This is a genomic window from Amycolatopsis sulphurea, assembly GCF_002564045.1.
In the GTDB taxonomy this organism is placed as follows: domain Bacteria; phylum Actinomycetota; class Actinomycetes; order Mycobacteriales; family Pseudonocardiaceae; genus Amycolatopsis; species Amycolatopsis sulphurea.
Map to the genome: position 1 here is coordinate 576,073 of NZ_PDJK01000002.1, position 230,686 is coordinate 806,758.

The 230,686-nt window shown below is 68.3% G+C and carries 206 protein-coding genes, 2 tRNA genes, 7 pseudogenes and 1 riboswitch (2 of these 216 running past the window's edge); of the genes and pseudogenes, 87 read left to right on the top strand and 128 right to left on the bottom strand.

What is annotated here, in order from left to right:
* From gcvP to ATK36_RS08680, 5 genes are all read right to left on the bottom strand, one after another.
* Positions 1 to 787, bottom strand: the 5' portion of a protein-coding gene (gene gcvP / locus ATK36_RS08660) for an aminomethyl-transferring glycine dehydrogenase (protein ID WP_098514732.1). The gene continues 2,045 nt to the left of window position 1, outside the view; 787 of the gene's 2,832 nt are visible here — the first part of the coding sequence; its start codon is at positions 785 to 787; its stop codon lies off the left edge, out of view.
* A 43-nt stretch (positions 788 to 830) separates the two neighbouring features.
* Positions 831 to 929: riboswitch (glycine riboswitch) on the bottom strand.
* 374 nt (positions 930 to 1,303) lie between these two features.
* Positions 1,304 to 2,071: a 3-oxoacyl-ACP reductase gene (locus ATK36_RS08665; RefSeq protein WP_098510796.1), complete on the bottom strand. Its 768-nt coding sequence runs from the start codon at positions 2,069 to 2,071 to the stop codon at positions 1,304 to 1,306.
* 31 nt (positions 2,072 to 2,102) lie between these two features.
* Complete coding sequence (locus tag ATK36_RS08670; RefSeq protein ID WP_098514733.1) at positions 2,103 to 3,497, bottom strand: aldehyde dehydrogenase family protein; 1,395 nt, start codon at positions 3,495 to 3,497, stop codon at positions 2,103 to 2,105.
* A 209-nt stretch (positions 3,498 to 3,706) separates the two neighbouring features.
* Entirely contained in the window at positions 3,707 to 4,420 is a 714-nt protein-coding gene (locus tag ATK36_RS08675) for a gamma-glutamyl-gamma-aminobutyrate hydrolase family protein (protein WP_098510797.1), read from the bottom strand.
* The gene (locus ATK36_RS08680; RefSeq protein ID WP_170069668.1) at positions 4,401 to 5,765 is read right to left on the bottom strand and encodes a glutamine synthetase family protein; all 1,365 of its coding nucleotides are present in this window, start codon (positions 5,763 to 5,765) and stop codon (positions 4,401 to 4,403) included. The genes ATK36_RS08675 and ATK36_RS08680 overlap by 20 nt, the downstream gene beginning before the upstream one ends.
* Before the next feature lie 212 nt (positions 5,766 to 5,977).
* Here ATK36_RS08680 and ATK36_RS08685 point away from each other — a divergent pair, with 212 nt between their 5' ends.
* A complete protein-coding gene (locus ATK36_RS08685; RefSeq protein ID WP_098510798.1) occupies positions 5,978 to 6,499 on the top strand; it encodes a YflT domain-containing protein in 522 nt (173 codons plus the stop codon).
* A 269-nt stretch (positions 6,500 to 6,768) separates the two neighbouring features.
* Here the strand turns inward: ATK36_RS08685 and ATK36_RS08690 are convergent, their stop codons facing one another.
* The 10 genes and pseudogenes from ATK36_RS08690 to rsmD form a co-directional block, all read right to left on the bottom strand.
* A complete protein-coding gene (locus ATK36_RS08690; protein WP_098510799.1) occupies positions 6,769 to 8,016 on the bottom strand; it encodes a DUF1700 domain-containing protein in 1,248 nt (415 codons plus the stop codon).
* A 106-nt stretch (positions 8,017 to 8,122) separates the two neighbouring features.
* The gene (locus tag ATK36_RS08695) at positions 8,123 to 8,446 is read right to left on the bottom strand and encodes a PadR family transcriptional regulator (RefSeq protein WP_098510800.1); all 324 of its coding nucleotides are present in this window, start codon (positions 8,444 to 8,446) and stop codon (positions 8,123 to 8,125) included.
* 250 nt (positions 8,447 to 8,696) lie between these two features.
* On the bottom strand, positions 8,697 to 9,560 hold the full coding sequence (gene mutM, locus ATK36_RS08700; protein ID WP_098514735.1) for a bifunctional DNA-formamidopyrimidine glycosylase/DNA-(apurinic or apyrimidinic site) lyase: 864 nt from the start codon (positions 9,558 to 9,560) through the stop codon (positions 8,697 to 8,699).
* 203 nt (positions 9,561 to 9,763) lie between these two features.
* Positions 9,764 to 10,516, bottom strand: a complete 753-nt coding sequence (rnc, locus tag ATK36_RS08705; protein ID WP_211291836.1) for a ribonuclease III — start codon at positions 10,514 to 10,516, stop codon at positions 9,764 to 9,766.
* Positions 10,517 to 10,529: 13 nt separating this feature from the next.
* Positions 10,530 to 10,712 (bottom strand): 50S ribosomal protein L32, encoded by a 183-nt coding sequence (gene rpmF, locus ATK36_RS08710; protein ID WP_020661787.1) that lies wholly within the window; start codon positions 10,710 to 10,712, stop codon positions 10,530 to 10,532.
* Positions 10,713 to 10,786: 74 nt separating this feature from the next.
* Complete coding sequence (locus tag ATK36_RS08715; protein WP_098514736.1) at positions 10,787 to 11,404, bottom strand: YceD family protein; 618 nt, start codon at positions 11,402 to 11,404, stop codon at positions 10,787 to 10,789.
* A gap of 38 nt (positions 11,405 to 11,442) precedes the next feature.
* Positions 11,443 to 12,168 carry a DivIVA domain-containing protein gene (locus tag ATK36_RS08720; protein ID WP_098514737.1) on the bottom strand — a complete coding sequence of 242 codons (726 nt, stop codon included), beginning with the start codon at positions 12,166 to 12,168 and terminating at the stop codon, positions 11,443 to 11,445.
* Between the two features lie 246 nt (positions 12,169 to 12,414).
* Positions 12,415 to 12,861 (bottom strand): annotated as a pseudogene (locus ATK36_RS08725) (guanyl-specific ribonuclease); the annotation flags it as partial.
* Between the two features lie 146 nt (positions 12,862 to 13,007).
* The gene (gene coaD, locus ATK36_RS08730; protein WP_098510803.1) at positions 13,008 to 13,490 is read right to left on the bottom strand and encodes a pantetheine-phosphate adenylyltransferase; all 483 of its coding nucleotides are present in this window, start codon (positions 13,488 to 13,490) and stop codon (positions 13,008 to 13,010) included.
* A 52-nt stretch (positions 13,491 to 13,542) separates the two neighbouring features.
* A complete protein-coding gene (gene rsmD, locus ATK36_RS08735) occupies positions 13,543 to 14,109 on the bottom strand; it encodes a 16S rRNA (guanine(966)-N(2))-methyltransferase RsmD (RefSeq protein ID WP_211291837.1) in 567 nt (188 codons plus the stop codon).
* A 123-nt stretch (positions 14,110 to 14,232) separates the two neighbouring features.
* Between rsmD and ATK36_RS08740 the strand changes: the two genes are divergently transcribed.
* From ATK36_RS08740 to ATK36_RS08755, 5 genes are all read left to right on the top strand, one after another.
* Entirely contained in the window at positions 14,233 to 16,353 is a 2,121-nt protein-coding gene (locus ATK36_RS08740; protein ID WP_098510805.1) for a HelD family protein, read from the top strand.
* Between the two features lie 51 nt (positions 16,354 to 16,404).
* Complete coding sequence (locus tag ATK36_RS08745) at positions 16,405 to 17,400, top strand: LLM class flavin-dependent oxidoreductase (RefSeq protein WP_170069669.1); 996 nt, start codon at positions 16,405 to 16,407, stop codon at positions 17,398 to 17,400.
* Between the two features lie 719 nt (positions 17,401 to 18,119).
* The gene (locus ATK36_RS31355) at positions 18,120 to 18,359 is read left to right on the top strand and encodes a hypothetical protein (protein WP_141544398.1); all 240 of its coding nucleotides are present in this window, start codon (positions 18,120 to 18,122) and stop codon (positions 18,357 to 18,359) included.
* Between the two features lie 665 nt (positions 18,360 to 19,024).
* Positions 19,025 to 19,768 carry a hypothetical protein gene (locus ATK36_RS08750; protein ID WP_098510806.1) on the top strand — a complete coding sequence of 248 codons (744 nt, stop codon included), beginning with the start codon at positions 19,025 to 19,027 and terminating at the stop codon, positions 19,766 to 19,768.
* On the top strand, positions 19,768 to 20,160 hold the full coding sequence (locus ATK36_RS08755; RefSeq protein ID WP_098510807.1) for a GntR family transcriptional regulator: 393 nt from the start codon (positions 19,768 to 19,770) through the stop codon (positions 20,158 to 20,160). Before ATK36_RS08750 ends, ATK36_RS08755 begins: the two co-directional genes overlap by 1 nt.
* A gap of 500 nt (positions 20,161 to 20,660) precedes the next feature.
* Here the strand turns inward: ATK36_RS08755 and ATK36_RS08760 are convergent, their stop codons facing one another.
* The 4 genes from ATK36_RS08760 to ATK36_RS08775 all read right to left on the bottom strand — a co-directional run bounded on the left by ATK36_RS08760 (position 20,661) and on the right by ATK36_RS08775 (position 26,909).
* Positions 20,661 to 21,458, bottom strand: coding sequence for an arginase family protein (locus tag ATK36_RS08760; RefSeq protein ID WP_098510808.1), 798 nt, complete (start codon positions 21,456 to 21,458; stop codon positions 20,661 to 20,663).
* A 121-nt stretch (positions 21,459 to 21,579) separates the two neighbouring features.
* Positions 21,580 to 24,957, bottom strand: coding sequence for a pyruvate carboxylase (locus ATK36_RS08765; RefSeq protein WP_098510809.1), 3,378 nt, complete (start codon positions 24,955 to 24,957; stop codon positions 21,580 to 21,582).
* A 143-nt stretch (positions 24,958 to 25,100) separates the two neighbouring features.
* On the bottom strand, positions 25,101 to 25,994 hold the full coding sequence (locus ATK36_RS08770) for a S8 family peptidase (protein ID WP_245914527.1): 894 nt from the start codon (positions 25,992 to 25,994) through the stop codon (positions 25,101 to 25,103).
* 456 nt (positions 25,995 to 26,450) lie between these two features.
* Positions 26,451 to 26,909 carry an erythromycin esterase family protein gene (locus ATK36_RS08775; RefSeq protein ID WP_245914528.1) on the bottom strand — a complete coding sequence of 153 codons (459 nt, stop codon included), beginning with the start codon at positions 26,907 to 26,909 and terminating at the stop codon, positions 26,451 to 26,453.
* 16 nt (positions 26,910 to 26,925) lie between these two features.
* On the opposite strand from ATK36_RS08775, the gene ATK36_RS33385 reads away from it, so the two are divergent.
* Positions 26,926 to 27,072 (top strand): hypothetical protein, encoded by a 147-nt coding sequence (locus ATK36_RS33385; protein WP_245914530.1) that lies wholly within the window; start codon positions 26,926 to 26,928, stop codon positions 27,070 to 27,072.
* A 111-nt stretch (positions 27,073 to 27,183) separates the two neighbouring features.
* Here ATK36_RS33385 and ATK36_RS33390 read toward each other — a convergent pair whose 3' ends face one another.
* The 3 genes from ATK36_RS33390 to ATK36_RS08790 all read right to left on the bottom strand — a co-directional run bounded on the left by ATK36_RS33390 (position 27,184) and on the right by ATK36_RS08790 (position 31,445).
* Positions 27,184 to 27,492, bottom strand: coding sequence for a GNAT family N-acetyltransferase (locus ATK36_RS33390; RefSeq protein WP_342752085.1), 309 nt, complete (start codon positions 27,490 to 27,492; stop codon positions 27,184 to 27,186).
* A gap of 213 nt (positions 27,493 to 27,705) precedes the next feature.
* Positions 27,706 to 29,859, bottom strand: a complete 2,154-nt coding sequence (recG, locus tag ATK36_RS08785; protein ID WP_098510811.1) for an ATP-dependent DNA helicase RecG — start codon at positions 29,857 to 29,859, stop codon at positions 27,706 to 27,708.
* 2 nt (positions 29,860 to 29,861) lie between these two features.
* Positions 29,862 to 31,445 (bottom strand): DAK2 domain-containing protein, encoded by a 1,584-nt coding sequence (locus ATK36_RS08790; protein WP_098510812.1) that lies wholly within the window; start codon positions 31,443 to 31,445, stop codon positions 29,862 to 29,864.
* Positions 31,446 to 31,581: 136 nt separating this feature from the next.
* Between ATK36_RS08790 and rpmB the strand changes: the two genes are divergently transcribed.
* Complete coding sequence (gene rpmB / locus ATK36_RS08795; RefSeq protein ID WP_091623274.1) at positions 31,582 to 31,773, top strand: 50S ribosomal protein L28; 192 nt, start codon at positions 31,582 to 31,584, stop codon at positions 31,771 to 31,773.
* Positions 31,774 to 32,450: 677 nt separating this feature from the next.
* Here rpmB and ATK36_RS08800 read toward each other — a convergent pair.
* The 5 genes from ATK36_RS08800 to ATK36_RS08820 all read right to left on the bottom strand — a co-directional run bounded on the left by ATK36_RS08800 (position 32,451) and on the right by ATK36_RS08820 (position 36,019).
* Positions 32,451 to 33,242 carry an alpha/beta fold hydrolase gene (locus ATK36_RS08800; protein ID WP_098510813.1) on the bottom strand — a complete coding sequence of 264 codons (792 nt, stop codon included), beginning with the start codon at positions 33,240 to 33,242 and terminating at the stop codon, positions 32,451 to 32,453.
* A 72-nt stretch (positions 33,243 to 33,314) separates the two neighbouring features.
* Complete coding sequence (locus tag ATK36_RS08805) at positions 33,315 to 33,992, bottom strand: uracil-DNA glycosylase (protein WP_098510814.1); 678 nt, start codon at positions 33,990 to 33,992, stop codon at positions 33,315 to 33,317.
* A 31-nt stretch (positions 33,993 to 34,023) separates the two neighbouring features.
* Entirely contained in the window at positions 34,024 to 34,554 is a 531-nt protein-coding gene (locus ATK36_RS08810; RefSeq protein WP_098510815.1) for a gamma carbonic anhydrase family protein, read from the bottom strand.
* Positions 34,555 to 34,568: 14 nt separating this feature from the next.
* Positions 34,569 to 35,030: a GNAT family N-acetyltransferase gene (locus ATK36_RS08815; RefSeq protein ID WP_098510816.1), complete on the bottom strand. Its 462-nt coding sequence runs from the start codon at positions 35,028 to 35,030 to the stop codon at positions 34,569 to 34,571.
* A 29-nt stretch (positions 35,031 to 35,059) separates the two neighbouring features.
* On the bottom strand, positions 35,060 to 36,019 hold the full coding sequence (locus tag ATK36_RS08820; RefSeq protein WP_098510817.1) for a thiamine-phosphate kinase: 960 nt from the start codon (positions 36,017 to 36,019) through the stop codon (positions 35,060 to 35,062).
* A 138-nt stretch (positions 36,020 to 36,157) separates the two neighbouring features.
* Here ATK36_RS08820 and ATK36_RS08825 point away from each other — a divergent pair, with 138 nt between their 5' ends.
* Positions 36,158 to 36,391 (top strand): Lrp/AsnC ligand binding domain-containing protein, encoded by a 234-nt coding sequence (locus ATK36_RS08825; RefSeq protein ID WP_098510818.1) that lies wholly within the window; start codon positions 36,158 to 36,160, stop codon positions 36,389 to 36,391.
* 19 nt (positions 36,392 to 36,410) lie between these two features.
* Positions 36,411 to 36,953 carry a DUF3515 domain-containing protein gene (locus ATK36_RS08830; RefSeq protein WP_211291838.1) on the top strand — a complete coding sequence of 181 codons (543 nt, stop codon included), beginning with the start codon at positions 36,411 to 36,413 and terminating at the stop codon, positions 36,951 to 36,953.
* Here ATK36_RS08830 and ATK36_RS08835 read toward each other — a convergent pair.
* The 5 genes and pseudogenes from ATK36_RS08835 to ATK36_RS08855 form a co-directional block, all read right to left on the bottom strand.
* Positions 36,934 to 38,274 carry an MFS transporter gene (locus tag ATK36_RS08835; protein WP_098510820.1) on the bottom strand — a complete coding sequence of 447 codons (1,341 nt, stop codon included), beginning with the start codon at positions 38,272 to 38,274 and terminating at the stop codon, positions 36,934 to 36,936. The genes ATK36_RS08830 and ATK36_RS08835 overlap by 20 nt on opposite strands.
* 48 nt (positions 38,275 to 38,322) lie before the next feature.
* Complete coding sequence (locus ATK36_RS08840; protein ID WP_098510821.1) at positions 38,323 to 39,420, bottom strand: D-alanine--D-alanine ligase family protein; 1,098 nt, start codon at positions 39,418 to 39,420, stop codon at positions 38,323 to 38,325.
* 80 nt (positions 39,421 to 39,500) lie between these two features.
* A complete protein-coding gene (gene pdxR / locus ATK36_RS08845; RefSeq protein ID WP_098510822.1) occupies positions 39,501 to 40,871 on the bottom strand; it encodes a MocR-like pyridoxine biosynthesis transcription factor PdxR in 1,371 nt (456 codons plus the stop codon).
* A gap of 98 nt (positions 40,872 to 40,969) precedes the next feature.
* Positions 40,970 to 41,482: pseudogene (locus tag ATK36_RS32100) on the bottom strand (sensor histidine kinase); the annotation flags it as partial.
* A pseudogene (locus ATK36_RS08855) lies at positions 41,476 to 41,892 on the bottom strand (response regulator); the annotation flags it as partial. The pseudogenes ATK36_RS32100 and ATK36_RS08855, both read right to left, overlap by 7 nt.
* A gap of 112 nt (positions 41,893 to 42,004) precedes the next feature.
* Between ATK36_RS08855 and ATK36_RS08860 the strand changes: the two are divergent.
* From ATK36_RS08860 to ATK36_RS08875, 4 genes are all read left to right on the top strand, one after another.
* Positions 42,005 to 43,372, top strand: a complete 1,368-nt coding sequence (locus ATK36_RS08860) for a ferredoxin reductase family protein (RefSeq protein ID WP_386999254.1) — start codon at positions 42,005 to 42,007, stop codon at positions 43,370 to 43,372.
* A gap of 9 nt (positions 43,373 to 43,381) precedes the next feature.
* Complete coding sequence (locus ATK36_RS08865) at positions 43,382 to 43,783, top strand: FMN-binding protein (protein ID WP_098510823.1); 402 nt, start codon at positions 43,382 to 43,384, stop codon at positions 43,781 to 43,783.
* The gene (locus ATK36_RS08870) at positions 43,783 to 44,520 is read left to right on the top strand and encodes an FAD:protein FMN transferase (protein ID WP_098510824.1); all 738 of its coding nucleotides are present in this window, start codon (positions 43,783 to 43,785) and stop codon (positions 44,518 to 44,520) included. The genes ATK36_RS08865 and ATK36_RS08870 overlap by 1 nt, the downstream gene beginning before the upstream one ends.
* A gap of 63 nt (positions 44,521 to 44,583) precedes the next feature.
* Positions 44,584 to 44,964: a VOC family protein gene (locus ATK36_RS08875; protein ID WP_098510825.1), complete on the top strand. Its 381-nt coding sequence runs from the start codon at positions 44,584 to 44,586 to the stop codon at positions 44,962 to 44,964.
* Between the two features lie 15 nt (positions 44,965 to 44,979).
* Here ATK36_RS08875 and ATK36_RS32105 read toward each other — a convergent pair whose 3' ends face one another.
* Positions 44,980 to 45,171, bottom strand: a complete 192-nt coding sequence (locus ATK36_RS32105; protein ID WP_170069670.1) for a hypothetical protein — start codon at positions 45,169 to 45,171, stop codon at positions 44,980 to 44,982.
* A 649-nt stretch (positions 45,172 to 45,820) separates the two neighbouring features.
* On the opposite strand from ATK36_RS32105, the gene ATK36_RS08885 reads away from it, so the two are divergent.
* A complete protein-coding gene (locus tag ATK36_RS08885; RefSeq protein ID WP_211291839.1) occupies positions 45,821 to 47,029 on the top strand; it encodes a cytochrome P450 in 1,209 nt (402 codons plus the stop codon).
* On the opposite strand, the gene ATK36_RS08890 is transcribed toward ATK36_RS08885, so the two are convergent.
* From ATK36_RS08890 to ATK36_RS08900, 3 genes are all read right to left on the bottom strand, one after another.
* Positions 47,030 to 47,509, bottom strand: coding sequence for a cysteine dioxygenase (locus ATK36_RS08890; protein ID WP_098510827.1), 480 nt, complete (start codon positions 47,507 to 47,509; stop codon positions 47,030 to 47,032).
* A 195-nt stretch (positions 47,510 to 47,704) separates the two neighbouring features.
* Positions 47,705 to 48,730 carry an NAD(P)H-dependent glycerol-3-phosphate dehydrogenase gene (locus ATK36_RS08895; protein WP_098510828.1) on the bottom strand — a complete coding sequence of 342 codons (1,026 nt, stop codon included), beginning with the start codon at positions 48,728 to 48,730 and terminating at the stop codon, positions 47,705 to 47,707.
* Positions 48,730 to 49,431 (bottom strand): lysophospholipid acyltransferase family protein, encoded by a 702-nt coding sequence (locus ATK36_RS08900; protein ID WP_170069671.1) that lies wholly within the window; start codon positions 49,429 to 49,431, stop codon positions 48,730 to 48,732. The genes ATK36_RS08895 and ATK36_RS08900 overlap by 1 nt, the downstream gene beginning before the upstream one ends.
* Positions 49,432 to 49,540: 109 nt before the next feature.
* On the opposite strand from ATK36_RS08900, the gene cofC reads away from it, so the two are divergent.
* Genes cofC through ATK36_RS08915 form a run of 3 tightly spaced genes read left to right on the top strand, consistent with a single transcriptional unit; the run spans position 49,541 to position 53,563 of the window.
* A complete protein-coding gene (cofC, locus tag ATK36_RS08905; RefSeq protein ID WP_098510829.1) occupies positions 49,541 to 50,173 on the top strand; it encodes a 2-phospho-L-lactate guanylyltransferase in 633 nt (210 codons plus the stop codon).
* A 55-nt stretch (positions 50,174 to 50,228) separates the two neighbouring features.
* Positions 50,229 to 52,619 carry an RNA degradosome polyphosphate kinase gene (locus ATK36_RS08910; RefSeq protein WP_098510830.1) on the top strand — a complete coding sequence of 797 codons (2,391 nt, stop codon included), beginning with the start codon at positions 50,229 to 50,231 and terminating at the stop codon, positions 52,617 to 52,619.
* Complete coding sequence (locus ATK36_RS08915; protein ID WP_098510831.1) at positions 52,616 to 53,563, top strand: NUDIX hydrolase; 948 nt, start codon at positions 52,616 to 52,618, stop codon at positions 53,561 to 53,563. Before ATK36_RS08910 ends, ATK36_RS08915 begins: the two co-directional genes overlap by 4 nt.
* A 1,496-nt stretch (positions 53,564 to 55,059) precedes the next feature.
* Here ATK36_RS08915 and ATK36_RS08920 read toward each other — a convergent pair.
* The 3 genes from ATK36_RS08920 to leuC all read right to left on the bottom strand — a co-directional run bounded on the left by ATK36_RS08920 (position 55,060) and on the right by leuC (position 58,001).
* A complete protein-coding gene (locus tag ATK36_RS08920; protein WP_098510832.1) occupies positions 55,060 to 55,701 on the bottom strand; it encodes an HU family DNA-binding protein in 642 nt (213 codons plus the stop codon).
* 229 nt (positions 55,702 to 55,930) lie between these two features.
* Positions 55,931 to 56,533 carry a 3-isopropylmalate dehydratase small subunit gene (gene leuD / locus ATK36_RS08925; RefSeq protein WP_098510833.1) on the bottom strand — a complete coding sequence of 201 codons (603 nt, stop codon included), beginning with the start codon at positions 56,531 to 56,533 and terminating at the stop codon, positions 55,931 to 55,933.
* A gap of 34 nt (positions 56,534 to 56,567) precedes the next feature.
* Entirely contained in the window at positions 56,568 to 58,001 is a 1,434-nt protein-coding gene (gene leuC, locus ATK36_RS08930) for a 3-isopropylmalate dehydratase large subunit (protein ID WP_098510834.1), read from the bottom strand.
* 127 nt (positions 58,002 to 58,128) lie between these two features.
* On the opposite strand from leuC, the gene ATK36_RS08935 reads away from it, so the two are divergent.
* From ATK36_RS08935 to ATK36_RS08955, 5 genes are all read left to right on the top strand, one after another.
* Positions 58,129 to 58,830, top strand: a complete 702-nt coding sequence (locus ATK36_RS08935; RefSeq protein ID WP_051792855.1) for an IclR family transcriptional regulator — start codon at positions 58,129 to 58,131, stop codon at positions 58,828 to 58,830.
* 488 nt (positions 58,831 to 59,318) lie between these two features.
* Positions 59,319 to 59,957, top strand: a complete 639-nt coding sequence (locus ATK36_RS08940; RefSeq protein ID WP_098510835.1) for an HU family DNA-binding protein — start codon at positions 59,319 to 59,321, stop codon at positions 59,955 to 59,957.
* A gap of 799 nt (positions 59,958 to 60,756) precedes the next feature.
* A complete protein-coding gene (locus tag ATK36_RS08945) occupies positions 60,757 to 61,944 on the top strand; it encodes a quaternary amine ABC transporter ATP-binding protein (protein WP_245914532.1) in 1,188 nt (395 codons plus the stop codon).
* A complete protein-coding gene (locus ATK36_RS08950; protein WP_098510837.1) occupies positions 61,937 to 62,827 on the top strand; it encodes an ABC transporter permease in 891 nt (296 codons plus the stop codon). Before ATK36_RS08945 ends, ATK36_RS08950 begins: the two co-directional genes overlap by 8 nt.
* A 31-nt stretch (positions 62,828 to 62,858) precedes the next feature.
* Positions 62,859 to 63,767 (top strand): glycine betaine ABC transporter substrate-binding protein, encoded by a 909-nt coding sequence (locus ATK36_RS08955; protein WP_098510838.1) that lies wholly within the window; start codon positions 62,859 to 62,861, stop codon positions 63,765 to 63,767.
* A 105-nt stretch (positions 63,768 to 63,872) separates the two neighbouring features.
* Here ATK36_RS08955 and ATK36_RS08960 read toward each other — a convergent pair whose 3' ends face one another.
* Positions 63,873 to 64,457 (bottom strand): SDR family NAD(P)-dependent oxidoreductase, encoded by a 585-nt coding sequence (locus ATK36_RS08960; protein WP_098510839.1) that lies wholly within the window; start codon positions 64,455 to 64,457, stop codon positions 63,873 to 63,875.
* A 2-nt stretch (positions 64,458 to 64,459) separates the two neighbouring features.
* Here ATK36_RS08960 and ATK36_RS08965 point away from each other — a divergent pair, with 2 nt between their 5' ends.
* The 4 genes and pseudogenes from ATK36_RS08965 (at position 64,460) to ATK36_RS33395 (ending at position 67,215) form a co-directional block, all read left to right on the top strand.
* A complete protein-coding gene (locus ATK36_RS08965) occupies positions 64,460 to 64,765 on the top strand; it encodes an aldolase/citrate lyase family protein (RefSeq protein ID WP_170069672.1) in 306 nt (101 codons plus the stop codon).
* On the top strand, positions 64,762 to 64,884 hold the full coding sequence (locus ATK36_RS34190) for a hypothetical protein (protein ID WP_281259034.1): 123 nt from the start codon (positions 64,762 to 64,764) through the stop codon (positions 64,882 to 64,884). The genes ATK36_RS08965 and ATK36_RS34190 overlap by 4 nt, the downstream gene beginning before the upstream one ends.
* Before the next feature lie 150 nt (positions 64,885 to 65,034).
* Positions 65,035 to 66,159, top strand: a complete 1,125-nt coding sequence (locus ATK36_RS08970; RefSeq protein ID WP_098510840.1) for a DUF3500 domain-containing protein — start codon at positions 65,035 to 65,037, stop codon at positions 66,157 to 66,159.
* Positions 66,160 to 66,483: 324 nt separating this feature from the next.
* Positions 66,484 to 67,215: pseudogene (locus ATK36_RS33395) on the top strand (FAD-dependent oxidoreductase).
* An 845-nt stretch (positions 67,216 to 68,060) separates the two neighbouring features.
* Here the strand turns inward: ATK36_RS33395 and ATK36_RS08980 are convergent.
* The 3 genes from ATK36_RS08980 to ATK36_RS08990 form a co-directional block, all read right to left on the bottom strand.
* Positions 68,061 to 68,133 (bottom strand) — tRNA-Glu (locus tag ATK36_RS08980).
* Positions 68,134 to 68,222: 89 nt separating this feature from the next.
* Positions 68,223 to 68,294: transfer RNA gene (locus tag ATK36_RS08985), tRNA-Gln, on the bottom strand.
* A gap of 50 nt (positions 68,295 to 68,344) precedes the next feature.
* The gene (locus ATK36_RS08990; protein WP_098510841.1) at positions 68,345 to 69,181 is read right to left on the bottom strand and encodes an HAD family hydrolase; all 837 of its coding nucleotides are present in this window, start codon (positions 69,179 to 69,181) and stop codon (positions 68,345 to 68,347) included.
* Between the two features lie 1,024 nt (positions 69,182 to 70,205).
* Between ATK36_RS08990 and ATK36_RS08995 the strand changes: the two genes are divergently transcribed.
* The gene (locus ATK36_RS08995; protein WP_098510842.1) at positions 70,206 to 71,444 is read left to right on the top strand and encodes an FAD-dependent oxidoreductase; all 1,239 of its coding nucleotides are present in this window, start codon (positions 70,206 to 70,208) and stop codon (positions 71,442 to 71,444) included.
* A 548-nt stretch (positions 71,445 to 71,992) separates the two neighbouring features.
* Here the strand turns inward: ATK36_RS08995 and ATK36_RS09000 are convergent.
* From ATK36_RS09000 to serA, 8 genes are all read right to left on the bottom strand, one after another.
* Positions 71,993 to 72,763 carry a fumarylacetoacetate hydrolase family protein gene (locus tag ATK36_RS09000; protein ID WP_098510843.1) on the bottom strand — a complete coding sequence of 257 codons (771 nt, stop codon included), beginning with the start codon at positions 72,761 to 72,763 and terminating at the stop codon, positions 71,993 to 71,995.
* A gap of 260 nt (positions 72,764 to 73,023) precedes the next feature.
* Entirely contained in the window at positions 73,024 to 74,649 is a 1,626-nt protein-coding gene (cimA, locus tag ATK36_RS09005; protein ID WP_098510844.1) for a citramalate synthase, read from the bottom strand.
* 208 nt (positions 74,650 to 74,857) lie between these two features.
* Positions 74,858 to 75,862 (bottom strand): ABC transporter substrate-binding protein, encoded by a 1,005-nt coding sequence (locus tag ATK36_RS09010; protein ID WP_098510845.1) that lies wholly within the window; start codon positions 75,860 to 75,862, stop codon positions 74,858 to 74,860.
* Positions 75,855 to 76,643 carry an ABC transporter ATP-binding protein gene (locus tag ATK36_RS09015; protein ID WP_098510846.1) on the bottom strand — a complete coding sequence of 263 codons (789 nt, stop codon included), beginning with the start codon at positions 76,641 to 76,643 and terminating at the stop codon, positions 75,855 to 75,857. The genes ATK36_RS09010 and ATK36_RS09015 overlap by 8 nt, the downstream gene beginning before the upstream one ends.
* Entirely contained in the window at positions 76,644 to 77,642 is a 999-nt protein-coding gene (locus ATK36_RS09020) for a FecCD family ABC transporter permease (RefSeq protein WP_342751994.1), read from the bottom strand.
* Positions 77,643 to 79,319: 1,677 nt separating this feature from the next.
* On the bottom strand, positions 79,320 to 80,363 hold the full coding sequence (locus tag ATK36_RS09035) for a 3-isopropylmalate dehydrogenase (protein WP_098510848.1): 1,044 nt from the start codon (positions 80,361 to 80,363) through the stop codon (positions 79,320 to 79,322).
* Positions 80,364 to 80,643: 280 nt separating this feature from the next.
* Positions 80,644 to 83,979, bottom strand: coding sequence for a S8 family peptidase (locus ATK36_RS09040; RefSeq protein ID WP_098510849.1), 3,336 nt, complete (start codon positions 83,977 to 83,979; stop codon positions 80,644 to 80,646).
* A gap of 259 nt (positions 83,980 to 84,238) precedes the next feature.
* Positions 84,239 to 85,837, bottom strand: coding sequence for a phosphoglycerate dehydrogenase (gene serA, locus ATK36_RS09045; RefSeq protein WP_098510850.1), 1,599 nt, complete (start codon positions 85,835 to 85,837; stop codon positions 84,239 to 84,241).
* A 664-nt stretch (positions 85,838 to 86,501) separates the two neighbouring features.
* Between serA and ATK36_RS33400 the strand changes: the two genes are divergently transcribed.
* Positions 86,502 to 86,807 (top strand): hypothetical protein, encoded by a 306-nt coding sequence (locus ATK36_RS33400; protein WP_245914534.1) that lies wholly within the window; start codon positions 86,502 to 86,504, stop codon positions 86,805 to 86,807.
* A 1,034-nt stretch (positions 86,808 to 87,841) separates the two neighbouring features.
* Here ATK36_RS33400 and ATK36_RS09055 read toward each other — a convergent pair.
* The 4 genes from ATK36_RS09055 to ATK36_RS09070 form a co-directional block, all read right to left on the bottom strand.
* Complete coding sequence (locus ATK36_RS09055; protein ID WP_098514742.1) at positions 87,842 to 88,120, bottom strand: DUF397 domain-containing protein; 279 nt, start codon at positions 88,118 to 88,120, stop codon at positions 87,842 to 87,844.
* A gap of 96 nt (positions 88,121 to 88,216) precedes the next feature.
* Positions 88,217 to 89,230 carry a ketol-acid reductoisomerase gene (ilvC, locus tag ATK36_RS09060; protein ID WP_098510851.1) on the bottom strand — a complete coding sequence of 338 codons (1,014 nt, stop codon included), beginning with the start codon at positions 89,228 to 89,230 and terminating at the stop codon, positions 88,217 to 88,219.
* A 35-nt stretch (positions 89,231 to 89,265) separates the two neighbouring features.
* Complete coding sequence (gene ilvN, locus ATK36_RS09065) at positions 89,266 to 89,772, bottom strand: acetolactate synthase small subunit (RefSeq protein ID WP_098510852.1); 507 nt, start codon at positions 89,770 to 89,772, stop codon at positions 89,266 to 89,268.
* Positions 89,769 to 91,652, bottom strand: a complete 1,884-nt coding sequence (locus tag ATK36_RS09070) for an acetolactate synthase large subunit (protein ID WP_098510853.1) — start codon at positions 91,650 to 91,652, stop codon at positions 89,769 to 89,771. Before ATK36_RS09070 ends, ilvN begins: the two co-directional genes overlap by 4 nt.
* A 324-nt stretch (positions 91,653 to 91,976) precedes the next feature.
* Between ATK36_RS09070 and ATK36_RS09075 the strand changes: the two genes are divergently transcribed.
* A complete protein-coding gene (locus ATK36_RS09075; RefSeq protein ID WP_098514743.1) occupies positions 91,977 to 92,507 on the top strand; it encodes a PH domain-containing protein in 531 nt (176 codons plus the stop codon).
* 72 nt (positions 92,508 to 92,579) lie between these two features.
* On the top strand, positions 92,580 to 94,424 hold the full coding sequence (ilvD, locus tag ATK36_RS09080) for a dihydroxy-acid dehydratase (protein WP_098510854.1): 1,845 nt from the start codon (positions 92,580 to 92,582) through the stop codon (positions 94,422 to 94,424).
* Positions 94,425 to 94,910: 486 nt separating this feature from the next.
* Here ilvD and ATK36_RS09085 read toward each other — a convergent pair whose 3' ends face one another.
* Together ATK36_RS09085 and ATK36_RS09090 are read right to left on the bottom strand one after the other, a co-directional pair.
* Positions 94,911 to 95,486, bottom strand: a complete 576-nt coding sequence (locus ATK36_RS09085; RefSeq protein ID WP_098510855.1) for a DoxX family protein — start codon at positions 95,484 to 95,486, stop codon at positions 94,911 to 94,913.
* 83 nt (positions 95,487 to 95,569) lie between these two features.
* Positions 95,570 to 96,478 carry a 2-hydroxyacid dehydrogenase gene (locus tag ATK36_RS09090; RefSeq protein WP_098514744.1) on the bottom strand — a complete coding sequence of 303 codons (909 nt, stop codon included), beginning with the start codon at positions 96,476 to 96,478 and terminating at the stop codon, positions 95,570 to 95,572.
* Between the two features lie 59 nt (positions 96,479 to 96,537).
* Here ATK36_RS09090 and ATK36_RS09095 point away from each other — a divergent pair, with 59 nt between their 5' ends.
* Complete coding sequence (locus ATK36_RS09095) at positions 96,538 to 97,743, top strand: PQQ-dependent sugar dehydrogenase (RefSeq protein ID WP_098510856.1); 1,206 nt, start codon at positions 96,538 to 96,540, stop codon at positions 97,741 to 97,743.
* Positions 97,744 to 98,235: 492 nt separating this feature from the next.
* Here the strand turns inward: ATK36_RS09095 and ATK36_RS09100 are convergent, their stop codons facing one another.
* From ATK36_RS09100 to gatC, 4 genes are read right to left on the bottom strand one after another with little or no spacing between them, the layout of a single operon-like run.
* Positions 98,236 to 98,754: a hypothetical protein gene (locus tag ATK36_RS09100; RefSeq protein ID WP_098510857.1), complete on the bottom strand. Its 519-nt coding sequence runs from the start codon at positions 98,752 to 98,754 to the stop codon at positions 98,236 to 98,238.
* Positions 98,755 to 100,260 carry an Asp-tRNA(Asn)/Glu-tRNA(Gln) amidotransferase subunit GatB gene (gene gatB, locus ATK36_RS09105; protein WP_098510858.1) on the bottom strand — a complete coding sequence of 502 codons (1,506 nt, stop codon included), beginning with the start codon at positions 100,258 to 100,260 and terminating at the stop codon, positions 98,755 to 98,757. It lies immediately after the preceding gene.
* Positions 100,257 to 101,774, bottom strand: coding sequence for an Asp-tRNA(Asn)/Glu-tRNA(Gln) amidotransferase subunit GatA (gatA, locus tag ATK36_RS09110; RefSeq protein ID WP_098510859.1), 1,518 nt, complete (start codon positions 101,772 to 101,774; stop codon positions 100,257 to 100,259). The genes gatB and gatA overlap by 4 nt, the downstream gene beginning before the upstream one ends.
* Positions 101,771 to 102,070, bottom strand: coding sequence for an Asp-tRNA(Asn)/Glu-tRNA(Gln) amidotransferase subunit GatC (gene gatC, locus ATK36_RS09115; RefSeq protein WP_098510860.1), 300 nt, complete (start codon positions 102,068 to 102,070; stop codon positions 101,771 to 101,773). The genes gatA and gatC overlap by 4 nt, the downstream gene beginning before the upstream one ends.
* A gap of 227 nt (positions 102,071 to 102,297) precedes the next feature.
* Here gatC and ATK36_RS09120 point away from each other — a divergent pair, with 227 nt between their 5' ends.
* Together ATK36_RS09120 and ATK36_RS09125 are read left to right on the top strand one after the other, a co-directional pair.
* Positions 102,298 to 102,951, top strand: a complete 654-nt coding sequence (locus tag ATK36_RS09120; RefSeq protein WP_170069673.1) for an ACT domain-containing protein — start codon at positions 102,298 to 102,300, stop codon at positions 102,949 to 102,951.
* Positions 102,952 to 103,198: 247 nt separating this feature from the next.
* Positions 103,199 to 104,590, top strand: a complete 1,392-nt coding sequence (locus ATK36_RS09125; protein WP_098510862.1) for an IS1380 family transposase — start codon at positions 103,199 to 103,201, stop codon at positions 104,588 to 104,590.
* 547 nt (positions 104,591 to 105,137) lie between these two features.
* Here the strand turns inward: ATK36_RS09125 and ATK36_RS09130 are convergent.
* The 5 genes from ATK36_RS09130 to ATK36_RS09155 all read right to left on the bottom strand — a co-directional run bounded on the left by ATK36_RS09130 (position 105,138) and on the right by ATK36_RS09155 (position 110,442).
* Positions 105,138 to 105,521 (bottom strand): GNAT family N-acetyltransferase, encoded by a 384-nt coding sequence (locus ATK36_RS09130; protein WP_342751995.1) that lies wholly within the window; start codon positions 105,519 to 105,521, stop codon positions 105,138 to 105,140.
* A gap of 99 nt (positions 105,522 to 105,620) precedes the next feature.
* Complete coding sequence (gene ligA, locus ATK36_RS09135) at positions 105,621 to 107,786, bottom strand: NAD-dependent DNA ligase LigA (protein ID WP_098510863.1); 2,166 nt, start codon at positions 107,784 to 107,786, stop codon at positions 105,621 to 105,623.
* Positions 107,787 to 107,797: 11 nt separating this feature from the next.
* Positions 107,798 to 108,514, bottom strand: a complete 717-nt coding sequence (locus tag ATK36_RS09140; RefSeq protein ID WP_098510864.1) for a hypothetical protein — start codon at positions 108,512 to 108,514, stop codon at positions 107,798 to 107,800.
* A 71-nt stretch (positions 108,515 to 108,585) separates the two neighbouring features.
* Entirely contained in the window at positions 108,586 to 109,620 is a 1,035-nt protein-coding gene (locus ATK36_RS09145; protein ID WP_098514745.1) for a methionine synthase, read from the bottom strand.
* 396 nt (positions 109,621 to 110,016) lie between these two features.
* Complete coding sequence (locus tag ATK36_RS09155) at positions 110,017 to 110,442, bottom strand: hypothetical protein (RefSeq protein WP_098510866.1); 426 nt, start codon at positions 110,440 to 110,442, stop codon at positions 110,017 to 110,019.
* Between the two features lie 117 nt (positions 110,443 to 110,559).
* On the opposite strand from ATK36_RS09155, the gene ATK36_RS09160 reads away from it, so the two are divergent.
* Both ATK36_RS09160 and ATK36_RS09165 read left to right on the top strand, forming a co-directional pair.
* A complete protein-coding gene (locus ATK36_RS09160) occupies positions 110,560 to 111,603 on the top strand; it encodes an MBL fold metallo-hydrolase (protein WP_098510867.1) in 1,044 nt (347 codons plus the stop codon).
* A gap of 261 nt (positions 111,604 to 111,864) precedes the next feature.
* Positions 111,865 to 113,133 (top strand): DUF222 domain-containing protein, encoded by a 1,269-nt coding sequence (locus tag ATK36_RS09165; protein WP_245914535.1) that lies wholly within the window; start codon positions 111,865 to 111,867, stop codon positions 113,131 to 113,133.
* Between the two features lie 11 nt (positions 113,134 to 113,144).
* Here ATK36_RS09165 and mnmA read toward each other — a convergent pair whose 3' ends face one another.
* Positions 113,145 to 114,239: a tRNA 2-thiouridine(34) synthase MnmA gene (gene mnmA / locus ATK36_RS09170; RefSeq protein ID WP_098510869.1), complete on the bottom strand. Its 1,095-nt coding sequence runs from the start codon at positions 114,237 to 114,239 to the stop codon at positions 113,145 to 113,147.
* A gap of 3 nt (positions 114,240 to 114,242) precedes the next feature.
* A complete protein-coding gene (locus ATK36_RS09175) occupies positions 114,243 to 115,439 on the bottom strand; it encodes a cysteine desulfurase family protein (RefSeq protein ID WP_098510870.1) in 1,197 nt (398 codons plus the stop codon).
* A 401-nt stretch (positions 115,440 to 115,840) separates the two neighbouring features.
* On the opposite strand from ATK36_RS09175, the gene ATK36_RS09185 reads away from it, so the two are divergent.
* On the top strand, positions 115,841 to 116,746 hold the full coding sequence (locus ATK36_RS09185) for an NADP-dependent oxidoreductase (RefSeq protein ID WP_098510871.1): 906 nt from the start codon (positions 115,841 to 115,843) through the stop codon (positions 116,744 to 116,746).
* Positions 116,747 to 117,451: 705 nt separating this feature from the next.
* Here the strand turns inward: ATK36_RS09185 and ATK36_RS09190 are convergent.
* From ATK36_RS09190 to ATK36_RS09205, 4 genes are all read right to left on the bottom strand, one after another.
* A complete protein-coding gene (locus ATK36_RS09190) occupies positions 117,452 to 118,351 on the bottom strand; it encodes a lysophospholipid acyltransferase family protein (protein ID WP_098510872.1) in 900 nt (299 codons plus the stop codon).
* A complete protein-coding gene (locus ATK36_RS09195; RefSeq protein ID WP_098510873.1) occupies positions 118,348 to 119,130 on the bottom strand; it encodes a GNAT family N-acetyltransferase in 783 nt (260 codons plus the stop codon). The genes ATK36_RS09190 and ATK36_RS09195 overlap by 4 nt, the downstream gene beginning before the upstream one ends.
* Before the next feature lie 504 nt (positions 119,131 to 119,634).
* Complete coding sequence (locus ATK36_RS09200) at positions 119,635 to 120,594, bottom strand: electron transfer flavoprotein subunit alpha/FixB family protein (RefSeq protein WP_098510874.1); 960 nt, start codon at positions 120,592 to 120,594, stop codon at positions 119,635 to 119,637.
* A gap of 26 nt (positions 120,595 to 120,620) precedes the next feature.
* Positions 120,621 to 121,406, bottom strand: a complete 786-nt coding sequence (locus ATK36_RS09205) for an electron transfer flavoprotein subunit beta/FixA family protein (protein WP_098510875.1) — start codon at positions 121,404 to 121,406, stop codon at positions 120,621 to 120,623.
* Between the two features lie 241 nt (positions 121,407 to 121,647).
* Here ATK36_RS09205 and ATK36_RS09210 point away from each other — a divergent pair, with 241 nt between their 5' ends.
* The 5 genes from ATK36_RS09210 to ATK36_RS09235 all read left to right on the top strand — a co-directional run bounded on the left by ATK36_RS09210 (position 121,648) and on the right by ATK36_RS09235 (position 127,798).
* Complete coding sequence (locus tag ATK36_RS09210; RefSeq protein WP_098510876.1) at positions 121,648 to 122,487, top strand: DegV family protein; 840 nt, start codon at positions 121,648 to 121,650, stop codon at positions 122,485 to 122,487.
* 443 nt (positions 122,488 to 122,930) lie between these two features.
* The gene (locus ATK36_RS09220; RefSeq protein WP_098510877.1) at positions 122,931 to 123,704 is read left to right on the top strand and encodes a class I SAM-dependent methyltransferase; all 774 of its coding nucleotides are present in this window, start codon (positions 122,931 to 122,933) and stop codon (positions 123,702 to 123,704) included.
* The gene (locus tag ATK36_RS09225; protein ID WP_098510878.1) at positions 123,701 to 125,230 is read left to right on the top strand and encodes a 1,4-alpha-glucan branching protein domain-containing protein; all 1,530 of its coding nucleotides are present in this window, start codon (positions 123,701 to 123,703) and stop codon (positions 125,228 to 125,230) included. The genes ATK36_RS09220 and ATK36_RS09225 overlap by 4 nt, the downstream gene beginning before the upstream one ends.
* A 22-nt stretch (positions 125,231 to 125,252) precedes the next feature.
* A complete protein-coding gene (locus ATK36_RS09230; RefSeq protein ID WP_098510879.1) occupies positions 125,253 to 125,744 on the top strand; it encodes a glutathione peroxidase in 492 nt (163 codons plus the stop codon).
* Between the two features lie 800 nt (positions 125,745 to 126,544).
* Positions 126,545 to 127,798, top strand: coding sequence for a glycosyltransferase family 4 protein (locus ATK36_RS09235; protein WP_098510880.1), 1,254 nt, complete (start codon positions 126,545 to 126,547; stop codon positions 127,796 to 127,798).
* Positions 127,799 to 127,829: 31 nt separating this feature from the next.
* On the opposite strand, the gene ATK36_RS33410 is transcribed toward ATK36_RS09235, so the two are convergent.
* The 4 genes from ATK36_RS33410 to aceA all read right to left on the bottom strand — a co-directional run bounded on the left by ATK36_RS33410 (position 127,830) and on the right by aceA (position 132,884).
* Complete coding sequence (locus tag ATK36_RS33410; RefSeq protein ID WP_245914537.1) at positions 127,830 to 128,192, bottom strand: hypothetical protein; 363 nt, start codon at positions 128,190 to 128,192, stop codon at positions 127,830 to 127,832.
* Positions 128,189 to 128,587 (bottom strand): methyltransferase domain-containing protein, encoded by a 399-nt coding sequence (locus tag ATK36_RS34385; RefSeq protein WP_342751996.1) that lies wholly within the window; start codon positions 128,585 to 128,587, stop codon positions 128,189 to 128,191. Before ATK36_RS34385 ends, ATK36_RS33410 begins: the two co-directional genes overlap by 4 nt.
* A gap of 1,317 nt (positions 128,588 to 129,904) precedes the next feature.
* Positions 129,905 to 131,515: a malate synthase A gene (gene aceB / locus ATK36_RS09245; RefSeq protein ID WP_098510881.1), complete on the bottom strand. Its 1,611-nt coding sequence runs from the start codon at positions 131,513 to 131,515 to the stop codon at positions 129,905 to 129,907.
* A gap of 82 nt (positions 131,516 to 131,597) precedes the next feature.
* Positions 131,598 to 132,884: an isocitrate lyase gene (aceA, locus tag ATK36_RS09250; RefSeq protein ID WP_098510882.1), complete on the bottom strand. Its 1,287-nt coding sequence runs from the start codon at positions 132,882 to 132,884 to the stop codon at positions 131,598 to 131,600.
* Positions 132,885 to 133,113: 229 nt separating this feature from the next.
* Here aceA and ATK36_RS09255 point away from each other — a divergent pair, with 229 nt between their 5' ends.
* Positions 133,114 to 134,538 (top strand): short-chain fatty acyl-CoA regulator family protein, encoded by a 1,425-nt coding sequence (locus ATK36_RS09255; protein WP_098510883.1) that lies wholly within the window; start codon positions 133,114 to 133,116, stop codon positions 134,536 to 134,538.
* 4 nt (positions 134,539 to 134,542) lie between these two features.
* Here ATK36_RS09255 and ATK36_RS09260 read toward each other — a convergent pair whose 3' ends face one another.
* Entirely contained in the window at positions 134,543 to 134,932 is a 390-nt protein-coding gene (locus tag ATK36_RS09260; protein ID WP_141544400.1) for a hypothetical protein, read from the bottom strand.
* Positions 134,933 to 135,040: 108 nt separating this feature from the next.
* On the opposite strand from ATK36_RS09260, the gene ilvA reads away from it, so the two are divergent.
* A complete protein-coding gene (ilvA, locus tag ATK36_RS09265) occupies positions 135,041 to 136,297 on the top strand; it encodes a threonine ammonia-lyase IlvA (RefSeq protein WP_098510885.1) in 1,257 nt (418 codons plus the stop codon).
* A 155-nt stretch (positions 136,298 to 136,452) separates the two neighbouring features.
* Here the strand turns inward: ilvA and ATK36_RS09270 are convergent.
* The 4 genes and pseudogenes from ATK36_RS09270 to ATK36_RS09280 form a co-directional block, all read right to left on the bottom strand.
* Positions 136,453 to 136,677: pseudogene (locus tag ATK36_RS09270) on the bottom strand (nuclear transport factor 2 family protein); the annotation flags it as partial.
* Positions 136,678 to 136,720: 43 nt separating this feature from the next.
* Positions 136,721 to 138,184 carry an alpha/beta fold hydrolase gene (locus tag ATK36_RS09275; RefSeq protein WP_245914539.1) on the bottom strand — a complete coding sequence of 488 codons (1,464 nt, stop codon included), beginning with the start codon at positions 138,182 to 138,184 and terminating at the stop codon, positions 136,721 to 136,723.
* A gap of 199 nt (positions 138,185 to 138,383) precedes the next feature.
* Positions 138,384 to 138,518, bottom strand: coding sequence for a hypothetical protein (locus tag ATK36_RS34195; RefSeq protein WP_281259037.1), 135 nt, complete (start codon positions 138,516 to 138,518; stop codon positions 138,384 to 138,386).
* 400 nt (positions 138,519 to 138,918) lie between these two features.
* On the bottom strand, positions 138,919 to 139,677 hold the full coding sequence (locus ATK36_RS09280) for an acyltransferase (RefSeq protein WP_098510886.1): 759 nt from the start codon (positions 139,675 to 139,677) through the stop codon (positions 138,919 to 138,921).
* Positions 139,678 to 139,729: 52 nt separating this feature from the next.
* Between ATK36_RS09280 and ATK36_RS09285 the strand changes: the two genes are divergently transcribed.
* Both ATK36_RS09285 and ATK36_RS09290 read left to right on the top strand, forming a co-directional pair.
* Positions 139,730 to 140,677: a nucleoside hydrolase gene (locus ATK36_RS09285; protein WP_098510887.1), complete on the top strand. Its 948-nt coding sequence runs from the start codon at positions 139,730 to 139,732 to the stop codon at positions 140,675 to 140,677.
* A gap of 1,256 nt (positions 140,678 to 141,933) precedes the next feature.
* Complete coding sequence (locus tag ATK36_RS09290; RefSeq protein ID WP_387001231.1) at positions 141,934 to 143,130, top strand: C40 family peptidase; 1,197 nt, start codon at positions 141,934 to 141,936, stop codon at positions 143,128 to 143,130.
* Positions 143,131 to 143,261: 131 nt separating this feature from the next.
* Here the strand turns inward: ATK36_RS09290 and ATK36_RS09295 are convergent.
* Positions 143,262 to 143,607, bottom strand: a pseudogene (locus tag ATK36_RS09295) (helix-turn-helix transcriptional regulator); the annotation flags it as partial.
* Positions 143,608 to 143,862: 255 nt separating this feature from the next.
* On the opposite strand from ATK36_RS09295, the gene ATK36_RS09300 reads away from it, so the two are divergent.
* From ATK36_RS09300 to ATK36_RS09310, 3 genes are all read left to right on the top strand, one after another.
* Positions 143,863 to 144,258, top strand: a complete 396-nt coding sequence (locus ATK36_RS09300; protein ID WP_098510889.1) for a VOC family protein — start codon at positions 143,863 to 143,865, stop codon at positions 144,256 to 144,258.
* 83 nt (positions 144,259 to 144,341) lie between these two features.
* A complete protein-coding gene (locus ATK36_RS09305) occupies positions 144,342 to 144,986 on the top strand; it encodes a TetR/AcrR family transcriptional regulator (protein WP_245914541.1) in 645 nt (214 codons plus the stop codon).
* A 17-nt stretch (positions 144,987 to 145,003) separates the two neighbouring features.
* Positions 145,004 to 145,903, top strand: coding sequence for a carboxymuconolactone decarboxylase family protein (locus tag ATK36_RS09310; RefSeq protein ID WP_098510890.1), 900 nt, complete (start codon positions 145,004 to 145,006; stop codon positions 145,901 to 145,903).
* A 13-nt stretch (positions 145,904 to 145,916) separates the two neighbouring features.
* On the opposite strand, the gene ATK36_RS09315 is transcribed toward ATK36_RS09310, so the two are convergent.
* A complete protein-coding gene (locus tag ATK36_RS09315; protein WP_211291840.1) occupies positions 145,917 to 146,966 on the bottom strand; it encodes a sensor histidine kinase in 1,050 nt (349 codons plus the stop codon).
* Complete coding sequence (locus ATK36_RS09320; RefSeq protein WP_098510891.1) at positions 146,963 to 147,622, bottom strand: response regulator transcription factor; 660 nt, start codon at positions 147,620 to 147,622, stop codon at positions 146,963 to 146,965. The genes ATK36_RS09315 and ATK36_RS09320 overlap by 4 nt, the downstream gene beginning before the upstream one ends.
* Before the next feature lie 100 nt (positions 147,623 to 147,722).
* Here ATK36_RS09320 and mptB point away from each other — a divergent pair, with 100 nt between their 5' ends.
* Positions 147,723 to 149,552, top strand: a complete 1,830-nt coding sequence (mptB, locus tag ATK36_RS09325) for a polyprenol phosphomannose-dependent alpha 1,6 mannosyltransferase MptB (protein ID WP_098510892.1) — start codon at positions 147,723 to 147,725, stop codon at positions 149,550 to 149,552.
* A gap of 277 nt (positions 149,553 to 149,829) precedes the next feature.
* On the opposite strand, the gene ATK36_RS09330 is transcribed toward mptB, so the two are convergent.
* Entirely contained in the window at positions 149,830 to 150,324 is a 495-nt protein-coding gene (locus tag ATK36_RS09330) for an SRPBCC family protein (protein WP_098510893.1), read from the bottom strand.
* A complete protein-coding gene (locus ATK36_RS09335) occupies positions 150,278 to 150,667 on the bottom strand; it encodes an ArsR/SmtB family transcription factor (RefSeq protein WP_098510894.1) in 390 nt (129 codons plus the stop codon). The genes ATK36_RS09330 and ATK36_RS09335 overlap by 47 nt, the downstream gene beginning before the upstream one ends.
* 119 nt (positions 150,668 to 150,786) lie before the next feature.
* Between ATK36_RS09335 and ATK36_RS09340 the strand changes: the two genes are divergently transcribed.
* Positions 150,787 to 151,782, top strand: coding sequence for an NAD(P)/FAD-dependent oxidoreductase (locus ATK36_RS09340; protein WP_098510895.1), 996 nt, complete (start codon positions 150,787 to 150,789; stop codon positions 151,780 to 151,782).
* A gap of 497 nt (positions 151,783 to 152,279) precedes the next feature.
* Here ATK36_RS09340 and ATK36_RS09345 read toward each other — a convergent pair whose 3' ends face one another.
* From ATK36_RS09345 to ATK36_RS09365, 5 genes are all read right to left on the bottom strand, one after another.
* Entirely contained in the window at positions 152,280 to 153,041 is a 762-nt protein-coding gene (locus tag ATK36_RS09345; RefSeq protein WP_098510896.1) for an HAD family acid phosphatase, read from the bottom strand.
* A 14-nt stretch (positions 153,042 to 153,055) separates the two neighbouring features.
* Positions 153,056 to 154,285 (bottom strand): class I SAM-dependent methyltransferase, encoded by a 1,230-nt coding sequence (locus ATK36_RS09350; RefSeq protein ID WP_170069674.1) that lies wholly within the window; start codon positions 154,283 to 154,285, stop codon positions 153,056 to 153,058.
* A gap of 1 nt (position 154,286) precedes the next feature.
* On the bottom strand, positions 154,287 to 155,252 hold the full coding sequence (locus ATK36_RS09355) for a class I SAM-dependent methyltransferase (protein WP_098510897.1): 966 nt from the start codon (positions 155,250 to 155,252) through the stop codon (positions 154,287 to 154,289).
* Positions 155,249 to 156,028, bottom strand: coding sequence for an enoyl-CoA hydratase/isomerase family protein (locus tag ATK36_RS09360; protein ID WP_098510898.1), 780 nt, complete (start codon positions 156,026 to 156,028; stop codon positions 155,249 to 155,251). The genes ATK36_RS09355 and ATK36_RS09360 overlap by 4 nt, the downstream gene beginning before the upstream one ends.
* Positions 156,029 to 156,092: 64 nt before the next feature.
* Positions 156,093 to 156,905 (bottom strand): ABC transporter ATP-binding protein, encoded by an 813-nt coding sequence (locus ATK36_RS09365; protein WP_098514749.1) that lies wholly within the window; start codon positions 156,903 to 156,905, stop codon positions 156,093 to 156,095.
* Positions 156,906 to 157,220: 315 nt separating this feature from the next.
* On the opposite strand from ATK36_RS09365, the gene ATK36_RS09370 reads away from it, so the two are divergent.
* Both ATK36_RS09370 and ATK36_RS09375 read left to right on the top strand, forming a co-directional pair.
* Complete coding sequence (locus tag ATK36_RS09370; RefSeq protein WP_098510899.1) at positions 157,221 to 157,763, top strand: cysteine dioxygenase; 543 nt, start codon at positions 157,221 to 157,223, stop codon at positions 157,761 to 157,763.
* Positions 157,763 to 158,158, top strand: a complete 396-nt coding sequence (locus ATK36_RS09375; protein ID WP_098510900.1) for a rhodanese-like domain-containing protein — start codon at positions 157,763 to 157,765, stop codon at positions 158,156 to 158,158. The genes ATK36_RS09370 and ATK36_RS09375 overlap by 1 nt, the downstream gene beginning before the upstream one ends.
* 192 nt (positions 158,159 to 158,350) lie before the next feature.
* Here ATK36_RS09375 and ATK36_RS09380 read toward each other — a convergent pair whose 3' ends face one another.
* The 3 genes from ATK36_RS09380 to ATK36_RS09390 are packed head-to-tail and all read right to left on the bottom strand — an operon-like array spanning position 158,351 to position 159,634.
* On the bottom strand, positions 158,351 to 159,052 hold the full coding sequence (locus ATK36_RS09380; protein WP_098510901.1) for a hypothetical protein: 702 nt from the start codon (positions 159,050 to 159,052) through the stop codon (positions 158,351 to 158,353).
* Positions 159,052 to 159,399: a hypothetical protein gene (locus ATK36_RS09385; protein WP_098510902.1), complete on the bottom strand. Its 348-nt coding sequence runs from the start codon at positions 159,397 to 159,399 to the stop codon at positions 159,052 to 159,054. Before ATK36_RS09385 ends, ATK36_RS09380 begins: the two co-directional genes overlap by 1 nt.
* A 16-nt stretch (positions 159,400 to 159,415) precedes the next feature.
* On the bottom strand, positions 159,416 to 159,634 hold the full coding sequence (locus ATK36_RS09390) for a hypothetical protein (RefSeq protein ID WP_098510903.1): 219 nt from the start codon (positions 159,632 to 159,634) through the stop codon (positions 159,416 to 159,418).
* 168 nt (positions 159,635 to 159,802) lie between these two features.
* Here ATK36_RS09390 and ATK36_RS09395 point away from each other — a divergent pair, with 168 nt between their 5' ends.
* Positions 159,803 to 160,627, top strand: a complete 825-nt coding sequence (locus tag ATK36_RS09395; RefSeq protein WP_098510904.1) for an HARBI1 family protein — start codon at positions 159,803 to 159,805, stop codon at positions 160,625 to 160,627.
* Between the two features lie 34 nt (positions 160,628 to 160,661).
* Here the strand turns inward: ATK36_RS09395 and ATK36_RS09400 are convergent, their stop codons facing one another.
* Positions 160,662 to 161,273 carry a hypothetical protein gene (locus tag ATK36_RS09400; protein WP_141544401.1) on the bottom strand — a complete coding sequence of 204 codons (612 nt, stop codon included), beginning with the start codon at positions 161,271 to 161,273 and terminating at the stop codon, positions 160,662 to 160,664.
* Between the two features lie 298 nt (positions 161,274 to 161,571).
* Here ATK36_RS09400 and ATK36_RS09405 point away from each other — a divergent pair, with 298 nt between their 5' ends.
* A complete protein-coding gene (locus tag ATK36_RS09405; RefSeq protein WP_098510906.1) occupies positions 161,572 to 161,835 on the top strand; it encodes a hypothetical protein in 264 nt (87 codons plus the stop codon).
* A gap of 4 nt (positions 161,836 to 161,839) precedes the next feature.
* Here ATK36_RS09405 and glgP read toward each other — a convergent pair whose 3' ends face one another.
* Positions 161,840 to 164,383 carry an alpha-glucan family phosphorylase gene (gene glgP, locus ATK36_RS09410; protein WP_098510907.1) on the bottom strand — a complete coding sequence of 848 codons (2,544 nt, stop codon included), beginning with the start codon at positions 164,381 to 164,383 and terminating at the stop codon, positions 161,840 to 161,842.
* A gap of 124 nt (positions 164,384 to 164,507) precedes the next feature.
* On the opposite strand from glgP, the gene ATK36_RS09415 reads away from it, so the two are divergent.
* Positions 164,508 to 165,950, top strand: coding sequence for a neutral zinc metallopeptidase (locus ATK36_RS09415; RefSeq protein WP_098510908.1), 1,443 nt, complete (start codon positions 164,508 to 164,510; stop codon positions 165,948 to 165,950).
* A 73-nt stretch (positions 165,951 to 166,023) separates the two neighbouring features.
* Here the strand turns inward: ATK36_RS09415 and ATK36_RS09420 are convergent, their stop codons facing one another.
* A complete protein-coding gene (locus ATK36_RS09420) occupies positions 166,024 to 166,998 on the bottom strand; it encodes a tetratricopeptide repeat protein (protein ID WP_098510909.1) in 975 nt (324 codons plus the stop codon).
* 113 nt (positions 166,999 to 167,111) lie between these two features.
* Here ATK36_RS09420 and ATK36_RS09425 point away from each other — a divergent pair, with 113 nt between their 5' ends.
* The 3 genes from ATK36_RS09425 (at position 167,112) to ATK36_RS09435 (ending at position 169,009) form a co-directional block, all read left to right on the top strand.
* A complete protein-coding gene (locus tag ATK36_RS09425; protein WP_098510910.1) occupies positions 167,112 to 167,519 on the top strand; it encodes a hypothetical protein in 408 nt (135 codons plus the stop codon).
* Between the two features lie 92 nt (positions 167,520 to 167,611).
* Positions 167,612 to 168,160: a type IV toxin-antitoxin system AbiEi family antitoxin domain-containing protein gene (locus ATK36_RS31365; protein WP_141544402.1), complete on the top strand. Its 549-nt coding sequence runs from the start codon at positions 167,612 to 167,614 to the stop codon at positions 168,158 to 168,160.
* A gap of 96 nt (positions 168,161 to 168,256) precedes the next feature.
* Entirely contained in the window at positions 168,257 to 169,009 is a 753-nt protein-coding gene (locus ATK36_RS09435) for a nucleotidyl transferase AbiEii/AbiGii toxin family protein (protein WP_098510912.1), read from the top strand.
* A gap of 141 nt (positions 169,010 to 169,150) precedes the next feature.
* Here the strand turns inward: ATK36_RS09435 and ATK36_RS09440 are convergent, their stop codons facing one another.
* Complete coding sequence (locus tag ATK36_RS09440; protein ID WP_098510913.1) at positions 169,151 to 169,453, bottom strand: thiamine-binding protein; 303 nt, start codon at positions 169,451 to 169,453, stop codon at positions 169,151 to 169,153.
* A 79-nt stretch (positions 169,454 to 169,532) separates the two neighbouring features.
* Between ATK36_RS09440 and ATK36_RS09445 the strand changes: the two genes are divergently transcribed.
* Positions 169,533 to 170,033: a MarR family winged helix-turn-helix transcriptional regulator gene (locus ATK36_RS09445; RefSeq protein WP_098514750.1), complete on the top strand. Its 501-nt coding sequence runs from the start codon at positions 169,533 to 169,535 to the stop codon at positions 170,031 to 170,033.
* A gap of 58 nt (positions 170,034 to 170,091) precedes the next feature.
* Here the strand turns inward: ATK36_RS09445 and ATK36_RS09450 are convergent, their stop codons facing one another.
* On the bottom strand, positions 170,092 to 170,457 hold the full coding sequence (locus tag ATK36_RS09450; RefSeq protein ID WP_098510914.1) for a DUF3817 domain-containing protein: 366 nt from the start codon (positions 170,455 to 170,457) through the stop codon (positions 170,092 to 170,094).
* Between the two features lie 482 nt (positions 170,458 to 170,939).
* Positions 170,940 to 174,179: a GH92 family glycosyl hydrolase gene (locus tag ATK36_RS09455; RefSeq protein ID WP_245914545.1), complete on the bottom strand. Its 3,240-nt coding sequence runs from the start codon at positions 174,177 to 174,179 to the stop codon at positions 170,940 to 170,942.
* 321 nt (positions 174,180 to 174,500) lie between these two features.
* On the opposite strand from ATK36_RS09455, the gene ATK36_RS09460 reads away from it, so the two are divergent.
* The 8 genes from ATK36_RS09460 to ATK36_RS09495 all read left to right on the top strand — a co-directional run bounded on the left by ATK36_RS09460 (position 174,501) and on the right by ATK36_RS09495 (position 182,561).
* Positions 174,501 to 175,484 (top strand): LacI family DNA-binding transcriptional regulator, encoded by a 984-nt coding sequence (locus tag ATK36_RS09460; RefSeq protein WP_098510915.1) that lies wholly within the window; start codon positions 174,501 to 174,503, stop codon positions 175,482 to 175,484.
* Positions 175,481 to 176,518, top strand: coding sequence for a class I mannose-6-phosphate isomerase (locus tag ATK36_RS09465; RefSeq protein WP_098510916.1), 1,038 nt, complete (start codon positions 175,481 to 175,483; stop codon positions 176,516 to 176,518). The genes ATK36_RS09460 and ATK36_RS09465 overlap by 4 nt, the downstream gene beginning before the upstream one ends.
* 121 nt (positions 176,519 to 176,639) lie before the next feature.
* Positions 176,640 to 177,680, top strand: coding sequence for a sensor histidine kinase (locus ATK36_RS09470; protein ID WP_098510917.1), 1,041 nt, complete (start codon positions 176,640 to 176,642; stop codon positions 177,678 to 177,680).
* Positions 177,677 to 178,432 (top strand): LytR/AlgR family response regulator transcription factor, encoded by a 756-nt coding sequence (locus ATK36_RS09475; protein WP_098510918.1) that lies wholly within the window; start codon positions 177,677 to 177,679, stop codon positions 178,430 to 178,432. The genes ATK36_RS09470 and ATK36_RS09475 overlap by 4 nt, the downstream gene beginning before the upstream one ends.
* Positions 178,429 to 178,776 (top strand): DUF485 domain-containing protein, encoded by a 348-nt coding sequence (locus ATK36_RS09480; protein WP_098510919.1) that lies wholly within the window; start codon positions 178,429 to 178,431, stop codon positions 178,774 to 178,776. Before ATK36_RS09475 ends, ATK36_RS09480 begins: the two co-directional genes overlap by 4 nt.
* Positions 178,777 to 180,507 (top strand): sodium/solute symporter, encoded by a 1,731-nt coding sequence (locus ATK36_RS09485; RefSeq protein WP_098510920.1) that lies wholly within the window; start codon positions 178,777 to 178,779, stop codon positions 180,505 to 180,507.
* Between the two features lie 72 nt (positions 180,508 to 180,579).
* Complete coding sequence (locus ATK36_RS09490) at positions 180,580 to 180,933, top strand: DUF485 domain-containing protein (protein ID WP_098510921.1); 354 nt, start codon at positions 180,580 to 180,582, stop codon at positions 180,931 to 180,933.
* Positions 180,930 to 182,561: a solute symporter family protein gene (locus ATK36_RS09495; RefSeq protein ID WP_098510922.1), complete on the top strand. Its 1,632-nt coding sequence runs from the start codon at positions 180,930 to 180,932 to the stop codon at positions 182,559 to 182,561. The genes ATK36_RS09490 and ATK36_RS09495 overlap by 4 nt, the downstream gene beginning before the upstream one ends.
* Positions 182,562 to 182,605: 44 nt before the next feature.
* Here ATK36_RS09495 and ATK36_RS09500 read toward each other — a convergent pair whose 3' ends face one another.
* Together ATK36_RS09500 and ATK36_RS09505 are read right to left on the bottom strand one after the other, a co-directional pair.
* Entirely contained in the window at positions 182,606 to 183,346 is a 741-nt protein-coding gene (locus ATK36_RS09500; RefSeq protein WP_098510923.1) for an isocitrate lyase/PEP mutase family protein, read from the bottom strand.
* Positions 183,347 to 183,567: 221 nt separating this feature from the next.
* A complete protein-coding gene (locus ATK36_RS09505; protein ID WP_098510924.1) occupies positions 183,568 to 184,656 on the bottom strand; it encodes a helix-turn-helix domain-containing protein in 1,089 nt (362 codons plus the stop codon).
* 279 nt (positions 184,657 to 184,935) lie between these two features.
* On the opposite strand from ATK36_RS09505, the gene ATK36_RS09510 reads away from it, so the two are divergent.
* The 3 genes from ATK36_RS09510 (at position 184,936) to ATK36_RS09520 (ending at position 186,769) form a co-directional block, all read left to right on the top strand.
* Positions 184,936 to 185,271: a helix-turn-helix domain-containing protein gene (locus ATK36_RS09510; RefSeq protein WP_098510925.1), complete on the top strand. Its 336-nt coding sequence runs from the start codon at positions 184,936 to 184,938 to the stop codon at positions 185,269 to 185,271.
* Positions 185,268 to 185,564: a hypothetical protein gene (locus ATK36_RS09515; protein ID WP_098510926.1), complete on the top strand. Its 297-nt coding sequence runs from the start codon at positions 185,268 to 185,270 to the stop codon at positions 185,562 to 185,564. The genes ATK36_RS09510 and ATK36_RS09515 overlap by 4 nt, the downstream gene beginning before the upstream one ends.
* Before the next feature lie 209 nt (positions 185,565 to 185,773).
* Entirely contained in the window at positions 185,774 to 186,769 is a 996-nt protein-coding gene (locus ATK36_RS09520) for a trypsin-like serine peptidase (protein WP_098510927.1), read from the top strand.
* A gap of 388 nt (positions 186,770 to 187,157) precedes the next feature.
* Here the strand turns inward: ATK36_RS09520 and ATK36_RS09525 are convergent, their stop codons facing one another.
* A complete protein-coding gene (locus ATK36_RS09525; RefSeq protein ID WP_098514752.1) occupies positions 187,158 to 188,345 on the bottom strand; it encodes an acetyl-CoA C-acetyltransferase in 1,188 nt (395 codons plus the stop codon).
* A gap of 140 nt (positions 188,346 to 188,485) precedes the next feature.
* Here ATK36_RS09525 and mce point away from each other — a divergent pair, with 140 nt between their 5' ends.
* The gene (gene mce / locus ATK36_RS09530; protein ID WP_098510928.1) at positions 188,486 to 188,944 is read left to right on the top strand and encodes a methylmalonyl-CoA epimerase; all 459 of its coding nucleotides are present in this window, start codon (positions 188,486 to 188,488) and stop codon (positions 188,942 to 188,944) included.
* 125 nt (positions 188,945 to 189,069) lie between these two features.
* Here the strand turns inward: mce and ATK36_RS09535 are convergent, their stop codons facing one another.
* Together ATK36_RS09535 and ATK36_RS09540 are read right to left on the bottom strand one after the other, a co-directional pair.
* Positions 189,070 to 189,651, bottom strand: coding sequence for a TetR/AcrR family transcriptional regulator (locus ATK36_RS09535; protein ID WP_098510929.1), 582 nt, complete (start codon positions 189,649 to 189,651; stop codon positions 189,070 to 189,072).
* A 42-nt stretch (positions 189,652 to 189,693) separates the two neighbouring features.
* Positions 189,694 to 190,062, bottom strand: coding sequence for an SPW repeat domain-containing protein (locus ATK36_RS09540; protein ID WP_098510930.1), 369 nt, complete (start codon positions 190,060 to 190,062; stop codon positions 189,694 to 189,696).
* Positions 190,063 to 190,430: 368 nt separating this feature from the next.
* Here ATK36_RS09540 and ATK36_RS09545 point away from each other — a divergent pair, with 368 nt between their 5' ends.
* A complete protein-coding gene (locus ATK36_RS09545) occupies positions 190,431 to 191,588 on the top strand; it encodes a chromosome segregation protein (RefSeq protein ID WP_098514753.1) in 1,158 nt (385 codons plus the stop codon).
* Positions 191,589 to 191,800: 212 nt separating this feature from the next.
* On the opposite strand, the gene ATK36_RS09550 is transcribed toward ATK36_RS09545, so the two are convergent.
* Genes ATK36_RS09550 through ATK36_RS33420 form a run of 3 tightly spaced genes read right to left on the bottom strand, consistent with a single transcriptional unit; the run spans position 191,801 to position 193,168 of the window.
* Positions 191,801 to 192,085 (bottom strand): barstar family protein, encoded by a 285-nt coding sequence (locus tag ATK36_RS09550; protein ID WP_245914547.1) that lies wholly within the window; start codon positions 192,083 to 192,085, stop codon positions 191,801 to 191,803.
* An 11-nt stretch (positions 192,086 to 192,096) separates the two neighbouring features.
* A complete protein-coding gene (locus ATK36_RS09555) occupies positions 192,097 to 192,810 on the bottom strand; it encodes a polymorphic toxin-type HINT domain-containing protein (protein ID WP_342752086.1) in 714 nt (237 codons plus the stop codon).
* Positions 192,734 to 193,168: a hypothetical protein gene (locus ATK36_RS33420; protein WP_245914549.1), complete on the bottom strand. Its 435-nt coding sequence runs from the start codon at positions 193,166 to 193,168 to the stop codon at positions 192,734 to 192,736. Before ATK36_RS33420 ends, ATK36_RS09555 begins: the two co-directional genes overlap by 77 nt.
* Before the next feature lie 328 nt (positions 193,169 to 193,496).
* Between ATK36_RS33420 and ATK36_RS09565 the strand changes: the two genes are divergently transcribed.
* On the top strand, positions 193,497 to 193,946 hold the full coding sequence (locus ATK36_RS09565; protein ID WP_098510932.1) for a universal stress protein: 450 nt from the start codon (positions 193,497 to 193,499) through the stop codon (positions 193,944 to 193,946).
* A gap of 115 nt (positions 193,947 to 194,061) precedes the next feature.
* Here ATK36_RS09565 and paaE read toward each other — a convergent pair whose 3' ends face one another.
* Genes paaE through paaZ form a run of 6 tightly spaced genes read right to left on the bottom strand, consistent with a single transcriptional unit; the run spans position 194,062 to position 199,788 of the window.
* On the bottom strand, positions 194,062 to 195,138 hold the full coding sequence (paaE, locus tag ATK36_RS09570; RefSeq protein WP_098510933.1) for a 1,2-phenylacetyl-CoA epoxidase subunit PaaE: 1,077 nt from the start codon (positions 195,136 to 195,138) through the stop codon (positions 194,062 to 194,064).
* A 2-nt stretch (positions 195,139 to 195,140) separates the two neighbouring features.
* Entirely contained in the window at positions 195,141 to 195,635 is a 495-nt protein-coding gene (gene paaD, locus ATK36_RS09575) for a 1,2-phenylacetyl-CoA epoxidase subunit PaaD (protein WP_098510934.1), read from the bottom strand.
* Positions 195,629 to 196,525: a 1,2-phenylacetyl-CoA epoxidase subunit PaaC gene (gene paaC, locus ATK36_RS09580; protein ID WP_098510935.1), complete on the bottom strand. Its 897-nt coding sequence runs from the start codon at positions 196,523 to 196,525 to the stop codon at positions 195,629 to 195,631. Before paaC ends, paaD begins: the two co-directional genes overlap by 7 nt.
* A gap of 13 nt (positions 196,526 to 196,538) precedes the next feature.
* Positions 196,539 to 196,823 (bottom strand): 1,2-phenylacetyl-CoA epoxidase subunit PaaB, encoded by a 285-nt coding sequence (paaB, locus tag ATK36_RS09585; RefSeq protein ID WP_098510936.1) that lies wholly within the window; start codon positions 196,821 to 196,823, stop codon positions 196,539 to 196,541.
* The gene (gene paaA, locus ATK36_RS09590) at positions 196,820 to 197,761 is read right to left on the bottom strand and encodes a 1,2-phenylacetyl-CoA epoxidase subunit PaaA (protein WP_098510937.1); all 942 of its coding nucleotides are present in this window, start codon (positions 197,759 to 197,761) and stop codon (positions 196,820 to 196,822) included. The genes paaB and paaA overlap by 4 nt, the downstream gene beginning before the upstream one ends.
* Complete coding sequence (paaZ, locus tag ATK36_RS09595) at positions 197,758 to 199,788, bottom strand: phenylacetic acid degradation bifunctional protein PaaZ (protein ID WP_098510938.1); 2,031 nt, start codon at positions 199,786 to 199,788, stop codon at positions 197,758 to 197,760. The genes paaA and paaZ overlap by 4 nt, the downstream gene beginning before the upstream one ends.
* A gap of 223 nt (positions 199,789 to 200,011) precedes the next feature.
* Between paaZ and paaI the strand changes: the two genes are divergently transcribed.
* The 4 genes from paaI to ATK36_RS09615 all read left to right on the top strand — a co-directional run bounded on the left by paaI (position 200,012) and on the right by ATK36_RS09615 (position 203,486).
* Entirely contained in the window at positions 200,012 to 200,407 is a 396-nt protein-coding gene (paaI, locus tag ATK36_RS09600; RefSeq protein ID WP_098514755.1) for a hydroxyphenylacetyl-CoA thioesterase PaaI, read from the top strand.
* Positions 200,404 to 201,687: a phenylacetate--CoA ligase PaaK gene (gene paaK, locus ATK36_RS09605; protein WP_098510939.1), complete on the top strand. Its 1,284-nt coding sequence runs from the start codon at positions 200,404 to 200,406 to the stop codon at positions 201,685 to 201,687. Before paaI ends, paaK begins: the two co-directional genes overlap by 4 nt.
* Complete coding sequence (locus ATK36_RS09610; RefSeq protein ID WP_098510940.1) at positions 201,684 to 202,277, top strand: TetR/AcrR family transcriptional regulator; 594 nt, start codon at positions 201,684 to 201,686, stop codon at positions 202,275 to 202,277. Before paaK ends, ATK36_RS09610 begins: the two co-directional genes overlap by 4 nt.
* Positions 202,278 to 202,391: 114 nt before the next feature.
* Positions 202,392 to 203,486 (top strand): winged helix DNA-binding domain-containing protein, encoded by a 1,095-nt coding sequence (locus ATK36_RS09615; protein ID WP_245914550.1) that lies wholly within the window; start codon positions 202,392 to 202,394, stop codon positions 203,484 to 203,486.
* A gap of 61 nt (positions 203,487 to 203,547) precedes the next feature.
* On the opposite strand, the pseudogene ATK36_RS09620 reads toward ATK36_RS09615, so the two are convergent.
* A pseudogene (locus tag ATK36_RS09620) lies at positions 203,548 to 204,444 on the bottom strand (chitinase); the annotation flags it as partial.
* Positions 204,445 to 204,728: 284 nt separating this feature from the next.
* Here ATK36_RS09620 and ATK36_RS09625 point away from each other — a divergent pair.
* Entirely contained in the window at positions 204,729 to 207,107 is a 2,379-nt protein-coding gene (locus ATK36_RS09625) for a Tex family protein (protein ID WP_098510943.1), read from the top strand.
* A gap of 103 nt (positions 207,108 to 207,210) precedes the next feature.
* Here the strand turns inward: ATK36_RS09625 and ATK36_RS09630 are convergent, their stop codons facing one another.
* Positions 207,211 to 208,920 carry an acyl-CoA dehydrogenase family protein gene (locus ATK36_RS09630; RefSeq protein ID WP_098510944.1) on the bottom strand — a complete coding sequence of 570 codons (1,710 nt, stop codon included), beginning with the start codon at positions 208,918 to 208,920 and terminating at the stop codon, positions 207,211 to 207,213.
* A 237-nt stretch (positions 208,921 to 209,157) separates the two neighbouring features.
* Here ATK36_RS09630 and ATK36_RS09635 point away from each other — a divergent pair, with 237 nt between their 5' ends.
* On the top strand, positions 209,158 to 210,654 hold the full coding sequence (locus ATK36_RS09635; protein WP_098510945.1) for a DEAD/DEAH box helicase: 1,497 nt from the start codon (positions 209,158 to 209,160) through the stop codon (positions 210,652 to 210,654).
* 53 nt (positions 210,655 to 210,707) lie between these two features.
* Here the strand turns inward: ATK36_RS09635 and ATK36_RS09640 are convergent, their stop codons facing one another.
* Complete coding sequence (locus ATK36_RS09640) at positions 210,708 to 211,019, bottom strand: hypothetical protein (RefSeq protein WP_098510946.1); 312 nt, start codon at positions 211,017 to 211,019, stop codon at positions 210,708 to 210,710.
* 186 nt (positions 211,020 to 211,205) lie between these two features.
* Between ATK36_RS09640 and ATK36_RS09645 the strand changes: the two genes are divergently transcribed.
* Positions 211,206 to 212,030 (top strand): HARBI1 family protein, encoded by an 825-nt coding sequence (locus ATK36_RS09645; RefSeq protein WP_098510904.1) that lies wholly within the window; start codon positions 211,206 to 211,208, stop codon positions 212,028 to 212,030.
* Positions 212,031 to 212,413: 383 nt separating this feature from the next.
* On the opposite strand, the gene ATK36_RS09650 is transcribed toward ATK36_RS09645, so the two are convergent.
* From ATK36_RS09650 to ATK36_RS09665, 4 genes are all read right to left on the bottom strand, one after another.
* On the bottom strand, positions 212,414 to 212,908 hold the full coding sequence (locus ATK36_RS09650) for a hypothetical protein (protein WP_098510947.1): 495 nt from the start codon (positions 212,906 to 212,908) through the stop codon (positions 212,414 to 212,416).
* Positions 212,905 to 214,377, bottom strand: coding sequence for an ALF repeat-containing protein (locus ATK36_RS09655; RefSeq protein WP_245915354.1), 1,473 nt, complete (start codon positions 214,375 to 214,377; stop codon positions 212,905 to 212,907). Before ATK36_RS09655 ends, ATK36_RS09650 begins: the two co-directional genes overlap by 4 nt.
* Before the next feature lie 17 nt (positions 214,378 to 214,394).
* Entirely contained in the window at positions 214,395 to 216,509 is a 2,115-nt protein-coding gene (locus ATK36_RS33425; RefSeq protein WP_098510949.1) for an ALF repeat-containing protein, read from the bottom strand.
* 599 nt (positions 216,510 to 217,108) lie between these two features.
* A complete protein-coding gene (locus tag ATK36_RS09665; protein ID WP_245914554.1) occupies positions 217,109 to 217,861 on the bottom strand; it encodes a transposase in 753 nt (250 codons plus the stop codon).
* A gap of 123 nt (positions 217,862 to 217,984) precedes the next feature.
* Here ATK36_RS09665 and ATK36_RS09670 point away from each other — a divergent pair, with 123 nt between their 5' ends.
* From ATK36_RS09670 to ATK36_RS09680, 4 genes are all read left to right on the top strand, one after another.
* Complete coding sequence (locus ATK36_RS09670) at positions 217,985 to 218,290, top strand: hypothetical protein (RefSeq protein ID WP_098510950.1); 306 nt, start codon at positions 217,985 to 217,987, stop codon at positions 218,288 to 218,290.
* Between the two features lie 184 nt (positions 218,291 to 218,474).
* Entirely contained in the window at positions 218,475 to 218,708 is a 234-nt protein-coding gene (locus tag ATK36_RS31375) for a hypothetical protein (protein ID WP_141544404.1), read from the top strand.
* Entirely contained in the window at positions 218,705 to 220,171 is a 1,467-nt protein-coding gene (locus tag ATK36_RS09675; protein ID WP_098510951.1) for a tachylectin-related carbohydrate-binding protein, read from the top strand. The genes ATK36_RS31375 and ATK36_RS09675 overlap by 4 nt, the downstream gene beginning before the upstream one ends.
* 125 nt (positions 220,172 to 220,296) lie before the next feature.
* Positions 220,297 to 221,499, top strand: coding sequence for a hypothetical protein (locus tag ATK36_RS09680; protein ID WP_098510952.1), 1,203 nt, complete (start codon positions 220,297 to 220,299; stop codon positions 221,497 to 221,499).
* Here ATK36_RS09680 and ATK36_RS09685 read toward each other — a convergent pair.
* The 7 genes from ATK36_RS09685 to ATK36_RS09715 form a co-directional block, all read right to left on the bottom strand.
* Positions 221,462 to 222,484, bottom strand: coding sequence for a YdcF family protein (locus ATK36_RS09685; protein ID WP_098510953.1), 1,023 nt, complete (start codon positions 222,482 to 222,484; stop codon positions 221,462 to 221,464). The genes ATK36_RS09680 and ATK36_RS09685 overlap by 38 nt on opposite strands.
* A 57-nt stretch (positions 222,485 to 222,541) precedes the next feature.
* Positions 222,542 to 223,426: an ABC transporter permease gene (locus ATK36_RS09690; protein ID WP_098510954.1), complete on the bottom strand. Its 885-nt coding sequence runs from the start codon at positions 223,424 to 223,426 to the stop codon at positions 222,542 to 222,544.
* Entirely contained in the window at positions 223,413 to 224,198 is a 786-nt protein-coding gene (locus ATK36_RS09695) for an ABC transporter ATP-binding protein (RefSeq protein ID WP_098510955.1), read from the bottom strand. Before ATK36_RS09695 ends, ATK36_RS09690 begins: the two co-directional genes overlap by 14 nt.
* 25 nt (positions 224,199 to 224,223) lie before the next feature.
* On the bottom strand, positions 224,224 to 225,270 hold the full coding sequence (locus ATK36_RS09700; RefSeq protein WP_098510956.1) for an ABC transporter substrate-binding protein: 1,047 nt from the start codon (positions 225,268 to 225,270) through the stop codon (positions 224,224 to 224,226).
* Between the two features lie 167 nt (positions 225,271 to 225,437).
* Positions 225,438 to 225,806: a nuclear transport factor 2 family protein gene (locus tag ATK36_RS09705; protein WP_098510957.1), complete on the bottom strand. Its 369-nt coding sequence runs from the start codon at positions 225,804 to 225,806 to the stop codon at positions 225,438 to 225,440.
* A gap of 61 nt (positions 225,807 to 225,867) precedes the next feature.
* On the bottom strand, positions 225,868 to 227,514 hold the full coding sequence (locus tag ATK36_RS09710) for a DUF1684 domain-containing protein (RefSeq protein WP_098510958.1): 1,647 nt from the start codon (positions 227,512 to 227,514) through the stop codon (positions 225,868 to 225,870).
* Positions 227,515 to 227,613: 99 nt separating this feature from the next.
* Positions 227,614 to 228,186, bottom strand: a complete 573-nt coding sequence (locus ATK36_RS09715; protein WP_098510959.1) for a helix-turn-helix domain-containing protein — start codon at positions 228,184 to 228,186, stop codon at positions 227,614 to 227,616.
* 64 nt (positions 228,187 to 228,250) lie between these two features.
* Between ATK36_RS09715 and ATK36_RS09720 the strand changes: the two genes are divergently transcribed.
* Both ATK36_RS09720 and ATK36_RS09725 read left to right on the top strand, forming a co-directional pair.
* Entirely contained in the window at positions 228,251 to 229,222 is a 972-nt protein-coding gene (locus ATK36_RS09720; protein ID WP_098510960.1) for an NAD(P)/FAD-dependent oxidoreductase, read from the top strand.
* Between the two features lie 169 nt (positions 229,223 to 229,391).
* Positions 229,392 to 230,686 carry the 5' portion of an MFS transporter gene (locus ATK36_RS09725; RefSeq protein ID WP_245914556.1) on the top strand. Its footprint extends 154 nt past the window's final position, so 1,295 of the gene's 1,449 nt are visible here — the first part of the coding sequence; it begins with the start codon at positions 229,392 to 229,394; the stop codon falls past the right edge of the window.

Here is a 230,686-nt window from a genome sequence, read left to right on the forward strand (position 1 = left end):
TTGAGCCCACCGCGACGTCTGCGCCGAACTCGCCAGGCGCAGCTACCAGCGTGAGCGCCAGCAGGTCTGCAGCGACCGTGTACAGCGCGCCCGCCGCCTTCGCCGCTTCGGAGACCGCGTCGTAGAAGCCGCGCCCACGCAACACTCCGGAAGCGCCCGGGTACTGCGTGACGACGCCGAAGAACTCCTCAGGCAAGCCGGTAAGCAGATCTCGCACCTGCACCTCGATGCCCAGCGCCTCGGCCCGCGTACGCACGACAGCAATCGTCTGCGGCAGGCACTCCGCGTCGAGGACGACCACGTCGGACTTCGCCTTCGACGCCCGGCGCATCAGCGTGACCGCCTCGGCAACGGCGGTCGACTCGTCCAGCAGCGACGCGTTCGCCGTGGCCAGCCCGGTGAGGTCGGAGACCATCGTCTGGAAGTTCAGCAGCGCTTCGAGCCGGCCCTGCGAGATCTCCGGCTGGTACGGCGTGTACGCGGTGTACCAGGCCGGGTTCTCCAGCACGTTGCGGCGGACCACGCCGGGCGTGACGGTGTCGTAGTAGCCGAGACCGATCATCTGCGTCATCGGCCGGTTGCGGGCCGCGAGCGCGCGCAGCTCGGCGGTGGCCTCCTCCTCGGACGCGGCCGACGGCAGGTCCAGCTCACGGGTGACGCGGATGGCCGAGGGCACCGCCGCCTCGACGAGCGCGTCCAGGCTTCCGTAACCGCATTCGGCGAGCATCTTCGCCCGCTCGGCCTCGCCGGGGCCGATGTGGCGGGTGTCGAAGGAGGTGGAGGTGATGGGAGCTCCTCGGGACGGGCACCGGGCGCAGCGGTGCGCTGGGAACTCCCCCTCTGTCACGGGCACCTGAGAGTTTCACCGCGCTGGCACGGCTTTCACCTTGGGTGAGGCGCGGGTGCGCCTTCTTTCCAGAGTGGCCTCGCCGAAAGCGGTAGTGGGTACCTGAGAGATTCCGGGGAGTTTGCTCCTTCGGTGCCCCGTTCGGCAGCACTGCTGCCCGGGGGCTCTCCCGCTCCGGCTCGAACGGCCCGATATTGCGTTGTCCGGTCACTCTAGCTGCTGCTTCACAGGGCAGTCCAGCTCATCCGGGCTACGCCACACTCGCCCCACGAGGGGAACGTTCTGCGAAGCGGAGGTGTTCGAGATGCGCGACCACCTCGTGGTGTGCGCCAGACCTGTCTCGAGTCCGTGAAGGCCCCTTCACGGACCTCCGCGGTCGGCGCAGGGCACCTCACACCGACTTTGCCGACACCCTGGATCCGAAGGCTGTGAAGGGGCCCTTCACAGCCTTCGGGATCACAGCGGGGTGACGTACGCCCCGCTGATGCCTCCGTCCACGAGGAACTGCGAAGCAGTGATGAAGCTCGCGTCGTCACTGGCCAGGAACGCCACCGCGGCCGCGATCTCCTCAGGCTCCGCGAACCGCCCGAGCGGCACGTGCACCAGCCGCCGCGCCGCGCGTTCCGGGTCCTTCGCGAAGAGCTCCTTGAGCAGCGGCGTGTTCACCGGCCCCGGACACAGCGCGTTGACCCGAATGTTCTCCCGCGCGAACTGCACCCCCAGCTCACGCGTCATCGCGAGCACACCGCCCTTCGACGCGGTGTAGGAGATCTGCGACGTCGCCGCACCCATCACCGCGACGAACGAAGCGGTGTTCACGATCGAGCCCTTGCCCTGACGCTGCATGTGCGGCAGCGCCGCCTTACAGCACAGGTACACCGAGGTGAGATTGACGCGCTGCACCTTCTCCCACGCGTCGATGCCGGTGGTGAGGATGGAGTCGTCCTCGGGCGGCGAGATGCCCGCGTTGTTGAACGCCACGTCGACCGAGCCGAACTCGTCCACGGTGGCCTGGAACAGCGCGTCGACCTGTTCGGCGTCGGTCACGTCGGTGGCCACGAACCGGCCGCCCACCTCGTCGGCCGCGGCCTTGCCCGGCTCCGCGGCGAGGTCGGCGATCACCACCTTCGCCCCTTCACTCGCCAGCCGCCGGGCGGTGGCCAGGCCGATTCCGCTCGCCCCGCCGGTGATCACCACGACGCGGTTCTCGAAACGCTGCACCATCGGGTCATGCCCTTTCCGACTCAGGAGGTACTCAGGAAGTGCTCAGGAAAACGTTCTTGGTCTCGGTGAACGCCGCTGCGGCGTCCGGCCCCAGCTCACGACCCAGCCCGGACTGCTTGAAGCCACCGAACGGGGTCCAGTAGCGCACCGAGGAGTGCGAGTTGACCGACAGGTTGCCCGCCTCCACTCCGCGCGCCACGCGGAATGCGCGCCCGACGTCGCGGGTCCAGATCGAGCCGGACAGACCGTACTCCGTGTCGTTGGCCATGCGCACCGCTTCGTCCTCGTCGCCAAACCGCAGCACCGCGACGACCGGCCCGAAGATCTCATCGCGCGCGAGAGGGTCGGACAGCCCTGAAGGCGTCACGACGGTGGGCGCGAACCAGTAGCCCGGCCCCTCGGGCGCGCTGCCGCGGAACGCCACCGGCGCACTGTCGCCGACGTACGAGGACACCTTCGCGTGGTGCGCCGCGGAGATCAACGGCCCCATCTCAGTCGCCTCGGCGCCCGGATCGCCCACCACGACGCCGCGTACGGCGGGCTCGAGAAGCTCCATGAACCGGTCGTACACACTGTTCTGTACAAGGATCAGCGAACGCGCGCAGCAATCCTGTCCGGCGTTGTCGAATACCCCGTACGGAGCAGTCGCCGCAGCCTTCTCCAGATCCGCGTCGTCGAACACGACGTTGGCGTTCTTGCCACCCAGCTCCAGCGTTACCCGCTTCACCTGCGCCGCGCAGCCCGCCATGATCTGCTTGCCGACCTCGGTGGACCCGGTGAACACCACCTTCCGCACCACCGGATTCGTCACGAATCGCTGCCCCACCACGGATCCCTTGCCCGGCAGCACCTGGAAGACGTCGTCCGGGATACCCGCTTCCCGCGCCAGCTCGGCCAGCCGCATCGCGGTCAGCGGGGTCAGCTCGGCGGGCTTGAGCACCACTGTGTTGCCCGCCGCCAGCGCCGGCGCGAACCCCCACCCCGCGATCGGCATCGGGAAGTTCCACGGCACGATCACGCCGACCACCCCGAGCGGCTCGTGGAAGGTCACGTTCACCCCGCCGGGCACCGGGATCTGCTGTCCCAGCAACCGTTCCGGCGCCCCGGCGTAGTACTCCAGCACGTCCCGGACATTGCCGGCCTCCCAGCGGGCGTTGCCGATGGTGTGCCCGGAGTTCAGCACCTCCAGCCGCGCCAGATTCTCCCGATCGGCGTCCACCGCCGCCGCGAACCGCCGCAACAGCCGCGCCCGGTCCCCCGGAGCCACCGCCCGCCACGCCGGAAACGCGGCCCGCGCACGACCGATCGCCGCATCCGTCTCCTCGGCACTGGTGAGCGCAACCTGCCGCACGACCTCCTCGGTGGCCGGGTTGCGCACCTCACAAACCGCATTCCCACCCGCAGAAACGACCTCAGCTGCTGCCATCATTCACCTTCCCGAACCAGATGCCGGAACCATCTGTTCCGGTGTGCACGATGCGCCGGTCATCTGTTCTCGCACGCGGGATGCGACGATCATCTGTTCTCGTACACACGATGCCGCAACTATCCGGTCCGATAAGCACGATGCCCGAACCGTCTGTTCGGGCAAGCAGGATGCTGCCGTCATCTGCCCTGGCACCCAGGATGGGGCCGTCATCTACCCTCCCCCGCGGCGTTCACCAGTGCGGCGAACAGCCGTACGTCAGCGATGTCCTGTTCCGGATGCCACTGCACGCCAAGGACAAAGCCGCCGGGCAGCTCGGCCGCCTCGACGACGCCGTCCGCTGTGTGCCCGGCAGCGACCAACCCGTCGCCGAGCCGGTCGATGCCCTGATGGTGGTAACACCGCACTTTCGCCTCAGCGCCGAGAATCGCGGCAACCCGTGTACCGGCTTTCAGGGCCACGGTGTTCGTGCCGAAGGTCGCTCGCGCGGGTTGGTGCGCTGCGCTGCCAAGAGACTCCGGAAGATGCTGCGACAACGTGCCACCCAACGCGACATTGATCACCTGCAGCCCCCGGCACACACCCAGCACGGGCTTCCCCAACGCACGGGCCGCAGCGAACAATCCAGCCTCAAAGGCGTCGCGCTCGGGACGGATGTACGTCGACTGATGCGGCTGCTGCCCATAGCGGCCCGGGTCGACGTCTGCACCACCGGTAAGCACAAGACCGTCGACACGTGCGACAAGCTGCTCGTACGCACTGGACACCGGCGGCAGCAACACCGGGATGCCACCAGCAGCCACAACGCACTCGGCGTAAACGCGATGCAGCAAGGTGGCTTCGGTATCCCAGACGGCGAACTTCGCGGGCTCCGAGTAAGTCGTAAGACCGATGACAGGCGCCTCAGAGGCGTTCAAAACCACGGATGCGCTCCCAGTCCGTCACGGCGCTCTCGAAAGCTTCCAACTCCACGCGCGTGGCGTTGAGGTAATGGTCGACCACTTCGTCACCGAAGGCGTCCCGCGCGATACGGCTCCCGTCGAGTGCGACAGCGGCCTCCGAAAGCGTTGTCGGCACAACGGGGTTCCCAGACGTGTACGCGTTGCCGGTGAACTCGGGCTCCAGCTGAAGTTCGTTCTCGATCCCGTGAAGCCCCGCTGCAACGAGCGCGGCGACGGCGAGGTACGGGTTCACGTCCCCGCCCGGCACACGGTTCTCCACGCGCAACGACTCGCCGTGCCCGACGACGCGAAGCGCGCAAGTGCGATTGTCCCTACCCCACGCAATCGCCGTCGGCGCGAAGCTCCCGCGTACGAAGCGCTTGTAGGAGTTGATGTTCGGCGCGAAGAAGTAAGTCAGCTCACGCAACGCGGCCAGCTGTCCGGCGAGAAAGTGCTCCATCAACGACGAGAAGCCGTACGCACCGTCTCCGGACAGCACCGCTTCACCGGACTCCGAGCGAAGACTGAGGTGGATGTGGCAGGAGTTGCCCTCGCGCTCGTTGTACTTCGCCATGAAGGTGAGGCTCTTGCCCTCCTGCGCGGCGATCTCCTTCGCACCGTTCTTGTAGACACTGTGGTTGTCGCACGTCGCCAGCGCCTCGGTGTAGCGAAACGCGATCTCCTGCTGACCCGGGTTGCACTCGCCTTTGGCCGACTCGGGGTACAGGCCGGCGCCGGCCATGTCGTTGCGGATGCGACGTAGCAGCGGCTCGATGCGCGCAGTACCCAGCATCGAGTAGTCCACGTTGTACTGGTTGGCCGGCTTCAGGCCGTGATAGCGCTTGTCCCAGGCGCTCTCGTACGAGTCGTCGAAGACGATGAACTCCAGCTCCGTACCCGCGTACGCGACCAGACCACGCTCCGCGAGCCGGTCGAGCTGACGACGCAGGACCTGCCGCGGCGACACCGACACGGGCCCGCCCTGAACCCGCTCGACGTCTGCAAGTACCAGTGCGGTGCCCTCATGCCATGGGATCTCGCGCAGCGTGCTGAAGTCCGGACGCAGCACGAAGTCACCGTAGCCACGCTCCCAGGAGGAGATCTCGTAGCCGTCCACCGTGTTCATGTCGACGTCGACGGCCAGCAGGTAATTGCACGCTTCGGTGGCGTGGTCGACGACCTCGGCGAGGAAGTACTCGGCCGAACAGCGCTTGCCCTGAAGCCGGCCCTGCATGTCGGTGATCGCGACAAGCACCGTGTCGATCGTGCCCGCAGCCACCCGGTCCCGGAGCGCGTCCAGCGTGAGCAACCCTCGCCTGCCTGCCATCACACCGTCCCAAAGGTTCGGATGGGATCCTTTGCGGGTTCTTCCTACCGGCCGGTGCGCCTGTGGTCAATCCGGGCAAAGGTATGTTCTAGACCCATTCACGGGTGCCTGCTCTGTCCGGGATGCCCGGCTGAGAAAAATCTGTGAATCGGCCCGTTCCGGGACCAAACCGGCCGTCTCGTACGTTGGACCCGGCAAGAGAGGTGAGAGGGATGACAGAAGCATTCACACAGACCACGTTCAGCCAGCAGCCCGCGCGGCCGCAGTTCCCCACGCTGCCCACCGGGTGGCCGATCGGGTCCTACGAGTCCTACGAGCAGGCACAGCAGGCGGTCGACCACCTCGCCGGCGCCGATTTCCCGGTCACCGACGTGACCATCGTCGGCATCCAGCCGATGCTGGTGGAACGCATCGCCGGCCGGATGAGCTGGGGCAAGATGCTCGGCAGCGCGGCCGTGTCCGGTGCGGTGTTCGGCCTGTTCCTCGGGCTGGTGCTGAGCATGCTCAACCCGGGTGCCGGGCTGGTGCCGATCGTGCTCGGCCTCGTCGCGGGCATCGCGTTCAACCTGCTGTTCGGCGCGCTGGGCTACGCGGCCAACCGCAACAAGCGCGGCTTCGTCTCGCAAAGCCAGCTGGTCGCCCAGCGCTATGACGTGCTCTCCCAGCCCCGCAACGCCGAACGCGGCCGCCAGCTGCTGGCCGACCTCGCCGCCCGCTCGGCCTTCACGCACTGAGCCTTGACACCCGAGCCCTCACGCACCTGACGAGCGCGCCGGGGTACCGCCACCTGCGGACCCCGGCGGCCATCACTCGCCCTCAGGCCGACCGCGCGTGCTCCGGCCTACCCATCCCCGGCCGATCCGCGGCACAAAGCTCTCCTCACCCCTGCTGGAGTCCGCGACCAGTGACCCGCCGGCTGACATTCCCCGGAACCGCCCGATCACCAGGTGAGCGAAGAACCGGGGAAGCAGCCCCGACGCTGCTCCCCCGGCCCCACGCGGCGCTACCTCATCGGCGGCGCAGGTTGGGTCGGCGGTGCCGGAGTGCTTGATGTCTCCGGGCCGCTGTGTGGCGGCGTGCTTGCCGGCGGCTTGGGGATCGCTGCCACGAACGGAACTCCGCTCTCCTCACGGCAGTAGGCCCTGGTGCTGTTGTAGCCGTTCACGTTGCCGCGGCTGTCCTGTACACCTTCGACGATCTTCGGCCGTGGGAAGCGGTTGTCGGCGTCGCGCCGCATAGTGGTGCCGGTGTCCTGCTCGCAGCCGTACCGGGTGATCGTGAGCGGTCGGCCTTGGTCGTCGTACAAGTAGACGTCCTCAAGCGGCTTACCCGACGCGTCGAACGCGTACACGTTCCGCAGCTCTTCGTCGCCGAAGCGCAGCTGCTGGTTGCCGTAGTTGTCCGCCCCCGACGCGGCGTAGGACGTGGCGTCCGAGTAGTACGCGCCGTTGTTCGGGGAGATCCGGGAGACCGCCGCGCCGAAGCCGCCGACGATCCCGCCGACCACGAACGCCGAAACCGGCACCACGAACCACATCAACCGGCGGTCCTCCGGAGCGCGAGGGCCGGCCCACACGACCGCGGCCGCAGCCACCACCAGGAACGGCAACAGCGCGGCGGCGGTGGTGTGCCGCACCATGAGCAGCAGGCCGAACAGCACGAGCACCACCGCGCAGATCACCCACCACGCCGGTTTCAACGACCGGAGGTAGCCGGCCGCACGTTCCCCGCTGCCTTCCCGCCACTTCCGCAGCGCGTTCCGCAGGCCGGTCACCTCCGGCAGCTCCAGCACCGGCTGGATCCCGCGGCGCAGCAACGCCCACAGGCTCGCCACGAACACCGGCGCCAGCAGGAGCAGCCCGAGCAGCGCGTCCGGATCGATACGCACCGCCGCGGAGAAGGCCATCAGCGCCATCCCCGCCGTGACGAGCGCCATGCCCCACAAGGCGATCCGCGGCGCCAGCAACCCGGCGGGCGCCTTCTCCGGCACTGGAGTGGCCACCTCCGCATCCTTCGGCGCGGGCGGATATCCGCCCGCCACCCGCAGTTCAGCCGCGTAGCTCTCCGGCGTGCCGAGCCGCTCGACGAGCGCTTCGACCTGCGCTGACGCACCCAGCTCCACCTCTATCTCGGCCAGATGCGTCCGGACGTCCTCGAGGACCTCCTCGATCTCCGCCTCAGGCAGATCGCCGAGCGCGGTGCGGACCCTGGCCAGGTACACCCGCATGGCAGTGGGCTTTTCCGTACTCATCCTGCGCCTCCCCGTGTCTTCCCCGCTTCACGACCGGCGTTGCCCGATGCCGCGCAGGGCTTCCCCACCCGATCGGCGACACGAGCGGACTGCCACGGCTGTGCGCTCATTTCGCCTCCTTGAGCAGGTTTTCCATTGCCGAAGCGAAGCTCCGCCACGTACTCACCGATTCGGTGAGCCGTCGCCGCCCCGGCTCGTTCAAGCTGTAGTACTTGCGATGCGGGCCTTCTTCACTCGGCACGACGTACGACGTCAGCAGCCCCGCCTTGTACAGCCGCCGCAGGGTGCCGTACACGGATGCGTCGCCGACCTCCTCCAAGCCGGCGACACGAAGTCTTCGAAGCACGTCGTAGCCGTAGCCGTCGTCGTCCCGCAGCACCGCCAGCACAGCCAGGTCCAGCACTCCCTTGAGCAGCTGACTGATCTCCACGACACCTCCCGGTCTGACGCGTGGAACGGTACCACGCATAACGAAGTAGTGCGCACGGCGTTAGGCCAAGAGGCAGAGCAGCAGCGTGGACCTCGCGCGTCCGGCGCGAGCAGGGCATATCCATCGACCGGCCGACGAAAGTCGATCATCATGGGCCGCGAAGACTTCAACGCTCCGCGGAGTCGCGCACACAGCTCGTTGCGCGCGGACCGCAGGCGACCGGAGAGCAGCACCCCGGACCGCGCTGCGGTCAGCGGCGGCTGCCAGGTCTCCGCTGGCACTTCGGGCAGAAGTACGACGACCGGCTCATGAACGGCTCCCGGCGGATCGCGGTGCCGCAACGGTCACACGGCAATCCTTCCTGCCCATACGCGGCGAGCGAACGTTCGAAGTACCCCGACTGCCCATTCACGTTGACGTACAACGCATCGAAGGAGGTTCCGCCGACCTTGAGCGCAGCCGACATCACGTCGGTGGCGGCTTCGAGCACGGCGCGGCCCTGCACCGCAGTGAGCCGATCCGCTGGCCGGGCGCCGTGCAGCTTCGCCCGCCACAGGGCTTCATCCGCGTAGATGTTGCCGATCCCGGAGACCAGCGTCTGGTCCAGCAGCGCCCGCTTGATCTCGGTCCGGCGGGAACGCAGCGCGCGCACCGCGGCGACCGGGTCGAACCGCGGATCCATCGGGTCGCGGCCGATGTGCGCGATGGTGCCCGGGAGCGTCTCCCCCTCGACCTCGACGAGGTCGTCGAGCGCCAGCCCACCGAACGTGCGCTGGTCGACGAACCGCAACTCCGGTCCGCCGTCGGCGAACCGGACCCGCACCCGCAGGTGCTTCTCGTCCGGCACCTCGCCGGGCTGCACCAGCATCTGGCCGCTCATGCCCAGATGCGCGAGCACCGCCTCGCCGTGGGACAGCTCCAGCCACAGGTACTTGCCCCGCCGCCGCGCGGCGGCGATCGTCACCCCGGCCAGCCGTCCGGTGAAGTCGGCCGCGCCGAGGGCGTGCCTGCGGATGGCGCGCTCGTGCCGCACCTCGACCGAGGAAACGGTGCGACCGGCCACATGAGCCTGCAAACCGGCACGGACGGTCTCGACCTCGGGTAGTTCGGGCATGGCGTGCATTCTGCCCACCGGCCCCGACAGTTCCGGCACCAGTGCCCCGCGAGTCACTTTCCCGCCGCCAAGTCCGTGAAGGGCCCCTTCACGGAATCAGAGTCCGTCAAGGGCCCCTTCACAGCCTTGGCCCCGGAAAGCCCGGGTATGCGAAAACGGGGCCGGCTGGCGCAGTGCCGGCAGGCCCCGTTCGCAGAGATCTCTCAGCTCTCGGTGGAGGTGTCCTCGTCGCCGGTGCCGAGTTCTTCGGACAGCGCGCGCCAGGCGGTCTCGGCCGCCTTCTGCTCGGCTTCCTTCTTCGTGGTGCCGGCCCCCCCGCCGAGCGGGCGGCCGCCGACGTACACCGTGGCGGTGAACTCCTTGCGGTGGTCCGGCCCGGTGTCCTCGACGCGGTACTCGGGCACGCCGAGCCCCGCGGAGGCGGTCAGCTCCTGCAGGCTGGTCTTCCAGTCGAGACCGGCACCCCGCAGCGGAGCCTCGGCCAGCAGGCCGTCGAACAAGTGGTGCACGAGCTTGCGCGCGATCTCGATGCCGTGCGCGAGGTAGACCGCACCGATCACGGCTTCGAGACCGTCGGCGAGAATGCTCGCCTTGTCCCGTCCGCCGGTGAGTTCCTCGCCCTTGCCGAGCAGCAGGTGCGCACCGAGCCCACCCTCGCCGAGTCCTCGCGCGACCCCGGCCAGCGCGTGCATGTTGACCACGCTGGCCCGCAGTTTCGCGAGCTGCCCCTCGGGCAGATCGGGATGGGTGGTGTAGAGATGATCGGTCACGACCAGGCCGAGCACCGCGTCGCCGAGAAACTCCAGCCGCTCGTTCGGCGGCAGCCCGCCGTTCTCGTACGCGTACGAGCGATGGGTCAGCGACAGGCGAAGCAGCTCGGGGTCGAGTACGGCCCCGAGCGCCTCGAGCAAGGGTGCGGGATCCGGCGCCGGTCCTCCGACGGGCTTACCCCCCATGACAGCCTGCCCGTCAGGCGGGTTCGACGACCTGGCGGCCGTTGTGCTGGCCGCAAGCCGGGCACGCGATGTGCTGGAGCTTGGGCTGCCGGCAGGCGCGGTTGGAGCAGGGCACCAGCTGAACCGGAGCCGCCTTCCACTGGCTGCGGCGGGAGCGCGTGTTGGATCGCGACATCTTCCGCTTCGGGACGGCCACGAGTAGATCTCCTTCAAACGGTCTGCTCGCGCTCGCGAGCGAACTGACTTCTCCCGGATCGAGCTGGACGCTCGTCAGGCTTGCTCTCCGGAGCCGTGCGCAGGCTTTCCGCCCGCGTTCCCGTCGATACGATCGACGAGCGCGGCCCACCGAGGATCTATCTTCTCATGCCCGTGTCCGGGCTCGAGATCGGCCCACTTGACGCCGCATTCCGAGCACAGCCCGGCGCAGTCCTCGCGGCACAGCGGGGCCAGCGGCAGCGCCAGCACGACCGCGTCGCGCACCGTCGGCTCGAGGTCGATCCGGTCGTCGACCAGCCGGGGGATCTCGTCCTCCTCGGTGGTCTCCTCGGTCGCCGAGCCGGGGTAGGCGAACAGCTCGGTCAGCTCGACCTCGACGTCCTCGGTCACCGGGTCGAGGCAGCGGGAGCACTCGCCGGTCGCGGCGGCCTGCGCGGTGCCGCTCACCAGCACGCCTTCGACCACGGATTCGAGCAGCAGGTCCAGCTCGACCGGGGTGCCGGCGGGGATCTCGAGCACGCCGGGCACGCCCAGCGCGGTCTCGACCGGCGCGGAACGGCGAAGCTCACGGCTCAGCCCCGCGTGCCGGCCGAGCTCACGGGTGTCGATCACCCACGGGCTGCGGTCGTCGAGCTGCGCAGGGCGGGGGGTGCGATCAGGGTTCTCGGACATCACGCCCAAGAATACGCAGGGCGCCTGCGCGGACGGCCTCAGACCTGGTAGTCGTACAGCGTCGGGCGCGAGCCGCCACCGACGTTGCCGGGGGCGCGCAGGTGGTTGCGGCCGGAATCGACGGTACGCAGCGTGGTCGCGAGCAGCTCCGAGAACTCGGCCAGCTTGCCGTCCACGTAAGCGTCGCAGTCGACGCGCTGGCGGTCGGCTTCGGCGTGTGCCTCGTCCACGATGCGCGCGGACTCGGCGTGCGCGGCCTGGACGACCTCGGTCTGCGAAACGAGCCGGGCCTGCTCGGCGCGGCCATCCTCGATCGCACGGTCGTAGGCGTCGCGGCCGGCCTGGATCATCCGCTCGGACTCGGCACGGGAGCGCTCGGTGAGGTTCTGGTACTCGGCCTGCCCACCGGCGACCATGCGCTCGGCTTCGTTGTGCGCGTCGGCGAGCATCTGCTCGGCACGGGCACGGGCGTCGGCGAGAATCTGCTCCGCTTCCGACGTCGCGTCGGAGACGGTGCGCTCGGCCTCCTCGTTCGCGCCGGCGACGGTCTCACCGGCCTCCTTGCGCGCGGCGTGCAGCAGGTCGTCGCGCTTGTCGAGCACGTCCTGCGCGTCGTCCACTTCGCCGGGAAACGCGTCGCGCACGTCGTCGAGCAGCTCGAGGACATCACCCCGGGGCACCACACAGCTGGACGTCATGGGCACCCCGCGGGCCTCTTCGACGATCGTGACGAGCTCGTCGAGCGCCTCGAAAACCCGGTACACGGCCACTCCCTCAAGCAGATATCCCCGTTCGCTGCGGTCCAGTCTGCCCGCTTCGCAGCCTGAACCGGTGAACGCACACTCGATCGGGCGTGTCCTTTTCCCCGGTGACCGGTGCCGTCCCGCCGCGGGCGCGATGGCACCGGCCGTACGCAGGTCAGGCGGTGCCGTCAAGCTTCTCGAAGGCGACGTAGCCGTACGGGGTACAGGCGCCCTTGCCGGAGATCACGCGGCCCTTGCCGCCTTGCCGGCGCCACCGTCGATGTCGATCACCTGGAAGGAGGCGTAGTGGTCACCGGTGTAGAAGTACTCGCCGCCCTCCCCGGTCACGATCCGGCGGGTGCCGCGGTTGCTCGCGCCCGGCGTGGGCACCGTGTACTCGTGGTAGTAGCTCGAAGCGCAGGACGGCAGGATGCCTTCGCGGTTGGTGAACACAACCCCGTCATTCTTGGGGTACGGGTACGGCCCGCCCTTGAGGATCAGCTGGTAGGTGTCGGTGGCCTGGGCGGGCAGCGAGGACAGCGCCACGTGCTTGAACCCGGAGAGGTCACCACAGGAGTTCTGCGCCGGGGAGGCCTGCACGGCGGGTGCGGCCACCGGGGCGAGCGGTGCGGCCTCCGCGGCCGAACCGAACCCCAGGAACGCGACCATCAATGTGAACAGGACACCGGCTATACGCGATCGATGGTTGGTCATTTTCGGACCGTAACCCGCGGCTATGGTCGCGAGGATGCCATGAGGTGAACAGTGTCCGGCGACGCGCGAAGTTCCGACGAAGGTAGGAGTCCGTTCGGGCTAACCCGCGTACGGCGACGTCTCCGACAATGCGCAGAGCGGGCGTTTCAGTCCTTCTTCGCGAACACCGCGGTCAACCGCTCGTACACCACCGGCGGCACGAGCTTCTCGATGTCACCGCCGAGCGCTGCGATCTCCTTGACGAGCGAGCTGGACACGAAGCCGTACGCGGGGTTGTTCGCCATCAGTAGCGTTTCCAGTCCGGTCAGTTCCCGGTTCATCTGGGCCATCTGCAGCTCGTAGTCGAAGTCGCTCACCGACCGCAGGCCCTTCGCCACGGCTGCGATGTCGTTGTCGCGGCAGTAGTCCACCAACAGGCCGTGCCACGAATCGACGCGTACGTTGGGCAGCTTCGCGGTGATCTCCCGCAGCATCTCCATGCGTTCTTCGACGCTGAAGAGGCCCTTCTTGCTCTTGTTCACCCCCACTGCCACCACGACTTCGTCAAAGAGGGCCGAGGCCCGCTCGATGATGTCGAGGTGCCCGTTGGTGGCCGGATCGTAGGAACCGGGGCATACCGCGCGACGCATGCGCGGACGCTACCAAGCCGCGACGGTCCACGTGCATCTCGTGACGACTGCGTCACACCGTCGATGAACGGTGGTACTCAGCCCAGTAGAGCGCCGTGTCGCCGTACCGCTTGTCGCGCGTCGGTACGAACGCGTCGGGCCATGTCGGCGCTCCGTCCCGCGACGCGCGCTCGATCACCGCAAGCCCACCGTCGACAAGCCAGCTGTTGTCGTGGAGCGCGGCGAGCACCATGCCGAGCGCTGCTGGGTCGACCGCGTACGGCGGGTCTGCGAGGACGAGATCGAACTCCACCGTCGCCGGACCCGCGACTACCGTCTCCACCTGCCCGGCACGGACGGTGCCCCCGAGCCGTAGATCCGCGACGTTGCCGCGAAGCACGTCGACAGCCCGACGGTCGGCCTCGACGAACCACGCCTCCGCAGCGCCGCGCGAGAGCGCTTCGAGACCGAGCGCGCCGGACCCGGCGTACAGGTCGAGCACCCGTGCGCCGTCCAGCTCACCAGCTACTTCGAGGGCGTTGAAGAGCGCTTCGCGCACCCGCTCGGAGGTGGGGCGCGTACCCTTCGGCGGCACTTTCAGCCGCCGGCCCCCTGCGATGCCCGCCACGATCCTCGTCACCTCGCCATCTTCGCCGAGTCCTGTGATGTGTCTTTCGGCAGTACTTGCTGAAGCACTCGCACGTGGGCGCGTAAAGTCTTCCTTCGCCCTCCAGAGGCGACCGAGCTGTTTAGGAGCGTTTGCGTGTCGGAACCGCGGGTGAGACGGGCGGAGATCGCCGTCGAGCAGGCCCACGTCGACCGGGTCTACACGCGGCTGGCGGAGCTGCGCGTCCAGGCCGAAGCGATGCGGGCCAAAGGGTACGAACTCGGGCAGGGCGCACAGCGCGAGGCGATCTTCGAACAGGCGTCCATGCTCTTCGAGCGGGACATGATGGTCTACCACGCCAACCAGACCCTGCAGACGCTCGACGCGGAGTACGAGGGCCTGGTGTTCGGCCGTCTCGATCATCGTGACCACGAGCGGATCTACGTGGGCCGGCTGGGCATCCGCGACACCGAGTTCGACAACCTCGTCACCGACTGGCGCGCGCCCGCCGCCGCGGCCTTCTACCAGGCCACCGCCGAAGAGCCGATGGACGTGGTGCGCCGCCGCGTGATCCGCTGCTCCGGCCAGAACGTGCTCGACGTGGACGACGACGTGCTGATCGCCGACGAAGTCCCCGAAGAGATGCAGATCGTCGGCGAAGGCGCGTTGATGGCCGCGCTCGGCCGCGCTCGCGGCGAGAAGATGCGCGACATCGTGGCCACGATCCAGAAGGAACAGGACGAGGTCATCCGCGCGCCGTGGCGGGGCGTCACGGAGATCACCGGCGGCCCGGGGACCGGCAAGACCGCCGTCGCGTTGCACCGCGCCGCGTACCTGCTGTACCGGCACCGACGTCAGCTTGGTGGCGCAGGCGTTCTGGTGATCGGGCCGTCCGGCGTTTTCACCACGTACATCTCCCGTGTGCTGCCGTCGATGGGCGAGACGAACGTGGAGCTGCGCGCGCTCGGCGAAGTACTCGACGGTCTTGAAGCCACCCGGCAGGACACCTCCGCGCTGGCAGCGATCAAGGGCTCGCTGCGGATACGAAAGGTGCTGCTGCGCGCGCTGCGGGACACGCCGCCGGAGGCGCCCGCTGAGCTACGCGTCGTTTACCGCGGCGAGGTCCTCAAACTCGCCGGACGTGAGCTGGAGAAGGTGCGACGCAAGGCGCACACGCAAGGCGCGCCGCCGAACCGTTCCCGCGTACGGGTAGCCGAGCTGCTGCTGGGCGCGCTCGCGGACAAGGCCGAGGAGTACGCGAAGGCGGACGGCAAGGAGCTCGACCGCGCGGAGCTGATCAACGACCTGGGCGAGCGGATCGACTTCCACCGGTTCCTGGTCGTGTGGTGGCCGGTGCTGTACCCCGCGCAGGTGCTGAAGTGGCTCGGCGACGAGAAGCGGCTCGCCTCGGCCGCGAAGGGCGTGCTGAGCCGCGCCGAGATCAGCCTGCTGGCGGCAGACTTCGCGGACCGCTCGCGTGGCTGGTCCGTGGCCGACGTGGCCTTGCTCGACGAGCTGCGCGTACTGGTCGGCCCGGAGCCGAAGCGTCGCCGTAGGCAGACCGTGGTCGAGGTCGCGCCGGACCGCGTCGGTGGTGGCGCCCCGCACCGCCCGGAACACTACGACGAGTACTCGCATGTGGTCGTGGACGAATCGCAGGACCTGTCGCCGATGCAGTGGCGGATGGTCGGCCGTCGCGGCAAGTACGCGAGCTGGACCGTGGTCGGCGACCCGGTGCAGAGTTCGTGGCCGGATCCGGCCGAAGCGGCGCAGGCGAGAGACCAGGCCTTCGGGCTGAAGACCACCCGGCGCCGCTTCACACTGCGCACGAACTACCGCAACTCGGCGGAGATCTTCGATCTCGCCGCGAAGGTGGTCACCGGGCACGCGCAGGCGGACGAGCTGCCTGTCGCAGTGCGCACCACCGGCATCGTGCCCGAAGTACAGCCGGTCGAAGCCACCTCGATGGCCACCGCCACGCAGGCGGCGGTGAAGGAGCTGCTCGGCACCGTCGAGGGCACTGTGGGCGTGATCACCGCGATGGACCGCGTCGAGGAGGTTGCCCACTGGCTGGACGGGCAGACCGACGAACGCCTGAAGGTCGTCGGCAGCCTCGACTCGAAGGGCCTGGAGTACGATGCGGTCGTACTCATGGAGCCGATGGACCTGGTCACCGAGTCCTCGACCGGACGCCGGGTGCTGTACGTCGCGTTGACGCGCGCCACGCAGCACCTGATCGTGCTCGCTTCGGACCCTGACTGGCTCCCACAGCGTTGAACGCACCTTCGCGCGGGAAGGGAATCGCCGTCCCGCGCGTTGCTGCTGTACGTGACTTCGCTGCCTGACGTCCCGCTGTCCGTACTCGACCTGTCCCCTGTCTCGGAGGGGAACGGGGTCGGCGACGCGCTGCGCAACACCATCGACCTCGCCCGGCACGCCGAACGGCTCGGCTATCACCGCTACTGGCTTGCCGAGCACCACAACATGCCGGGCATCGCCAGCTCGGCCACAGTGGTGCTGATCGGGCGCGTGGCCGATGCCACGGAGACCATTCGCGTCGGCTCCGGCGGCGTCATGCTGCCCAACCACGCGCCGCTCATCGTCGCCGAGCAGTTCGGCACGTTGGAGGCGTTCCACCCGGGCCGCATCGACCTGGGTCTCGGCCGCGCGCCGGGGACAGACCAGCGTACGGCGCTGGCCCTGCGTGGACCCGGTGGGCTGTCCGCGGACAACTTCCCCGAGCAGCTGATGGAGCTGATCAGCTACTTCGAACACGACGCGGCGCGCGGCGTCAACGCCGTGACGGCGGAGGGGAACAAGCCGCCGGTGTGGCTGCTCGGCTCGTCCGGCTTCAGCGCGCAACTCGCCGGACGGCTAGGGCTACCGTTCTCCTTCGCACACCACTTCGCCGCCGAGAACACGCTGCCTGCCGTGAAGCTCTACCGAGAGAACTTCCGTCCGTCTGAGGTTCTTTCGGAGCCGTACGTGATGCTCGGCGTCTCCGTGGTCGCCGCGGAAACCGACGAGCGCGCGAAGTTCCTCGCCGGCCCGAGCGGCCTCACCTTCCTGAGCCTGCGCCGTGGGCGCCCGATCGCACTGCCCACACCGGAAGAGGCCGCGAAGTACCCGTACACGGACATGGACCGCGCATTCCTCGCGCAGCGCTTCGGCTCGGGGATCATCGGTTCGCCGGAAACCGTGCGGAAGGGCTTGGAGCAGCTGCTCACCGATACGGACGCGAACGAGCTGATGGTCACCACCATGGTCCACGGGCACCAGGACCGCGTGCGCTCCTACGAGATCATCGCGGACCTCAAGAACTGACGCCGTTTCCGCCTGGCCCGGCCAGGACGTGCGGTGGTCCCGCCAGGGGGCGGGGCCGCCGCTCGTGCTCTGCGTACGTGCTCTGCCGCTGGTGTTGGGCCGCTAGTGCTCTGCAATGCCTGCCCTGCCGTTGGTGTTGCGCCGCTCGTGTTGGGCCGCTCGTGTTTGCCACGGCGAAGCCGAGACAGCCAGAGCCCACCCACCGAACTGCCTTCGCCTCTAAACGGCAACCACCGCGCACAACTCCACTTTCGCCGCTCAAAGGCGAGCCCCCGGCCCAATCCCGGCCGTCGCCATTCAGCGACAACTCCGACGCCCGATTCAGCAGCCACCCCAACGGCAACCGGCCCTCAACGCTGCGACGCGACAGCAACGTCAATGCTCAACGTTGCCGCCCAACGGCGACATCGGCCCTCGGCGTTGACATGCAACAACGACGCCAACCTCCAACGTTGCCGCCCAACGGCAATGCCGGGTCCCCGACCCAACCCTCACCCCCTCGCAGGGCGATGTCCAGAACACCGCCCGTCGCCACGCAAGGGCAACCGCAGGCACCGGCCCTCAGCCTCGCCACTTGTCGCCACATCCCCAGCGTCAAGCCTTGGCTCACCGCCGCCTGCGACCCCTCTGACCTGCTTCGCACGGCCCGGCCTAAACCCCAGCCGACGCCTGGGCGTCCACCCGGCACTCGATCAACCGAGCACCCCGGAGAGCTGGAAATGAATGCACAAAGGACCCTGGCCGGGCTCTGCGTACTGGCCGCAGGCGGCATCCTGGCCGGCTGCACAGCAGCCGAGAGCGCCACGCCCGCCGTCCGGGCAGTGGCCGAACGAGCGGTCACCCAGTCGCCAGTTCCCACGACGCCACCTGGCCCGCCCACACCGTGCACTATCACCGACGGCGCCTGCGCCGACCTCTCCGAACGCAAAGCGTGGCTGCTCGGCAACGGACCTCTGTGACCGGTCCGCCCCATCGCACCCAGATCATCCACAGCCTACGCACCACAGAACGACACCTCGCAACCGTCGCCACCAAACGGCGAATCCCCCACTCAGCCAGCCCAACACCGCCCCCTTCGTTCACCGTCCCCCACCAAGCGACCGAACCGGAACTCCGCAACGCCAACGTGGCCAGCATGTCTCGCCGCCAAACGGCAACAGCCGCCAACGGCTGACCATCAACCCACTCTGGACCAGTCCGTCGCCGTTTTTCGGCAACGATCCGAGCAACCCACCGACCGGGCCGATCGGCACCTGTCGGTGGGTTGCCACCACGAGGCGACGGCGTCATCGCCGCCATCGGAGAACGACCGGTCCATCGTTCGGGAGAACTGGCGGCAGCACAAGCAGCCCGGATCGCCAGTCAGGATTCGCCGCCGATCGGCGAAACGAGTGCATCGCAGGCCCACCCCTGGGGAATCGACGAGGCTTCCCAGCGGCACACCCAGTCCGATCGCCGATCATTGCTCCGGCAACGCCGCCGGCCACGCGCCACCGCACCTCGGAGCCCGATTCCAGAGTTGCCGTTCAGCGGCAACGGCCGGCCACCGTCACGGAGTCACCGCGTGGCACAGCCGCAGGCCATCTTGTAGCATGCACTTGATACAAGAGGAAGGGTCTCCACCATGAACTCCGATAACGTACTGGCTGTCGCGATCAGCTGCGGCGTGTTCGGTCTCGTCATCCTCATCGTGCTGTGGCCCGGTGATCGGCAAGGAGTCCGCCTGCTCACCAAGTGGGGGGTGCCCGAGCCGAGCCCGGACCAGGTGTCGGTCGCTGTGCGCTATTTGCGCCGTCGCCGGTTCTGGTATCCGTGGCTGTTCATCGGTATTCCGCTCATCCCCCAACTGAAAAGTCTCCCGATCATGGGCGGCGCGGGCGCTGTGGTGATCGTGGCGCTGCTCGGCGGGCTGATCGCCGAGGTGGTCGCACAACGCCCAGCCCGTCAGGCTCGGCGAGAAGCTGTGCTCACCACCCGCCGGGTGCTCGACTTCGCTCCTTTGTGGACCTTCATCGTCGCAGGCCTGGCCGAACTCGGCGCCGTCGTGCGTCTCGCCATTTCGGGGCAATGGGCCGCATTGGGGCTGGTCCTCGTTGCTGCAGCCGTGGCATGGGGCATGGTGCTTCTCGCCGTCCGCCGGCCAGCCACCGGCGACGCGGAGGTCGACATGGTGCTCCGGACCCGCAGCGCCCGTGTCGCCGTCGGCCTGACCACGGGCACCGCCGCGATGGCCGGCTGGATTCCGAGCGGCAAGATGCAGTTCCCCACCTTTGTGGCCATCTTGGTGACCCTCGCAGTCTTCTCCGCGATCGCCGGTCCACCCCCACGGAAGAAGAAGGACCGCACCACTCCTGCCCCGGCACGGTAATGCCGCTACGAGTAGTCGTCGAAACAGAAAGCGGCGTTCCGCCGTGGCGGCAGGTGCACGACCAGATCGTCCGAGCCATCACGACCGGAGCACTCCCCCGGGACGCCCGGCTCCCGCCGATCCGCCAGCTTTCCCGAGATCTCGGGCTCGCGTCCGGCACGGTCGCCCGGGTGTACCGCGAACTCGAGACCGCAGGCTGGGTCACGACGGCCCGAGCACGCGGAACAGTCGTGACGGGTCCGGCCGATCGACCGGACCCGCACATGCTGCTCCGCGAGGCCGCCGCCGAGTACGTGCTTCGTGCACACGAACTCGGTGTCGACCAGGCTGCGGCTGTCGCGGCTGTGCAGGCGGCGCTGGAAAGCCGGAGCGTGGACGCACCTCGGCCCTGAAACCAGGCAACCGAATCCAGGCAGCGGCGTGAAAGCCGGGAACACGAGACCAGGCAAGGGAAACCAGGAGGCGAGTACAAGCAGGTCGAAGTCGCCCACCCAGCAAGCAAGTAGCAGCGAATTGCCACCAGCAGTGGGCACTGGGGCCTGGATTACGCAGAGCCTCCGGACGGACCGGTCGGGCTCCGCAAAACCGGCCTCGGACGACTGGTTCGCCGAGAGTTGTTGCCCGCCAGTGATACCCCGCTACTCGATCTCAGCTCACACCACCGCAACCGGAAATCGGTCTCCAGCCCAGGCGCCGGGTTCCGGGAACCTGGCGCCGATGGCCGGCTCCAGGAAGCAGGGACCCGGCACACGTCCGACCGGCGCGGTTTTCGCCGTTCTGCGAACCATTTTCCACACGGCGCGGGCGCACCTCCTTCTGCCCGTGCAGTTCCCCGGTTCGCTTGCCGGACGAGACCTGGAAAGACCGGCCTCGGCGCGAAGAAGTGCGGGAATCAGCTCTTCATCAGCACCCTCCCCACTGCGGCCAGAATCGGTTCCAGAGCGCTGACTTCCGCACTCGCGCACTCGGTGATACCGGCGCCGACGACGTCCATTCCGGACAGTTCGTCGATTGCCTCGACCAGTTCGCCGATCGTGCGGCCGCCCGGCTCCGGACGGTTCAGCCCACCGAATTCAGCCGGGTCGAGGACATCCAGATCCAGGTGCAGGTAGACCCGGTCGGCGCCGGCCGAGCGCAGCGCGCCGACGACGTCGTCGGCCCGCACCGCGAGCCCGGCGGCGATGGCTTGTTCTTCCGCGGGATCGAGGGCACGGGTGCCGGACAGCACCACCCGGCCCGGAACGAGCGCGGGATCGGCGGCGAACTCCTCGTCGCCCTCACCGAACAACGAACGCAGCACCATGCCGTGGAATGCGCCCGAGGGCGAGGAATCCGCGGTGTTCAGATCCGCGTGCGCATCGAACCACGCGATGCCCAGCCCGGATCCGTAGCGGAACCGGGCGACGCTGACCGGGATCAGTTCCACGCCGCAATCGCCGCCGATGGTCAGCACCGGGCCTTCCGGTGCCTCGAGAGCGGCCAGGTGGGACTGCCGATTCGGGCCCGTGAGCGAGGTCCGATTGGCGATCCCGGCCACAACGCTGGACGGCGCGGGATCCTGGCGAACATGGTGCACCGGCCGGCCGAGTACATGCCCGGCCAGCTCGGAAAGCGCAAGACAACCGTCGATCAGGCCCCGGGCACGGGGACCGATCGCACCCTGCCACTGCGGCACCGCGTTGATCAGCATGCGATCGACGCTAGCGCGCCCACCCCCGTCAAGGCGAGCCCAAAATGTAGTGATGGGCCCTTTCGCTCCATTCCGGAGCGAAAGGGCCCATCACTACCGATAAAACTGGCGCGGCGGGGTGCTATTCGAGCACGATGAGGAGGTCCCCGCCCTCGACCTGCTGAACGGAGGTGATAGCCAGCCGACCGACCCTGCCCGCCACCGAAGCGGTGATCGACGCTTCCATCTTCATCGCCTCGATCGTCGCCACGGTCGCTCCGGCTGCCACCTGGTCGCCTTCGGCCACCTGCAGCGTCACCACGCCGGCGAACGGCGCGGCGATCTGCTTCGGGTTGCCCTTGTCGGCCTTCTCGGTGGCCGGAATGTCCGAGGCGATCGACCGGTCCCGGATCTGGATCGGCCGGAGCTGGCCGTTGAGCGTGGACATGACAGTCCGCATGCCGCGCTCGTCGGCTTCGCCGATGGCTTCCAGCTCGATGAGCAGCCGGACACCGGGTTCGAGGTCGACCGAGTACTCCTCGCCCGGCCGCAGCCCGTAGAAGAAGTCCTTGCTGGGCAACACACTGGTGTCGCCGTAGGCCTCGCGGTGGGTCAGGAACTCCTTGGCAGGCCCGGGGAACAGCAGCCGGTTCAGCGCGCCGCGCCGGTCGTCGGTCAGCTCCTTGTGGTCCTCTTCGGACAGTTCCACCACCGGCTTTGCGGCCGGTCGGCCTTCGAGTGCCTTGGTGCGGAACGGTTCCGGCCAGCCGCCCGGCGGGTCACCGAGTTCACCGCGCAGGAAGCCGATCACCGAATCGGGGATGTCGAACCGGTTCGGCTCGGCTTCGAAGTCGGCCGGGGAGACCCCGGCGCCGACGAGGTGCAGGGCGAGGTCGCCGACCACTTTGGACGACGGCGTCACCTTCACCAGGTGGCCGAGAATCCGGTCCGCCGCGGCGTACATCGCCTCGATGTCCTCGAAGCGGTCACCGAGCCCGAGCGCAATGGCCTGAGTGCGCAGGTTCGACAGCTGACCACCGGGGATTTCGTGGTGGTACACGCGGCCCGTGGGCGAAGCGAGGCCGGCCTCGAACGGCGCGTAGATCTTGCGCACGCTCTCCCAGTAGGGCTCGAGGTCGCCGATCGCCTGGAGGTCGAGGCCGGTGCTGTGCGCCGAATGGTCGGTGGCCGCGACGATGGAGCCGAGCGAAGGCTGCGAGGTGGTGCCTGCCATGGACGACACGGCGCCGTCGACCGCGTCCACGCCGGCCTGGATCGCGGACAGGTAGGTGGCCAGCTGGCCACCCGCGGTGTCGTGCGTGTGCAGGTGTACCGGCAGGTCGAATTCCTTGCGCAGCGCGGTCACGAGCCGGGCTGCGGCGGGAGCGCGGAGCAGGCCCGCCATGTCCTTGATGGCGAGGACGTGCGCGCCGGCGCCGACGATCTGCTCGGCCAGCTTGAGATAGTAGTCGAGGGTGTAGAGCTTTTCGTTCGGATCGGACAGATCGGAGGTGTAGCAGAGGGCGACCTCGGCGACGGCAGCGCCGGTTTCGCGGACCGCCTCGATGGCCGGGCGCATCTGCTCGACGTCGTTGAGCGCGTCGAAGATGCGGAAGATGTCGATCCCGGTCGCGGTCGCCTCCTCGACGAAGGCCGTGGTGACCTCGGTCGGGTAAGGCGTGTAGCCGACGGTGTTGCGACCGCGCAGGAGCATCTGGAGGCAGATGTTCGGCACGGCCTTGCGCAGCCTCTCCAGGCGTTCCCACGGATCTTCGGCCAGGAAGCGCAACGCGACATCGTAGGTCGCGCCGCCCCAGCATTCGAGGGAGAGCAGTTGCGGCACGGTCGCGGCGACGACCGGCGCCACGGCGAGCAGGTCCTTCGTGCGGACCCGGGTCGCGAGGAGCGACTGGTGGGCGTCGCGGAAGGTCGTGTCGGTGACGCCGAGCAGGGGCGATTCCCGCAGCCAGCGCGCGAACCCGTCCGGGCCCAGTTCGGTGAGCTTCTGCTTGGAGCCGTCCGGCGGGGTCAGGTCGGCGGGCAGCGTCGGCAGTTTGGTCGCGGCGTCAGGGGTACGCGGGCGTTCGCCGTGGGGACGGTTCACCGTCTGGTCGGCGAGGTAGGTCAGCAGCCGCGTACCTCGGTCGGCGGAATGTCGCGCGGTGAGCAGATGCGGCCGTTCCTCGATGAACGACGTGGTCACGCGGCCTTCGCGGAAGTCCGGGTCGTCGAGCACCGCCTGCAGGAACGGGATGTTCGTCGCCACGCCACGGATGCGGAACTCGGCGACGGCACGACGGGCCCGGCCGACCGCGGTGCGGAAATCACGGCCGCGGCAGGTGAGTTTCACCAGAAGCGAGTCGAAGTGGGCACTGATTTCCGTGCCGGAGAAGGCGGTTCCGCCGTCGAGCCGGATGCCGGAGCCGCCCGGGGAACGGTAGGCACTGATCATGCCGGTGTCCGGGCGGAAACCGTTCGCCGGATCCTCGGTGGTGATGCGGCACTGGAGCGCGGCGCCGCGGAGGTAGATCCGGTCCTGCGAGAGACCGAGGTCGTCGAGGGTCTCCCCGGCGGCGATGCGCAGCTGGGACTGCACGAGATCGACGTCGGTGACCTCTTCGGTCACCGTGTGCTCGACCTGGATGCGCGGGTTCATCTCGATGAAGACGTGGTTGCCCTTGCGGTCGAGCAGGAACTCGACGGTGCCGGCGTTGCGATAGCCGATCTGGCGGGCGAACCGCACCGCGTCGGCGCAGATGCGGTCCCGCAGCTCGGGGTCGAGATTCGGCGCGGGGGCCAGCTCGACCACCTTCTGGTGGCGACGCTGGACCGAACAATCGCGCTCGAAGAGGTGAATCACGTTGCCCTCACCGTCGGCAAGGATCTGCACCTCGATGTGCCGCGGTTCGACCACGGCTTTCTCGAGGAACACCGTCGGATCGCCGAAGGCCGATTCGGCCTCGCGTGCGGCGGCCTCGATGGACTCGCGCAGCAACGCCGGGTCCTCGACCCGCCGCATTCCGCGCCCGCCACCGCCGGCGACCGCCTTCACGAACACCGGGAAGCCGAGCTCGTCGGCCGCGGCGACCAGTTCGTCGATGTCGCTCGACGGCTGCGAGGAGCCGAGGACCGGAACACCGGCCTCCCGGGCCGCCTTCACGGCGCGAGCCTTGTTCCCGGTCAGTTCGAGGATGTCCGCCGACGGACCCACGAAGGTGATGCCCGCTTCTTCGCAGGCGCGGGCGAGGTCGGGATTCTCCGACAGGAAGCCGTAACCCGGGTAGATCGCATCGGCGCCGGCCTTCTTGGCGGCGGTAACGATCTCCTCGACCGAGAGGTAGGCACGGACCGGGTGCCCCGGTTCGCCGATCTCATAGGCTTCGTCGGCCTTCAGCCGATGCAGTGAGTTACGGTCCTCGTGCGGAAACACGGCGACCGTGCCCGCGCCCAGTTCGTAGCCCGCGCGGAACGCCCGGATGGCGATCTCCCCGCGGTTGGCCACCAGCACCTTGCGGAACATGCCCGGCCCTTCCCGTTGCGGATCGGTATCGTAGGCACGTTACCCGGTTTTTCCCGCTGTCCGGGAGCTGCCGTCCAAGTGATGGACATCATGCACACCGACCTGCGTGCATGATGTGTGCGCCACGGGCCGTCGCACAACAGTCACGCGCCAGCTGCAGGCAGCGTGCACAAAAGCCGGTTCGCCGTTCCGGAAGGAACGTTCTTGAGCAGATTCGGCGTCGCGGCTTGGACCAGCCCCGCGTTGACCATGGAAGGCGAAGCGTCCGGGTGCTCCGCCCGGTAGATCGCGGCGGCTCCGGCTGCCACCGCGGCGGCCATCGAAGTGCCGGACATCGTGCCGGAGGCGGGCGATCCGGCGAGTGGCGCGGGAACGTCGACACCGGGCGCGTACAGATCGATCGGTGTGCCGAAGTTGGAAAAGCTCGCGGCTTGATCCTGGACGTCACTGGCCCCGACGGTGAGCGCGTCGGCGGCCCTGGCGGGCGAAGTCTGCGCCGCGTCGGCGCTGCCTTCCCCGGCCGGGACGACGATCGGCATCACCGCGGCGAGGTCGCCGACCGCCTTGTCGAGCTGATCATTGGGCACGCCGCCGATGCCGAGCACGGCGACTGCCGGCTGGTGCGCGTTCTTCGCGACCCAGTCCAGACCCGCGATGATGGTGTCCGTGGAGCCGCCGCCGTCCTTGTCCAGTACCCGGACGGGAAAGATCTGCGCAGCCTTGGCGACCCCATAGGTGCGACCGGCGACGATCCCGGCGACCCGGGTGCCGTGACCATTGGTGTCCGAGGTGTCCGTGCCCTGGCCGAGAAAATCCTTGCCCGGCAGGACGCGGCCCTGCAGATCGGGGTGTTTGGCGTCCACGCCGCTGTCGATCACGTAGACGGTGACCTCCGCGGCGTCCGCATCGTAGTGGTACTTCTGGTCGAGCCCGCTTCGCTGATCGATCCGGTCGAGCGCCCAGCTCGGCGGATTGCCTTGGGTCCCGCCCGCCGCCAACGCCGGCGTCTGCACGCCGGTGACCAGCAGAAACGTCATAGTTGCCGAAAAAAGACCACGCGCCGCTCGGTTCCGCATGCCTGGGTCGTATCCCGGTCGCCATCGGGCGGCAACTCGGCGTCACACGATGGGCTGGTCCCGTGCCGGAAGCCGGTCGACCGCGCCGCACGAGCGGGGACACTGGGGTTGCTGCCCAGCGGATGGTGATGAAGTGAGAACGCGCTGTTGCCGTTGATCGGCACCTGATCGGCGCGAGGACATCGGTGATCAACCGGCCGATGTATCGGGCGCGCTGCATGACGGCTCCCTGTCGTGAGCGGTGCTTTGTGCCGTCGCGCATCGCGGGAATGCGGTGAAGCAGGCCGAGTCGCCGAGCCTCCGGTCCAAGCTTGCGTTCGTTGAGGGCTTCGCCCCTCGGCGGCGACTGGCAACTCCTGCGTGGTGAGGCAGGAGTATGGCTGGCTTGAGTGTCGTTGCCGAAAAACGGCGAAACGGCTACTGGCGCGGCACGTGGCTGCTGACTGACATGGTCGGCAGATAGACAAGCGCGTCGAAAGCCTGCACGACATCAACGGGTGTGAACAGGTGTGCATGCCGGATGCTCGATGGCCCTGGCTCGTCGTTCGCCCGGTGTTGCCGCAAATCGACCACGCAGGGACCCGCTCCCGCCAGAGCAGATTCGACGCTGCCGTCGACGGGTGCCGGCAACTCCTGCTCGAATACGCGGAAGCCGAGGCGTTCACCTTCATCGGGCACGAGGCCAGTCGTGGTCCCGGCGCCGGCGGTGAGCCCGAGAGCGAAGTACTCGCCGCCGAACTCTTCTGCCAGATGGACACCGGCTGACGGGAAGGCCATGTTCGGCATCGGCGAGAAGGGCATGCGCTGGAGGTGCCCGTTATGGGTCATCAGGATGATCTTCTTGTCGCCACCGTGAAGTTCGTCCAGGAGCTTCACGGTCGCCGCCATGTAGATGTCGCGCGACGAGCCTTGCAGCGCCGGAAGTCATGGCGGCCAGTTCGCGGAGATACATGTCGATACGGAGCGCGCCGATTGCGTGATGTTCGGCAATGGACTGAAGTTTCCGTTCGCTCCGTTGCCGATGGACTGGGGCCAGTGAGCGGAGATGGGCCACCAAAGAAGTCAGCGCCGTGGTGGCCGCGTCTGGGGACTGAGCTTCAACGCTCGGGAGTCAGCATTCACGACGCCCCCAGCACGAGGGCGCCCGGCCTCAGCTCCGGTCCCGCAAGGAGAATCGATACCGGACTTCCTCCAAGGTGATCCGGCCGTCCGCCACGGTGTCGATTTTCGTTCTCGGGTCGGGGGTCCAGCCGACGCGTTCGTAGAAGCGGCGGGCTCGGGTGTTGGTGGACAGGACCCACAGGGTGGCCGTGGCAAAAGTGCCCGCCAGGGTGGTCATCGCGTGGTCGTGCAAGGCAGTGCCCAGGCCGTGGCGCCAGGCGGTGGGGAGCAGGTAGATCGAATAGAGTTCGCCCGTTTCCGGAGACGCGTCGTCGTCTCGGCTGGGGGCCGGTGGCAGCGAAGCCGGCGATCGCCGAGCCCGGTCCGGACGTCACGAGGATCGCGCCGTCCGGACGGGGCTCGGCGAGGCGGGTGGTCCAGGTGCGCGTCGCCGATTCAATCGACAGGCCTTGCAGGAAGTCGGCTGGGAGAAGTCCTGCGTACGCGGCCTGCCACGAGCGTACGTGCACTTCGGCGATACCAGCGGCGTCGGCCTGGACCGCGGGGCGGATCAGCTCTTCTCCAGGAACTCGGCCCGTTCCAGGTCCACCACGTCGGACACCATCTGCGCTAGTCCGGGATGCGACGCCAGGGCCGAATCGGCGACCACGATCTCCTGCGCCTGTGTCCGCGCTTCGGTGATCACGTCCTCGTCCCGGAGCAGCGAAAGCAGCTTGAGGCCGGAGCGCTTTCCGGATTGCGCGGCGCCGAGAATGTCACCTTCGCGCCGTAGTTCCAGGTCCATGCGGGACAGTTCGAAACCGTCCGTAGTGGACTCGACGGCGGTCAGCCGTTCGCGAGTGGACGTACCGTCCAGCGCATCCGTGACGAGCAGGCACAACCCGGGCACGCTGCCCCGGCCCACCCGGCCGCGAAGCTGGTGCAGCTGGCTCACGCCGAACCGGTCCGCGTCGAGGATCACCATCGCGGTCGCGTTGGGCACGTTCACGCCGACTTCGACGACGGTCGTCGCCACGAGGACTTCGATCTGGCCTGCGCCGAAGGCCCGCATTACGGCGTCCTTCTCGTCCGCGGGCATCCGGCCGTGCAGCGCGGCGATCTTCAAGCCTTTCAACGCACCGTTCGCCAAATCCGGTGCCACGTCCAGCACAGCCAGTGGCGGCCGCTTGTCGCTCTTGTCCGACGGCGGCTCATCGCCGATCCGCGGGCACACCACGTACGCCTGGTGGCCCTTTCCGACCTCTTCGCGTACCCGTTCCCACGCACGGTCGAACCACGCCGGCTTCTCCGTCACGGGGACGACCGACGTCTTGATCGGCGAGCGCCCGACCGGCATTTCACGCAGCGCGGATGTTTCGAGGTCGCCGTAGACGGTCATCGCGACCGTACGCGGGATCGGCGTCGCGGTCATCACCAGCACATGGGGACTCGTCGAATCCGACCCGCGCGACCGGAGCGCGTCGCGCTGTTCCACACCGAAGCGGTGCTGCTCATCGACCACGGCGAGGCCGAGATCGTGGAACTGCACGGTGTCCTGGATCAGCGCGTGCGTGCCGACGACGATGCCAGCTTCGCCGCTCACAGTGTCCAGCAACGCCTTCTTACGTTCCTTCGCGCCCATCGAGCCGGTCAGCAACCTAACCCGGGTTGCGTTCTCGGCCGCCCCTAGCTCCCCCGCCATCCCCAGCTCGCCGAGCATCTCCCGCAGCGACCGCGCGTGCTGCGCCGCAAGCACTTCAGTGGGCGCGAGCATCGCGGCCTGCCGACCGGAGTCGACTACCTGCAGCATCGCGCGCAACGCGACCACTGTCTTGCCCGAGCCGACTTCGCCCTGCAGCAGGCGGTTCATCGGGTGTTCGGACGACAGGTCCGTCGCTATCTCCTCGCCGATCGCACGCTGCCCCGCAGTGAGGTCGAAAGGCAACCGCTTGTCGAACGCGTCGAGAATGCCACCGTCGTGGTGTGGGCTCGCCTTCGCCGGGCGAGACACCGCAGAGTGCCGACGCTGCGCGAAAATCAGCTGTACGGCCATAGCTTCGTCCCACTTGAGCCGGTGCCGCGCGCTCTCCAGATGCGCCCGGTCCTCCGGGCGGTGGATACCGCGCAGCGCGCGCTCCAACCCGATCAAGTGGTGCCGCGTACGCAGCTCCTCGGGCATCGGGTCGTCGCCGACCTCCAGTACGTCCAATACCTGCCGTACGCACTTCGCGATCGACCACGTCGGCATGCCTTGCGCAGCCGGGTAGACCGGGATGATCTCGGCCAGGAAGTTGTCCACGGCCTCCGCTTCGCGCTCGGCGTCGAGCAGCTCGTACTCCGGGTTGGCGAGCTGAAGCGTGTCCCGGAACGCAGTGACCTTGCCCGCGAACAGCCCGGTCTTGCCGGGCGCCAGCTCCTTCTCGCGCCACGCCTGGTTGAAGAAGGCGCACGCGAGCCGACGCCGGCCGTCCGTGATCACCATGTCGAGAATGGTGCCGTTGCGGGACTTCATCCGGCGCTTGCTGATCTTCTCGATCCGCGCCAGCACGGTCGCGTGCTCGCCCAGCTCCAGCCCGGCGATGTCGGTCAGCTCGCCACGCTCGGCGTATCGGCGCGGATAGTGCCTCAGCAGATCCGAAACAGTCTCGATGCCAAGCGCACCGGCCAGCGCTTTCGCCGTTTTCGCGCCCAGCAGCAGCGGAAGCTTGTCCTGCAACTCGGCCATCGCTATTCGACCCCCATCAGCAGCACTGCGTCACTTTGGCCACTGGCATAACTCGTCAACTCCACCTCGGGGTGCTCCAGCCGGAGCTGCGCGGCGAGGGCGACGGCCACCCCCGGCGGGGCGTCCGCACCGCCGAGCACGGTGACCAGCTCGCCGCCGAGCGCCAGCATCCGGGCGAGCACGCCCATCGCGGACGCAACGAGATTCGCCTCCGAAGCCGGTGCCGGTTCGATCAGCACCACCTCGTCGTCGACCAGGCCGAGCACGTCGCCGGACTGCGCCCGGCCCACCCAGGTTAGCGACTCCTCCCGGGCGATCCGAAGCTCGCCACGCCTGGTCGCGGCGGCGGCCTCGGCCATGGCGACCACGTCGTCGTTCACCCGGCGGTCCGCATCGTGCACCGCGAGCGCGGCCAGCACCTGCACCGGCGACGCACACGGGATCACGACCACTTCGCGATCACCCACCATCGGATGGCCTGCCGCGACGTTGGCGGCCACAGTCAGGTCGGGACCGCCCGGCAGCACGATCAGGCGTTGCCCGGCGACTTCGTTGAACAAGCCGATCATGTCTTCGACGCCGGGCGTCTCGTCCTCGGGCACAGCCAGCACCGCGAGCCCTTCGGCCCGCAACAGCTCGGCCAGAGCGCCGCCGCGGACCACTGCGACCACCGAACGGTCCAACCCGCCACCGGGTTCGATCGGCGTGGGCGTGATCAATGGCTCGACACGGATGTGCCGGGGACGGCCCAGCTGGAGCCCCGCTTCGATAGCGGCACCGATGTCAGCACAGTGCACGTGTACAGCGTGACTGCCCGAACCGTCGCCGGCCACGGTGACGCTGTCTCCGAAACCGCTCAGCTCCTTGCGAAACGCCGGTAGACGGTCTTTGTCGACGCCGTCCAGCAGGTACATCACTTCCCACGCGTACGGCTGCGGCTCGGGCGTACGTACGGCTTCCAGGTCATGCGTGGGCTGCACTGCTTCGCCGGTGATCACCGCAGCGAGCGCATCGAGGACTGCTACGAGGCCACGTCCCCCTGCGTCCACCACACCGGCCTTCGCGAGGGCGGGCAGCTGTCGCGGAGTCTCTTCCAACGCCGCAGCAGCGCTGAGAGCGGCAGCGTGGGCAACTTCGGCGAGCGCACGTGTATCTCCGCGTACGGAAGCGGACACGGCGTGCAACACAGTGAGCATCGTTCCGGCGACCGGGCGGCTAACCGCCCCCGTGGCGACCTCGTCGGCATGGCCGAGCGCGGCGGCGAGACCGGCGCCGTCGAGATCCACGCCCCCTTCAGCCCACTCCGCGATCCCGCGTACCACCTGCGACAGGATGACCCCGGAGTTGCCCCGCGCATTCCGGACCGCGCCACGCGCCAATACGGCCAGCGCGGTCGCGGCCTCCGTGGCTTCGGCGCCGGCAAGAGCCTCGTACGCGCCGGTCATGGTGTACAGCAGGTTGGAGCCGGTATCGGAGTCCGCGACCGGGTAGACGTTTATGCCGTCGATCGCCGGGCGCAATGCGGACAGGCTGCGCACACAGGCCCCCGCCCAGTCCGACACCGCCGCCGCGTCGAGCACCTGCACGCCGTAACCTCCTCGCTGGTCCCCGCGAGGGTATCGACCCCGCGGCGAGACCCCGGAGACCACTGGCTTACTATGGTCGAGTTGCCCGGCGCGTTCGGGTACGCATTCTTTGTCCCAGTATCCAGAGGAGTTCGACGTGGCTGCCGTGTGCGACGTCTGTGGCAAGGGACCCGGCTTCGGCAAGTCGGTCTCGCACTCCCACCGGCGTACCAACCGCCGGTGGAACCCGAACATCCAGACTGTGCACGCCAAGATCGGCGTGTCCCAGCGCAAGCGCCTGAACGTCTGCACGTCGTGCATCAAGGCGGGCAAGGTCGTCCGCGGCTAAGCGACGGACGACAAAGGGTGGCGAGTGCTCGTGGAGGGCACTCGCCATTTTTGTCGTCCGGTGTCTTACGAGGGTCGAACCCCCGTGCCCCCGCTAGGGGCGAGCCCCCTGGACCCCCACGGTGGTCGGCCAGGCACGAAGGTCACCGGCTTGTGGTCGTTTGGAGCCCAGTGGTCGCCGAAACGGTGGTCACAGGGGCGGTGGTCACCAGGTTGTGGTCGGCCAGTGGCCCATGAGTGTGGTCGCCCGGTGTGGACGTGACCAGGGTGAGTTGCGGGGCGGTGGTCGTCAGGGAGTCGCCAGCCAGTGGCCACTGGGCCGCGATCGCCGAGTACCGACGCTGACCAGGGTGAGTTGCGATGCGTTGGTCACCAGGGGGTCGCCGGTCAGCGGCTACTGGGCCGTGGTTGTCGGGTGTCGACGCTGACCGGCGCAAGTCGCGGGTGGCGGTCGCCAGCCAGTGGCTACTTTGCCCTGGTCGTTGGGGGTCGACCCTGACCAAAGATGAGTCACGATCCGGTGGTTGCCAGTCAGTGGCTACTGGGCAGTGGTCGTGGGGTGTCGCGCAGGCCCGGGTGAGTCACGATCCGTTGGTCACCAGGGGGTCGCCGGTCAGTGGCTACTGCTCGTGTGTCGCGCAGGCCCGGGTGAGGCGCGGGGCGATGGGCGCCAAAGGGTCATCTTAAGAAGGTGGTCAGCAGCTCGCGCAGGGATTCGGGTGCGCTGAGTACACCGTGATCCTGGTTGGGCACTACCTCGTGTCGGCCGTGCGCGACGGCGTCCGCGACGGCTGCGGCGGAGGTCGCCATCCACCCCTCGCCTGCGCCGCCGGACAGCGACAGCACCGGGACCGTGATCGCGGCGAGGCGATCGGCGGGCAAGTGGTTGCCGGGGCCGCAGACCGCCAGGTCGTAGGGCAGGGTGTGGGCCAGGCTCACGAACCAGTCCCACACCGGCGTGTTCCGCATACTGTCCACAACAGCCGCCGGAGCGCCGGTCCCCTCGGTCAGGAACAGCTCGACCGCGCCGTCACGGTCTCCTTCTGCCAGCAAGGCGCTGATGCGCTCGGCCAGGTCCTCGCCAGGGCGCGGCCGCGCGTCGCCGACGATGAACGGCGGCTCGTACACGGCGAGCTTCGTGACCGGCAGTCCACGAGCGGTGGCTTCGAGTGCCAGGATCGCGCCCGACGAGTGGCCGAACAGCGCGGCCGAACCGCCCACCGCTTCGATCAGCGAAGCAACGTCGTCGATCTCGCGCTCGACGGTGTACACCGAAGCGTCGCCGCTGCCACCTCGGCCTCGCCGGTCAAAGGCGACGGCCTGAAAGCCTGCTTCACCCAGCGTCGCGGCCAGCGCTGCGACCGTGGTGCGGTCGTTCACCGCACCACCGACCAGCAGGACCGGAGAGCCGACGCCATAGGTGTCGAAGGCGATCGAAGTGCCGTCGGCGGAAGTGACGGTGGCGGTCATGGCTGTCCTCCTGGGTTCGGGTTCGTTCTCACCTACGAGGTCGAAGCCGCGTACCCGGAACGGACACGCCGATCAGGGCAGTTTCCACTCCACCGGTCCGGCGCCCTGCTCGGTGAGCAACTGGTTCGCGCGGCTGAACGGACGCGAGCCGAAGAAGCCGTTGTGCGCCGAAAGCGGGCTCGGGTGCGCCGATTCGAGGCACGGCACCGAGCCCAGCATCGGCCGCAGGTTACGCGCGTTGCGCCCCCACAGAACGGCCACCAGCGGCCCACCACGAGCGGCGAGTGCCTTGATCGCCTGCTCGGTCACCTGCTCCCAGCCCTTGCCCTGATGCGAGTTGGGCTTGTGCGGCTGCACCGTGAGCGAACGGTTGAGCAGCAGCACCCCCTGATCGGCCCACGGGGTCAAGTCGCCGTTGGCGGGCAACGGATGACCGAGGTCCTCGGTGTACTCCTTGTAGATGTTGATCAGGCTCTTCGGGATCGGGCGCACGTCCGGCGCCACCGAGAAGCTCAGCCCGACCGCGTGCCCGGGCGTCGGATACGGGTCCTGGCCGACGATCAGCACCCGTACGTTCTGGAAAGGCTGTTGGAAGGCGCGCAGCACATGCTCACCCGCCGGCAGGTACGTGCGGCCTGCCGCGATCTCGGCGCGTAGGAACTCCCCCATCGCGGCGACCTGCGGGGCCACCGGTTCGAGGGCCTGCGCCCAGCCTGCTTCGACGATCTCATGCAGCGGTCGTGCGGTCACGGCCCACGAGCCTAGCGCGACGTACGCGAAGTCACCGTAGCGGGTCGAGACGACGCAGCTCGGATCGGAAGAGCGCGCCGCGGTGTACGTACGAATCGACGACCCGCGCGATCTGCTCGGCGGAGAAGGACTTGTTCGGCCGCACCTTCGCGGGTACGCCCAGCGCGATCTCGCCGAAACCCACGTACGCGCCGTACGAGAGCACAGCGCCCGCGCCGACCATGCCGCCGTCCTCGATCACCGTTCCGTTCAGGACCACCGAACCCGACCCGATGAGACAACCCGTGCCAATCGTCGCGCCTTCAACGTGTACAGCGTGACCGATCGCCGACGACGGCCCGAGGATCGTCGGGTGCCGCGAAGTGCAGTGCAGTACGCAGCCGTCCTGCACGTTGGAGTCTTCGCCGATCTCGATATACCCGTGGTCCCCGCGCAGCACCGCCTGTGGCCACACCGACGCACGCGGGCCGATACGCACATCGCCGATCACTGTCGCATCGGGGTGCACGTACGCGTCCGGGTGGATCGTCGGTTCGCAATCACCAAGTGCGTAGATGGCCAAATCCGGTCCTTCGGTCAGTCACGGGCGAGGTTTTTGCCGTAACAACGGCTTTCCACCTGATCACCGTAGAGGCCGAAGGCCGGGATCTCGTGATAGTCCGATGAGAGATAGAGCGCAATCGCCTCTGGCTGCTTGGTACCCGTCTCCAGTACGACGCGTACGGCGCCCGCCGCCTGCGCCGTGCGCTCTAGTTCGGCGAGCATGGCCCTGGCGACTCCCCTGCCGCGCGCGGACTCCACTACGTACATCCGCTTCAGTTCGACTTCTCCAGCACCCTCGTGCGTACGCCAACCTCCGGAAGCCACTGGCACCCCATCGAGGTAGCCGACCAGAAACAGTCCTTGCGGCGGTGCAAACTCCGCCACGGCGACCGGCGTCTCGTCCTGGTTGCCGTACCGGCGTACGTACTCCTGCTGTACCTCGGCTGACAGCTTGGCCGCGTCAGGATGGTCGAAAGCGACGGTACGAATCTCCACGGCGCCAGCGTAAGCGGCTCCGGGAACCCTTACTGCTGCCAGTGTTCCCAGCCGCCCGGACGGCCGTATTCCTCGCCGTCCACGGTCACCCCGGAGCCGGGCATGGTCACCACGCCGATCTTTCGCCAGCCCTCGGGCAAATCGTCGAACGGCGGGAAGGTGGCGACCAGCGCGTGGTCCTCGCCGCCGGTGAGCACCCAGGTCAACGGGTCGGCGCCGAGCGCGCTGCCGACCTCCTGCAGCCGCGTGGAAACCTCCAGCAGACCGGTCTGCACGTCGAGACCGACCTCGGAGGCGTCCGCGAGGTGCGCGAGATCGGCCAGCAGACCGTCGGACACGTCCAGCATCGCGGTCGCGCCGGCGAGCGCGGCCTGCGGGCCGGCCTCGTACGGCGGTTCCGGGCAGCGCTGGGCGTTCACCACCCCGACCGGAGAGCGGAATCCACGACGCAGCACGGCGAGCCCGGCCGCGGCCCAGCCCAGCCGCCCGGCCACGGCGAGCACGTCCCCGGGCCGCGCACCCGCCCGGGTGACAGGCTCCCGGTCCTCCAGGTCGCCCAATGCGGTGATACTGAGCACGAGCTGATCGGCACTCACCAGATCCCCGCCGGAGACCCCGACGCCGGCGCGAGCCGCCTCGGCCCACATCCCGTCCGTGATCTCTGCCACGACCTGCGCGGGAGTGTCCGGCGGGCAGGCGATACCGACCAGTACCGACGAGGGTTTCGCGCCCATCGCCGCCACGTCGGCCAGGTTCACCGCGACTGCTTTGCGCCCCACCTGCGCCGGGCTCGACCAGTCGAGCCGGAAGTGCACGCCGTGCACGAGCACGTCGGTGGTCGCGACCACCCGTCCGTCCGGCGCGGCGAGCACCGCCGCGTCGTCGCCGGGCCCGAGCAGGGTGGACGCCGGCTGCCGGCGTCCTCCGGTGATCCGCCGGATCAGCGCGAATTCGCCCGTCCCGGCCACCGAGCCGTCTTCCGGTGACACCGGTCACCTCCGCTTCCTCTAGGCCGTCGTCAGCTCGACCACCGACAGTCGGATCCCCTAGGTTTTTCCCGGGTCCGGCGCTAGTTTGCCTACACCGTTCCTACCCGCACACCGCTCGTACCGACGAAAGGGCACGCCGTGGTCCATGCATACATCCTGATCCAGACCGAGGTCGGCAAGGCGGCCGCGGTGGCGGCGGAGATCGCCGACGTGCCCGGGGTGACCACGTCCGAGGACGTCACCGGTCCCTACGACGTGATCGTGCGTGCCACCGCGGAAACCGTGGACCAGCTGGGCCAGCTCGTGGTCGCGCGGGTGCAGAACGTGGAGGGGATCACTCGCACGCTGACCTGCCCGGTGGTGCATCTCTGAGCCGTGGTGCACTGGTGCGGTGGCAGACACCGACACCGGAGCACCGCCGAGGGTGGTGCTCGTCACCGCGTCCGTGCTCGTGGTCGCGCTGGCCGTCGCGGTCGCCGTCTTCGCGCTGACCCGGCCGGACGCCGAGGCCGGTCCGGCTCCGGACGGGCCGCTCCCGCTGGTCGCCGTGCCCGCCCCGCAGGCCGCCGAGGCCGGCTGCACCACGCTGGTGGACGCCGCACCGGCCACGCTCACCTCCAACGGCAGGCAGCTCGCCCGGCGGCCCCTCGCCGATCCGGCGCCGAAAGCCACCGCCGCCTGGGGCACCGACGATCCGGTGGTCCTGCGCTGCGGGCTCGAACGGCCCCCCGAGCTGACCCGGACCGCGCAGCTGCGGGTGATCAACGGCGTGCAGTGGCTGGAAGTCACCCAGGACCAGGCGGCCACCTGGTACGTGGTCGACCGCGAGGTCTACGCCGCGCTCACCGTGCCGGGTTCGGCGGGAACCGGGCCGCTGCAAACGATCTCCGACCTCGTCACGGCGAAACTGCCGGTCAAGCCCGTGCGGTTCTAGCCGCGATCGTCTCCAGCGATTCGCCGGTGGTGCGCGGGCCGAGCACCAGGACATCCACGATCAGCAGCATCATTGCGCCCGCGACCACGGCGAACATCGTGCTCGCCCCGGCGGACCGCAGAATCGGCAGCAGCACGAACGGCATCGCCGCGGTGGCCAGCCGGGACAACGCGTAGGCCGAACCGGCCGCGGTGCCGCGCAGCGAGGTCGGGAACAACTCGCCCTGGTAGGTGTGGAAGGCGTTGGAGAACACGTTGCTGACCGCCGTGTAGCCGAAGCCGGACACCGCGATCAGCACCCCGGAAGTGGCGTAGCCGAAGGCGAGCCCGAACATCGCCATCCCGGCGGCGCTCCCGGCGATCAGCCATTTGCGCTCCATCCGCTCGATGATCGGCACGGACAGCGCGGAACCGATCGGGTAGCCGAGGAACGTCAGCGCACTGAAGGTCAGCGACGAGACGAGGTCGAATCCCTTGGCCGCCAGCACAATCGGCACAAGCGAGCCGAAGCCGTAGTAGCCGAACGACTGCAGCAGCTGAAAGACGTACAGCATCGTGGTCCGGCGTACCCACGGTGGGCGCAGCAGGGCGGAGGCCCGCACCGGTTCCGGTGCGGGCGGCTCCGGGGCCGGTTCGGGCAACGGCTGGGGCGCGCTTTCCTCCAGCCGGCGCACGATTTCGTCGGCCTCGGTCACGCGGCCGCGGGCGGCAAGCCAGCGCGGCGACTCCGGCAGGGTGAACCTCAACGCCCACACGACTGCGGCGCCCAGCGCGCCGATCACGAACAGCCACCGCCAGCCTTCGACACCCAGCGGCGTGTGGCCGACCAGTGCGCGGGCGAGGAATCCGGCCGCGGGCACGCCGCAGAAGCCGATCGTGTAGGCCCAAGCCGTTGCCCGGCCACGGGCGCGCGCGGGGAGCAGATCGGCGAGGTAGGCATCGGCGATCGGCAGTTCGGCGCCGATGCCGATGCCCGCGACGAACCGGCAGGCGACGAGCATCCACACGTCCGTGCTGAACGCGCCGAGCAGCGTGAACACGGAATACAGCCCGAGGGTGAGCAGGAACGCCCGGCGCCTGCCGAGCCGGTCGGCGAGCCTGCCGAGGAACACCGCGCCCAGGAACGCGCCGACGAACGCCGAGGCGAGCACGTACTTCAGGGTCTCCGCAGTGACGCCGAACTCCTTGCTCAGCACGGTGCTGATGGTCGCCGCGAGGAAGAGGTCGTAGAGGTCGAAAAAAGTGGCCACGCCTACGACTGCGACGAAGTACCGGTGCCGGCGGGTGACCGGGAGCCGGTCGAGCCGGGATGCGATCCGCACGTGCTGCCTCCTGCCCGCGGCGCCGGGCCGGGCCTGACGGTAGAGCGGTCAGCGAAGTCCGGTGCCCCGGGCGAGCGCGGTGTCGACGAGGGTGCTCAGCAGCGTCGGGTAGTCCACGCCGGTGACCGCCCACATCTTCGGGTAGGCGGATTTCGTGGTGAACCCGGGCATGGTGTTCACCTCGTTGATCACCAGTTCGCCGTCTTCGGTGACGAAGAAGTCGACCCTGGCCAGGCCCTGGCAGTCGAGTGCGCGGAAGGCGTCGACGGCCATCCCGCGCAGGCGCTCGGTGAGCGCGTCGCCCAGCTTGGCGGGGATGTCCAGCTCGGCGTCTTCGCCGAGGTACTTGGTCTCGAAGTCGTACCAGGCGTTCTCGCCCTCGGCGAGCACCCGGATCTCCGCGGGCAGCGAGGCCTCGACCCGGCCGTCCGGGAATTCGAGCACCCCGCATTCCACCTCGCGCCCGGGCACCGCGGCCTCCACGAGCACCTTCGGGTCGACGCGCCGGGCCAGCTCGATCGCAGCGTCCACATCGGACCAGTCGGTGACCCGGGAGATGCCCACCGACGACCCGGCCCGAGAAGGCTTCACGAACACCGGCAGGCCGAGGCGCTCCCGATCTTCCGGGGTCACTGTCGACTGTCCGCGACGAAGCGCGGCGTACGTGCCGACTGGCAGACCTTCGGCGGCAAGGAGCTTCTTGGCGTACTCCTTGTCCATCGCCGCGGCGCTGGCGAATACGCCCGGCCCGACATACGGGAGTTCGGCCAGCTCCAGGAGGCCCTGGATGGTGCCGTCCTCGCCGAAGGCGCCGTGCAGCACCGGGAACACGACGTCCACCTCGCCGAGCACCTCGGTCGCCTTGCCAGCGTCGACCGTACGCAGCTCGCGGCTGGTCGGGTCGCCGGCGAGCACGAGGGAGCGCCCGCTCTCCACGGACGGCAGCTCGCGGCCCTGGATGCTCAGCTGCGCCGGATCGCCGGTGCCGAGCACCCAGCCACCCTGCGGAGTGATGCCGACCGGCAGCACCTCGAAGCGGTCCGGGTCCAGGTTCGCGAGCACGCTGCCCGCGGACAGGCACGAGACGGTGTGCTCACTGCTGCGCCCGCCGAACACGACCGCCACCCGGGTTTTATCCGCACTCATAGCCGGTCACGGTACTCGGCGATCTCCGCGACCCCGCGCCGGACCGGGGTGGGACGGCCGCCCGAGCGGCGAGTGACCGGTCAGCTCAGCAGCTGCACCAGCCTTGGCAACGCGGCGATCAGAGCTTCTCTCGAACAGCCCCCGTAGCCCAAGGCGATGCCGTACGCGGTGGGCGTGCCGGCGAAGTGGCGGGACAGGCCGTCGAGGCGGATGGCGTGGCGTTCGGCGGCGGCGATGCGCCGAGCCTCGTCTTCGGGGCTTTCCGTGGGCACGACAAGGTGCGCGCCGGCGTCGTCGCCGAGGACCGGGACGGCCGCCGCAGATAGCGCTTCGGCCAGCAGGGTTCGGCGTACGGCCAGTTCTCGGCGAAGCCGACGCAGGTGCCGGCCGAGGTCGCCGGCCCTCGCTAGTTCGACAAGCACGCGTTGCCCGGCCGGGGATGGACGGGTGCCGGTCAGATCGCGGTAGGCGAGTATGGACTCCGCTACTCCTGCGGGCGCCACGAGCCAGCCGGCGCCAAGCGTCGGGGTGAGGATCTTGCTCGTCGTGCCGAGATGCACTACGACGTCCGGGGCGAGCGCAGCCAGCAGCGGCAGCGGAGCGACGTCGAAACGCAGCTCGCCGTCGTAGTCGTCCTCGATCACCAGCATGTTCTCGGCACGGGCACGTTCGACAAGCTGTACGCGGCGTGCCGCGCTCATCCGGCTGCCCATTGGGTACTGGTGCGCAGGTGAGCAGTACACCGCGCGCGCACCTGCTGGGATGGCGTCGGGGCGCATGCCTTCTTCGTCGACCGGAACACCCACTACGGTCAGCCCGGCTTGACGGAATGCCTGTACGGCGCGTTGGTACCCCGGCTCCTCGACAGCGACCACTGAGCCACGACGTACCACTGCGGCGGCCAGTTCGACCACAGCCGAAGTGGTGCCTCCTGTCGCCAGCACCGAGCCTGCCGCCAGCCCACGGTGTCGCAACAAGTGCTCGTACACGATCGCGCGGTACTCGGGGAGCCCGGCGCGGTGCGCGCGTGTCAGCGGTTCCGGGTCGGCTGCCGCGCGCCATGCACGTCGCCACGCGGCGCGGTCTACCCCAGCCGCCCACGGCGCGCCCGGTGTGAGGTCGAGTATTGGTGCCGCGTCTGCTTCGGCGACGAGTGAATCCGGCGGTACGACCGAAGCCGCGGCACGCGTCGGCGGAGTAGTGACGTAGGTACCGGAGCCGTGGCGGCCCGCGATCCACCCTTCGGCGTGCAACTGCTCGTACGCGGCCGACGTGACGGTGCGCGAGACGCCGAGTCGCTCGGCCAGCGCGCGGGTGGACGGGAGCCGATCACCGCCTCGGAGATGCCCACCGGCGGCGGCCTCGCGCAACGCGTCAGCCAGCTGTACAGCGAGTGGTGTGCCCGACGTCCGGTTCAGGCTGACGGGCAACGCAGTGTCGGCGTACGACACGGCTGACCTCCGTTCGAACTCCAAGTAGCCTTCTCGAGTGTAGAAGAAGTGGACGTTCAACAAGGCCACTTGGGTGCCAGACCACGTGCGCGGCCGCGTCAGCGAGGCAATCGCGCTATGGATGTCGTACGGCCCGGTCGGCTTTCCACGCTGACCGTGCCGCCGTGTTCCACCACTAGCGACTGCACGACGGACAACCCGAGTCCTGTTCCACCGGCTGCCCGCGTACGAGAGTTGTCGACCCGGTAGAAGCGGTCAAAGATCCGCTTTTGGTCTTCGACCGTGATTCCCGGGCCGGAGTCGGTGATCTGCACGACGGCTGTACTGCCTTCGACGGACAGCGACAGCTCCACTGCAGTGCCCTCTGGGGTGTGTGCGGCCGCATTGGCCAGCGTCGGCGGCGGGTTCGGTCAGGTCCATGCGCTCCGGACGCACGGGTTGTTCCGCGTCGTGTGAATCGAGGCGCGCGAGCAGCAGGAGGTCGTCAACGAGCGTGCTCATTCGTGCTGTCTCGGCGCGGATTCTCGACAAATGTGCTTCGCGTTCCTCCGGCTCGTTGGCGGCGCGTACTGGAAAAGATCGGCGTAGCCGCGAATCGACGTCAACGGTGTACAGCCGCACGCGCGCGTTGCGGCTCCACACCCGACGTACGCCGGAGTACTGCGCGAAGCCGTGCCATCAGCTCCTCCACCGAGAACGGCTTCACGAGACAGTCGTCGCCACCGCGCGTAAGCCCGGCCACACGGTCGGCCGTCGCGTCCTTCGCGGTGAGGAAGACCACTGGCACCGGGCCGCTCTGCTCACGCAGCTTGTCGAGCACCGTAAAGCCGTCGAAATCGGGCAACATCAAGTCCAGCACGACGATGTCGGGCTGGAAATCGGCGGCGCGTGTGAGCGCTTCGGCGCCCGAGCCGGCGGTCACGGCTTGCCAGCCTTCGTACCGCGCGACCGTCGCAACCAGGTCGGCGACATGCGGCTCGTCGTCGACGACGAGCAACCGCACCGTATTCGAGTCTCGCACCCCACCATCCTCCGTGACGCGCGCGCGAACGCGCGACCCGAATCAGAGGCAGACAGGCAGTCGACAGGTTGCACCCAGACCAGACACAGGTTCCGCGGCGACGCTGAACATCGTGAACCCGAACGTGACTACCTTGCCCCGGCACAGTGCGCCGCCCAGACCGGCGGTGGCACCACGGGTTGCCGCGAAGATCTGGCTGTCGGTGTTCCTCGCGGCCAACGTGCTGCTGGTCACCGTGTTCTTTTTCGTCGGTGGGCTCTCCGATCGGCCACTGATCAGCATCGGCCGGCTGGCCGGGCTGTACGCCGCGCAGGCCATGGCCTTTCAACTGCTGCTTGTCGCGCGACTGCCGTGGCTGGATCGTCGACTCGGTATGGACCGCCTGACGTCACTACACCGCTGGACGGGCTTCAGTCTTCTCTGGCTGCTCGGCGCGCACGTTGTCTTCATCGTCTTCGGCTACGCCGGGTTGGAAGGCACCAATGCCGCCAGCGAACTCGTGTCCCTGGCGACCGCCCTCGAAGGGATCCTGCGTGCGATCGTGGCTTTCGTCTTGATCCTCGTAGTCGGTGCGGTCTCCGTGCGCTTCGCGCGCCGCCGAATGGCGTACGAGACGTGGCATTTCGTGCACCTGTACACGTACGCAGCCATGGTCCTCGCCTTCACGCACCAGATCGCTGTCGGACAGTCCTTCACGAGTTCTCCGGTGGCGCGCGGGTACTGGTGGACGCTGTGGATCGGAGCTGGCGTCGCAGTGCTTGCGGGACGATTCGTGCTGCCGTTGTGGCGCAACGTGCGACACCGCCTGCGTGTCGTCGCGGTAGTGCCGGAATCCGCGAACACCGTGTCCGTGTACCTGACCGGTCGCGATCTGGACCAGCTTCCCGCGAGGGCCGGACAGTTCTTTCTGTGGCGTTTCCTGACCCGGGACCGCTGGTGGCAGGCGAATCCGTTCTCCCTGTCCGCTGCACCTGACGGCCGCGCGCTGCGGCTCACTGCGAAGGCCGTCGGCGAGTCGAGCGCGAAGCTGCGTTCACTGCCTGTCGGCACGCGAGTGTTCGCCGAAGGTCCGTACGGCGCGTTCACGACGATTCACCAGCAGCAACCCAACGCGTTGCTGATCGCGGGCGGTGTCGGCATCACCCCGATCCGCGCGCTGCTGGAAGACGTTGCCGGGCACGTGGTGGTTCTCTACCGCACGCACCGACGCGAAGACGCTGTGCTACTTCCGGAGCTACTGAACCTCGCGAAGGCACGCGGTGGCGTCGTACACCTCCTCGTCGGCCCGAAGGAGCAGTCAGGCCCGTACGGGCCACAGCTCGGCCCAGAAAGCCTGTACGCCCTCGTACCCGACATCGCCGAGCGCGACGTATTCGTCTGCGGTCCGGCAGGGATGACGTCCGCTGTCCTGCGAAGCGTGCGGCAGTTGGGTGTCCCAGCTGCACAGGTGCATGCCGAACGATTCAGCCTGGCTGAGTGAGGGGTCGACATGAAAAGGACAATTCTCGCGGTCGCCTTGTCGATTGCCGGGTTCGTCGCCGTATGGCGCTTCGAACCCTCAGCGGCCGCCGTTGCCACCTCAACGCCGACAGTGCAGACGGCACCGTCCACTTCAACCGGCTCCAGCACCACCGTGACCACACAAGGCACCGCGGAGTCGACCGAGTTCGGCACGGTGCAAGTACGAGTCACCTTCACCGGAAGCCAGATCACCGACGTCGCGCTCGTACAGGAACCACAGAGCGGCCGAGGCATCGACGCTCTCCCACAGCTACGGGAAGAAGCCCTGAAAGCGCAGAGCGCGAACATCGACACGGTCTCCGGAGCCACCATGACCAGCGAGGCGTACATCACCTCGCTGCAAGCCGCCATCGACGCGAAAGGCGCCTGATGCTCCGACATGTGGAGTACGTGATGGGCCTACCCGTTTCGCTCGACCTGCGCGACAAAGCGGACCTCACCTCGGCTGCCGCCGAAGCGTTCGCCTGGCTGCACGAAGTGGACAACCGGTTCAGCCCGTTCAAGGCCGACAGCGAAGTGAGCCGCTACGGGCGAGGACAGCTCTCCCCCGCCGGCCTGAGCGAAGAACTCGACGAAGTGCTGTCGTTGTGCGCGTACTACGAAGACCTCTCCGGCGGCGCCTTCACCGCACGGATACCCGGCCACGACCTGGATCCGTGTGCAGTCGTCAAAGGCTGGGCCGTACAACGCGCAGCCGACCGGCTGCACGCCGCGGGCGCGCGTCGGTTCTGTCTCAACGCCGGCGGCGACGTCGTCACGTCCGGAGAGCCCGAGCCCGGACGACCGTGGCGCGTCGGCATCCGGCACCCCGAACAGCCCCAAGAGGTCTGCGCGGTACTGGCTTCACAGGATGGAGCAGTCGCCACGTCGGCCGCGTACGAACGCGGGGCGCACATACTCGACGGCCGCACCGGACAACCCGCCACAGGTCTGTCGAGCGTGACTGTGGTCGCCAAAGACCTCACCCACGCCGACGCCCTCGCCACTGCCACCTTCGCGCTCGGTACGGACGGCATCGCTTGGGCCGCCGAGCAACCCGGCATCGAGGTGCTGATCATCGACGAGAACCGGCGCGTGCACCGCTCCCCCGGGCTCACCCAGGCCTGAAACTCGCTCGCGCGCAGCACCGCGACCGGGCAGACTCCGGAGGAACGACCCGGGGGGAGCCCGATGACCGCCGTAGTGCAAAACATCTCCGTCGACTGCGCAGATCCGTGGCAGCTCGCGCAGTTCTGGACCGCCGTCACCGGCCGCCCGGTCGGCTCCGACGACCGTCCCGGCGACCCCGAGATCGGGATCGAGCTGGACTCCGGCGTGCTCCTGCTGTTTCTCGCGGTGCCGGAACCCAAGGCCGGCAAGAACCGCCTCCACCTGTGCCTGCGGCCGGACCGACCACGCGACGAGGAGGTCGAGCACCTGCTCGCCCTCGGCGCGACCCTGCACTCCGACCACCGCCGCCCCGACGGCACCGGCTGGGCGGTCCTCCAGGACCCGGAAGGCAACGAATTCTGCGTGCTCCGCAGCGCCGAAGAGAAACAGGCGACGGGGTGACCGACTCGTTCGCGGTCAACCGGGCCAACTGGGACGAGCGTGCGCCGATCGGGCTGGCTGTGCCCGCGGAAATCGCGAGCGCTGCTGCAGTTCCTGCTCGCCGCTGGGGTACCGCGCGCGGAGATCGAACAGCAGTTCCGGCTCCGCGGCGATCTCGATCGCTGACGCCCATTCGGAGCTGTGGCGCGCTTCGTCGTCGGCGAACATCACTCCATCCGCCCACCGGTGAACGTACTCGCGCGCCCGGCTCCGGGACCGCGAGCGGAGCACATTCGACGACCGGTCACTGGCCACGGTGTCGGCAAAGTCGGTGTGAGGGGCCTGCGCAGACGGCGGAGGTCCGTGAAGGTCCGTGAAGGGGCCCTTCACGGACTCTGAGTCTGTGAAGGGCCCCTTCACAGACCCGAAACAGGTATGGCGCACAGCGCGAGGTGGTCGCGCCTCGAATACCGCCGCATCGTCCGTTGCCGGGCGTGATCGACGAAGAGGGCAGGCGCCGTCGATGATGACGCGGCCGTCACGGCTCACTCTGCTGATCACGGGGCCTCGACCGACTTTGCCGGGCCCCTGCGGTCCCTGGCGACCGAGCAACGTAAGCCGCCGGATCTGGGGAATCAACAGCGCCGATACGCGGCCGATCGCAGCCCACCGCGTAATCCGGAATGCTCGCCCGGACCACGAAGCGACACGGCACGGTAGCGGGCCGCGCCGTCCATCGCGAGGTTCCGAAGCCCTGCCCGAACACCTCTTGACGAGCTGATCATCGGGCACATCCCCGAGCTGTGCCCTGAACGGCAAACCCGGCCCCGCTGCTACCACCGACACCGGAACAGCTTGCCGCAGAAAGGAATCCATCGTGTCTTTGCCGGTGCTGCCGCTGCCGGACGAGGCGTCCTGCCCGTTCGGCCCCCACCCGGAAATCGACGCGCTGCGCGAACACCGGCCGCTGACCCGGGTCCGCTGCCCGGCAGCGGGGATCGAAGCATGGCTGGTCACCGATTACGCCGACGTGCGCGAGGTGCTCGGCGATTCGCGGCGATTCAGCAGCAGCGGTGGCGCGACGGGGCACCTGCTGGCCAGCACGCCCCCGGATTCCCCGGTCGAGGAAGGCGATTTCGCCCGGATGGACGGCGCCGACCACGTCCGGTTCCGGCACCTGTTCGCCCCCGCGGTAGGCACCGCGAAACGGATGGCGGAGATCCGGCCGATGGTGCAGCGGATCGTGGACGAGGCGATCGACGAGCTGGCCGGCCAGGCGCACCCGATCGACCTCCACGAGCAATTCGCGAAACCCGTCACCACGGCGGTGATCGGCGAGCTGCTCGGCGTACCCGCCGGGGACCGGAAGATCTTCCACCGGACCGCCGAAGCGCAGTTCGACAACGAAACCACCATCGACGAATTCAGTGCGGCGAAGCAGCCGCTCTTCGAATACGTGCAGGATCTGATCACACAACGGCGGGCCGAACCCGCCGACGACGCGATCAGCATCATGATCGAGCGTGGCGCGGACTTCAGCGACCTGGAGCTGGTCAAGATGGCCTCCGGACTGCTCGTCGGCGGCTACGACGCCACCGCTGCCCTGATCGCGCACGGCGTGCTCGCCCTGCTCGAAGAACCCGCCCAGCTCGCCCTGCTGCGGGAGAACCCGGACGTCGTGCCCGGCGCCGTGGAGGAAGTGGTGCGTCTGCTCGGCGCCACCACCGGGATGTTGCGCATCGCGGTCACCGACACCGAGATCGCAGGCACGCCGATCGCCGCCGGCGACTACCTCGTGGCGATGCTGCAGGCCGCGAACCACGATCCGGCCCAGTTCCCCGACCCGGGCCGGCTCGACCTGCGACGGGACAACCGGCGCCAGCTCGGCTTCGGGTTCGGGGCGCATCTGTGCGTCGGCCGGCAGCTGGCCCGGCTCGAACTGGCCGTGGTACTGGGCACGCTGTTCCGCCGCATCTCCGGGCTGCGGCTGGCCGTGCCGATCGACCGGATCCCGTTCAAGCGGAACTCGCCGATCACCGGCCCGGACCGGCTCCTGGTCACCTGGGACGAGATCCGGCCGGCCTGATCACCCGGCCCGGTAAGGACCCCGCACCGGGTCCGGCCGGTACGCGCGCATCTGCCGGCCCGCCCGGTACACGTGCACGCTGATCGCCGGATCGGATCCGTCGTTGCGCACCTCGTGCACGTACCCCGGTCCGAATACGCGGGACTGCCCGGTGGACAGCGAATGCACCTCGGTCACCGCACGCCCGTCCGGCGCTTGGCGCGCGACGGTCTCGGTCAGCCTGCCGGAGACCACCGTGAACGCACCGGTGGCCAAGGCGTGGTCGTGCAGATCGGTGTGCTGGCCGGGAAGCCAGCTCAGCAGCCAGATCTCCTGCCCGCCGGTGCGTTCGACCAGCGCGGAGAACCGCTCACGGGGATCATAGCTGAGCAGGCCGCCCCAGCGTTCCCGGTCCGCGGCCACCTCAAGGGCGACGCGCACCGGGTGGCGCAGGGCGGGGTCTTCGGGACGCAGCAGGGTGTTGTCCGGAACGGCGAACATGGTGGTGGAGCGGTCCTTTGCGGAATGTGGTGTCGAACTGGGCCGGAGCTGGGTTCACCGACAACAGCGACACGACGCGCGCCCGACCGGGCACAGGGCAGCAGCACCCGGCCACACAGTCTTCGCGTACATCAGCATGCATTCAGTGAACCAGCACCGGCCCGCCCGGACAACTCGTCCCAGCCCGTGGACCGCTCAGCGCCACTCGTGCTTCGGCGACCGGCCGAGCAGCTCCGCCCCCGCCTGCCGCGGGTCGAGACCCTCGTGACAGACCCGGTGCATCGCTTCCGTGATCGGCATGTCGGCCCCGACCCGCTGCGCCAGCTCCCGGATCGACGAACACGACGCGACGCCCTCCGCGACCTGCCCGCCCGCCGCGGCCTGCGCTTGGGCGAGCGTCCCGCCACGGCCGAGCCGCTCCCCGAAGGTGCGGTTGCGCGACAACGGCGACGAGCAGGTGGCGACCAGATCGCCCAGCCCGGCCAGCCCGGCGAAAGTGAGCGGATCGGCCCCGAGCTTCGCGCCCAGCCGGGCCATCTCGGCCAGCCCGCGGGTGATCAGCGTCGCCATGGTGTTCGCGCCGAGGCCCATGCCCGCCGCCATCCCGCAGCTGAGCGCGATCACGTTCTTGCACGCCCCGCCCAGCTCGCAGCCGACCACGTCGGTGTTGGTGTAGGGCCGGAAATACTGATTCGAGGTGGCGCGCTGCACCGCTTTGGCGCGGTCGTGCCCGGCGCAGGCGACCACCGCCGCGGCCGGCTGCCCGCCGGCGATCTCGCGGGCCAGGTTCGGCCCGGACACCACCACGATCTCCTCCGGCGGCACCTCGGCCAGCTCCGCGATCACCTCGCTCATCCGCTTGAGCGTGCCCAGTTCCACGCCCTTGGCGAGGCTGACCAGAATCGCGTCGCGCGGCAGCAGCGGCCGCCATCCGGTGAGATTGGCGCGCAGGCTCTGGCTCGGCACGCCGAACACCACCGCCTGCGCGCCCTCCAGCGCCGCCGCCGCGTCCGACGTCGCGGTGACCCGCTCCGGCAGCCGCGTTCCCGGCAGGTAGGCGAAGTTGGTGTGCTGCCCGCGGATCTCCTCGGCCACGCTCTCCCGGCGCGCCCACATCGTCACGTCCCGGCCGGCGTCGCCGAGCACCTTCGCGAACGCGGTGCCCCACGAGCCCGCGCCGAGCACGGTGACCCGCTGCACATCCGCGGCGAACGCGCCCATCAGGCGTCGTCCGGCTTCTTCGCGGGCGGCTGCTCCTGCCGGATCTCCGCGAGCAGCTCGGTGATCCGGTCCATGATCACGTCGGTCACCTCGCGCAGTGCCTTGGCACTGCGGGGGTTGCCACCCCGATAGCGGGACAGGTCGATCGGGTCGCCGACCAGATGCGTCACCGTCTTGCGCGGAAACGGCGTGAACTTCTTGGTGTAGCCGTTGAAGATCCGGTTGGTCCCCCAGCGCGCGACCGGGATCACCGGCACGTCGTTCTGCAACGCCAGCCGGGCCGCCCCGGTGAACGCCTTCGCCGGCCAGCCCTCCGGGTCCTTGGTGATCGTGCCCTCCGGATAGATCACGATCACCTTGCCCTCGGCCAGCGCCTCGTGCGCGTGCTTGAGGCTGTCGCCCGCGGCGCTCGATCCGCGCGAGACCGGGATCTGGCCCGAACCGTCGACGATCCGGCCGAGCACCGGCACCTGCTTGAGGCTCTCCTTCAGAAAGAACCGCGGCACCCGCTGCTGCCGGTGCACGAACACCGCGTCGACCACCGGGTCCAGATGCGAGATGTGGTTCATCACCAGCACCGCCCCGCCCTCGCGGGGCACCTTCTCGCCGCCGCGGTAGACCCGCTTGCCGATCGCGGTCACCGGGTAGAACACGATGGCGGCCAGCCCCACCCAGTAGCCGCCCTTCTCACGCCGCGCCAAGACTCCTCCTCGAAAACCGTTCCCACCTGATCCTGCCGCGTGCCGGTTCGCGCAGTCCAGGGAGGGTGCGCTCAACGCCGCCGGAGGGCTTTCGGGTAAAGATGGACGGGTGGACGTGGACCTGGTCGTGCCGTTGAAACACCCGCGCGAGGGCAAGTCCCGGCTGCGCGGCACGGTCGCCGCGGACCGGCACGCGGAGCTGGTGGTCGCGCTGGCACAGGACACCCTGGCCGCGGTCACCTCGGTGACGCGGGTGCGGCGGGTGCTGGTGGTGACCGCGGAGCCGGATGCGCTGTCGCTTTTGGCCGGTCTCGGCGTGGAGCTGAGCGTTGAGCCCACGGGAGCCGGGCTCAACGAAGCGCTGCGCCACGGCGCGCGGCTGCTACGGGCAGACGCGCCACGGGGCGTGGTCGGCGCGTTGCAGGCCGACCTTCCCGCGTTGCGCGCGGGGGATCTGGCACGCGCGCTGGCCGAGGCCGAGGGCCGCCGCGTGGTGGTCGCGGACCGGCACGGCACCGGCAGCACGCTGCTGCTGGCCGCCCCCGGAACCCCGCTCGACCCGCATTTCGGCCCGGGCTCGGCCGCGCGGCACATCGAATCCGGAGCCGTCCCGCTCACCGGCGCACTGGCGTCGCTGCGCAGCGATGTGGACACTGCGGAGGATCTCCGGCACGCCGCGGAACTCGGCCTGGGCAAGCACACCGCGGCGCTGCTGCCCGCGCAGGCCGCACCGTCGCGCTGATTCGTTCCGCCGACCTTCATTACGGTCTGCGCGAACCGCAGGTTCGTAGGGAACAATGGATGCCGTGAGCACAGCAGACGGCACTCCCCCGGCCACCGACGGCCCGCCTGCCCGGCGGCGCCGGACCAGCGCGGCCAAGTCCACGGCGTCGACCGCGAAGAACGCCAAAGCGGCAAGCGCCACCGGCAAGGCAGCCGGTCGCTCGCAGTCCACGAACGCCGGCAAGGGGAAGCGCGCCACCACCGGCTCGGCGAAGTCTCGCAAGGCGACACCGCCGGCGAAGGCCGGCGCGGCCGGGAAATCCACCACTGCCGTCTCGCGTGCCGAAGAGGATTTCCGCGCGATCCCGTCCGCGCCGCCCGCGGTCACCGCAGCGTCCCCCGCCGTCGAGACGCTGCCCGACGACCGCTACTTCAACCGCGAGCTGTCCTGGCTCGACTTCAACGCCCGGGTGCTCGCGCTGGGCGAGGACGAGTCGCAGCCGCTGCTCGAACGGGCGAAGTTCCTCGCCATCTTCGCGTCCAATTTGGACGAGTTCTACATGGTCCGGGTGGCCGGGCTGAAGCGGCGCGACGACACCGGGCTGTCCGTGCGCAGCGCGGACGGACTCACCCCGCGCGAACAGCTGGACTACATCTCCAAGCGCAATCAGGACCTGGTCGAGCGGCACACCGCGGCGTTCAAGAAGCACCTGCGCCCGCAGCTGGCCGAGCAGGACATCCGGATCGTCGGCTGGGCCGACCTCAGCGGCGCCCAGCAGCTGCGCCTGTCCAGTTACTTCTCCGAGCAGATCTTCCCGGTGCTGACCCCGCTCGCGGTCGACCCGGCGCACCCGTTCCCCTACATCTCCGGGCTTTCGCTCAACCTCGCGGTCACCGTGCGGGATCCCCAGGGCGGCACGGAACGCTTCGCCCGGGTGAAGGTGCCCAGCAACGTGCCACGGCTGATGCGGGTGGAGACCGAGCGTGCCAGCCGCAGCGCCACCTTCCTGCCGCTGGAGGAACTGATCTCGGCGCATCTGGGCGAGCTGTTCACCGGGATGGAGGTGACCGAGCACCACGTGTTCCGGGTCACCCGCAACGCGGACTTCGAAGTCGAGGAGGACCGCGACGAGGATCTGCTGCAGGCGCTGGAACGGGAACTGGCGCAGCGCCGGTTCGGCCCGCCGGTACGGCTGGAAGTGGCGCAGGACATGAGCGAGCACATGCTCGAACTGCTGCTGCGCGAGCTGGAGGTGGATCCCGAGGACGTGGTCGAGGTGCCCGGGCTGCTGGATCTCACCTGCCTGTTCCAGCTCGCCGGGATCGACCGCAAGGAACTCAAGGATCGCCCGTTCGTGCCCGCCACGCATCCGGCGTTCGGCGAACGCGAGACGCCCAAGAGCGTGTTCGCCACGCTGCGCGAGGGCGACGTGCTGGTGCACCACCCGTACGATTCGTTCTCCACCAGCGTGCAGCGGTTCATCGAGCAGGCCGCGGCGGATTCGAAGGTGCTGGCGATCAAGCAGACGCTGTACCGCACTTCCGGTGATTCGCCGATCGTGGACGCACTGATCGACGCCGCGGAAGCGGGCAAGCAGGTCGTCGCGCTGGTGGAGATCAAGGCGCGGTTCGACGAGCAGGCCAACATCACCTGGGCCCGCACGCTGGAGCGCGCGGGCGTGCACGTGGTCTACGGCCTCGTCGGGCTCAAGACGCACTGCAAGGTGTCGATGGTGGTGCGGCAGGAGGGGTCCACGATCCGCCGTTACTGCCACATCGGCACCGGCAACTACAACCCGAAGACCGCGCGGCTGTACGAGGATCTCGGCCTCCTCACCGCCGACCCGAGCATCGGCGCGGACGTCACCGACCTGTTCAACGTGCTCACCGGCTACTCGCGCCAGGACGCCTACCGCACCATCCTCACCTCGCCGCACGGGATCCGGCGCGGCATCGTGCGGGCGATCGGCGAGGAGATCGCACTGGCCAGGGCCGGGCTGCAGGCGGGGATCCGGATCAAGTGCAACTCGCTCGTCGACGAGCAGGTGATCGACGCGCTGTACCACGCGTCCCAGGCGGGGGTGCCGGTCGAGGTGGTGGTGCGCGGGATCTGCGCGCTGAAGCCAGGAGTCGAAGGGCTGAGCGAGAACATCCGCGTCCGCTCGATCCTCGGCCGGTTCCTGGAACACTCGCGGGTGTTCCACTTCCGGGCCGGCGGCACGCACTGGATCGGCAGCGCGGACATGATGCACCGCAACCTGGATCGCCGGATCGAGGCGCTGGTGCGGGTCAAGGCCCCGAAGCTGACCGCACAGCTGGACGCGATGCTCGACTCCGCGCTGGACCCGGCCACCCGCTGCTGGGTGCTGACCTCGACCGGCGAATGGCAGCCGTTCCCGGCGGACGGCTCGCAAGTGCGCGACCACCAGACCGAACTCACGAAGCTGCACGGAGCGATGGGATGAGCGCAGATGTCCGTGCCGCGGGCGCGGTGCTGTGGCGCCCCGCGAAAACCGGCGTCGAGGTCGCACTCGTGCACCGGCCGCGCTACGACGACTGGTCGCTGCCGAAGGGAAAGGTGGATCCCGGCGAGACACTCGCGGCCACCGCGGTCCGCGAGATCGCCGAGGAGACCGGCTTTCACACCGTGCTGGGCCGCCAGCTCGCGCAGATCGGGTACGAGGTGCCCGCGAAGGGCAACGGAAAGCTGCTGAAGAAGACCGTCGACTACTTCAGCGGCAAGGCGATCTCCGGCGCTTTCCGGCCCGGCGATGAGGTGGACGAGCTGCGCTGGCTCGCCCCGCAGGAAGCCGAACGGCTGCTCACCCGCGACACCGACGTCCGAGTGCTGCGGGAATTCTGTGCGCTGCCCGCGGACCTCACCACGGTGTTGCTGGTCCGGCACGCCAAAGCAGGCAAACGCGACGACTGGACCGGCGACGACGACCTGCGCCCCCTGTCGGAAGCCGGCCGCCGCCAAGCCGACGCGCTCCGGGAACTGTTGCCGCACTACGGCCCCGACCGGGTGTTCTCCGCGCCGCGGCTGCGGTGCGTGCGCACGGTCTCCGGAGTCGCCGAGGACCTCGGTACCGAAGTCCGGCACGAACCCCTGCTGTCGGAAGAGGGCTACTGGCCCGACCCGGCCCGCGGGATCAGCCGCCTGCTGGCCATCACCGCGGCCGGCGGCACCCCGCTCGTCAGCAGCCAGGGGGGCGTGATCCCGGACCTGGTGAGCGCCCTCGCCGACCGGGACGCCCTGGACCTCCCGTCCACCAGCGGCGGTGTGGTGCCCAGCAAGAAGGGTTCGCTGTGGGTGCTCTCGTTCCGCACCACGGCCGACGGCCCGGTCCTGGTGAGCGCGGACTACCACCCGAGCCCGCTGCCCTTGCCGGCGCCGTCCCACACCTGAGCGCGATCGCGCGACCGTAGGCGGGGATCTCCGCTTCCCGCCTACGGTTCGCTGCCTTGGGGCTTTGGTGCCTCGCTTTGGTGCCTCGCTTTGCTGCCCCGCTTTGGTGCCTCGCTCTGGTGCCGCTTTGGTGCCTCGCTTTGATGCCTCGGTGACGGCGGGGTTGGGTGGCATCGCATGTCGTTGTGCCGGACGGACCGGTCGCATCGCTGGTGCGGGGTTCGGCCTGGTCCTGACCCGCTGAGTTCGCCGCTGCACGGCACGGTTCCGCGGGTGCGCCGGATTCGCGGCGTGGGTGAAGGACCACGGTCGCCCATTCATCGCATCGGCGCACCCGTCGCATCGCCGGGGTACAAGCGGGACGCGCCCGACCTCCGCGGACGCGAGACGTCTCGGTCACCGAGCAACCATGTCCCCGCAACCCACCACCCCGTACGGGAAGCGCCGCCGCCGCTCCGCCCGCCGTATTGCACTGCACTGCACTGCACTGCACACACGAGACACCGCGGTCATCGAACGACCGCACGCACCACACCACCTCGTGCGCGAAGCATCGCGGCCACTCAGTCACCACAAGCCCCATCCCCGCGCGCGCCACACTCCTGAGGCGTTGCACACACTTCCCGCCGCTTCGCCACGACGCACCCCGACATCGTTTCCCCAGCCGTCCAACCAAACCCGCCGACCCGCGAACGCAGCAGCTCGCAGAACTGAGCTTCCCCCGTTCGCCGGACACGGCGGGTGTGGGGTCAGGGCGCCGGGTTTGGTGGTCTGGTGAGGGCTGAGCTTCCCGCCCACCACATCCCGGTTACCAGCCCACTGACCGATACCACCCACCCCACCCCAAACACTCAGCCCACTCACCCACCCGCACACCGGCCCCACCACGCACCCCAACGGTCACTTCCCCGGCAGCCCAGCACGTTCCCCTCCCCCCAACACCACAGCCGCACCCACCCCCGCATTCCGCACGACAACCCTGCCGGCACACCCGGGAACACCCCACCGCCCGAACGCCGGTTTCCCCTGCCCAGCCCCACGTTCCCACCCCCCGCCACCGCGCTCGGCGTACCACCACCATTTCCACCCCGCCCGCAGGTCACCGGCTTTCCGGCCGCCGATCACCGTTCCGGGGAAAGCCCCGCACCCGATCATTCCACCCGCTTCTGCCCCATACCATCGAACTCCCCGCGCCGATCATCGAGCCGGCCCGGCGACCGCCCGGAGGCACCACCGGCCGCATATCACCACCGCTATTCCGGGCGCCGTTCGGATTGGCCGGAGATCGGCTCTTCCCGCCCCGCCGCACACCCGCATTACTTCGATCGCCGAACGGGATGTGCCCCATTAACCCCACCCCAGTTCCCTTTCCCCGGACCGGTCACCACGTCCGATAACCCCCGTTCGGCCGATCAAGACCGGTGCAAACACGGCAGGGCCCCGACCCTGGGTGGGTCGGGGCCCTGCCGTGAAGCACCGCCGTAAGCGGCGCTTTACTACTTCTTCTTCGCCGCCGTGGTGCGCTTGGCGGGCGTGGCCTTCTTGGCGACCGGCTTCGCCGCGGCCTTGGTGGCGCGCGTCGTGGTGGCCTTGGTCGCGGTCGCCCGCGTCGCGGTCGCCTTGGTGGCGCGCGAAGTCGTGGCCTTCGCGGTGGTGGCCTTGGCCGCGGTGGGCTTGGCCGCCCGCGTCGTGGTCGCCTTCGCGGCCCGGGTGGTGGTGGCCTTGGCGGGCGCCTTCGCCGCGGTGGCGCGGGTCCGGGTCGTGGTGGCCGCCGGGCGGGCCGCGGTCGCCCGCGTGGTGCCGGCCGTCCGCGTGCTCGCGCTGGTGGCGCGCTTGACCGCGGTGGCCTTCGGCAGCTTCTTGGAGCCGGAGATCACGTCCTTGAAGGTGGTGCCGGCGCGGAAGGCGGGCACGTTGGTCTTCTTGACCCGCACGGACTCACCGGTCCGCGGGTTGCGCGCGGTCCGGGCGGCGCGAGCGCGCTTCTCGAACACCCCGAAGCCGGTGATGTTCACCTTCTCGCCCTTGTTGACCGTCCGGATGATGATGTCGACGAGACCGTCGACCGCCTGCGAAGCAACTTTTTTGTCGCCCAGACGCTCCGACAGCGCCTCGATCAGCTGGGCCTTGTTGGCCATTCCAGTCCTCCAAGAAGAACTCTTCGTCCACGGCCACGTCGGCCGACTAACGCACACGGTATTACCAACGCAGCACAAATTCCAAACGGCACGCGGAAATTTCCCTTGTCCCGGGTACTGTTCCGCCTCCCGAGGGACCCGGGAGCTGCCGTCCGGTGCGGGTGAAGAGCCTGCCCGCCGGGACCCGGATTCCCTTTCCGAGCAGGGAATTCGTGCCCCGGCGGCGGGGTCAGGAGGTGGCTGCGGGCAGGGTCACCGGCCGCCACGAGGGCCGCGCGGACTCGAACGCGTCGATCTCCTGGGCATGGCGCAAGGTCAGTGCGATATCGTCGAGCCCTTCGAGCAACCGCCAGCGGACGTAGTCGTCGATCCGGAAGGCCGCGGTGAAGTCCTTGGCCCGTACGGTCTTGGTCTCCAGGTCGACGGTGACCTCGGTGCCCGGCTCGTTCTCCAGCAGCTTCCAGAGCAGTTCGATGTCGGCCTGCTCGCACTGCGCGGCCACCAGGCCGCCCTTGCCGGAGTTGCCGCGGAAGATGTCCGCGAAGCGCGCCGAGATCACGACCCGGAAGCCGTAGTCCATCAGCGCCCACACGGCGTGCTCACGCGAGGAGCCGGTGCCGAAGTCGGGTCCGGCCACGAGCACCGAGCCACGGGAGAACGGCTCGGTGTTGAGGATGAAGTCCTCCTGGCCGCGCCAGGCGGCGAACAGGCCGTCCTCGAAGCCGGTCCGGCTCACGCGCTTGAGATAGACCGCCGGGATGATCTGGTCAGTGTCCACGTTGGACCTGCGCAGCGGCACCCCGATGCCGGTGTGCTGGGTGAACGGTTCCATGGTGGGAGCTCCTCTCGGGGTTCGGGACGGCCGCTCAGGCGGTGGCCGGGGTCAGGTCGGCCGGGGAGGACAGGGTGCCCCGCACGGCCGTGGCGGCGGCCACCAGCGGCGACACCAGGTGCGTGCGCCCGCCCTTGCCCTGCCTGCCTTCGAAGTTGCGGTTGGAGGTGGAGGCGCTGCGCTCGCCGGGGGCGAGCTGGTCCGGGTTCATGCCCAGGCACATCGAGCAGCCCGCCTGCCGCCATTCGGCGCCCGCCGCGGTGAAGACCGCGTCAAGCCCCTCCTCCTCGGCGGCCTTGCGCACCCGCATCGAGCCGGGCACCACGAGCATCCGCACCGAACCGGCCACCTGCCGCCCGCGCAGCACCTCCGCGGCGGCGCGCAGGTCCTCGATCCGGCCGTTCGTGCACGAGCCGAGGAAGACGGTGTCCACCGCGATCTCGCGCAGCGGGGTACCGGGCACCAGATCCATATAGGACAGGGCTTTCTCCGCGGCGAACCGTTCGTTCTCGTCCGGGATCGCGGCCGGGTCGGGCACCGCGGCGCCCAGCGGCAGTCCCTGGCCCGGATTGGTGCCCCAGGTCACGAACGGGGTCAGCGCGTCGGCATCGAGGTGCACCTCGGCGTCGAATTCCGCGCCCTCGTCGGTGCGCAGCTCGCGCCAGGCGGCCACCGCGGCATCCCAGTCGGCGCCCTGCGGGGCGTGCGGACGGCCCTTGAGGTAGGCGAAGGTCGTCTCGTCCGGGGCGATCATCCCGGCCCGCGCGCCGGCTTCGATGGACATGTTGCAGATGGTCATCCGGGCTTCCATCGACAGCTCTTCGATGGCCTTGCCGCGGTACTCGAGCACATAGCCCTGCCCGCCGCCGGTGCCGATCTTCGCGATGACGGCGAGGATGACGTCCTTGGCCGTGACGCCCGGCTGCAGCGCGCCGTCGACGGTGATGGCCATCGTCTTGAACGGCCGCAACGGCAGCGTCTGGGTGGCGAGCACATGCTCGACCTCCGAAGTGCCGATACCGAAGGCCATCGCGCCGAAAGCGCCGTGCGTGGAGGTGTGACTGTCCCCGCACACCACGGTCGTGCCGGGCTGGGTCAGGCCCAGCTGCGGTCCGATGACGTGCACGATGCCCTGTTCGGCATCGCCCATCGGATGCAGCCGGACGCCGAACTCCTTGCAGTTCCGGCGAAGCGTGTCGACCTGCGTGCGCGACACCGGATCGGCGATCGGCCGGTCGATGTCCACGGTGGGGACGTTGTGGTCCTCGGTCGCGATGGTGAGATCGGGCCTGCGCACGGCGCGCCCGGCCATCCGCAGCCCGTCGAACGCCTGCGGGCTGGTCACTTCGTGCACCAGGTGCAGGTCGATGTAGAGCAGATCCGGCTCGGCGCCTTCACCTCGGCGCACGAGGTGGCTGTCCCACACCTTTTCCGCGAGGGTGCGGGCCTTGCCGGTGGTGGTGGTCATTCTCCGGCTCCTTCCACGGGATCGGCCGGGAGCACGGAACTCGGGTGAGCGCGGGGCGAGCCGCGCCCCGGGTCCGGTTTTTCCCAGATTCTGGACTTCCCAAAGTACGGGAAGTTAGTATCGCGTCGTGGGACAGCATAGCGGTATCGGAGTACTCGACAAAGCCGTGGCCGTACTTCAAGCGGTCGCGGAGGACCCCTGTGGCCTGGCAGAACTGTGCACCCGCACGGGTCTTCCCCGGGCGACGGCGCATCGGCTGGCGGTCGGGCTGGAGGTGCACCGGCTGCTGCGGCGCGGACCGGACGGGCGCTGGCGGCCGGGCACCGCGCTCGCCGAACTGGCCGGCGGATCGACCGATCCGTTGCTGGACGCGGCGAGTTCGGTCCTGCCGAAGCTGCGCGACATCACCGGCGAGAGCGTGCAGCTCTATCGCCGCGACGGCGTGCAGCGAGTGTGCGTTTCGACCGCGGAGCCGCCGAGCGGGCTGCGCGACACGGTGCCGATCGGTTCCCGGCTGCCGATGACCGCGGGCTCGGGCGCGAAGGTCCTTGCCGCATGGTCGGATCCGCACACCCAGCGGACGATCCTGGCGGACGCGGTGTACGGCGAGCGCACCCTCCTCGAAGTACGCCGCCGTGGCTGGGCGCAGAGTGTCGCCGAGCGCGAGCCGGGAGTGGCCAGTGTCTCGGCCCCGGTCCGGGATTCCTCCGGCGCGGTGGTCGCCGCCGTTTCGGTCTCCGGGCCGATCGAGCGCATCGGGCGCAAACCGGGTGCCCGCTGGGCGGCCGACCTGCTCGCCGCGGCGGACGCTTTGCAAGAACGGCTCTGACCCCCGGGCGCTCCCACCACCGACGGGCCGTCTCCCCGCCTCCGCGGCGGCGAGGCGGCCCTTTCTCCGGCCCGATCGTCCTCAGTAGACCGATCGGCACCGTGCCCGCCGCAGTGCTCGGCCGCGGTCCGCGGTACCGGGGTGCCGCCACCGGCCGGGATCGCGACACGCCGCACGGAAAACTTCGCCCCACCGGTTCCGATCCGCTTGCCCCGCACCGGCCCGGCACCCGGCCCACATCCGGCGCCGACCCGTCCACTTCGATAAAACCCCAGCACAGAGGCCGTCTACATCGGACCGAACGGGCCGATTTCGAGCTACTCCAGCGTTCCGGCGCGGGGAAGCCGCCGCCCGCGCGGGGTACGCCTAACACCTCGATCTCACCCGAAAATGCCAGGTCCCGATTGGACTTGCCAAGGCGGTGGGTGATAATGACCTCGTTCGGCCTTATGGCCGTAGAAAACCAAGTTCTGGTTGGAGGAACTGGAATGGCCAACAAGGCCCAGCTGATCGAGGCGCTGTCGGAGCGCATTGGCGACAAGAAGGCTGCCGCGGAAGCCGTCGACGGTCTCGTCGACATCATCATCCGCACCGTCCACAAGGGCGAGAAGGTCACCATCACCGGCTTCGGCGTCTTCGAGAAGCGCGCCCGCGCCGCTCGCACCGCGCGCAACCCGCGCACCGGTGAGTCCGTGCGGGTCAAGAAGACCAACGTGCCCGCCTTCCGCGCCGGCACCACCTTCAAGGACGTGATCTCCGGCTCCAAGAAACTGCCGAAGACCACCGCCGTCAAGCGCGCGACCGCCACCCGGGCGACCGCGACGACCACCACCCGCGCCGCGGCCGCCAAGCCGGCCACCACGCGCACCCGCGCCACGGCCGCCAAGGCGCCCGCCGCCAAGGCGACCGCGACGAAGGCCAAGGCCACCACCACGACGCGGGCCACCAAGGCCGCGCCGACCAAGGCGACCGCGAAGGCCACCGCCGCGAAGGCGACCGCCACCAAGGCGAAGGCCACCACGACGCGCGCCACCAAGGCCGCGGCGAAGCCGGCCGTCAAGAGGACCACGGCGACCGCGAAGAAGGCCACGCCCGCCAAGCGCACCACCGCCGCGAAGAAGAAGTAACACTCTTCACCGGCATCGGAACAGGCCCCGTCCACGCCCGGACGGGGCCTGTTTCCGTCTCCGCGGGTTCCCGCAGGGTGCCGGCAAAGTCGGTGTGGGGGCTCCGCGCAGACCGCGGAGGTCTGTGAAGGGGCCCTTCACGGACTCTGAGTCTGTGAAGGGCCCCTTCACAGACCGACTTTGCCGGGACCCTGGCGGGTTCCCGGGACCGGGCGGCACCACTTCCGAGTACTCCGAATCGGCCGGGCCCGCATTGTCGAAACGGCCATAAAATTCGGTACGAATGCGCACTTTCCCGCGGTTTACCTACCGTGAATCCACGCCGTCCCCAGCACACCAGCCCGATTCCGGCGCCCCGAAACCCTCTCGGCCAAGCCGGCCCCAGGGGCCGGGTTTTCGATTCCCGGCCGACCGTGAGCCATTCCTTTCCGTATCCATTTCAGCACTATCCGTACACGGGCAGTGTCCCCCGTCACGTCTGAAATCCCCCAGCACACAAGGGAATTCCGGTTGTTACCCGAACGTGACGAGCGCGCGTGGCGGCCACCCGCCCCCACCCCGGAAACACCCCGGGAAACGCGCCCGTTTTGCCTGCGCAAACCGGCTTTTACGACTACTTCCGGCACCATGACGCGGAGTCCGTATCCGGCGCGGCCGAAGTCGGCACCGGGTCACGAAAACCGCTCCTGGCCGGTTAACCGGTATCCAGCACCGCACCGGCAGGTGTCAGATTATGCAATCATGTCGCCCGGCAACGACCGGAGCTCGAGGACATGAGAGACCATTGCCGATAGTTCGAGTGGAAAAGCTGTACAAGGTGTTCGGCCGCCGTCCGGCCGAAGCGGTGCGCCGGCTGGAGACCGGGATCGACCGCAAGGAACTGGACCGGGGTGTGACCGCGGCGGTGATCGACGCCTCGTTCACCGTGGAGCGCGGCGAGATCTTCGTCGTCATGGGACTCTCCGGTTCAGGCAAGTCAACCCTGCTGCGCACGCTCAACGGGCTGCTGCCGGCCACGTCCGGCCGGGTGCTGGTGGACGAGCAGGACCTCACCGCGCTGTCCCCGGCGCAGGTACGGGAACTGCGGCAGCAGCGGATGAGTATGGTGTTCCAGCACTTCGCGCTCTTCCCGCACCGTACCGTCGCGGAGAACGTCGCGTACGGGCTGAGCGTGCAGGGCGCCCCGCGGGAACGGCAGCTCAGCCGTACTGCCGAAGCACTGGAGCTGGTCGGCCTGGCCGGGTGGGAAGACCGGTTGCCGGGTGAGCTCTCCGGCGGCATGCGCCAGCGGGTGGGCCTGGCCCGCGCGCTCGCCGCGGACACCGAGATCCTGCTGATGGACGAGGCGTTCAGCGCGCTGGACCCGTTGATCCGCAAGGAGATGCAGGATCAGCTGCTGATCCTGCAGCGGCAGCTCGGCAAGACCATCGTGTTCATCACGCACGATCTCAACGAGGCGATGCGCCTCGGCGACCGGATCGCGATGATGCGCGACGGCCGGATCGTGCAGGTCGCGACGGCGCAGGAAATGCTCACCGCGCCGGCCGACGAGTACGTCACCAAGTTCGTGCGCGATGTCGACCGCACCCGGGTGCTCACCGCGGCGACGGTGATGGAGCCCGCGGGCGTTTCGTTCACCACGGACACTTCCCCGGCACAGGCACGGGAAACGATGCTCGGGCACGAACTCACCGGGGCTTTGGTCACCGACGGCGGCAAGTTCGCCGGCTCCGTGACCCGCAGCGCAGTGTCGGCGGCAGCCGAACGCGGCGACGCGACGCTCGCCGCCGCAGTGGACCGCGAAGCTGCGCGCACCACACCGGAAACGCCGGTCGCCGACCTGTTCGGCGTCTCCGCTTCGGCGCCGGCACCGGTGGCCGTGGTGGACGGGGACGGCGCGTTGCTCGGCATGGTCACCCAGCAGTCGCTGCTGCGTTCGCTGAGCATTCCCGAAAAAGCGGAAGAGGAGGTGGACGCGCATGCGTGAGCTCTTCCTCGCCGACGGCTGGCACGTGCCGCGGATCCCGGTCGGCGACTGGTTCGCCTCGATCGTCGACTGGCTGACCAACAACATCGGACCGTTCTTCGACTTCGTCGACACGGTCGTCAAGGGCGCGGTCAACGGGCTGGCCTCCGGGCTGACCTGGCTGCCTTCCCTGGTGCTGGTGGTCATTTTCGCCGCACTCGGCTGGTGGGCCCGCGGCTGGCGCTTCGGCGCCGGCTCGCTGATCGGCTTCGCGCTGGTGGACGGGCTCGGCGAACTGCATTCGGCGATGGAGACGCTGGCCCAGGTCCTCGTCGCCGGGGTGGTCGCGGTGCTCATCGCGGTCCCGACCGGGATCGCCGCGGCCCGCAACGCGTCGGTGAGCCGGGTGGTGAAACCGGTACTGGACTTCATGCAGACGCTGCCCTCGTTCGTCTACCTGATCCCGGTGGTCGTGTTCTTCTCGATCGGGCCGGTGCCCGGGGTCGTGGCCACCGTGGTGTTCGCGCTGCCGCCCGGGGTCCGGCTGACCGAGCTGGGCATCCGCCAGGTCGACCCGGAGATGGTCGAGGCCGGCGAGGCGTTCGGCTCGCCGCCCCGGCGGATCCTCACCGAGATCCAGATCCCGCTGGCGATGCCCTCGATCATGGCCGGCATCAACCAGATCATCATGCTGTCGCTGTCGATGGTGGTGATCTCCGGCATGGTCGGCGCCCCCGGCCTCGGCGCCGAGGTCTACGCCGCGGTCACCAGCCTCAAGATCGGCCAGGGTTTCGAGGCCGGGATCGGGGTCGTGGTGCTGGCCATCTACCTCGACCGGCTGACCTCGACGCTGGGTGCCCGCTCGGCCGTGGGCCGGGCCCGCCGCCGTACCGCGGCCGCCTGAGCACCCACTGCCTGTGAAGAAAGGACGAACGATGCGGACAACGAAACGGCTCTCCCGGATCCTCGCGGCCGGGGCCGCGATGACGGCGCTGGTGGGCCTCACCACCGCCTGCGGCGGCCGGGCCGGCGAATCGGGCAACACCCAGGAAGCCAAGACCATCACCATCGGCTACATCGGCTGGGACGAGGACATCGCCCTGACCAACCTGTACCAGACGGTGCTGGAGGAGAAGGGTTACAAGGTCGAGGCGAAGCTGCTCGACGCGGGCCCGATCTACGCCGGCCTCGCCAAGGGCGACGTGGACCTGTACCTGGACTCCTGGCTGCCGGTGACGCACAAGAAGTACTGGGACCAGTACAAGGACCAGCTCGAAGACCTCGGCGTCTGGTACGACAAGGCGACGCTGAACCTGGCCGTCCCGGAGTATGTCAAGGACGTCAACAGCATCGCCGATCTCAAGGACAAGGCGGGCCAGTTCGACGGCAAGATCACCGGTATCGAGGCCAGCGCGGGCGAGAGCGACATCGTGCAGAACGCCGTGCTCCCCCAGTACGATCTGAAGGGCAGCGTCACCCTGCAGAACTCCTCGACGACCGCCATGCTCGCCGCGCTGGACGGCGCGATCAAGGGCCAGAAGCCGATGGTGGTCACGATGTGGCACCCGCACTGGGCCTACTCGCGTTACCAGCTCAAGGACCTGCAGGACCCGAAGGGCGCGATGGGCAAGGGCGAGCAGATCCACGCAATCGGCCGCAAGGGCTTCGGCAAGGACTTCCCGGCGCTGACCGACGTCGCGAAGAAGCTGAAGATGAGCGACGCCGATCTCGGCTCCCTGGAGGACGCGATCCAGAAGGCCGCGAAGGGCCAGGAGAAGGCCGCCGCGAAGCAGTGGGCGGACCAGCACAAGCAGTTCGTGGACACGGCTTTCGCCGGTCTCTGACGGAGCGTTCTCCGGACGGTCCCGCATCCCTTCCGGGGGTGCGGGACCGTCCGTCTATCCGGTATTCGGTTGTGGGGCTTGGGTTTCCGCGGGGCGCCGCATCGATCACACCGCTGTCATGCCGGCATCGACAGTGAGCACCTGTCCGGTCACGTAGCACGCCTCCGCCGACAGCAGGAAGCAGACGGTTCCCGCTATGTCCTCAGGTGTGGCGACCCGCTTGAGCATCACGTTGCTCCCGAGTTTGCGGAGACCGTCCTCCAGTGTCGCGCCCTGGCCGCGGTAGAGGTCCTCGGTCATCTCGGTGAGGGTGTGCCCGGGCGAGATCGCGTTCACCCGGACCTCGGGCCCCAGTTCGAGCGCGAGGTGCCGGGTCAACGGCGGTATCGTCGCCTTCGACGCGGCGTCGAGACCACGGCCGGCGCCGGCGATGTCGACCACCACCGAGGAGGTGTTGACGATCGCCGCGCAGTCGGATTTGCGTAACGCCGCCGCCGTCGCGTGGCATACGTTGAGCGTGCCGACGGCGTTGACCATCAACTGCTGCACGAATTCTTCGGCCGGTGCCGTCACCGCCTCGGTCGGGATCAGGACGGCGGCGGCGTTGTACACCGAGTCGATGCGCCCGAAGGCGTCGAGCGCGAGATCGACGGCCGTCCTCGGCGCCGTGCGGGGCCGCGGCCGTCGCACGGGTGGCCGCCGGCCGTCCGGACCAGATCGAGTGGGTACTCGATCAGGGTGCCGACGGCGTGATGGTGCCCCCTGGTGAACAACGCCGGGGACGCGCGGCGCGCCGCTACCCACCGCGGGGAAGCCGGAGCGTCGGCGGTGTGCGCAACTTGCTGGAACGCGGCCCGGGATATCTGTCCGGCGCCGACGACGTAGTCTGCATCGTCCAGATCGAACACGTCGCCGCACTGTCCAATCTGGACGAAAACCTCGCCGTGCCCGGCATCGACCTGGTCACACCCGGCCACGTCGACCTCGCCGGTCAATGAGACACGTCGCGGACTACGGCGGTTCGATCACCAGCGACGGCATGGCGCAGGACGTGCGGGACGCACTCCGCACGATCGTGCAGCCTGTGCCCGCCATGGCATCCCGCACGTCCCCGTGACGGGCTCCCGAGCCGAATTCGCCCGCGCGGTCGGCGACGGCGACGGCATCGTGTGTTTCGGCAGTGATACCACCAGCTTCGGCTGGCGGTGACCGATAACGTCGATGCGTGCCGGAAGGTCCTGGGCGAAGGACCAGGTGGGAGTGACCGATGACCGTGTCGGTGGCCAGGGAGATCGCAGCCGCGGCGAGCGCGTGGCTGGCAACGCTGAGCCGCGAGCAACGCGCTGTGGCCCATTGGCCTGCCCCGGGGACCGATCCCCAGACCGAGGCAGAGCGCCGACGGCGGTACTACAACACACCCACCGATCACGGTGGGCTCACCCTGGGCGCGCAATCACCGACCCAGCAACGCCTCGTCATGCGGCTGCTGGCCGCGGCGCTCTCCCCCGCGGGCTACGCCACGGTGACCACGGTGATCGGCCTGGAGAACGAGCTGGACCGCGTCGAAGGCTTCGCCGTCGACTGGGGCCACGAGCGCGGCCGGGATCCGGGCCGATATCACCTGCGGGTGTTCGGCGACCCCGCGCGACCGGCGCCCTGGAGCTGGCGTTTCGGTGGGCATCACATCTCGGTCAACGTGCTGGTCGCCGACGGTGCGGTGCGGTCGGCGACACCACTGTTCCTCGGCGCGGATCCCGCGGCGACATCCCTGGTAGGCGGCGGGTTGCTGCGCCCGCTCGGCGGAATCGAGGACACCGCGCGGGCACTCGTCCGGTCACTCGGCCGGGATCTGGCGGCCAGGGCGGTCGTGCACGACCGGGCACCGTCGGACATCATCGGCGGCAACCGCGGCCGCCTTGCCGAGGGTGACCGAATGCTCCCGCTGACGGAAGTGTGGCGCGGCCACTTCCACGATCCGGACCTGCGAGCGCGCGTCCAGGACCTGGTCGACGCGGCCGCGCGCGAATCGGATTACGGACCCAGCGACCACGAGGCGATGGCTCTGCGGCGAACTCCCCTTGGCATCAGCGGAAAGGAACTCGACCAGGACCAGCGTGCGCTGCTCGCGCAGCTGGTCGCCGGCTTCCAGGACCGGGTGCGCGACGGACTGGCCGTGCCGCTGGACCTGGACTCCGTGCACTTCGCGTGGGCCGGCCCGACTCATCGGGGCGCGCCCCACTATTTCCGCCTGCAGAGCCCTCGGATCCTCGCGGAGTGGGACAACACCGCCAGGAACGCCAACCACGCACACTCGGTCTGGCGCGATCCCGGAGCGGACTTCGGAGTCCCTCTCAACGAGGAAAGCTCGCCCCGCTGGCGAGATTCACCATGATCCGAAAGTGCGCGAGGAGGCCGGTGTGAGTCAACCGAGGCACGTCGCGATGATCGGTGCCGGGCTCGGCGGTCTACGAACTGTCGAGCAGCTGCGCGGCGCGGGCCTCGAGGGCTCGATCAGCCTCGTCGGCGCCGAACCGCACGCGGCCACCTTTGTCGAAACAGCTGCTGACAGGCGAATGGCAGCCGGACCGGGTCGTACTGCGAGACCCCGGTACCCTCGCCGACCTCGGCGTCAGCACTAATTTCGGGATACCGGCCGTCGCGATGCGTGAAGGCGCAGTGGAACTCGCTGACGGCACCCCTGCGGGCAGACGCGTTCGTGATCGCGACGGGTGCCGAGCCGCGCAAACTGCCCGGCCAGCCCGCCCAGGTGCACACGCTGCGCACTCTCGACGGCTCGTTGTCGCTGCGGTCCGCGTTGCAGGGTGCGACGTCGCTGCTCGTGGTCGGCGGCGGTTTCATCGGCGCCGAGGTCGCGAGCGGCGCGGTCGCCCGCGGCCTGCGCGTGACCTCATCGAGGCCCTGCCGGTGCCTTGTGAACGCGCGCTCGGCCGCGAGGCCGGCGGCCTGATCACCGAGGGGTGGGGTGGATCTGCGGCTGGGTACCAGATTGGCACGGTTCGTCGACGCCAACACCGTCGAACTGGCAGGCGGCAAGCGGCTTGTCGCGGACGTCGTGCTGACCGGCGTCGGCGCCGCACCGGCGCTGAACTGGCTGACCGGGTCAGGTCTCGATGTGGCGGACGGGATCGCCTGTGACACATCCGGCCGGGCGCTCGACCTACCCGGGGTATGGGCGGTCGGGGACGTCGCGAACTGGAAGGATCCGGTGCGGGGCAGGCATTTCCGGTACGAGCACTGGACCAGCGCCACAGACCAGGCCACAATCGTCGCGCGGGACATCGTCGGTGCCGCACGCCCGCCACAGACCGTGCCGTACTTCTGGTCGGATCAATTCGGACTGAAGCTCCAGGGCATCGGACGTCCCGAGCTGGCCGACACCGTGTTGCCGCTGAAAGGCGACGGCCTCACCGGCGGCGTGATCAAGTAACCGTGACAGGCTACTTCGCGGGTGAACGCCTGGTCGGCGTGGTCGGGTTCGGCGCCGCGAAATGGCTTGCACGGTACCGGGCCTTGGTCGCCCAGAGCGCCGGCCGCGGAGAAGTCTTGGCACTCGGGTAGGCCTGGATTCGCGTCCACCGCACCCACCGACTCGGCCACACCCACCGACTCGGCCACACCCACCGACTCGGCCGCCGCGGCGGCCGTGTCAGCTGGGTCCCACGCCCGTCCGGCTCTGGCCATTACGAGCAATGACCTCGCCCTGCCCCAACGTCGTGGTCTGCCCAGGCAGCGCACTGTCTTTCCACGATCACCAGATCTTCGGCTGTGGGATTGACCATCCGCTCCCCGCCCATCGCCACCGACCCGATGAGACCCCGCCACCGCCGACCGCCGGACATCACCCCCGCGTCGAACAACAACTCTGGGTCGGCCCCCGGAGGAGGTCCGCGCCATCGCCCGGCAAGCGATCGCGTTGGACTGGGCACCCGATCATCACCGACCCGCAACGGCTTCTGCCGCCAACAGCGTTGTCTACGACCAGCAGTACCGGCCGACCTCGCAGCGCATCCGTCGCCGAGCCTCGTCCAAGGGCTCTTCGAGAAGCTCCACAACAGCACCGAGGGTGAGGGAGAACACTGCGAACTAACCGAGCCATTCGCACCGCAGCTCGACGTCACCATCCTGGCCGACGCGTCGAACCTCCCGGCACGACGAGCAGCGGAAGCGCGCCCGAGGACCGCGCAGGATCATCAGCCATCCTCGCTGCTCAGACACACAAAACCACCGCCCGAGATGATCTCTCTGACGGTGGATTGCGCAACACTGAACGGGTACCCCCGATGGGATTCGAACCCACGCTACCGGCGTGAGAGGCCGGCGTCCTAGGCCGCTAGACGACGGGGGCTAGGAACTTTCCCCGTTTCCGGGGCCTTTCTTGCGAGAGATAACTTACCAGAAGCCTTTTCCCGATCTCCGACCGGGGTCTCTCCGCAGCTGGGGTACCAGGACTCGAACCTAGACTAACTGGACCAGAACCAGTCGTGCTGCCAATTACACCATACCCCAGTGAGGCGCTTTCCCAGCTTAGCCGGTTCAGCACCGCACGAGGAGAAATACTAGAACACGCCCCCACGGACCCGCGCAGCGGGGGTCCCGGCCGCGCGCTGGACCGGCACCCCGACCGTTGCGTACTCCGAAACCAGCAGCTCAGGAAGCTCCCCCAACCCGAACACGGTGTACACCCCGTCCGGCGCCCGCTCACCGACCAGCCCGGTCCCGTCGCGATCGAGCCACACCGCGCCCAGCCCGGCGTCGCGGGCGCCAATGGCGTCGGTATCGAGTTTGTCCCCCACGTGCACCGTCTGTTCCGGCGCGCATTCGAGCGCGAGGCAGACCGAACGGAACATCACCGGATCCGGTTTGGCAACGCCGATCTCCCCCGCGATCGCGACGTGGTCGAAAAACGGCGACAACCCGAGTTCGGCGATCTTGCGCCGCTGATGTGCGCCTGAGGCGTTCGTCACGGCGGCGACTCGCAGCCCCGCGGCGCGCAACCATTCCAGACACGGCAGCACGTCGTCGAACAACCGCCAGGAACGCGCCAAAGTCTCCCGCCGGCGCGCCTCGAACGCGGCCACTTGCGTCGCATCGGCGGCGATTCCCAGCTCCGCAAGGAAACACTCGGTACGCCGGTGATGCATGACGTCGTAGTCCAGCTTCCCGGCGACGACGAGCGCCACATGCTCCTCGGTGATCAAGTCCCACAGCGGCCAGAGATCGCCGCGGCCGGTCAGCGCCTGCAACGTCCGCCGGATCGCGGCGGTGCAGTCGATCAAGGTGTCGTCGATGTCGAGACACACCAGCCGCAACTCAGGCGGCACCCACGGCGCCCGCCCGGAAGCGCCGGACGGCCAGGTTCTCGAGGGGGTCGGCGCTGCCGCGGCAAAATCCACCCAGTGAGGCTAGGGCACTCACCGCGTTCGCAACGCAGCCAAAAAGGTGATTGGCACTGCGCTGTTCCGGCGCACCAGACCTACTCCGGGTACTCAAAGTCGCCAAGTCCTCCCCGCACACTCGCCCGAACAGCCGTAGCCCAGCGGCCCGACTGCTACCCCACGAATTCCCCTCCCCTCGACGCCCCCGGCAGCCCACCCGAACCGCGCTCCCGAACACCCTGCCGGACAACGGCCGCACCGAGCACTCCGCACCATCCGGAAACCCCGGCCCCCACCCGTCTCAGCCCCGAATCACCCACCGCATCACTCGAACAGCCGAGCAATTCGACACAACCACACGCCACGCTCACTCCACACCGAACGCCTGCGCCACACACCGAAGTCACACTCCACACGCCACACATGACATCGAGCACATCTCGCCCAAGCCCCCGCCGCCAATTGATCAAGCAACTCGCATGTACGACCCACGACGCGCCGTAAATAGATCACCATCACGACTCACCTCACGACAGCCACACGCCACCGGGGAACAACCCAGAAAAGCCTCAGCCATCCTTCATTGACACGCAGTACAAATGCCATCAGATCATCAATAGACAGCCACCGAAATGATCGATTCACGACCGCCACACCACATCGAGCACCCGGTAAGCGCCACTCGTCAACCTCGAAACCCGTCACAAGCAAGAACACCAACCCAGCGACCACGATTTCCAATTCACTATCCAAATCAATCCGAAAAGCCCGCTCGGTGCCCACAGCCAGATCGACTCCAGCCCCCACGCGTGAGCCTGCGCCCCAGCAACCCCGCACGACCACCCAACCGAGTGACCACACAACCCGCACGACCCCACGACGGCGAGACACCCCAGCCACCCACCCGACCAGCCGATCCGCCGCCACAGCCACCGACCCGATACCCCTCCGCGAAGAGATTCTTACTCCTCGGGTTGACGCCACCACTCTCCGAGGCGCATGCTCCTTATTCAACGTCCGATGAAAAGGGGGGCTGAGGGGAATGACCGAACACACGGGGTGCGTGATCGTCGGCGGTGGACCGGCGGGCATGGTGGCCGGCTTGCTCCTGGCGCGCGCCGGCGTCGAGGTGACGGTCCTGGAGAAGCACGCGGACTTCCTGCGCGACTTCCGCGGGGACACCGTGCACCCGTCCACGCTCACGCTGCTAGACCAGCTGGGGCTGGGGGAAAAGTTCAACGCATTGCCGCACACCGAGGTGCAGATGGTCGGCTTCCCGGTCGACGGTGGTGGCGTGATGAAGATCGCCGACCTGTCCCGGCTGAAAGTGCCGCACCCGTACGTCGCGATGGTGCCGCAGTGGGACTTCCTCGATCTGCTGGCCGAGGCCGCCCAGAAGGAGCCGACGTTCACCTTGCGGCTCGAGACCGAGATGACCGGGCTGCTGCGTGCCGACCGGCGGGTGTCCGGAGTGCGCTACTGCACCGCAGGCGGCACGGAAGGAACTCTCGAAGCCGACCTGGTCATCGCTGCCGACGGGCGCTGGTCTCTGGCCCGCGAGTCGGCCGGGCTGGAACCACACGAATACGACACACCGTTCGACGCGTGGTGGTTCCGGATTTCCCGGCACGAAAACGAGCCCGGCGGCATGCTCGTCCCGCGGATACACAACCGCCGGTTCGCCATCCCCTTGCCACGCAAGGGCTACCACCAGATCGCCTATCTCGCGCCGAAGGGTGAAGACCTCCGAGCGGCGGGCATCGAGAGCTTCCGCGAGAGCGTTGCCGATCTTTGCCCCGAGTTTGCCGACCGCACCCACGAGCTGAAGTCGATGGACGACGTGAAGTTCCTCGACGTCCGGCTCAACCGGCTGCACCGCTGGCACGTCGACGGACTGCTGTGCATTGGTGACGCAGCACACGCGATGTCGCCGGTCGGCGGCGTCGGAATCAACCTGGCGGTACAAGACGCAGTCGGCGCAGCCACCCTCTTGGCCGAAAGCCTTCTCCACGGCCAACCGACGCCGAAGGAACTCGCAGCCGTACGCAGCCGTCGCCTCCTGCCGACGATCGCTGTCCAAACCCTGCAGCGGCTGCTGCACCGAGAAGTCATGCGCCCGGTAATGGCCGGTGAACGCAACCAACCACCGCCGGCGATGGTCAGGCTCTTCACACTTTTCCCGAGGCTGTCCGCCATACCGGCACACCTCCTGGGCGTAGGCTTCCGCCCCGAAATGGCACCGCCCTTCGCCCGCCGACCGATGGAACCTGCCGGCCGTTAAGCACCCAGCCGCCCTTCAACCCACGCCCCGCCGCCACTCAACGGCGACGGCCGCGGTCGCCATTCAACGGTGACAACCGCCGTCGCCGCTCAACGGCCACAACCACACCCGCCACGCGACGGCGACAACCGCAGTCATCACTCAACGGCCGCAACCGCGGTCACCACCGAACGGCCAGAACCACCGTCGCCACCGAACGGCGACGACTCGGCAGCGCAGCTCCGGCGAACACTCCGACCGGCAAGCTCCCGCCGATCCGACCAACCACCCTTCCCACCCCGCAACCTAGGCTTGACCAGCCCGTCGCCACTCAGCGGCAACACCCGTGGGCGGCCCGTCGGCAAGCTCGGAACTCCGGCCACGAACCCGGCCGACACCAACCCGATCGCCGATTCGCCATCCAGCGGCAAACAACCTCAGCCACCCAGGAACAGCGTCTCGACCAGGAAGTCGCCACTGAACGGCAACGACAGCCAAGACCATCACCGAGCAAAGCGGCCACGGCCCGGCAACTCCGGGACCGTGGCCGCACAACGGCGAAAACCCGGTCAGACGTCCTGCACCGGATTGGTCAACGTGCCGATGCCGTCGATCGTGATCGACACCGACTGGCCGTCGACGATCGGACCGACACCCTCTGGCGTGCCGGTCAGGATGACGTCGCCGGGCAGCAGGGTCATCACCCGGGAGACGAACTCCACCAGTTCGGGCACCTTGTGCACGAGGTCGGAAGTCCGCCCGTCCTGCTTGAGTTCCCCGTCGACCTCGCTGCGCAGCGCGAGATCGGCCGGGTCGGCCGACGTGTCGATCCACGGGCCGAGTGGGCAGAACGTGTCGAAGCCCTTCGCCCGCCCCCACTGCCCGTCGGACTTCTGAAGGTCCCGGGCGCTGACGTCGTTGGCCACGGTGTAGCCGAGGATCGCACGCGACGCACGCGCCGCCGACACGTTCTTCACCGGCTGGCCGATCACGATCGCCAGCTCGCCCTCGAAATCGACCCGGCCTACGTCCGAAGGTCGCCGGATCGGCACGTTCGGACCGATGACCGTGGTGGACGGCTTGATGAACAGCATCGGCGCGGACGGCACCTCGTTGCCGAACTCCGCCGCATGCTTGGCATAGTTCCGCCCGACGGCGATCACCTTCGACGGCAGGATCGGCGCGAGCAGCCGAACATCGGCGAGCGGCCACCTTTTGCCGGTGAAGTTCGGCTGGCCGAACGGATGTTCCGCGATCTCCAGCACCTGGGCATCGTCACCTTCGCCCTCGATCGAAGCGAACGCGACACCACTGGGATGAGCAATACGAGCTAGACGCACTCCCCCAGTCTACGGACGCCCACCGAAAACGTCGCACTCCGCGTGACGCGAGCGGCCCGTTCGCACCCGATTTGCGCGAACGGGCCGCTCGCAACACCGGCGACCTGGGCATCCCCGCTCGATTCCGGCGTGAACGGACCCCTCATCGCGATCAGCTCACGAACAGCGACCGCCACACCGGCCGCCAGCTCGTGGACGGGCGAAACGCGTCCGGACAAGGACCACGATCGGACCGTCGAACACGCCAAGACCACAGAACGTCACCCATCCACGGTCACCAGACTCTTGTGCACCAGCGCATCGCACAACGCCAGCCAGCTCGCCTCGACGATGTTCCCGTGCACACCGACCGTGGTCCAGGCATGTTCGCCGTCACTGGTCTCGACGAGAACGCGCGTCACCGCGTCTGTGCCCGGGTTCGACGGGAGAATCCGCACCTTGTAGTCCGCCAGCTCCACGCTGTCCAGCCAGGGCAGGTGCGGGCTCAGCGCCTCGCGCAACGCGGCGTCGAGCGCGTGCACCGGTCCGTTGCCCTCCGCGGTCGCGATCACCCGCCGGCCGCCCACATGCACCTTCACGGTCGCCTCGGACACCACCTCGCCGTCCGGCCGGTGGTCGAGCACGACCCGGTAGGACTCCAGCTCGAACGGCGGGACCGGCGGCGGTTCCGCCGAAATGTGCTCAATCTCGCGCCGCAGCAACAATCCGAGCGAAGCATCGGCGGCCTCGAACGACCAGCCCTCCGACTCCAGTTCCTTGACCTTCCGCACCGCGTTCGTCAGTGCTTCAGGCCGGCCGGCAAGGTCGACCCCGAGCTCACGTCCCTTGAGCTCAAGGCTGGCCCTGCCGGCCATCTCAGTGACCAGCACCCGCATGCCGTTGCCGACCGAAGCCGGATCAATGTGGTTGTACAGCAATGGATCCACCTTGATCGCACTCGCGTGCAGCCCCGCCTTGTGAGCGAAGGCCGACGACCCGACGTAGGCCTGGTGGGTGTCGGGTGCGAGATTGGCGATCTCGGCAAGGGCGTGGGAGACCCGGGTGAGCTCGGCAATTCCTCCGGTCGGGAGGACCTCCATACCGAGCTTGGTCACGAGGTTTCCCGCCACGGCGAACAGATCGGCGTTGCCGGCCCGTTCCCCGTAACCGTTCGCGGTGCACTGCACGTGCGTCGCGCCGGCCTGCACCGCAGCGACGGAGTTCGCCACCGCGCAGGAAGTGTCGTCCTGGCAATGGATTCCCAAGCGGAACCCGGTCTTCTCCTTGATCTCACGCACCGTTTCGGCCAACCCCAGGGGAAGCCTGCCACCGTTGGTGTCGCACAGCACGAGAACGTCCGCACCTGCGCCGGCCGCCGCGTCGAGAACCCGCAACGAGGTATCGGGAGACGCGGCGTAACCGTCGAAGAAGTGCTCGGCGTCGAGGAATACCCGTCGCCCCTCCCGAACGAGGAACGCGACCGTGTCGTGGACCATCGCGCACGCCTCGTCGACGTCCACCCGAAGCGCACGCTCGATATGCCGCAAGTCCGACTTGGCCACCACCGTGATCACGGGCGCTTCCGCGTCGAGCAACGCCCGGACCTGGGGATCCTTCTCCGCCGTGGTACCCGCTTTGCGCGTGGCACCGAAGGCGACAAGAGCTGCGTGCTTCAGCAGCAGCTCGCCTTTCGCGGCCCGCGCGAAGAACTCGGTGTCCTTCGGAAGCGCCCCCGGCCAGCCACCCTCGATGAACCCGACGCCCAGCTCGTCCAGCAGACGAGCGACCGCGAGCTTGTCGGCGACGGAGTACGTGATGCCCTCGCGCTGTGCGCCGTCGCGCAGCGTCGTGTCGTAGAGGTGGAAAGCGTCACCGAGCGGTGTTCCGGCGGGCTCCGTGCGGGTCACGGCGTACTCCTTGTGCTGGGCAGAACCTGTTTCAGGCAACAAAAAACCTCCCGCATGGGTGCGAGAGGTTGCGCGCCGGAAGCTCTTGTGGAGCGTCTATCCGGCGCGCTCGGCAATAATGATCGAAGTGGCGGTCATGCCACGCATCATGCCACAGCTTCGCCCGGCGTCCAAGTGCCGGGCGAAGCTTCCCACGATCTGAGCCACTTCAGCGGCGCAGACCGGCCAGGTAACGACCGAATTCGACGACCGCGGACGCATTCCGCGGTCCTTCCACCAGCGCTGCGTAGGGCAGCGCGAAGAAGTGTCCATCCCGGACGGCCGGGAGATCACGCACACCGGCCTTCGAACGCAAGAAGTTTTCTTTGTCCGCAACGGTTCCCACTTCGCCGCCGTAGTCGTTGATGAGGATGACATCGGGTGCGCGCTGCAGCACTGCTTCCCAGCTCACCGTCGTCCAGCTGTCGTCGACGTCGGCGAAGATGTTCACACCACCCGATTTGGTGATGATCTCGTCCGGTCCCGCGTTCCGCGCCGAGGTGAACGGCTGGTCACGGCCATCGTCGTAGAGGAACACCTTGGGCTTGGGGCTCCCGGCGGGGATCGCGGCGGCCACCTCGTCTACCTGTTTGCGGTATTCTCGGATCAACTTCTCCGCACGATCACTTACCCCGAAGATTTTCCCCAGATTCTGCAGATCCGTGTACAGCGCGTCGAGCGGTGGCATGATGCCGCGCTGCTTGCCCACTCCGTTGCGGCAGGCCTCGGTCAACTGGTAGCTGGCTATCCCCAGCTTGGCCAGTGTGTCCGGGGTGAAGCCGGTGCCTTCGGAGAATCCGTAGCTCCAGCCCGCGAAGACGAGATCGGCGGCCGCGCCCTGCACCACCTCGCGGTTGATCTTCTCTGCGAGCTTGGGCACCTTGCCGAAGTCCGCCTTCCACGGCGACGAGGCGACTCCACCGGACTGTCCTTTGTCGACGACGTAACCGGCCATCCGGTCACCAAGCCCGAGCGCGAACATCAGCTCGGTGATCCCGATGTCGTTCGTCACCACGCGCGATGGCGGCTTCTGGACGGTCATCGGCCGGCCGCAGTTGGTCACGGTCACCGGATAGCCGGGTGGCGCGGCACCACTGTCCGCATCGGACACTTGGGCGCCACAACTCGTCACGGCGAGTGCGGCGACCAGGACCGTCGCGATCGTTTTACGCATGGCTGTCCTCCTGGGTTTCGAGCCGGTCGAACAACAACTGGGGACGTCCTGTGGCGGGATGCCGCACCACGGCTGCGTGCACCCCGAACACTTCGGCGAGCAACCGCGGGGTGAGGACCTGTTCGGGGGTGCCGCTCGCAACGAGCCGGCCGTGGTCGAGGACGTGGACCGCGTCGCACATCGCCGCGGCCAGGTTCAGGTCGTGCAGAGCGGCCAGCACGGTCAAGCCGCTTGCCCGGACCAACGCGAGAATTTCCAGCTGATGGCGAATGTCGAGATGGTTCGTCGGTTCGTCGAGCACCAGGATCCGCGGTTGCTGGGCCAGTGCACGGGCGATCAGTACACGCTGCCGTTCGCCGCCGGACAGGGTCAGCACGCCGCGGTCCGCGAGATGTGCGAGGCCCACTTGCGCCAGCGCCACGTCACACCATTGCCGATCGCCTGCGGTCATCCGGTCGAGCAGTCCGTGGTGCGGTAGCCGGCCCATCGCCACCACCTCGGACACGGTGAAGTCGAACTCCGTGTGGGATTCCTGGGCCACCGCGGCAATGGCCCGGGCCCGCGTCCTTGCCGTCATACTCTCCAACGGCTTGCCATCGACGAGTACGGCACCGGCAGATGGCTTCAGGACCTGGTAAACAGCCCGCAGCGTGGTCGATTTGCCGCTGCCGTTCGGCCCGAGCAGCCCGACGAACCGGCCTTGCGACGCAGCGAGCGTCACGTCCTCGACCAGTGTCCGGCCGGCGGCGGTGATGCTCACCCCATTGAGCGAGATGTCCATTCACGCTCCTCCGAAGACATAAGCGCGTCGGCGCATCAGGATCAGGAAGGCGGGGACGCCGACCGCAGCGGTCAGCACCCCGATCGGCAACTCCTCGGGCGCGGCGAGCACCCTCGCGGCGACATCCACCCACACCAGGAAAACCGCACCGGCCAGCGGCGCGACGAGAAGCACCCGCCGATGATCGGCACCGACGACGAGGCGCACCAAATGCGGCAGAATCAAGCCGACGAAACCGATCGCACCACTCACCGCGACGAGCACCCCGGTCATTGCGGAGCAGGCGATGAACAGGAACACGCGCAGTCGCGTGACATCCACCCCGAGCGTGGTCGCCGCTTCGTCGCCCATCGCGAGTGCGTTGAGCCGACCGGCCAATGCCACCAGCAGGAACACCCCGGCCACGATCACGATGGCGGCGACCGGCAGCGCTCCCCAGTTCGCGCCGGCGAGACTGCCGAGCAGCCAGAACAAGGCAGATCGCGCGGCTTCCCCGTTCGGTGCCTGAAACACCAGCACCGTGGTGACCGCGAAGAAACCTTGCGACAGCGCGGTTCCGGTCAGCACGAGACGCAGCGGGGTGAGCCCCTGCCTCGTACGGGCGACCAAGTAAACGATCGTGGTCGCAGCAAGCGCTGCCAGGAAGGCGCCGATCGACAGCGCGTAGATCCCGAAGGACGCGAATATGCCGAACAACGTTACTGCCGTGGCGCCGACCGACGCCCCGGACGAAATGCCGAGCACGAACGGCTCCGCGAGCGCGTTGCGCACCATGGCCTGCACTGCGACGCCGACCGTCGCCAACCCAGCGCCGACGATGACCGCGAGCAGAACGCGGGGGAGGCGGATGTCCCAGATGATTCGATACTGCCCTGCGTCCTCCACACCGATCGTCCCCCCGAACAGCCCGGCGCGGAGGAACGCCCACGTATGAGTGATCGGCACCGCGACCGTCCCGATTCCGATCGCGACCACCACCGAGCCCAGAAGCGCGACCACCAGCCCGATGAGAATCGGTGCCAACGGCCGTTGCCGCTGAACGGCGACTCGCTGGCCAGACCCCCGCGGCGACGCTGACGAGACCGACATCGAAGCGGCCGGAGGCTCTCTTCCGACAGCGCCCGAAGTCGCTGCTTCCCCGGAAGGACCAGTACGAGCCGAGGCATCGCGGGAGGTCGTTTCATCCGTCCCGGAGACGACTGGCGCGACTCGGCTTGGCTGTTCGCTTCCAGCCAAAACGGCAGAAGGCTGGCCGCTGGCCGACCCGGCGTTGCTGGCCAGCGGCGACAACGCGGCAACACCGGTTTCGCCACTCCGCGGCGACGACCTGGCGTCACCGAGGTCGGCGCCACCACCGACCGACGACGGCAGCGGGAGCAACGACGGTTCACTCGCGACACCGTCGCCACTGAATGGCAACGAGCTGCGCAGGCCCACGACGCCACCGGGTCGAGGCGGGACGGAATCGACGTCATCGCCACTCAACGGCGACGACCTCCTCATGCCATCGACTTCACTCTGCCGACGCGGCACGCACGCACCGTCGGCTCCGCCGCTGTCCGGATCAGCTGACTGAGTGGAGGCACTCGGGCCGGCGTTGCCGTTCAGCGGCGACGATCCGCTCGCAACCCCAGCGTCGACCGGTAGCGGCGAAACACACGCGCCTTCATCGCCGTTCAACGGCGACGATCCGCCAGCGTCCTCGGGCCGGGGCGGCAGGGCTGCGTCTCTGTCGCCGCTCGGCGGCGACAACTCGGTGACGCTGTGATCCTTGGACGAAGGAGAAGGATCGGTGGGGACGACGTCGCCGGTGAGTGGCGAATCGCCCGGCGCGGTCTGGGGTGACGATGAAGGGTCCTTGCCCTCAGGAGGAAGGCCGGAGTGCGAGCGACCACGCGCAGAGGTCTCCGAGGTGGCGGCGGCGCCCGAGGATTCGCCGCTGGAGGGCGAAGCGGCATTATCCACGGAGTCGGAGTCGGAGTCGGAGTCGGAGTCGGAGTCGGAGTCGGAGTCGGAGTCGGAGTCGGAGTCGGAGTCGGAGTCGGAGTCGGAGTCGGAGTCGGAGCCGGAGCCGGAGCCGGAGCCGGAGCCGGAGCCGGAGCCGGAGCCGGAGCCGGAGCCGGAGCCGGAGCCGGAGCCGGAGCCCACACCAGAAGCGGACCCACGAGCCGCCCCAGAACCTGAGACAAGACGAGGACCCGAGTCAGCGCCTGAATCCACACCCGAGCCGGAGCCGCGGGCCACCCCGGAACCGGAAACGAGACCCGTGCCCGAACCGGAATTCAAACCAGCCCCCGAACCCGCACCAGAGGCAGCGCCGCGAACCGGACCGGGACCGGGACCGGGACCGGGATCAGGACCGGCCGCGGAGCCGGATACGGCGCCGGACGCCGAGGCATCCGCGGGCGAAGGGTCGTCAGGAACCTGGCAAGAGTCTCGGGACGGCACCGTGGAAACCCAATCTGTACCGGTCCGCGAGAGGAAGACGGCAGCCGTCCGTTCGGTGGGGAGCGAGGAGGCTGGTGTCGTCTCCCGCAGACCACGGCGGGAGGGGACAACGCTGGGGCTACAAGCCCCCGCCGGTGTCGGGCTCGCCTCCGGGAGTGGAGGCCTACCGTTGCGGGTCAGCGCCGGACTTCGACCGGTCTTCCGCGGCGGGGGTCGTGCGTGCAGCTGCTAGCCGGCGGAGCGCAGTGTGTTCGAGGACACCAGCGCGGCCAGCCGGTCGCCGATCGCCTGGGTGGCGCCTGGCGAGGCCTGATCGCGCGTGGCCAGGTCGAAGGCCACCGAGGCCTCGATGCGCCGCGAGGCTTCCTTCTGGCCGAGGTGGTCCATCAGCAGCGACACCGACAGCACGGCCGCGGTCGGATCCGCCAGCCCCTGCCCCGCGATGTCCGGCGCGCTGCCGTGTACCGGCTCGAACATGCTCGGGTTGCGCCGGGTGATGTCGAGGTTCCCGCTCGCGGCGAGACCGATGCCACCGGTCACTGCGGCGGCGAGGTCGGTGATGATGTCGCCGAAGAGGTTGTCGGTGACGATCACGTCGAAGCGCGACGGGTCCGTGACGAAGTGGATGGTCGCGGCGTCCACGTGCGAGTACGCGACGGTGACGTCCGGGTGTTCCAGCGACACCTCTTCGACGATGCGCGACCACAGGGAGCCCGCGTGCTCCAGCACGTTGGTCTTGTGTACCAGCGTGAGGTGCTTACGAGGCCGCTCCTCGGCGCGGTTGAACGCGTCGGCCACGACGCGCCGTACGCCGAACGCGGTGTTGACGCTGATCTCGGTGGCGATCTCGTGCTCGGTGTCCTTGCGAAGCAGACCGCCGTTGCCCGCGTACGGGCCTTCAGTGCCTTCGCGCACAACCACCATGTCGATGTCGCCGCTCTCGGACAGTGGGCCGCGTACGCCGGGGTACAGCCGCGCGGGGCGCAGGTTCACGTGGTGGTCCATCTCGAAGCGCAGGCGCAGCAGCAGACCGCGCTCGAGAATGCCGCTGGGCACCGTCGGGTCGCCGACCGCGCCGAGCAGAATCGCGTCGTGCTGGCGCAGCTCGCCGAGCACCGATTCGGGAAGCAGCTCCCCGGTCGCGTGCCACCGGGCGGCGCCGAGGTCGTAGTTCGTGATCTCCGCCGTCGGTGCTACTTCGCCGAGCACCTTCAGCGCCTCGGAGACCACCTCGGGCCCGATCCCGTCACCTGGGATCACCGCGAGCCGCATCCACACACCTCCGTAGCCCAGGCCATCGGGCACCCCGATGGCCCATACACACAACAACACCAGCAGGCGGAAGGTTACCGGCCGTAGACAAAACGCCGTAGCCGCACCACCCTTATGCCGCATCCTCCCACGGGGTGAGGCACCCGTTCAGGGTAACGAAAACGGGGGCAGCCAGGCGGTATACCGCCTGAACAGCCCCCGTCACCAGGTTTTCGATCACACCCTGACACCTGGCCAGGTTCACCCATTCAGGTGGGTCTGGCCAGGTGAGCGGCACAGATCAGCCGTGCGAAACCTCGGATTCGATCCGCACCACCGACGCCCGGGTACCCGTGGCGTTGTGGTGTTCGAGCGCCAGCAGCCCCATCGGCTTGTCACCGGCGACAGACGCCTTGTTCCGGTTGACCACCAACGCCGAACCCGGCTTCGCGACGTACGTGAGCGCTGCGTCGCCACCGCCCTGCACTGCGTACGCCGGCGCAAGAGCATCGAACGACAGCGGCGTCTTGACTGAGTCGATCAGCCCATCGGAAACGCCAGGAGCGGTGTAGAAGCCATTGACGCCGACGGTGTAGCTGATCCGGTGCGAAGCAGCCTTCGGGTCGATGCCCAGCGCGGCGATGCTGACCGGCAACACCATCACGTTGGAATCGAACACGTTGGTGTCCACATTGCCGAGCTGCCCGTTGATCGCCTGCAAGTCAACCCGCGGGTTGTTCGGCTTGGTCAACGACACTGTGCTCGCGAAGAGCGCGTCGGTGCCCGCCGACTTCGTCACGTAGGTTTCGAAGTCCGGTTTCCCGTCACCGTTCGTGTCGATGTCGACGAACGGCACCGTGTTGCTCCCAAGGTTGGCGAAGTCGCTCCAGGTGGAGATCCCGAACGCCAGTGTCGCCTTCTCCGGTTCGCCCTGTGCCTTCGCGAGCGACGCTGTTGACGCCGCACCGACGTAGCGCAGGTCGCCGCCCTTGGCAGTGCGGTTGAGCGTGCAGTCGGAGGTGACATGCGTGTCGCACTCCGGCAGCTGCGGGGATTCCGCCTGCAGCTCAAGCATGCTGATGAGCGACCGATACCGCTGTGCACCATCGCCCTGGTCGATGCCCTTACCACCGAGATTCAGCACCGCCTGGTCAGCGTCGCCGTTGAAGCGCACACCCGTGGGCGTCGTGATCGCCGAAACCGGCTTCGGCGCCGAGTAGACCGCAACACGCAGCGGCACCGTAGCGCCATTCTTCGGCGTGAACGCGACACGGCCCGAAGCGTCGGCAACGAACTGCCGCGCCGACCCGGACTGCGTCGCCTCCATCGTCGGGTCCATGACCTTGCGCAGCGCCTTCGGGTCGGCGATCTGAAGCGTCACCTTCACCGTCGCGGCACTACGCGGGCCTACCTTCACCGACTTCTTGTCGACTGTGTACTCGACACCGGGAAGGCTGTTCACTGCTTCGTATCCGACGGAGTACTCCACCGGCTTGACGCCCTTGTTGACCACCTTGACCGTCTTGCTGACGGTGACCGGCCCGGCAGCCTCGACCGTCCCGAAGGTGACACTCACCGCGCCAGGATCGTCCTGCACGTACGTGAGCACCTGGTTGTCGAGAGCCGCCTTTGCGTCTATACGGCCGGTACCGACACGTTGCGGAGCATAGGTGTGCCCCTTGCCGTCGGAGACGTCATGCGCGGCAGTGCCGACGACGTCCGCCTTGACCTCCTCGACATTCCATTCCGGGTGCGCCTGGCGGACAAGCGCGGTGATGCCCGAAGCGTGCGGTGCGGCCATCGACGTGCCGGTCTTGACACTCCTGCCGTTGCCACTGCCACGCAGCGCCGAGGTGATCGTGTCCCCGGGCGCGGCGACATCCGGCTTCACTGCCGGGCCACGCCCGCCCCGCGACGTGGACGAGCTCACCGTATCCACAATGGACTGATCGTCGGTCTGCAAGGAGGTGCGGCCGTCCCCGAAGAGGCGGACGTTCAGCGTCCCCGCGGCCAGCCCCGGCCGCATCGCCGCAGTCGCCTTGCCCGTGAACTGGAACATCGGAACCCCGGCGTTGCCGGCGATCCCGGCGGCCGGGTGCTCCAACGTGGATGAAAGGAGGACACCCTTGGCTCCGGCCGCTTGCGCGTTGTTCGCCCGCGCGGCGGATCCGCATGGCCGGGTGGCGTCGTTGTCGTCCCACTCCAGCCAGGCGATCTTGCCGGCGACCTTCGCCTTGTCCTCGGCAGAGTACGCGGCACAGCCTGCCTTGTTGTCCACGGACAACGGAACCACCTGGGCAGCCAGGTCGAGCGTGTCGTAGCCGGTGTAATCCTGGCTGTACTGACCGGGCTGCCGGCCGGTGATCGGGGCCGTCGTCTCCACGGCGTCCTTCAGATCGCCCGCGTCGCGGGTGTTGGCGACGCTGAGGGCCTCCGGCGTGTTGCTCGGCGAGCCGGCGATGTCGTTGAGGTCACCGCCGTTGCCCGCGGAGATCACCGGGACCACGCCGTTCTGGGCGAGCTTGCGCACGAACAGCGAGTCCGGGTCGTCCGGTGCGCCGAAGTCGCTGCCCAGCGACAGGTTCACCACATCGAGGTGATCGGTGAAGTCGCCGTCGCCATCCGGGTCGAGCGCCCAGTCCAGCGCCTGCGAGGTGACATTGGTGGAACCCTTGCACCCGAACACCTTGATGGCGTACAGCAAAGCCTTCGGTGCGGTGCCCGGGCCGATCCGCATGTCCTCGAGCTTCTTCTTGTTCAGCTTCCGGTAGTCACCGGTGAACGTGCTGCCGTCCGCGTTGACGCCGAAGCCCGCGATGGTGCCGGCGACGTGCGTACCGTGCTCGCCGCACGCGATGGGGTTGGGGTCGGGCGCCGGTGTCTTGGAACCGTTCTTGCCCTCGGAATCGTATTTGTCACCGACGAGGTCCGTGCCGCCGACCACTTTGGCGTTCGGGAACAACGGCGTCGGCTTGGTTGAGTCGACCGACTTGAAGGCCTCCGGCGTACCAGGGCCGCCGAAGTCGGCGTGGGTGTAGTCGATGCCGTCATCGATCACGCCGACGCGGACGTCGTCGCCGAATTTGCCAGTTTTTTGCCAACTGGCGAGCGTGTTGGTGAGTTGCTCGGCGGTGGCGTTAGTACGCGTCTTCGGAACCACTGTGCGCACGGAAGCCACGTCGGGGCGCTTCGCGAGTTCACGGATCTTCGCCGCGTCCGCTGTCACTACCGCACCGGCGACTGCGTTGGACGTCTGCGTGACCAGCTTCGTGCTCGCGTCTGCGGTACGAAGCTGTCCAACGACGGAGCTGACAGCGGCGGCAACGTCATTCTTCGCGGCGCGCGCAGCCTGCTTCGCCTTCTCCTTACCCTTGCTCTCCTCGGCCTTGAAGGCGTCCACGGCCGGCTTTTTCGCCAGCTCCACGAACGCGGTGATCTCGCCCTGCGCAGCGCCCAGCCGCGACGAGAGCTTCCCCTGGAAACCGGTGGAGTCGACCTTCACAGGTGCGACTGGATCAGCGAGCGGCGCGGCCTGCGCGAAGGCGGATGGCACACCGGCGACAGCCGCCGTCAGCACCACCGCGGACCCCAAAGCCACCGACCGAGCTGCCCATCTGGGCAGCCGGGTTCTGCTCATGAGTACCCAACCCCTTACCCGAGGCACGGATCATGAACCTGCTCGCACTCAGCACGACACACCCCCGACAGGTGAGCGCGAACGCCGCGCCGTGCCCTACGGCGCGTGATTCAGCCTCGCGGGACAGAACCTAACCGCCCGAAACACCTACTTTCGTGCCGAATATGGGCCGTTATGCGAATGTTGCGGGCCTGCATACGCAGGAAAACGCGGCCGGCCCCTCACCCACCAGGGGTAAGGGGCCGGCCGCGGTCGCGAACTAGCTGAAGTCGACAGACCGAATGATGTGTGCTCCGACCGTGGCACCGATCGGCTCCAGCACATTGTTGTCCACGCCCCGGTCGACGCGCAGCAGCATCACCGCGTCGGAGCCGTCGGTGGTCTGGCTGATCTGCGCCGCCTCGATGTTGATCCCGGCCTCGCCGAGCAGGGTGCCGACGCGACCCATCACCCCCGGCCGGTCCGGGTACTCGAGCAGCAGCACGTCGCCCTCGGCCCGCAGATCGAAGTGCCGGCCGTTGACCTCGACGATCTTCTCGACATCGTCCTTGCCGGTGACCGACCCGGACACGGTCAGCGTGGTGCCGTCGCCGTGCACCGCGCGCACCGTGACCAGGCTGCGGAACTTCGGGCTCTCCGTTTCGGACACGAGATCCACCTGCACGCCCAGTTCCTCCGCCAGCCGAGGCGCGTTGACGAAGGTGACCTGATCCTCCACGACACCGGTGAAGACCCCGCGCAACGCGGCGAGCTGCAGCACCGAGGCGTCCTCACTGGACAGCTCACCCTTGACCGACACGGTCACCGAGGTCGGCGCCTTCGGGTTGAGCGCGGTGAGCACCTGGCCGAGCTTCTGGGTGAGCGACAGGTACGGCCGCACGTGCTCACCAACCGAACCGCCACCGGACACGTTCACCGCATCCGGCACGAAGTCCCCGCGCAGCGCGAGCAGCACGGACCGTGCCACGTCGGTGCCCGCGCGGTCCTGCGCCTCCGCGGTGGAGGCACCGAGGTGCGGCGTGACCACGACGTTCGGCAGTTCGAACAGCGGGCTGGCCGTGGTCGGCTCGGTGACGAACACGTCGATGCCGGCGCCGCCGACGTGCCCGCTGCGGATCGCCTCGGCCAGCGCGTCCTCGTCGATGAGCCCGCCGCGGGCCGCATTGACGATGATCACACCCTGCTTGGTCTTCTTGAGGGCCTCGGCGTCGATCAGGCCTTTGGTCTCCGGCGTCTTGGGCAGGTGGATGGAGATCGCGTCGGCGCGGCCCAGCAGCTCGTCGAGAGTGACCAGTTCGATGCCGAGCTGCGCGGCCCGGGCGGCCGAGACGTAGGGGTCGTAGGCGATGAGCTTGGTGCCGAACGCCGCAAGCCGCTGGCTGACCAGCTGGCCGATCTTGCCGAGGCCGACCACGCCGACGGTCTTGCCGTTGATCTCGACCCCGGAGAACGAGCTCCGCTTCCACTCGCCGCCGCGCAGGCTCTGGTCCGCGGCCGGCACCCGGCGGGCGACCGAGAGCAGCAGCGCGACCGCGTGCTCGGCGGCCGAGACGATGTTGGAGGTCGGCGCGTTGACCACGAGCACCCCGCGCTCGGTGGCGGGCGGGATCTCGACGTTGTCCAGACCGACCCCGGCGCGCGCGACGACCTTGAGCTGCGTGGTCGCGGCAAGCACCTCCGCATCCACCTTGGTGGCGGACCGGACCAGGAGTGCGTCGGCGCTCTTGACTGCCTCGAGCAACGCGGGACGGTCGGTTCCGTCCACCTGCCGGACCTCTACCTCGTCACCGAACACACTCAGCACGGAGGGCGCGAGCTTCTCCGCGATGAGGACGACGGGTTTACTGGGCTTGGTCACGATGCGGCTCCCACTATCTGGTCACGAAATCCAGGACGCTCTCCTGCGGCGCACGCCGTTGTGCCCGGATGCGCGGAGTTTAGCCCGGACGACGGGGAGCGCGCGCCCTGCATTGGCCACATGCCCGTAATGCCGCGGCAACACGGCCCGGCGCCGCGTCACGTCGGTCACTGCGGGCGGTCCCGGGATGCGGTGAGCGGCAACGGAAGGATCTTCCCTGGTGGATCACCGTGGGTGTACCGGAAGAAGTGCACAATGCCGTCCATTGGATGAGACGTTCCGGCCGGGGCATGGAATTATGCTTGCTTTGTCCGGTATTGGCCTGGCGGGCCGTTCGCGAAAGCACCCGGATCGAGTGCCCGGTGCTCCCCCACTTGCCGCTGTTCGGCAACAGCCTCGGCCTCCCGACGGTCGGTCGACCTGAACATCGACAGTTGTGAAGCGGCCCATTCGGCACGGCTCCTTCTCAGGTGCACGGTGTTCGTCGCCGATGGGCGGCAACAAGGCAGTGGACACGTTAGAGTGACCCTCGCGCGGCCGGGGCCGCATCCAGTCCGCGGAAAGGGCCGAGCCCACCCCCCGAACGACACGGTGCCCGAGTTGTTCCTTCTTCCCGGCCCGGTGCCTGCGGACCACAGGGTCAGGCGGGAGGGAAGGACCTCGGATGCACGCTCTGCCGGCGAAACCGGATCTCGGACAGCTGCGCAAGCACGCGAAGGACCTCGCCCGGGAGAACGCGGTTGCGCTGTCCGAAGCGCAGTTCCGGTTGGCTCGTGACTTCGGATTCCCCAGTTGGCCACGGCTGGTCGCCTACGTCCGCCGCGTCGTGGACCACGGGCCGGATCTCCACGCCCGGGACGACCTCTGGCACAGCACCCCCGAAGGCTGGGCCGAGGCCTGTGGCCAGCCGGAGGCGCAGGCCTTGCTCCGAAGGCTGGGACGGAGTGGGTGGCGCCGCTTTCGTCGCTAGCCTTCGTCTCGGCTTCCGTCGCTAGCCTTCGTCTCGGCCTTCCGATCCTGCGTTGCGACCCTGCGTTCCGTCGCAGCCTGCCTGATGCCCCGCCTGTCGTTACCCGCCGCGATGCCAGCCAATCGCCGTCCCAAGCCGCCACCCGGCGCTGTTCGCCCCCGCACGACCGACGCTCGCCCCCTGCCCGCATTGCTGGCACCGCCCGCTCAACTACCAAGCCATCGGTCCTGCAAACCGCGAAAAGCAGCTTTGACCAGGGAGTCGCCGTTGAATGGCGACGGCAGGAGACACCGCACCTTCAGCTGTCGCCACCCAGCGGCAACGGCCGAAGCCATGACCAACCGGCCGCCGCCCGACGGCGACGGCCGATACCACCGCTTCGCCACTCAACGGCGACAGCGGCGACCAGAGCATCCGAACCGTCGCCGTCTAGCCGTTCAACGGCGACGGGCGACTCCTCGACAATCCGCGCGTCGCCGCCAAGCGGCGAGGCCGGCGCACGCCACTCCATACGTCGCCACCAAGCGGCAACAGCCAGACCCGCACCGACGCTCAGGGGCAACCGCCGACGCCACGACAGCCATCCCGGCTCTCGACGACAACGGCAATCATCACCCGCTCGTCGCCACTCAACGGCAACAGCCGAGTCGACCACGCCCCCTGTCGCCACCGAGCGGCAACAGAAACCACCTGACCCCGACCGTCGCCGATCAAAGGCAACTCACCTCAAAAGCCCAAGCTGTCACCGCTCAAAGACCAGACCGCCCTCACCACTCCACCACCAAGACCACAATCCGTCGAACACACTCACCCGCCGCGGTGAACCACATCGCCGCACAGCAGCAACCCCACCGCACCGCGGCAGGACAAGCCGCTACCACCACCCGCCACAGCTTCCGGAGGCAACCCGAAACCAACCGGAACCACACGGCCACCGTCCACCAGAAGCCGTCGCCGCTTCTCGGCAAAAGCACCCCGCCGTGCCAATCCTGAGAGGGGCATCCCGCCCACCCCTCGGAGCGTGGGCAAACCCGTCACCGGGCGGCCCGGTCCTCCGGCAACTCGAACTCCCCGGCCAGCACACCCTTCGTGAACGCATCCCACTCCGAAGGCGTGAAAATCAGCACCGCCCCGTCCGGATCCGTCGGCTGTCGAAGAGCCACATAGGTGACACCGTCGGTATGCGGAACGAGGGCGTATTCAGCACAGTGCTCCAGCGTCGCCCCTGCCGGTTCGGCACAGGTCCAGACGGCACCGGCGAGGTTGAGCTCATGCCGGATGTGCACCTTGTCGTCGGCAGGCCGGTCGCTCATGATCACAGCGTATCCGTCTCCCGGCGGAGACCGGCCCGCGGACGGCGAAGGCCCCTCACCCGCCGGACGCGCAGGTGAGGGGCCGGTAAAAATTGCTCAGGCGGTCTCGGTAATCGGCCGGTCCACCCACGACATCAAGCCGCGCAGCTTCTTGCCGGTCTCCTCGATCGGGTGCCGGTCGCCCTTCTGCTCGAGTTCGATGAACTTCGGGCGGCCCGCCTCGTCCTCGGCGACCCACTCGCGGGCGAACGTGCCGTCCTGGATTTCGCCGAGGATCTTCTTCATTTCCTCCTTGACCGCGGGCGAGATCACGCGCGGGCCGCGGGTGAGGTCGCCGTACTCCGCGGTGTCGGAGATGGAGTAGCGCTGCCGTGCGATGCCGCCCTCGTACATGAGGTCGACGATCAGCTTCAGCTCGTGCAGCACCTCGAAGTAGGCGATCTCCGGGGCGTAACCCGCCTCGGTCAGCACCTCGAAGCCGGTCTGCACCAGCGCCGAAGCACCACCGCACAGCACAGCCTGCTCGCCGAAGAGGTCGGTTTCGGTCTCCTCGGTGAAGGTCGTCTTGATGACGCCCGCGCGGGCGCCGCCGATGGCGGCGGCGTAGGACAGGGCCAGCGCCTGCGCGGTGCCCGAGGCGTCCTGCTCGACCGCGATCAGGCAGGGCACGCCCTTGCCGTCCACGAACTGGCGGCGGACCAGGTGGCCCGGGCCCTTCGGGGCGACCATGGCCACGTCGACGTTGCCCGGCGGCTTGATCAGGTCGTACCGGATGTTGAAACCGTGCCCGAAGAACAGCGCGTCCCCGTCCTTGAGGTTCGGCGCGATGTGCTCCTCGTAGATGAAGCGCTGCTTGGTGTCCGGGGCGAGGATCATGATCACGTCCGCCTCGGCCGCCGCCTCGGCGACGGTCAGCACGCGCAGGCCCTGTTCCTCGGCCTTGGCGCGGGACTTCGACCCCTCCTGCAGGCCGATCCGGACGTCGACACCCGAGTCGCGCAGGCTCAGCGAGTGGGCGTGGCCCTGGCTGCCGTAGCCGATCACGGCGACCTTGCGACCCTGGATGATCGACAGGTCGGCGTCGTCGTCGTAGAAGATTTCCACTGCCATGGGGGGTACTACTTCCTTTCCTGACTGCACAGAAATCAGCGGGGTGAGGTGGCGGTGATCGAGCGGGCCCCGCGACCCACCGCGACCATGCCGGACTGCACGAGCTCCCGGATGCCGTACGGCTCGAGCATTCGCAGCAGCGCGCCGATCTTGTCCGACGTCCCGGTCGCCTCGACGGTGAGCGCCTCCGGCGAGACGTCCACCACCTTGGCGCGGAAGAGCTGGACGGTCTCGAGCACCTGGCTGCGTACGGTGGCGTCCGCCCGGACCTTGACGAGCAGCAGTTCCCGCTGCACCGCGACGCCCGGTTCCAGCTCCACGATCTTGATCACGTTCACCAGCTTGTTGAGCTGCTTGGTCACCTGTTCGAGCGGTAGCTCTTCAACGGCGACCACGATCGTCATGCGGGACACCTCGGGGTTCTCCGTGGGCCCGACGGCGAGGGACTCGATGTTGAACCCACGGCGGGAGAACAAGCCGGACACCCGGGCGAGCACACCGGGCTTGTTCTCGACCAGCACGCTCAGTGTGTGCACAGTCATGCTTCTTCTCCCTCCGCGACCGCGGTGGCTTCCTGCGAGACCTCGTCGTCGTCGAACAGCGGCCGGATGCCGCGCACGGCCATGATCTCGTCGTTGCCGGTGCCCGCGGCCACCATCGGCCACACCTGGGCATCCTTCCCCACGACGAAGTCGATCACGACGGGGCGGTCGTTGATCTCCATCGCCCGCCGGATGGTGGCGTCGACGTCATCCTTGGCCTCGCAGCGCAGACCGGCGCAGCCCAGCGCCTCGGCCAGCAGCGCGAAATCCGGGATCCGGTGCTTGTGCGTACCGAGATCGGTGTTGGAGTAGCGCTCCGAGTAGAACAGGTTCTGCCACTGGCGGACCATGCCCAGATTGCCGTTGTTGATCACGGCCACCTTGATCGGCGCCCCCTCGATCGCGCAGGTGGCCAGTTCCTGGTTGGTCATCTGGAAACAGCCGTCGCCGTCGATCGCCCACACCTGTGTGCCGGGCAACCCGAACTGCGCGCCCATCGCGGCAGGCACCGCGAAGCCCATGGTGCCGAGCCCACCGGAGTTGATCCACGTACGCGGCTTCTCGTACTTCACGAACTGCGCGGCCCACATCTGGTGCTGGCCGACCCCCGCGGTGTACACCGCGTCAGGCCCGGCCAGCTCGCCGATCCGCTCGATGACGTACTGCGGCGACAGCGAACCGTCGTCCGGCCACTCGTAGCCCATCGGATAGCTCTCGCGCCACGAGTCGATCTGCGTCCACCAACCGCTGAGGTCGGGGGTGGCGTCGTGCTCGAACTCGGCCCGGACCGCGGCGATCAGCTCGGTGATGATCTCCTTGCAGTCCCCCACGATCGGCACGTCGGCCTTGCGGTTCTTGGAGATCTCCGCGGGGTCGATGTCCGCGTGCACGATCTTCGCCTCCGGCGCGAACGACGAGAGCTGGCCGGTGACCCGGTCGTCGAACCGTGCGCCGAGCGCGATCAGCAGGTCCGCACGCTGCATCGAGGCGACCGCGCCCACCGAGCCGTGCATTCCGGGCATGCCGACGTGCTGACGGTGCGAATCGGGGAACGCCCCGCGGGCCATCAGCGTGGTGGCGACCGGCATGTCGGTCAGCTCGGCGAGTTCGAGCAACGCCCCGGCGGCCTCCGCCTTGATCACGCCACCGCCGACGTAGAGCACGGGGCGGCGCGCCTCGGCGATGAGCTTCGCCGCTTCGCGGACCTGCTTGCCGTGCGGCCGCAACGTGGGCCGATAGCCGGGCAGGCGCAGCTCGGGCGGCCAGGAGAAGGAGGTCATCTCCTGCAGCACGTCCTTGGGGATGTCGACCAGCACCGGGCCGGGCCGTCCGGTGGCGGCCAGGTGGAACGCCTCGGCGATCGCCTGTGGGATCTCGGCCGGGTCGGTGACCAGGAAGTTGTGCTTGGTGACCGGCATGGTGATGCCGCAGATGTCGGCTTCCTGGAACGCGTCGGTGCCGATCAGCGCCCGCGACTGCTGCCCGGTGATGGCCACCACCGGCACCGAGTCCATGTTCGCGTCGGCCAGCGGGGTGACCAGGTTCGTGGCGCCCGGCCCGGAAGTGGCCATGCAGACGCCGACCTTGCCGGTCGCCTGCGCGTAACCGGTCGCGGCATGCCCGGCGCCCTGTTCGTGCCGCACCAGGATGTGCCGCACCTTCGTGGAATCGAGCAGCGGATCGTAGGCGGGGAGGATCGTGCCACCCGGAATACCGAAAACGACCTCGGCGCCGACCGCCTCGAGCGAGCGGACGAGCGACTGCGCGCCGGTGACCCGTACCGGGGTACCGGCCGGGGGAGTCGGCTTCGGACGTGCTCCGGGGACTGCGGGCCCGGTCGGCCCGGGCTTCGCGTCGCTGTGCGACGTGGCACTGGTCATCGGTTCTGCCTCGTGGGTTCTCGGTGTCACTCGTTCGGGTAGGTCGGGGGCGGTACTGCCGGTCGAAACCGGTCCAACGCAACAAAAAACCCTCGCCGACCGAAAGGTCGCACGAGGGTCGCGCGTCGACGCAGCGGACTCTTCCTAAGCGTCGACGCGCTGAGGAAGTACGAGGCCGGTCTGCGGTGTCACGGCGGTGACGGTAGCCGGGCCGCGGGTCGAGTGTCAACTGTACGGGACAGTGATTCCGCATGCTGGACGGTCAGTACTGCTTCCGGCGGACCCGGACGCAACCCGCCACGACCGGCGGTGCACCATTTCCGGGTGGCCGAAAAAGAGCAGGACCAGCGCGCGGAAGAGGGCCGGAAGGCTGTGTTCCGGATTCCCAGCACGGCGTATCTCGCGATCGGTCTGTTGACCGTCTGTGTGACTCCGGTCGCACTCGGCGAGATCGGTGGATTCCAGTGGCTGTACGTCTTCCCGCTCGCCCTGCTCGTGTTCGTCGCGCGCACCCGTACGGTCGCGACGAAGGAAGGCATGAACGTCCGGACCGTCTTCGGCAAGCGCGACCTGCCGTGGTCGTCGCTCAAGGGCTTGGCGATCACGAACAAGGCGCGCGTACGCGCGGTCCTCGGCGACGACACGCAGGTACCCCTTCCCACCGTGCGTACGCGGCATTTACCGGTACTGGCGCTGGTGAGCGAGGGCAAGATCAAGGACCCGTCGGGCGTACTGAGCGACGACGAGCTGAAGGCGGGCGCTTCGAGCGAGAAGCCCGCCGAACCGGCCGCAGAGGACGAGTCGCAGAAAGCGGCGGACGAGACCGCGCCCTCCGAGGGCGAGCCCAAGGAGTAGAATTGGTAGGACCAGTTTGCGGGGCGGCCTCGTGACCCCGCCTGGACCTGCCTTCTGACCTGGGAGAATGCCGTGCCGCACCTCCGTTCCCGGACCACCACCCACGGTCGCAACGCGGCGGGCGCACGCTCGCTCTGGCGCGCGACCGGAATGACCGACAGCGATTTCGGCAAGCCGATCGTCGCGATCGCCAACTCCTACACCCAGTTCGTGCCCGGCCACGTGCACCTCAAGAACCTCGGCGAGATCGTCGCGGAGGCGGTCGCCGAGGCGGGCGGGATCGCCCGCGAGTTCCACACGATCGCGGTCGACGACGGTATCGCCATGGGCCACTCCGGCATGCTGTATTCGCTGCCGTCGCGGGAAATCATCGCGGATTCCGTAGAGTACATGGTCAACGCGCACCAGGCCGACGCGCTCGTGTGCATCTCCAACTGCGACAAGATCACCCCGGGCATGCTGAACGCCGCGATGCGGCTCAACATCCCCACGGTGTTCGTGTCCGGCGGCCCGATGGAAGCGGGCAAGGCGGTGGTCGTGGAAGGCGTCGCGCACGCGCCGACCGACCTGATCACCACCATCGCGGCCTCGGCGAACTCCGCGATCGACGAAGAAGGCCTATCCGAGGTCGAGCGCTCCGCCTGTCCCACCTGCGGTTCGTGCTCGGGCATGTTCACCGCCAACTCGATGAACTGCCTCACCGAAGCCCTCGGGCTGTCCTTGCCCGGCAACGGTTCCACCCTCGCCACGCACGCCGCCCGCCGTGCGCTGTTCTCGGGCGCCGGGCGCACCGTGGTCGAACTGTGCAAGCGCTGGTACGGCGAGGACGACGAGTCGGCGCTGCCCCGCTCGATCGCGACGAAGGCGGCCTTCGAGAACGCGATGGCGCTCGATATGGCCATGGGCGGCTCCACGAATACCGTGCTGCACATCCTGGCCGCCGCGCAGGAAGGCGAGATCGACTTCACGATCAGTGACATAGACGCCATCGGCCGACGGGTGCCGTGCCTGTCGAAAGTCGCGCCGAACTCCGATTACCACATGGAGGACGTGCACCGCGCCGGCGGAATCCCGGCCATCCTCGGCGAATTGCACCGCGGCGGGCTGCTGAACACCGACGTGCACTCGGTGCACTCCCCCGACATCGACACCTGGCTGTCCACCTGGGACATCCGCGCCGATTCCCCGTCCGAGACGGCCCTCGAACTGTTCCACGCAGCTCCGGGCGGAGTCCGCACCACGCAGGCGTTCTCCACGGAGAACCGCTGGTCGGCACTCGACACCGACGCCGCCGGCGGCTGCATTCGCGACATCGAGCACGCCTACACGAAGGACGGCGGCCTGGCCATCCTGCGCGGCAACCTCGCCGAGAACGGCGCAGTGATCAAGGCCGCGGGCATCGACGAGGACCTGTGGCACTTCGAGGGCCCCGCGCGGGTGCTGGAAAGCCAGGAGGAGGCCGTTTCGGCGATCCTCAAGAAGGAGATCCAGCCCGGCGAGGTCCTGGTGATCCGGTACGAAGGCCCGGCCGGCGGCCCCGGAATGCAGGAGATGCTGCACCCCACGGCGTTCCTCAAGGGCTCCGGCCTCGGCAAGAAGTGCGCCCTGATCACCGACGGCCGGTTCTCCGGCGGCTCGTCGGGCATCTCGGTCGGGCACATCTCCCCGGAAGCCGCGGCCGGCGGCCTGATCGGCCTGGTGGAGAACGGCGACCGGATCGTCCTGGACGTCCACGAACGCCGTCTGGAACTCCTCGTCGGCCCGGAAATCCTCGCCGAACGCCGGGCGAAGATGGACGCCGCCGAACGTCCTTGGCAGCCGAAGGACCGTCAGCGCCCGATCACCGCCGCGCTTCGTGCCTACGCCCGGATGGCCACCTCCGCCGACACCGGTGCCGTCCGGGATCCGAGCCGCTGAACCACTCCTTCAGCTATTTCGCGCTTTCGCATTGGGCCGCGCACTCCCCACGGGGGTGCGCGGCCCTTTGTCCTTCGGTGTCGCCCTCCAGTGGCGACGACAGCGTCCCCCTCCAGGTTCACCACCGCACTCCTGATCAACGCGCTCCCGATCGTCAGTAAGCCCGCGATAGCCACCCGACACCGATTACCTGGACCCTCTTGGTGAGCCTGGAGCCTGGAGCCTGGAGCCTGGAGCCTGGAGCCTGGAGCCTGGAGTGATCGTCACCCCCGCCGTCCGCGATCGCTCCCCACCCAAGAAGTTCCGTCGCCGCTCAACGGCGACCACCCAACCGGGAAGCACCAACCGTCGCCACCCGACGGCGAAACACCGAAGAACCCCAGGTCAAAGCCTGTTGCCAAAAAACGGCAACACTTGCCCAGGCCCGCAAACGGCCACCGAATGACGACGGAGCGGCCCACCATCGGTGATCATTACGTCAGACGATTATCGCGTCAGAACGACGACCACCACGGACGCAGCCGCCGCCAGCAGCAGCGAGATGAACCCCAGGGGCAACGGCCGTTTCCGCCACGGGGTGTTCGTCTCCAGCGAAATACGACCCGAACCGGTGAAGATCAACGTGAGTGCACAGAGTCCGAGCAGCAATTCGAATTCCCAGCCCTGCCCGGTCCCCAGGAAGAAACCACCGTGGAACTTCGCGTAGACGACGTTCGCCGCGACCCCCAGCAGTCCCGCCGCCGCGAGCGGCGTGAACAGGCCGACGATCACCAGCGCGCCACCCGCGACCTCAGTGATCCCGGTCACCCAGGACAGCAGCGTGGTCTGCTTGTGGTACCCGTACATTTCGAGCACGTGCGCGAACCCGCCGACGCCCGGACCGCCGAATGCACCGAACAGATGCTGGAGACCGTGCGCGCCCATGATCGCGCCCAGCCCCAGCCGAAGGATGAGCAGGCCGAAACCGAGACCACCCTGGCCCGATTCGCCGTAATCGTCGTTCTCGGATTCCTCGACGCCGGACAGCAGGCTGGTCTGGTGGTCATCCCCTTGACTGGTCACGCGCGAAGAGTAAGCGATCCAGACGTCCCCCGCGAGCGAGCACGCCGAGGTCAGGGGCCATTTCAGGGTTTACCCGGAGACTATCAGTATTCACCGTGGACGAGGTTGTCCGGCAGCTCCCCGCCGGCATACCGGGCGATCTCCGCCGCAGCCACGGCGTACGAACGCCGCCGAACCCCGTGCACCGCCCCGCCGACGTGCGGGGCGAGCACGACCCCGGGCGCAGTCCACAGTGGGTGATCCGCAGGCAGTGGCTCCGGTTCCGTCACGTCGAGCGCCGCTCGCAGCCGCCCCGCGGTCACCTCCGCGACCAGCGCGTCGGTGACCACCACCGGCCCGCGAGCAGCGTTGACAAGGACAGCACCATCCCGCATCGAAGCAAGAAACCGGGCGTCGACCATGCCCCGGGTATGCGACGTGAGGGGGACCATCATGACCACTACATCGTGAAGCGGTAACAATGCCGGGAGATCCTCGACGCCGTGCACCCCATCGCGCGCCGACATACCCACCATCGTGCACCGGACGTCGAACGATTCGAGCCGTCGCCGCAACTGCCGCCCGAGATCACCGGCGCCGATGATGAGCACATGCTGCCCCTGCAACGTCTCGGACGTCATCCGTTCCCACCTCGCCACGCGCTGCGCCGTGGCGAAAACGTCCAGCTGCCGGTACATCGACAGCAGCACCGCGACCACCCACTCGGCCATGCTGCCGCCGTGCGCGCCCCGGCAGGTGGAGAGCAGCACACCGTCGGGAACCTTGCCCACCCAGTCGTCCGCACCGGCCGACAGCAACTGTACGAGCTTCAGGTTCGGCAACTCCCGCCACAACGCATCGTCGGCCGGGTGTCTGCCGGGAATGAGCACCTCGGCCTCGGTCGCCTCCGGCGGCACGGGGTCGCCCCATTGGTAACGCACGGCCTGCACGAGGGGGTTTTCGGACAACGCAGCGACGCCCTCGTCGTCGGGGACCAGCACGGTGACGGTCATGATCACCAAGGTAACCACTTACCGGTGGCTCACGCCTGGACACCTAGGCTGAAGCCATCATGCGTACCCGGTCCCGGTGGTCGGCGCCGCTGGCCCTGCTCGCCTGCGGCGGCCTCGTGCTCTCCGGCTGCGCCCGTTTCGACGACACCACGGCCGCACAGAAGTTCAGCCCGGCCGCGCCGCCAAGCCCCGAATCGCCTCCGCAAGTCCAAGACCCGGGAAGGTCGGGCAACAGTCCGGGTAACGGGCCTTCCCCAGGCTCGCCGACTCCAGTCCCTCCACCACAGGGCTGCAAAGACTTCGACAAGGCGGTCATCGCGACCTGCCTGGACACGGTCTCCGCAGTAGCCGGCTTACCTGGCAACGGATCCGCGCCTGCCGCCCTCGCGGGAGAGCGGAAAACCGGCCGGGTTTTCCTTGCCACTGCCGGTCACGACGCGTCGTCGTTCGCCCAGCTCGACGTCCAGGCCGCCGGCGACGGTGGCCTCACCGGCCTGGCGCTGTCACCGAAGTACGTCGAGGATCAGCTGGTTTTCGCCTACATCACGACGCCGACCGACAACCGCGTCGTCCGGTTCGCCAAGGGGCAACCGCCGAACCCGGTGCTGACCGGGATCCCGAAAGGTGCCACCGGCAACCGCGGCACGATTGCCGGTGACGGGCATGGCGCCCTGCTCGTCGCGACCGGCGACGCCGGCAACCCCGCCGCCGCGGCGGACGTGAAATCGCTCGCCGGCAAGGTGCTGCGGATCGACACGTCGGGCAAACCCGCGAGTGACAACCCCACCCCGGGATCCCCCGTGTACGCCTCTGGTCTGCATGCCCCAGGCGGCCTCTGCGGCTCCGCCGACGGGAAACGCATGTGGGTGACCGACCAGCCAGCCTCCGGTCCCGACGCGGTCTACCGCCTTCAACCCGGCCAATCCCTCAGCGCCCCCGCATGGACCTGGCCGGAAAGACCAGCCGTCGGCGGCTGCACCGACTTCGTCGACGCGAACGGCATCCTTGCCGTCGCCTCGTCAGCGGGCCTGCAGAATGTCCCGGTCAACCCGGACGGCGCCGTCACCGGCACGCCCACCGTCAGCCTGGATGGCAAAGGCAAACCCCCGACGACCTACGGCCACCTCGCCGGCATGAGCATGATCAACCCTCAGACCGCCGTCGCAGGCACCACCAACAAGGACGGCGGCAAACCCGTCTCCAGCGACGACCGCGTAATCCTGATCGTCATCTCCGACACCGGCGGCGGCCAAGGAAAGGACTGAGCCGTACGGGACGACCGCGACGTTCCCGCCCCGCTCCGGCGAAATTCGCCCTTACCCGGCAACACCCGGTCCACCAGCCGAGCTCCGCCCGTCGCCATTGGACGGCAAGTCCCGCACCTAGGACCGACGTCAGCGTTTCCACTCTCGCCACTCACCGGCCAAGGTTCGACCGAAGGCATCCCTACGCCTGGAACGCGCCGCCGCTCCACCAACGTGTCGTCGCCCCTCGATGGTGACTCCTCGACCGTGATGCCACCCGGGCAACTCCCCCATCACCACAGTGCCCGCTCACCTGCCGCCACCGAGTCGCCGTCGAACGACGACCCGCGCCTCCACGGCCATCGCTTCGCAGTTGACTCCCCGGCGACCACGGCTCCGCTCCGGCAAGCGCCCAGAACACAGGCGGCGAAACCCGTACCTCTCTCCGATCAAACAGCCCAGCCTCGAACGCGCAACCCGTAGCCACTCACCGGCGAAACCCGCAGTTGCCGTTCAACGGCGACGCCGAGAAGCCCTGCTCTCCGCACGAGCCGCCCGAATGTCGAAGATCGCCACGACGACCGAGACCAGCGCGAACAGCAGCCCCACGTAGCGCCCGATCCCCGCGCCGACCGTGATCCCCGCGGCGTCCAGGAACGCACGCTGGTCGCTGTCGAACACCCAGTCCAGCGTCGCCCACCCGATCGCCATCAGCAGCACGGTCGCGAGGCTCCCGACCAGCCACAACTGCGGCAGCCCGGACATCCGGACCTTCCGGATTTGCCCCAGACCGACCACCGCGAGACCGATCAGTACCAGGACGAACGGCGGCAGCCACGAGAACGGATCCGAATTCCACGCCGAGCGCACGACGTCACCACGGGGCAATGCCTGAAAGGCATTCTGCACGTCCGCATCCGCGGCGCCCGCCGTCAGCACCGTCCATGGCAGAAACAACGTGCCCAGCGCGAGCAGCCCGGCCGCCAAGCCAAGCCACTCGCGCCAGGTGACACGGGTGATCGAGAAGGCCACTCAGGAACCAACGCGCTCGATGATCAGCTCACGCACGCGCTTGGCGTCGGCCTGTCCTTTGGTCGCCTTCATGACCGCTCCGACGATCGCGCCGGCCGCGGCGACCTTGCCACCGCGGATCTTGTCGGCGACGTCTGGCTGCGCGGCAAGCGCCTCGTCGACGGCCGCGAGCAACGCGGAATCGTCGGAAACGACCTTCAGCCCGCGCTTTTCGACGACCTCACGCGGCGCGCCCTCGCCGGCCAGCACGCCCTGCACGACCTCCTTGGCGAGCTTGTTCGTCAGCTCCCCCGAGGTCACGAGCCCGATCACCTCGGCCACCTGCGCCGGCGTGATCGGCAGCTCACCGAGCTCCATCTCGCGCGAGTTCGCTTCTTGCGCCAGCGTGTTCACCCACCAGCCGCGCGCCTCGTCCGGGGTCGCCCCGGCCTCGACCGTGGCCGCCACGAGGTCGACAGCGCCGACGTTCAGCAAGTCCCGCAACGCCTCGTCGGAGAGCTTCCACTCCTCCTGGATCCGCTTCCGGCGCTCCCACGGCATTTCCGGCAGCGTCGCCCGCAGCTGTTCGACCCATTCCCGCGAGGGCGCGATCGGGACCAGGTCGGGCTCCGGGAAGTACCGGTAGTCCTCCGCGGTTTCCTTGGCCCGGCCGGCCGCCGTCGTGCCGTCCGCCTCCTGGAAATGCCGCGTCTCCTGCCGGATCGAACCACCGTCGGCGAGGATCGCCGCCTGACGCGTCATCTCGTACCGCACCGCCCGCTCGACGCTGCGCAACGAGTTCACGTTCTTCGTTTCGGTGCGCGTACCGAACTCCTCGGCGTCCTTGGCCATCAACGAGACGTTCGCGTCACACCGCACCGAGCCTTGGTCCATCCGGACGTCGGACACGCCGATGGCGCGCAGCAAATCACGCAACGCGGTCACGTACGCGCGCGCCACTTCCGGAGCCCGCGCACCAGTGCCGGTGATCGGCTTCGTGACGATCTCGATCAGAGGAACGCCAGCACGGTTGTAGTCGAGAAGCGAGTGCTCGGCGCCGTGGATCCGACCGGTCGCACCACCGACGTGCAGCGACTTTCCGGTGTCCTCTTCCATGTGCGCGCGCTCGATGGCGACGCGTACGACCTCACCGTCGTCCAGCGTGACGTCGAGGTAGCCGTCAAAGGCGATCGGCTCGTCGTACTGCGAGGTCTGGAAGTTCTTCGGCATGTCGGGGTAGAAGTAGTTCTTCCGGGCGAACCGGCACCATTCCGCGATCTCGCAGTTCAACGCAAGGCCGATGCGGATCGCGCCCTCCACCGCCTTGCCGTTCACCACCGGCAGCGAGCCGGGCAGCCCGAGACAGGTGGGGCAGGTCTTCGTGTTCGGCTCGCCGCCGAACTCGTTGGCGCAGCCGCAGAACATCTTCGTCTTCGTGTTGAGTTCCACGTGGACCTCGAGCCCGAGGACGGGGTCGAAGCGCTCGAGGACCTCGGCGTAGTCCATCAACTCGGCCACGGCAGTCACTTCGTTCCTCCCAGCTCCGGAGCCTGGTGCACGAGCGAGCCGCCGGCAGCAGCGTCGCGCGCGGCCTCGTACGCTGCGCCGACGCGGTACAGCCGGTCGTCGGCGAGCGCAGGGGCCATGATCTGCAGGCCGACCGGGAGACCGTCCTCGTCGGACAAACCGCTCGGCACGCTCATGGCGGCGTTACCGGCGAGGTTCGACGGGATGGTGCACAGGTCGGCGAGGTACATCGCCATCGGGTCGTCTACGCGCTCCCCGATCTTGAACGCCGTAGTCGGTGTCGTCGGCGAGACGAGCACATCGACCTTTTCGAACGCTGCGGTGAAGTCGCGCGTGATGAGCGTGCGCACCTTCTGCGCGGAACCGTAGTACGCGTCGTAATAGCCCGACGACAGCGCGTACGTGCCCAATATGATGCGCCGCTTCACCTCAGGACCGAAGCCCTTCTCACGTGTCAGCGACATGACTTCCTCCGCACTGTGCGAACCGTCATCGGCCACGCGCAGGCCGTAACGCATGGCGTCGAACCGCGCGAGGTTCGACGACGCTTCGCTGGGTGCGATCAAGTAGTACGCAGGCAGCGCGTAGGTGAAGCTCGGGCACGACACCTCGACGACCTCGGCACCCAGCGCGCGCAGCTGCTCCACTGCCGCCGCGAAAGACCGAAGAACACCGGGCTGGTAGCCGTCGCCACCGAATTCCTTGACGACGCCGACGCGTACGCCCTTGAGGTCACCGTTCGCGCCTTCCCGTGCCGCGGCCACTACGGGCGGCACCGGCGCGTCGATGGACGTCGAGTCCAAGACGTCGTAACCGGCGATCACTTCGTGCAACAGCGCCGCGTCGAGCACCGTACGCGCACATGGTCCCGCCTGGTCGAGCGAAGACGAGAAGGCGACCAGGCCGTAGCGCGACACACCACCGTACGTCGGCTTCACGCCCACGGTGCCGGTGACAGCGCCCGGCTGCCGGATCGACCCACCCGTGTCGGTACCGATGGCAAGCGCTGCTTCGAACGCGGCAATAGACGCCGACGAACCGCCGCCGGAGCCGCCGGGGATACGCGCGTGGTCCCACGGGTTGTGCGTAGGACCGTACGCAGAGTTCTCCGTGGAGGAGCCCATCGCGAACTCGTCCATGTTCGTCTTGCCCAGGATGACGACGCCTGCTTCGCGGAGCTTGCGTGTCACAGTCGCGTCGTACGGCGGGATCCAGCCCTCGAGCGTACGAGAACCGCAAGTCGTCGGGACGCCTTCGGTGGTGAGTACGTCTTTCAGTGCGAGGGGCACGCCCGCGAGCGGCGAAGCAGGTTGCTCCCCCGTGGCGAGCTTCTGGTCGACGGTCTTGGCCGCGGCGAGCGCACCGTCGGTGTCGACGTGCAAAAAGGCGTGTACGTGGTCGTCGACCGCGGCAATGCGGTCCAGGTGTGCCTGCGCGACCTCGGTCGCGGACACCTCACGCGCGTGGATCTTCGCCGCCAGCTCGGCGGCGGTCAGCTTGACGAGTTCGCTCACTGTTCTTCTCCCAGGATCCGCGGCACCCGGAACCGGCCCTCCTCGGCGGCCGGCGCACCGGCCAGCGCCTGCTGCTGCGTGAAGCAGGGGCGGATCTCGTCCTCGCGAAAGACGTTGGTCAGCGGTACGGCGTGCGAAGTCGGCGGAACGTCCTCCGCGGCGACTTCGCTCACTTTCGCGACCGAGTCCAGGATCTGGTCGAGCTGGCCTGCGAAGACGTCGAGTTCGTCATCGGTGACGGCCAGCCTGGCCAGCTTCGCGAGGTGTGCGACCTCGTCTCGGGAAATGTTGGGCACGCGGGTGACTCCCGGGGTGTGCTGTGCGGGTGTTCTCGGAAGCTGTAAGTCTATGGTGACGACGTCGGACGACTCGACCGGGTTATCCGGCGACGACGCGCACCGGGCAAGGCATCCCGCCGGCCGGACGGCGAGACCGCAACGGGTGCCCGGTCTGTCACAATCGGCGCCCGGCGAAGTCGCGTTCCACGGCAAGGCTGGAACGCCTGAGGCGAGAGGGGCGCGTGGTGTCGTTCCTGATCCGGGTCCAGCTTCCGGACTCCCCCGGCACCCTCGGCGCCGTGGCGACCGCGCTCGGCACCGTGGGCGCCGACATCCTCAGCGTGGACGTGGTGGAACGCACCGGCGGCCTCGCGATCGACGACCTGGTGGTGGAGCTGCCGTCCGGGCGGCTCCCGGACGCCCTGATCACCGCTGCGGAAAGCGTGGAAGGCGTCGAGGTGGACGCGGTCCGGCCGTACGCCGGGATCCTGGACACGCACCGTGAGCTGGAACTCGTCGAGGAGATCGCGGCACAGCCGAAGACCGGGCTCGAGCTGCTCGCCGAAGGCCTGCCGAAGATCATCCGCGCCGGCTGGGCGGTGATCGTGGAACATGGCGAACCGGAATCCAGACGGCTCGCGTCGTCGAGTGCCGCGCCGGAGAGCCCGTTCACTGATCTGCCGTGGCTACCCCTGGAACGCGCCACCGTCCTCGACGGCGAGGAGTCGTGGGTTCCGGATACCTGGAAGGAGCTCGGCACCGAGCTCGCCGCGACCCCGCTCGGCAAGCCGGGCAAAGCACTCCTGGTGGCCCGTCCCGGCGGGCCAAACTTCCGTGCCGCCGAGGTCGCCCGCCTGGCCCACTTCGCGGGCATCGTCGCCGTGGTCCTGGACGGCTGAACTCCTCCGCCGTTCCCCGACCAACCGGTCGCTGTGCCGGTGATGTTTCGGAAGCCCACTCCCCCGAACCTCGGGCTTTGCCGAAGCACGAACGGGAACTCAGCGACGGCCGACTTGTTTGCTCTAAGCCTGGATCCACCGATGGATTGTCGTCCGGGGCGGCGTGTAATAGGTGAAAGTGCCTTCTGGCCTGCGATAGTGAGAGTCTCTGAGGTTCTCAAGTCGCATGTGGCGGAAGGCACTTTCAGTGAGATTGTGGCATAGGTGGTCGCGGGCGTCCGTCCGGTTCGATGAGGAGAATCTCGTGTCGTGCGCGGGGTTGGTGCCGGTGATGGCGCTGGCCGAGCGGGCAGGGATGTCGCAACTGGTCGCGGAGAAGGTGGAGATCACGAACGCGCCGATCCCGTCGACCGGAGCGAATCCGGCCGGGAAGATCGCCGCGATCGTGGCCGGGATGGTGGCGGGCGCGGACTGTATCGATGATCTGGATGTGATCCGCCACGGCGGGATGAAACGGCTGTTCAGCGGGGTGTACGCGCCCTCGACGCTGGGATCGTTTCTGCGGTCGTTCACCCACGGGCACGTCCTGCAGTTGACCGCGGTCCTGCGTGCGATGCTGGCCACGCTCGCCATGACGACGCCGGTGCTCGCAGGCGCGGAGCAGATGACCTATGTGGACATTGATTCACTGCTGCGGCGTGTGTACGGCAAGAAGAAACGGGGCGCGCGGTTCGGGCCGGCGAAGGTCGGTGGCTACTCGCTGCTGTTACGCGGATTGTCGCCGCTGGTGGCGACGATCTCCACCCCGCTCGCGGCGCCGCTGATCGCCGCGATGCGGCTGCGTGGCGGCAACGCCGGCTCCGCGCGGGGCGCGGCCGGCCTGCTCGCCGAAGCCCTGAACACTGCGAAAGCGTCCGGAGCACGAGGAATGATCCTGGTGCGGGCCGATTCGGCCTACTACGCCGGCACCGTCGTGTCCGCCGCTCGCCGTGCCGCGGCCCGGTTCTCCATCACCGTGACCGGCAACAGCGCGATCCAGGCCGCGATCGCGACCATCCCCGACGATGCGTGGATCCCGGTGCGCTACCCCGGCGCGGTCGAGGATCCCGACACCGGGAAGCTGATCTCCGATGCCGAGGTCGCCGAAACCGTCTACACCGCGTTCGCCGGGACCAGCCACGAGGTCACCGCGCGGCTGGTGGTACGCCGAGTGAAAGACCAGAACCACACCGACGTGCTGTTCCCGGTCTGGCGCTACCACGCGTTTCTCACCGACACCGCGCTGTCCACCGTGGAAGCCGATCTCACCCACCGCCGCCACGCCGTCGTCGAAACCACCTTCGCCGACCTCATCGACGGCCCCCTCGCACACTTGCCCTCCGGGCATTTCGACGCCAACGCCGCCTGGGCCGTCTGCGCCGCGATCAGCCACAACCTGCTGCGCGCCACCGGATCGACCGCCAGCATCTTTCACACCACAGCCCGAGGTGCGACCCTGCGCCGCCACCTCGTCTGTGTCCCCGCCCGCCTCGCCCGGCCTCAAGGCCGCGAAATCCTGCACCTACCCGGCTACTGGCCCTGGGCCGACGCCTTTGCCGGCCTGCACGACGCGGCAACCCGCCCACCACCCGCCGCCTGAGCACCACCAACCACCGCCTCACCAGGCCCGACCGGAGACCACATGGACACGCTGGACAAGCCAGCCGATTCCGCACACCCCAACCACACAACAAGATCAACAACACATCAAAGATCCACAACGAAACCCGATCGGTGGATCCAGGCTAAGGAGGTCGAAGGCGTCGGCGATTCCTGTCCGTTCACGGACCTGGGCGGCCGGTCCGGTCCGCCGCCAACGATCGCCAGCATGCCTGGTTTCGTCTCCTGACCAAGGCCACTCACAAACGTCACGTCGATCGCTGCGTCCAGCGGTAACCGACGGGCTGGCCGGTGTCTCGCCACTTGGCGGCAACACCATACGCACAGAACCGGCACCATGCCGTCGGAACGGCCCCGAACCAAGTTCGCTGGCGAATGGCGAATCGGCACCTCGCCAGGACGAGGCGACGCGGAGAGTGTTCGAAGACAAGACTCCAACCACCGACCTGTCAGCGACAAAGAAACCAGCGGAAGCCCCACCCGCTGTTGCCAAAAAATGGCAACAAGCTGATGACCTGCGACAATTCCTACAGATCGTACTCGTCCGCGATCAGGCTGACACCGGGCTCAGGACGCCAATCCCTCCCCGGCAGCCGACTGAAGCCGATCCGCTCATACAGCCGCTGCGCCGTTCTCATCTGCGCAAGGCTGCTCAACAAGACCTTGCCGACCCCAACGCACGTCCCCGGGTCCAGCACAGCCCGGGTGAGTGCCGCACCGATCCCGCGCCCGCGAGCCTTACCCGCCACTGCCAGCATCCGGAACTCCGGCTCACCGACGTGGGAACCCTCGGCATACTCACTCCCGGCCGCACAACCGTGACCGATCCGAGCCTCCGGTCGCCGTCGTCGACGGCCACCAGTATCTCGGCATGCTCGGCTCGGCGGGCGGCATCCGCAGCAACCCCTCATGCCCAGCCTCGACGTCAAAAAGCCGTCAATCCGGTAGTCCTCTACCGTGACATCGACGATTTCCGCGAGTTCCTCCGCGCGCGCCGACCGATCCGGACTTCAGCCATCGTCCCCCTCAGTCTCCGGTTCCCCGTCCGTTCCCGTCTCGAGAGCCACCTCCGCGGCGGCATCCGGGCCGCGGTCAAGCAACACCCGGAACCCGTTCTCGTCCAAGACAGGCACTTTCAGCTGCACCGCCTTGTCGTACTTCGACCCCGGCGAGTCGCCCACGACTACGAACGCCGTCTTCTTGGACACTGACCCAGCCGCTTTGGCGCCCCGGGCCATGATGACTTCCTTGGCCTCGTCACGGGAAAAGCCATCGAGCGAGCCGGTGACGACGATCGAAAGCCCCTCCAGGTTCCGGGGTACGGAGTCGTCGCGCTCCTCCGCCATCCGGACCCCGGCGTTTCGCCATTTTTCGACGATCTCCCGGTGCCAGCCGACCTCGAACCACTCCTGGACGGCATGCGCGATCGTCGGCCCGACGCCGTCGACGTCCGCCAGCTCTTCCTCGCTCGCCTCCTCGATCCGCTGCACCGAACCGAATTCGCGGGCAAGGGCCTGCGCCGCGGTGGGACCGACGTGCCGGATCGACAGCGCGACGATCACCTTCCACAGTGGCCGGTCCTTCGCCGAATCAAGATTGGACAGCAATTTCCGCGCATTCGCCGAAAGCTCCCCCGCCTTGGTGCGGAACAACTCCACTTCGGCGAGCGAATCCTCGTCGAGGTCGAAAACGTCACCCTCGTCTGCGACGACCCGCGCATCGAGCAGCGCGACCGCGGCCTCGTACCCGAGCACTTCGATGTCGAACGCACCGCGCCCGGCCAGGTGGAACAACCGCTCCCGAAGCTGCGCGGGGCAGAACCGCGTGTTGGGGCAACGGATATCCTTGTCGCCCTCCTTCTGATAGGCGAGTTCCGTCCCGCATTCGGGGCAGCTCGTCGGCATGACGAACTCGCGCTCGTCGCCCGTCCGCGCGTCGACGACCGGGCCCAGCACCTCCGGGATCACGTCGCCGGCTTTGCGGATCACGATCCGGTCACCGATCAGCACGCCTTTGCGCTTGACCTCTTCCTGGTTGTGCAACGTCGCACGCGCAACCGTGGATCCCGCGACCTTGACCGGCTCGGTGACCGCAAACGGCGTCACCCGGCCGGTCCGCCCGACCCCGACCTGGATGTCGAGCAGGGTCGTGATCGCTTCTTCCGGCGGATACTTGTACGCGATCGCCCAGCGGGGAGCTCGCGACGTGCTGCCGAGCCGACGCTGAAGCACGACTTGGTCGACCTTGATCACCACGCCGTCGATCTCGTGCTCGGCGTCGTGCCGATGTTCACCCCAATAGGCGATGTGATCGGTGAGTTCCTTCGCGGTCCGCAGGACCCGGGTGTGCGGCGAAACAGGCAGGCCCCAGGCCGCCAGTGCGTCGTAGGCGTGCGACTGCGTGACCGGTTCGAAGCCCTCACGCTTGCCGAGCCCGTGGCAGATCAGCCGCAGCCGTCGCTGTTTGGTGATCTTGGGATCCTTCTGCCTCAACGAGCCTGCCGCCGTGTTACGCGGATTCGCATACGGTGGTTTGCCCGCCTCGACCATCCGCGCGTTCAGGTCGAGGAAATCCTCGACCCGGAAGTAGACCTCTCCCCGCACCTCCACGAGCCTGGGCACCGGGAACTCGTCGGTGCCGGTCAGCTGGTCCGGAACCTGTTCCAGGGTGCGGATGTTGAGAGTGACGTCCTCACCGATGCGGCCATCGCCGCGGGTGAGCCCGCGGGTGAGCTTGCCATCTTCGTACAGAAGGTTGATGGCCAGCCCGTCGATCTTCAGCTCGGACAGGTATTCGGTGGACCCGATCTCCTTCTCCACACGTTCGACCCAGCTGAGGAACTCGTCGTGGTCGAACACGTTGTCCAGGCTCAGCATGCGTTCTAGATGGTTGTGCGCCGTGAACTCGGTGGAGAATGTCCCGCCGACGTTCTGTGTCGGCGAATCGGGCGTGACCAGGGCCGGGTACTCATCCTCGATGGCCTGCAGATCACCGAGGAGCGCATCGAACTGGCCGTCGGAGACGATCGGCGAGTCCAGCACGTAGTACCGGAACTGGTGGCCGCGGATCTCCTCGGCAAGAGCGCCGTGGCGCTCGCGGACGTCGGCCGGCACGTCGGCCACATCCGGTGCGGTCGCCTCGGCCGTCGGGTCCTGGGGAAGGTCGGTGCTGCTCACGGGTAGTGAGCCTAGCCGGAGGTACCGACACTTTCGTCCGGTCGTTCCGGCAGCGTGCGGACCAGGTCGCGGAACTCCACCAAGCCGACGGTGCCCTCGGGCTCGGATTCGGCAGTTTCGACCCGGCGTAGCCGCTTACCGGCGACCCGCTCGCCCAACGCGGCGTCGAGCGGGAGGAACGTCAACGCGGTGCGGGCAGCCTCGTCGAGATCCGTGAATGCCGGATGATGCACGGCCACGTCGACCACACCCTCGTCGACCTGGGCGACGATCCGGACATCGGCGAGCGAGACCCGTTGCCCACCGACGTTGACGGTCACCTCTGTCGGATCGGGCACCGGCGGCACCGAATCGTGGTACTCCCAGATCGCGTCATCCTGCGGCCCGGCGGCTTTCCAGGCGTCGGTGTATGGCCGTAATTCCGGATCTTCCTGACCGCTGAGGACCAGCGCATAAATCGCCTGACGCCCGCGCTCCAGCGCGAAGTGCAACCGCGGATGCAAGGCTTCCACGAGCTGGCACAGGTCGTACTCGACTCGGTGCGGTTCCCGATCCCCGAGTGCCGCACTGACCTCCGGAAGGAGCTCATACCAGCCTTTCCAGAACGCGGCGGCGGCAGCCGTCACGTCCGATGGCACCGGCTGCACTGGCCACGGCGTGCGCGGGTCGGGCGACAGCGCGCCGGCTGTGGTCCCAGACTCCGCACGACGGCGGCGGAACAAACCCATGATCGCGAAACTCCCCCTCGTCCTTCTCCCGCCTACCACGGTACGCGCCCCGCGACCGCCGGGTCCTCGGATCACCAGCTTTCAGGCGGCTCCAGGAATGCTTTGCCCAGGTCACGACTGAGGGCGAGAGCTCGGCGCAACCACTCGTTCGTGGCACCCGCCAAGCCGCAAACTGGGGTCGGCACAGCCCGCTCAGCGAGGATGGCGCGAGTGAAGCCCAGTCGATCGACAAGGTTGAGCGCGGGCGCCGCGAGCTCCTTGAGCCCTGGCTGCGTCACCGGGTCCGTGGACGGGACAAGGCCCAGAAAGAGCGATGTGCCGCTGTCCCAGGTTTCACCGACCTCATCGAGCAGCCCCGTCGAGGCGCCGCCGAGCTGGCTGACGTCGAAGGCGATGGCGCCGGCGCCGACCGATCGCAAAAGCGCGATCGGCGGATGCGGAGCGCAACAATGGACGACGACCGGCTGACCGGTAATGCCACCGATCCGATCGATCATCACAGTGAGTAGTTCCCGGGCCTCCGGCTCAGGCACAGCCGACACGTTGCCGTATCCGGAAGGCGTCGGCAGGCCTCCCGCGAGCGCAGCCGGCAGCGATGGCTCGTCGAGCTGGACCACGATGGGCGCGCCGGTCCTGGCCGCAAGCTCTCCGACGTACTGGGCAAGTCCGTCGAGCAGCGACTCGGTGAAGTCGCGCAGTGCGCCGCGGTCAGTGAGTAGGCGATGGCCACGGGTGAGCTCGATACCGGCGCCAAGCGTCCACGGACCCGCGATCTGAGTCTTGATCACCGGCGGGGAGCCGACGGTCTCCCGAGCCTGCTGAACCGCGTCGAGATCCCATTGCTGCAGGTCAATCCCACGCCTGTGGTCATGTCCAGGCCGTCCGGCCACGCGATACCCGCTCGGGACGACCTCGACGGCGAGGTCGACAAGCAACGCGGCGGTCCGGCCGATGAGGTCCGCACCCACCCCGCGCGCCGGTAGCTCAGGCACATGTGGAAAGTCGGGCAATTCCCCGAAGACGACCGCCGCCGCCTCGACCGGATCGACCCCCGGCATCGAGCCGATCGCCGTCGCCGCACCCGCGGGCCAAGCTCGTTCAGTCACGAGCCGAATTGTCTCCGAACGGGCGATCGCCCGCCGCACCACCCCACGCGACGGTGCCTGGCCGCAATCTCGGCGATAGCCTGACATTGGCCGCATATCCCTTTGGCAGCAAAGATTTCGCGCCCTGCGAGATATCCTGAAATGCGATGACCAGTCCTGCGTCACCACCCCACGGCCCCTTAGATGACGCGGCCACCCCGACGTCGCAACAGGACGATGAACGCCGGGCGCCTCGCCACCGACCGTCGAAATACGTCTTCGCACGCACCCTCTTCACCGAGCCGGTACTGGTCGTTACGCGTGAAGCCGAGCCGCAGGCAGCGGCTGGCAGCGTGCATGGAGTCCTTGACCGCCGGGGAAACCGACTCGGCCACGTGGTGGGCATGGGCCGGGGCTTCATGCATCGAGCCGCCCGGCTGCTGCCGAGATACGCCCCACTACGTCACTCAGCGGGTCGAAAATCCAGGACGCGAACCACAGCACGGCCCTTGCCAAGGCCCCGCGAACCCGCTCCGTGGTCGCCCGCCCCGACGAAACCCCGATCGGCAAGGTCATCCTCAACGACATCGCCGACGACGCCCGGTTCACTCTCTTCGCCAACGGGGCCCCATCGCCACCGTCCACCTCGCCGGCCGCGACAGCGGGGATGCCGTCATCAGAAACACGGCGCGTCTCGAAACCGCCCGGGTCGGCCGGCCATCGACGAACGTTTCGCCAACCAACGGCAACACATACGTCGTCGAGATCCCGGAACAGCTTCCCGAACCTCTGCCCAGCATGGTTCTCGCGATCGCGCTCACCCTCGACACGACTCTCGACCACTGAACCTCCCGAACACGTGACCGGTGTCTCACGCTCGCCCGGTGGACAGCAGCCCGGACACGGCTCAATGTAGAGGATGCCAGGGACGTCGAAGTCCCGTCTGTACGGGAGGTCGCCGTGGAGCCGTTGCCCGATGGCAGCAACCCGAATTGGGCCGAGCCCGGGATCTACGAAGTAGCCGACGGCGTCTACCGGATCCCCTTGCCGCTGCCGAACGATGCGCTGCGAGCCGTGAACGTCTACGCCGTCACGGACGGCAAAGATCTCGTTCTCGTCGACGCCGGCTGGGCCCTCGACGAAGCTCGCCAGCTCCTGACCATCGCGCTGAAGGGCATCGGCGCAGAGCTCGGCGACATCCGGGAATTCCTGATCACCCACGTGCACCGCGACCACTACACCCAAGCGGTCGCCCTTCGACGCGAATTCGGCACCAAGATCGCTCTCGGCAAGCTTGAAGAGCCGTCGCTGAAGGCCTCCTCCGATCCAGACCGCTTCCCCATGCAGGCACAGATCGACCTCCTTCGCCGAAGTGGCGGCGATGAGGTCGTCGAGGGGCTCAGCCGGTTGTTCGGGTCGAGCACTCGCCCTACGGAAACTCATCTCTGGGAAGAACCGGACGAGTGGTTGTCACCTGGTCGCCGAAGCGTTCTGCCCGACCGGCGATTCGACGTCGTTCACACACCCGGGCACACCAGCGGCCATGTCGTGTTCGTCGACGGCGACGCCGGCCTCTTGTTCTCCGGCGACCACGTCCTTCCGCACATCACACCGTCTATCGGCTTCCAGCCGGTTCCCGCCGAGTTGCCGCTGAGCGACTACCTCGACTCACTCCGGCTGGTCCGCGCAATGCCGGACCAACGAATGCTCCCAGCACATGGACCTGTGACCGGCAGCGCGCACACCCGAGTCGATGAACTCCTCGAGCACCACGGTCAACGCCTCGAAGCTACGGCAGCTCAAATCGTCGTCGGCGCCGATACAGCGTTCGAGGCGGCGAGCCGGCTCAGCTGGACGCGTCGAAAGAGGAAGCTGTCCGAAATGGACGCCTTCAACCAGATGCTGGCAGTCCTCGAGACTGGCTCTCACCTTGATCTTCTTGCCTCGCAAGGAAAACTCACGACCATAGAGATCGATGGTGTTCGCCACTACCAAGCCAGGTAGCCCTGACGAAGATCGCCCACTCGATGGAACCGGTCGTCACGCGGTCCACCGCTTCTACGAACGCCTTGGTTTCGCGGTCACAACAGATTTCGAGCTATGCCTCTGATCCCATCCCCTCGGCAGTTCGCCGTCCTCCCGCGACCCACTCTCCACCTCCACAGTGCCAGAGTCACGAGCCGACTGCCAAGCGAAGTGCGCGAGAGGTCCCATCACACCCAATTTTAGCTGCCTGTGCACGCTCGAATGCGTATAGTGATGGCCATGGGCAACCCGACCTCACCGGCGAACCACGCCGCTGCACCCGATTCCTCCAACGAGACAGCCGATTTGGCGTTCCTGCTGCGCGCGATGCACTCGGACCTTGGCCTTTTTCAACGCTTGCGCCCTGAGCAGCTCATGGCAGCGCTGAAGGAGACTGGTCGCGAGATCGCACGGCTGCAGGCACTCCAGCTGCATTGCCTGGCAAGCCTGCGAAGACGAAGATCCGATACCCGTGAGCTGGCTTCCGAGCTGGCGCTCACTCTGCATGTCACGGACAACCGGGCAGGCGCCATGATTTCCGCCGCTGAAGCCCTGACAAAGCGTCTTCCACGGACCCTACGTCTCATGGACGAGGGAAAACTCGACTTCTACCGGGCAATGAAGGTCACGGACGGGACCAGCTGGATGTCCGACCACAACGCACGAATCGTCGACGTTCTGCTCGAAAATCGTTTGGAAGAAAAGAATCCGACTCAGATCCGCAAGTCGACTGCTTATGCAGCAATGAAAATCGACCCCATCGGCGCAACAAGCAGAATGGCCCAACGACGCAAGGAACGCCGGGTGATCCTGCACCACCAGGACGAAGGAACCTCGCAGCTGGCAGTCGACAACGTCTCGACGGAAAAGGCGACCGCCGCCTACCTCCGGATCGACAAGATCGCCCGCGCGCTCCGAACCGGCACCGAGAAGCGAACACTCGATCAGCTACGCGCCGATGTCGCACTCGACCTGCTGCTCAGTGGAAAGGGAGGCGTCTCCGAGAAGACCGAGGTCTACCTCTACCTCGATCTCGAGACCTACCTCGGGCTCAACGAGAACCCCGCAGAGCTGACGGGTCATGGACCGATCCCAGCGGAACTGGCGCGGCACATCGCGACCGGCCCGGACACCACGCTTCGCCGAGTGATCACGGACCCGCTCACGGGACAGGTCATCGAGGTCGGCAAATTCCGCTACAAGCCCAGCCTCGACGTCGAGGAGTTCGTTCGGGTCCGCGACCGCGAGCGTCGGCAACCAGGCTGCCCCAGGCCCGCACAAAGCTGTTTCGTCGAGCCCATCGGCTCCCATCGCCAGAACGCTGACACCGCGATGAGCTACTGCCTTCGTCACCGCCGTCTGAAGAACCGTGCAGACTGGCAGTACAAGGTCCTCGACGGCGGCAAGGTCAGCATCACGACGCCTACCGGGCAGACAGTCGAGAGCATTCCGCCGCAGGTACGCGAACCACGTCCCGAACATCCCGGAGAAGAACGCTTGGGCGCATAGTCCCGTCGCGTTCAGCGTGTGCTGGAGATCTTAGCGCTGCCCAACACAAGGTCACCGACCTCGGCGTCTCGCCGATAAAGGACAACGACCTGGCCGGGCGCCACACCACGCAACGGGTCACGCAGCTGGATGGCAACTCGACCGTCAGCGTCGGCTTCCGCCAAAGCCTCGGCGATGCCTCCATGCGCGCGCACCTGCACCGTGCATTCCGTCGGCCCGTCCAGCGCACTACCGCTGGGCCAGATTGCCCTGTCCGCCTCGATGACCTGCACACCGAGATTTGCGGACGATCCGACCTTCACATTGCCGGAAACCGGCTCGAGCGAGAGCACATACCGAGGTCGCCCGTCCGCGGCCGGCGATTCGATGCCCAGCCCCTTCCGCTGTCCGACAGTAAAGCCATGCACGCCCGTGTGATGCCCGAGCACCGCACCCGTCTCTGCGTCAATGAGGTCGCCTGGCCGCTGACCCAACCGCTTCTCCAAGAACTTCTTGGTGTCGCCATCAGGGATGAAGCAGATGTCGTGGCTGTCCGGCTTCCTTGCCACCGACAGGCCACGCTGCTCGGCCTCGTCACGAACTTCCGACTTCCATGAATCACCCAGCGGGAACATTGCGTGGCGAAGCTGCTCCGGCGTCAGGGAGGCGAGGACATAGGACTGGTCCTTGCCTTCGTCAGCGCTCCGGCGAAGCTCCAATGCGCCGCCGACAGTGGCCAGCCTGGCGTAGTGGCCAGTGGCCACGGCGTCGAATCCGAGAGCCATCGCCTTTTCGAGCAACGCTTCGAATTTGATCTTCTCATTGCAGGTCACACACGGGTTCGGCGTGCGCCCAGCCGCATACTCGCCGACGAAGGTCTCGACAACCTCCTCGGTAAATCGCTCCGCGAAATCCCAAATATAGAAGGGGATCCCGAGGACATCGGCGGCTCGGCGAGCGTCGTGCGAGTCCTCGATCGTGCAGCAACCGCGGGATCCCGTCCGCAGGGTGCCAGGCTGAGCGGAGAGCGCCAGGTGCACCCCAACGACGTCGTGCCCGGCATCGACAGCCCGTGCGGCGGCGACTGCCGAATCGACTCCGCCGCTCATGGCAGCCAGTACGCGCATCTCTTACACCTCCTGCTTCTGAGTTTGCTTGCGCATGCCCGCGAGGCCCGCTTGACGGGCTCTGGTGACGACACCGCCGATTTCACGGGCAAGCGTCTTGACGTCGTCCAATGTGGACGTGTGGCCGAGCGAGAATCGAAGTGAGCCACGAGCAGCGGCGGCGTCCGCGCCCATCGCCAACAAGACGTGGCTCGGTTGTGCGACACCGGCCGTGCATGCCGAGCCGGTGGAGCATTCGACTCCCTTGGCGTCCAGGAGCATCAGGAGGCTGTCTCCTGCGCAGCCGGGAAAAGTGAAGTGCGCGTGGCTGGGCAGGCGTTCACCATTGCGCCCATTCAGGATTGCGTCCGGGACTTCGCGCAGAACGGCTTCGACCAGTCCGTCTCGGAGCTGCTCAACGCGGGCGGCATACTCAGGGCGAGTGCTGACGCTCTCGTGGACGGCCGCCGCGAAGCCGACAATCGCGGGCACATCGAGTGTGCCGGAGCGAACGCTGCGCTCCTGGCCACCGCCGTGCAGAACCGGGACACAGGGGGTGTCGCGGTCGAGCAAGAGCGCACCGACGCCGTATGGACCGCCCAGTTTGTGGCCGGTCAAGGTGAGAGCGGCGGCACCGCTGGCGGCGAAATCGACCGGAATCGCGCCGACAGCCTGGACCGCGTCCGTGTGGAGGGGGATTTCGTACTCGTTGCAGACCGTGGCGAGAGCGGCGATCGGGTTGATCGTGCCGACTTCGTTGTTCGCCCACATCACCGTGGCCACGGCGACGGTTTCGGGGTGTGCGCCGATCGCGGCGCGAAGGGTTTCCGGGGCAACTCGGCCCTGGTCGTCCACCTCGAGCCAGGTGATCTCGGCGTTGGAGTTCTGCTCCAGCCACTCGACAGTGTCGAGAACCGCGTGGTGCTCGACCGTGCTGCAGAGGATGCGGCGCCGGGCCGGGTCTTCGGCGTTGCGTGCCCAGTAGATGCCCTTGACTGCGAGGTTGTCACTCTCCGTGCCGCCGGCGGTGAAGATGACCTCGGAGGGCCTGGCTCCGACGGCGGCCGCGATCACCTCGCGCGACTCCTCGACCGAGCGGCGAGCGCGGCGGCCCGAGGAATGCAACGCCGAGGCGTTGCCAACGGTGGGCAAAGCCTCGGTCATCGCCGCCACGGCTGCGGGCAGCATCGGAGTCGTCGCCGCATGGTCAAGGTAGGTCATCGCCCTATCAGGGTAGACCGCTGCATGCGGTGACGGAGCCCACCCCGGCAGGTGGAGTGGCTCGTCACACGCGCGTCGGCCACCTGCTCGTGAGGCGGACACCGGTGAGCGCCAGGAGGACGAGGACCACGCTGAGCAGCCCCATCGCCGGGGACGGCTGAACAGCGGACGCGATCGCCGCCAGCAAGACTTCGCCGAGGCTGATGAGCAGGGCGGATCCGCCCCAGTCAGGATCTGGATTCGTCCATGCGTCCCATAGGTCGCGACAACGGCGGGGTGTCCTGCTCGTCCGGGCTAGTGACCGCTACTCGTCCGGGTAGTTCGGAATGCGCGGCTCGGCGTCTGGCTTTGAATGAGTACGTGCGGAGGCCGTCCTAGAACGAAGGAGAGAGCGAACCGACATGCGAGCCATCACTTTTGCTGAGTACGGCGGGCCGGAAGTCCTGCAACTGTCCGAAGTCCCGATGCCGGAACCCGGTCCCGGCCAGGTGCGCGTAGCCGTCCGGCGGGCGGGAGTCAATCCGCTCGACTGGAAGATCCGCAGCGGCGCGATGGCGAACGGTGCGGCGCTGGAAAGCCCTCAGATCCCGGGCGTGGAACTCGCGGGAGTCGTCGACGCGGTCGGCGACGACGCAGAGTTCAGCATCGGTGACGAAGTTTTCGGATGGTCAAATGCGGGCTCATACGCGGAATTCGTAGTGCCCATGACCATAGCCCGCAAGCCGGCGGACCTCTCGTGGGACGACGCAGCGGCGTTGCCGGTCGCCGGCGAAACGTCGTTGCGCGTGCTTCGACTGCTCGGGGTCAAAGCAGGTGACCTGCTGCTCATCCACGGGGCGAGCGGCGCCGTCGGGCGTTTCGCGACGCAGGTGGCTGTCAAGAACGGCGTGACGGTGATCGGCACTGCAGGGCAGCACAACCTCGACGAGGTCAAGTCGCTCGGCGCGATCCCGGTCCGATACGGAGACGGCTGGCCGGACCGGGTCCGTGAGGCGGCATCCGGCCGCTCGGTCGACGCGGTGTTCGACACTGCGGGCCACGGCGTACTGCCGGATTCGATCGAGCTTCTCGGGTCAACCGAGCGAGTGGTGACGATCGCCGATCCGGCTGCATTCGAGCTGGGCGTGCCGTTCTCCTCCGGTGGTGCCACGGATCTTGCGGAGGCCCTGAACGAAATCCTTGGTTATATGCGGGGTGGGCTGCAGATTGCGCACGGGGCCAGCTATCCACTCGAGGAAGCGGCGGCGGCTCAGGAAGAGAGCCAGAACGGGCATCCAGGTGGGAAGTTGACGATCGTCGTTTCTTGACCGGCTGCGGTCGGTGGCCGCTGGAGTACTGGCATCACGCCGACTCCGGTTGGCGCTTGCGTAGTTCAGGCCGGCCGCGGGACCTCGGAGTTGAGTAGGTCGTTTGATCGTGTTGAGACCGGGTCTCTCCCGGCTGTCGCCGTTTGATGGCGACGGTCGGAAGGCAGTCTGGTGGCCGTCCGGGCCAAGATCTGCGCGGGCGGGTAGGTGCCGAGATCGGTGTCGCCGTTCAGCGGCAACGTGCTGTGGGAACAGGTCCCGAAGATTGGTACTCGTGGCGGACAGGTTGGGCAAAGCGGGCGTTGCCGTGCAGCGATGCCAGCTGGTCGAGCGATGTTGAGACGCGTGTCTGACGGGTACGATCGCTGCTGGATATTTCGATGCGGAGCAGGGCAGCACCCGTCTTGCCGTTCGACGGCAACAACCGGGCCAGCGCGGTTCCGGAGGTTGCTTGGGCCGTTGCCGCTCGGTGGCGAAACTCCGGCGGGTTGCCGCGCTGACGAAAATCGCCGATTGCCGATCAGTGACGAGAGCAGGGTCGTGGTCGGTGGTCGCCGTGGGATGGCGACAACCGAGGAACCAAGGAGGGTGCTCGAATCGCCGCTCAATGGCGACTGCGACCCAGGAAAGTGAGGTGCACCTGCGTCTCGCCGTTGAGAGGCAACAGCTGGCTGAGTCAGCCGGGGCGTGCGGAAGTGTCGCCGTTCAATGGCCAGAGTTGCGTGCGACTACGGCATCGTCCGCCATGGGGGTGCGGGTCGTCCAGCGGCGGCGTTGCGACGGAATCCGGACTGTGCCGAGGGCCGAGTGCACGGAAGCCTCAGCAAGGGCAGCCAAGGTGCTGCGATCTTCGGCTCGTCCTGGGGCGATTTCCGGGCACACGTGCGCCTCCAGGACCAGGCCGCGCAGGGCGGCGACCCGGCGCAGGGACGCGATGAGCGATTCCGGGCCGATGAAAGCCGGCTGGCTGGTTTCGCGGCCGTCGGCCAGGCGGTAGCGCAGGGCGATCGGGCGGACCGGGACGCCGCCGTCGATGGCGGCCTGGAACGTCGCCGTGGTGAAGCGGCCGGAGGCAAGGCCGCACCAAGTGGTGCCCTCAGGGGTGACATTCACGAGCGAGCCGGAGCGGAGGGCGTCCGACAGTTCCCCGACCGTGCCCGGCAGGGTGCGCAGGTGGTCGCGGTCCAGGAAGATGCTGCCGCCGCGGCGGACCAGAGTGCCCAGGACCGGCCATGTAGCGATCTCGATCTTCGCGAGGGCACGCATCGGGCGCAGGGAGTTGATCGCGACGATGTCGAGCCACGAGATGTGGTTGTTGACGACGAGCGCGCCACGGCCGGCCGGTGCGGTCAGAAAATCGGCGCCGCCCTGCACGATCAGTCGGATGCCGAATGCCCGGAGCACGGACCGGAAGATCGTACGGACCAATCGTTCCCGGCCTTTGCCGCGGAGAACAAGCAGCATGGGAGTACATAGCAAGGCTGCGAAGACTGCGGAACCGGCTGCAGAGTAACGCAGGATCCGGCGGGGCAAGCCCACCGTTGGAGCGCCTGTGGTCAGGCACTCGTCGCCGCAGGGAGACATAGGCATCCAGGCGTGACTCATGCCTGCGCTCCGAGGAAGAATTTCAGGTAGCGCTCGTCGACCTGGTGCAGATCGAGCAGGACGAAGAAGTCTGCGACGCCGAAGTCGGCGTCCAGCGCCGGCGGGCCATACGCCTTCGCCCCGAGCCGGACGTAACCCTTGATCAGCGGCGGGAGGACAGCGCGCTCAGGGCGGGCGATCCCATCGGAGGCCCAGGGGTGCAGCGGCGAAACCCGACGTGATTCATCGGCGTAGTGCTTGCTGCGCAGGACATCCCACACCCCGGCGGCATAGCTGCCCCCGTCGTTCAGCGGGACCGACGCGCAGCCCGCGAGGTAGCGGTGGCCGGAGAGCAGCATGTACCGCGCGATCCCCGCCCAGACGAGGCTCACTACGGCGCCGCTGCGGTGCTCCGGGTGCACGCAGGACCGTCCGGTCTCGACCAGTGACGGGCGCAGGTCGGCGAGTGCGGACAGGTCGAATTCGCTGTCCGAGTAGAGCTTTCCGGCCGTGGCGGCGCGGTCCGGCGGCAGCATCCGGTAGCAGCCGACGATCTCGCCGGTCTTGTCGTCGCGGACGACCAGGTGGTCGCAGAACTCGTCGAAATAGTCGACGTCCGAGCCGGGCTGCAGGGAATTGAGCTGCGCCCCCATCTCCTCGGCGAACACCCGGTGCCGCAGCTTCTGGGCGGCGAGCACTTCTTCGTTACCGTGTGCGACCAGAAGCGAATACCTCGGCGCGTCCGCGGGGAGGTCGACACCCGCCTGATCAGTGCTGACGAGGAGCTGTGACGACGTCATGGTCAAGGTGTACCCCCCACGGAGAAACCGCGGAGAGTGCCAATCGATGACCGATCAGTGCACGTTGAGTTAATTGCCGGTTCTCAGGCTTCTCTCAGGCTTTGGGTGATCCGGCACGGCGGCGGCCTCGGCCCGTGTCCACTTCGGCGACACCCCGGAAGCACCTCGTGGTCATTTCGCGGCAACTCCGGACCTGGCGGCGGCTCCGGAAACCTGGGCCAGGCCAGCTCCGTGGCCGCCGCCCCGAAGAAGCCGAAAGCACCTCACAAGCAAGCCTTGGCCGTCTGGCGGCGACACCGAGTCGTCTCCCGGCTTCGCAGAGCCCCCTTCTGACGTCACAGGAAACACCTAGCCGAGGACTGCCAACGTGCGGCAAGTTCGGCGCAAACCACGACCGCAGAACACCGTCCGGCCATTGGCGTGGCCATCCAGTGCCTCGATGAAGAACCCCGGAAACACCGAAGGCCGCCGCGTACGCACGCGGCGGCCTTCAGCGCGGAAACGTCAGCCCTTGCGCTGGTCGACTGCCTCGGTCAGCTGCGGCGCGACGTTGAACAGGTCGCCCACCACGCCGAAGTCGGCGATCTCGAAGATCGGCGCCTCGGCGTCCTTGTTGACCGCGATGATCGTCTTCGAGGTCTGCATGCCAGCCCGGTGCTGGATCGCGCCAGAAATACCGAGCGCGATGTACAGCTGCGGCGACACCGTCTTACCGGTCTGCCCCACCTGGAACTGCGCCGGGTAGTAGCCGGAGTCGACCGCGGCGCGCGAGGCACCGACGGCCGCGCCGAGCGAGTCGGCCAGCTTCTCCACGACGTCGAACTTCTCCGCCGAGCCCACACCACGGCCACCGGAGACGACGATCGACGCTTCGGTCAGCTCCGGCCGATCCCCGCCGACCACCGGCTCGACGCCGGTGACCTTGGCCGACTTGGCCGGATCCTGCGCCGGAATCTCGACGACCTCCTCGGCCGCGGCGCCTTCGGCGGCTTCGGCCTCGACCGCGCCCGGACGGACCGAAACGACCGGCGCGCCTTTGGCGGCCTTCGACTTCACGGAGAACGCCCCGCCGAAGATCGACTGGTCCACGGTGCCGTCGGAGTTCACCCCGACCGCGTCGTAGAGCAGACCGGACCCGAGGCGGAACGCGACGCGCGCGGCCACCTCCTTGCCCTCGGCGCTGGCGGCGACGAGCACCGCGGCCGGGGAGACCTGCTCGGCGAGCTTCGTCAGTACGTCGACCTTCGGGGTCACCAGGTAGCCGGTCGCATCGTCGCCCTCGGCGACGTACACCTTGGCCGCGCCGTGGCCCGCGAGCGCCTCCTTGGCCTTCGCCCCGGCGCCGGTCGGGCCGACGACCACGGCGGAGGGCTCGCCCAGCGCGCGGGCGGCGGTCAGCAGCTCGAGCGTGACCTTCTTGACATCACCGTCGACGTGGTCGACGAGGACGAGTACTTCAGCCATTTCGGAATCCTCCTCGAAACCGTGTCTCAGATGAGCTTCTGCGCTACCAGGTACTCGGCGACCTTGCTGCCGCCGTCACCCTCGTCCTCGACCTTCTCGCCCGCGGTGCGCGGCGGCTTCGGGGACGACTCGACGACCGTGGACCACGCGTTGCCGAGGCCGACCTCGCCCGCGTCGATGCCCAGGTCGGCGATGGTCAGCGTCTCGACCGGCTTCTTCTTCGCAGCCATGATGCCCTTGAACGACGGGTACCGCGGCTCGTTGATCTTCTCGCTGACGCTCACCAGCGCCGGCAGGTTCGCCTCGAGGTGGGTGATGCCGTCCTCGGTCTCACGGTCGGCCTTCACGCTGGTGCCCTCGACGGTCAGCGCACGCACATAGGTCAGCTGCGGCAGGCCGAGCACCTCGGCCAGGATCGCGGGCACCGCGGCGCCCCGTCCGTCGGACGCCTCATTGCCGGCGATGATGAGGTCGTAGCCTTCGACCTTGCCGACGGCGGCGGCGAGCACCTTCGCGGTGGCGATCGCGTCGGAACCGTGCAGCGCCTCGTCGGAGACGTGAATGGCCTTGTCGGCGCCCATCGAGAGGGCCTTGCGGATGGCGTCGGTCGCACGGTCCGGGCCGACCGAGATCACGGTGACCTCGCCCTCGCCGGCTTCCTTGATCTTCAGCGCTTCCTCTACGGCCTTCTCGTTGATCTCGTCGAGCACGGCGTCGGCGGATTCGCGGTCAAGCGTGTGGTCGGAACCGGAGAGCTTCCGCTCCGAGTAGGTGTCCGGTACCTGCTTGACCAGGACAACGATGTTCGTCATGGGTCTTCTTCGACCTCCCGGTAGGGGCCGGCTCTCGGCCGCGGGACAGTGCTCTACTGGCCGGTAGATTAGGGCCATTCCGGCGCCAGGACTCGCCGAGGTGACGGCATTCACCTGGAAGAGCAATCTTCTAGGACCATCGTCCCAGTAGTCGTGCATTTGCCCCGCCCGGTCGAAGATCGCCCGATCGGGGGATTAGTCCCTACTCCCGGTAAGTCATGAGGCACTAACCTCCGGCAGCATGTCCGCGCACATCGCCGTAGTCACCGACTCGACCTCGTGCCTGCCCGAGAACCTCGCCACGCAGTGGGGGATCGGTGTCGTACAAGTCCAGCTGCACGTCGGGGACCAGACGGACGACGAGCACCGTTTCGATCGGAACGGGCTCGTCGAGGCCATGAGGACCGGTACCCCGGTGTCGACGTCCCCACCCGATCCCGGTGCCTTCTTCTGGACCTACCAGGACGCAGTCGCCGCCGGTGCCTCCGCCGTGGTCAGCCTGCACATTTCCGGCCGCCTGTCGGACACCGTGCTGGCAGCTCGCGAAGCGGCACAGCAGATCCGGGTCCCGGTGCACATCCTCGACAGCGGAACGTCCAGTATGAGCCTGGGTTTCGCCGTGGTGTCCGCCGCCCGCGTGGCCGGCGCGGGTGGGCAGCTCGCCCGGGTACTCGACGCTGCGGAACGACGTGTTCGCGGGTCCACCGAACTGATCTACGTCGACACCCTCGAGTACTTACGGCGATCAGGACGGATAGGTGCCGCCCAGTCGCTACTGGGCAGCGCATTCTCAATCAAGCCGTTGCTCACCGTCCGCAACGGCGAGGTGAGCCCGCTCGCCCGGGTCCCCGGTGCCAGGCGGGCGCTGGGCCGGCTCGTCGACCTCGCCGCGAACGCCGCCGGAGACCAGCAGGTCGACCTCGCCGTGACGCGTTTCGGCTCGGACGAACGCGAGGTCGTACGACGGTTGAAGGAACGAATTCCGAACATCGGCGATCTCCTGGTAGGCGACGCGAGCACCGTGATCGGCGCGCACATCGGCCCCGGCGCGCTGAGCATCACTGTGTCGCCGGTGAACTGACCACGGCCGGCGTCCCGGCAGCATCAGCGTCACGAGAGGGACCACGACTGCGAGCGTCACGTTCTGCAGAACCTGGTCGGTCGGCGGGCAGTGCACCTGAGGTAATAGCCGATGTGCGGCATGGAGAACAGCAGCGCCACGCCGAAACCATCGTGCGACGGCTGTGGTGCCGATCACGGCTCCGCCGAGCAGGACCGTCACGAGCGCAAGACTCAAGCCCCCGAAGTCGCGGATCAGATGTTCGTCGAACGGCCAATCCCGGATGCCCAGCCGCTCCGGAAGCCGGGAAAGTCCAGGTAGTACCCCATCGGTGCGGCCGTCGCCCAGATCCCTTGCGCCAACTCGACAAGACCGAGCGGCACCAGCAAGACGCGCGTGATTGTCCGTTGCATGCGGCGGGAACGAGGCGAACGAGCCGGATGTGACGCGCTAGGGTCGCGCAGGTGACCCACGCAGCCACCCGAGCCGAGGCACTGCACCTCACCGGCGAACGGACCGTCCCGGGCATCCCGGAGGAGACCTATTGGTTCCGCCGCCACGAAGCCGCCTACCTCGCCCTGCTGCCACTCTGCGCCGGCGCGACGGTGCTGGAAGCAGGCTGCGGCGAGGGATACGGCGCAGGACTCATCGCCCGGCACGCGCGCCGGGTGCTGGCGCTGGACTACGACGTGCCGACCACCGAACATGTCGCGCGCCGCTACCCCGACGTCACCGTGGCCCGCGCGAACCTCGCGTACCTCCCGGTGACGGACCGCGCGGTCGACATCGTCGCGAACTTCCAGGTCATCGAGCACCTCTGGGACCAGGGCGGCTTCCTCGCGGAATGCCACCGCGTTCTGCGGCCGGGCGGGAAACTGCTGGTCACGACCCCGAATCGGCTCACCTTCACGCCGGACAGCGACACTCCGCTCAATCCGTTCCACACTCGCGAGCTAGCACCGTCCGAATTGGACGGCCTACTGCGCACCGCCGGCTTCGATGTGGAGACATTGCACGGCCTTCATCACGCAGAAAGCCTACGTGCGGTGGAAAAGCGACACGGAGGTTCGATTATCGACGCCCAGCTGGCGGTCGTAATGGGCTCGCTGCCGGGGCAAGCCACGTGGCCTGCGAAGCTGCTCGCGGATGTCGCTGCGATTCGTGCGGAGGATTTCGCGGTGCACGACAGGAATCTCGACGCCAGTCTCGATCTTGTGGCCGTGGCGGTGCGCCTGTGAGCGTCCGGCAACCCGAGTACGAAGGCACGTTCTGTCTGGTCCTGCACAGTCACCTGCCATGGCTGCCGCACCACGGTAGCTGGCCGGTCGGCGAGGAATGGCTCTACCAGGCGTGGACCCATTCGTACCTGCCGGTCGTCGATCTGCTGCGCCGTTTCGCCGATGAGGGGCGCCGCAATGTGCTGACCCTCGGCATGACGCCAGTGCTCGCCGCCCAGCTGGACGATCCTTATGCGATCCGGGCGTGTCACGACTGGCTGGGCCACTGGCAATTGCGCGCCCACCACGCGTCGACGCTCTGGCACGGCGACCCGCTCCTGCGTGCGCTGGCCGCGGCCGAGCACCAAACCGCCGCGCGTGCCACGGAAGAGCTGGAAGCCCGCTGGCGACATGGCTTTTCCCCGATTCTCCGCTCGCTTGTGGACAGTTCCACGATCGAACTGCTCGGCGGTCCGCTGGCCCATCCGTTCCAGCCGCTGCTCGACGGACGCGTGCGGCAGTTCGCGTTGCAGGCGGGGCTGTCGGACACGGCGTTGCGCCTGGGCCGGGCGCCGGCGGGCATCTGGGCTCCGGAATGCGGTTACGCACCGGGTCTCGAACGGGACTATCACGACGCCGGTGTCCAGCGGTTCCTTGTCGACGGCCCGTCCCTGCACGGTGATACGTCGGCCGCGCACCCGGTCGGCGAGTCGGACGTGATCTGCTTCGGCCGCGATCTCGAGGTGACATACCGGGTGTGGTCACCAAAAGCCGGTTACCCGGGGCATTCGGCGTACCGGGATTTCCACACGTGGGCACATGAAGTCGGGCTCAAGGCCGCGCGAGTGACCGGCAAGAGCGTGGAGCCGCAGGACAAAGCGCCGTACGACCCGGCGCTGGCCGCGGACGTGTTGGGCTTGCATGTCAAGGATTTCGTGGAAACGGTCGTCGCGCGGCTGCGTTCACTCCGCCAGCGGAATGACCGGCCGGCGCTGGTCGTGGCTGCTTACGATACTGAGCTTTTCGGGCATTGGTGGCACGAAGGACCCGCTTGGCTGGAGGGAATTCTGCGTGCCTTGCCCGAAGCGGGCGTGCGGGTAACCACGCTGCAGGGCGCGCTGGAGGCCGGGCACGTCGGAGCGCCGGTGAACCTGCCGGCGTCGTCATGGGGGTCGGGGAAGGACTGGCGGGTCTGGGACGGTGAGCAGGTCGCGGACATGGTGCAGGACAACACTGCGCTGCAGGCCCGGCTGCTCGATCTCGTAGACCGGAGCGAGGGGACCGCTCGCGACACGGTTGTCGACCAGGCGGTGACGGAGGCGATGCTGGCCTTGTCCAGCGACTGGGCATTCATGGTCACCAAGGACTCCGCCGCCGACTACGCACGCCGGCGCGCCCGCGTGCACACCGAACGTTTCGACGCATTGTCCGCCCTGCTCCACCGCGGCGACCGGACCCGCGCGCGCACCCTCGCCGACGAATACCGCCGGGCCGACAGCCCGTTCGGCCATTTGGACGCACGCGGCCTGCGTCGTCCGTCAGTGTGACTATTCTGGAAGGAATCCTGACATGGACATCCGCGAATTGCCGCTGAAGACCCTCACCGGCGAAGACACCACCTTGGACGGCTCGCTGGCCGGCAAGGCGTTGCTGGTGGTCAATGTGGCGTCGAAATGCGGGCTGACGCCGCAGTACTCCGGCCTGGAACGGCTGCAGGAACGCTATGGCGACAAGGGTTTCTCGGTCGTCGGCTTCCCGTGCAACCAGTTCGCCGGCCAGGAGCCCGGGACGGCCGAAGAGATCCAGACGTTCTGCTCCATGACCTACGGAGTGTCGTTCCCGCTGTTCGAAAAGCTGGAAGTCAACGGCGAAGACCGCCACCCGCTCTACACCGCCCTCACCGAAACCCCGGACTCCGACGGCGAGGCGGGCGATGTGCAGTGGAACTTCGAGAAGTTCCTTGTCGGCCCGTCCGGTGAGGTTCTCGGCCGCTTCCGTCCCCGCATCGAGCCGGAGGACGAGATCGTGGTGAGGGCCATCGAAGGGGCTTTGCCGTCCTGACGGTTCCTCGTTTCTCGGCGGGCCGCCCGTGCGGGTGGCCCGCCGGGTGACGAGGGCGGGGGCCTTCGTTCCGATCGTCTCGAATGCGCGGTCCCTTGACGTTCGGAGACGACTGGACGGCGTTTGCTCGCTGCCTTCCGAGGTGCCCCGCCGCTGCGCCAGGTCGTCTGGGGCGGTGGCACGTGGCGGCTTCGAGCCGACGTCCTACTCTCGCGCTTCGTCCCGGCTTGTCTGGCGCCATCTCGTTCCGGTTCCTTTCGGACCACGCTCGGACCTCTCGCATCGCCTCGTTCTGGTCCCCCCATCAGTTGGCCCACGGCGGCACCATCGCTGGCAACCCGGGGCGGTCAAGCGACCAGACCGTTCACGGCTGTTGCACAACTTCGTCTGCCATCGCGCTGTCGACAAATTGACGCGCGACTCGGCGTACCCGGCCGCGTTCTCCCTGCCCGAACCATCGATCGATCGGCACTGGGCTTTCACACCGTCGAGCCTGAGCCCAGGAGCCAAACAGCACAGCCGCCGCTCAACAACTCGGACCGCGCCCTACCCTGTTCAGCCAGCTACCGCAGCGAGCTCGAACCGTCGAACAGCCCCCTGCCGCCCGCCATCCCGAGGCCTCCGACCAGCCCGATGCGGCCTTGCCACCAACCTCCCGGCAGCAGGGCAACCGCTCTCCCGCTCTGTTCGATCCAGATGCCACTTGCCGATCCGTCGTCGCCATTCAGTGGCGACACCCAGGTCACCCCGTCAATCGGACAGGACGCCGACCGTAGGCGACTGGCGAGTAACCTCTGGCCATGCGCGTGTTGATGTTGTCGTGGGAGTACCCGCCCGTGGTCATCGGCGGGCTGGCCCGACACGTACATGCGCTGGCCCGGCATCTCGCTCAGCAGGGACACGAGGTGGTCGTTCTGTGCCGCCACACCGCGGGCACCGACGCCTCCACCCATCCGCGCAGCGACCGTGTCGTAGACGGAGTGCGCGTGGTCCGGGTTGCCGAGGACCCGATGCATCTCACATTCGAGCGCGACCTCGTGGCGTGGACGCTCGCCATGGGACACGCAATGATCCGCGCTGCGCAAGATCTCTTGCGCAGCTGGCAACCCGATGTGGTGCACGCGCACGACTGGCTCGTCACACACCCCGCCATCGCGGTCGCCGAAGCAGCACACGTTCCGCTCGTCGGCACGATCCACGCGACCGAGGCAGGCCGGCACTCCGGGTGGCTTTCGCATCCGCTGAACCAACAGGTCCATTCGGTCGAGTGGTGGCTGGCCAACCGAGCCGATGCCCTGATCACCTGTTCACAGGCGATGCGGGCGGAAGTGGCCCACCTGTTCGAGATCGACGCCGCCGAAGTCGCCGTCATCCACAACGGTATCGAGGCACGCAGCTGGCGCGTCTCGGCCGGCGAGGTGGCGAAAATGCGGGAACGACACAGCCCGGCCGGAGCACCGTTGCTGCTGTTCTTCGGACGGCTGGAGTGGGAAAAGGGCGTGCAAGATCTCCTGACCGCGCTCCCCCGCATCCGCCGCCGATTCCCGGGGACCAGACTGGTCGTTGCCGGAAAAGGGCGACACCACGACGAGCTGGTCGAGCAGTCCCGCAAGCTGCGGATCCGCCGGGCCGTGGACTTCGCCGGCCACCTGCCCGACCGTGACCTGCGCGCGCTGCTCGCCGCGGCCAACGCGGTCGTGCTGCCCAGCCGCTATGAGCCGTTCGGGATCGTCGCACTCGAGGCGGCCGCCGCGAAGGCACCGCTGGTGGCCTCCACCGCCGGTGGTCTCGGCGAGGTGGTCTTGGACGGCGAGACCGGGCTGGCCTTCGAACCCGGCGACGTTACCGGCCTGACCGAAGCGGTCACCGCCGTCCTGAACGACGCCGCTGCGGCGACTCGCCGTGCACGAGCCGCACAGTCACGACTCTCCGGCGATTTCGACTGGGGCCGGATTGCCGAAGAGACCGTCAAGGTCTACCGCCGGGCACGAATAGGCGAGCCATTCGAACTGGGACGTCCGAAAATCGCAACCGGCAACGCCTTCACACCGTGACCAGCAGCCCGCCGGCAATGGACTCCATCCATCAGCACCTTCCTGTCACAATCTTGACAGAAACAGGCTCAACGGACGGCGCATGCGGCTCGATGGCCATCCGGATCCGGTCCGCGAAGGCCGCCCGATCTTGATGGGCAGGCAGGCTGCCTTTACTGAGAGCTGAATAGACTCCGCCAGCGATCTGATCTAAGGTCAGTTCCCCACGATACTCAATGACACCATTATCCACCGCATACCCGGCTGCCGCGAGCGATTCACCATAACGTGTTTGACTGATCTCGTCGGTTCCGCAGGTCGCGGTGAGGGGCCGGTCAAACCAGCCTGCGAGCACTTCACCGAGCGCACGCGACCACGCACTTTCCTGAGACCACAGAGGCAGGCCGTTCGTCACCACGGCGACTCCCCCTCCCTTCCGCAGCATTGGCCGAATAGCGGCGAACAGCCTCTCGTGGCCCATCCAGTGCCGACCCCACCAGCCGCTCCAGCGCGACGCGCCTTCTCCAACATGTCCGGCGACGGGTCCATTCCTCCCACTGCGCGAACACGCTCCGCCATCGGAAAGGTCAATTGCCCCGTACCGCACCCGAGATCGACGACAACGTCGTCACCGGTGAGGGTGAAAGCGTCACAGAGCGCATCGACGACCTGCTCCGGATAACCGCGCCGGTACTGATGGTAGAAATCCACTACTTCCCCACTGAATCCCAAATCCATACAGCGATCGTGCCGACTACAGTGGATAAGGTCAGCCGATTTCGCCGTCAGCTGAGTGGAGGAAAACCGCATTTCGCGCAGAGCGAAATCGGTACCACCTGTCCGGCCAGATAAGTATCCTGTGGTGAGGAGAATCGGACAGTCCCCTCGCGACGCAGTACTTTTGACCGATTGGCAGCGCGGTCGATGTAGGTTGGCGCCCCTGGACAGTCTTCAGCTGCTCTGCCCTACTGCCGAAGGTCGCCGCTGAGCGGCAACGACTCGGGCAGGTCGCGTCATACCCGGTTTGAGCGCGCTTCATGCACGGGCCGACCGCGCCTCGGCGACATTCGCCATCCAACGGCAACCGTGACGGCGATGCGAGGCCCAGCTGGATGGTCACTCCGGCCCCAGTCCCTGCGCCCGCCAGAGCACCGGAAAGCGGCCTCGACCAGTCATTCGCCACTCAACGGCGAAAGCCCGGGATCGGCAGTGGAACGGCCGGTGAGCCGTTGCCGTTGCCACTGAGCGGCGAGTCCGAATCGACACCGGAAAACAAGGCCGCAGCTCGTCGCCGCTCAACGGCGAAAGCCCGGACGCCCGGAGACCAACCAGGAGCCGACGGCACCGCACCACCGCGAGTCCCGGACCGCTCGGACAGTCGGGACAACCAATTCGCCACTCAACGCGACGCACGTCCGAGCGCACCCGAACGACCGCCAAACCCATAACGTCGTCCGACGGCTGGCTCCCCGGACCATTTGGTCCGCCGAAGCCGAACCCCTCGCCGCTCGGCGACGAGATCCGAAGTGCACGACCCGGCCCAACACGACGGCTGCTCCTCGCTCTCCCGCAGCGGAGTCTGAACCGCCCAACCGCTCCCTCCCCTCGGCGGCAAGACCCGAACCACATACCCACGCCCTCGCCACTCCGCGGCGAAAGCCGAAGCCACCCGACGCGCCTTCGCCCCTCGATGGCGAACCCAACTCACCCGGCCTCGCCAGAAAAGCCCTCGCCCCTAACCGGCAAGACCGCACCGGAAGAACCCACACCTTCCCTAGCCATCCAGCCTATGCCGCAGGCCTCGCGCCTCCCCGCGCGCACCGAGACCCAAACCGTCCAGACGAACGACAGCCCGAACCTCGACCTCAACGGCCAGATCCAATCCACGCCAACCATCCAAACCACCCGACCATGGTGGAACGATCTGTAACCCGCCGGTCGACGACTCACCGCGCGCTGAACAGCCAGAAGCCCGTGCGTTGCCAGTGAACGGCGGCGATGCACGGGCGCTGGAAAACCCGGGTCCGGTGGCGGGGAGCCTCCGCCACCGGACCCGTTCCCGCACAGTCCCAAACACAGTGCGGGAAGCCGGTCGTCCGCGGTCAGGTCACGGACGCCGGAGCAGGTTCACCGAATGGTGTCGGTGAGGTACCGGGCGTAGGCGCCGGTGGTGAGGAAGCTCGGGAGCTTCTCGCCGAGGGCGGTCTCGGTGAAGATCGCCCGGGCGTCGTCGAGGCGGGCCGAGGCGCCCAAATCGGCGCGGACCTTGGCGAGTTCGTCGTCGAGGAACTCGACGGCCAGTTCGCGGGTGAGGGCCGTGCCGTCTTCCAGCTTGGTGCCGTTGCGGATCCACTGCCAGATCTGGCAGCGGGCGATCTCGGCAGTCGCGGCGTCTTCCATCAGGTTGTGGATGGCGGCAGCGCCGATACCCCGCAGCCACGAGTCGACATATCGCAAGGCGACGTCGATGTTCGCTCGCACGCCGGCCTCGGTCACCTCACCACCGGCGCTGGCGACGTCCAGGAGGTCTTCCGCGGACACCTCGACGTCTTCGCGCAACCTGGTGAGCTGGTTCGGCCATCCGCCGAGCACCGCGTCGAACACCTCGCGGCACACCGGGACCAGGCCGGGGTGCGCAACCCACGAGCCGTCGAACCCGTCGCCCGCTTCGCGGTCCTTGTCCTGGCGGACCTTCTCCAAAGCGAGTTCGTTGGTGGCAGGGTCCTTGCTCGGGATGAACGCAGCCATCCCGCCGATCGCGTGGGCGCCGCGGCGGTGGCAGGTGCGCACCAGCAGTTCCGTGTAGGCACGCATGAACGGGACGGTCATCGTCACCTGTGCCCGATCCGGCAGCACGAAGTCGGCACCGTGCGCGGAGAAGTTCTTGATGACGCTGAAAATGTAATCCCACCGGCCGGCGTTCAGGCCGGACGCGTGCTCACGCAGCTCGTAGAGGATCTCGTCCATTTCGAACGCGGCGGTGATCGTCTCGATCAGCACGGTCGCCCGGACGGTACCCCGCGGGATGCCGAGTTCCTGCTGCGCCAGCAGGAAAATGTCGTTCCACAGCCGGGCCTCGAGGTGGCTTTCCAGCTTCGGCAGGTAGAAGTACGGGCCGCTGCCGCGGGCGAGCAGCTGGCGGGCGTTGTGGAAGAAGTACAACCCGAAGTCCACGAGGCTGGCCGAAACGGGACGGCCGTCGATCCGGATGTGCTTCTCCACCAGGTGCCAGCCGCGCGGCCGCGCGACGATGGTCGCCGGGTCGTCGCCGACCGTGTAGCGCTTGCCGGCCTCGGTGGTGAAGTCGATGTCGCGGCGGATGGCGTCGAAGAGGTTCAGCTGACCGTCGACGATGTTGTGCCAGGTCGGCGAGGTCGCGTCCTCGAAGTCCGCCAGCCACACCTTGGCCCCGGAGTTGAGTGCGTTCACCGTCATCTTGCGGTCGGTCGGCCCGGTGATCTCCACCCGCCGGTCCTCGAGGCCGGGGGCGGGCGGGGCGATCCGCCAGCTGTCGTCGGTGCGGATCCTGTGCGTTTCCGGCAGGAAGTCCAGCCGCTCCTCTCCCGACTGCACCCGTTCGCGACGGCGACGGCGTTCGTCGAGCAGCTCGCTGCGACGACCGGCGAAGGTGTTGTCGAGCTTGGCCACGAAGTCCAGCGCGGCCGGGGTCAGAATCTCGGCGAACCGGCCATCGGTCGGCCCGGTGACCTCGATGCGGTAGTTCAGCTTGGCGGCCATCTCGTACCTCCGCGAAGGGGAAGGAAGGGGGACGGTCCGGCGGCGAAAGGGAATGCGCCGCCGGACCGGGAGGGGGAGCAGGTCAGAACTGCGCTTCCTCGGTGGAACCCTTGAGCGCGGTGGTCGAGCTCTCCGGGTTCAGCGCCGTGGAGACCTGGTCGAACCAGCCGGTGCCGACCTCACGCTGGTGCTTGGTGGCGGTGTAGCCGCGGTCCTCCGAAGCGAACTCGCGCTCCTGCAGCTCGACATAGGCGGTCATGCCTTCGCGGGCGTAACCGTGCGCCAGGTCGAACATCGAGTAGTTCAGCGCGTGGAAGCCGGCCAGGGTGATGAACTGGAACTTGTAGCCCATCGCGCCGAGTTCGCGCTGGAAGCGGGCGATCGTGCTGTCGTCCAGGTGCTTCTTCCAGTTGAACGACGGCGAGCAGTTGTAGGCCAGCATCTGGTCCGGGTACTGCGCCTTGATCGCTTCGGCGTACTTGCGCGCCACCTCGAGGTCCGGCGTCGAGGTCTCCATCCACAGCAGGTCGGCGTACTGCGCGTAGGCCAGACCACGGTCGATGCACGGCTCGATGCCGTTAGTCACCTCATAGAAGCCCTCCGCGGTACGGCCGCCGGTGAGGTACTTCTGGTCACGTTCGTCCACGTCGCTGGTCAGCAACGTGGCGGCCTGCGCGTCGGTACGGGCGACGACGAGGGACCGCACGTTCAGCACGTCCGCAGCGAGCCTGGCCGCGTTGAGGGTGCGCTCGTGCTGCTTGGTCGGGATCAGCACCTTGCCGCCGAGGTGGCCACACTTCTTCTCGGACGCGAGCTGGTCCTCCCAGTGCACACCCGCCGCGCCGGCCGCGATCATGCCCTTCATCAGCTCGAACGCGTTCAGCGGGCCACCGAAGCCTGCCTCGGCGTCGGCGACGATCGGGGCGTACCAGTCGATGTCGGTATTGCCTTCGGCCCAGTTGATCTGGTCGGCGCGGCCCAGCGCGTTGTTGATGCGGCGAACGACGGCCGGGACCGAGTTGGCCGGGTAGAGGCTCTGGTCCGGGTAGGTCTGGCCGGCCAGGTTGGCGTCGGCCGCGACCTGCCAGCCGGACAGGTAGATCGCCTTCAGTCCGGCCCGCACCTGCTGCACGGCCTGGTTGCCAGTCAGCGCGCCGAGCGCGTGGATGTAGTCCTCGCTGTGCAGCAGGTCCCAGAGCCGCTCCGCGCCACGACGGGCGAGCGTGTGCTCTTCGACCACGGAACCACGCAGCTTGACCACGTCCGCAGCGGAGTAGGTCCGCTGCACGTTCGCCCAGCGGGGGTCGGTCTTCCACTGCTCGGCCAGCTCGGCCGCCGCCTGCTCGAGCTGCTTGGCCTGCTCGGTCATCGGACTCTCCCGTGTTGCGAAGTTTGCGATTGCTCGCCTTGCCTGGTGACGACACTGACACGAGCGGGAAAACCCGGTCCATAGCTCCAATTTGCCAATTTATGTGAAGGATGCCTAGCATCCTGCAAAGCTTGCGAATCACCACTTCGCAAGCACCGGAAGAACACGCGGCCTGGATCGTTCACGTAATCGTTCAGGCCCGGAAACCTTCCGGCCGAACGGAGGAGTGATGGACAAAACTTTCGCCGGCGCGCGACTACGGCACCTGCGGGAGAGCCGGTCGATGAGCCAGGCCGACCTCGCCCGTGTGCTCGAGATCTCACCCAGTTATCTCAACCAGATCGAGCACAACTCCCGCCCGCTGACCGTCCCGGTGCTGCTGCGGATCACCCAGGCGTTCGGCGTGGACACGGAGTTCTTCGCCAACAACGACACCGCACGGCTGGTCGCGGACGTCCGGGAGGCGCTGCTCGACGAGGTCGTGGGCATCGACGTGACCACGAGCGAGCTGAACGAGCTGGCCACGAACCTGCCGTCGGTCGCCCAGGCACTGGTGAAGCTGCACCACAGCTACCGCAACGCGGTGGAGAGCACCGTCGCACTGACCACGGAGAACGGGCTCGGCCTGCACGGCAGCGCCGCCGGGGCGCTGCCGCACGAGGAGGTTCGCGACTTCTTCTACGAACGTGAGAACTACGTCGCCGAGCTTGACGAACGTGCCGAGCAGATGGCCACGGCCGTGCCGCTGGTCCGCGGCTCGGTGCTGGGCTCGCTCAAGGAACGGCTCTGGCAGCGCTATGGCGTTGAGGTGACCACCGACGGGATCGACGAATCAGCAGGTCAGCAGCACCGGTACGAACCGGCGACCCGGGTGCTGCGGCTCGCGCCGAGCCTGCGGATCGGGCAGCAGGCGTTCCGGATGGCTTCGCAGATCGCGCTGCTCGAGTACGACGATTTGATCACCGAACTAGCCGATTCGTGGGCATTTTCCGGTCCGGCCGCACGGACACTCGCGCGAGTCGGCCTGGCGAACTACTTCGCCGGTGCGCTGATCCTGCCGTATGGCTCGTTCCTGGACGCTGCAGAGCGGTTCCGTTACGACATCGAGCGGCTTTGCGATCACTTTGGCGTCGGCTTCGAGACGACGTGTCACCGGCTGTCGACGTTGCAGCGGCCAAAGCAGCGTGGCATACCGTTCTCGTTCGTGCGGGTGGACCGGGCCGGGAACATGTCCAAGCGCCAGTCGGCAGCCGGCTTCCACTTCTCGCGCGTGGGTGGCGCGTGCCCGCTGTGGAACATCTACGAAGCGTTCACCTCACCGGGCAAGATCCTCACCCAGATCGCCGCGTTACCGGATGGCAAGCGCTACTTCTGGATCGCGCGCACGGTATCCCGCAACATCGGCGGCTACGGGCGGCCGGGCAAGACGTTCACCGTCGGCCTCGGCTGCGAACTGCGCCATGCCGGCCGGCTCATCTACTCGACCGGCCTCGACCTGGACGAACCCGCCGCGGCGACGCCGATCGGCATGGGCTGCAAAGTCTGTGAACGGCCGGCGTGCTCGCAACGCGCGTTTCCGGCGATCGGCAAACCACTGACGGTCGACGAGAACACGAGCAGCTTCGTCCCCTACCCCGCCGTTCCCAAGAAGTGAGACGTCACGAACTCCGCGAACGGAGGTAGGCATTCGACGCCGGCAAGTACGCAAGCACCAGGCCGGCAATCGCCAGCACAGCCTGCGCTATCGCGCCGACGCCACCTGGCGACAGTGTGAATCCATCAGCGAGTCCGTCCACGGCACCGTAGCCGAAGACCAAGGCAGGTACCGCGAGCACGGTGAGCGTGATCCGCCCCCACCGTCCACCGAGCCAGAGCCGCAGCACCGAATAGAACCCGATCAAACTCATGGCCAGGAGGCCGAGACGGCCGGGGGTCTCAAGGTGCTGCATTTCGAAGATCGAGATCAGCCAGAGCAGGCTCTGGCCGGCGAAGACCACGACAGCGAGCACCACCGGCGCCGGACGGTCACCCTCATCATCGACATTCACGAACGGACACATTAGGGCGGATCGGCGACAGCCAGTATCCGCTGACCGCATGCTGCCGCCGGGCACCCGCGCGAATGGCTCAGTGAGCGGGAAGTAGATTCAGCGACTGTGCAACGGATCGAAACCGTCGATGCCCAGATGGTGGAACAGGCTGCCGAACGGCTTTCGGGAGTCATCACCCGGACACCGCTCGAGCCCAACGCCCGGCTCTCGTCCCGTGTGGACGCACGCGTCTGGCTGAAGCGCGAGGACCAGCAGACTGTCCGCTCGTACAAGATCCGCGGCGCGTACAACTTCATAGTCCAGCTCGCTGACGACACTCGGGCACGCGGCGTCGTCTGCGCGAGCGCCGGCAACCACGCACAAGGTGTCGCGTACGCATGTCGCCGTTTGGGGGCGAACGGCCGTGTGTACGTCCCCGGTACCACGCCGCGCCAGAAGCGTGAACGCATCGCTGCACTCGGTGGCGCGCATATCGAGGTCATCGTGGTCGGCGAAACCTACGAAGACGCTTTCACCGCGGCGAAGGACGACGCGCACCGCACCGGGGCGACTCTCGTGCCGGCCTTCGACGACATCCGCACCGTCGCCGGGCAGGGCACTGTCGCGCTCGAAATCGTCGAACAGCTGGGCTTCGTCCCGGATGTACTGGTGGTTCCGGTCGGCGGCGGCGGGCTGCTGGCGGGCATGGCGACGTGGCTGCGCGAGCGGCATCCGGAGATTCGAGTCGTCGGTGTGGAACCGGCGGGAGCGATGTGTATGGCAGCTGCGCTCACCGAGGGCGAACCGGTGCGAATCGCCGCCGTCGACCCGTTCGTCGACGGCGCTGCAGTGCGCGAAGCCGGCCAGGTGACGTTCCCTCTCGTTCGCGAGAGCGGGTCGGAGCTGACATCGGTCGCCGAGGGTGCGGTGTGCACCGAGATGTTGTCGATGTACCAGTCGGACGGCATCGTCGCCGAACCCGCCGGCGCACTCGCCGCGGCCGCGCTCGGAAACACCGTGCACGTCGTACCCGGCCAGACGGTGGTGTGCCTCGTCTCCGGCGGGAACAACGACGTCAGCCGGTACAGCGAAATCCTCGAACGGTCACTGATCCACGAGGGCTTGCGGCACTACTTCCTCGTCGGCTTCCCCCAGGAGCCGGGCGCGCTCCGCCGGTTCCTCGACGAGATCCTCGGCCCGGAGGACGACATCACCCGCTTCGAGTACGTCAAGCGCAACAACCGGGAGACCGGGCCGGCGCTGATCGGCATCGAAATCGCCCGCCGCGCGGACCTGCCCGGCCTGCTGTCCCGGCTGGCCGCGAGCCCGCTGCAAGTCGAGCGAGTGGAACCGGGCAGTCCGCTGTACCACTTCGTCGTCTGACCGTTTCCGCTGGTCAGCGGCATTTGCCAAAAAACGGCAACAGCGATCAGCCCAGTTCGCGCGGCCTTCGCGGTCGATCTTCGCGGACGCGACGCGGTCACCTTCGAGCCAGTAGAACCAGGCAATAGGAGACTCGCGATCGACCCGTCCCAGGTAAGCCGCTCGGTCAGCCGAGGGGCAATCCGATCATCACCGGACATGACATTCTCGGCGGTCAGCGTAGGCGGCAGTGTCTCCATCACACTCCCGAACAGCTCGACAAGTTCGGCACACCCACGCACGACGCTGGTCCCGGTCACCCACGCGGCGTCGTCGGTGAAGCCAGCCAACAGGCCTTCGGGATCGCGCGCGTTGAAAGCAGCCACGTGACGCCGCCGCACTTCTCATGGAACAAGATTACCGACGGCGTCACGGGAATTTTCGCTACGCTTTCGGCGCCGGAATCGCGGGGCCGGGGCAGGATTCCGTCGTCGTCCGGCCGGTGTCGAAGAACGTCACCGCGGCCGACGCACAGGGCAGCGACTCCAACGAACCGTGCGCATCGTCCTCGATCTTCATGAGCGCGCCACCGATTCGCCGCTGCATGGCCACAGCCCATCCGATCGGCGTAACCGGCTCGAATACGTGGCCCACGAGCTGCAACGGACTCTTGCCCGGCTCGAACGCCCACTGCTGCACGGGAGCAGGCCAGCCGATGCACTTCTGTTCCCAGAATCCGTACGAGCCGCTGACCGGGTTGCGCTCGATACGGTCGAGCCGGTGTCGCCACACCGTCTCGAAGTCCCGCGGGCTCGGCGATTCATTGCACAGCAAGGCATTCTGTTGGAAGGTACTGCCGCCAGAGCGTTCAGTATCCCAGCCTAAGCCGGTCTTCGGTGCCGGACCTTGGTTCACTGCAGGCGTTCCACCGTCACGGATAGTGGCCAGCTGGGTAGCAACATCTGCCCATGTTTTGCGAGGGTCTGCGAGCATGTCGTTGACGGTCTTGCCATCGACCGGCGAACCATCAGCCGCCTTACGCGGCTTTGCGGTCAGTTCAGCACGCAGGTCGAGCAGGGCTTTGGCGACTGTTTGCTCCTCACGGCCGAAGTGGTAGACCGAGTCGTAGCGGGCGATCCAGGCGGAGAACTCGCGGAAGGTCTTCTCACCCACGGTAGCAATGTCATCGTCCATTGTGGTGAGATTCAGTTCCGGCGACATCACCGAATCGAGCAGCATCTTGTCGACGTGATCGTCGAAGAGCGTGCGGTATTCCGCGCCGAGCGCAGTGCCCCAGGAAACGCCGTAGTAGCCGATCTTGTCCTCGCCCAGCGCCTGACGGATGCGATCCACATCGCGCGCGATGTTCGACGTGGTCAACGAACGGACGAACGCGGGGTCCTTGTCGATGCACCGTTTCCGGGCCACTGCGTCCCGCTCGGCGACGAACCGAGCACTATCCTTTTCGGACATACCAGGAGCCGGTGAGGTCTCGTCCTCGGGGCAATTCACTCCCGCGCTGTAGTCGACGCCCCGAGGATCGAACCCGATCAGGTCGTGATGTTCCAGCAATCCGGCGGCTTTGCTGTCCACGATCGTACTCGGCGTGGCCATTCCGGAGTGGCCAGGACCGCCGGGGTTGAAGACGATAGCCCCGCTCCGCGCACCTGTCGCCGGGATCCGGCTGACGGCGACGTCGATCTTCCGGCCGTCTGGATCGGCGTAGTCGAGGGGGACAGTGATCATCGCGCATTCGGTCTGTTTGTCGGTGGCGTCCCAACCCTTCGCGATCGAAGCGCAGGGCCGCCAAGCCAGTCCTTCTGCCGACGCAACGGCAGGTACGAGCGGGACCATCGCGACCGCTGCCACGGCGGCCACGAGAGTACGGTTTTTCGGCATGAAGATCATGATGGTGTGCCTAGGCCCGGCAGCGGATCAGCCGATCGGCCGATCGACCTCGCCGATGGACTGGTTTGATCCGCGACGCTCGATCACCCGATGAAGCCGACACTGGAATCTGGGCCAACCGGTGCCTCGCGCACAGCCGAACATCGGCGGCCATTGCCGCTCAACGGCAACTCCGCCCGACCGAACAAAGGGCCAGACCTCACGGGCGAGCGTCGCCGTTTTCCGGCGACTGGCAGGTCAGCACGGAAACCGGCGACCACCGGGTGGTGCAGATCGTGCACAGGTCACCCCGCGTGGCGCCCGCCGGATTCGGCTCGACAGGCGTTTCCACCATGACCTCACGTCCCGGTTCACCTCATGCAGTGAAGACATCGGGGGACCTCGTCTGGAAGCCGGTTATACTTACCGCCCGCCGTGGGCGGCGCTCCAACTACCGCCACCGGAAGGTGGGGCGTCGAGTCCGAACCCAGCATGTCGGCGCATCCGTCGTGTCGGCGAATGTACGGACTCATCGACGATGTCGTCCGAACGCCGCCGAAAATGCGACGGATTCGACCATGAGCCGGTGGCCGATCAACTCCTGCACCTCGACCGATACCTCCGCGGTACGCGCAGCGGCCGAACCTCCGGTTGCCGTGCTCCTCCACGGCATTGCATTAGCGCCGGGTCGGCTACCTCACCGTGCTGAGGCGAAGGCGCCACTCGCTCCCAGAGATTTCGCCGGCTGAGCTCGGTCAGCTGGTCTCGCCCAGCGTCTTCTGCAGGGCCTTGTTCGCCTTGCGCGCCATGTCGGCAACCGCTTCCCGGCGAACGGCATCCGCGGCGTAGTCGTCTTCGCGGTTGCGGACCACCCGGGCGGGTGAGCCGACCGCGATCGAGTAATCCGGGATGTCACCGCGCACCACCGCATGCGCCCCGAGCACGCAGCCGCGGCCGATTCTGGTGCCCTTCAGAACACTGACCTTCGTGCCGAGCCAGGTGTCCGGCCCGATGCGCACCGGTGACTTGACGATGCCCTGGTCCTTGATCGGCACGTGGATGTCCGCGGTGACGTGGTCGAAATCGCAGATGTACACCCAGTCTGCGACGAGCGTGGCCGCGCCGAGCTCGATGTCCAGGTAACAGTTGATCACGTTCTGGCGCCCGAACACCGACTTGTCACCGATGCGAAGGGACCCCTCGTGACAGCGAATGGCGTTGCCGTCGCCGATGTGCACCCAGCGGCCGATCTCCAGCCGTCCGTAGCCGGGGCGGCAGTGGATCTCCACGTTCTTGCCGAGGAACAGCATGCCGCGCAGGATGATGTGCGGGTTCGCGAGCCGGAATTTCAGCAGCCGGTAGTAGCGCACCAGGTACCACGGGGTGTAAGCACGATTGCGCAGCGCCCACCGCAGCGAATCGACGGTCAGGAACCTGGCTTGGCGCGGGTCTCGCCGAGCCCGGCGCCAAGCGCGCACCCGCGACAACGCGGGCGCACCCCACATCGACGTCATGCCGTTGACCGTAACCTGTGGCCGGCGGCTCGGTACAGGCAAGGGGAGCACGATGGGGACCAAGCTGATCATCGACACCGATCCGGGTGTCGATGACGCTTTCGCGATCGCGCTGGCGGCGACGTCGGCGGATATCGAGCTACTGGGCGTGACGACTGTCTTCGGAAACGTCCCGCTCGCGAGGACCACTGCCAATGCCCGACGGCTACTGCAGTTGTGCGGCCGCTCGGATGTGCCGGTCGCGGCGGGTGCCGCCCGGCCGCTCGTCTACCAGGTGACGCGGCGGTCAGGCAGCGTACACGGCTCCGACGGGCTCTCCGGCCAAGCCGACGCACTCCCCGAAGCAACTCGCCCGCTTGAAGACGGGGATGCGGTCAGCCTGCTGGTTTCGTTGCTCGAGGCTGCGGATGAACCGGTGGCCATCGCACCGATCGGACCACTGACGAACATCGCCGCGCTGCTCGCCGCGCATCCGGGCGTGCGGTCGAAGATCAGTCGCATCGTGCTGATGGGCGGAGGTGTGGCGCGCGGAAACACGACCGCCGTCGCCGAGTTCAATATCTGGGCCGACCCGGAAGCGGCACGGAGAGTGATCACCGAGGACGAGGTTCCGTGCGTGATGGTCCCCCTCGATCTCACCCACCAATGCGCTGTTGACGACGTGTGGCTGGGAAAGCTGGCCAGCTCCGGTCACCTGGGCCGGACGCTGGAGACGCTGACCTCGGATTACCGCGCGCACTACCGGCAGGTACTCGGCTACGACGGCATGGTGCTGCACGACGCGGTGGCCGTCGCCGAGGCGATCCGGCCCGGCCTTCTGCACACCGAGACCTACCCGGTGACCGTGGACACGAGTGCGGGCCCGGCCCGCGGGATGACGCTGGTCGACCGGCGGGCCGTTCCACTCGAAGCCGCCGGGCGGGCGGTGGACGTGGCTGTGGATACCGATGTGGATGAACTGCGGAATTTCGTCCTGTCGAGACTGGCCGGTGGCCGCTGATGGCCGGAACGAATCGTCCGGACGAATTGCCGCTGAATGGCGACGAGCAGGTGGACGCGGGTTTTTCCGGTGCTGACCCTGGTGCGGCCGAGGGCGTCGGTCTACCCGATGCGGGCGAGACGGCGGGCTCGGCAGGAGAGCCGGCGGGGTCGTCGTCTGGTGTGGATAGGTCTGGGGACTCGTCGCCGTTGAGTGGCGACGGGCGGGACGGCGGGTCTGCCGAGGTTGCAGCTGAGAGCACACCGCCTTCGGATAGTGGGCTGTCGCCGTCGAGTGGCGACGGGCGAAACGGCGGGTCTGCCGGGCTTGAAGCTAGGAGCACATCGCCTTCCGGTGGTGGGGATGGTGGGCGGTCGCCGTCAAATGGCGAAACGGCGGGTAGCGCGTTGCCCGGTGATTCCTCTGGAACTGGTGGGTTGCCGGTGAGCGGCGAGTCTTGGGGTGGTCTGTCGGTGGATCGCGAGGATCGGCGCGATGGGTCGCCGGTGGTTGGCGAAGGTCCAGATGGGCGGCCGCAGGTCGATGGCGAGGGTTCGGAGAGGCGGCCGACGGTGAATGGCGAAGTTCCGGGTCGGCCGTCACCGATGGATGACAAAGTTCCGGATCGGTCGTCGCCAGTGAACGGCGAGACTTCGGCTGGATCGTCACCAGTGGATGACAAAGTTCCGAGTGGGCCATCGCCGGTGGATGGCAACCGGGCCCCGGGTGGGCCGTCGCCGTCGAGTGGCGAAAGCCTGGTCAGGCCGTCGCCGCTGAGCGGCGGGGGGTCGGGTCGGCCGTTACCACCCAATGGCGAGAGTTCGGACCAGCCGTCGCCACTTGGCGACAAGGCCTCGGGCCAGCCGTCGCCGCCTAGCGGCGAAACCGCGAACCAGCCGTCGCCACCTGATGACGAGACGTCAGGCCAGCCATTGCCGATGGGCGGCGAGCGCTCAAACTGCCCGTTGCCGCTGAACGGCGGGACGACAAAGCAGCCGTCGCCACTCGATGGCGAAATCTCGGGAGACTCCTCGGCGGAGGACAGTGCAGCGTCGGCCGATCAGTCTCCGGTGAAGGACGGTCTCTCGCCGTTGAGGGGCGAGGCTCGAGACAAGCCGTCGCCATTGAGCGGTGAAGCTTCGGGCAAGCAGTCGCCATGGAGGGGCGAGGCCCACGGCAATCCCTCGCCGTTGAGTGGCGAACCGCTGGTCGCGGCGGGAGCGGGTGTGCTCGGCGGGACACGGGAGGCGGCTCCCCAGGAGACCGGGGCATCGGCGATGAGTGTCGGAGAGTTCGGGGACGGCTCCGGGCGAATGCCTGCCATTGTCGATGGAGCGTCAGTGGAGCCAGGGCTCGGCGAGCGGCCGAGGCAGGCGGGTCGTGGTCGACGGCGGGTTGTGGTGGCGTTGGCTGCGGTGGTGGTAGTGCTGGGGGCGTTGGTGATCGCGGTGCGGTTTGCGCCGTCTGGGAATGGGGCGGGAGACACTGTGGGAGCGTCGGCTTCGACGGTGCCTTCGAGGGAGGTGGCGCCGCCTCGGTCGTCGGTGCCGGCGCAGCCGAAGGTGCCGCAGGCTGGGGAGTTCGGGGCCTGGGCGTCGCGGACCAGCCAGTGGCTTGATATTCCGCTGCGAGCGATGAAGGGGTACGCGCAGGCGACCGTCACGCTCAGCAAGGAGCAGCCGGACTGTCACCTGTCGTGGATCACCCTCGCCGCGATCGGGAAGATCGCCAGTGATCACGGGCGGGCGCAGAGTAGTCATCTCGGAGACGACGGGGCGCTCGCGAAGCCGCTCGGCGCGGTCGAGGTCCGAGACTTCTACAACCGCGTGGTTTCGAGTCCGGGCGCAGCAGGGCCGATGCAGCTGACGCCGGCGGCGTGGACGAAGTGGCAGCGCAGTGCGTCCGGCGGCAAGGCGGATGTGCAGAACATCGACGACGCAGCGCTCACCACCGGGCGTGCATTGTGTGCCGGTGGCCGCGACCTGGCGACGGACTGGTGGAACGGCGTCGCCACGCTGGCACCGGCGCCGCTCATGCTGCATCGGACGCTGGCGACCGTGAACGTCTACGGCACTGTCGGGCAACGCGATCAGGCACCGGACCCGGCAGTGCTGAGCGCGGTCGACTTCGCGATCGACAAGATCGGTCTTCCTTATGTCTGGGGTGGCAACGGGACCGGCGGCGGCGACCCCGGGTTCGACTGCTCCGGTTTGACGACCGCGGCCTACGCCAGCGCCGGGGTGAAGCTCATGCGCACCGCCGACACGCAATTCCGCAGCATCCCGCACGTGAGCGAACCCGAACTGGGTGATCTGATCTTTTACGGGGAACCTGCGACGAAGATCCATCACGTCGGTCTCTATATCGGCAACCAGCAAATGATCGATGCGCCGCAGACCGGACAGGCGGTGCAGGTTCATCCGTATCGCAAGCCGGGCGACGATTACGCGGGGGCTGGGCGGCCGGCTGCTTAGGATCTATTGCATCTGATGCAACCTGGGTACCGGTGCGATGTCTCTCATTCTCGTCCCGGGCAGCCCGCCGCCTCGCTCCTGGAACAGGTGGTCTGGCAAACGGGCAAGACCCGGCCCCATCAGCAACCAGCGACGGCCGCGGGCAGGACACGCCGGACCTTCGCAGCAGCGCTCTCGGCGGCCGCGACCGAGGTGGTGATCAGACCGGCTCGCCGCCCGGCGACGAGGCCAAGCACGACCGCGAGCGCTTCTTCCCCGGTAGGCATCAGCGGCGGCATCCGATACCCGGGCTCGAGCCGGTAGCCGCCGTAGCGGCACCGACCGGACCGGCACATCCAGGTCCAGAAGATGCTCGACGTACCGGCGGACGGTGCGTTCGTCCACATCGAGCCGGCGGGCAAGTTCAGCGACGGTCCGGGTGCCGCCGCCCTGCAGGATCTCCAGCAGGGCCAGCACGCGGGCGATCGGCCGGGGCAAACCGGAAATCCTCTCGATACCGGGCGGATCCTGTCCACTATTGCTTCTACCGTGGCCGGTGTTCGCGGAGGACACGCCTCCCGTCCCGAAAGGCAGGGTGTCCGCAAAGTCGGTGTGGAGGTCTGTGAAGGGGTCCTTCACGGACCTGAAACCGGTCCGGCGCACGCCACGAGGTGGTCGCACACACCTCCGCATCGCCCGCCGCCGGGTCCCCGACCAACTTTGCCGGAACCCTGTCCCGATTAGGAATCAGCCATGCAGTTCGCCTCGGTCCGCATCATCACCCACGACGTCGCCCGGCTCGCCGAGTTCTACGAGAAGGCGACCGGGATCGCCGCGCGGTGGCCCGGCCCGCAGTTCGCCGAACTCGTAGGCGCCTCATGCACTCTGGCGATCGGCAGTGCCGAGACGATGACGCTGTTCAGCGCCGGCGCGGCAGTGCCCGAGGAGAACCGGACGGCGATCCTCGAATTCCTGGTCGACGACGTCGACGGCGAGTACGCAAAGCTGGCCGGCTCGGCCGAGATCGTGCAGGAGCCGACCACGATGCCGTGGGGCAACCGTTCGCTGCTGTTCCGCGATCCCGACGGCAATCTCGTCAACTTCTTCACCCCGGTCACCGACGCGGCCCGGGACCGGTTGGTCCGCTGAGCACCCTTGGCGATCTCGCCTATACGCGCGTATAGTCTGCTGCGCATAGGAACAGCAGACTATACGTACGGCTAGGAGAATGGGTGACCGTCGTTCCCCGCGATCCCGAGGACCTGACCGCCCGTGCCCGGATCCGGGACGCGGCGATGGCGCACTTCGGCGAGTACGGGTTCGAGCGGGCCACCATCCGCGGGATCGCCGAGACCGCGCAAGTTTCACCGGGTCTGGTCCGGCACCATTTCGGTGCCAAACAAGGCCTTCGCGAAGCCTGCGACGCACATCTGGTCAAGCTGGTCCGGCAGCTCGCCGACCAGACGCAGGCCGGCCGCGGGCTCGGAAACGGCAATCCCATCGCCGCAGCGAGAGCGGCGGTGGGACCGTACGAGAGCTACCTCGCCCGCGCCCTCGTGGAAGGCGAGGCCGCGCCGTTGTTCGACGAGATGGTCGAACTCGGCGCGCAATGGCTCGCGGACGCGGACGCAGCCCGGAACCGCAATGACCCGCCGGCCGCCGACGCCAAAGTCCGCGCGGCCGTCACGACCGCGATGGCGTTGTCCATCACCGTGCTGCACAAGCACATCTCCCGTGCGATCGGGACCGATGTGTTCAGCACCGACGGTGACGAACTCCTGGCCAGGGCGTTGATCGACCTCCATTCGCACCCACAGCTCAGCCTCAAGGAGGCCCGGACCGCGCTCGACGCCCTTGATCGGCAGCACCGGCACTGACAAGTAAGGACCCAGCCATGGCACCGGCAAACACCATGCGCATCCCTCCCCTGCCGCTCGACGAGATGGACCCCGAGCAGCGCAGACTGGCCAACCTCGGCGCCGACGCCGTGGTCCAGGTGCTGGCCAGGGCGCCTGAGTTGATGCGGGCGTCCTCCGCCCTCGGCGGTTTCCTGCTCGCGCAGGGGACGATGGCCCCGCGTATCCGGGAGCTGACGATTTTGCGGGTCGCGCTCCGTTGCCAGGCCCCTTATGAGTGGGCCAACCACGTGCCGGCCGCGCTGGGCAGCGGGGCCACCGAAGCAGAGATCGTCGCGCTATCCGACCCTGATGCGGTCTGGGACAGCGAAGACGCCGCCGTGCTCCGCGCCGTCGACGAGTTGTGCGCCGAGGACGTCGTGTCCGATCCGACATGGGCCGCGCTGGCCTCGGCCTGGGACCACGCACAGATCCTCGAACTGTTGTTCCTCGTCGGGTATTACCGCATGATGGCGGGATTCCTGAACTCCGCCGGCGTTCCGGTGAAGCCAGGCCAGCCGCAGCTCGGCGTGTGCGGACATCCCGAATCCGCTGTTCCGGCACCAGTCGCCACGCGGCCGAGGAGCGGAAAGACCGGCGTCACGGGCACTTGGCAGCTCACCTTCACCCATCCCGCGGGCAGCAAAGAGCTGATCCTCGACCTCACGACGGTGGGCGGAACCGTGCGCGGCTCGATCTATGACACCCAGCTCGAGGTCACCGTGCCGATCGTATCCGGCACGGTCGAGGGCGGGCAGGTGGACTTCACCGCGGAAGTCACCGACCCGGCGCGGTTCGACGTGCACGTGAGCGCCATTGTGGACGGTGACGTGCTCACCGGTTCGGTCACCATCAAGGGCGGCGGGACGTTCCCGGTGTCCGGTTTCCGGCGCGGCTGAGCCACGAACCCGGTCAGGGCAGCGTGACGTCGACCCGTAAACCGCCGTCCGCGCCGGGCACCGCGGTGACCTTGCCATGGTGCGAGGCGGCGATCGAGTTCACTATGGACAGTCCCAGACCGGCTCCGTCGCGATGGTTCATGCGGTCCGCGGACAACCGGCGAAACGGCTCGAACAGCGACTGGACCGCTTCCGCGGGCACTGGTTCACCGGTGTTGCGCACCGACAGCGCCGGCTCCCCGCAGACCACCACCTCGACTCGCCCACCTGCGCGGTTGTACTTGATCGCGTTCTGCACGAGGTTGCTGATCAACCGTTCCAGCAGCACCGGATCTCCTGGCACGGTTCGTTCGGCCAGTGTCCGGGTCAGCGTCAGGTCATGTTCGGCGAATCGGTCCTCATAGGACGCGAGAACCGAGGAGGCCAGCTCGTCCAGCCGCACCGGCACGGTGCCGGGCAGCCCACGGTCCGCCTCGGCGAGCACGAGCAGCCCCTCGATCAACCGCTCGTTGCGCTCGTTCACCAGCAACAGCTGCGAAGCCAGCCGGCGCGTGTCCTCGTCACTGCCGGTCACCATCGCCACTTCGACCAGAGTCCGTTGCACAGCAAGGGGTGTACGCAGCTCATGCGAGGCGTTCGCGGCGAATCGCCGTTGTCCTTCGAAACCGATGGCAACCCGGTCGAGCATGTCGTTGACCGCGACCGCGAGCTGGCGAGCCTCTCCCGACAGCGACTGCACCGGCATCCGCTGGCCCAGGTTCTGCGGCCCCACTTGCTCGACCGACTCCACCACGTCCGGCAGCAGCCGCAGCACCCAGCTCGCCAGCGGCCGGCTCAGTATCAGAGGCAGCACGACGATCGAGATCAGCACCACGATCCAGAGGATCGCGCCCCAGTCGCTACGGCAGGCAGTCGTGCGCGGGCACACCTTCCAGTCCAGATAGGTCCCGATCGGGATGAGAACCGCGTTGGACATCGAGAAGGCCAGCAGCAGGCTCAGCGCGGTCACCGCTGCGCAGGCCCAGCGGATCCGGCTGTGCAGCGACCTGCGTGGGCCCCTCATGCGCCGATCCGGTATCCGGCGCCCGGCACGGTCTGGATCACCGGTGGGTTGCCCAGCTTCCGCCGCAGCGTCATCACCGTGACCCGCACCGTATTGGTGAACGGATCGGCGTGCTCGTCCCAGGCCTTCTCCAGCAGCTCCTCCGGGCTGACCACTCGCCGCTGCGCCCGCAGCAGCACCTCAAGGACGGCGAACTCCTTGGGGGACAACGACAATGTCCGGCCGTCCCGGGACGCGAATCGCTTCGCCGGGTCGAGCCGCACCCCCTCGCAGTCGAGCACCGGGGGCAACGCGGGCAGCGCACGCCGGGCGAGCGCGTGCAGCCGGGCGACGAGTTCGGCGAAGGCGAAGGGCTTGGTGAGGTAGTCGTCCGCGCCGAGGCCAAGCCCGTCCACCCGGTCGCGGATGCCGGCCGCGGCGGTCAGCATCAGCACGCGGGTTTCGCCTGCACTCGCCGCGATCTTGCGGCAGACCTCGTCGCCGTGCACCAGCGGCAGGTCCCGGTCCAGCACGACCACGTCGTACCGGTGCACCATCACCCGTTCGAGCGCGGCGTCGCCGTCATAGCAGACGTCCACCGCCATGCCCAGGTGCCGCAGTCCTTCGGTGAGCGAGTCGGCCAGCAACTGCTCGTCCTCCGCCACGAGTATCCGCATCAGGTTTTCCTCACGAGAACCAGTACATCGCCGCCGGGATAAAGATCGGATAAGTGCCGATCTTAACGGCCGGAGACGCGCCGCTGGCTACACCTGGGGCATGGTTTTCGCCGAAAGGTGCGGGACGCACCGGTTCGCCACGCTGGCCGGGTTCGCCGGCATCGGATTGATCGTCGCCGGCGCGTTCGGCTCGGGCGCACGGCCCGGGGCGCCCGCTCCGGCGAGCTGGAGCAACGTTCTGTTGTACCTGGGCATCGGAGTGTTACTGGCGGCTTGGGTCCGATTGGGCCACCTCGTCCGCACAGGCTCGGCGAGCGCCGTCGACATCCGCCGGGCGGTGTGGCTGTGGGCTGTACCGCTGCTGGTCGCACCACCGTTGTTCAGCAACGATCTGTACACCTACCTCGCGCAGGGCGCGGTTGCCCAGGCCGGGCTTGATCCGTACACGCATGTGCCTGCGGAGTTGTCCGGTGCACTGATCGAGAACGCAGGCGGGCACTGGCTCTCGGTTCCTTCGCCCTACGGGCCGCTGTTCATCCTGGTGGTGAAGTCCGCACTCGGCCTGACCGGCGGAAATCCGCTGTTCAGCGCGCTACTCACCCGGCTGGTGATGGTGGCCGGGCTGTGGTTGCTGTGCCGCGCGATCCCGGTTCTGTGCCGCCACCTCGGCGGAGCACCGGCCGGTGCATTGTGGATTGTCGCGGCGAACCCGCTGGTACTGCTGCACCTGGTGTCCGGCGGGCACAATGATCTGCTGATGATCGGCCTGCTGGCCGCCGGCGTCGGCCTTGTGCTCGACCGCGCCGCGGTGCGTGGGTTCGCACTGGTGGCGATGGCGGTTGCGGTGAAGGCGACGGCGGGGGTGGCGCTGCCGTTTCTGGTGTGGGTCTGGGTGGCTCAGCGGTCCGGCTCCGGGCCGACGTGGCGGGAGTTCCTGCGCGCCGTCGTCCTCTCGGTGTCCACAGTGGTCGTCTCTTTTGGACTGATCAGCGGGCTGGCCGGGGTCTCCCTCGGGTGGATCAAGGCGCTGGATGGGAATTCGGTGCTCGAACCGCTGCTTTCGGTGCCGACTGCGCTGGGGAAGATTGCCGCCCTACTGGTGCCTGGTTTCGATTCCGGGCAGCTGGTTCCGGGTTTCCGGACGGCCGCGTGGTTCGTACTGGCCGGGGTGGTCGCCTGGCTGTGGTGGCGGTCGCGGCGGAGTGCGGTCACCGCCGTTCGTGGCGCCGCGGCGGCGTTGCTGGCCACTGTGCTGTGTTTGCCCGTGGTCTTGCCTTGGTACTACAGCTGGCCCCTGGCCCTTGGCGCGGCCGTTCGGTGGCGGGTCACCTGGATCGCTTTCGCCGCAGGCTTTTCCGCCTTCCTGGTGGTGAGCAGCCAGACGGACGGGAGTACCCCGCTGCCACTCTGGGGGTACATGGCCGGGTTCGTGTTCTCGATCGCCGTCGCGGCCGGCACGCGGCTGCGGAAAAGGACGTGCTTGCCGGGTGATCGTGCTGGTAGGCTTTCGGTATTGAGGATGTACACCGTTCTTGCTCCCGGGTGGGGATCTCCCGTCCAGCGCGCGGACTTGCGTGACGCGCTGAAGGCGGCTCTGAAGAACCGTGACCGTGCGGCTATCGGCGCGCTGCGCTCCGCCTTGGCCGCGATGGGCGGTGTGGCAGCCGTGCCGGTGGCTGGGGGCTCGGTCGCTGAGGGCGGTCGGGTGGCAGGCGCCGCGGGCGGCCTTGGTGTGGGCGAAGCTCAGCGCGGTGAGCTTTCCGATGCCGGCGTTCGCTCGGTCGGGTCGACCGTCTCGGTCGTGGAGAACGAGGGGCGGGAACGGGCGGCGAATGTTGAGGGGTGCGGGCGGCGGCCACGGCCGGAACAAGCCGGACGGCTCTGTGCGGGGGCGGCTGTGCCGCTGCGGCGGGTCGAACTCGTGGACTGACCAGGGTGCGGTTTCCCCGCCAAGGTGGGCGCTTCCGGTGGGGACTGCCGACCAAGGCGTAGCCGCCCGTCCAGGCGGGGACTTCGGTGGGATGAGACTTCCCACCAGGGTGCGCTCCCTGCCAAGGCGGGGGCTTCCGGTGAGGACTCCCGACCAAGGCGTAGCCGCCCGTCCAGGCCGGGACTCCGGTGGGATGAGACTTCCCACCAGGGTGCGCTCCCTGCCACGGCGGGCGCTTCCGGTGGGGTCGGAAAGCTGCCGGGTGGCGGGAAACAGTTCAGGCCAGTGAGAGTGCCAGTTCCTCCAGGATTACCAGTTGTTCCTGCAGGCCGACCTCCATGCCCGACTCCAGGATCATGTCGCGGAGTTCCTGGGAGTGGGTTTCGGTTCGCATGGTCACGGTGGTGCGGCCGGCGTCCTCGGTGAACGTCACCGTGACCACGGGTGCACCTTCGTCGGTCGCGCCGGGGATTTCGTACACCTCCGTGTACACCAGTCTCTCGTTCGGGAGGACTTCTCGGTATTCGCCGTGAAAAGCGACTTCGAAGCCGCCGTTCGCGATCATCACGTAGCGCCAGCGGCCGCCGGGGCGCAGGTCCAGTTCCACGTCCGTGGTCTTGCCGCGGTGACCTGCCCACCAGCGGCGGACCAGGTCCGGAGTGGTCCAGGCGCGGTAGACGAGATGCCGCGGGGCGGCGAACTCGCGGGTGATCAGGATCTGGTCGTCAGCGGGCAGGGTCACCTTCGCCGCGCCGGTTCCGGGCTGTGTCATGGTCGTGCTCCTCCTCGGTCCGGCCGAGCTCCGTCACCACAGAGTCCAGCAGGTCGAATCGCTCTTCCCAAGTGCGCTCGTACCGGCGCACCCAATCGTGGATCGGCTTCAGCGCGGCGCCGTTGACCCGGTAGACCCGCTGCCTGCCGGCGTCGCGCACCTCGACCGCACCCACCGCACGCAGCACCCGCAGATGCTTCGACACCTGCGGCTGCCCCAGCCCGAGCAGCCGGACGAGATCGTGCACGGGGCGTTCCCCCTCGGCGAGGAGGTCCAGGATCTCCCGCCGCCGGGGTTCGGCCACGGCATTGAACACGTCCGTGGTAGTCGCTGCTCGCGCCATGCAGGCATCATATTCCCATATGGGCATGAGTCAAGCTTTTGCTGTTTCCGCAAATAGTTTTGCCAGGGTTCCGGGTTATCCGGATAGTCCTGGGCAGGCACCGGCAACAGGAGGAAGCAATGAAGAAGTACGACGTGGTGGTGGTCGGCGGCGCCGCCGCGGGGCTGAGCGGGGCGGTGGCACTGGCCCGGTCGCGTCGCTCGGTGCTGGTGGTCGATGCCGGCGAACCGCGGAACGCGCCGGCCGGTCACGTGCACAACTACCTCGGCAGGGAGGGCACTCCCCCGGCCGAGCTGCTTGCCATCGGAAGGTCCGAGCTGGCCGGTTACGGCGGTGAAATGATGAACGGGACGGTCACCTCGATCACTCGGCACGAAGACGGCGAGTTCACCGTCCAGCCGGCCGGTGAACCGGCCGTCCGCGCCCGTCGCCTTCTGGTGACGACCGGACTGAAGGACGAGCTGCCCGAGGTGGCCGGACTGGCGCGACGGTTTGGCCGCGACGTGCTGCACTGCCCGTACTGCCACGGCTGGGAGGTCCGCGACCAGGCCATCGGGGTCCTGGCAACCAGCCCGATGAGCCTGCACCAGGCGCAGATGTGGCGACAGCTGAGCGATGACGTCATCGTCTTCCGGCACACGACACCGGCGTTCGACGTCACGGAGCTGGCCGAGCTGGCAGCGCGCGGCATCCGGGTCGTCGACGGGGCGGTGGCCGCGGTCGAGGTTTCGGACGACCGGCTCACCGGCGTCCGGCTGGAATCGGGCGAAGTGGTGGCGCGGGAGGCGCTGGCGATCGCGCCCCGGTTCGCCGCGCGGGCCGAATTGCTGGCGCCGCTCGGATTGACGGTGGAGGAAGTGGAGCTCAACGGCCACGTGCTCGGCACCCAGGTGCCTACCGACGAATCCGGCGCGACGGCTGTGCCGGGCCTGTGGCTGGCCGGGAATGTCACGAACATGATGGCGCAGGTCTCGGTCTCCGCCAGTGCCGGACTCGCAGCGGGGGCGGCGATCAACCGGAGCTTGATCCAGGAGGAGGTCGCCGAGGCGGTGCGGCAGAGCGGGGAGCCGGACAGGACCGGACGTGTGGTCGCCGCGGCGGGGCGGAAACTCTAGACGTGGCAGGGGGAACCGAAGTGAACGGCAAGGACCCGGCTCGCGCGAAGGAAAGGTGCGGACTGCCAGCGCACACCTGACCGTCGTCCGGCATAGCAAGAAGTCCAAAGTTGATTGACGGTCATCGAGACATTCGAGTCACGTACCCAAAGGGAAGTGTGAACTTCTCGCATTGCACTCAGCACCAGGACAACACACCCACAGTCCGCAGCCGGGAACATTCGGGCCACGCTCGCGAGGGTACGCACCAATCCCCACGCACGTCCGGCAACCGTCTGACATGCGACTCAAGTCCACAGTAGACGTCCGACCGCCGAGTCGCTCGGGTCAACGACCAAGGAAAGCGCGAGCCCCCTGGCGACAGACTTTAGCGTCAACTTAGTCCGAAGTGGACAAACAAGCCGACGAAGCACTCAGGGCTACACACCGAAGCGAACCCGCCACGAGCCTGTCCGCGCTGCCCGAGTCCGAAGTAGACCCGGGCAGCGCGGGCGGGGTCAGGGCAGGTAGTACATCGGGTTCGGCAGCTTCACCGGGTACGATGCGTAGCCGCCCTCCAGGTCGCTGAACTGGTCGCCGACGTTGAGCACGATGGTCGCGCCGGTCTTTTCGAGGTGCGCGCGGGTGCCCGACTTGTACTGCACGGTGTTGCACTTCAGGCCGCACGGCAGGTAGTCCGGGGCGGTCGTCGCGGGCTTGAAGAATGCACCTGCTGGAGCGGGAAAGCCTTCGTTCGCCAGGTTCTTCAGCGACTGCGGGCCTTGCGGTTCGGAGCGACCAGTCAGAAAGTAGACCGCCACCCCGCGCTGTGCGGCCCAGTTCGCCAGTTCCAGCACCGGCTTGTTGGCCGGGAAGGTTCCGTCGTCGATCGCCTGCTGCTGTTTGGCCGGGTCGAAGCCGAAGTCGTTGTCGGCCTCCCAGCCGTAGGTGACCTCGGAGGTGTCGTCGACGTCGAGCACGATCGCCGGGTTGTGCACCCGGCCCAGCTGCTGGGCGAGGTGCCGCTTCGCGTCGGCGACCACGCGCTTGGTGTCGGAGACGAACCGGCTCGTGTCCGAGTAGTGGTGCTTGCCCGAGGCGTCGAGGTAATCGCCGTAGTAGGCCTTGACGTCGTTCTTCGCCTGGCCGATGTTGGCGGGCTCACGGCCGTGCGCGGCGGTGACGTCGTCCGAGCCGGCGAGTGCGGTCGCGCCACCAGCCACGGTGGCACCGACGGCCGCGGCGGCGGCAAGCTTGACGAGAGTGGGAAAACGGGACAAGACAACCCCTCTGACTAAGGCGAATACGGCGAGCCCGCCGAACCTACGCCCGGCCCGTCCGCCGGTAAACCCCCCGAAAGGATCCGTTCGGCCCGGCAGAGGAACGCCACCGGCGAACGGCCGATCCGCGTCAGCACCACAGTGGACTCTTCGGTGCCTCGTAGTTTCAGCCTGCGCCGCAACGCATCCGGGTCCACGTCGAGACCACGCACCAGGATCTCCAGCCGTCCGACGTCGAATCGCCGCAGCGCAGCGGCCAGCGCCTTTTCCCGGTAGGGCAGCTGCTCCAGCACGCGGAAAGCCCGGCCGGGCGGTGGGGTGTCGCCGGTCAGGTAGGCGATGCGCTCGTCCAGCTGCCACAGGCCGTGCCGGGCCGCGTAGTGCCGGACGAGGCCGGCCCGGACCACCGCGCCGTCCGGGTCCACCAGCCACTGGCCCGGCGGGCGCACGGGGAGGTCGTCCGGCTCGGCATCGGTGACAGTCCATTGTGTACCGTCCGAACGCAGCACTGTGGCGCGCCGGGTGACCTCAGTGGACGAATCGCGCCAGAGGCAGGCCTCCCGGACCTGACCGTCCAACGACACCAGTTCGACTTCCGACGCCCACGGCGCGATGGAGAAATCCATACCCGGCGCGCACTTCACCGACAGAACCCGGCCGGGATAGGCGTCGACCAGTTCGTCCAGCGGGGGCAGGAAATCCGCAGGGCGCCACACCCGGCGACCGGCGGAGTCCCGGCGCGCCGGATCGGCGACGACCGCGGCCTCTCTCGACACCGGACGCAACGCGTCGGCCTGGACTACCGCCGCAGGAACCGAGGCCATCGAGGCGTTGTGCCGCGCCATTTCCAGGCGCACCGGGTCCACATCGGACCCTAGGACGACCCGGGCCGACTTGGCCAGTTCGACCAGATCGGCCCCGACCGAACAGGTGACGTCGTGCACCACCAGGCCGGCCAGCCGCGCGGCCCGGTGCCGGGCGACGGGAGTGGCGCTCGCCTGCTGGAGCGCGTCCGCGGTGAACAGCCACTCCCCCGCGTCCGCGATCTTCGACGCCGATTTCCGGCGCAGCGTCACGGTTTCCAGCACCGCGGCGGCACGCTCTCCGGCCACGCGACGCATCGCGGTCACGTCGGCGATCCGCGACGCATCGGTCAGCGGCAGCTCGGCGCACGCCGCGAGCGCCGCCGTTCCCGCGGCAGAGCGCAGGAAGGCGACGTCGTCGACGGTGAATCGGTAGGTCAACTCAGGACGGCCGCTTGGTGCCGGTGATCATCACGTTGTAGAACAGCTCCCGCGGCAGCACCTTCGACAGCACCTTCTTGTCCAAAGCGGACAGCCGCAGCCACAGGTGATAGGCGAACAGCCGCCAGCGCACGGTGAGCTTCTCCTGCGGCACCGCGGCCTCGAACGTGCGGATCGGCCAGCCCGCCAGCGCGGCGGAGAACTCCTCGGTGACCGCGCGGACATCCTGCGCCCCGGCCCCGCGAGCCGTTTTCTCCAGCTCGGACGGGTCGAAAGTGTGGATGTCGACCACGGCCTCCAGCGCCGCCGCGCGCGCGGATTCGTCCAATTCGGACTGTGGCCGCCGCCAGGCGCCCAGCACCGGCAGCTTCGTCAGGTTCGTGGTCAGGTACCAGGTGAGCCGGCCGAGCCGGCGCGCGTAGCGGTCGCCGATCTTGGTGGGCTCACCGGCGAACACGAACCGGCCGCCGGGCTTGAGAACTCGCAATACCTCGCCGAACGCCTGGGCCACGTCCGGGATGTGATGCAGCACCGCGTGCCCGACCACCAGGTCGAACGTGTTGTCGTCGTACGGAATCCGCTCCGCGTCGGCGACCCGGCCGTCGACGTCGAGGCCGAGGTTCTCCGCGTTGCGCAACGCGACCTGGACCATGCCCGGTGACAGGTCGGTGACCGAGCCCTTCTTCGCGACCCCGCCCTGCATCAGGTTCAGCAGGAAGAAACCGGTGCCGCTGCCCAGCTCCATCGCGTGCGAGTAGGGCTGCCCGTCCGCGCCGGCGACCGCGGTGAACACGTCGGTGGCGTAGGAGATGCAGCGCTCGTCGTAGGAGATCGACCACTTCTCGTCGTAGGTCCCGGCTTCCCAGTCGTGGTACAGGACGTTCGCGAGCTTCGGGTCGTCGTAGGCCGCTTTGACCTCTTCGGCGGTGGCGTGCGGATTCGGCGCCGGATCGGCCACCGCGGTCACTTCCCCTCGAAAGTGGCCTTGCCCGGCCCGTTCTCGATGAACGACCGCATGCCGTTTTTCTGGTCCTCGGTGGCCCACAGCGCGGTGAACAGCTGGGTCTCGATCTTCAGGCCGGTGGCGAGGTCCACATCGAGGCCCGCGTCGATGGCGGCCTTCGCGGCCCGCAGCGCGATCGCAGGACCATGCGCGAACTGCGCGGCCCACTTGTGCGCGGTGGCGTACACGTCGTCCGGCGCCACGACCTCGTCGACGATGCCCAGTTTGAGCGCTTCCTCGGCCTTCACGAACCGGCCGGTGAAGATCAGGTCCTTGGCCTTGCTCGGGCCGATCAGCCGGGCGAGCCGCTGGGTGCCGCCGGCCCCCGGGATGATGCCGAGCTGCACCTCCGGCTGGCCGACCTTCACGTTGTCGCCGGCCACCCGGTAATCCGCGGTCAGCGCGAGTTCGAGGCCGCCGCCGAGCGCGTAGCCGGTGATCGCGCTGACGACCGGCTTCGGGATGTTCGCGACCCGGGCCAGCGACGCGGTCAGCTCGGCGCCGAACTTCGCGATCTCCGGGTAGGTGCGCGCGGCCATCTCCTTGATGTCCGCACCGCCGGCGAAGGTCTTCTCCCCGCCGTAGAGGATCACCGCGCGCACGTCGTCGCGGTCGGAGGCCTCGCGGGCAGCCTCGGCCAGCTCGGCCTGCAGCTGGTTGTTCAGCGCGTTGACCGGCGGACGGTCCAGCCGGATCGTGCCGATCCCGCCCTCGACCTCCAGGGTTACGAACTCTCCCACGATGTTTCCTCCTCGTCGGCGGGACCCGCGGACCGCCCGCGGGCTACCCATCGGTACGGCCAACCTACCTGCGGCGCGCGAAGAACCGTGCGCCCGAGCGCTGCAGCACCAGGTCCTGATCGAAGGTCTTGGACAGGTTCTCGCCGGTGATCACGTCGTCCACCAGGCCGGACACCACCACGCGGCCCTCGCGCAGCAGCAGTGCGTGGGTGAACCCGGGCGGGATCTCCTCCACGTGGTGGGTGACCAGCACGGTGGCCGGCGCGTCCGGGTCCATGGCGAGGGACGACAGCCGGGCCACCAGGTCCTCCCGGCCGCCGAGGTCGAGACCGGCGGCCGGCTCGTCGAGCAGCAGCAGCTCCGGATCGGTCATCAGGGACCGGGCGATCAGCACGCGCTTGCGCTCGCCCTCGCTGAGCGTGCCGAAGGTGCGTTCGGCCAGGTGCGCGATGCCGAGCGTGCCGAGCAGCTCCGCGGCGCGGTCCAGGTCGAGTTTGTCGTATTCCTCACGCCAGCGGCCCATCACCGCGTAACCGGCACTGACCACCACGTCACCGACCAGCTCCTCACCGGGCACGCGCTGGGCGATCGCGGCGGAGGTGAACCCGATGCGCGGACGCAGGTCGAAGATGTTGACCCGGCCGATCCGGTCGCCGAGCAGGTCCACCTCGCCGGTGGTGGGGTGCAGTTCGGCGGCGGCCAGGCGCAGCAGCGTGGTCTTGCCCGCCCCGTTCGGGCCGAGCACCACCCACCGCTCGTCCAGCTCGACCGACCAGTCGAGGTCTGCGAGGAGGTCGTTGCCGGTGCGGCGGACGCCGACACCGGCCATCCGCACCACCAAGTCGTCAGGGTCGCTGGGCAGGATCGGCTCGCTCACGCGCCCATTGTGGCGGCCCGCGCCGACCCGCACGCACCCGCCCGGGGTAACCGGTTCCGGCCGCTGCGGTGGTCCAGCGGATGAGACGCCCGGCAGCGGGCCGCCGCGCTGTGGCACCATGCGGACGTGATCGTTTCCGCGCCTGTCGACCGCCCGGTCAGCCGGGGCTCGTTCTGGCGCCGTCGCGCGATCGATCTCCTTCTCGTCGCCTCCTGCGGGTGTACCCGGGCGCGATGAGCACGGCGGATCCCTGTCCGCAGGTGCTCCGTCGCGCTGCCGTGTCCAGCCGTTTCCACACCCACCCCAGGAGCACCGTTGACCACCTCGATCAGCCCTTCGTCCGTCGAAACCCATCCCCAGCTGACCGACCCGCTGCTGGCCGAACTGCTGCACCCGGCCCGGCTGCTGTGGACCCCGCGGGAGCTGGCCGAGCTGACCCGCACCGTGACCACCGAGCTGACGTCCGGACTGCGCGGCATCCTGCGTTTCGACGCGGATCGACGCTGGTGGGCGCGGCTCGCGCTGACCGACGGCGTAGAGCTGTGGCTGTTGTCGTGGCTGCCCGGCCAGCACACCCAGCCGCACGATCACGGCGGCGCGGCCGGTTCGTTCACCGTGCTGCAGGGCGAGCTGGGTGAGGAGTACCGCTACCCCGGCGGGCCGATCCGCCGCCGCACGCACGTGACGGGCGAGGGCATCGGCTTCGGGGCCGGGCGGGCGCACCAGGTGACCGGCATCGGCGACCGGCCCGCGGCGAGCGTGCACGCGTACTCGCCGCCGCTCGTGCCGACCCGCGCGTACTCGACGCTGGCCGACGTGCCGAGCGAGATTCCCGCGCTGCCCGCGATAATCCGCTGATGACCGCGATCGACACCCGCCTCGCCGACGCTCGGTCCACATTGGACCGAGCGGATCCGGCACGCGCGGCGGACCTGCAAGCCGCGGGTGCGCTGCTGATCGACATCCGCCCGTACGAGAACCGGCTCGCCGAAGGCGAGATCCCCGGTTCGGTCGTGGTCGAGCGGATCCACTTGGAATGGCGGCTCGCGCCGGACAGCGAATGGCGGCTGCCGGGGGTGACCGCGGACACAGTGGCCGTGGTGGTGTGCAACGAGGGATACGCGTCCAGCCTCGCAGCCGCCGATCTGCAGCGGCTCGGCCTGCGCCGGGCGACGGACCTGGCCGGCGGTTTCCGGGCGTGGGCGGCGGCCGGGCTGCCGGTGCAGCCGGGCGGGAGTCCGGCGGTTCCCTAGGCCAGAGTCGGTTTCGTGGGGGGCCGGCGGGACTTATTGCGGCTTGCAGCTTCGCCGTCGTCGATGTCCGTGAAGGGGCCCTTCACGGAATCAGAGTCCAGGGTGTCGGCAAAGTCGGTGTGAGGGGCCCAGCGCAGGTGCGGAGGTCCGTGAAGGGCCCCTTCACGGACTCTGAGTCCGTCAGGGGCACCCTCACGGACCCGAAACCTGAAGTCCGTAACCCGACCGTCCAGGTGGATCAGGAGCCTCCGGTGCCAGACGGGCGCCGATGGTTCCGCCGAGCGCCTGGAAATGCCGGAGGACGGCGTCGCTGAGGGCCTGAAGGTCCGCGTTCGTGCCGCCGGGCACCGGGAACTGCGCCACGGACCAGGCGGAGGGCCGCGTGCTGGTCTCGGTCGGCAGGACCAGCGCGGGGATCTCCGGCAGACGCAGGTTCGCGTCGGGCGAGGAGAGGGCCACCGGCGCCAGCGCGGGAAGATCACCGAGGGTGGCCTTCATTTCTTCGAGTGCCGTGCTGGCCTCGTCCAGCACGCGGGCCGCGTCGGCGGCGTGGTGCCCGCGTTCGGTCAGCATCTCGGCCAGGCTGGGGCCGGAGGTGTCCTCGGGGAAGCGCCGGGACAGGTCTTCCGCGGCATCCGCGTAGCGGTGGAGTGCGTGCGTCGCGGCGCGGTGAGCTTCGGCCGTGCGCCGGATCTGGTCGAGCTGCTTCTCGCGCACGGCGTCGTAGGCTTCGGCGCCGCCGCCCGACCACCATCGGGCGTGGGTGCGCGCGGTCAGCTCCGCTTCGACCGGTTCGAGCAGCACCACCACCCGCCGGCACCGCTCGGCCTCCGCGCGCATGAGCCCGAAGATGTCCGACCACGACGGGGGCGGGCCGGTGTAGCCCTGCGCCATCAGCCGAGTGCCTTCCGGATGCCGTTCGGGTCGGCGTCGGATCCCTCCGTCGCCCGGCCCATTTCGTTGATCGCGGCCTCGGCCTCGGCCTCGTACGCGGTGTAGTGCTCCACCGCGAGCCGCACGCGTTCGGCAAGCTTCGCCAGGTCGGTGGCCACCAGCTCCCGGGAACGCACGGAAGCCTGCTGGAACCGCTCCAGGCTCTTGGCCAGCAGCACTTCACCCGCCCGGTCGGGGCGGACGCTGAACTGGAGCGCGCCGCGGCCGGTCTCGAACTCCGTGTGCCGATCGGTCAGCCTGCCCGCGACCTCGCGCAGCCGCGCGGGGTCGGCTTCGTAGCCGGTCATCGTCCGCCCTGCCGCCTCAGGATCCGGCCATCGTGCGCAGCACGGCGGGCGGCAGCGAGACCGTCCGTTCGGTGCCGCTGCCCGGCACCGCGCTCGGGTTCACCAGCACGCCGGTGGGCTTCCCGCGGCGCACGGCCGCGGTGGCCAGCTCGCGGCCCGACCAATGCCGGATCCCGGACCACCGGTCGCCCACCACCCCGCGGTATCGCTCAAGCGTCCGATCGTCGGTGAACACGCAGTGAGGCTTTCCGGGTAAGCATCTGTGACGCTGGGTGACAGCCTGGGTGTGGTCGTTGCTGGCGGTGGTGACACGCCGAAGTTGTTGTGGTGCAACGTAAAGACGCGGAACCTCGGTATGAATTTGGTCCTACCACAGATCAACTTCATAGAGGTTCCGCGCCTGATGAGTGTGTCATACACCGCGACCTTGCCGGTACGCGACCAGACCGTGCTGTACCTGTCGAGCCTGTTGCACGCCGAACGGGTGCGGCGCGGTACCCGCAAAGATCGCCGGGTTCTGACGACGTTCAAGCAGGCGGTCTTGGTGCTGCGCTGGTTTCTCGACGGCACTCGCGTCAAGCAGCTCGCCGTCGACAACGCGATCGGCAAGTCCACCGTGTACACCTATCTCGAGGAGGGGTTCACGGTGCTCGCCGCCCAGGCACCCGCGCTCGAGTCAGCGTTACTGGCGGCGAAAATGGCCGGGCACAGCCACATTTCCATCGACGGCACCCTGATCGAGACCGACCGGGTCCGCACCCCCGGACCCACCGACGGGGTGGACCTGTGGTGGTCGGGCAAACACTCCAATCATGGCGGCAACATCCAGGTCATCACCGCCCCCGACGGCTGGCCCCTGTGGACCTCCGACGTGCGGCCGGGCCGCGAGCACGACACCACCGCACTGCGCGAACACCCCGAGATCCTGCCCGCCCTGGCCACCTGGATCGCCGAGAACACGCCCGCCCTGGGCGACCTGGGCTACGAAGGTGAAGCCGACACCATCACCGTCGCGTTCAAAAAACCGAAAGGCGGCGAACTCACCAAGGAACAGAAGACCCACAACAAAGCCCACAACGGGAAACGAGCGATCGGCGAACGCGGAAACTCCTTGCTGAAGACCACGTTCAAGGCGCTGCTCAACATCAGCCTCTGTCCATGGAAGATCGGCACCATCGTCGCAGCCGCCCTCGTCATCCTCCACATCGAGCACGACCGCACAACATGATCACCCACAGCGACCAACCGTTACCCGGAAAAGCTCAGTACCACTCGCAGTCCGGGCCGAGCGAGGCGACCAGCGGGCCGTCCCCGAGCAGCGGGACCCGCAGCCGTTCCTGCGGGAACCGGGAAAGGACGTAGCGCGGCAGGTCGACGAATGCCTCGACGGCGGACAGCTCACCACGTCGGGACGCCGCCTTTTGCCCGGCGAGCAGTACGCGGGCGGCGGCCAGCTGCGCGGATTCGAGCGGCCGTTGTGGACGACGGACGCTTTCCGCTATCCGGGCGGTGAATAACTCGCGTTGGTCATCGCATTTGGTGCGGCCCGCGCCGAGCCGGGCGAACCGGCCGCGCAATGTCCGGGATTCCGCGTCCTGGGTCAGGCCGACGTTGAACGCGGCCCAGAACACCTCGGCCAGACCGGGGTCGCCGAATTCCGCGAGGACCGCCGCGAGCCGGGCGACCACGATGACCCGCACCAGCTCCGGGTCGGCGTCCTCGGGCACCTGCCAGCGCCGTCGCAGCTCCAGGCCGAGAAACGACCGCAGGTCCGCGCGCCAGACCCCTCTTCCCTTGTGCAGTGCCTCGATCGCCTTCGGCATCGCGCCGCGTACTGGGAATTCCCCTCGTCGCACGTGTTCCGACGGACCCACGTGGCCCTCCTTCCCGCCCAGGGCGCTGATCTTAAACGAAGAACGCACACCGGGAATCCGGAATATTCCACCGTGGTCCGGACCACTCGTGTGAACTGGGAAAACGCGGAAAAGACGTGGAATTCTGTGCGGGAAACCACGGGGTAATCACGGTCCGACAGAGCGAGGTGACATCGCGTATCGGGTATCGGCCGCGACTTTCCCGCGAGAACCACCGGAATGGCGGTGTGCCCGCAGCCGCCGAGGTTAGGTTCGGGAAAACGGACCAGCCCGTGGGTCCGGGAATGGGGAGAGACCGGTGGAACTCGCGATGATCGTCGCGCTGTCGTTGCTCAGCGGCGCCAGCCTGACTGCACTGCAGGCGTGCTGGCGCGCGCGGCGCCGGCTCGAACGGCGGCTGGCCGAATCGGCGCAGGTCTGGCCGGTGTGGCCGGAATACCGCCCGTACGACCAGCCGTGGCCGGTCGTCGTCCGGCAGCCGGTGCAGTACCCGGCCGTGCCTTCGCAGCCGGTGCGGAGGTACTGGCCGCACGAGGTGCGTTACCCGCCGAACCGGCGGTGAGACCTCAGGCGAGCACCACTCTGGCCAGCTCCGCGGGGCTGGCCAGCAGTGGATGTTTCGGCAGCACGCGCACGGTGTAGCCGATCGAGCCCGCGCGTGGCAGCCGGAAGGTCGCCGCGAACGCGCCGATACCGTCGCTCTGCATCGGGACCAGGGCGGTGTCGGTGAGTTCGTCGCCGTCGCCCACCCGGCCGACCACGGCTTGGACGTCCACTTCGGACGGATCAAGGCCGGCGAGGTCGATCCGGGCGCGCACGGTCACCTCGGTACCGACCACGAACCGCTCGGTGCGGTCGTAGCGCAGCTCGGCATCGAAGATCCGCACGCGCGGCCACGCGACTTCGAGCTTGGTGCGGTAGTCGGCCAGCGACAGCGCACCGCGGTAAGCATTGTCAGTCGCCGCAGCAACCATCCGGGAAGCGGGCAGGTAGCCCGAGTCCACGTACTCGCGCACCATCCGCGAAGCCTGCACGCGCGGGCCGAGTGTCTCCAGCGTGTGCCACACCATGGACAGCCAGCCGGTGGGCACGCTGTCCTCCCCGGTGTCGTAGAACAGCGGCGCGATCTGCTGGCCGAGCAGGTCGTACAGCGCGGCGGCCTCCAGGTCGTCGCGGCGCAGCGGATCGGTCACGCCGTCCGCGTTCGGGATGGCCCAGCCGTTGGAACCGTCGTAGCACTCGTCCCACCAACCGTCGCGGATGGACAGGTTGAGCCCGCCGTTGAGCGCCGACTTCATCCCCGACGTGCCGCACGCCTCCAGCGGCCGCACCGGATTGTTCAGCCACACGTCACAGCCGCGGTAGAGGTAGCGGGCCATGGACATGTCGTAGTCCGGCAGGAAGACGATCCGGTGCCGCACCGCGGGATCGTCGACGAACCGCACGATCTGCTGGATCAGCTGCTTGCCGTTCTCGTCCGCCGGATGCGACTTCCCGCCGACCACGATCTGGATCGGCCGCCGCTCGTCCAGCAGCAGGGCGCGCAGCCGGTCCGGATCGCGCAGCATCAGCGTGAGCCGCTTGTACGTGGGCACCCGGCGGGCGAAGCCGACCGTCAGCACGTCCGGATCGAAGACCCGGTCCGTCCAGCCCAGCTCCAGCGCCGACGCGCCGCGCTGCATCCACGCCGCGCGCACCCGGCGGCGGACTTCGGCGACCAGCTTCTCTCGCAGCTCCCGACGCAACGCCCACAGCTGCTCGTCGCTCACGCCGTCGCGCAGCGAACTGCCCGGCGCGCGGCCTTCGTGGCCGAACTCGTCGTGGTTGCCGCCGAGCAGCGCGCTCAGCTCCCGCGCGACCCAGGTCGGGCCGTGCACGCCGTTGGTGATGGACGAGATCGGCACCTCGTCGTCGTCGAATCCGGGCCACAGCCGGGAGAACATCCGCCGGGTGACCCGGCCGTGCAGCTCGGAGACGCCGTTCGCGCGCTGGGCCAGCCGCAAGCCCATGTGCGCCATGTTGAACAGGCCGGGGTTGTCCTCCGCGCCGAGCTGCAGCACCCGGCGCACGTCCACATCGGGCACCAGCCGCCCGTCGGAGAAGTAGCGCTGCACGAGGTCCACCGGGAACCGGTCGATGCCCGCGCTGACCGGGGTGTGCGTGGTGAACACGGTGCCCGCCCGGACCGCCGGGAGCGCCTCGTCGAAGGCCAGCCCGTCGGCCTGGACGATCTCGCGGGCACGCTCCAGCCCGAGGAAGCCGGCGTGCCCTTCGTTGGTGTGGAACACCTTCGGCTGCGGATGCCCGGTCAGCTCGCAGAACTTGCGCACCGCGCGGAACCCGCCGATCCCGGCGAGGATCTCCTGCCGGATGCGATGGTCGGCGTCGCCGCCGTAGAGCCGGTCGGTCACCGGGCGGAGGTCCTCGTCGTTGGCCTCGATGTCGGTGTCGAGCAGCAGCAGCGGAATCCGGCCGACCCTGGCCCGCCACAGCTGCGCGCGCAACTCGCGGCCACCGGGCATGGCGACCTCGACCAGCACCGGGCGGCCGTCCTCGGTCACCAGCTCCAGAGGGAAGGCGTTGGGGTCGATCACCGGGTAGTGCTCGACCTGCCAGCCATCCAGCGACAGGCCCTGGCGGAAGTAGCCCGACCGGTAGAGCAGGCCGACACCGACCATCGGCACGCCGAGATCGGACGCGGCCTTGAGGTGGTCGCCGGCCAGCACGCCGAGCCCGCCGGAGTAGTTCGGCAGCGCCTCGGTGACGCCGAACTCCATGGAGAAGTACGCCACCGCCGCCGGCAGGCCCTCGTCGGTGCGACGCTGGTACCAGCGCGGTTCGATGAGGTAACGCTCCAGCCCGGCCGCGGCCTCGTCCGTGCGGCGCAGGAAATCCTCGTCCACGGCCAGCTCTTCGAGCCGCTGCGGGGGCAGCGCGGTGAGCATCCGCAGGGGGTCGCGGATCCGGTCGAACAGCTCGGCGTCCATCGACGCGAACAGGTCGCGGGTCGGAGGATGCCAGGTCCAGCGAAGATTGGTGGCCAGTGCGCCGAGGCCGGCGAGCGGCTCGGGCAGACTGGCGCGAACGGTGAACCGGCGGACTGCACGCATGGTCAGCGACCATATCGGGCCGGCGCCGGCGGCGCGCGTGGCCCACTTGGGGCAATGTGCCCGTCCAGGGCGTACACGCTCGGTAGTCTCCGGAAGCCGAAACCGGGGATGGGAGCGAGGGAACATGAGCCGAGGGGGACGCGCGCTGGCGATGGTTGTGGTGGCCGGGCTGGTGGGCACGACGGCGTGCAGTGGCACGAGCGCTGCTCCGGTGACACCGGGAGCGGGCAACGTCGCGGGGCTGCCGGTGACCCATTTCGAAAGCGGGCTCAAGCCGGGCGCGGCCACACCGGACCTGCAGGTGCGCGGAGCCGAGGGCGGTACCGATGACCAGCTCGCCACCGCCGCGATCGCGGATGTGCAGGCGTACTGGTCGACCATGCTGCCCGCGCAGTTCGACGGCACCGCCTTCAAACCGGTGACCTCGCTGCTGTCCTACGATTCGCGCCGCGACCGCGAGGAAACCGCCTGCGGCAGCGTCAAGGAACTGGTGAACGCGTTCTACTGCGCCCGCGACGATTCGGTGGCCTGGGACCGCGGGGTGCTGCTGCCGATGCTGCGCAAGCGATTCGGCCCGATGGCCGTGGTGACCGTGCTGGCGCACGAGTTCGGGCACGCCATCCAGTACCGGCTCGGCGACCGCGCGGGGATCACCAAGGTCACCCCGACCGTGGTGAAGGAGCAGCAGGCGGACTGTTTCTCGGGCAGTTACTTCCGGTGGGTCGCGGGGGGCAGCAGCAAGTACTACCAGGTGTCCACCACCGAGGGCCTGGACCAGGTGCTGGCCGCGCTGTTCCTCATCCGCGACCAGGCGGGCACGAGCGGGACCGGCCGGCAGGCCCACGGCACCGCCTTCGACCGCACGTTCGCGTTCCAAACCGGGTTCGAGAAAGGCCCGAAGGAATGCGCCGCGATGAACGCGGCGAATGTCCAGGCGCGGCTGACCGAGCGGCCGTTCGACGCGGGCGACCGCGGCAAGGGCGACGCGAAGTTCGGCGAAAGCACGCTGCAGCCGGTGAAGACCAGCCTGGACGAGGCGTTCCGCGGCGCGGGTGTGAAGGCCCCGCAGTTCGTCCCCGGCAGCGGCAGCTGCCCGGCCGGCGGCCCGAGCACCCCGCCCGTCTCGTACTGCCCGGACGACAACACCGTGCAGCTGGACCTCGATCGGCTCGCGGACCTGGCCCAGCCGGTGGACCAGCAGGCCGAGCTGGCCGGCCACACCACGACCGGGATGGGTGATTTCGCGGCGTTCGCCGAACTCGCGTCTCGTTACGCGCTCGGCATTCAGAAGGGCGTCGGCGCCTCGCTCGACAACGCGAACGCGGGCCTGCGCACGGCCTGCCTGGTCGGCGCATGGGCCGGGTTCACCCACCGGCCGGGCGCCTCCGGCAAGCTGCGGCTCTCGGCGGGCGATCTGGACGAGGCGATCGCCGACCTGCTGCGGCCGGAGGGGCTGGTCTCGGCCGACGTCCGCGGGAAACGCCCGGACAGCGGGTTCGATCGAGTGGAAGCTCTCCGGCGTGGCTACCTGGAGGGTTCGGCCGTCTGCTCGAAGCAGTATCCTTGACCGGTACGACGAAGGCCCGGTGTCCTCGGCCGGGGACACGGGGCCTTCGTCGTGCGTTTACGCGGGCTTCCGCTCAGTACAGCACGCTGGCCAGCTCGCGGCGGGCCCTGCCGACCCGCTCGTCGGCCGGGTCGAACAGCTCGAACAGGGCCACCAGGTGTTCCCGGACCCGGTTGCGGTCCTCCCCCGCGGTCCGCCGGACCGCGCCGATCAGGCGGCGGAAAGCGGCTTCCACGTCCTGTCCGGCGACCTCCAGATCGGCGGCGGCGAGCTGGGCGTCCAGATCGGCCGGATCGGCGTCCGCCTTCGCCCGGGCGTCCGGGTCGGCAGCCTCCGCCCGAGCCGTGAACTTGACCTGGGCCAGGGCGTTGCGGGCCAGGGCGTTGGCCGGTTCGGCGTCCAGGATGCGCTCGTAGGCGGCCTGCGCGGCGGCGAAATCACCCCGTTCGAAGGCTTCCTCGGCCTCGGTGAAGCGCGGGTCCTCCGGCTCCTCGACCGGGCCGCGGGCCTCCTCGGCGGCCCGGATGCCGGGCAGGCGGTCGCGCAGGGCGTCCAGCAGCGAGTCCAGCCACTTGCGGATCTCCGGTTCGGGCAGCGCCCCCGAGAACGCGTCGACCGGCTGACCGCCGGCGATCGCCACCACGGTAGGGATCGACTGCGCGCCGAACAGCTGCGCGATGCGCGGGTTGGCGTCCACATCGACCTTGGCCAGCACCCAGGCGCCGCCGGCATCCGCGGCCAGCCGCTCCAGCACCGGGCTGAGCTGCTTGCACGGGCCGCACCATTCGGCCCACAGGTCCACGACCACGAGCTGGTTCAGCGAGCGCTCGACCACATCGGCCTGGAAGCTCGCCTCGCTCACCTCGAGCACTGCCGCCGACGGGGGCGCGGACCCCCCGGCGGGCGGCGGGGCGCCGTCCGCGGGCGGGGCCGGGGGCCGGCTCTGGGCCGCCTCCGCCCGTGCCTTGAGCGCGGACAGGTCGACCGCGCGGGACAATGCGGCGGACAGCGCCGCCGGGTTTCCTGCAGATCCGCGTGGGTTCGTCACACCTCCATCCTGCCACCCCACGCCGGGGCGGGGTGGCAGGAGTCCCACCGTTCCCGCGTTGGCGTTCCGGCCTCTGGCTGAGGCATGCTCTGCGGGACCGCAGGGAGGCCCGGATGCTGAGCCGGCGCAACGCGACGGTGGTGGCCGCCGTCGCCGCCGCGGTGGCGTGGATCGTCACCATCACGGTCCTCGTGGCCCACGAGGACAACCCGGGCGCACCGTCGGCACCCGAACTGCGCGAACAGCTCACCACGGCACTTTCCGGGCGCGACGCGGATGCGCTGGCCGGACTGCTCGACGTCCCCGGCTCCGGCGCTGCCGACCTGGCCGGCGACTACGTCCGGGTCCTCGGCGACGATCAGGTGCGCGACCTGACCGTGCGGCTCGTCCCGGACGAGCACGCTCCGACCACCGCGGTGGTCAGCGGGGCCGGCCGGAGCGGGGCCCGGTTCACCTACCCGCTGGCGGTGACCAGCGCGAAGGGCCGGTGGACGGTGTCGTTCGTCCCGCCGCTGCCTTGACCGTGGGACCTGCGTCGCGCGCGGGCTGGCACAAACTGTTGTCAGGTACTCTTATGTGTAGACGTTTTGTTCCACTAACAGAGGCGGCGGCGATGACCTCGAACACAGCCGAGCAGCACGGCCTATCGCGCAGCGGGCTGTACCGCGCCGCAAGGAAAGGCCGGTTCGAGCGCATCGCCCGCGGGATCTATCTGCCGGCCGACGCCGCGGCAGCGGACTGGGACTGGATCGAGGCAGCCAGCCGACGCCCGGCGGCCACGATCTGCCTGACCTCGGCACTGTCCCACCATGATCTGATCGATGCGATCCCAGCCGCACTGGACATCGCGATCCCTCGGGGGTCGCGCATTCCCACCGGGAACCCATCGATTGCGTGGCACTCCTTCAGCCAGTCCACCTTCTACCTCGGCCGTGACGAGATACCCATCCCCGGCACCGACCTGACCATCGGGCTCTACTCTCCCGAACGGTCGATCGCCGACGTCTTCCGCCTCCGCGGTGAGGTCGGCTACGAACTCGCCCGAGACGCGCTGAAGGAGTGGCTGCGCCGAGGCGGTAAACCCGCACACCTCGTGCAGTTCGCCACCACCCTGCCTCGGGCCAAGACCCCCATCCTCACCGCGCTGGACGCACTCGCATGACCATCGGCGACGCCACCTTCCGGCAGATCCAGGCCACCGCACGTTCGGCCGCGGCCCGGACGAGCCGTCCCGACCCAGGAATATCTGACCCGGCACATCCTCGAATCGTTCCTTGAGCGCCTCACCCGTACCACCCATGCCCAGGACTTCGTGCTCAAAGGCGGCATTCTGCTCGCCGCCTACGGGGTACGCCGCCCCACCAAAGATGCCGACGCGAACGCCATCGACGCAGACGTCTCGACCGCGCACCTCAGCACCGTGGTACGTGACATCGCCGCCATCGACACCCCGGACGGCGTGGTCTTCGACGTCGGCACGATCTCCGTCCAGGAGATTCGCGAGCAGGCGGACTATCCCGGCTTTCGAGTGCGGGTGAAGGCCTCGATCACGCCCTGGCAGGGTGTCGCGGTCTGGGACGTGTCCACCGGCGACCCGATCGTCCCCGCGCCACGAACCGTACGAATCGAGCGGGTGCTCGGGCATCCGATCGAGATACTCGGCTACGCCCCCGAGACGACCATCGCGGAAAAAGGCATCACCATCCTCGAGCGAGGCATCACCAGCACCCGATGGCGGGACTACATCGACATCGTCCAGCTCGCCCGGCACGGCATCGACCCCGCAGAGCTTCTCCGCTCCGCTCACGCGGTCGCCCGCTACCGCGACGTCCTCCTCGAACCCGTCAGCCTGCACCTGGCCGGCTATGGACAGGTCGGGCAGACCAAGTGGGCCGCCTGGCGACGCAAGGAAGGACTCGAGACGATCTCCGAAGAACTCCTCGACAACCAAGTCGCACTCGTCGCGGCGATTCTCGATCCTATCTTCCGGGCAGGGTCCAGCACGAACTAGCGATCACCCTCGGTCAAGCAGGCCGTCCGGGCAGATGACCGACGACAGGCGCACCGTCGACGGCGCCGCCTTGGTGTCCGGCGCACGAAAACCCAAAACGAACAGGTCACGTGCACTCGGGAGTCGGCGTCGTAGCCGCGCTCAGCCCTCGCGCAGGTGTGCTTCGACCCGTTCCACCTTCGCGGCCAGCTGGTTCTCGTAGCCGGGCCGGATGTCCGCCTTGAGCACCAGCCCGACCCGCGCCGACCCCTCCCCCGCGGCTGCCACGGCCTCCTTCACCACGGCCATGACTTCGTCCCACTCGCCCTCGATGCTCGTGAACATGGCGTCGGTCGAATTCGGCAGCCCGCTCTCGCGCACTACCTTGACCGCTCGGGCGACCTTCTCGCTGACTCCGCCGTCCGGGTCTACGCCGGACGGGCTCACGCTGAACGCGACGATCATGCTCGACTTCCTTTCGCCTGCCGGATTTCCGGTGGGGCCTCAGGGCACCGCGCGGTACCCGCTGGTAGCTTCGCGTGTCATGAACCGTCCGCTGCCGTTCGACCCGATCGCCCGCGCGGCACAGTTCTGGGAGGACCGGATCGGTCCGGCCGGAACCATGGCCGCGGTCACCGGCGTGATGCGCGTGCAGCAGATCATCCAATCCGCGGTCGACGGTGCGCTGAAGCCGCACGGTCTCACCTTCGCCCGCTACGAGGCGCTCGTGCTGCTCACCTTCTCCCGCCACGCGCGGCTGCCGATGCGGGTGATGGGTGAACGGCTGCAGCTGCACCCCACCAGCGTCACCAACATAGTCGACCGGCTCGAACGCGACGGGCTGGTCAAGCGGGTGCCGCACCCGACCGACCGGCGCACCACCCTGGTGGAGATCACCGAGAACGGCCGCGCCCGGCGGGAGGCGGCGACCGCGGCCGTGGTCGGGATCGATTTCGGCCTCACCGGCCTCACCGAGCGGCAGGTCGGCCAGCTCACCGAGCTGCTCACCAAGGTCCGCAAGTCCGCGGGCGACTTCACCGAATAGCACGACGGGCCTGCGCGAAGCTCGCACAGGCCCGTCGCCTTGGGGGATTCGGGGAGGGTCAGGCGACCGGCTCGGGTACGCGCCGGAACAGGCCGACGCCGCCGTGGGTGAGCCGCTGCGGGCCGTCGAGCCGGCCGTTGCGCAGCGCCCACTTCTCGAACAGCCAGGTGAACAGCGGCGGGATGCTGGCCAGCAGCGCGAGCACGAGGGTGCGCGGGCGCCAGCCCAGCGGCTTCGCCACGGACAGGGAGGTGATCACGTACAGGACGAAGACGACGCCGTGCACCATGCCGAGGACGGGCACGCCGCCCTGGCCGGAGGAGTCGACGGCGTACTTGAGAAACATCCCGATCAGCAAGCCGAGCCAGGACAGAGCCTCGGCGACTGCGGCCACGCGGAACACGAGAGCGGCCTTGCTGGACACGACATCCTCCTGTGCGTCACCTGTGTGCGTGCTGCCTGCACACACAAAAACGTCCGGCGCACTGTCCAAGGCGGACGGATCCGCTCGGCGTCAACAGCGATGTCGGACGTGATGAGGACAGTGTGCGGGGTGAGCGGGCTCACCGGAACACCGGGTCCAGTGACCCCGATCACGACGAAGATCGCGACTGGTCTGGACCATGTGTGGCTTTTCGCGGCGAATGCCCGATCTGGTGACGGTTTTCCGGCCGGCTCCCACGATGCGGGAGAAGAAGTTCACCGAGTGTCCGCAGTCGAGCACGCAGCGGCAGGCCGGGGCGGCAGGGTCGCAGAGGGTGATGTTCCCCACGTGGCATTTTGCCAGCGCGACGTCCGGCTCGCCACGTCCGGGTCGAATGCTGTGAAGGGGCCCTTCACGGACTTAGAGTCCGTGAAGGGCCCCTTCACAGCTTTGCCCGGCGACCCACCGGTGCGGGGTCCTGGTCAGCCGATGCCGATGGCGAACACGTGCATAGCGCCGCCGCCCTTGGTGTCGTTCGGCAGGGTCACGCTCGCGACGGTCTTGCCTGGGGTGAGGGTGATCGGTGCGGTGGCGAAGACCACGGTGCGGATCTTCTGCGCGTCACCGCCGGAGGCATTTCGGTACGGAGTGGACAGTGCGATCTTGTTGCCGTACGCCGGTTGTGCGTTTCCCCCGTTGAGCGTCCAGTCGGAGAGTCCGACGGTGGAGGTGGATTTGCTGCCGTCGGTGTAGGTGACGGTGAGAGTGCCTTGCGAGTTGCCGTTGCTGGCGGAGCCGAGCAGGGCGAGCTTACCGGCGCCGGTCACGTTCACGGTCTGGCCGGCGGCCACGGCGTTGTCCGGGTCGCCCACCGGATAGGAGGGCCAGGTGAACTTCAGGCCATCGCTGGTCACCGTGCCGCCTGGCTTCGCTCCGGCGGCGGCCAAGGCATCCGACGAGTAGCTCCAGCCGCCGCCGTCGAAGTTTCCGGCGGCGGGGTTCGAGTCCGGTGAGAGGCCGGTGTTGTCCACAGTGGCCAGCCAGCTGTTCGGCTGCGCCACCAGCACGGTGAGCACGGCCTGCGTCGCGGGCAGGCCCGGTGCCGAGAACGTCACCGGGATCCGCCGCGGGCCGTCGGAGGTTCCGGCGGGAACGCCCACCTGTACGGTGGCGCCGGCCTTGCCCGAAGCCGGGACGGCGACCTGGCCAGTGGACGGCGAGAGCGTGATGCCGTCGGCGCTGCCTGCGGTGTAGGACCAGTTCGTCGGCTTGCCGGTCAAGTCTTGCACGCCGATCGACGCCTTCGCGGTCGAGCCGGCGGGTACCACCACCCGCGCCGGGTCCGCAAAGGACAGACTCGGCTTTTCCTGTTCACGGAACGACGGCGGCGCGTCGGCCGCGGCGGAGCCCCACGCCGTGGCCTTGGCGGAGCGGGTGAAGTCGAGCGTGCCGCCGTTTCCGATCAGGGCTTCGGGCAGCCACGCCTTGCTCGCCGCGCTGCCGTTGACTTTCAGGCCGCCGACGTAGTCACCAATGCCGGGCGCGTTGATGGTGATCTTCTTGCCCGCACCGGTGGTGAGCGTGGCGCTCTCGAATCGCGGCGTGGTGAGCAGAACCTCCGCACGGCCCGGGATCTCTGGGTAGATGCCGAGCGCGGACCAGACATACCAGGAGGACATCTGCCCGAGATCGTCGTTGCCGATCAGGCCTTCCGGACGCGGGTTGTACAGCTCGTTCATCGAGCGGTGCACGATCGACTGAGATTTAGCCGGTGCTCCGGCGTAGGAATAGACGAACGGCGCGTTGGAGTTCGGCTCGTTGCCCATGAACGCGTATGGCTCCTGGGTGCCTGCGTTCAGCTTGGTGAAGAACGTGTCCAAACGCGACTGAACTGCGTCGTTGCCACCAAAGGCCGACACCACACCACCGAGGTCGTAGGGCACCATCCAGTCGTACTGCGCACCGTTTCCTTCGACCCAGCCCTGCGAGCTGGCCGGGTCGTAGCTGCCGGAGAACGAACCGTCCGCGTTGCGCGGCTGCAGGTGCCCGGTACCCGGGTTGTAGAGGTTCTGCCAGTTCTGGGCGCGCTTCATGAAGGTGTTGTACGTGGCGCCGTCGCCGAGACGCTTGGCGAACTCGGCGATGGCGAAGTCCGCACTGGTGTACTCCAGCGTGTCCGCGCCAGCGCCCGGTACGTAGCCCAGCTTTTGGTAGTCCGCCAGCCCGGGCCGTTCGACATAGCCCTGCGTCGGCTGGGTGGCACCCTTGATCATGAGCAGCAACGCCTTTTGCGCGTCGAAGTCACGGGCGCCGAAGGCGTACGCGCTGGAAACGATGATGTGGTATGGATCGCCGTTCATCACGCCGGTGTAGTCGTTCGCGACTGTCCAGCGGTCCCATGAACCGCCCTGTTCGGCGTAGGCCATCATCGAACGCACGATGTCCGAAGTCTGCTTGGGATCGATCGTGGCCAGCAAGGGGATCTCAGAGCGGTAGATGTCCCAGCCGGAGAAGTTGGTGTACATCGCGTGGCCCCGGTCGGCCTGGTGGATCCGGCCGTCGAAACCCGGATAGCGACCGTCCACATCGGAAAAGATGTTCGGCTGGATCAGCGAGTGGTAGAGCGAGGTGTAGAAGGTCGTCCGGTCGGCGTCCGGGCCGCCGGTCACCGCGATCTTGCCGAGCTGGTCGTTCCACGCCTTGCGCGCGTCCGCGGCAACCCGGTCGAAGGACTTCCCGCCGTTGTTCTCCGCCGCCAGGTTGGCCTTCGCGCCTTCTTTGGACACAAAGGACAGTCCTACCCGGACATTGACCTGTGCGCCGTCGAGGTTCGGGAAGGTCACGTACCCGCCGCTGCCCGGGCCGCTCACCGTGGTGCTGCGCGGCTCCGCCTTGGCCGGGCGCGCCATCGACGCGTTCACTCCGTCCGGCTGCGCGACCTTCGCCTTCGCGCCACCGCGTTCCTCGGTCTTGCCGGGCGTGACCGCACCGTTCTTCCAGGTGCCGACGGACTCGAACGGCGTGTCGAACTTGGCCGAGAAGTACACCCGGTAGCTGTTCTTGGCGCCGCAGAACCGACCGCTGGCCGCCCAACCGCTGATGGTGTCCTTGCCGATGGTGATCGACGCGTCGTCGGTGCCGTTGACCGAGCCGGAGGTGTTGAGCAGCAAGGTCGACGCGGCGCCGGCCGGGTAGCTCAGCCGTGCCGAGCCGGTGCGCTGGGTCGCGCTCAGCTCCACCTTGGCACCGCTGTCCAGCGTGACGTCGTAGGCGCCCGCCGTGGCGTGTTCCTTGGCGTGCGAGAACTTCGCCGTGTAGTGCCCCGGATCGGTCGCCGGTGAGGAGGAGACCTCACCGACGTAGGGCATGAACGGAAGGTCCTGATAGGTACTGCAGCCCGCGCCGGACAGGTGCGTGAGGCTGAACCCGGTCAGCGTGTCGTCGTCGTAGAAGTACCCGCCGGGCTGGGATTTCTGCGTGTCCGGGCTCCACTGCACCAGGCCGAACGGCGTCACCGCGCCGGGGAAGGTGTTGCCCGCCCCGCCGCCGGTCCCGTGGTCCGCCCCGCCGGGCCGGGTGCCGACGAACGGGTTCACCCACTTCGCCGGGTCGGTGTCCGGAGCCTTGTCCGCGGCCGCCGCCGGGACCGCCGCGGTACTCACCAAGGCGGCCACCGCCGCGCAGATCAGTCCGGCTCGCCAGCGCGTTCGCGCCATCGCCATCGCCTCTCCGGTCGTCCGCGCGAACCGGCCGTGACCACCGGCGCACCGGGTGGATGACAACCTTGTCGCGCACCTGTAGATGCCGGTCACCTTGGGTGGCGAGGCGAACGGGCGTCAAGACCGGCGGGCAGGCCTGTCTCGTTCCGGACAGGTTGATCAGCCATCCGTATGAAGACTTTCGCAGGATCTTCGTGCACGGGCGGGTCCCGGGCATTGACAGCAGGCCGCCGGGTGGTGTCCAATTCCGGCACTATGACAACGTTGTCTCCGCAGGGACGGGACGCGGACGGGCCGCCACGCCCGGCGAGCAGGCGGGCCACGATGAGCGATGTGGCCCGGCTGGCCGGTGTCAGCATCAAGACGGTGTCGCGGGTGGTCAACGACGAGCCCGCGGTCCATCCGGAGACCGCCGAACGCGTGGTCGCCGCGATCGAGCAGCTCGGCTTCCGGCGCAACCTCGGCGCGCGCAATCTGCGCCGCGGGTCCACCACCGGCACCATCGGGCTGATAGTGGAGGACGTCGGCAACCCGTTCTACTCCGAGCTGAACCGCGCGGTGGAACGCATCGCCACCTCGTTCGGCAGGCAGGTGCTGACCGGTTCCTCGGAGGAGAACTCGGACCGGGAACGCGAGCTGGCGCTGGAGTTCTGTGCGCGGCGGGTGGACGGCATCCTGGTGGTGCCCGCCGGGTTGCAGCACGGGTATCTGGTGCCGGAGATGCGCGCGGGCACCCCGGTGGTGTTCCTGGACAGGCCGGCCGGCGACATCGTGGCCGACACCGTGCTGGTCGACAACCTCGGCGGCACCGTCGAGGCGGTCACCCACCTGGCCGCGCAGGGCCACCGCCGGATCGCCTTCCTCGGCGACAGCCCGGACATCTTCACCGCCGCCGAACGCCTGCGCGGTTTCCGGGAAGGTTGCGTGCGCAACGGGATCCCCTACGACGAGAACCTCGTCGCCATGCACACCCCGGCCCCCGAGAAGATCGGCCACGCCGTGCGCACGCTGCTGTGCGGACCGGCCGCCGCGACCGCGGTGATCGCGGGCAACAACCGCGTGGCCGTGCACCTGCTGCGCGCGCTGGCCCACGCCGAGCACCGCCCGGCGCTGGTCAGCTTCGACGACTTCGAGCTGGCGGACCTGCTGGACCCGCCGGTCACCGTGGTCGCGCACGACGTCAGCGCCCTCGGGCACGCGGCGGCCGAACTGCTGTTCGCCCGGATCCAGGGTGAGCAATCCGCACCGAGAAAGGTGATTCTGCCCGTGCGTCTCGTTCCCCGTGGTTCCGGTGAGGTCGCCCCGTGACCGAGCACCTCCAGCCCATCCGGCTCCCGGCCAACCCGCCACCGCAGTTCTACCGAGGCGGCGACGCGATCGCCCGGCTGCGCGGCGCGTCCGGCAGCGATTCGAGGTTCGGCCCGGAGGACTGGGTCGGCTCGGTCACCACGATGTTCGGCCAGGAGACCAACGGTCTCACCCGGCTGCCGAGCGGATTGTGGCTGCGGGAGGCGGTTCGCGGCAACGCCGCCGCCTGGCTGGGCGAACGGCACGTGGCGAAGCTCGGCGACTCCACCGGTCTCCTGGTGAAGCTGCTCGACGCCGGGCAGCGGCTGCCGGTGCACTTTCACCCGTCGGACGCGTTCGCGAAGCAGCACTTCGACTCGCATTTCGGCAAGACCGAGGCCTGGATCGTGGTCGGCACCTACGGCCACGACCCGCGCGTGTACCCGGGCTTCGCCGAAACGTTGAGCAAGGCGACCGTGGCCGAGTGGACCCGGGAGCAGGACGCGCCGAGCATGCTGGGCGCGCTGAACAGCATCCCGGTGCAGGCCGGCGACACGGTGTACATCCCGGCGGGCCTGCCGCACGCGATCGGCGAGGGCGTGTTCGTCGTGGAGCTGCAGCAGCCCACGGATTTCTCGCTCACCCTGGAGTGGCGCGACTTCCTGGTCTCGCCGGAGAAGGGCCACCTCGGCATCGGCTTCGACACCGCGCTCGAAACCCTGGACACCTCCGGCTGGGACGCCGAACGGCTGAAGACGATCGTCAAGCACACCGCGGACGACGGCGCCGAGTCGGTGGATCTGCTGGCCGACGGGTCCGACGCGTTCTTCCGCGCCGACCGGATCCAGCTCACCGGCGGCGCTTTCGCACTGGACCCCTCGTTCGCGGTACTGGTCGTGATGGACGGCGAGGGCACCCTGCATACCGAGCACGGCAGCGAGTTCCCGCTGGCCAAGGGCGACACTTACGTCGTGCCCTTCGGCGCCGGGCAGGCCGAGGTGTCCGGGGCGGTCACCGTGATCCGGTGCCGTCCACCGGCTCCCGAAGCGCGGTAATCCGGCACCATTCGTCCTAAGTGGACGGAAAGATGAGCGCTCCGCAGGAGACTTTTCCCGGAATGTCCCCTTCAGGGTTTTCGGTCGCTATCATCTACTCCCCACTGCCGAGGGAGGCCGGATGACCCAGCGCGTTCCGTGGCGTTCGCGTCCGGCGCCGGCCGGGGTGCTCGCGGCGGCCCGGCGGATCACCGAAGACCTGATGGACGGCCTGTCCGGCACCCGGGTCCGGCGGGCGGCGCACGCGCTGCGACGGCTGTTCGACGTCCCCGGCCTCGGCGTGAGCGACCTGTCCGGCTCGCTGGTCTGGTCCGGGCGTCCCGGTGCGGACGACGTCGTGGCCCAGGTGCTCGACGAGGTCCTGCACACCGAGGAACCGGCGGCCCGTGGCGAGGCCGCAGCGGTACCACTGCACGTCCACGACGAGCTGGCCGGTGCGTTGGTGCTGGTCGGCGCGAAGGCGGCGGTCCTTCGGCAGGCCGCGGATCTCGTCGTGCGAGCGCTGGAGCGGGGCCGGTTGGAGGCCTCGGCCGATCAGGCCGCCCAGGCGGAGCTGCGGGCGTTGCGCGCGGAGATGTCGCCGCACTTCGTCTACAACGCGCTCACCGTGATCGCGTCGCTGGTGCGTTCCGAGCCGGATCGGGCGCGGGACCTGATGCTCGATTTCGCCGACTACACCCGCTACAGCCTTGCCCGGCACGGTGAGTACACAGTGGTCGCCGAGGAATTCCGCGCGGTCGAGACATACCTGGCGTTGCAGCGCGCGGTGCTGGGCGACCGGCTGAAGGTGCAGGTTCGGGTGGCGCCCGAGGTGCTCGCGGTGGCCGTGCCGTACCTGGTGCTCGAACCCTTGGTGGAGAACGCGATCCGGCACGGAATCGAACCACGCCCCGAGGCCGGGCTGGTCCAGGTGCACGGGCAGGCCGAGGGCAACGACTGCGTGCTGACAGTGGAGGACGACGGAGTGGGCATGCCGCCGAAGCAGGCCGCGGACATCCTCGCCGGGCGCGCCGCCGGCGCTGGGCTTGGTCTGGCCAATGTGGACAGACGACTGCGCGACGTCTACGGCGCCTGGTACGGCCTGACCGTGGAGACCGAGGTCGGCGCCGGTACACGGGTGATCGTGCGGGTGCCGCGATTCCAGCCGGGGGTGCTGCCGTGAGCGGACTGCGGGTGCTGGCAGTGGACGATCTGCCGCCGGCGTTGGACGAGTTGTGCCGGATGCTGTCCGACGCCCCGGAAGTCGGCGCGGTGGTCGGCGCGGGCGACGCGCTCAAGGCGCTGAAACTGCTGCAGGCGGACCAGTTCGACGCGGTGTTCCTGGACATCTCCATGCCGGGGCTGGACGGGCTGGAGCTGGCTTCGTTGCTGGCGAAGCTGTCCGAGCCGCCGGTGATCGTCTTCGTCACCGCGCACGACGGGCACGCGGTGACCGCGTACGGCATCGGCGCGGTCGATTACCTGCTCAAACCTGTGCGTACGGAACGGCTCGCCGCAGCGCTGGCCAAGGTCGTCCGGCTCGCGCCGAGCAGCCTGCCCCGGCCCGCGCCGGACGCGATGGCAGCGCTGCCGATCGACTCCGGCGGCCGCACCCGTTACGTCCGCCGCGACGACGTGCTGTACGCCGAAGCACACGGCGACTACGTCCGGCTGCACACTCGCTCGGCCGTATACCCGGTGCGGATGCCGATTTCCCGGCTTGAGGAGTACTGGGAGGGCACCGGATTCACCCGCGTGCACCGCGGTTACCTGCTCGCCGTCAGAGCGGTGCTGGAGTTGCGCAGCGACACCACCGGCGGGCTCCTGGCGCACACCGGAGCGGGAGACGTACCGGTCAGTCGCCGGCACGCCCGGGAGCTGCGTGACCGGCTGCTGGAGGCGGCCCAGCGCGGGCAACTGGGGACGCCGCGGTGAGCCGGACGAAGCGGGTCGCCGTGACCAGCCCACAGACCCGGCTCGCCCGATCGCGGCGGCAAGCCCGCGGCCGGTGGCGAATGCCGCGACTTGCGGCTTCGGAGGCCGAACGCGCGGCCTCGCTGTATCGGACGCAGCGTCGTCGCGGAATTCCCGCGCTGGCGGCGATGTTCGTGCTGGTGCTCGGCCTGCCGGTGGTGTTCGCCGTGGTACCGGAGCTGGATTCGGTGCGGATGTGGGGCATTCCGTTGTCCTGGCTGATGATCGCGTTGCTGCCGTACCCGGTGATGGCCGGGCTCGCGTGGTGGCAGCTGCGGCGGGCGGAGAAGACCGAGGACGACTGAGTGGACATCGCGCTGGCCGTCGCCCCCGTCGTGCTGATCACCCTGCTGATCGGCGTGCGCGGGGTGGCCGCCATGCGCACCACGTCGGACTTCCTCGTGGCGTCACGGCGGATCTCACCGTTCGTGAACTCCGCGGCGGTGTCCGGGGAGTACCTGTCCGCGGCGTCGTTCCTCGGCATCGCCGGGCTGGTCGTGAAAAACGGCACCGGTGCGCTGTGGTATCCGGTCGGTTTCACTGCCGGGTACATCGCGATGCTCGTGCTCGTCGCCGCACCGATGCGCCGGTCCGGGGCGCTGACCGTGCCGGACTTCGCCGAAGCGCGGCTGGCCTCCCCCGCGTTGCGCCGGCTCGCGGCCGTGGTGGTGCTGGTGATCGGGACCATCTACGTCGTTCCCCAATTCCGCACGGCCGGGCTCGTGCTCACCGCGGTGGGCGGCACTCCGTACTGGGTGGGCGTGGTGATCGCCGGGACCGCGGTCGGCGGCACCCTCGCGCTCGGCGGAATGCGGGCCGCGACCTACGTGCAGGCATTCCAGTTCTTCCTGAAACTGGTGCTGTTCCTCGTCCCCGCGCTGTGGCTGGTGCTGCACGTGAGCGCCGGGGACCGGGAGGCGAGCCTGAAACCGGTGGAGTTCACCCACTTCTCCCACGCGACCCCGGTGGACTTCGCTCACGACGTCACCCTGACGCTCCGGGAACCCACGGTGGTCCTCGAACAGGGCACCCCACGGACGTTGCCGCCCGGACAGCTGCCGGTCCGCGAAGGCGAGCGAATCGTCTTCGCCGAAGGTGCACAAGTGCCTGCGCTGCAAGGGGAAACGTCCCTCGGCGGCCCGAATTGGCAACGACCGCTGCTGGAGCTGGACCGGGGGCACCCGTTGCTGGGCACTTGGGCGATCCTGATCGCGACCGTGCTCGGCACGATGGGCCTGCCGCACGTGCTGATGCGCTTCCACACCAGCCCGGACGGCCGGGCCGCCCGCCGGACCGCGGCGATCACCGTGGCGCTGCTCGGCGTGTTCTACCTCTTCCCCGGCGTCTACGGGGTCCTCGGCCGGGTGCTGGTACCGGAGCTGTACCTGTCCGGGCAAACCGACACCGTCGTGGTCGCCCTTCCGGCCCAGGTCGATCACGGCTGGACCGGGCAGCTGTTCACCGCGCTGCTCACCGCGGGCGCGTTCGCCGCATTCCTGGCCACCTCGCTGGGGCTGCTGCTGGTGATGTCGGGTGCGCTGGCCTACGACCTGATGCCCGGCGGGCTGCGGCGGCTGCGGGTGACCGTTGTCTTCGTCGCGGCCGCGATGGTGGTGCTCGCACTGCCCGCCACGCGTCTCGACGCCGGGGTCCTGGTGACCTGGGGTTTCACCGTCGCCGCGTCGACTTTCTGCCCGCTGCTGGTGCTCGGCATCTGGTGGCCGCGGCTGACCGCGGCCGGCGGGATCGCAGGGGTGCTCACCGGGCTCGTCGCGTCGTCCGGGTCGATCCTGTTCGCGCTGGCCGGACCGCCGCTGCCCGGCTGGGTGGCGATCTTGGTCTCGCAACCGGCACCCTGGTCGGTACCACTGGCGTTCGGGGTGATGGTGCTGGTCTCCCTGCGTGGCCGCCCACCGTCGTGGGCCGGGGCCGCGATGCTCCGGCTGCACCTCGACGAGCGGGTGCCCGCCCATTCGTCGGGACCCGCCGACCGTTCGTCAACCGTTCGTCGTGCCGCCCGGCGTTTGCACCGCTGAAGCGTTCCGCTGTCCGGCTGGCCCTCCCTACTGTGTCGCGGACCACATAGGCCGCGTCGCGAGGGAGAAGTGATGACCGACGACCGCCCGCCGGATCCGGACTGGACACAGGTGCACGAAAGCGCCGAGTTCCGCCAGCTGCGCGGACGGCTGCGCCGCTTCGTGTTCCCGATGGCCGCGCTGTTCCTCGCCTGGTACCTGCTCTACGTGCTGCTGGCCGACTACGCGCACGGCTTCATGAGCACCAAGATCGCCGGAAACTTCACCGTCGGCCTGCTGCTCGGGCTGCTGCAGTTCGTCTCGACGTTCCTGATCACCTGGCTGTACGTGCGCTACGCCAACCGGAAGCTCGACCCGATCGCGGAGCGGATCCGCGGCGACCTCGAACACCCTGAACACCCTGAACACCCGAAGGAGCCGGTATGAGCACGCTCGCCGCGGGCGTCGAGGGCAGCAACCCGGCGCTGAACATCGGCATTTTCGCGGCTTTCGTGGTGATCACGCTGGTGATCGTGTTCCGCGCGAGCCGCAACACCAAGACCGCGTCCGACTACTACGCGGCCGGGCGCGCGTTCACCGGCCCGCAGAACGGGATCGCCATCTCCGGCGACTACCTGTCCGCCGCCTCGTTCCTCGGCATCGCGGGCGCCATCGCGATCTACGGTTACGACGGGTTCCTCTATTCCATCGGCTTCCTGGTGGCCTGGCTGGTCGCGTTGCTGCTGGTGGCGGAGCTGCTGCGCAATACCGGCAAGTTCACCATGGGCGACGTGCTCGCGTTCCGGATGAAGCAACGCCCGGTGCGGGCCGCCGCGGCGGTCTCCACGCTCGTGGTGTCGTTCTTCTACCTGCTGGCCCAGATGGCCGGCGCCGGTGGGCTGGTCGCGCTGTTGCTGGGCATCGAGGGCAAGGCCGCGCAGTCGGTGGTGATCGCGGTGGTCGGCGTGATCATGATCGCCTACGTGCTGATCGGCGGGATGAAGGGCACCACCTGGGTGCAGATCATCAAGGCCGCGCTGCTGATCGTCGGCACGCTCGCGATGACGCTGTGGGTGCTGGGCAAGTACGGGTTCGACTTCTCGTCGCTGCTGCAGGGCGCGGTGGACAAGGCGGGCAAGGCCGGGGAGGCGCTGCTCGGGCCGGGCAAGCAGTACGGCGCGACCGGAACGTCCAAACTGGACTTCTTCTCGCTCGGGATCGCCCTGGTGCTGGGCACCGCGGGCCTGCCGCACGTGCTGATGCGCTTCTACACCGTGCCGACCGCCCGCGAGGCCCGGCGCTCGGTGGTCTGGGCGATCGTGCTGATCGGCGTGTTCTACCTGTTCACGCTGGTGCTCGGCTACGGCGCGGGCGCACTGGTCGGCCCGGACGACATCAAGGCCGCCCCCGGCGGGGTGAACTCGGCCGCGCCGCTGCTCGCGCTGAACCTCGGCGGACCGGTGCTGCTCGGGCTGATCTCCGCGATCGCGTTCGCCACCATTCTCGCCGTGGTGGCCGGGCTGACCATCACCGCGTCCGCCTCGTTCGCACACGACGTGTACGCGAACGTGGTGAAGAAGGGCAAGGCCGCAGCGGGTTCGGAGGTCCGCGTCGCGCGGATCACCGCGGTGGTGATCGGCATCGTCGCGATCCTCGGCGGGATCCTGGCCAACGGCCAGAACGTGGCGTTCCTGGTCGCGCTCGCCTTCGCCGTGGCGGCTTCGGCGAACCTGCCGACGATCCTGTATTCGCTGTTCTGGAAGCGGTTCAACACCCAGGGCGCGCTGTGGAGCATCTACGGCGGACTGATCGTCACGATCGTGCTGATCGTCTTCTCCCCCGCGGTGTCCGGCAAGCCGATCGATCCGAAGACCGGGAAGAGCACGTCGATGCTGCAGGGCGTGGACTTCCACTGGTTCCCGCTGGACAACCCGGGCCTGGTGTCGATCCCGGTCGCGTTCTTCCTCGGCTGGCTGGGCACCGTCCTGTCGAAGGAGCGCAACCCGGAGAAGTACGCGGAAATGGAGGTCCGCGCGCTCACCGGGGCGGGCGCGGAAAAGGCCACACAGCACTGAAAACACTCGTGGGTGCCGGGAGTTGTCCCGGCACCCACGAGCAGTCAGTACGGCAGCTTCCCTGCGGCGATCTCGCCCAGCGTGGCCTCCAGCAGCCCGCGCGCGTGCCGCCACAGGCCGGCGCCCAGCGAGATCCGCGCGGCACCCAGCTCCGCCAGCTCGGCAAGCCCCGGCCCGCCGGGCAACGGCGCCACGTTCACCGGACCGCCGACCTCCTGGACGAACTCCGCCAGCACTTCCGGCGAGCGCGCCAGGATCGGGTACACACAGTCGGCACCCGCGGCCAGATACGCCCGGCCGCGCTCCACCGCTTCGGCGAGAACCGCACGTTCGTCCTCGGCGCCGAGGAACACGTCGACCCGGGCGTTGATCACCAGCCCGGCGCCGGCGCCACGGCGCACCTCGGCAATCCGCTCCGCCTGCTCGGCAACCGGACGACGGCCACCGTTGACGTGGTCGGTGTCCTCGTAATTGCACCCCACCGCACCGAGCGCGAGCAGCCGCTCGGCGACCTCCGCAGGCGGAAGCCCGTAGCCACTCTCCGCGTCGACGGTCACCGGCACCGCCACCGCCCGCACGATCCGCTGCGCGGCGCCGAACATCTCGTCCACCGGCGCCCCCTCGCCGTCCGCCAGCCCGAGCGAGGCCGCGACCGCCGCGGAACTCGTTGCCACGACCGGGAATCCGGCAGCTTCGACGAGCCGCGCCGTGTCCGCGTCCCAGACGTTCGGCAGCACCAGCGGCTTGCCGGGTACCTGCAGCGCCCGCAGCGCTTCGGCGGTCACACCGCACGCTCCTTGCTGAACACTTTCGTCATACCGGCCACGCTAATGCGCGGTGGACCGTACGGATAGTCCACTGCGGAAGCACGAAAGTGGTCCAGTTGGGGCCGGAGTTCAGAGGTGGATACCCGCCCATCGGGCGAATCCGGCCAGGGAGCCGGTAGTGCGGCGCTCGGCGGCAGCGAGCGCGCGCACGGTCTCAGCGACCGACGGGTGGTGCCAGGTCACGTTCGGCGCGACCCGCCTGCCTCGTTCAGTTCGTCCAGAGTCCGCCCACGATCGCCGTGCAGCATCCACGCCCGCGCCATGTCGATGTGGTGGTGCCCAACACGTTCCGGACGGCGGGAATCGAGCACGGTGACGGACGAGGCACGCCGGACGGCCTCGGTGCCGTTGTAGTTCTCGACCGGGGCCGCGCACCAGTGCACGACAATGTTCGTCGCGCTCGCATCCAAGTTGTAGTACGGGACGGCCGGGGGCGCGAACTCGTCGGCGAAGGCGCGTGCCTCGGACAAGTAGCCGTCGGCTTCGGCCGGGTCGCCGGCTCGCGCGGCGAGGATCGCAGAACGCAGGTTGAGCTGAATCGCGACCCCTCGATCTTTCGCACCGGTGCCGAGGTGCCGCCGGGCGCGATCGAGCATCCGCAGTCCTGCGCGGTACTCGCCGTGCTGCAGGTAGCGGGTACTCCGGTGGTGGTCGCTGAGGACGCCACGCAACGGATCTCCGGTACGCGGCGCCAGATGAATGTGCCGCTCCGACGCGATCGCCGCGAGATCCGTCTGCCGGAATCGACCGGCCACGGTCGCGGACAGCCGGTAGGCATCGTGCAGAACGGCCCGGGCCAGTTCACCCGCGTGGCCCGGCTGATCGGCGAGAACGTACAAGTGGTGCAAGAGATTCGGCAGCTCCGACAGCACGTCGGTGTTGCGCAGCGCCAACACCTTGTCCGAGATGACGCTCACCCGGAACTCCACGGCGCCAAGGCTGAGCGCGTCCCCCTCGGGCTGCGGATCGTCATAGGCGTCGAGTGCGGTACGCAACTCCGCGATACCGGCGGATAGCGGACTCGGCTCGTCCAGCACCTCATTTTCCCGTGCGCCGTAGAGGGTTGCCACCTTGATCCCGAGAACACGAGCCGCGCTGGCCACGAACGCGGCGCTCGGCGGCTTGCTTCCCTGCTCTACTTTCCTGACCAGCGAGGCGGAGAAATTCGTGTGTCGCGCGAGCTGCAGCTGGCTCATGCCCTTGAGCTTGCGAGCAGCCTTGAGCCGGTCTGCGACGCTGCCGCCTTCGGGGAGATCCGGGGCCTGCATTCGATTTCTCCTGCCGTCAGCCAGTGGCACTTCGGTGGCACTTCAGCGTAGCAATCACCCATAGCATTGCAAAGGTAACTATCAGCTACCGGACGGATGGTGGAGGGCCCATGGCAACGGCGCTGATTTGCGTCGATCTGGCGATGACACACGGAATACCCAGGCTGACGCCCATGGAGGCCGTGATGGGCACCTGGATTCGCGACGACGCACCGGGGTGCTGACCGCCCCTGAGACCGGGGAGATCGTGGCAGACGACGAGGAACAGGCCGGTGGCTCGTGAACAAGGAGGCCGAGGAGTCGTCGAACGAACTGGGCAGCGCGCTCCGTGAGGCACGCCTGGCCGCGCGCTGGGGCGTCCGGGAACTTGCCCGTCGGCTCGACATGCACCCCGCCTTCATCTCGTCGTGGGAACTCGGGCACCGCACGCCCAAGGCGCTGGACGTGGCGTGCATCATCGGCGCGCTCGGTGTCATCGGCGAGGAGAAGACCCGCATCCTGCGCCTGGCTCTTGCCGCCGAGCTGCATCGGAGCTGTTTTTGGACGGCCCGCGCCTACCCCGTAGTGCGCCGCGAGGTCGGCGAGCATGGCGCCCGGAACCACGCCGGAGGATGACGACTGACCTCACCCCTGCCGGTTACGACGAGGACATGCGGACGACCAGGAAACGGCGCACGCCGGCGTCGGCGTTGCTCGCGAAGACCGCTTCCACGCTGGGACCTGCGCCAAGCCACCGACATGCACAACGCGCGCCTGTACCCCTGCTCACCGACCTGCTGGACCGCGGTTGGATCGCCGACGGTTACTACCCCTCGCCCCACGACGCACCCGGCGACGGCGCTCCCGACCAGCCACAGCACTACTACGTGGTCACCGACCTCGGCCGCACAGAACTCGCCAGGGTGTAGAAACCTCGCCCGCGCCTGCATGTGCCGCCGACGTCCCGGGCACGGGCGGGCCGTCGCAGAAGTGGCATAAGCCGGGCCGCCGACAGCGGATTTCCTTGCAACGCGCCGAAGTTCGCCGTTTAGACACGCCGACGACGTACCCTCCCGGCAATACCGGATCCTCATCCGAGGCTGACCGATCCCTGACACCGCCTGCTTAACGTGCAGGTATGACCTGGATTCAATCCCTCCCCGGCCTGGCCGTTCTCGCCGCCGGGCTCACATTCGCACCCGCCGCGAACGGACCGCTGGTGCAGCCGATGGCCACTTCCACAGCCGACGAGCAGGCGGTCTTCGACTACTGGACCCCCGCGCGGATCGCGACGCTCACCGAGCCGTTGTCGGGAAAGCCGCCGAAGAGCGGGGCGGACGGCGCGCCGTGGACGAGCGAGAACGCGGTGCAGAAGACCGTCGGGCGACTGTTCTATACCGACCACGGCGAGGACGCCAGCTGCACAGCGACCGTGGTGGACAGCGCAAATCGCAGCACAATCGTCACCGCGGCCCACTGTGTCAACAACACCGACCTGATCGGCGAACACAACGCGTGGAACGCGCACCTGATGTTCGTACCCGGCTACCACGACGGCCAAGCGCCGTACGGGAAGTTCGCGGTCCGCTACAGCGTGGCCGATGCGACGTGGCTGAAGAACGATCAGCAGAACGGCCAGAAGTTCAACACCTACGACCAAGCCTTCGCAGTGCTCGGCACGAACTCCGGTGGAAAGCGGGTGCAGGACGCCGTCGGCGCCGCCCAGCGAATCGGCTTCGACCTCCCCGGCGACGCCGAGGTGACCCAGTTCGGCTACCCGCGCGCGTCCGACGACCCCGCCCGCGAAGGCCTGCCGGAGTACACCGGCGAGCGGCTGGCCTACTGCACCGGGCAGGCCCGGCACCTCACCGGTACAAAGGAAGCCCCCGACCAGTGGGGCACCGCGTGCGTGATGGGCGGCGGCTCCAGCGGCGGCCCCCGCCTGCGCGACTTCGACCCGAAGACCGGACTGGGCACCGTGATCGGCGACAACAGCCACTCCAGGCTCCTGTCCGCGACCGGAATCCCTTGTGAGGACGAGAAAACCGACGGGTGCACGCGGTACCTGGCCGGACCGCAGTTCAGCCGCGCGGTGACGGAACCGTTGTATGAGGCGGCCCAGAAGCAGAGTTGAGCTGCGGTCGTCCGGTGCACCGCCGTGCGGACACGGGTCACGCTGCCAACGCCGAGGCGACCACGGCAGCCACGACCTTACCCCCGCAGAGTCCGCATTCTGCCCACCCGATGAACGGGTTGGGCGAACGACGACCTCCCGGCCGGACAGGCAATTACGGGAGTTGAGATCCCCCGTTGCCAGTCCCCGAGCGACCGGTCCGGCGTGCAACCAAGCCGACAGATCGATCACCACGCCAAATCACCCAACGCAACACGGCGACCGACACCGAGGGCCGGGCGCGCCAAGCCGACATCCGCCCACCCGGCACAAAAAACCGGCCGGCCGCGCGCAGCTACCTCCCGCGCACGACCGGCCGGCTCACCGAAACTTCAACCCCCGACGGGAATCACGCCGATGGAACGCGCAGCAGCAGGGCGTCGCCCTGGCCGCCGCCACCGCACAGCGCCGCCGCGCCCAGGCCGCCGCCGCGGCGGCGCAGCTCGTGCACCAGATGCACGGCGAGCCGGGCGCCGGACGCGCCGATCGGGTGGCCGAGCGCGATCGCGCCGCCGTTCACGTTCACCTTCGCCGGGTCGAGGCCCAGCTTGTCCGCGGAGACCAGGCCGACCGCGGCGAACGCCTCGTTGATCTCCACCAGGTCCAGCGCGGACGGGTCCAGCTTCGCCTTGGCCAGCGCCGCGAGGATCGCGTTCGAGGGCTGCTCGTGCAGGCTCGCGTCCGGGCCGGCGACCACGCCGTGCGCGCCGATCTCGGCCAGCGGGGTGATGCCCAGCTCGGCCGCCTTCTCCGGGCTGGCCACGATCACGGCCGCGGCACCGTCGGAGATCTGGGAGGCCGAACCGGCGGTGATGGTGCCGTCCGAGGCGAACGCCGGGCGCAGCTTGCCCAGGCTCTCCGCGGTGGTGTCGGCGCGCACGCCCTCGTCGGTGTCGAACACGACCGGGTCGCCCTTGCGCTGCGGGATCGAGACCGGCGCGATCTCCGCCTTGAAGAATCCGGCCTCGATCGCCGCCGCGGCACGCTGGTGCGAGCGGGCGGAGAACTCGTCCTGCCGCGCCCGGGTGACGCCGTAGCGGGAGTTGTACTTCTCCGTGGACGAGCCCATGGCGACCTGGTCGAAGGCGCAGAACAGCCCGTCGTAGGCCATGTGGTCGACGAGCGTGGTGTCGCCGTACTTGAACCCGCTGCGCGACTTCGGCAGCAGGTGCGGGGCCTGCGTCATGGACTCCTGGCCACCGGCCACCACCAGGTCGAACTCCCCGGCCCGGATCAGCTGGTCGGCCAGCGCGATCGCGTCCAGCCCGGACAGGCACACCTTGTTGACGCTCAGCGCGGGCACGTCCATCGGGATGCCCGCGGCGACCGCGGCCTGCCGCGCCGGGATCTGGCCCGCGCCGGCGGTGAGCACCTGGCCCATGATCGTGTACTGGACCGCCTCCGGGGCGACCCCGGCGCGCTCCAGCGCGGCCTTGATCGCGACCCCGCCGAGCTGCGCCCCCGAGAAGTCCTTCAACGAACCGAGCAGCCGCCCGATGGGGGTACGGGCAGCGCCCAGGATCACGGAACCGGACACGACGTCCTCCAAAGCATCGGTGCACTGGCAGTGCTGCCACGATACCGCCCGGATCGGGTGCCCGGCCCGTCTTGATGGAGCCAGTGTGAGGGGGCGCACGTGCCGCCCCGCGCCCGGCGCGCGGGCCTATCCTCCCGGACATGACCGCCGATCCCAGCGCCGCCGTCCTCAAGCCCTTCGTCACCGCGATCGACCACGTCGGCATCGCGGTACCCGATCTGGACGCCGCGATCGCGTTCCACCAGGAGCACTTCGGCCTCGAAGTCGCGCACGAGGAGGTGAACGAGGAGCAGGGCGTGCGCGAGGCGATGCTGGCCGCGCCCGGCGCCGCGGGCGGCGCGACGATGATCCAGCTGCTCGCCCCGCTGCGGGAGGACTCGACGATCGCGAAGTTCCTCGGGCGCAGCGGTCCCGGCCTGCAGCAGCTGGCCCTCCGAGTGTCCGATGTGGACGCCGCCGCGGCGGCGCTGCGGGCGCGGGGACTGCGGTTGCTGTTCCCGGAAGCCAAGCGGGGCACCTCGAACAGCCGGGTGAACTTCGTGCACCCCAAGGACGCCGGCGGCGTGCTGGTGGAACTGGTCGAGCCGGCCGCACACTGACCGTTCGCTCCGGCCGTACAAGCGGTCTGTGCGGGAACCTGCACAACCACGGAGGTCTGTGAAGGGGCCCTGCACAAAGGCTGTGAAGGGGCCCTTCACGGACTCTGAGTCTGTAACGGTGCCCTTCACGGACCGGTCGGGTCGGCCCGGGCGTTCAGTGCGTTCGCGACGAAGGTCAGCTCGCCGTCGAACTCGGCCGGACGGTCGTCGCCGGAGTGCCGCGCGGTGGCGTGCCGGTGGCTGACCGCGCGGGCGAGCAGCCCGGAGGCGTAATCGAGATCGGCCGTGGCGAGGCGACGCCCCGGGCTCGCGGCCACCAGAACCGCACGGACCAGCCGGACCAGCTGCTGGAACCGGTCGGCCAGCGCCTCACGCACCACGTAATGCGTATCGGCCTCCCGCCAGAGCAGGTGGGACAGCCCGAGTGAGCCGGTGAAGCGACGGTCCAGCTCGCTCACCAGCCGGCGCAGCGAACCCGCCAGATCGCCTGGCACGACGACCGTGGCGGGCTCGATGCGTTCGTCCGGCAGCCGGTCCACGAGTGCGGCCAGCAGATCGGACTTGCGGCGGAAGTAGTAGTGGACAAGACCTTTGGGCACCTCCGCCCGCTCGGCGATGCGGGAGGTCGGGGTGGCCTCGAAGCCGGACTCGGCGAACAGCTCCTCCGCCGCGCACAGGATGCGTTCCTTCGCCGAGTCCCCGGTCATCGCCGACCTTCCTTCCGGTCACCGCCACGCGGGCGCGTGACGTCAGTGCTGCCCGGCCATCCGGTGAGCGGCGCTGGCCTGCGGCATCGCGGCCGCGCCGGCGATGATCGTCAGCGCCCCGGCGACCCAGGACGTCCAGGACGCCCCGTTGAACTCGGTGTAGCTCATCACCCATGGCGCGATGAACAGCAACGCGCCGAGGACGATCTGGACGCCCTCGCTGTACACCGCGCCGGGTGTCGCGAGCGAGACCAGTCCGTCGATGGCGATCAACGCACCGAGAACCACCATCGTCCACATCGTCATCTTGTCCGTGTTCAGCCAAAGGGGTGAAAGCGCGGCTACCACGCCGATGACGACCTCGGCCCAGTCATAGGGCCTCGTCCAGGCGCGCGTCGGGACTTCACTCATTCGTGCTCACCTCCACCGGGGAGAACAACCGGGAAACGGCTGTTCAGGAATGTCTTCCCGGGTCCACTGTGCGCCTTGACTGGCCAGGCGGTCAAGGTTCTGGCCACAGACTCTCCGGCCGGCGATTCGCTTCGTGACCACGGTGGCTACCGAGGAGTAGTCTCCGGGCCGCTCGCCGCACCGCCGGCACCCGGCCCGGCTCGCGCGGCGGCGCGGATCCGAGACAGGGCGGCCCGGCGCCGGGCCGGGAAGGCCGCCGCGTTCATCCGCTCGGCGCACGGCCGGCCGGGGCCTCGTGGGTGCTCACCCGTCCGTGACCGAAGAGCGACTACGGTAGAACCATGAGCCTTGGCGATGAACGCGAACTCGTGCCGCTGGGAGCCGGCTTCGATGTGGCGAAGCGGGGATACAGCCGGGCACAGGTGGACGAGCACCTCGAACGGCTCGACGGTGATCTGAAGATGCTCACCGCCGACCGGGACGCCGCCATTGCCCAGTCCGGCGATCTGGCCCGGCAATTGGAGACCGCCCGCGGCGAGATCGCCGATCTGCGGGGGCAGGTCGACCGGCTGGCACAGCCACCGACCAGTGTCGAGGGCCTGTCCGAGCGCCTGCAGCGGATGCTGCGCCTGGCCCAGGACGAGGCCGCGGACACCAAGGCGCGCGCCGAAGCGGAGGCCGGGCACATCCGGGCCAAGGCGGAGACCGACGCGAGCGCCATGCGGGCCCGGTACGAGCAGCTGCTCACCGAACTGGATCTGCGGCGCAAGGAGATGGAGGCGGAGCACCGCAAGGTGCTCGAGGACGCCCGCGCCGAAGCGAAGCGGATGACCGACGAGGCGGACGCCCAGCGCCGCCGGCTGGACGCCGAATCCGAAGCCCGCCGCACCCAGGTCGAGGAGGACTTCGAGATCGCCATGGCCTCCCGCCGCGCGGAAGCGATGCGGATACTGGCCGAACAGGAGGCGGCGAGCAAGGCCGAGGCCGAACGCCGGGTCCGCGAAGCGGCCGAGGACGCCGCCGCGATCCGGGCGAAGGTGCTGGAAGAGGAAACGGCCGCCAAGGCGGACATCGACCGCCGCCAGCGCGAGTCGGTGGCGGACGCGAACAAGCGCCGTCAGGACTCCATCACCGAGGCGAACGCCCGCCTGGCCGAGGCCGCCGACGAGGCCCGCCGCCGCGTCCGCACCGCGACCGACGAGTCCAACCGCCGGATCACCCAGGCCAGCGAGCGGGTCGAGGCCCTGCGCACGGTCCGCGCGGCCCTGGCCGAGCAGGTCCGCGGCGCCCGCACGGTGCTGGCCGAGGCACAGCACGTGCTCGGTGAGACCGATGTCGAGGTGCCGGCGGATATCAAGGCTGCAGGGCCGGGTGGTGGGTCGGCCGGTGGTTCTGGCCAGGCCGCTGCCGCCGCCAAGCCCGGGGTGAGCCGCGGTGGCGTACCGGCACCGGGGAAGCCACCGGAGGCGGATATCGAGCGGACCGTGCGGATCCGGGCTTCGGATGTGCCGAAGGCGCAGTCCTAGCCGGGACGGTCGGGCAACGGGACCGATCGATGGGTACCGGGTAGCTCCATACTGCTGAGCACGGAAAGCGCCGACAGTTGACCGACCGCGATCCAGGTTTCCGTCCTCGAACGGCGAAAACTTCGCCTTCGCCGTTCGAGGACGACGGCCGGTTCACGCTATCGGGGCCACATCCGACAGCCGCCTACCGATAGGGATCGCCTCCAGTCCAGTTACTCGAACCGCACCGTGAACCTTTCTTCCGGAGCCTTCGTCAAGTCATCCTCCATGACCTCGACCAGAAGTTTGGAAATCACTTGGAACCGCTCTGCACCTAGCGCATTCTTGCTGGCCTCAGATTCTGTCCAAATCAATTCAACAGGGCCTGGGACATCTCGATACAATCGATCCCACAGGGCATTGAGATTATAGCCATAATATGGACCAAAGTCGAGCTTTTCAGCCAGCAGCCGGTGAAGGTCCTGTTCCGACTTTATCGACCGTCCGTCGATAACCACGCGCAAGAAGATCACTTCCAGTTCGGCAGTTGGTAGAAGAGTTTGTAGTGATTGAAACTTACATAGGCCAATCCGTCATTGGAGTATACTAGACGCCACCCCGCTTGCTTGCCTCGCGTCATGGCCGGATCCAACCCGACATCCGCTTCGTAATAGATCCGACCAGGCGCTCTTGGCAGCAGCATATCTCCTGGGTCCCTGGGGGCGTTCTTATAAACGTCACCACCAATCTGACCTTGAGGAATGTGGTTCCCCAAAGCCTTGCCTTTACTCCAGCCAGCGGCCTCCGCAGTCTCCTTGGTCACGAAATTCGGTGGCAGCTTCCCCACCGTACGCAGACTCTCCATAAGCGGATTCGCCGCCTCTGCCACCGAAAGCGCGGACCCGAGCAGGATGCACGTCGAATTGTGGACCAGGACCGGCGTTTCACCGGCCAGCACATAGTAGGTGTGCAGTTCCTCGACGCTCAGGTTGTGCACGCGGCTGACTTCAGCCCGCAGCTTGACCGTGTCGACGGTGGCGACGCCTCCGTCGGGCCGGCGCAGTTGCTCGCCCGGGACGAGCTGTCCTGCGTTTACCCAGCGACCGTGCTGTACCGACCAGAAGGGATGGTTCCTCGTCGCCGTGACGGTCCCGGCTCCGTGGGCATCATGGGTCCCGACGGCGACCAGGTCCTTTTTGCCGGTGCTGGAGATGAGATCGGTGACGGGCTCGGGCTTGGTGATGCCAACCGGTCAGCAATGCCGCCAGCGCGATCGTCGCCACCGACAACTGTGCCATCATCACGAAACCCGACGCCAGCATCAGCGGCGCGGGCACCAGAAAATCCAGTACATGCAGATACGCCGAACCCAGCGGCCGCGGGGACACCACATCCACATGCGGAATTTCCCCGTGCAGAATCCTCCAGGTCGCCGCGAGCACAAATCCCTGGTCACTCGGGTTGAACCCGAAACGCCCGATCCGGGCCACCGTACCCGCGGCGACCGCCAGCACCCCGACCAGGAGAAAGACCGGTCGGAAGCGGTTCAGGCGACCGGGGAGCGCCTCATGGGCAGCAGGAATCGCATCCACCACACTCATGACAAGGGACTCCACCGGGATTTGCGGGCTGGCTCACGAACGCCACGGCGAACATGGCGATCTCCCCGTCGTTCGAGCGGGGCACAACGTTTCATCCGGAAACGAACCGTTAGGTTTCCCACATTCGAAGCGGCACTCGAAGTCTCCGAACGATCACCTCACTTCCGATCGGCAGAGAACACCGTTCTCCGGTGCGCCGCGGCGCACCACCCGGTTCAGCGCGAATCCGCTCCCCCGGCCAGGACGGGCGCCGCAACCGACTCGCGAGTAGCCTTCGCTCGCGAAGGGGCCGCGCCGCCCGTTCGAGCCGAGTTGCAGGAGGTTGTGGATGGCTGTCTATCGGACCGTGGTGGTCGGGACGGACGGGTCCGACTCGTCGTTCGCCGCGGTGGATCGGGCGGCGGGGGTGGCTGCCGACGCCTCAGCGAAGCTGGTCGTCGTGTGTGCGTATCACCCGGCGAGCAAGCACGACGTCGAGCTGGCGCAGGATCAGCTCGGCGGCGAGGCGTATCAGGTGGTCGGCTCGGCGCCGGCCGAGGACACGCTGCAGAGCGCGCGCGATCGGGCGTTCCGGGAGGGGGCCGCCGACGTGGATACGGTCGCCATCGAGGGGGAAGCGGTGGAGGTTCTGCACAAAGTGGTCCGGGACCGCGCGGCCGATCTGCTGGTCGTCGGCAACCGGGGGCTCAACACGCTGGCCGGGCGCATCCTCGGGTCGGTGCCGGCCGAGGTGTCCCGCAAGTCCGGCGTCGACGTGCTGATCGTGCACACCACCTGAGCGCCGTGCCGGAGGCACGATCGCGCCCGCGGTACGCGCCGGGCTCGCCGCTGACGACGGCTGTGAAGGGGCCCTTCACGGACTCTGAGTCCGTGAAGGGCCCCTTCACGGCTTTTCAGGCGTCGTAGTCGACGGTCACGCGGTCGGTGACGGGGTAGGACTGGCAGGTCAGGACGAAACCGGCGGCGACTTCGGCCTTTTCGAGGGCGAAGTTGCGGCGCAGGTCGACCTCGCCTTCGACGACCTTGGCCCGGCAGGTGCCGCACACCCCGCCCTTGCAGGCGAACGGGAGGTCGGGCCGGAATCGCTGGGCGCCGTCCAGCACGGTCGCTTCCCGCGGCAGGCTCATCGTGGTGGACCGGCCGTCCAGGAGCAGGGTGACTTCCGAGGAAGCACCGGCCACGGCGGGATCCACGTGCTTCACCGGCTCCGGCGGCACATCGTCCACATAGAACAGTTCTTGATGGACCCGCGCATCCGGCACGCCAAGCGCGGCCAGCACTTCTTGCGCACCGGTGACCAGGCCGAACGGGCCGCACAGCCAGAAGTGGTCCACATCGTCCACCGGGATCAGCGAAGCGAACAGCGCGCGCAGCTTGTCCGCGTCGAGCCGGCCGGTGAACAGCTCGGCCTCGCGCGGCTCGCGGGAGAGCACGTGCACCAGCTCCAGCCGCGCCGGGTGACGGTCCTTCAGATCGGCCAGCTCGTCGGCGAACATCACCGTGTCGGTGCGGCGGTTGCCGTACAACACGGTGACCGTGGCGTCGGGTGTCGCCAGCAGCGACGCCGCGATGGACAGCACCGGGGTGATCCCGGAACCGGCGGCGATCAGCACGTGATGCCCGCCCGCCGCGAGATCCGGCGTGAACGAGCCGGCCGGCGCGGCGACCTCGATGGTGTCGCCGGGCCGTACCTCGTTGACCAGCCAGGCGGAGAACATCCCACCCGGGACCAGCCGCACGCCGACGCGAGGCCGCTCCCCCACCGCGGCGCAGATCGAGTACGACCGGCGTTCGTCGCGGCCTTCTACGGTGCGGCGCAAGGTAAGCGACTGTCCTGGCGCGAAGGCGAAGGTTTCGGCCAGCTCCGGCGGAACGTCGAAGGTGACCGCGACGGCGTCGTCGCAGAGCCGCTCGACCGCGGCCACCTGCAGCGGGTGGAAGCCGGTGCGCCGGGAAACGGTGGCGGTCACGATCAGATCTCCTTGACGTGTTCGAACGGCTCCGAACAGGACCGGCAGCGCCACAACGCCTTGCACGCGGTCGCGCTGAACCGGGACTGTTCCTCGGTGTCCGGTGAACCGCAGTGTGGACAGTCCACTTTGCGCACCGAGGCACCGAGGGTGAGCGGGATCGGCCCGGCGGCCCGGCGAGGCGCGGTGCCCGGCGGCGCGATCCCGGCTTCGGCGAGTTTGCGCTTACCGCTCTCGCTGATCCAGTCCGAACTCCACGCGGGTTCCAGTACGGTGCGGATGTCGATCTCGGTGTAACCCGCCCCGCGCAGCGCGTACTCCAGGTCGTCGCGCATCGTGTCCATCGCCGGGCATCCGGTGTAGGTGGGCGTGATCGCCACCGTCACCCGTCCGTCCGTTTCGGACACTTCGCGCAGCACGCCGAGGTCGGCCAGGGTCAGCATCGGCAGCTCCGGATCGGTGACCGTCGCGGCCACCGCGGCTGCGGGGGTCACCATGTCGCTCCCGGCATCGCGCGGGCCACGCTCTGCAGCTCGGCCAGCAGGAACCCCATTTCCTCGGTGTGCACGCCGTCGCGGCCGGCACGGCCCGCCACCCCGGCGATCGCATTCCGCTGTGGACGGTCCACAGTGGCCGCAGCGAAAGCCTGGTCCAGTACCGCGTCGAACTCGGGCCGCAGGGTGGCCGCGTCCAGCAGTTCGTCCGGGTGCGTGGCGAACAGCTCGTCGACGTACGGCCAGACCGCGTCCATTCCTTCCTGCATCCGCTCGTGCGACAACGGCGTGCCGTCGCCGAGCCGGACGAGCCACTGTGCCGCGTAGTCCCGGTGGTAGGTCAGCTCCTTGACGCCCTTCACCGCGATTGCCGCGAGGACTGGGTCCACACTGGATTCCGCCGACGTACTTCCTCCCGCGGAGGCGGCATCAGGCTCAAGCCGCTGGAACAGTGCGAGCCGCCAGGTCGAGAACACGAACAGCCGGGCGATCAGGTGCCCGAAATGCCCGCCGCCGAGTTCGGCCAGCCGCACGTTGCGGAACTCCTGTTCGGACCGCAGGAACGCCAGGTCGTCCTCGGCCCGCCCGGTACCGTCCGCCTTGCCCGCGCGGGCGAGCAGCAGTCGCGCCTGACCCAGCAGGTCGAGGCCGATGTTCGCGATGGCGACCTCGTCCTCCAGCTCCGGCGCGTGCGTGACCCATTCCTGCAGCCGGTGCGAGAAGATCAGCGCGTCGTCGCCGAGCATCAGGCAGTACGCGGCCAGCCGCGCACCGTCCACTCCGGACGGGACGGAGGTGTCCACTCCGGACAACGGGTCCTCGAACCCGGTGCCGAACGCCCAGCGCGCGTCGTTGTCCTCGGTGATGGCTTCGTAGACGTTGTCGAAAGACACAGCACGACACCCTTTACATGTGCGGGACGTTGTCGGGAATGTCGTAGAACGTCGGGTGCCGGTAGACCTTGTCCCCGCTGGGCGCGAAGAACGGATCCTTCTCGTCCGGCGAGGAGGCGGTGATGTCCGCCGCCTTCACCACCCAGATCGACACGCCTTCGTTGCGCCGGGTGTAGAGATCCCGCGCGTGGTGCAACGCCATCTCGTCGTCCGCCGCGTGCAGTGAACCCACGTGCACGTGGTTCAGACCACGCTTGCCTCGCACGAAAACCTCGTACAACGGCCAACCGTGCTTCATACCGAAACCTCTTCCTTCGCCGCGTGCGCGACGGCGGCCTCCCGCACCCAGGCGCCTTCCTCGTGCGCCCGGCGCCGGTGCGCGATCCGCTGCGCATTGCACGGACCATTGCCCTTCAGCACGTTCTTGAACTCGTCCCAGTCGAGAGCGCCGAAATCGTAGTGCTCCCGCGAAGCGTTCCAGCGCAGGTCCGGGTCCGGCAACCGCACGCCGAGCGCGTCGGCCTGCGGAACGGACATGTCGACGAAGCGCTGCCGCAGCTCGTCGTTGGTGTGCCGCTTGACCTTCCACGCCATGGACTGCGCGGTGTTCGGCGAATCCGCGTCCGGCGGGCCGAACATCATCAGCGACGGCCACCACCAGCGGTTCACCGCGTCCTGCACCATTTCCCGCTGCTGCCGCGTGCCCTTCATCATGGTCATCAGCAGCTCGTAGCCCTGCCGCTGGTGGAAGGACTCCTCCTTGCAGATCCGGATCATCGCCCGCGCGTACGGCCCATAGGACGAACGGCACAGCGGCACCTGGTTGCAGATCGCCGCGCCGTCCACGAGCCAGCCGATCACCCCGACGTCGGCGAAGGTCAGCGTCGGGTAGTTGAAGATCGAGGAGTACTTCTGGCCGCCGGTGATCAGCTTTTCGGTCAGCTCCGCCCGGTCGGTGCCCAGGGTTTCCGCCGCCGAGTACAGATACAGCCCGTGCCCGGCCTCGTCCTGCACCTTCGCCAGCAGGATCGCCTTGCGCCGCAAGGACGGCGCGCGGGTGATCCAGTTGCCCTCCGGCTGCATGCCGATGATCTCCGAATGCGCGTGCTGCGCGATCTGCCGGATCATCGTCTTGCGGTAGCCCTCGGGCACCCAGTCGCGCGGCTCCACGCGCTGGTCGCGTTCGATGGTGTGCTCGAAGTACGCTTCCAGTTCGGGTTCTGCACCAGCGGTCACGGCTGCTCCTTGGAGACGAGGGTGAGCACGTCGTACTTGGCGACCGACTCGCCGTCGGCGTTCGTCACGTCGGCGTCCCAGCGGACCTCGCCGTAGTCCTGGTCGATCCGCGGGGTGATCTGCTTGGCGGTGAGCGTCACGGTGAGCGAGTCGCCGACCTTCACCGGGGTCAGGAAACGCAGACTCTCCAGGCCGTAGTTGGCCAGCACCGGACCGGGCTCCGGCGAGACGAACAGCCCGGCCGCGAACGACACGACCAGGTAGCCGTGCGCCACGATCCCGCCGAACAGCGGGTTCGCCGCGGCCGCTTCGGGATCGGTGTGCGCGTAGAAGGTGTCCCCGGTGAACTCGGCAAAGTGGTCCACATCGGACTGTGTCACGGTGCGCGGACCCGCCGTCACGCTGTCGCCGATCCGCAGCTCCGCCAAGGACTTCCGGAACGGGTGCACGTCGTCTTCGAGGCGCGGCGCACCCGTGACCCAGCGACCGGAGACCGCGCTGAGCACCTTCGGGCTGCCCTGCACCGCAGTGCGCTGCATGTGGTGCAGCACACTGCGGATGCCGCCCATCTCCTCGCCGCCGCCGGCGCGCCCGGGTCCACCGTGGACCAGTTGCGGCATCGGCGAGCCGTGCCCGGTGGACTCCTTCGCGTCGTCGGAATCCAGCACCAGCAACCGGCCGTGGTACGGCGCGACGCCCAGCACGACCTCGCGCGCGAATTCCGGGTCGCCGGTGACGATCGACCCGGCGAGGCTGCCGCCGCCGCGCGCGGCCAGCTTGATGACCTGCTCGACAGAGGTGTAGGGCAGCAATGTGGACACTGGGCCGAACGCCTCGACCTCATGCGGTTCCGCCCGTTCGGGGTCGGCCTTGAGCAGCACCGGCGAGATGAACGCGCCCCTCGCCTCGTCGCCGTCCACCACGTCGACGTGATCCGGGTCGCCGAACACGATGCTGCCCGCGTCGAGCAGCGCCTTCAGCGAACGGCGTACCTCTTCGCGCTGCTCCAGGCTGGCCAGCGCGCCCATCCGGACGCCTTCGGCGCTCGGGTTGCCCACGGTCACCTTCGCCAGCCGCGCGCTCACCGCAGCGGCGACGTCGTCGAGCATCTCGGCGGGCACGAACGCGCGCCGGATCGCGGTGCACTTCTGCCCCGCCTTCACCGTCATCTCGGTGGCGAGCTGCTTCACGAAGAGGTCGAATTCCGGCGTCGACGGCCGCGCGTCCGGCGCGAGGATCGAGCAGTTCAGCGAGTCGGCTTCGGCGTTGAAGCGCACCGAGTTACGCACGATCGCCGGGTGCGCCCGCAGCTTCTGCGCGGTGGAGGCCGAACCGGTGAACGACACCAGATCCTGCGCCGTCACGTGGTCGAGCAGGTCGCCGACGCTGCCCGCGACGAACTGCACCGAGCCCTCGGGCAGGATGCCGGACTCGATGATCAGCTCGACCAGCCGCGCGGTCAGGTAGGCGGTCTGGCTCGCCGGTTTGATCAGGCTGGGCACCCCGGCGAGGAACGCGGGGGCGAGCTTCTCCAGCGGCCCCCACACCGGGAAGTTGAACGCGTTGATCTGGATCGCGACGCCGCGCAGTGGTGTGGCGATGTGCTGGGCGACGAACGTGCCGCCCTTGCTCAGCGGCTCCACCGCACCGTCGACGTACACCGTGTCGTTCGGCAGCTCGCGCTTGCCCTTCGAGCCGTAGCTGAACAGCACGCCGATGCCGCCGTCGATGTCGAACTTGGAGTCGCCCAGCGTGGCACCCGTCTTCGCGGACAGCGCGTACAGCTCTTCGCGGTGTTCACGCAGGTGCGAAGCGAGCGACTTCAGCAGCGCGGCCCGCTGGTGGAACGTCAGCTCACGCAGCGCCGGACCGCCGACGCTCCGGCCGTATTCCAGCGCGCCGGCGAAGTCGACGCCCTTCGACGAGATGCGCGCGACCTCCTCCCCGGTCGCCGCGTCGTGCAGCGGGGCCCCCTCTTCGGACGCCGTGTGCCAACCCCCGGAGACGTAGCTGCGGAGCAAACCCATGCCAACCCTCTCGCCGAATTACCAACCGGACGTTCAGTAATTCGCATGGTAGCGGCCCCGCGGCACCCCGACAAGCCTCGCCCAGCCGGACCAGGCCGGACGACGCTTGACAGCGCCGCGGGCAACTGCCTTTACTGAGTCACATCCTCTGGTTACCGGCCATTCGGTCAGTAAGTTGGACACAGGAGGTCACCGGACCGTGACACCCAACGCCGCGCACGCCATGTTCGAGGTCGACAAGGCGTCCCGCGCGCTCGGCATCAACCTGCGCGAAGCCGGCGAAGGCCGCGCCGTGGCCACGATGACGGTCACCGAGTCCATGGTCAACGGCCACGCGATCGCGCACGGCGGCTACGTGTTCCTGCTCGCCGACACCGCCTTCGCGTGCGCGTGCAATTCCCACGGACCCGTCACAGTCGCGTCCGGCGCGGAGATCTCCTTCGTCACGGCCGGACGGCTGGGCGACCATCTCGTGGCCACCGCCGTCGAGCGCACTCGCTACGGCCGCAACGGCATCTACGACGTCACCGTGCATCGGGAGACCCCCGAAGGGCCGGAGGTCGTCGCCGAGTTCCGCGGCCGCAGCCGCGTCATCGAGAAGTCACGGGAAAACGCATGAAGGACAGTGCCGAGAAGCTGAGCGCGGACGAACTGGCGGCCCTGCAGCTGGAGCGCCTGCAGTGGACGCTTCGGCACGCATACCACCACGTTCCGTTCTACCGCAGGAAGTTCGACGAAGCCGGGGTGCACCCGAAGGACTGTCACGAGCTGGCCGACCTCGCGAAGTTCCCGTTCACCACGAAAGCGGACCTGCGGGACAACTACCCGTTCGGCATGTTCGCCGTGCCGCAGAAGGACATCCGGCGACTGCACGCGTCCAGCGGCACCACCGGGAAACCGACGGTGGTCGGCTACACCGAGGACGACCTGGACGTGTGGGCGACCGTGATGGCCCGGTCCATCCGCGCGGCGGGCGGACGTCCGGGACACAAGCTGCACAATGCGTACGGTTACGGCCTGTTCACCGGCGGGCTCGGCGCGCACTACGGCGCGGAGAAGCTCGGCTGCACGGTGATCCCCGCGTCCGGCGGGATGACCGCACGGCAGGTCCAGCTGATCACCGACTTCCGGCCGGAGATCATCATGGTCACCCCGTCGTACATGCTGACTCTGCTGGACGAGTTCGAACGCCAGGGTGTCGACCCGCGAGCAAGCTCGCTGAAGGTCGGCATCTTCGGCGCGGAGCCGTGGACCGAGCAGATGCGCGCGGAGATCGAGGAGCGCTTCGCGATCGACGCGGTGGACATCTACGGCCTGTCCGAGGTGATGGGGCCGGGCGTCGCGCAGGAATGCGTGGAGACCAAGGACGGCCTGCACGTCTGGGAGGACCACTTCTTCCCCGAGGTGATCGACCCGTTCACCGAGGAAGTACTGCCCTCCGGCGTGCAGGGCGAGCTGCTGTTCACCTCGCTGACCAAGCAGGCGCTGCCGATCATCCGTTACCGCACCCGCGATCTGACCCGGCTGCTGCCGGGCACCGCGCGCCCGGCCTTCCGGCGGATGGAAAAGGTCACCGGACGCAGCGACGACCTGATCATCCTGCGCGGGGTGAACGTGTTCCCCACCCAGATCGAGGAGATCGTGCTGCGCACCGCCGCGCTCAGCCCGCACTTCCAGCTGGTGCGCACCACCCGTGGCCGGCTCGACCACCTCACCGTGCGAGTGGAGGCTCGGCACGACGCGGACGGCCAGGACCGCGCCACGGCCGCGGCGGCGCTGGTCGCGGGGGTCAAGGACGGGGTCGGGGTGAGCGTGTCGGTCGAGGTGGTGGACCCGGACACGCTGGAACGCTCGGCCGGTAAAATGCGCCGCGTGATCGACGACCGGGACCGCGGGTGACGACCTCGCCGGCGCGGCGCGGCCGGCCCGGCTACGACCTGGAATCGCTGCTGCAGGTCGCGGTGAAGCTGTTCAACGAGCGCGGCTACGACGGGACCAGCATGGAGGACCTGTCGCGCAAGCTGGGCATCACGAAGTCCGCGATCTACCACCACGTGCCCAGCAAGGAGGAACTCCTGCGGCTGGCCGTGGACCGGGCGCTCGACGGCCTGTTCGCGGTCGCGGACGAGACCGCTGCGCTGGAAGGCCCCGCGATCGAGCGGCTGGAACACCTGGTCCGCGGCAGCGTGCTGGTGCTGGCCGACCGGCTGCCGTTCGTCACGCTGCTGCTGCGCGTGCGCGGCAACACCAAGGTCGAACGTGCCGCGCTGGCCCGCCGCCGCGAGTTCGACCATCTGGTGACCGACCTGGTGAAACAGGCCTGCGCCGAGGGCGATGTCCGGCCCAGCCTCGATCCCGCGGTGGCCGCCCGGCTGCTGTTCGGCGCGGTCAACTCGCTCATCGAGTGGTACCGGCCGCGCCGCGATTCCCCGCCCACGGATCTCGCGGACGCGGTGTGCACGATGGCCTTCGAAGGGTTGCGCGGCTGAGGATGTTCCGACACCGCGGTGTCCATTTCGGACGCTGCATCCTGGACTGTCCACATGCGAAACCGGGGGCGGTCGAGGACCGGAGCTGTCCGCATTACCGTTTACGCTCGTCTCGTGCACCTCTCCTACCGAGTCCTGAACCGCGCCACGCTCGACCGGCAGCTCCTGCTGCGCAGGGCCAAGATGCCCGCGCTCGACGCCGTCCGGCACCTGGCCGGATTGCAAGCCCAGGCACCATTCCCGCCGTACTACGCGCTGTGGACCCGGCTGCACGGCTTCCGCCCGGACGACCTGGCCCGGTTGCTGCTCGACCGCCGCGTCGTGCGGATCGCGTTGATGCGCGGCACCGTCCACCTGGTCACGGCCGAAGACGCGCTCGCGTGGCGTCCGCTGGTGCAGACGGTGATGACACGCGCCCTTGCCGCGGACAGCCAGCACAAGGTCCCGCTGTCCCGCGTCGACCACGCTCTCGTGACGAAAGCCGCGGTCGAGCTGCTCGCGGAGCGGCCGTATTCGAGTGCCGAACTCGGTGCAGCGCTGGCCGAGCGGTTCCCGGACGCGCCCGCGGGCGCACACACGCACCTGGTCCGCAACGGGCTCCCGCTCGTCCAGCTGCCGCCACGCGGGGTGTGGGGCAAAGCCGGGCAGCCGACGTACCAGCACGCCTCGCACTGGCTCCACGCCGTGGCCGCACCGGCGCCCGATCCGGCCGCACTCGTGCGCCGCTACCTCGCCGCGTTCGGCCCGGCCATCATCGCCGATGTGCAGACCTGGTCCGGGCTCACCAAGCTGAGCGAAGTCGTCGAGCCGATGGACCTGCGCACCTACCGCGATCCGGAACAACGGGTGCTCTACGACCTGCCCGAAGCGACCCTGCCGGACGAGGACACCCCGGCGCCGCCACGACTGCTCGGCCCGTTCGACCAGACGGTGCTCTCCTACGCCGACCGCACGCGGGTGCTCCCGGAGGCCCACCGCAAACGTTTGATCACCCAGAACGGCCTGGTCAAAGGCGCCCTGCTGGTCGGCGGCCACGTGGGCGGCACCTGGGAAACCGCCACCGCACGTGGGCTCGCCACGCTGCGGCTGACCGCGTTCGACCGGCTCCCGAAACGCGACGTCGCCGCCCTGGAAAGCGCCGGACGGCGGCTGCTGGCCTGGGCCGAGCCCGAGCTGGAGCACCAGGTCGCCTGGGCAGAAGGGCTGTGAAGGGGCCCTTCACGGACTCAGAGTCCGTGAAGGGCCCCTTCACAGCGGGTCACCGAGCGGACTAGGACAGCCCGCCCAAGCCGGCGGAGACCGTGTTCGCGAACCCGTAGCCGGATGCGGCGTCCCAGTTGATCGACCAGGTCATCGCACCCCGCACGCCCGGATAGGAAGCGTCCGGTTTGTACGAACCGCAGTCATTGCCCTTGGCGAGGCAGTTCAGCGCGGACACCACGTTCTTCGGGTCCTGGTAGCCGCCGCCTGCCGCGGAACCGGTCGCGGGCAGGCCGAGCGCCACCTGATCGTCCCGCAGCCCGCCCTTGAGCTGTATGCAGGCCAGCCCGGTCAGGAAATCGACGCTGCCCTGGGCATAGGTCTTCCCGTCGCAGCCGTTCATCGAGCCGGAGTTGTAGTACTGCATGTTGACCACCGTCAGAATGTCCTTGACGGCCAGCGCCAGCTGGAAATAGCCGGCCTGAGTGGACTGCATGTCGATGGTCTGCGGAGCCATGGTGAGCACCGACCCGCCACCGTCGTGAATGGCGTGCAGTGCCTGGCCCATGTACTGCGCGTTGATGCCGTTCTCCAGGTCGATGTCGACACCGTCGAAGCCGTACTGGGAGATCAGCGACTTGATCGAACCGGCGAAGGCGTCCGCGGACGCCGAATCGCCCACGCTGACCGCGCCGTTCTGGCCGCCGACCGAGATCACCACCTTCTGACCCCGGGACTGCAGGGTCTTGATATCGGCACGGAACTGGTCGTCGGTGTACCCGCCGACCGCCGCGGACAGGCCCGGATCGAGCGTGAAGCCCACTTCACCGGGTTTGGCGGTCGCGTCGGCGAAGGCCACCGCGACGATGTTGTATTTGTCCGGGACATCGGCGAGCTTCAGCGCCTTCGCGCCGTTCACGAAGTTCTGCCAGTACCCGGTCAGTGTGTGTTTGGGCAGATCCGCTCTCGGCGCGGCCGCCGAAGCGCTGCCGCCGGCCACCACGACACCGAAAACCGCGGCGAGGATGGCCAGCAGGGACAAGAACACCGGCTTGCGCCGGGGGGACCGTTCTGGGGACAACGGGAAGCACCTCCGCAACAGTGGGGAAGATCGCTCCAAGGTGGACTAGACCAATCTCGATGTCAACCCCCCACCGGTCCCGCGTTGGCAGGGGGCATCCGCGACGCCGGAGTCCCGAGGCGGCAGAATGCAGGCTCGGAGCAAAGCGGGACGAAGGCAGGAGCCGGGTAGTGAGCGTGCAGTCGGTCGAACAGCGGATCGCCGAAGAGCTGGGGGTGCGCGAAGGACAGGTCAAGGCCGCCGTCGGTCTCCTCGACGAGGGGTCGACCGTGCCGTTCATCGCCCGGTATCGCAAGGAAGTCACCGGGATGCTCGACGACGCGCAGCTGCGCACGCTCGAGGAGCGGCTGCGCTATCTGCGCGAGCTGGACGAGCGGCGGGTCGCCGTGCTGGAATCGATCCGCGGCCAGGGCAAGCTGGACGAGGCGCTGGAGGCGCAGATCCTCGCCGCGGACACCAAGTCCCGGCTGGAGGACATCTACCTGCCCTACAAGCCGAAGCGGCGGACCAAGGCACAGATCGCCCGCGAGGCCGGGCTGGAACCGCTGGCCGACGGCCTGCTGAACGACCCGTCCACCGATCCGCAGGCGGCCGCCGCGGTATTCGTGGACGCGGACAAGGGCGTCGCGGACGCGCAGGCCGCGCTGGACGGGGCACGCTCGATCCTGGTCGAGCGGTTCGCCGAGGACGCCGACCTGATCGGCGAGCTGCGCGAGAAGATGTGGACCGAGGGGCATCTGGCCTCGAAGGTCCGTGCGGGCAAGGAGACCGACGGCGCGAAGTTCGCCGACTACTTCGAGTTCTCCGAGCCGTACACGAAGCTCCCTTCGCACCGGATCCTCGCGATGCTGCGTGGCGAGAAGGAAGAAATTCTCGACCTGTCCATGGAGGCCGCGGAGCCTTCCTCGCCCGCCGGCGACGGAGGCACGAGCACAGCGGAGCCGCGGGTCGGACCAACCGACTACGAGCAGCGCATCGCCGCCCGGTTCGGCATCGCCCAGCAGGGCCGCCCAGGAGACAAGTGGCTCGGCGACACCGTGCGCTGGGCCTGGCGCACGAAAATCCTGCTGCACCTGGGCATCGACCTGCGGATGCGGCTGCGTCAGTCGGCCGAGGACGACGCCGTGCGCGTGTTCGCCGCGAACCTGCGTGACCTGCTGCTGGCCGCGCCCGCGGGGACCCGCGCGACGATGGGTCTCGACCCGGGTTTCCGCACCGGTGTGAAGGTGGCCGTGGTCGACGCGACCGGCAAGGTCGTGGGCACCCACGTGATCTACCCCCACCAGCCGGCGAACAAGTGGGACGCCTCGATCGCCGAGCTGGCCGCGCTGTCGGCGAAGCACCAGGTCGACCTGATCTCGATCGGCAACGGCACGGCCTCACGGGAGACCGACAAACTCGCCGGCGAGCTGATCAAGAAGCACCCCGAGCTGAAGCTGACCAAGGCCGTGGTGTCCGAAGCGGGCGCGTCGGTGTATTCGGCTTCGGCGTTCGCTTCGCAGGAGCTGCCGGATATGGACGTGTCGCTGCGGGGCGCGGTCTCCATCGCGCGCCGGCTGCAGGATCCGCTGGCCGAGCTGGTGAAGATCGACCCGAAGTCGATCGGTGTCGGCCAATATCAGCACGACCTGCCGGAGACCTCGCTGTCGCGCTCGCTGGACGCGGTGGTGGAAGACTGTGTGAACGCGGTCGGGGTGGACGTGAACACCGCGTCGGCGCCGCTGCTGACCCGCGTCTCCGGCATCACGACTTCGCTGGCCGAGAACATCGTCGCGCACCGCGACGGCAACGGCCCGTTCCGCAGCCGCGACGCGCTCAAGGGCGTCGCGCGGCTCGGCCCGAAGGCGTTCGAGCAGTGCGCGGGCTTCCTACGCATCCCGGACGGCGACGACCCGCTCGACGCGTCGTCGGTGCACCCGGAGGCCTACCCGGTGGTGCGGCGGATCGTCGACCACACCGGCAGCGGCATCCGCGAGCTGATCGGCAACGCGCGCACGCTGCAGAAGCTGCAGCCGAAGCAGTTCGTGGACGACACTTTCGGCCTGCCGACGGTCACCGACATCCTCGCCGAACTGGAGAAGCCGGGCCGCGACCCGCGTCCGGCGTTCAAGACCGCGACCTTCGCCGAGGGCGTGGACAAGATCTCCGACCTCAAGCCGGGGATGCGGCTGGAGGGCGTGGTCACCAACGTGGCCGCCTTCGGCGCGTTCATCGACGTCGGCGTGCACCAGGACGGCCTCGCGCACGTCTCGGCGCTGTCCAAGAACTTCGTGAAGGACCCGCGCGACGTGGTGAAGCCGGGTGACATCGTGAAGGTCAAGGTGCTCGACGTCGACGTGCCGCGCAAGCGGATCTCGCTGACCCTGCGGCTGGACGACGAGCCCGGGGCCTCCTCCACCGGGGACCGCCGCGGCGGCGGCCGGGACCGTGGCCAGAGTGGTCAGGGCGGCGGTCAGCGGCGCACCCAGCAGAACCGCGGCGGCGGTAACCGGCGGGACTCCGGCGGCGCCATGGCGGACGCCTTACGGCGCGCCGGTTTCGGCAACTAAGCGGGGAACCTCCCGGAAGGCTGTGAAGGGGCCCTTCACGGACTCTGAGTCCGTGAAGGGCCCCTTCACAGATTTGGTCGGGAGCCGGCGGAAAAGCCGAGGGTCAGGGATTCATCTCGTACGCGCCGGAAAGCGCACGCACCTGCTCCCACACCCGGGCGAACCGCTCGTCGTCCACGATCGGCTTGCGCACGGCCGCCAGCGCGAGTTCCTGCTGCTTGTCCGTGGAGCCGGGCTTGCCGTGCAGATCCACCGCCGCCGCGCTGAAATCCTGCACCAGCACGGCGAAAAGCTGGTCGAGCACGTCGTCCTCGATGCCGGTCAGCTCGGCCTGTTCCAGAATCAGCTGGCCGTAGACCACGAGCGTGAACAGCTCCGTGAGCGCGAGCCCGAAGTCGAGATCGGCCTGCTGCGCCTCGTCCGGGGCGGCCTCGGCGAGGAGGCGGACGAGCCGCCGCGCTTGTTCGGTGAAGCAGGCGACGTTCGGGATTCGCGACGCCTTCTCGTAGGCCGGTTTCCAGTCGTGGAAACGGATCTTCGCCAGGCCGCGCGCCGCGCCCTGGCGGAAGAGGAACCCGTCGTCCGCCGCGTCGTCGCGGGTCGGCACCGGCGGGTATTCCTGCGGGGAGAACAGGTAGGCCGGCATGAACTTCGCGATCAACGCGAGGTTCACCGCGACCGTACCCTCCAGCTTGGGCAGGCCGTCGATGTCGTTCTTGGCCATCGCGAGATAGGTGTCCGCCTCGAAACCCTTGGCCGCCACCACATCCGCGACCAGACCGATCACCTTGCGCGCCTCGGTGGTCACCTTCATCTTGGTGATCGGGTTGTACAGCAGGTAACGGCGGTCTTCCTGGTTCGCCGAGCGGAAGTAGTCCACCGCACGGCCGGAGAACAGCTTCATCCCGGCCAGCCGCACGTACGCCTCCACGAATTGGCGGCGGACGTGCGGGAAATCGGTCACCGGGTGGCCGTAGAGGATCCGGTTGCAGGCGTGCGTGATCGCCTCGTACAGCGAATGCGTGGCCATCCCGATGCCGCCGAAACACAGGTTGAACTTGCCGATGTTGACCGTGTTGAGGGCAGCGCTGAACGCCTCGGCGCCGGTGTGCAGGATGTCCTGCTCCCGCACCGGATAGTCCTCCAGCCGAAACTCGGCGACGAACATCTGCGAGGGCACCACGTTCTTCACCACGTGGTAGTTCGGGCGCGCCGAGTCGGCGTAGAAGAAGACGTACTGGTCCGGCCCTGCCACGCCGTCGATCCGGCCGAACACCGACACCGTCCGCGCACAGTTGCCGTTGCCGATGTAGTACTTCGACCCGGTGGCGCGGTAGCCGCCCGCGCCGTCCGGGGTGAGCACCAGATCCGACGAGTAGATGTCCGCGCCGTGGTGCTTTTCGGACAGTCCGAACGCACCGGCGCCACCCGCGTCGAGTGCCTCCGCGGCACGAGCGCGGGCGGCGCCGTTCGCGCTCTGCCAGACCGGGCCGAGGCCGAGGATGGTGACCTGCCAGGGATACCAGTAGTTGAGCCCGTAGAAGCCGAGGATCTCCGAGAGCGCGGCGATCCGGCTGGTGTCCCAGCGTTTGGCCGGGTCCCCCGCGGCGTCCGGCGCAGGTGTGAGGAAGGTGGCGAACAGTCGTTCTTTCCCGGCGAACGCCAGGAAATCGGCGTAGAAGGTGCGCGCGTGGTAGTCCTCGGCGAGCTTGGCCTTGCCCCGCGATTCGAACCAGTCGATCGTGGCACGCAGCAGCCGCCGGGTCTCGTGATCGAACCGCTGCGGGTCGTACGCGTGCGGATTCAGCAGCATCGTGAGGCCCTCCTCCGTCATTACCGACCGGTAACTTAGCAAGCGGGGCCGGATGCGGGCAAACTCACGCGCGGGCTGATCCGGTGCCAGGGTAGACTGGTTTCTGCGGTCCGCTCAGTTCTGCCTCGGGCCGTTGTTGTCGGCTACCACGCGCCGCGGCCACCTCGTCCGCGCCGGGCAGGACGACCCCTTCTCAGGTATGGAGAGAGCAGGGCACCCCGTGTGCCCGCAGTACTGATGACTACTTTTACTGAACTCGGCCTGCCCGCCCCCCTGGTGGACGCGCTGGCCCGGCAGGGCGTGACCGAGCCGTTCCCGATCCAGGCCGCCACCCTGCCGCACACCCTGACCGGCCGCGACGTGCTCGGCCGGGGCCGCACCGGCTCCGGCAAGACCTATGGGTTCGTGCTGCCCGTGCTGGCCCGGCTGGCCGCGGGGCCGACCCGCCGCCGCCCCGGCCGTCCGCGTGCGCTGATCCTGGCGCCGACGCGGGAGCTGGCCACCCAGATCGAGGCCTCGATCCTGCCGCTGGGCAAGGCGCTGGGACTCAAGACCACGACGATCTTCGGCGGGGTGAGCGCGCACCCGCAGATCACCAAGCTGCGCGACGGCGTGGACATCGTGGTCGCCTGCCCCGGCCGGCTGGCCGATCACATGCGCTCCGGCGAGGTGAAGCTCGACCGGATCGAGATCACCGTGCTGGACGAGGCCGATCACATGGCCGACCTCGGCTTCCTGCCCGAGGTCCGGCGGATCCTGGCCGCCACCCCCGAGCGTGGCCAGCGGCTGCTGTTCTCGGCCACCCTCGACGGCGGCATCGACGTGCTGGTCAAGCAGTTCCTGCACGATCCGGTGCTGCACAGCGTCGACTCGGCCCAGTCCCCGGTGGCGACGATGACCCACCACGTGCTGCACCTGGAGGAGACGCATCGGCTCCCGGTGCTCGTCGACCTGACCGCGGCGCCGGGCCGCACCCTGGTCTTCACCCGCACCAAGCACCGGGCGAAGGCGCTGACCAGGAAGCTGGTCGCGCAGGGCGTGCCCGCCGTGGAGCTGCACGGCAACCTGGGCCAGAACGCCCGCACCCGGAACCTGACCGCGTTCTCGTCGGGCACCGCCCGCACCCTGGTCGCCACCGACATCGCCGCCCGCGGCATCCACGTGGACGACGTGGCCCTGGTGATCCACGCCGACCCGCCGGTGGAGCACAAGGCCTACCTGCACCGTTCCGGCCGCACAGCCCGCGCCGGCGCGTCCGGCACCGTGGTCACCCTGATGACCGATGCCCAGGTCGCCGACGTCCGCGCGCTGACCCGCAAGGCCGGAATCAAGCCAACCACCACGCGGATCGGCCCCGCACACCCCCTGCTGGCCGAGCTGGCTCCGGGCGAGCGAACGTTCGACACCTCACCGCGGCGGCCGGTGGTGGACAACCGCCCTTCGAAGGTGACCGCCTCCGGAGCCGCACCCGGCGCCGGGCGGGGCCGTGGGCGCGGCAAACCGACGGAGAACCGGGGCGGACAGGCGGCTCGGGCGAATGCCCGGTCCCGGCGGTCGGGTGAGCGCGAGGGGAACCCGGCCGGCGGGCAGTCCGACCGGCGGGCAGGCAGCCAGCGCAGCCGCAACCAGGCGGAGGCGCCACGTTCGACTCGCACTGGCAATCGCTCGGCGAGGTCTTCCGCCGGAGGCTCTCGCCGGGGTGGGGCCGGTTCGTCCGAGCGCCGCGGTCGTTGAGTGTGCAGCCTCTTCCCCGGGATTGCTGCTCCGGGGAAGAGGCTGCACCGTGTTCAGCTCTCGTTGTACACCGGCTCGACGTAGAGCGGGTCATCGTCTGCGCGAACATACAGAGCGCGCAGCAAGAGCCCTTGCGCGAATTCGGCCGGCTCAGTCTCGAGGACCCCGGTCAGGCCGTACGGACCATCGCGGAACTCGAACCCGTGCTCGCTGACCCCGAACTGGGTAGCCAGCCGATCCGCCGCACGACGCAACTCATGCCCGGGCTCAGCGCCCTCGGCAACCGGCGACGCCGACAACAGGGCGACCTCGCAGAATCCGACGCCTCCGCCAGGCGCGACGACGCGAACGCGCGATGCCTGCATCCGTTCCGCAATCGGCAGGCAGTGAGGCTTTCCGGGTAAGCATCTGTGACGCTGGGTGACAGCCTGGGTGTGGTCGTTGCTGGCGGTGGTGACACGCCGAAGTTGTTGTGGTGCAACGTAAAGACGCGGAACCTCGGTATGAATTTGGTCCTACCACAGATCAACTTCATAGAGGTTCCGCGCCTGATGAGTGTGTCATACACCGCGACCTTGCCGGTACGCGACCAGACCGTGCTGTACCTGTCGAGCCTGTTGCACGCCGAACGGGTGCGGCGCGGTACCCGCAAAGATCGCCGGGTTCTGACGACGTTCAAGCAGGCGGTCTTGGTGCTGCGCTGGTTTCTCGACGGCACTCGCGTCAAGCAGCTCGCCGTCGACAACGCGATCGGCAAGTCCACCGTGTACACCTATCTCGAGGAGGGGTTCACGGTGCTCGCCGCCCAGGCACCCGCGCTCGAGTCAGCGTTACTGGCGGCGAAAATGGCCGGGCACAGCCACATTTCCATCGACGGCACCCTGATCGAGACCGACCGGGTCCGCACCCCCGGACCCACCGACGGGGTGGACCTGTGGTGGTCGGGCAAACACTCCAATCATGGCGGCAACATCCAGGTCATCACCGCCCCCGACGGCTGGCCCCTGTGGACCTCCGACGTGCGGCCGGGCCGCGAGCACGACACCACCGCACTGCGCGAACACCCCGAGATCCTGCCCGCCCTGGCCACCTGGATCGCCGAGAACACGCCCGCCCTGGGCGACCTGGGCTACGAAGGTGAAGCCGACACCATCACCGTCGCGTTCAAAAAACCGAAAGGCGGCGAACTCACCAAGGAACAGAAGACCCACAACAAAGCCCACAACGGGAAACGAGCGATCGGCGAACGCGGAAACTCCTTGCTGAAGACCACGTTCAAGGCGCTGCTCAACATCAGCCTCTGTCCATGGAAGATCGGCACCATCGTCGCAGCCGCCCTCGTCATCCTCCACATCGAGCACGACCGCACAACATGATCACCCACAGCGACCAACCGTTACCCGGAAAAGCTCACTGAGCTAATGCCGCGCTCACCCCAGCTTCCAAGGCCCGCAGGTGAGCCCGGGAAATGACATCCTGATCCTGCCGCGCAGTGAAATCTAATCGAGTGACATAGCCGGACTCTTCAACTTCTGGCACACCGAGTTTTGTCACATACAACGCCTCGATATCCGAGCGGTCGATGAGCCTCTGCGACGTCCTCCACACAGGCGTCGTCCGTCGAAGTGAGGTCGAAATCAGAGCACAGAACCCAAGAGTGCCCCTGGGCTACGAACATTCCGGACCGTCCCGCACCCGGGCGATCGCAAGCACGAGACGCCTCATTAATGTCGGTCGAGCTGCGCAACCCCAGCTGCTATTAAGGTTTTCCCATCTCACTCATTCTTTTCTCTGATTCCACCCCCAAGTACCGCCACATTTCTCGAAGACGGGGTTCGCCTGCCTGCTCGGCTAAATTGTGCATCGTTTCGAACATACTCATCCTCATATGCAAGACATCTTGATCATTGCAAGCTTTCTGCCCTGCACAGAGAATCTCTTCGAGATAGCAGAAAATGTTGCGCCGAGCATCATCGTCGAACTGATCCCAGGATTGCACCAGAACACGAGCCAACTCTGCGACCCGCAGATAGAGCGGGAGCGGATGTGCCAACTGCCAACCTCGCTGACGCTCCAGAGCCTCCTCGTCGAGTGGCTCCCAAGTCGGGTCACGGAACGGAGGCCGGTGCCAGTCCGCCACGGTCTTCCGGTCAGCATCGGCCAGGAGCGGGTGGAGCCCAAGCAACTCAGGCAGCCATGCCGGCTCAGGCTCCACCGCATAAACTGACTGCTCGCCGTCGTCGTCGATTTTCATTCTCCCACCGCATCCTTGAGGTCCCTTAATACATTCCTGACAACTTGGGCATCATGGTCGAGTTCCGAATCACGGTTCTTCAACCATTTTTCCAGCCCGACTATGTAGTTTTTCGCTTTTGTTACATGATCCGCTCCCTTTATCTGGATACCCCATTTCCCAAGAGCTCTTTCGGCTCGTGCGGCCGCAGCCGTGCTGCCGTTTGCGAATCCCGCGTTTGACCTCCATAGATTATCTATCATACGCGCCAGATCCGGGTCGTTCACAAAGGGCTTAGACATTTCAGTGCCGAGAATCTCGGTCATTTGCCGATAGAGGGCACTATTCGCTGGACCGAGGGCCTCGGGCAGGGATCCTCGAGCGATCACGCCACCCGTTCCCCGAAAGATCTTTCCCAGGAAGTTCCCAAATCCCATCTCCTTGTAGATAATGGGGCGGTCAGGAAATGGAAGGGTGGCGATCAGGTCAGGACCGCACGCCGCAGGTCGTTCGGCGCAGTACTCGGCCAGCAGGTATTTCGCGCCCTGGAGGCCTTCCGGTAAAGCTGACCATCGGACGTTCAAGTCGGTGACCCAAATGTCAAAATCGTGGGCGAGACCGTCACAAGATCCAGTACCGAGCTTGTTCTTGCTCGGCAACTGCACGCCGTTGAGATAACAGACGCCGTCCAACCTCAGCACATAGGTGCCGGACTCATACTGGTTGATCCCCAGCCCGCCACTGCGGTCGGAGCCGTTGGGAACGGAATGCGCCTGCTCAGCCTGGTACTTCCCGAGAAACGCCTGGATCGCCTCGGAAGCGGCCCTCCGGGCATCGGCGGCGTCTTTTCCGGCGTCGAGTGCTGCGCGACGTGCGCGGTCCGCCGCGGCTGCTGCGGACGCCGCCGCGGACCGTGCCTGAGCTGCGGATGCAGCGGCCTGCTGAGCAGCGTTTGCCGCGGTCTTGGCGTCCGCGGTGGCTCGGGCGGCGGCGTTGCGCGCAATCCGTGCGGACTCGGCGGCCGCTGCGGCCGATTTGCCGGCGGCGTCGGCAGAGCGTGCGGCATCGGCGGCGTAGCCTCGGGCGCGGTCGGCTGACTGGCGTGCTCGTTCGGCGTATCCGGCGGCTTCCTGGGCAGCGTGCCGGGCGACCGCGGCGGCCTGGGCGGCTTCGGCGGCCTGCTGCTGGGCAAGCGCGGCGGACTGGGAGGCGTCGGCAACGAGCCGGTCGATGCTCGCATGGTGGGCATCACGCGCCTGGTCCCGCAGGCGAGCGCGGTACTGCCCAGTGGCGAGGAAGTCGTGACGCATCTGCGGAGTGCCGTCGAGCGCGATCTGCGCGTCGGTCTTGACTTCGGGTCCGCCTGCGGCCATGACCTGGGTTGTCTGCAGGTCGTCATCGGTTTCACGCGCGCGGTATTGGCCGTGCCGGAGGAACTCGGTCACAGCTGCCTGATCACCGTCGAGAGCCTTGCTCGCAGCCTCTTTCATGACCGGGCGGGCATTGTTCAACAGGCGCGCGACCTGAATTTCATCGTCCTGCCGACGGCCCGGATAATCCGGAAAGGCCAGAAAAGCGGCGACAGCAGCATGATCACCGCCGAGCGCTTGCTGGGCGGCCGTGGTGAGCGCGGCCGGTCCGCGAGCGGCCATCGCCACGACGGGGCGCGGTCGTCCTGGTCCGCGGCAGTGTCGACACCGGTCGTGGCCCAGGCGAGAACCTCGGCTTCGGTGCCACCGAGCGCAGTCCGGGCGGCGCGTTCGGTCCAGGGGCTGCTCCGCTCGGCCAGTCGCAGCGCGGCCTTGCGCGCCGCAGTCACCGCGTCCCCCGCAGGTGCGGTGGTGGTGCGGGCGGTAGCGAGCCAGCCCCGGACGTCGGCATCACGAGTCGACTCGGCCGGAAGCACGTCTTCGACCCCGGGATCCGGTTGCGCGCGCAGGTCACTGGTGGCCTTCTGGGCGTCGGCGCGGCCTTGTTCGGCACGGATCGCGAGTTGCTCGTCCTCGGTCTCCCGGGCGAGCGCGACAACCTTGTTGACCTGATCGACCGTGGCAGAGGCGGCGTCGGCTGCGCTCTTCGCCGCATCGGCGTGCCGGGCCGAGTCTTCGGCCGCGTGCTGGGCTTCCCCGGCATGTTGGGCGGCCTCGTCCGCGGCTTGCGCGGCAGCGTCGGCGTGCTCGGCCGCCCCGGCCGCCGCCGAGCGTGCCTCCCTGGCGTTGGCGGCAGCGGCGTTGGCCAGCCGCTGCGCCGAGTTCGCCGCCCGGTTCGCCCGGCCTGCGGCGGCCTTCGCGGTCGCGGCCTGGGCCTTCGCCCGGGCAGCCTCGTTCGTGGCGACACCGGCTGCCTGTCCGGCGCGGGCGGCCGCATCGGCCGCGGCTGCGGCGTTACCGGCCGCCGAGGCCGCGGAGCGAGCCGCGCCGAGCGCACCCAAGATCGCGCCCACGGCATCCCCGGCGGCTTCGGCCGCGGTCCTTGCGCCTTGCGCGGCATCCCGCGCACCCTGGGCGGCCTGGCGGGCGGCGGCCGCTTGTCCCGCGTCAGCGTGTGCGGCATTCGCAGCCCGGTACGCGGCCGAAGCCGCGTTTCCGGCCAGAACCGCGGCCGAGGCGGCGCGCTGCGCGGCACCGACCGCGGCCATGGCTGCGGCGTGCGCTGTGCTCGCCGCCGACACCGCCTGGGCAGAAGCAGACGCGGCGCCCTGTGCGGCATTCGCGGCGCGCGACGCCGCACCGGCTGCGCGACCGGCGTCGCCCCGCGCGGCATCTGCTTCCCGTGCGGCACGCTCGGCCGCTTGCTTCGCCATCGCAGCGGCCTCGACAGCCCGCTCCGACGCCGCTTTCGCGGCGTTGGTTTCGGCCGCAGCCTGCAGCTGTGCTTGCTTCGCGACCTCGGCCAAACCGGCCACGGTCTGGGTCTGCTTATCCCTATCCGCGGCGACGAACTGGTCACGGGTAAGGAACTCGGTAATCGCCGCGTACGACCCGTCGTCGAACGCACGAGCCGCCGCAGCCTTCACTTCCGGGCCACCGGCAGACATGATCTGCGTGGCCCGTACCCGGTCATCGTCTTCGCGAGCAGCGAACTGCCCGTGCCGCAGAAACTCTTCCAACGCCGGATACGAATGCGCGTCGAGCGCCTTCGACGCTGCTTCTCTCACTCCAGGCCCACCTGCGGCAAGCACCCGGGACACCTCGATCTCCGTGTCCGTCTGATAGGGCGCCGCCCACCCGGAAGCGAGAAACGCACGCACCGCCGAAGGTCCGCCGTCGAGAGCCTTGGCCGCGGCATCCTTGATCGCCGGACCCCCGCCGGCCAGCATCCGGGAGACCTGCAGTTCGTCGTCGATCTGCTGTGCGGCGGCCAGATCCTGCCGCAAGAACTCCGCTATGTCCGTATCGGTGCCGACCAACACTCGCCCGGCTCGCTCACGGACCTGTTCCCCGCCGATCAGCCAGGCGTGGACCAGCTTCTCCCGATCCGTGGCCGACGTTCCCCCGGGCACATCGGCGAGGCGAACCGAATCCGCAGCGCCCGCACCGCTCATCCGGTACACCGGTGAATGGGTCTCGGCGGCTTCGGCAGGGATCTGGCATCCCGCGATCGCCGCCACGACGGCAAGCACGGCGGACGCAACCGCCCGGCATCGCACCCCGCGACTCAGGTTTTTTGTGCAGTCTCCCCCGGCGCCCACGCGCCCTCCTTGCCTCTCGCGCTCCTGCCGCGCGCATCCATCCACTCCCCGGTCGGGAGCCGGAACGTCAACGTAGGTCCTGGGAATACCGCGGCCTCAGCACGCGAGAACGATCGGACGCGCAACAACAACACCCGAATCCCAGAGAGTCAAACCAATTAACCCGTCATCGACACAGCCGCGACGGTCGTTACACTCCCCCTCTGTGCTTCGGATCGCATTGCCCGAATCCTCCGGCGAGTGCTAGATTGTCACAGACCGTAACTTTTTGCGTTTTGACGAATCTGATGAGGGCACGGGGGAGCAAGGTGGGGAATACAGTGGTGCGAGAATCGCGTGCACGAGGGGTGAAAGGTGTCGCCGCCTGGGCCGCAGCCGTCACCATGACGGCCGCAATCGCCCTCATCAGCGCAGGTGTCGCACACGGCGGCATCGCCGCCCGCGACGGAGGCCCCAGTGAACCTTCGTCACTGATCGAAGACTACAACTACCCCGACAGGGACGCGATCCTCGCCCACAAGGAGGGTTATTCAGGCAGCCGCATAGAAGTGCAGAGCGATTACCGTTGAGATGGTTTCCGCGAAGGTCTCAATGGGCCGTCGGTAGTCGGCGTGCAGGATCCTCCAGGTTTTGACGTTGGCGATGGTCTGCTCGATGACGTAGCGAATCTTGCTGATCTGGGTGTTGAATTCCTTCTCCCAGTCCAAGAGCTTGCGGTGCTTCGACTTATTGATCGGGGTGAGCATATAATTTCCCACGTATCCTTTGTCGCCCATCCAGTTGTCCGGATTCAGAGCCAGAAGCGCCCCGGATTCCTTCAGGCAGTACGTGTCGTGCCGGCGTCCTTCGATGGGATCGGAGATCCACGCGAGTCGTCCGTCAAGGGTGCAAGCGATCTGTACGTTCATGCCGGTCGTCTTGTGCTTGCCGGAGTACAGCTCCGGGCGATCGGCCCATGACCAGCACGGCAGCAGGGTTCCGTCTACGATGTACTGCGTCTGGTCGTCCAATTCGTCCGCCGTCGGCACGAACTTCCTGAGAACACGTTCTATCAGCGGCGTCATTCCGGTGATCGCACGACTGATTGTCGGTTGAGATACCTCGTACGCTTCCGCCAGTTCGGCCTGAACCCGATTGCATCGCATGTATGTCAGCGCGATCACCGCCGAGTTGAACAGGCCCAGAATCGGTGGCCACCTACGCTGCTCAGCTGTGGTATCCATGTCGACCAACCCGCACAGGTCGGTGATCTGCTCGATGGTAAGTCCAGTGGTATGATACATGTCAGGCGGTCCGTTTTTGTGAGTACTGAGTGTGGAAACCCAATTCTCTCAATAAACGGGCCGCCGTTGATGTTGACACGCCGGAAACGGCAATCTCAGGTGCCGTGAATAAGCCTCAAGCATGTGAAACTCCTCCAGGGAAACGGAAAAATCTTACTCGCCGACTGCGGCGAGAATGTCATCGAAGTCCGCTCACGCGAGATCGGCACAGTCTGCTTTCGCTCCACGGGACCGGATGGCTGGCTGACCGCCGAAATTCCCAGAGTGTACCTCGGCAAAGCCGACTCTCACACGGTCGGCATGCGGCTGACCGACTACGGGAAAACCGAGGACCACACCTTGAAGCCGAGAGAGTACACCCCGTTCGGGGAGGGCGTCGACAACCAGCATGCACCCACCACTCTCGTGGAGATCACTACGAAATCCTGATCACCCGAGACCGGAAACCCCGGATTTCGCAAAACACTCCAGTAAACCGGGATCAGGACGCTCGGAACACCGGAGGGGAGAACGTTCCGCCCGCAAGGCAACCGGAAGCACAATTGCCGAAAATCAACTTTACAGAAATACTCCTGGTATCAGCGAACCATAGAGTTCACCAACGGGAGAATTTTTGCTGTTGTTCACGCGCTTGTGGGGCACCATTTCCCTCGACACCTTCCAGTGCCGAGAAACGACTGTGGCGCGTTGTTCTTCTGGCCGGATGCCGGCCGACTGCGCCTCCGGTGACAACCTCGTCGTCGCGCAGAGCTGTGGGATCAAGGCCGACAACGCCTGCTTCGAAGTGACCGGTACACCAACCTACGCAACCATGCAGATCCCGGAGTCGAAGAGAGTCATGAAGTGAACGCCCACCCGGTATTCTTCCGAAGATCGGCGATCCTTTCCGCCGCCCTGATCACCACCGGCCTGATCACCACCTGCCTTCTCGCCGCAGCCCCCGCGACAGCCCTCAGTGGTGGCACCGAAATACCCCTCAAGACCTACGACTTCATCGCACGGGTCTCCGCCGATGGGCACGGCTGCAGCGGTGTCCTGGCCGGCCCGGAGTGGGTCATCACCGCCGGAACGTGCGTACCTACCGGATCAGGGGCGCCGAGCAGCCCGGTAACGGTCACAGCCGGCGGCAAGACCAGCCAGGTCACCAACCTGATCCCCCGGACGGACCGGGACCTGGTGCTGGCCAAACTGGCCACCCCGATCACGACGGTCACCCCGGTCGCGCTGAGTGCGAAAGCACCGGCCGCGGGCGACACTCTGACTGTCGCCGGATATGGGCGGACCGCGGACACCTGGGTTCCGGACAAGGCTTCCAGCTCGCCGTTCAAAACGGCGTCGGTGACCGATACCGCGCTCTCGCTGACCAACGCCGATGGGCACGACACGTGCAAGGGTGACGCCGGCGGTCCCGCACTCGCGAAAGCCGGGGACGACAAGCTCGAACTGGTCGGCATCAACTCCCGGTCCTGGCAACACGGCTGCCTCACCGTCACCGGAGAGCAGGCGGGCAGCACCGAGGCGCGCACCGACGACATCGTCGGCTGGATCCGTTCCCAGGCACCGGAATTGGCGATCAAGTGCCGGGCGACGGTGCCGATCTTCGCGGTCAGCAACGACCTTCTGCTCTACGGGCACCCCGACCCGGCCAACGGCGGGCCGCTGGGGGCGACGCAGTCCGTGATCGGAAGCGGCGGCTGGTCGGCCTACGTCCGCGTACTCGCCGGGCCGGACGGTCTGCTCTACGGCATCCGCGCGAACGGCGATGTCTACCGCTACCGGTGGACCGGTACGGCCTGGTCCGACGATTCCCGCACGCTCGTCGCGACCGGATGGAACGGGCTCGACAAGGCGAGCAACCACAACCTGATCACCATCGACAGCCGCGGCGACGTCTACCTGATCAACCCCGACGGCACCCTCGTGCGCGGCCGCTACGACACCGCCACCAGGACCTGGGACACCAAGACCGTCGACACCGGCTGGAACGACTACACGCTGATCACTGGAGCGGGTGATGGCGTGCTCTACGGCCGCACCGGCGACGGACGGCTCTACCGCCACGTCTGGGACGAGAAGACCCACCAGTGGACGAAGAAGCTCGTCGGCGACGGCGGCTGGAACGCGTTCACCCGCATCTCGTCCGCGGGCGCAGACGTCCTCTACGCCGTGACCACCAGCGGCGACCTGCGCTGGTACCGGTATCTGCCCTACACCGAAACCTGGGCACCCGGCCCGACCACGGTCGGCAACGGCGGATGGCAGAAGTTCAGCGACGTCGAGGCCGAACGCAACGCCTGCGCCCCGCGCTGACCCGCAGCACCCGGGTGGGGCCCCGGGCGGCAGGCCCCACCCGGACAGCCTTGGGCAAGATCCGCCGCCCGGGGATCACGCCGTCATCATCCCATTCTCTATCTCTCCGAGGAAAAGCTCCTTTCATGACCGCAGTCTCCGACGGCACCCTCAGACGCCCGCGAGGTACCCGCACCACGCAGCGGGTCTGGACCTACCTCGCACTCACCGCCGTCACGCTGATCAACGTGATCTCCCACGCCGACGCCCAGCGCGAGGCGCACACCCGTCTGTTCGGCGACGCACTGAACTACTACCGGATGTCCGAGCAGACCGGCGCCCCGGTCGACAATCCGTTCGCGCTGCGGATGCTCAGCCCCTGGCTCGTGCACCGCGCCCACCTGCTCACCGGGCTCTCCCTCGACACCCTCTGGCTCGCCCTCACCACCGTCACCACGCTCGCCGCGATCCTGGTGTTCTTCGAATTCCTCTGGAACCACCTCGGGCTCCAGCTGTTCACCGCGGCCCTCACCGCGACCGCGCTCGCCTGTACTTTCTGGTACGCGCTCTACCCTCTCTGCAACATCGCACTCGTCGACCCGCTCACCAACCTGCTCACGATGATCGCGCTCTGGCTCGCCCTGCGCGGCCGGCTCGTCCTCTTCACGGCGGTGGTGATCATCGGCTCGGTCAACAAGGAGACCACGCTCCTGCTCGCCCCGCTGTACCCGCTGCTCACCTGGACGCGGCAACGATCACTCCGTGACCGTCAGGTGCTGGCCGGGCTCGCCGCCACGCTCATCGCCGTCGCCGCGTACATCGGCTATCGCATCTGGGCTCAGCATCTCATCGGCGGCGACTACGGATTCGGGACCGGACAGGCCAACGCCGGCATTCTCGACAACGTCCGCTTCGCCCTGGCCGACAGCAAGGGCAACGTCCAGCTCGCCATTTTCGCCACGTTCCACTTCTTCTGGCTCATCTTCGCCTACGGCCTCTACCGCAGCCACCGGCTCCACGGCCTCCGCGACCCGTTGCTGGTCGCCGGGCTCTGGCTGTTCGCCTGCTGCCTCGCCGGGCGATTCCTCGCCACCGACACCAGCCGGGTGTTCGTGATGCTCGCGCCGGTGGTCCTCGCCGTCGTCGCGCTCACTTTCGACCGACACCACAACGACCGGACAAGGCTCTGGATCGGCCTGCTCTTCGCGGTCTACATCGCGATCAACTTCCGCTGGGTGCCCGGCCCGGCGAGCCTCATCCTGGACGCGCTCGCCACCGCCGGCTTCGCCGTCATCGTCCAAACCGGACGGATCACGGCACGCCGAACCCACCGTCGGCCCACGCCGTGATCAGCAGCATCAGCAACAGCGGCCCCCCGCCCAGCACCGCCAGGGCGGCGACGTTCGTCTTCTTGTACTGCACCAGCAAGGCCACGAACTCCCGCAGGAAGGCGCTCGGCACGAAGTAGGAGGCGGTCTTCGCGCCGATCACGTCCAGTTTCAGGCCGAGGCGCCGGGCCAGCACGGCGGTGCGGAACACGTGATAGTTGTTCGTCACCGCCAGCATGCGGCCTTCGAATCCGCGGGCCGCGAGCAGATTCACGCTGTAGCGCAGGTTTTCCTCCGTGGTGGTGGCCTGGTCTTCGAGCACGACGCGGGACGAGGGGACGCCGGCGTCGATCAGGTAGCGGCCCATCGCCGCCGCTTCGGAGGTCAGTTCGTCCGAGCCCTGGCCGCCTGAGACGACCAGCAGGGCGTCCGGGGAGCGCTCGGCGACCTGGACGGCCCGGTCGAGCCGGCTGGCCAGCAGCGGAGGCACCCGGTCACCGAGCAGGCCGGAGCCGAGCACGATCACGGCGCCTGCGCCGGCGCGGCGGTTCATCTGGCTGTAGAGCGCGGAGTACAGCAGCAACCCGCTGAAGACGAAGGCCAGGTAACCGGCGACCAGCAGCGCCGAGACGGCCACGGTGAGCAGCCAGACCTCCTGCTCGAAGAACAGCGAACTCAGCGTCAGCGCGAAGATGCCGAGCATTGCCAGGCCGGCCAGCAGTGACAGCAAGTTCGCCGGACTGCGGCCTTCGCGGATGAGCATCACCACGCCGTTCGCGATCAGTGCCCACGGCAGCAGGAGCGCGGCCAGCGCGGCCAGCAGCATGATCACCAGTACCACTACGGTCTGCACCCAGCCGACACCGCGCAGCAGGCCGATCAGCCACATCCCGGTGAACAGCAGCGCGATGGCGAACCACACCGCGTTCCCCAGCCGCCGTGGTTCACGGATGAAGCGCGCCACGAAAATCAGGACAGTGCACAACGCGAACAACCCGGCGACCATGATCGGGCATTCTGGCGGGTGCCACCGGCGCCCGCTCACTGAGGGTCACGCAGGCGGTCAGAGCGAGGCCGTCAGCCCCCGGGCGCGCAGCACCGAGCGTTCCAGCGGGCGGAACACCAGCAGTTCGATCGCCACTCCCACCAGCAAGATCAGGAAGATCGCCGCGATCACCTTCGGCATCGAGTTGTACGAGGAACCGTCGTTGAGATAGGTACCGAGGCCGACGCCGAGGCTCGGCGAGCGCGCGATCAGCTCGGCGGCCATCAGCGACCGCCAGGAGAACGCCCAGCCCTGCTTCAGCCCGGCGAGGAACCCCGGCAACGCGGCGGGCAGCAGGATGTGCCGGGCGGCGGCCAGCCTGCCCGCGCCCATCACCTTGCCCACCCGCGGCAGGATCGGCGGGATCTGGTCGATCCCGGACACCAGGCCGTTCGCGATCGACGGGACCGAGCCGAGCAGCACCACGAAGTAGATCGCCCCGTCGTTGATGCCGAACCAGATCACCGCGGCGGGCACCCATGCCACCGACGGCAGGCTCTGCAACCCGCTCAGCAACGGCCCGAGCGCGGCCCGCACCGCGCGCACCTTCGCCACCAGGATCCCCAGCGGCGTGCCGATCAGCACCCCGGCGGCGAAGCCCAGAGCGGCACGGTGCACGGAGGTCCAGATGAAACCGAACACCGAACCGTCGGCGACCGTGTTGCGGAACTCGTCCCACACCGCCGACGGTGCGGGCAGCGTGGTCTCCGGCCAGAACGCCGCGGCCCACAGGACCTGCCACAGCACCACGAACAGCACGAGTGCGCCGGCCGGTGGCAGGAATCCCCGCACGAAGCGGCGTCCGAACGAGGGCGGGCGCGGGCCGGCCGGGGTGTCGAGCCGGTCCAGCCCGGCGCCGACCGCCTCGTCGAGGTCCGTGCCCGCCTGCTCAGGCCGCGGCATGGGTAGAGATCACCTCACGCAGATCCGCCGTGATCTCCTCGGCGAGCTGCGCCGCGTCCGACGACTGCACGTCCCGCCACTCGCGCACCACCCGGCCCGGGCGGGAGGACAGCAGCACCACCCGCTGGCCCAGCCGCACCGCCTCACGCACGTCGTGCGTCACGAACAGCACCGACGTACCGGTGCTGCGCCACACCCGCATCAGCTCGCCCTGCAGCACGTCCCGGGTGATCGCGTCCAGCGCGGCGAACGGTTCGTCCATCAGCAGCAAGGATTGTTCGTCGTCGCTGCCGACGCGGTGCGTCGCGGCCAGCGCCCGGGCCAGCGCGACCCGCTGCCGCATCCCACCGGACAGCTCGTGCGGGCGTTTGCTCCCGGCGCCGCCGAGGCGCACCAGTTCGAGCAGCCCGGTCGCCTTCTCCCGGCGCTCGGCGCGGCCGAAACCGGCCAGCCGCAACGGCAATTCGACGTTCCGCGCCGCGGTCAGCCACGGCATCAGCGCGGCTTCCTGGAACATCACCGCCGGCCGCGACGTGCTGAGCGTGATCCGCCCGGCGGACGGCTGATCCAGCCCGGCCACGAGGTTCAGCAGCGTGCTCTTGCCGCACCCGGAAGCACCGAGCAGGCAGACGAACTCTCCCGGCGCCACCGTCAGGTCGACGCCGTCGAGCGCCTGCACCGCGTTTCCGCCCGTGCCGAACACCTTCCGCACGCGGTCGAGGTGCACGGCGGCGGAAGTGACGGCGGCGGCGCCGGGGAGGGTGGTGGTCATCGCGAATCGCCTTCCGATCGAGACGTCACTTGGCCAGTTGCGGGGCCGAGACGGCGGGCAGCTGCTGTGCCTTCAGCACGTCGTTCAGTGGGCCGAAATCGGCGAAACCCTTGAGGTCCACCACCGCATCCACGACGCCCGCGGTGACCGAATCCTGGGCCAGCTGCGGGAATTGCGCCCCGATCGGGTCGGTGGTCAGCTCGATGTTCGAGAACGCGCGGTCGAGCACCGCCGGGCTGAGCGTGCTGCCGGACAGTTCCTTGAGCGCGTTGTTCACCACGGTCTTGGCCTCGGCCGGGTTCTGCTTCGCCCAGTCGATCGCCTGCAGCTCGCCCTTCAGCAGCGCGCGCACGGTGTCCGGGTGCTGCTTGAGGAATTCGCTGCGCACCACGACCACGGTGGTCGGGAACCGGCCCTGCGGCCACAGGCTCTTCTCGTCCACGAGCACCTTCGCGCCCGCGTCGAGCACCAGGCGCGACGACCACGGCTCGGGCAGCCATCCGCCGTCCACCTGACCCTTGCGGAACGCGTCGAGCGTCTTCGGGTTTTCGGTGTTGGTCACCTGCACCTGTCCGGTCAGGTGGTGCCCGGCGAGGAACTTCTTCAGCGCGACGTCCTGGGTGTTGGCCAGCTGCGGGGTCGCGAGGTTCTTGCCCTTGAGCCCGTCCACGGAGGTGATGTCCGGCTTGACGACGAGCTGCGCGCCACCGGAGACCGCACCGGCGACCAGCTGGATGGCGCCCTTCGACTGGATGAACCCGTTGATCGCCGGTCCGGAGCCGAGGAAGGCCACGTCGAGTGAGTTGCCGAGCAGTGCGTTGACCTCGGCGGGTCCGGCGTTGAACGTCTGCGTGGTCAGCTTTGTGCCACCCAGGTTCTGGGCGAAGAAGTTCTTCTTGACTCCCACCAGCGCAGGCGTGTGGGTGACGTTCGGGAAGAAGCCGACCCGCACCTCGGCGGCGGCGCCCTGGTTCGCCGTGTCCTCCACGCGGTCGGCCCGCGAACAGCCGGCCACCACGCTGAGCGCGGCGAGTGTGGCGACGAGCAGGCGGGATCTCGGGAACGTGCGCACGGGGGTGCCCTTTCGGAAACGGCTGGTCCCCGGAGGTTCGCACGGTCACCCGGTTGCGTGCACTACTATCCGCATCCCGGGAAGTTGGGTGAGATTGCTTGACAGATCAGCCGTCCGCCTGCTTGCCGGGGGCAGGAGCGGCTGCCCCCGGCCCCGGCCGTGCCTGGTCAGCCCTGCTGGGCGGGCACGAAGTTCGCGTACTCCTCGATCCGGGTGATCAGGCCGTCATCGAAGCGGAAGTACACCGCGGCGTGCACTTCGCCGCGTATGCCGTCCGTGCTGGCCACGTGCACGGTGTGCTGCTGCAGCACTTCGCCGGGCTCGGCGAGCTGGCGGACGATCTCGTACCGCATCAGCTCGATGCTCCCGATCTTGGCCTTCATGCCGTTGATGTTCTCGTCGATCGTCTCGTCGCCCTTGCCGTCGTTGTGCCAGACGGTGGCGGTGCCGGCGCACAGGGCGCGGGCGGCGGACCACTCCTGGTTCTCCAGGTGTCGCAGGTAGCCGGCCGCGGTGGCTTTCAGGTCTTGGCTCACGGTGTGTCGTTCTCCTTCGGTACTCGGGATTACTGGCTGTATTCGGGATCTACCGGCGGGATTACCGGTGGCGGACGAGCGCGCGCTCGCCGGCTTCGATCCGGATCGGCAGGTGGTTGCCGTCCGGGGCGAGGGGGCAGGTGAACACGGGCGGGGCCAGGTGGTGGTGCGAGAGCGTGACCCGGTTGAAGTCGACCGTCAGGGTGGTGCCGGGCGCACCCAGCGGGAGGACCAGCCAGCGGCCGATGTCCGGAGTGGTGTCGCCGTTCGTCAGATCGGTGAAGATCACCTGCGCCTGTCCCGGCACTTCCTCGATCACCGTCAGTACGTATTCGGTGCCGTTCACGGTGATCGCCAGGTCGACCGGTGCGGAAAAGGTTCCGGGGCTGCGGGGCACCGTCAGCCGGGGCACCTCGATGCGGCGTCCTTCCGGAGCTTCGCGGTACTCGCCTTGGAAGACCCAGGCCGGGTCGTACGGGTACCGCTCGATCCCGGTGATCCCGGACCGGACGAGCGCGGCTTCGTCGGTCACGATCAGGCCGTAGCTACCGTCCGCACCGCCGGCGAAACCCGCCTGGCCGCCGGGAAATTCCAGCGGGGTGCCGGACGGGACTTCGGCCGTGCCCGCGACCGCGATGCCGCCGACCTTCACCCCGTCTCCAGCCGCGGCGGACACCATCAAGGCACCCGTTTCGGTAGTGGCCCACTCCCCCGGGATGCCTTCGAAAGTCTGCGGGTCACGACCGGTTACAAAGGCCTTCGCAACGACTTTCACCTTGCCGTTGGGTCCGGCGACCTCTTCCCAACGCGCCTTACGCCACTCCGTGTATTCGGCGGGCGCGGGACGGCGGGCGGCCCAGACCTGGCGTTCGGTGCGGACGCCGAGGTCCGGCCGCCGCAGGAGGCTCCCTGGGCCTTCGGTGTCGAGAAGTTCGTCCAGCGCAGCGAGGTCTTCCGCGGACAGCTGCTCGGCAACGGTGCCGCGCATGCGTTGCAGACTGTTGAGCGCGTAGCGGCCGACCGCTTCGGAACGGGCACCCTTGACGTCGACGGCGATCGTGCGGTCGCCTTCGATGGTGAACCCAGCTGACGTGAGCATCGGACCCCAGTCGGCGCCGCGGTGCGTCAGATGCCCGCCGTGCTGGTGCTCGCCCGCCTGGTGACAACGCTCCTCCAGGCCAGGTCGTGACTCCGGGGCGTCGGCGGGCAGGAATCGCGGGAACCCGGACAGCTCGACGACCACCAGCAGTCCCCCGGGCGCGAGCAGGTCGTGGGCCTGGCGGAGAGCCTGTTCGGGCGCGGCCAGATGATGCAAAGACGCGGATGCCCAGATCATCTGGGGCCGTCCGAGATCCGGCCATCCGGCGTCCAGGTCGGCTTGGACAGTGCGCACGCGGTCGGCGACGCCCTGTTCACGGGCCTTTTCCCGAAGGCGCTGCAGGTGGTCGGCCGAAGCGTCCACGGCGGTCACGTGTGCCTCGGGGAAACGGGCGAGCAGGGCGAAGGTGCCGGCGCCGGTTCCGGCGCCGAGGTCCACGATCCGCCGGGGCGCCGCGTCGACGGGCAGCCAGGCCGTGATCGAGGCGGTGTGGTCCGCGAGGACTTCGGCGTCCAGGTCGAGGAGATCCGCGTGGGAGCCTGGCTGGTGGGTGGCGTGCTGGTGGGCGGCACCTTGGGCGGCGGCGTGGTCGTGGGCGGTGTGCGTCATACGGCCAAGGTAGGAAGATCGTGCGCCTGTGGCACAGCCATTTGCGTATTTGGCAAGACGATGGTCCCGGGCGCTGCCCGACACGCATTTCCCCGCGAGTCAGTCCGGCTGTGGCTCGCCTTTGTGGCCACGGCGGGCGTCGCGGTCGAAGATGCCGAGAATCTCGCACGGTCCCCCGGCGGTGCCGATCGCATGCGGCAGCATGGTCGGGAATTCGGCGGCCTGATTGGTCTCCACACGCAATCGCCGGTTGCCCAGCAACAGCACGGCGACGCCGGAGAGCACGACGAGCCATTCGCGGCCGGGGTGCGCGCGCATCCGCGCCGGGCTGTCCGGCGGCGGGTTCGTCATGCGCTGGCGGATCACGGTCAGGCCCGGATCCGCCTTGATCGGCCACCGCATCACCCCGTGCGCACCGTCGATCATCGGGTTCGAGAGCACGTCCTGGGTGTCCATCTCCACGAGCTGGTCCAGCGACGTGTCCAGGGCACGGGCGAGCGTGACGAGCTGGTCCAGCGCGAGGCGGCGCTGCCCGTTCTCGATCCGGCTGAGCGAGGACGGGCTGAGGTGTGCCCGTTCCGCGAGTTCCTCCAGCGACCAGCCCTGCGCGACCCGCAGAGCGCGGATGCGTTTGCGCACCAGGCTGTCCAGTTCACCGTCGTCTTGCGTCATAGGCAAAAGCTTATGCCCATACCGCAAGTCGAGCTTAGCGTCGGGGCGACGAAAGGAGGCGGCCATGCCCGAGAGGACCGCCGGGAACGAGACGATCGACGCCGTGGTGATCGGCGGGGGTGCCGCGGGCCTCAGCGGTGCGCTGATGCTGGCCCGCTCCCGCCGTTCGGTGGTCGTGATCGACAGCGGCACTCCGCGTAACGCACCGGCCGAAGGCGTGCACGGCCTGCTCGGCCTGGACGGTACGCCGCCGGGCGAACTGCTGCGCCGCGGACGGGACGAAGTGACCGGCTACGGCGGCCGGATCGTGTCCGGCGAAGTGGTCTCCGCCGTCCCTGCGGAGCCGGACGGCGACCCGCGCTTCACGATCACCCTCGCCGACGGCCGGTCTTTCCGGGCGCGCCGGGTCCTGGTCGCCACTGGGGTGCGGGACGCGCTCCCCGACATTCCCGGGCTCGCCGAGCACTGGGGGCACGGCGTGGTGCACTGCCCGTACTGCCACGGCTGGGAGGTGCGGGACGAGCCCATCGGCATCCTGGCCGTCGGGCCGGCGTCGGTGCATCACGCGCTGCTGTTCCGGCAGCTGACCGAGGACCTGGCGTACTTCACCCGCGGCACCGACCTGGACGACGACACCCGCGCCCGGTTCGCCGCCCGCGGCATCGAGGTCGTGGACTCCCCGGTCGAGGAGGTCGAGTCCGGCGCGAACGGCATCACCGGCGTCCGGCTGGCCGACGGGCGGGTGATTCCCCGGCGCGTCCTGGCCGTAGCCACCAAGATGCTGGTCCGCACCGACGGTCTCGACGGCCTCGGCTTGCCGCTTGAGGACTTGCCCGGCGGATGGGGCCGTCGTTTCGTCACCGGCATCGCCGGCACGACCGAGGTGCCCGGCGTGTGGATCGCGGGCAACGCGGCGGACCCGTCCGCCCAGGTCGGCGCCTCCGCCGCGGCCGGCGCCCTGGCCGGCGCGCACCTGAACGCGGACCTCGCGAACGCCGATACGGAGGTCTGTGAAGGGGCCCTTCACGGACTCTGAGTCTGTGAAGGGCCCCTTCACAGACCTGAAACCGGTCCAGTCACCCACACGATCATCACGCCGCATATCTCACGCAGCATCACGAGAGGACCTCATGAACACCAGCCCGCCCTCCACAGCTACCCCGGGAAGTACCGGCGCATCGATTCCCGACGCCCGCCAGCGGAGAATGATCCTGATCGCGGTCTGCATCGCGTTGATGGCCGTCATCGCGTCGGTCTCGGGATTGAACGTCGCGCAGCCGGATCTCGCGGTGGCGTTCGGAGCATCCCAGCGCACCGTGCTCTGGATCATCAACAGCTACACCCTCACCCTGGCCGCGCTCCTGCTGCCGCTGGGCGCGGTCGGCGACCGGTGGGGGCGCAAACGCGTGCTGGCCATCGGGTTGACGCTCTTCGGGCTCGCGAACGTGGCGGCCGGGCTCGCGCCGTCGGCCGGTGTGATGCTGGCCGCGCGAGTGCTCGGCGGGGCCGGAGCGGCGATGATCATGCCCGTCACGCTCGCGGTGATCACTTCGACCTTCCCCGCCGAGGAACGCGGGCGGGCGATCGGGGTCTGGACCGGGGTCGCGGGAGGTGGCGGGATTCTCGGCATGTTCCTGTCCGCGGCGCTGGTCGACGTAGCAAGCTGGCGGTACCTGTTCGTCCTGCCGGTGCTGCTCGTGGTCGTCGCGCTCGTTCTGGCGCAGCGTTCGGTGCCGGACTCCCGGGAGGAAGCCCGGCATTCCTTCGACGTGGTGGGCTCGCTGGCGTCGATAGTCGCCGTCGCGGGGCTGGTCTTCTACCTCCAGGAAGCGCCGGAACAGGGGTGGGGCGCGCTGGTGCCGCTGATCAGCCTGGGCGTGGGACTGGCGGCCGCGGGCTGGTTCGTGCGCTGGGAGCTCCGCCGGCGGGCACCGCTGCTGGACGTCCGGCTGTTCCGCGAACGGGGGCTGACCAGCGGTTCCTTGGGGCTGCTCGCGGTCTTCGGGGTACAGGCGGGGATTTTCGTGGTGCTGTACCCGTTCCTCCAGGCCGTACTCGGCTGGACGGGACTACTGTCCACAGTGGCGTTGATGCCGATGGCGTTGCTGATGATGGCCAGCTCCGGATTGGCCCCGCGCCTGGCCGAACGCATCGGTGCGCGCGCGACCATGGCGACCGGCATTGCGCTCGCCGGCACCGGGCTCGCCCTCATCGCCGCGTTCGTCTCCGTGGACGGCGGTTACCCGGCTCTCCTGCCAGGCATGCTCGCGATGGGGCTGGGCATGGGGTTGTCGATGACTCCGGCCACCGAGGCGATCACCGGCGCGCTGCCGCGGGACCGCCAAGGTGTGGCGTCCGCGCTCAACGACGTGACCCGCGAACTCGGTACGGCGCTGGGCGTCGCGCTGCTGGGCGCGTTGCTTTCCGCCGGCTACCGCAGCGCTATCGACACCAAGCTCTCGGGCGTGCCCGCGAACGTCGCCGACGCCGCTCGCGAAGG

Bases quoted from the DNA above. Each gene is read 5' to 3' on its own strand.
- ATK36_RS09130 (WP_342751995.1), bottom strand. From the start codon at position 105,521: ATGAGGGGTTGCTGCGGATGCCGCCCGCCGAGCCGAGCATGCCGAGAT.
- ATK36_RS08865 (WP_098510823.1), top strand. From the start codon at position 43,382: ATGAAAAGGACAATTCTCGCGGTCGCCTTGTCGATTGCCGGGTTCGTC.
- ATK36_RS09505 (WP_098510924.1), bottom strand. From the start codon at position 184,656: ATGCAGGCCCCGGATCTCCCCGAAGGCGGCAGCGTCGCAGACCGGCTC.
- ATK36_RS08760 (WP_098510808.1), bottom strand. From the start codon at position 21,458: ATGCTGATCAACGCGGTGCCGCAGTGGCAGGGTGCGATCGGTCCCCGT.
- ATK36_RS09415 (WP_098510908.1), top strand. From the start codon at position 164,508: ATGAGCCGAGGGGGACGCGCGCTGGCGATGGTTGTGGTGGCCGGGCTG.
- ATK36_RS31365 (WP_141544402.1), top strand. From the start codon at position 167,612: ATGACCTCGAACACAGCCGAGCAGCACGGCCTATCGCGCAGCGGGCTG.
- ATK36_RS09300 (WP_098510889.1), top strand. From the start codon at position 143,863: ATGCAGTTCGCCTCGGTCCGCATCATCACCCACGACGTCGCCCGGCTC.
- ATK36_RS09380 (WP_098510901.1), bottom strand. From the start codon at position 159,052: ATGGCGCAGGGCTACACCGGCCCGCCCCCGTCGTGGTCGGACATCTTC.
- ATK36_RS09535 (WP_098510929.1), bottom strand. From the start codon at position 189,651: ATGACCGGGGACTCGGCGAAGGAACGCATCCTGTGCGCGGCGGAGGAG.
- ATK36_RS08870 (WP_098510824.1), top strand. From the start codon at position 43,783: ATGCTCCGACATGTGGAGTACGTGATGGGCCTACCCGTTTCGCTCGAC.
- ATK36_RS09290 (WP_387001231.1), top strand. From the start codon at position 141,934: ATGAGTGTCGGAGAGTTCGGGGACGGCTCCGGGCGAATGCCTGCCATT.
- ATK36_RS33400 (WP_245914534.1), top strand. From the start codon at position 86,502: ATGCACGCTCTGCCGGCGAAACCGGATCTCGGACAGCTGCGCAAGCAC.
- ATK36_RS09015 (WP_098510846.1), bottom strand. From the start codon at position 76,643: ATGGACATCTCGCTCAATGGGGTGAGCATCACCGCCGCCGGCCGGACA.
- ATK36_RS09655 (WP_245915354.1), bottom strand. From the start codon at position 214,377: ATGAAAGAGGCTGCGAGCAAGGCTCTCGACGGTGATCAGGCAGCTGTG.
- ATK36_RS09715 (WP_098510959.1), bottom strand. From the start codon at position 228,186: ATGACGCAAGACGACGGTGAACTGGACAGCCTGGTGCGCAAACGCATC.
- ATK36_RS09445 (WP_098514750.1), top strand. From the start codon at position 169,533: ATGAACCGTCCGCTGCCGTTCGACCCGATCGCCCGCGCGGCACAGTTC.
- ATK36_RS09040 (WP_098510849.1), bottom strand. From the start codon at position 83,979: ATGAGCAGAACCCGGCTGCCCAGATGGGCAGCTCGGTCGGTGGCTTTG.
- paaD (WP_098510934.1), bottom strand. From the start codon at position 195,635: ATGGTGACCCCCGCAGCCGCGGTGGCCGCGACGGTCACCGATCCGGAG.
- ATK36_RS09255 (WP_098510883.1), top strand. From the start codon at position 133,114: ATGGACAAAACTTTCGCCGGCGCGCGACTACGGCACCTGCGGGAGAGC.
- ATK36_RS09460 (WP_098510915.1), top strand. From the start codon at position 174,501: ATGAGCGATGTGGCCCGGCTGGCCGGTGTCAGCATCAAGACGGTGTCG.
- ATK36_RS09205 (WP_098510875.1), bottom strand. From the start codon at position 121,406: ATGACGAACATCGTTGTCCTGGTCAAGCAGGTACCGGACACCTACTCG.
- ATK36_RS09310 (WP_098510890.1), top strand. From the start codon at position 145,004: ATGGCACCGGCAAACACCATGCGCATCCCTCCCCTGCCGCTCGACGAG.
- ATK36_RS09320 (WP_098510891.1), bottom strand. From the start codon at position 147,622: ATGCGGATACTCGTGGCGGAGGACGAGCAGTTGCTGGCCGACTCGCTC.
- paaZ (WP_098510938.1), bottom strand. From the start codon at position 199,788: ATGGGTTTGCTCCGCAGCTACGTCTCCGGGGGTTGGCACACGGCGTCC.
- ATK36_RS33420 (WP_245914549.1), bottom strand. From the start codon at position 193,168: ATGAGTGTGGTGGATGCGATTCCTGCTGCCCATGAGGCGCTCCCCGGT.
- ATK36_RS32105 (WP_170069670.1), bottom strand. From the start codon at position 45,171: ATGTTCGCCGACGACGAAGCGCGCCACAGCTCCGAATGGGCGTCAGCG.
- ATK36_RS09200 (WP_098510874.1), bottom strand. From the start codon at position 120,594: ATGGCTGAAGTACTCGTCCTCGTCGACCACGTCGACGGTGATGTCAAG.
- ATK36_RS09695 (WP_098510955.1), bottom strand. From the start codon at position 224,198: ATGACCACCACCCTCCCCGGCGCCGCCGCCGTCACTTCCGCCGCCGTG.
- ATK36_RS09455 (WP_245914545.1), bottom strand. From the start codon at position 174,179: ATGGCGATGGCGCGAACGCGCTGGCGAGCCGGACTGATCTGCGCGGCG.
- ATK36_RS34190 (WP_281259034.1), top strand. From the start codon at position 64,762: ATGAGACACGTCGCGGACTACGGCGGTTCGATCACCAGCGACGGCATG.
- ATK36_RS09385 (WP_098510902.1), bottom strand. From the start codon at position 159,399: ATGACCGGCTACGAAGCCGACCCCGCGCGGCTGCGCGAGGTCGCGGGC.
- ATK36_RS09090 (WP_098514744.1), bottom strand. From the start codon at position 96,478: ATGACCGTCACCGTGCTGGTCCCCGACGACGAGGGCGTCGCTGCGTTG.
- ATK36_RS09470 (WP_098510917.1), top strand. From the start codon at position 176,640: ATGACCCAGCGCGTTCCGTGGCGTTCGCGTCCGGCGCCGGCCGGGGTG.
- ATK36_RS08755 (WP_098510807.1), top strand. From the start codon at position 19,768: ATGCCGCTACGAGTAGTCGTCGAAACAGAAAGCGGCGTTCCGCCGTGG.
- ATK36_RS08890 (WP_098510827.1), bottom strand. From the start codon at position 47,509: ATGTTCGCCGTTCCGGACAACACCCTGCTGCGTCCCGAAGACCCCGCC.
- ilvN (WP_098510852.1), bottom strand. From the start codon at position 89,772: ATGACTGTGCACACACTGAGCGTGCTGGTCGAGAACAAGCCCGGTGTG.
- ATK36_RS09425 (WP_098510910.1), top strand. From the start codon at position 167,112: ATGCTGAGCCGGCGCAACGCGACGGTGGTGGCCGCCGTCGCCGCCGCG.
- ATK36_RS09230 (WP_098510879.1), top strand. From the start codon at position 125,253: ATGGACATCCGCGAATTGCCGCTGAAGACCCTCACCGGCGAAGACACC.
- ATK36_RS09635 (WP_098510945.1), top strand. From the start codon at position 209,158: ATGACTACTTTTACTGAACTCGGCCTGCCCGCCCCCCTGGTGGACGCG.
- ATK36_RS09565 (WP_098510932.1), top strand. From the start codon at position 193,497: ATGGCTGTCTATCGGACCGTGGTGGTCGGGACGGACGGGTCCGACTCG.
- aceA (WP_098510882.1), bottom strand. From the start codon at position 132,884: ATGACCGAGCAGGCCAAGCAGCTCGAGCAGGCGGCGGCCGAGCTGGCC.
- ATK36_RS09440 (WP_098510913.1), bottom strand. From the start codon at position 169,453: ATGATCGTCGCGTTCAGCGTGAGCCCGTCCGGCGTAGACCCGGACGGC.
- ATK36_RS09185 (WP_098510871.1), top strand. From the start codon at position 115,841: ATGCGAGCCATCACTTTTGCTGAGTACGGCGGGCCGGAAGTCCTGCAA.
- ATK36_RS08800 (WP_098510813.1), bottom strand. From the start codon at position 33,242: ATGACCGCCACCGTCACTTCCGCCGACGGCACTTCGATCGCCTTCGAC.
- ATK36_RS09490 (WP_098510921.1), top strand. From the start codon at position 180,580: ATGACCGACGACCGCCCGCCGGATCCGGACTGGACACAGGTGCACGAA.
- paaI (WP_098514755.1), top strand. From the start codon at position 200,012: ATGTTCGAGGTCGACAAGGCGTCCCGCGCGCTCGGCATCAACCTGCGC.
- ATK36_RS09275 (WP_245914539.1), bottom strand. From the start codon at position 138,184: ATGATCTTCATGCCGAAAAACCGTACTCTCGTGGCCGCCGTGGCAGCG.
- ATK36_RS08840 (WP_098510821.1), bottom strand. From the start codon at position 39,420: ATGAGTGCGGATAAAACCCGGGTGGCGGTCGTGTTCGGCGGGCGCAGC.
- ATK36_RS34385 (WP_342751996.1), bottom strand. From the start codon at position 128,587: ATGCGGTTTTCCTCCACTCAGCTGACGGCGAAATCGGCTGACCTTATC.
- recG (WP_098510811.1), bottom strand. From the start codon at position 29,859: ATGGCCGAGTTGCAGGACAAGCTTCCGCTGCTGCTGGGCGCGAAAACG.
- mce (WP_098510928.1), top strand. From the start codon at position 188,486: ATGACCGCCGATCCCAGCGCCGCCGTCCTCAAGCCCTTCGTCACCGCG.
- ATK36_RS09055 (WP_098514742.1), bottom strand. From the start codon at position 88,120: ATGAGCGACCGGCCTGCCGACGACAAGGTGCACATCCGGCATGAGCTC.
- ATK36_RS09195 (WP_098510873.1), bottom strand. From the start codon at position 119,130: ATGACGTCGTCACAGCTCCTCGTCAGCACTGATCAGGCGGGTGTCGAC.
- mutM (WP_098514735.1), bottom strand. From the start codon at position 9,560: ATGCCCGAACTACCCGAGGTCGAGACCGTCCGTGCCGGTTTGCAGGCT.
- ATK36_RS09720 (WP_098510960.1), top strand. From the start codon at position 228,251: ATGCCCGAGAGGACCGCCGGGAACGAGACGATCGACGCCGTGGTGATC.
- ATK36_RS08685 (WP_098510798.1), top strand. From the start codon at position 5,978: ATGACAGAAGCATTCACACAGACCACGTTCAGCCAGCAGCCCGCGCGG.
- ATK36_RS09235 (WP_098510880.1), top strand. From the start codon at position 126,545: ATGCGCGTGTTGATGTTGTCGTGGGAGTACCCGCCCGTGGTCATCGGC.
- ATK36_RS31355 (WP_141544398.1), top strand. From the start codon at position 18,120: ATGAATGCACAAAGGACCCTGGCCGGGCTCTGCGTACTGGCCGCAGGC.
- ATK36_RS08995 (WP_098510842.1), top strand. From the start codon at position 70,206: ATGACCGAACACACGGGGTGCGTGATCGTCGGCGGTGGACCGGCGGGC.
- ATK36_RS08670 (WP_098514733.1), bottom strand. From the start codon at position 3,497: ATGGCAGCAGCTGAGGTCGTTTCTGCGGGTGGGAATGCGGTTTGTGAG.
- ATK36_RS08950 (WP_098510837.1), top strand. From the start codon at position 61,937: ATGCGTGAGCTCTTCCTCGCCGACGGCTGGCACGTGCCGCGGATCCCG.
- ilvC (WP_098510851.1), bottom strand. From the start codon at position 89,230: ATGGCAGTGGAAATCTTCTACGACGACGACGCCGACCTGTCGATCATC.
- rnc (WP_211291836.1), bottom strand. From the start codon at position 10,516: ATGGGGGGTAAGCCCGTCGGAGGACCGGCGCCGGATCCCGCACCCTTG.
- ATK36_RS09095 (WP_098510856.1), top strand. From the start codon at position 96,538: ATGCGTACCCGGTCCCGGTGGTCGGCGCCGCTGGCCCTGCTCGCCTGC.
- ATK36_RS08970 (WP_098510840.1), top strand. From the start codon at position 65,035: ATGACCGTGTCGGTGGCCAGGGAGATCGCAGCCGCGGCGAGCGCGTGG.
- ATK36_RS09210 (WP_098510876.1), top strand. From the start codon at position 121,648: ATGTCCGCGCACATCGCCGTAGTCACCGACTCGACCTCGTGCCTGCCC.
- ATK36_RS09685 (WP_098510953.1), bottom strand. From the start codon at position 222,484: ATGGTCGCCGGGTTGTTCGCGTTGTGCACTGTCCTGATTTTCGTGGCG.
- ATK36_RS09375 (WP_098510900.1), top strand. From the start codon at position 157,763: ATGACCGCGATCGACACCCGCCTCGCCGACGCTCGGTCCACATTGGAC.
- ATK36_RS09645 (WP_098510904.1), top strand. From the start codon at position 211,206: ATGAGTGTGTCATACACCGCGACCTTGCCGGTACGCGACCAGACCGTG.
- ATK36_RS09710 (WP_098510958.1), bottom strand. From the start codon at position 227,514: ATGACGCACACCGCCCACGACCACGCCGCCGCCCAAGGTGCCGCCCAC.
- ATK36_RS09630 (WP_098510944.1), bottom strand. From the start codon at position 208,920: ATGCTGCTGAATCCGCACGCGTACGACCCGCAGCGGTTCGATCACGAG.
- ATK36_RS09070 (WP_098510853.1), bottom strand. From the start codon at position 91,652: ATGACCAGTGCCACGTCGCACAGCGACGCGAAGCCCGGGCCGACCGGG.
- ATK36_RS08910 (WP_098510830.1), top strand. From the start codon at position 50,229: ATGGATGCCGTGAGCACAGCAGACGGCACTCCCCCGGCCACCGACGGC.
- leuC (WP_098510834.1), bottom strand. From the start codon at position 58,001: ATGACCACCACCACCGGCAAGGCCCGCACCCTCGCGGAAAAGGTGTGG.
- ATK36_RS09690 (WP_098510954.1), bottom strand. From the start codon at position 223,426: ATGCCGCGGCCTGAGCAGGCGGGCACGGACCTCGACGAGGCGGTCGGC.
- ATK36_RS34195 (WP_281259037.1), bottom strand. From the start codon at position 138,518: ATGGTGGAAACGCCTGTCGAGCCGAATCCGGCGGGCGCCACGCGGGGT.
- paaK (WP_098510939.1), top strand. From the start codon at position 200,404: ATGAAGGACAGTGCCGAGAAGCTGAGCGCGGACGAACTGGCGGCCCTG.
- ATK36_RS09520 (WP_098510927.1), top strand. From the start codon at position 185,774: ATGACCTGGATTCAATCCCTCCCCGGCCTGGCCGTTCTCGCCGCCGGG.
- ATK36_RS08955 (WP_098510838.1), top strand. From the start codon at position 62,859: ATGCGGACAACGAAACGGCTCTCCCGGATCCTCGCGGCCGGGGCCGCG.
- ATK36_RS09640 (WP_098510946.1), bottom strand. From the start codon at position 211,019: ATGCAGGCATCGCGCGTTCGCGTCGTCGCGCCTGGCGGAGGCGTCGGA.
- ATK36_RS09395 (WP_098510904.1), top strand. From the start codon at position 159,803: ATGAGTGTGTCATACACCGCGACCTTGCCGGTACGCGACCAGACCGTG.
- mptB (WP_098510892.1), top strand. From the start codon at position 147,723: ATGGTTTTCGCCGAAAGGTGCGGGACGCACCGGTTCGCCACGCTGGCC.
- ATK36_RS09665 (WP_245914554.1), bottom strand. From the start codon at position 217,861: ATGTATCATACCACTGGACTTACCATCGAGCAGATCACCGACCTGTGC.
- ATK36_RS08765 (WP_098510809.1), bottom strand. From the start codon at position 24,957: ATGTTCCGCAAGGTGCTGGTGGCCAACCGCGGGGAGATCGCCATCCGG.
- leuD (WP_098510833.1), bottom strand. From the start codon at position 56,533: ATGGAACCGTTCACCCAGCACACCGGCATCGGGGTGCCGCTGCGCAGG.
- ATK36_RS09285 (WP_098510887.1), top strand. From the start codon at position 139,730: ATGGGGACCAAGCTGATCATCGACACCGATCCGGGTGTCGATGACGCT.
- ATK36_RS08680 (WP_170069668.1), bottom strand. From the start codon at position 5,765: ATGGCAGGCAGGCGAGGGTTGCTCACGCTGGACGCGCTCCGGGACCGG.
- ATK36_RS09335 (WP_098510894.1), bottom strand. From the start codon at position 150,667: ATGGCGCGAGCAGCGACTACCACGGACGTGTTCAATGCCGTGGCCGAA.
- ATK36_RS08895 (WP_098510828.1), bottom strand. From the start codon at position 48,730: ATGGGCGCGTTCGCCGCGGATGTGCAGCGGGTCACCGTGCTCGGCGCG.
- ATK36_RS09140 (WP_098510864.1), bottom strand. From the start codon at position 108,514: ATGGGTTTGTTCCGCCGCCGTCGTGCGGAGTCTGGGACCACAGCCGGC.
- ATK36_RS09190 (WP_098510872.1), bottom strand. From the start codon at position 118,351: ATGAGTCACGCCTGGATGCCTATGTCTCCCTGCGGCGACGAGTGCCTG.
- paaB (WP_098510936.1), bottom strand. From the start codon at position 196,823: ATGAAGCACGGTTGGCCGTTGTACGAGGTTTTCGTGCGAGGCAAGCGT.
- ATK36_RS09495 (WP_098510922.1), top strand. From the start codon at position 180,930: ATGAGCACGCTCGCCGCGGGCGTCGAGGGCAGCAACCCGGCGCTGAAC.
- ATK36_RS08665 (WP_098510796.1), bottom strand. From the start codon at position 2,071: ATGGTGCAGCGTTTCGAGAACCGCGTCGTGGTGATCACCGGCGGGGCG.
- ATK36_RS08920 (WP_098510832.1), bottom strand. From the start codon at position 55,701: ATGGCCAACAAGGCCCAGCTGATCGAGGCGCTGTCGGAGCGTCTGGGC.
- ATK36_RS09175 (WP_098510870.1), bottom strand. From the start codon at position 115,439: ATGACCTACCTTGACCATGCGGCGACGACTCCGATGCTGCCCGCAGCC.
- ATK36_RS09680 (WP_098510952.1), top strand. From the start codon at position 220,297: ATGACCGCAGTCTCCGACGGCACCCTCAGACGCCCGCGAGGTACCCGC.
- ATK36_RS09340 (WP_098510895.1), top strand. From the start codon at position 150,787: ATGAAGAAGTACGACGTGGTGGTGGTCGGCGGCGCCGCCGCGGGGCTG.
- ATK36_RS08690 (WP_098510799.1), bottom strand. From the start codon at position 8,016: ATGAGTACGGAAAAGCCCACTGCCATGCGGGTGTACCTGGCCAGGGTC.
- ATK36_RS08940 (WP_098510835.1), top strand. From the start codon at position 59,319: ATGGCCAACAAGGCCCAGCTGATCGAGGCGCTGTCGGAGCGCATTGGC.
- ATK36_RS08715 (WP_098514736.1), bottom strand. From the start codon at position 11,404: ATGTCCGAGAACCCTGATCGCACCCCCCGCCCTGCGCAGCTCGACGAC.
- ATK36_RS08875 (WP_098510825.1), top strand. From the start codon at position 44,584: ATGACCGCCGTAGTGCAAAACATCTCCGTCGACTGCGCAGATCCGTGG.
- ATK36_RS33385 (WP_245914530.1), top strand. From the start codon at position 26,926: ATGTCGCGCGACGAGCCTTGCAGCGCCGGAAGTCATGGCGGCCAGTTC.
- glgP (WP_098510907.1), bottom strand. From the start codon at position 164,383: ATGCGTGCAGTCCGCCGGTTCACCGTTCGCGCCAGTCTGCCCGAGCCG.
- ATK36_RS09280 (WP_098510886.1), bottom strand. From the start codon at position 139,677: ATGACGTCGATGTGGGGTGCGCCCGCGTTGTCGCGGGTGCGCGCTTGG.
- ATK36_RS08915 (WP_098510831.1), top strand. From the start codon at position 52,616: ATGAGCGCAGATGTCCGTGCCGCGGGCGCGGTGCTGTGGCGCCCCGCG.
- coaD (WP_098510803.1), bottom strand. From the start codon at position 13,490: ATGCGTCGCGCGGTATGCCCCGGTTCCTACGATCCGGCCACCAACGGG.
- ATK36_RS09330 (WP_098510893.1), bottom strand. From the start codon at position 150,324: ATGACACAGCCCGGAACCGGCGCGGCGAAGGTGACCCTGCCCGCTGAC.
- ATK36_RS08750 (WP_098510806.1), top strand. From the start codon at position 19,025: ATGAACTCCGATAACGTACTGGCTGTCGCGATCAGCTGCGGCGTGTTC.
- aceB (WP_098510881.1), bottom strand. From the start codon at position 131,515: ATGGCCGCCAAGCTGAACTACCGCATCGAGGTCACCGGGCCGACCGAT.
- ATK36_RS09315 (WP_211291840.1), bottom strand. From the start codon at position 146,966: ATGAGGGGCCCACGCAGGTCGCTGCACAGCCGGATCCGCTGGGCCTGC.
- ATK36_RS09165 (WP_245914535.1), top strand. From the start codon at position 111,865: ATGGGCAACCCGACCTCACCGGCGAACCACGCCGCTGCACCCGATTCC.
- ATK36_RS09540 (WP_098510930.1), bottom strand. From the start codon at position 190,062: ATGAGTGAAGTCCCGACGCGCGCCTGGACGAGGCCCTATGACTGGGCC.
- ATK36_RS09515 (WP_098510926.1), top strand. From the start codon at position 185,268: ATGACGACTGACCTCACCCCTGCCGGTTACGACGAGGACATGCGGACG.
- mnmA (WP_098510869.1), bottom strand. From the start codon at position 114,239: ATGCGCGTACTGGCTGCCATGAGCGGCGGAGTCGATTCGGCAGTCGCC.
- ATK36_RS09010 (WP_098510845.1), bottom strand. From the start codon at position 75,862: ATGCGTAAAACGATCGCGACGGTCCTGGTCGCCGCACTCGCCGTGACG.
- ATK36_RS09035 (WP_098510848.1), bottom strand. From the start codon at position 80,363: ATGCGGCTCGCGGTGATCCCAGGTGACGGGATCGGGCCCGAGGTGGTC.
- ATK36_RS09650 (WP_098510947.1), bottom strand. From the start codon at position 212,908: ATGAAAATCGACGACGACGGCGAGCAGTCAGTTTATGCGGTGGAGCCT.
- ATK36_RS08770 (WP_245914527.1), bottom strand. From the start codon at position 25,994: ATGACGTTTCTGCTGGTCACCGGCGTGCAGACGCCGGCGTTGGCGGCG.